At 63.7% G+C, this 223,013-nt stretch carries 228 protein-coding genes, 6 tRNA genes and 1 pseudogene (2 of these 235 cut by a window edge); 119 read left to right on the plus strand and 116 right to left on the minus strand.

Annotation, left to right across the window (positions count from 1 at the left end; all coding sequences use genetic code 11):
* From thpR to HACJB3_RS01405, 11 genes are all read left to right on the plus strand, one after another.
* Positions 1-65, plus strand: the 3' end of a protein-coding gene (gene thpR, locus HACJB3_RS01355; RefSeq protein WP_008418700.1) for an RNA 2',3'-cyclic phosphodiesterase. It extends 499 nt beyond the left edge of the window; only the last 65 of its 564 coding nucleotides appear in the window; its start codon lies beyond the left edge, outside the window; the stop codon is at positions 63-65.
* A gap of 79 nt (positions 66-144) precedes the next feature.
* On the plus strand, positions 145-438 hold the full coding sequence (locus HACJB3_RS01360) for a DUF7563 family protein (protein ID WP_148258217.1): 294 nt from the start codon (positions 145-147) through the stop codon (positions 436-438).
* Positions 439-481: 43 nt separating this feature from the next.
* Positions 482-634, plus strand: a complete 153-nt coding sequence (locus tag HACJB3_RS01365; protein ID WP_008418697.1) for a 50S ribosomal protein L39e — start codon at positions 482-484, stop codon at positions 632-634.
* On the plus strand, positions 634-912 hold the full coding sequence (locus HACJB3_RS01370; protein ID WP_008418696.1) for a 50S ribosomal protein L31e: 279 nt from the start codon (positions 634-636) through the stop codon (positions 910-912). The genes HACJB3_RS01365 and HACJB3_RS01370 overlap by 1 nt, the downstream gene beginning before the upstream one ends.
* A complete protein-coding gene (locus HACJB3_RS01375; RefSeq protein ID WP_008418694.1) occupies positions 912-1,577 on the plus strand; it encodes a translation initiation factor IF-6 in 666 nt (221 codons plus the stop codon). The genes HACJB3_RS01370 and HACJB3_RS01375 overlap by 1 nt, the downstream gene beginning before the upstream one ends.
* Before the next feature lie 76 nt (positions 1,578-1,653).
* A complete protein-coding gene (gene pfdA, locus HACJB3_RS01380; protein ID WP_008418693.1) occupies positions 1,654-2,109 on the plus strand; it encodes a prefoldin subunit alpha in 456 nt (151 codons plus the stop codon).
* 3 nt (positions 2,110-2,112) lie between these two features.
* Complete coding sequence (gene ftsY / locus HACJB3_RS01385; protein WP_008418691.1) at positions 2,113-3,306, plus strand: signal recognition particle-docking protein FtsY; 1,194 nt, start codon at positions 2,113-2,115, stop codon at positions 3,304-3,306.
* Positions 3,307-3,384: 78 nt separating this feature from the next.
* Positions 3,385-4,911: a flippase gene (locus tag HACJB3_RS01390; protein WP_008418688.1), complete on the plus strand. Its 1,527-nt coding sequence runs from the start codon at positions 3,385-3,387 to the stop codon at positions 4,909-4,911.
* A gap of 201 nt (positions 4,912-5,112) precedes the next feature.
* The gene (locus HACJB3_RS01395) at positions 5,113-6,480 is read left to right on the plus strand and encodes a right-handed parallel beta-helix repeat-containing protein (RefSeq protein ID WP_008418686.1); all 1,368 of its coding nucleotides are present in this window, start codon (positions 5,113-5,115) and stop codon (positions 6,478-6,480) included.
* Between the two features lie 272 nt (positions 6,481-6,752).
* A complete protein-coding gene (locus HACJB3_RS01400) occupies positions 6,753-8,675 on the plus strand; it encodes a hypothetical protein (protein ID WP_008418683.1) in 1,923 nt (640 codons plus the stop codon).
* Between the two features lie 50 nt (positions 8,676-8,725).
* The gene (locus HACJB3_RS01405; RefSeq protein WP_008418681.1) at positions 8,726-10,114 is read left to right on the plus strand and encodes a signal recognition particle protein Srp54; all 1,389 of its coding nucleotides are present in this window, start codon (positions 8,726-8,728) and stop codon (positions 10,112-10,114) included.
* A gap of 37 nt (positions 10,115-10,151) precedes the next feature.
* Here the strand turns inward: HACJB3_RS01405 and HACJB3_RS01410 are convergent, their stop codons facing one another.
* Both HACJB3_RS01410 and HACJB3_RS01415 read right to left on the minus strand, forming a co-directional pair.
* Positions 10,152-10,565, minus strand: coding sequence for an RNA-binding domain-containing protein (locus tag HACJB3_RS01410; RefSeq protein WP_008418679.1), 414 nt, complete (start codon positions 10,563-10,565; stop codon positions 10,152-10,154).
* The gene (locus HACJB3_RS01415; RefSeq protein WP_008418678.1) at positions 10,562-11,104 is read right to left on the minus strand and encodes an AAA family ATPase; all 543 of its coding nucleotides are present in this window, start codon (positions 11,102-11,104) and stop codon (positions 10,562-10,564) included. Before HACJB3_RS01415 ends, HACJB3_RS01410 begins: the two co-directional genes overlap by 4 nt.
* A 166-nt stretch (positions 11,105-11,270) precedes the next feature.
* On the opposite strand from HACJB3_RS01415, the gene HACJB3_RS01420 reads away from it, so the two are divergent.
* The 6 genes from HACJB3_RS01420 to HACJB3_RS01445 all read left to right on the plus strand — a co-directional run bounded on the left by HACJB3_RS01420 (position 11,271) and on the right by HACJB3_RS01445 (position 14,932).
* Positions 11,271-11,374: transfer RNA gene (locus HACJB3_RS01420), tRNA-Arg, on the plus strand.
* A gap of 213 nt (positions 11,375-11,587) precedes the next feature.
* Positions 11,588-11,776 carry a hypothetical protein gene (locus HACJB3_RS01425; RefSeq protein ID WP_238532783.1) on the plus strand — a complete coding sequence of 63 codons (189 nt, stop codon included), beginning with the start codon at positions 11,588-11,590 and terminating at the stop codon, positions 11,774-11,776.
* Positions 11,777-11,864: 88 nt separating this feature from the next.
* Positions 11,865-12,383: an orotate phosphoribosyltransferase gene (gene pyrE / locus HACJB3_RS01430; RefSeq protein WP_008418674.1), complete on the plus strand. Its 519-nt coding sequence runs from the start codon at positions 11,865-11,867 to the stop codon at positions 12,381-12,383.
* Between the two features lie 73 nt (positions 12,384-12,456).
* Positions 12,457-13,170 (plus strand): phosphoribosyltransferase family protein, encoded by a 714-nt coding sequence (locus HACJB3_RS01435; protein WP_008418672.1) that lies wholly within the window; start codon positions 12,457-12,459, stop codon positions 13,168-13,170.
* A gap of 89 nt (positions 13,171-13,259) precedes the next feature.
* Complete coding sequence (locus HACJB3_RS01440) at positions 13,260-14,639, plus strand: NCS2 family permease (protein ID WP_008418670.1); 1,380 nt, start codon at positions 13,260-13,262, stop codon at positions 14,637-14,639.
* A gap of 38 nt (positions 14,640-14,677) precedes the next feature.
* Complete coding sequence (locus HACJB3_RS01445) at positions 14,678-14,932, plus strand: glutathione S-transferase N-terminal domain-containing protein (RefSeq protein WP_008418667.1); 255 nt, start codon at positions 14,678-14,680, stop codon at positions 14,930-14,932.
* 31 nt (positions 14,933-14,963) lie between these two features.
* Here the strand turns inward: HACJB3_RS01445 and HACJB3_RS01450 are convergent, their stop codons facing one another.
* Positions 14,964-15,938, minus strand: a complete 975-nt coding sequence (locus tag HACJB3_RS01450) for a transcriptional regulator (protein WP_008418666.1) — start codon at positions 15,936-15,938, stop codon at positions 14,964-14,966.
* A 139-nt stretch (positions 15,939-16,077) separates the two neighbouring features.
* On the opposite strand from HACJB3_RS01450, the gene HACJB3_RS01455 reads away from it, so the two are divergent.
* Positions 16,078-17,343 (plus strand): tRNA(Ile)(2)-agmatinylcytidine synthase, encoded by a 1,266-nt coding sequence (locus HACJB3_RS01455; RefSeq protein ID WP_008418664.1) that lies wholly within the window; start codon positions 16,078-16,080, stop codon positions 17,341-17,343.
* A 4-nt stretch (positions 17,344-17,347) separates the two neighbouring features.
* On the opposite strand, the gene HACJB3_RS01460 is transcribed toward HACJB3_RS01455, so the two are convergent.
* On the minus strand, positions 17,348-17,662 hold the full coding sequence (locus HACJB3_RS01460; protein ID WP_008418662.1) for a hypothetical protein: 315 nt from the start codon (positions 17,660-17,662) through the stop codon (positions 17,348-17,350).
* Positions 17,663-17,898: 236 nt separating this feature from the next.
* On the opposite strand from HACJB3_RS01460, the gene HACJB3_RS01465 reads away from it, so the two are divergent.
* From HACJB3_RS01465 to HACJB3_RS01475, 3 genes are read left to right on the plus strand one after another with little or no spacing between them, the layout of a single operon-like run.
* Complete coding sequence (locus tag HACJB3_RS01465) at positions 17,899-18,813, plus strand: ABC transporter ATP-binding protein (protein ID WP_013199333.1); 915 nt, start codon at positions 17,899-17,901, stop codon at positions 18,811-18,813.
* The gene (locus HACJB3_RS01470; protein WP_008418658.1) at positions 18,810-19,667 is read left to right on the plus strand and encodes an ABC transporter permease; all 858 of its coding nucleotides are present in this window, start codon (positions 18,810-18,812) and stop codon (positions 19,665-19,667) included. Before HACJB3_RS01465 ends, HACJB3_RS01470 begins: the two co-directional genes overlap by 4 nt.
* Positions 19,668-19,699: 32 nt before the next feature.
* A complete protein-coding gene (locus HACJB3_RS01475; RefSeq protein WP_008418656.1) occupies positions 19,700-19,879 on the plus strand; it encodes a hypothetical protein in 180 nt (59 codons plus the stop codon).
* Here the strand turns inward: HACJB3_RS01475 and HACJB3_RS01480 are convergent.
* From HACJB3_RS01480 to HACJB3_RS01490, 3 genes are all read right to left on the minus strand, one after another.
* Entirely contained in the window at positions 19,870-21,105 is a 1,236-nt protein-coding gene (locus tag HACJB3_RS01480; protein ID WP_008418655.1) for an NRAMP family divalent metal transporter, read from the minus strand. The two genes, HACJB3_RS01475 and HACJB3_RS01480, sit on opposite strands and share 10 nt — an antisense overlap.
* Before the next feature lie 73 nt (positions 21,106-21,178).
* Positions 21,179-22,327 (minus strand): pyridoxal-phosphate dependent enzyme, encoded by a 1,149-nt coding sequence (locus tag HACJB3_RS01485; protein ID WP_008418653.1) that lies wholly within the window; start codon positions 22,325-22,327, stop codon positions 21,179-21,181.
* Positions 22,327-23,283 (minus strand): succinylglutamate desuccinylase/aspartoacylase family protein, encoded by a 957-nt coding sequence (locus HACJB3_RS01490; RefSeq protein WP_008418652.1) that lies wholly within the window; start codon positions 23,281-23,283, stop codon positions 22,327-22,329. The genes HACJB3_RS01485 and HACJB3_RS01490 overlap by 1 nt, the downstream gene beginning before the upstream one ends.
* Before the next feature lie 102 nt (positions 23,284-23,385).
* Between HACJB3_RS01490 and HACJB3_RS01495 the strand changes: the two genes are divergently transcribed.
* From HACJB3_RS01495 to HACJB3_RS01530, 8 genes are all read left to right on the plus strand, one after another.
* Complete coding sequence (locus tag HACJB3_RS01495; RefSeq protein WP_238532784.1) at positions 23,386-23,667, plus strand: DUF7536 family protein; 282 nt, start codon at positions 23,386-23,388, stop codon at positions 23,665-23,667.
* A 31-nt stretch (positions 23,668-23,698) separates the two neighbouring features.
* Positions 23,699-24,835, plus strand: coding sequence for a citrate synthase (gene citZ, locus HACJB3_RS01500; RefSeq protein ID WP_008418649.1), 1,137 nt, complete (start codon positions 23,699-23,701; stop codon positions 24,833-24,835).
* 60 nt (positions 24,836-24,895) lie between these two features.
* Positions 24,896-24,971: transfer RNA gene (locus HACJB3_RS01505), tRNA-Arg, on the plus strand.
* Between the two features lie 161 nt (positions 24,972-25,132).
* Positions 25,133-25,510, plus strand: a complete 378-nt coding sequence (locus HACJB3_RS01510) for a gamma-glutamylcyclotransferase family protein (protein ID WP_008418647.1) — start codon at positions 25,133-25,135, stop codon at positions 25,508-25,510.
* Positions 25,511-25,705: 195 nt separating this feature from the next.
* Positions 25,706-26,917, plus strand: a complete 1,212-nt coding sequence (ilvA, locus tag HACJB3_RS01515; RefSeq protein WP_008418645.1) for a threonine ammonia-lyase — start codon at positions 25,706-25,708, stop codon at positions 26,915-26,917.
* A gap of 31 nt (positions 26,918-26,948) precedes the next feature.
* The gene (locus tag HACJB3_RS01520; protein WP_008418643.1) at positions 26,949-27,329 is read left to right on the plus strand and encodes a Rid family detoxifying hydrolase; all 381 of its coding nucleotides are present in this window, start codon (positions 26,949-26,951) and stop codon (positions 27,327-27,329) included.
* The gene (locus HACJB3_RS01525) at positions 27,329-27,535 is read left to right on the plus strand and encodes a hypothetical protein (protein ID WP_008418641.1); all 207 of its coding nucleotides are present in this window, start codon (positions 27,329-27,331) and stop codon (positions 27,533-27,535) included. Before HACJB3_RS01520 ends, HACJB3_RS01525 begins: the two co-directional genes overlap by 1 nt.
* Positions 27,536-27,563: 28 nt before the next feature.
* A tRNA-Ser gene (locus tag HACJB3_RS01530) sits at positions 27,564-27,645 on the plus strand.
* 56 nt (positions 27,646-27,701) lie between these two features.
* Here HACJB3_RS01530 and HACJB3_RS01535 read toward each other — a convergent pair.
* Positions 27,702-27,911, minus strand: a complete 210-nt coding sequence (locus tag HACJB3_RS01535; protein WP_008418639.1) for a hypothetical protein — start codon at positions 27,909-27,911, stop codon at positions 27,702-27,704.
* Entirely contained in the window at positions 27,904-28,071 is a 168-nt protein-coding gene (locus HACJB3_RS20070; protein ID WP_008418637.1) for a hypothetical protein, read from the minus strand. The genes HACJB3_RS01535 and HACJB3_RS20070 overlap by 8 nt, the downstream gene beginning before the upstream one ends.
* A 250-nt stretch (positions 28,072-28,321) precedes the next feature.
* Here HACJB3_RS20070 and HACJB3_RS01540 point away from each other — a divergent pair, with 250 nt between their 5' ends.
* The gene (locus HACJB3_RS01540; protein ID WP_008418635.1) at positions 28,322-30,904 is read left to right on the plus strand and encodes a PAS domain S-box protein; all 2,583 of its coding nucleotides are present in this window, start codon (positions 28,322-28,324) and stop codon (positions 30,902-30,904) included.
* 255 nt (positions 30,905-31,159) lie between these two features.
* On the plus strand, positions 31,160-31,474 hold the full coding sequence (locus tag HACJB3_RS01545) for a helix-turn-helix transcriptional regulator (protein ID WP_049934203.1): 315 nt from the start codon (positions 31,160-31,162) through the stop codon (positions 31,472-31,474).
* A 47-nt stretch (positions 31,475-31,521) separates the two neighbouring features.
* Here HACJB3_RS01545 and HACJB3_RS01550 read toward each other — a convergent pair whose 3' ends face one another.
* From HACJB3_RS01550 to HACJB3_RS01565, 4 genes are all read right to left on the minus strand, one after another.
* Positions 31,522-33,147, minus strand: a complete 1,626-nt coding sequence (locus tag HACJB3_RS01550; protein WP_008418632.1) for an alkaline phosphatase family protein — start codon at positions 33,145-33,147, stop codon at positions 31,522-31,524.
* A gap of 102 nt (positions 33,148-33,249) precedes the next feature.
* Complete coding sequence (locus HACJB3_RS01555) at positions 33,250-35,253, minus strand: hypothetical protein (RefSeq protein WP_008418628.1); 2,004 nt, start codon at positions 35,251-35,253, stop codon at positions 33,250-33,252.
* 42 nt (positions 35,254-35,295) lie between these two features.
* Positions 35,296-36,066: a hypothetical protein gene (locus HACJB3_RS01560; RefSeq protein ID WP_008418626.1), complete on the minus strand. Its 771-nt coding sequence runs from the start codon at positions 36,064-36,066 to the stop codon at positions 35,296-35,298.
* Entirely contained in the window at positions 36,063-36,887 is an 825-nt protein-coding gene (locus tag HACJB3_RS01565; RefSeq protein ID WP_008418624.1) for a DapH/DapD/GlmU-related protein, read from the minus strand. Before HACJB3_RS01565 ends, HACJB3_RS01560 begins: the two co-directional genes overlap by 4 nt.
* Before the next feature lie 174 nt (positions 36,888-37,061).
* Between HACJB3_RS01565 and HACJB3_RS01570 the strand changes: the two genes are divergently transcribed.
* On the plus strand, positions 37,062-38,024 hold the full coding sequence (locus HACJB3_RS01570; protein WP_008418622.1) for a glycosyltransferase family 2 protein: 963 nt from the start codon (positions 37,062-37,064) through the stop codon (positions 38,022-38,024).
* A 99-nt stretch (positions 38,025-38,123) separates the two neighbouring features.
* Here HACJB3_RS01570 and HACJB3_RS01575 read toward each other — a convergent pair whose 3' ends face one another.
* Positions 38,124-39,092, minus strand: coding sequence for a hypothetical protein (locus tag HACJB3_RS01575; RefSeq protein WP_013199334.1), 969 nt, complete (start codon positions 39,090-39,092; stop codon positions 38,124-38,126).
* Between the two features lie 473 nt (positions 39,093-39,565).
* Here HACJB3_RS01575 and HACJB3_RS01580 point away from each other — a divergent pair, with 473 nt between their 5' ends.
* The 5 genes from HACJB3_RS01580 (at position 39,566) to HACJB3_RS01595 (ending at position 44,351) form a co-directional block, all read left to right on the plus strand.
* Entirely contained in the window at positions 39,566-40,693 is a 1,128-nt protein-coding gene (locus HACJB3_RS01580) for a polysaccharide deacetylase family protein (protein ID WP_238532786.1), read from the plus strand.
* Between the two features lie 94 nt (positions 40,694-40,787).
* A complete protein-coding gene (locus HACJB3_RS01585) occupies positions 40,788-41,660 on the plus strand; it encodes a winged helix-turn-helix transcriptional regulator (RefSeq protein WP_008418616.1) in 873 nt (290 codons plus the stop codon).
* A 146-nt stretch (positions 41,661-41,806) separates the two neighbouring features.
* Complete coding sequence (locus HACJB3_RS20970) at positions 41,807-41,935, plus strand: hypothetical protein (protein ID WP_008418613.1); 129 nt, start codon at positions 41,807-41,809, stop codon at positions 41,933-41,935.
* The gene (locus tag HACJB3_RS01590) at positions 41,932-43,008 is read left to right on the plus strand and encodes a hybrid sensor histidine kinase/response regulator (RefSeq protein WP_008418611.1); all 1,077 of its coding nucleotides are present in this window, start codon (positions 41,932-41,934) and stop codon (positions 43,006-43,008) included. The genes HACJB3_RS20970 and HACJB3_RS01590 overlap by 4 nt, the downstream gene beginning before the upstream one ends.
* Positions 43,009-43,100: 92 nt before the next feature.
* Entirely contained in the window at positions 43,101-44,351 is a 1,251-nt protein-coding gene (locus HACJB3_RS01595) for a glycosyltransferase family 4 protein (protein ID WP_008418608.1), read from the plus strand.
* A 24-nt stretch (positions 44,352-44,375) separates the two neighbouring features.
* Here the strand turns inward: HACJB3_RS01595 and HACJB3_RS01600 are convergent, their stop codons facing one another.
* A complete protein-coding gene (locus HACJB3_RS01600) occupies positions 44,376-45,389 on the minus strand; it encodes a DUF1616 domain-containing protein (RefSeq protein WP_008418607.1) in 1,014 nt (337 codons plus the stop codon).
* Positions 45,390-45,702: 313 nt separating this feature from the next.
* Between HACJB3_RS01600 and HACJB3_RS01605 the strand changes: the two genes are divergently transcribed.
* From HACJB3_RS01605 to HACJB3_RS01655, 11 genes are all read left to right on the plus strand, one after another.
* Positions 45,703-46,791, plus strand: coding sequence for a DegT/DnrJ/EryC1/StrS family aminotransferase (locus tag HACJB3_RS01605; protein WP_008418605.1), 1,089 nt, complete (start codon positions 45,703-45,705; stop codon positions 46,789-46,791).
* Positions 46,784-47,761, plus strand: coding sequence for a Gfo/Idh/MocA family protein (locus HACJB3_RS01610; RefSeq protein ID WP_008418603.1), 978 nt, complete (start codon positions 46,784-46,786; stop codon positions 47,759-47,761). Before HACJB3_RS01605 ends, HACJB3_RS01610 begins: the two co-directional genes overlap by 8 nt.
* Before the next feature lie 118 nt (positions 47,762-47,879).
* Entirely contained in the window at positions 47,880-48,473 is a 594-nt protein-coding gene (locus HACJB3_RS01615) for an acyltransferase (protein WP_008418601.1), read from the plus strand.
* Positions 48,466-49,854 (plus strand): nucleotide sugar dehydrogenase, encoded by a 1,389-nt coding sequence (locus HACJB3_RS01620; protein ID WP_008418599.1) that lies wholly within the window; start codon positions 48,466-48,468, stop codon positions 49,852-49,854. Before HACJB3_RS01615 ends, HACJB3_RS01620 begins: the two co-directional genes overlap by 8 nt.
* On the plus strand, positions 49,847-51,142 hold the full coding sequence (locus HACJB3_RS01625) for a nucleotide sugar dehydrogenase (protein ID WP_013199335.1): 1,296 nt from the start codon (positions 49,847-49,849) through the stop codon (positions 51,140-51,142). The genes HACJB3_RS01620 and HACJB3_RS01625 overlap by 8 nt, the downstream gene beginning before the upstream one ends.
* Positions 51,123-52,166 carry a DUF354 domain-containing protein gene (locus HACJB3_RS01630; protein ID WP_008418597.1) on the plus strand — a complete coding sequence of 348 codons (1,044 nt, stop codon included), beginning with the start codon at positions 51,123-51,125 and terminating at the stop codon, positions 52,164-52,166. Before HACJB3_RS01625 ends, HACJB3_RS01630 begins: the two co-directional genes overlap by 20 nt.
* Positions 52,153-53,079 carry a glycosyltransferase gene (locus tag HACJB3_RS01635; RefSeq protein WP_008418595.1) on the plus strand — a complete coding sequence of 309 codons (927 nt, stop codon included), beginning with the start codon at positions 52,153-52,155 and terminating at the stop codon, positions 53,077-53,079. Before HACJB3_RS01630 ends, HACJB3_RS01635 begins: the two co-directional genes overlap by 14 nt.
* Before the next feature lie 289 nt (positions 53,080-53,368).
* Positions 53,369-53,941, plus strand: coding sequence for a DUF7344 domain-containing protein (locus tag HACJB3_RS01640; protein ID WP_008418593.1), 573 nt, complete (start codon positions 53,369-53,371; stop codon positions 53,939-53,941).
* A 304-nt stretch (positions 53,942-54,245) separates the two neighbouring features.
* Complete coding sequence (locus HACJB3_RS20560) at positions 54,246-54,533, plus strand: helix-turn-helix transcriptional regulator (RefSeq protein ID WP_238532787.1); 288 nt, start codon at positions 54,246-54,248, stop codon at positions 54,531-54,533.
* Positions 54,534-54,845: 312 nt separating this feature from the next.
* Complete coding sequence (glmS, locus tag HACJB3_RS01650; protein ID WP_008418589.1) at positions 54,846-56,657, plus strand: glutamine--fructose-6-phosphate transaminase (isomerizing); 1,812 nt, start codon at positions 54,846-54,848, stop codon at positions 56,655-56,657.
* Positions 56,658-56,740: 83 nt separating this feature from the next.
* Positions 56,741-58,435: an asparagine synthase-related protein gene (locus HACJB3_RS01655; RefSeq protein ID WP_008418588.1), complete on the plus strand. Its 1,695-nt coding sequence runs from the start codon at positions 56,741-56,743 to the stop codon at positions 58,433-58,435.
* Between the two features lie 2 nt (positions 58,436-58,437).
* On the opposite strand, the gene HACJB3_RS01660 is transcribed toward HACJB3_RS01655, so the two are convergent.
* The 4 genes from HACJB3_RS01660 to glmM all read right to left on the minus strand — a co-directional run bounded on the left by HACJB3_RS01660 (position 58,438) and on the right by glmM (position 63,533).
* Entirely contained in the window at positions 58,438-59,166 is a 729-nt protein-coding gene (locus HACJB3_RS01660) for a hypothetical protein (protein WP_008418587.1), read from the minus strand.
* Between the two features lie 116 nt (positions 59,167-59,282).
* Positions 59,283-60,878 (minus strand): oligosaccharide flippase family protein, encoded by a 1,596-nt coding sequence (locus HACJB3_RS01665; protein WP_008418586.1) that lies wholly within the window; start codon positions 60,876-60,878, stop codon positions 59,283-59,285.
* A 53-nt stretch (positions 60,879-60,931) separates the two neighbouring features.
* Positions 60,932-62,113, minus strand: a complete 1,182-nt coding sequence (glmU, locus tag HACJB3_RS01670) for a bifunctional sugar-1-phosphate nucleotidylyltransferase/acetyltransferase (RefSeq protein WP_008418585.1) — start codon at positions 62,111-62,113, stop codon at positions 60,932-60,934.
* Positions 62,114-62,192: 79 nt separating this feature from the next.
* Entirely contained in the window at positions 62,193-63,533 is a 1,341-nt protein-coding gene (gene glmM, locus HACJB3_RS01675; RefSeq protein WP_008418584.1) for a phosphoglucosamine mutase, read from the minus strand.
* Positions 63,534-63,917: 384 nt separating this feature from the next.
* On the opposite strand from glmM, the gene HACJB3_RS01680 reads away from it, so the two are divergent.
* Together HACJB3_RS01680 and HACJB3_RS01685 are read left to right on the plus strand one after the other, a co-directional pair.
* A complete protein-coding gene (locus tag HACJB3_RS01680; protein WP_238532788.1) occupies positions 63,918-65,219 on the plus strand; it encodes a polysaccharide deacetylase family protein in 1,302 nt (433 codons plus the stop codon).
* Between the two features lie 43 nt (positions 65,220-65,262).
* A complete protein-coding gene (locus HACJB3_RS01685) occupies positions 65,263-65,484 on the plus strand; it encodes a hypothetical protein (protein ID WP_008418582.1) in 222 nt (73 codons plus the stop codon).
* Here the strand turns inward: HACJB3_RS01685 and HACJB3_RS01690 are convergent, their stop codons facing one another.
* From HACJB3_RS01690 to HACJB3_RS01700, 3 genes are all read right to left on the minus strand, one after another.
* Positions 65,485-65,760: a HalOD1 output domain-containing protein gene (locus HACJB3_RS01690; RefSeq protein WP_008418580.1), complete on the minus strand. Its 276-nt coding sequence runs from the start codon at positions 65,758-65,760 to the stop codon at positions 65,485-65,487.
* A 70-nt stretch (positions 65,761-65,830) separates the two neighbouring features.
* Positions 65,831-66,445: a DUF420 domain-containing protein gene (locus HACJB3_RS01695; protein WP_008418577.1), complete on the minus strand. Its 615-nt coding sequence runs from the start codon at positions 66,443-66,445 to the stop codon at positions 65,831-65,833.
* Positions 66,446-66,562: 117 nt separating this feature from the next.
* A tRNA-Pro gene (locus HACJB3_RS01700) sits at positions 66,563-66,635 on the minus strand.
* Between the two features lie 68 nt (positions 66,636-66,703).
* Between HACJB3_RS01700 and HACJB3_RS01705 the strand changes: the two genes are divergently transcribed.
* Positions 66,704-66,985, plus strand: a complete 282-nt coding sequence (locus HACJB3_RS01705; RefSeq protein ID WP_008418575.1) for a pro-sigmaK processing inhibitor BofA family protein — start codon at positions 66,704-66,706, stop codon at positions 66,983-66,985.
* Positions 66,986-67,069: 84 nt separating this feature from the next.
* The gene (locus HACJB3_RS20975; RefSeq protein ID WP_008418574.1) at positions 67,070-67,195 is read left to right on the plus strand and encodes a hypothetical protein; all 126 of its coding nucleotides are present in this window, start codon (positions 67,070-67,072) and stop codon (positions 67,193-67,195) included.
* A 5-nt stretch (positions 67,196-67,200) separates the two neighbouring features.
* On the opposite strand, the gene HACJB3_RS01710 is transcribed toward HACJB3_RS20975, so the two are convergent.
* Together HACJB3_RS01710 and HACJB3_RS01715 are read right to left on the minus strand one after the other, a co-directional pair.
* Positions 67,201-69,270 (minus strand): DEAD/DEAH box helicase, encoded by a 2,070-nt coding sequence (locus HACJB3_RS01710; protein ID WP_008418572.1) that lies wholly within the window; start codon positions 69,268-69,270, stop codon positions 67,201-67,203.
* 57 nt (positions 69,271-69,327) lie between these two features.
* Positions 69,328-70,137: an SLC13 family permease gene (locus HACJB3_RS01715; RefSeq protein WP_008418570.1), complete on the minus strand. Its 810-nt coding sequence runs from the start codon at positions 70,135-70,137 to the stop codon at positions 69,328-69,330.
* A gap of 96 nt (positions 70,138-70,233) precedes the next feature.
* Between HACJB3_RS01715 and HACJB3_RS01720 the strand changes: the two genes are divergently transcribed.
* Positions 70,234-71,139: a universal stress protein gene (locus HACJB3_RS01720; RefSeq protein ID WP_008418568.1), complete on the plus strand. Its 906-nt coding sequence runs from the start codon at positions 70,234-70,236 to the stop codon at positions 71,137-71,139.
* Positions 71,140-71,191: 52 nt separating this feature from the next.
* Complete coding sequence (locus HACJB3_RS01725) at positions 71,192-72,421, plus strand: M50 family metallopeptidase (RefSeq protein WP_008418566.1); 1,230 nt, start codon at positions 71,192-71,194, stop codon at positions 72,419-72,421.
* Positions 72,422-72,431: 10 nt separating this feature from the next.
* Here HACJB3_RS01725 and HACJB3_RS01730 read toward each other — a convergent pair whose 3' ends face one another.
* Positions 72,432-72,848, minus strand: a complete 417-nt coding sequence (locus HACJB3_RS01730) for an Hsp20/alpha crystallin family protein (protein ID WP_238532789.1) — start codon at positions 72,846-72,848, stop codon at positions 72,432-72,434.
* 130 nt (positions 72,849-72,978) lie between these two features.
* On the opposite strand from HACJB3_RS01730, the gene HACJB3_RS01735 reads away from it, so the two are divergent.
* The gene (locus tag HACJB3_RS01735; RefSeq protein ID WP_008418560.1) at positions 72,979-73,107 is read left to right on the plus strand and encodes a hypothetical protein; all 129 of its coding nucleotides are present in this window, start codon (positions 72,979-72,981) and stop codon (positions 73,105-73,107) included.
* 166 nt (positions 73,108-73,273) lie between these two features.
* Here the strand turns inward: HACJB3_RS01735 and HACJB3_RS01740 are convergent.
* Positions 73,274-73,346: transfer RNA gene (locus HACJB3_RS01740), tRNA-His, on the minus strand.
* A gap of 83 nt (positions 73,347-73,429) precedes the next feature.
* Here HACJB3_RS01740 and HACJB3_RS01745 point away from each other — a divergent pair.
* Positions 73,430-73,885, plus strand: a complete 456-nt coding sequence (locus tag HACJB3_RS01745; protein ID WP_008418558.1) for a DUF5814 domain-containing protein — start codon at positions 73,430-73,432, stop codon at positions 73,883-73,885.
* Here HACJB3_RS01745 and HACJB3_RS01750 read toward each other — a convergent pair.
* The 4 genes from HACJB3_RS01750 to HACJB3_RS01765 form a co-directional block, all read right to left on the minus strand.
* Positions 73,882-74,289 carry a ribbon-helix-helix protein, CopG family gene (locus tag HACJB3_RS01750; RefSeq protein ID WP_008418557.1) on the minus strand — a complete coding sequence of 136 codons (408 nt, stop codon included), beginning with the start codon at positions 74,287-74,289 and terminating at the stop codon, positions 73,882-73,884. The two genes, HACJB3_RS01745 and HACJB3_RS01750, sit on opposite strands and share 4 nt — an antisense overlap.
* 38 nt (positions 74,290-74,327) lie before the next feature.
* Positions 74,328-74,555, minus strand: a complete 228-nt coding sequence (locus HACJB3_RS01755; protein WP_008418555.1) for a hypothetical protein — start codon at positions 74,553-74,555, stop codon at positions 74,328-74,330.
* A gap of 105 nt (positions 74,556-74,660) precedes the next feature.
* Positions 74,661-75,272: an RPA family protein gene (locus HACJB3_RS01760; protein WP_008418552.1), complete on the minus strand. Its 612-nt coding sequence runs from the start codon at positions 75,270-75,272 to the stop codon at positions 74,661-74,663.
* Positions 75,273-76,202 (minus strand): replication protein A, encoded by a 930-nt coding sequence (locus HACJB3_RS01765; protein ID WP_008418550.1) that lies wholly within the window; start codon positions 76,200-76,202, stop codon positions 75,273-75,275.
* A 179-nt stretch (positions 76,203-76,381) separates the two neighbouring features.
* Between HACJB3_RS01765 and HACJB3_RS01770 the strand changes: the two genes are divergently transcribed.
* Both HACJB3_RS01770 and HACJB3_RS01775 read left to right on the plus strand, forming a co-directional pair.
* Positions 76,382-76,627, plus strand: coding sequence for a DUF7091 family protein (locus HACJB3_RS01770; RefSeq protein WP_008418548.1), 246 nt, complete (start codon positions 76,382-76,384; stop codon positions 76,625-76,627).
* Between the two features lie 1,089 nt (positions 76,628-77,716).
* Positions 77,717-78,079 carry a hypothetical protein gene (locus HACJB3_RS01775; RefSeq protein ID WP_008418546.1) on the plus strand — a complete coding sequence of 121 codons (363 nt, stop codon included), beginning with the start codon at positions 77,717-77,719 and terminating at the stop codon, positions 78,077-78,079.
* A gap of 267 nt (positions 78,080-78,346) precedes the next feature.
* On the opposite strand, the gene HACJB3_RS01780 is transcribed toward HACJB3_RS01775, so the two are convergent.
* The 3 genes from HACJB3_RS01780 to HACJB3_RS01790 form a co-directional block, all read right to left on the minus strand.
* The gene (locus tag HACJB3_RS01780; protein ID WP_008418545.1) at positions 78,347-78,823 is read right to left on the minus strand and encodes a Tfx family DNA-binding protein; all 477 of its coding nucleotides are present in this window, start codon (positions 78,821-78,823) and stop codon (positions 78,347-78,349) included.
* Between the two features lie 10 nt (positions 78,824-78,833).
* Positions 78,834-79,295 carry a TRAM domain-containing protein gene (locus tag HACJB3_RS01785; protein WP_008418544.1) on the minus strand — a complete coding sequence of 154 codons (462 nt, stop codon included), beginning with the start codon at positions 79,293-79,295 and terminating at the stop codon, positions 78,834-78,836.
* Positions 79,296-79,518: 223 nt separating this feature from the next.
* Complete coding sequence (locus HACJB3_RS01790; RefSeq protein ID WP_008418543.1) at positions 79,519-80,511, minus strand: radical SAM protein; 993 nt, start codon at positions 80,509-80,511, stop codon at positions 79,519-79,521.
* A gap of 271 nt (positions 80,512-80,782) precedes the next feature.
* On the opposite strand from HACJB3_RS01790, the gene HACJB3_RS01795 reads away from it, so the two are divergent.
* The gene (locus tag HACJB3_RS01795; protein ID WP_008418542.1) at positions 80,783-81,868 is read left to right on the plus strand and encodes a DUF373 family protein; all 1,086 of its coding nucleotides are present in this window, start codon (positions 80,783-80,785) and stop codon (positions 81,866-81,868) included.
* Positions 81,869-81,873: 5 nt separating this feature from the next.
* On the opposite strand, the gene HACJB3_RS01800 is transcribed toward HACJB3_RS01795, so the two are convergent.
* Both HACJB3_RS01800 and HACJB3_RS01805 read right to left on the minus strand, forming a co-directional pair.
* Positions 81,874-82,140, minus strand: a complete 267-nt coding sequence (locus HACJB3_RS01800) for a hypothetical protein (RefSeq protein ID WP_008418541.1) — start codon at positions 82,138-82,140, stop codon at positions 81,874-81,876.
* Positions 82,141-82,197: 57 nt separating this feature from the next.
* Complete coding sequence (locus HACJB3_RS01805) at positions 82,198-83,040, minus strand: polyprenyl synthetase family protein (protein WP_008418540.1); 843 nt, start codon at positions 83,038-83,040, stop codon at positions 82,198-82,200.
* 89 nt (positions 83,041-83,129) lie between these two features.
* On the opposite strand from HACJB3_RS01805, the gene HACJB3_RS01810 reads away from it, so the two are divergent.
* A complete protein-coding gene (locus HACJB3_RS01810; RefSeq protein WP_008418539.1) occupies positions 83,130-83,825 on the plus strand; it encodes a YqjF family protein in 696 nt (231 codons plus the stop codon).
* A 4-nt stretch (positions 83,826-83,829) separates the two neighbouring features.
* Here the strand turns inward: HACJB3_RS01810 and HACJB3_RS01815 are convergent, their stop codons facing one another.
* The 4 genes from HACJB3_RS01815 to HACJB3_RS01830 all read right to left on the minus strand — a co-directional run bounded on the left by HACJB3_RS01815 (position 83,830) and on the right by HACJB3_RS01830 (position 87,663).
* Positions 83,830-84,639, minus strand: a complete 810-nt coding sequence (locus HACJB3_RS01815) for an alpha/beta fold hydrolase (RefSeq protein ID WP_008418538.1) — start codon at positions 84,637-84,639, stop codon at positions 83,830-83,832.
* Positions 84,640-84,669: 30 nt separating this feature from the next.
* Positions 84,670-85,635: an electron transfer flavoprotein subunit alpha/FixB family protein gene (locus HACJB3_RS01820; RefSeq protein WP_008418537.1), complete on the minus strand. Its 966-nt coding sequence runs from the start codon at positions 85,633-85,635 to the stop codon at positions 84,670-84,672.
* A 58-nt stretch (positions 85,636-85,693) separates the two neighbouring features.
* Entirely contained in the window at positions 85,694-86,470 is a 777-nt protein-coding gene (locus HACJB3_RS01825) for an electron transfer flavoprotein subunit beta/FixA family protein (RefSeq protein WP_008418536.1), read from the minus strand.
* A 98-nt stretch (positions 86,471-86,568) separates the two neighbouring features.
* Positions 86,569-87,663 carry a helix-turn-helix transcriptional regulator gene (locus tag HACJB3_RS01830; protein WP_008418534.1) on the minus strand — a complete coding sequence of 365 codons (1,095 nt, stop codon included), beginning with the start codon at positions 87,661-87,663 and terminating at the stop codon, positions 86,569-86,571.
* A 146-nt stretch (positions 87,664-87,809) separates the two neighbouring features.
* Between HACJB3_RS01830 and HACJB3_RS01835 the strand changes: the two genes are divergently transcribed.
* Both HACJB3_RS01835 and HACJB3_RS01840 read left to right on the plus strand, forming a co-directional pair.
* Positions 87,810-89,048, plus strand: a complete 1,239-nt coding sequence (locus HACJB3_RS01835; protein ID WP_008418533.1) for a DUF7096 domain-containing protein — start codon at positions 87,810-87,812, stop codon at positions 89,046-89,048.
* A 24-nt stretch (positions 89,049-89,072) separates the two neighbouring features.
* On the plus strand, positions 89,073-89,537 hold the full coding sequence (locus tag HACJB3_RS01840; protein WP_008418530.1) for a type IV pilin: 465 nt from the start codon (positions 89,073-89,075) through the stop codon (positions 89,535-89,537).
* A gap of 9 nt (positions 89,538-89,546) precedes the next feature.
* Here the strand turns inward: HACJB3_RS01840 and HACJB3_RS01845 are convergent, their stop codons facing one another.
* Positions 89,547-90,167, minus strand: coding sequence for a methyltransferase domain-containing protein (locus tag HACJB3_RS01845; protein WP_008418528.1), 621 nt, complete (start codon positions 90,165-90,167; stop codon positions 89,547-89,549).
* Between the two features lie 161 nt (positions 90,168-90,328).
* On the opposite strand from HACJB3_RS01845, the gene ahaH reads away from it, so the two are divergent.
* From ahaH to HACJB3_RS01885, 8 genes are all read left to right on the plus strand, one after another.
* Entirely contained in the window at positions 90,329-90,661 is a 333-nt protein-coding gene (gene ahaH / locus HACJB3_RS01850) for an ATP synthase archaeal subunit H (RefSeq protein WP_008418526.1), read from the plus strand.
* On the plus strand, positions 90,648-92,891 hold the full coding sequence (locus HACJB3_RS01855; RefSeq protein WP_008418524.1) for a V-type ATP synthase subunit I: 2,244 nt from the start codon (positions 90,648-90,650) through the stop codon (positions 92,889-92,891). Before ahaH ends, HACJB3_RS01855 begins: the two co-directional genes overlap by 14 nt.
* A gap of 146 nt (positions 92,892-93,037) precedes the next feature.
* Positions 93,038-93,301: a F0F1 ATP synthase subunit C gene (locus tag HACJB3_RS01860; RefSeq protein ID WP_008418523.1), complete on the plus strand. Its 264-nt coding sequence runs from the start codon at positions 93,038-93,040 to the stop codon at positions 93,299-93,301.
* A gap of 21 nt (positions 93,302-93,322) precedes the next feature.
* Positions 93,323-93,904, plus strand: a complete 582-nt coding sequence (locus tag HACJB3_RS01865) for a V-type ATP synthase subunit E (protein WP_008418521.1) — start codon at positions 93,323-93,325, stop codon at positions 93,902-93,904.
* Entirely contained in the window at positions 93,901-94,980 is a 1,080-nt protein-coding gene (locus tag HACJB3_RS01870; RefSeq protein WP_008418519.1) for a V-type ATP synthase subunit C, read from the plus strand. Before HACJB3_RS01865 ends, HACJB3_RS01870 begins: the two co-directional genes overlap by 4 nt.
* Complete coding sequence (locus HACJB3_RS01875; RefSeq protein WP_008418518.1) at positions 94,977-95,303, plus strand: V-type ATP synthase subunit F; 327 nt, start codon at positions 94,977-94,979, stop codon at positions 95,301-95,303. The genes HACJB3_RS01870 and HACJB3_RS01875 overlap by 4 nt, the downstream gene beginning before the upstream one ends.
* Positions 95,304-95,338: 35 nt before the next feature.
* Positions 95,339-97,102 (plus strand): V-type ATP synthase subunit A, encoded by a 1,764-nt coding sequence (locus HACJB3_RS01880; protein ID WP_008418516.1) that lies wholly within the window; start codon positions 95,339-95,341, stop codon positions 97,100-97,102.
* Positions 97,102-98,592 (plus strand): ATP synthase subunit B, encoded by a 1,491-nt coding sequence (locus HACJB3_RS01885; protein ID WP_008418514.1) that lies wholly within the window; start codon positions 97,102-97,104, stop codon positions 98,590-98,592. The genes HACJB3_RS01880 and HACJB3_RS01885 overlap by 1 nt, the downstream gene beginning before the upstream one ends.
* Before the next feature lie 73 nt (positions 98,593-98,665).
* Here HACJB3_RS01885 and HACJB3_RS01890 read toward each other — a convergent pair whose 3' ends face one another.
* The gene (locus tag HACJB3_RS01890; RefSeq protein ID WP_008418512.1) at positions 98,666-99,640 is read right to left on the minus strand and encodes a DMT family transporter; all 975 of its coding nucleotides are present in this window, start codon (positions 99,638-99,640) and stop codon (positions 98,666-98,668) included.
* A 178-nt stretch (positions 99,641-99,818) separates the two neighbouring features.
* On the opposite strand from HACJB3_RS01890, the gene HACJB3_RS01895 reads away from it, so the two are divergent.
* The 3 genes from HACJB3_RS01895 to HACJB3_RS01905 are packed head-to-tail and all read left to right on the plus strand — an operon-like array spanning position 99,819 to position 101,781.
* Positions 99,819-100,607 carry a helix-turn-helix transcriptional regulator gene (locus HACJB3_RS01895; protein ID WP_008418510.1) on the plus strand — a complete coding sequence of 263 codons (789 nt, stop codon included), beginning with the start codon at positions 99,819-99,821 and terminating at the stop codon, positions 100,605-100,607.
* 49 nt (positions 100,608-100,656) lie between these two features.
* Positions 100,657-101,343: a V-type ATP synthase subunit D gene (locus tag HACJB3_RS01900; protein ID WP_008418509.1), complete on the plus strand. Its 687-nt coding sequence runs from the start codon at positions 100,657-100,659 to the stop codon at positions 101,341-101,343.
* Between the two features lie 42 nt (positions 101,344-101,385).
* Positions 101,386-101,781 (plus strand): DUF6276 family protein, encoded by a 396-nt coding sequence (locus tag HACJB3_RS01905; RefSeq protein WP_008418507.1) that lies wholly within the window; start codon positions 101,386-101,388, stop codon positions 101,779-101,781.
* A gap of 13 nt (positions 101,782-101,794) precedes the next feature.
* Here HACJB3_RS01905 and prf1 read toward each other — a convergent pair whose 3' ends face one another.
* The 4 genes from prf1 to HACJB3_RS01925 form a co-directional block, all read right to left on the minus strand.
* Positions 101,795-103,036: a peptide chain release factor aRF-1 gene (prf1, locus tag HACJB3_RS01910; RefSeq protein ID WP_008418505.1), complete on the minus strand. Its 1,242-nt coding sequence runs from the start codon at positions 103,034-103,036 to the stop codon at positions 101,795-101,797.
* Positions 103,037-103,115: 79 nt separating this feature from the next.
* The gene (gene argS, locus HACJB3_RS01915; protein ID WP_008418502.1) at positions 103,116-104,864 is read right to left on the minus strand and encodes an arginine--tRNA ligase; all 1,749 of its coding nucleotides are present in this window, start codon (positions 104,862-104,864) and stop codon (positions 103,116-103,118) included.
* A gap of 34 nt (positions 104,865-104,898) precedes the next feature.
* Positions 104,899-105,333 (minus strand): HTH domain-containing protein, encoded by a 435-nt coding sequence (locus tag HACJB3_RS01920; RefSeq protein ID WP_008418501.1) that lies wholly within the window; start codon positions 105,331-105,333, stop codon positions 104,899-104,901.
* 63 nt (positions 105,334-105,396) lie between these two features.
* Complete coding sequence (locus tag HACJB3_RS01925) at positions 105,397-106,017, minus strand: MaoC family dehydratase (RefSeq protein WP_008418500.1); 621 nt, start codon at positions 106,015-106,017, stop codon at positions 105,397-105,399.
* A gap of 144 nt (positions 106,018-106,161) precedes the next feature.
* Between HACJB3_RS01925 and twy1 the strand changes: the two genes are divergently transcribed.
* The 4 genes from twy1 to HACJB3_RS01945 all read left to right on the plus strand — a co-directional run bounded on the left by twy1 (position 106,162) and on the right by HACJB3_RS01945 (position 109,526).
* Complete coding sequence (gene twy1 / locus HACJB3_RS01930) at positions 106,162-107,130, plus strand: 4-demethylwyosine synthase TYW1 (protein WP_008418498.1); 969 nt, start codon at positions 106,162-106,164, stop codon at positions 107,128-107,130.
* Positions 107,131-107,196: 66 nt separating this feature from the next.
* Positions 107,197-107,895 (plus strand): DUF120 domain-containing protein, encoded by a 699-nt coding sequence (locus HACJB3_RS01935; protein ID WP_008418496.1) that lies wholly within the window; start codon positions 107,197-107,199, stop codon positions 107,893-107,895.
* On the plus strand, positions 107,892-108,554 hold the full coding sequence (ribB, locus tag HACJB3_RS01940) for a 3,4-dihydroxy-2-butanone-4-phosphate synthase (RefSeq protein WP_008418494.1): 663 nt from the start codon (positions 107,892-107,894) through the stop codon (positions 108,552-108,554). Before HACJB3_RS01935 ends, ribB begins: the two co-directional genes overlap by 4 nt.
* A gap of 48 nt (positions 108,555-108,602) precedes the next feature.
* The gene (locus HACJB3_RS01945) at positions 108,603-109,526 is read left to right on the plus strand and encodes a branched-chain amino acid transaminase (RefSeq protein ID WP_008418493.1); all 924 of its coding nucleotides are present in this window, start codon (positions 108,603-108,605) and stop codon (positions 109,524-109,526) included.
* Between the two features lie 30 nt (positions 109,527-109,556).
* Here HACJB3_RS01945 and tatC (HACJB3_RS01950) read toward each other — a convergent pair whose 3' ends face one another.
* Positions 109,557-110,381, minus strand: coding sequence for a twin-arginine translocase subunit TatC (gene tatC / locus HACJB3_RS01950; RefSeq protein WP_008418491.1), 825 nt, complete (start codon positions 110,379-110,381; stop codon positions 109,557-109,559).
* 106 nt (positions 110,382-110,487) lie between these two features.
* On the opposite strand from tatC (HACJB3_RS01950), the gene tatC (HACJB3_RS01955) reads away from it, so the two are divergent.
* Positions 110,488-113,169, plus strand: a complete 2,682-nt coding sequence (gene tatC / locus HACJB3_RS01955; protein ID WP_008418489.1) for a twin-arginine translocase subunit TatC — start codon at positions 110,488-110,490, stop codon at positions 113,167-113,169.
* Here tatC (HACJB3_RS01955) and HACJB3_RS01960 read toward each other — a convergent pair whose 3' ends face one another.
* The gene (locus tag HACJB3_RS01960; protein WP_008418487.1) at positions 113,170-113,907 is read right to left on the minus strand and encodes a DUF4397 domain-containing protein; all 738 of its coding nucleotides are present in this window, start codon (positions 113,905-113,907) and stop codon (positions 113,170-113,172) included.
* Positions 113,908-113,990: 83 nt separating this feature from the next.
* Between HACJB3_RS01960 and HACJB3_RS01965 the strand changes: the two genes are divergently transcribed.
* Both HACJB3_RS01965 and HACJB3_RS01970 read left to right on the plus strand, forming a co-directional pair.
* Positions 113,991-114,170, plus strand: coding sequence for a ribbon-helix-helix domain-containing protein (locus HACJB3_RS01965; protein ID WP_008418485.1), 180 nt, complete (start codon positions 113,991-113,993; stop codon positions 114,168-114,170).
* Complete coding sequence (locus HACJB3_RS01970; protein ID WP_008418482.1) at positions 114,157-114,867, plus strand: queuosine precursor transporter; 711 nt, start codon at positions 114,157-114,159, stop codon at positions 114,865-114,867. The genes HACJB3_RS01965 and HACJB3_RS01970 overlap by 14 nt, the downstream gene beginning before the upstream one ends.
* Here the strand turns inward: HACJB3_RS01970 and HACJB3_RS01975 are convergent.
* A complete protein-coding gene (locus HACJB3_RS01975; protein ID WP_008418480.1) occupies positions 114,864-115,619 on the minus strand; it encodes a 23S rRNA (uridine(2552)-2'-O)-methyltransferase in 756 nt (251 codons plus the stop codon). The genes HACJB3_RS01970 and HACJB3_RS01975 overlap by 4 nt on opposite strands.
* Before the next feature lie 123 nt (positions 115,620-115,742).
* On the opposite strand from HACJB3_RS01975, the gene HACJB3_RS01980 reads away from it, so the two are divergent.
* Positions 115,743-116,486, plus strand: coding sequence for a DNA polymerase sliding clamp (locus tag HACJB3_RS01980; protein ID WP_008418478.1), 744 nt, complete (start codon positions 115,743-115,745; stop codon positions 116,484-116,486).
* A gap of 12 nt (positions 116,487-116,498) precedes the next feature.
* Here the strand turns inward: HACJB3_RS01980 and HACJB3_RS01985 are convergent, their stop codons facing one another.
* The 4 genes from HACJB3_RS01985 to HACJB3_RS02000 form a co-directional block, all read right to left on the minus strand.
* A complete protein-coding gene (locus tag HACJB3_RS01985) occupies positions 116,499-117,269 on the minus strand; it encodes a hypothetical protein (RefSeq protein ID WP_238532791.1) in 771 nt (256 codons plus the stop codon).
* The gene (locus HACJB3_RS01990) at positions 117,266-117,580 is read right to left on the minus strand and encodes a 2Fe-2S iron-sulfur cluster-binding protein (protein WP_008418473.1); all 315 of its coding nucleotides are present in this window, start codon (positions 117,578-117,580) and stop codon (positions 117,266-117,268) included. The genes HACJB3_RS01985 and HACJB3_RS01990 overlap by 4 nt, the downstream gene beginning before the upstream one ends.
* 4 nt (positions 117,581-117,584) lie before the next feature.
* Complete coding sequence (locus HACJB3_RS01995; RefSeq protein ID WP_008418471.1) at positions 117,585-119,015, minus strand: selenium-binding protein SBP56-related protein; 1,431 nt, start codon at positions 119,013-119,015, stop codon at positions 117,585-117,587.
* A 194-nt stretch (positions 119,016-119,209) separates the two neighbouring features.
* Positions 119,210-119,479: a GNAT family N-acetyltransferase gene (locus HACJB3_RS02000; protein ID WP_008418469.1), complete on the minus strand. Its 270-nt coding sequence runs from the start codon at positions 119,477-119,479 to the stop codon at positions 119,210-119,212.
* 37 nt (positions 119,480-119,516) lie between these two features.
* Here HACJB3_RS02000 and priL point away from each other — a divergent pair, with 37 nt between their 5' ends.
* Entirely contained in the window at positions 119,517-120,602 is a 1,086-nt protein-coding gene (priL, locus tag HACJB3_RS02005) for a DNA primase regulatory subunit PriL (protein WP_008418468.1), read from the plus strand.
* On the opposite strand, the gene HACJB3_RS02010 is transcribed toward priL, so the two are convergent.
* Complete coding sequence (locus tag HACJB3_RS02010; protein ID WP_008418466.1) at positions 120,589-120,801, minus strand: DUF7472 family protein; 213 nt, start codon at positions 120,799-120,801, stop codon at positions 120,589-120,591. The genes priL and HACJB3_RS02010 overlap by 14 nt on opposite strands.
* A 142-nt stretch (positions 120,802-120,943) precedes the next feature.
* On the opposite strand from HACJB3_RS02010, the gene HACJB3_RS02015 reads away from it, so the two are divergent.
* Entirely contained in the window at positions 120,944-121,576 is a 633-nt protein-coding gene (locus HACJB3_RS02015; protein WP_008418465.1) for an SWIM zinc finger family protein, read from the plus strand.
* On the opposite strand, the gene hjc is transcribed toward HACJB3_RS02015, so the two are convergent.
* From hjc to HACJB3_RS02045, 6 genes are all read right to left on the minus strand, one after another.
* Positions 121,573-122,055, minus strand: a complete 483-nt coding sequence (gene hjc / locus HACJB3_RS02020) for a Holliday junction resolvase Hjc (protein WP_008418464.1) — start codon at positions 122,053-122,055, stop codon at positions 121,573-121,575. The genes HACJB3_RS02015 and hjc overlap by 4 nt on opposite strands.
* Before the next feature lie 46 nt (positions 122,056-122,101).
* Positions 122,102-124,597 carry a beta-glucosidase gene (locus tag HACJB3_RS02025; RefSeq protein WP_008418463.1) on the minus strand — a complete coding sequence of 832 codons (2,496 nt, stop codon included), beginning with the start codon at positions 124,595-124,597 and terminating at the stop codon, positions 122,102-122,104.
* Positions 124,598-124,764: 167 nt separating this feature from the next.
* On the minus strand, positions 124,765-126,054 hold the full coding sequence (locus tag HACJB3_RS02030) for an adenosylhomocysteinase (RefSeq protein ID WP_008418462.1): 1,290 nt from the start codon (positions 126,052-126,054) through the stop codon (positions 124,765-124,767).
* Positions 126,055-126,085: 31 nt separating this feature from the next.
* Positions 126,086-126,517: a DUF6653 family protein gene (locus tag HACJB3_RS02035; protein WP_238532792.1), complete on the minus strand. Its 432-nt coding sequence runs from the start codon at positions 126,515-126,517 to the stop codon at positions 126,086-126,088.
* A gap of 39 nt (positions 126,518-126,556) precedes the next feature.
* Complete coding sequence (locus HACJB3_RS20980; protein ID WP_081461292.1) at positions 126,557-126,907, minus strand: cation:proton antiporter domain-containing protein; 351 nt, start codon at positions 126,905-126,907, stop codon at positions 126,557-126,559.
* The gene (locus HACJB3_RS02045; RefSeq protein WP_008418459.1) at positions 126,799-127,728 is read right to left on the minus strand and encodes a cation:proton antiporter; all 930 of its coding nucleotides are present in this window, start codon (positions 127,726-127,728) and stop codon (positions 126,799-126,801) included. The genes HACJB3_RS20980 and HACJB3_RS02045 overlap by 109 nt, the downstream gene beginning before the upstream one ends.
* A 105-nt stretch (positions 127,729-127,833) precedes the next feature.
* Between HACJB3_RS02045 and HACJB3_RS20075 the strand changes: the two genes are divergently transcribed.
* Positions 127,834-127,989 carry a hypothetical protein gene (locus HACJB3_RS20075; protein ID WP_008418458.1) on the plus strand — a complete coding sequence of 52 codons (156 nt, stop codon included), beginning with the start codon at positions 127,834-127,836 and terminating at the stop codon, positions 127,987-127,989.
* Here HACJB3_RS20075 and HACJB3_RS02050 read toward each other — a convergent pair.
* Entirely contained in the window at positions 127,986-129,272 is a 1,287-nt protein-coding gene (locus tag HACJB3_RS02050) for an amidohydrolase (protein WP_008418457.1), read from the minus strand. The two genes, HACJB3_RS20075 and HACJB3_RS02050, sit on opposite strands and share 4 nt — an antisense overlap.
* A 104-nt stretch (positions 129,273-129,376) precedes the next feature.
* Between HACJB3_RS02050 and hisG the strand changes: the two genes are divergently transcribed.
* A complete protein-coding gene (gene hisG / locus HACJB3_RS02055) occupies positions 129,377-130,225 on the plus strand; it encodes an ATP phosphoribosyltransferase (RefSeq protein ID WP_008418456.1) in 849 nt (282 codons plus the stop codon).
* Position 130,226: 1 nt separating this feature from the next.
* Here hisG and HACJB3_RS02060 read toward each other — a convergent pair whose 3' ends face one another.
* Genes HACJB3_RS02060 through HACJB3_RS02070 form a run of 3 tightly spaced genes read right to left on the minus strand, consistent with a single transcriptional unit; the run spans position 130,227 to position 132,080 of the window.
* Positions 130,227-131,174 (minus strand): CPBP family intramembrane glutamic endopeptidase, encoded by a 948-nt coding sequence (locus HACJB3_RS02060; protein WP_008418454.1) that lies wholly within the window; start codon positions 131,172-131,174, stop codon positions 130,227-130,229.
* Positions 131,171-131,518 carry a DUF7473 family protein gene (locus HACJB3_RS02065; protein ID WP_008418452.1) on the minus strand — a complete coding sequence of 116 codons (348 nt, stop codon included), beginning with the start codon at positions 131,516-131,518 and terminating at the stop codon, positions 131,171-131,173. Before HACJB3_RS02065 ends, HACJB3_RS02060 begins: the two co-directional genes overlap by 4 nt.
* Positions 131,519-131,522: 4 nt before the next feature.
* Positions 131,523-132,080, minus strand: a complete 558-nt coding sequence (locus HACJB3_RS02070) for a TATA-box-binding protein (RefSeq protein WP_008418451.1) — start codon at positions 132,078-132,080, stop codon at positions 131,523-131,525.
* Positions 132,081-132,184: 104 nt separating this feature from the next.
* Here HACJB3_RS02070 and HACJB3_RS02075 point away from each other — a divergent pair, with 104 nt between their 5' ends.
* Positions 132,185-133,141 (plus strand): methyltransferase domain-containing protein, encoded by a 957-nt coding sequence (locus HACJB3_RS02075; protein WP_008418449.1) that lies wholly within the window; start codon positions 132,185-132,187, stop codon positions 133,139-133,141.
* Here the strand turns inward: HACJB3_RS02075 and HACJB3_RS02080 are convergent.
* From HACJB3_RS02080 to HACJB3_RS02110, 7 genes are all read right to left on the minus strand, one after another.
* A complete protein-coding gene (locus HACJB3_RS02080) occupies positions 133,138-133,575 on the minus strand; it encodes an acyl-CoA thioesterase (RefSeq protein WP_008418447.1) in 438 nt (145 codons plus the stop codon). The genes HACJB3_RS02075 and HACJB3_RS02080 overlap by 4 nt on opposite strands.
* Positions 133,576-133,613: 38 nt before the next feature.
* Positions 133,614-134,978, minus strand: a complete 1,365-nt coding sequence (locus tag HACJB3_RS02085; RefSeq protein ID WP_008418445.1) for a TIGR00366 family protein — start codon at positions 134,976-134,978, stop codon at positions 133,614-133,616.
* An 11-nt stretch (positions 134,979-134,989) separates the two neighbouring features.
* Positions 134,990-136,405 carry a short-chain fatty acid transporter gene (locus HACJB3_RS02090; protein WP_013199340.1) on the minus strand — a complete coding sequence of 472 codons (1,416 nt, stop codon included), beginning with the start codon at positions 136,403-136,405 and terminating at the stop codon, positions 134,990-134,992.
* Positions 136,406-136,547: 142 nt separating this feature from the next.
* Complete coding sequence (locus HACJB3_RS02095) at positions 136,548-137,552, minus strand: AAA family ATPase (RefSeq protein ID WP_008418440.1); 1,005 nt, start codon at positions 137,550-137,552, stop codon at positions 136,548-136,550.
* 37 nt (positions 137,553-137,589) lie between these two features.
* Positions 137,590-137,772 (minus strand): DUF7576 family protein, encoded by a 183-nt coding sequence (locus tag HACJB3_RS02100; RefSeq protein WP_008418439.1) that lies wholly within the window; start codon positions 137,770-137,772, stop codon positions 137,590-137,592.
* A gap of 22 nt (positions 137,773-137,794) precedes the next feature.
* A complete protein-coding gene (locus HACJB3_RS02105; protein WP_008418437.1) occupies positions 137,795-138,598 on the minus strand; it encodes a TrmB family transcriptional regulator in 804 nt (267 codons plus the stop codon).
* A gap of 48 nt (positions 138,599-138,646) precedes the next feature.
* The gene (locus HACJB3_RS02110) at positions 138,647-140,251 is read right to left on the minus strand and encodes a DUF255 domain-containing protein (RefSeq protein ID WP_008418435.1); all 1,605 of its coding nucleotides are present in this window, start codon (positions 140,249-140,251) and stop codon (positions 138,647-138,649) included.
* Positions 140,252-140,391: 140 nt separating this feature from the next.
* Here HACJB3_RS02110 and HACJB3_RS02115 point away from each other — a divergent pair, with 140 nt between their 5' ends.
* The 3 genes from HACJB3_RS02115 to HACJB3_RS02125 all read left to right on the plus strand — a co-directional run bounded on the left by HACJB3_RS02115 (position 140,392) and on the right by HACJB3_RS02125 (position 141,297).
* Positions 140,392-140,616, plus strand: a complete 225-nt coding sequence (locus tag HACJB3_RS02115) for a hypothetical protein (protein ID WP_008418433.1) — start codon at positions 140,392-140,394, stop codon at positions 140,614-140,616.
* A 64-nt stretch (positions 140,617-140,680) separates the two neighbouring features.
* Positions 140,681-141,175 carry an FxsA family protein gene (locus HACJB3_RS02120; RefSeq protein ID WP_008418431.1) on the plus strand — a complete coding sequence of 165 codons (495 nt, stop codon included), beginning with the start codon at positions 140,681-140,683 and terminating at the stop codon, positions 141,173-141,175.
* A gap of 48 nt (positions 141,176-141,223) precedes the next feature.
* Positions 141,224-141,297: transfer RNA gene (locus tag HACJB3_RS02125), tRNA-Ile, on the plus strand.
* A 354-nt stretch (positions 141,298-141,651) separates the two neighbouring features.
* Here HACJB3_RS02125 and HACJB3_RS02130 read toward each other — a convergent pair.
* A complete protein-coding gene (locus HACJB3_RS02130) occupies positions 141,652-142,287 on the minus strand; it encodes a pyroglutamyl-peptidase I family protein (RefSeq protein ID WP_008418430.1) in 636 nt (211 codons plus the stop codon).
* A 48-nt stretch (positions 142,288-142,335) separates the two neighbouring features.
* Entirely contained in the window at positions 142,336-142,539 is a 204-nt protein-coding gene (locus tag HACJB3_RS02135; RefSeq protein WP_008418427.1) for a DUF1328 family protein, read from the minus strand.
* 91 nt (positions 142,540-142,630) lie between these two features.
* Between HACJB3_RS02135 and HACJB3_RS02140 the strand changes: the two genes are divergently transcribed.
* The 4 genes from HACJB3_RS02140 (at position 142,631) to HACJB3_RS02155 (ending at position 144,904) form a co-directional block, all read left to right on the plus strand.
* Positions 142,631-143,398 carry a creatininase family protein gene (locus tag HACJB3_RS02140; protein WP_008418426.1) on the plus strand — a complete coding sequence of 256 codons (768 nt, stop codon included), beginning with the start codon at positions 142,631-142,633 and terminating at the stop codon, positions 143,396-143,398.
* A gap of 62 nt (positions 143,399-143,460) precedes the next feature.
* Positions 143,461-143,673, plus strand: coding sequence for a hypothetical protein (locus HACJB3_RS02145; protein WP_008418423.1), 213 nt, complete (start codon positions 143,461-143,463; stop codon positions 143,671-143,673).
* A 49-nt stretch (positions 143,674-143,722) separates the two neighbouring features.
* Positions 143,723-144,322 carry a class I SAM-dependent methyltransferase gene (locus HACJB3_RS02150; protein ID WP_008418420.1) on the plus strand — a complete coding sequence of 200 codons (600 nt, stop codon included), beginning with the start codon at positions 143,723-143,725 and terminating at the stop codon, positions 144,320-144,322.
* Positions 144,323-144,655: 333 nt separating this feature from the next.
* Positions 144,656-144,904, plus strand: a complete 249-nt coding sequence (locus HACJB3_RS02155; protein WP_008418418.1) for an acetyl-CoA carboxylase — start codon at positions 144,656-144,658, stop codon at positions 144,902-144,904.
* 28 nt (positions 144,905-144,932) lie between these two features.
* Here HACJB3_RS02155 and HACJB3_RS02160 read toward each other — a convergent pair whose 3' ends face one another.
* A complete protein-coding gene (locus tag HACJB3_RS02160; RefSeq protein ID WP_008418416.1) occupies positions 144,933-146,435 on the minus strand; it encodes an amidase in 1,503 nt (500 codons plus the stop codon).
* A 43-nt stretch (positions 146,436-146,478) separates the two neighbouring features.
* Between HACJB3_RS02160 and HACJB3_RS19910 the strand changes: the two genes are divergently transcribed.
* A complete protein-coding gene (locus HACJB3_RS19910) occupies positions 146,479-146,622 on the plus strand; it encodes a hypothetical protein (protein ID WP_008418414.1) in 144 nt (47 codons plus the stop codon).
* A 24-nt stretch (positions 146,623-146,646) separates the two neighbouring features.
* Here the strand turns inward: HACJB3_RS19910 and HACJB3_RS21175 are convergent.
* Both HACJB3_RS21175 and HACJB3_RS02165 read right to left on the minus strand, forming a co-directional pair.
* Positions 146,647-146,742, minus strand: a pseudogene (locus HACJB3_RS21175) (helix-turn-helix domain-containing protein); the annotation flags it as partial.
* Positions 146,715-147,209, minus strand: coding sequence for a bacterio-opsin activator domain-containing protein (locus tag HACJB3_RS02165; protein WP_008418410.1), 495 nt, complete (start codon positions 147,207-147,209; stop codon positions 146,715-146,717). The gene HACJB3_RS02165 and the pseudogene HACJB3_RS21175, both read right to left, overlap by 28 nt.
* Positions 147,210-147,511: 302 nt before the next feature.
* On the opposite strand from HACJB3_RS02165, the gene HACJB3_RS02170 reads away from it, so the two are divergent.
* Positions 147,512-148,273 carry a LamB/YcsF family protein gene (locus HACJB3_RS02170; protein WP_008418408.1) on the plus strand — a complete coding sequence of 254 codons (762 nt, stop codon included), beginning with the start codon at positions 147,512-147,514 and terminating at the stop codon, positions 148,271-148,273.
* A 5-nt stretch (positions 148,274-148,278) separates the two neighbouring features.
* Here HACJB3_RS02170 and HACJB3_RS02175 read toward each other — a convergent pair whose 3' ends face one another.
* Positions 148,279-149,250 (minus strand): 5-oxoprolinase subunit C family protein, encoded by a 972-nt coding sequence (locus HACJB3_RS02175; protein ID WP_008418406.1) that lies wholly within the window; start codon positions 149,248-149,250, stop codon positions 148,279-148,281.
* Positions 149,247-150,149: a 5-oxoprolinase subunit B family protein gene (locus tag HACJB3_RS02180; protein ID WP_008418403.1), complete on the minus strand. Its 903-nt coding sequence runs from the start codon at positions 150,147-150,149 to the stop codon at positions 149,247-149,249. The genes HACJB3_RS02175 and HACJB3_RS02180 overlap by 4 nt, the downstream gene beginning before the upstream one ends.
* A gap of 141 nt (positions 150,150-150,290) precedes the next feature.
* On the opposite strand from HACJB3_RS02180, the gene HACJB3_RS02185 reads away from it, so the two are divergent.
* Positions 150,291-151,625 (plus strand): acetyl-CoA carboxylase biotin carboxylase subunit, encoded by a 1,335-nt coding sequence (locus tag HACJB3_RS02185; RefSeq protein WP_008418401.1) that lies wholly within the window; start codon positions 150,291-150,293, stop codon positions 151,623-151,625.
* A 30-nt stretch (positions 151,626-151,655) separates the two neighbouring features.
* Here the strand turns inward: HACJB3_RS02185 and HACJB3_RS02190 are convergent, their stop codons facing one another.
* From HACJB3_RS02190 to HACJB3_RS02200, 3 genes are all read right to left on the minus strand, one after another.
* Entirely contained in the window at positions 151,656-151,928 is a 273-nt protein-coding gene (locus tag HACJB3_RS02190; protein ID WP_008418399.1) for a hypothetical protein, read from the minus strand.
* Positions 151,925-153,130: an O-antigen ligase family protein gene (locus HACJB3_RS02195; protein ID WP_013199341.1), complete on the minus strand. Its 1,206-nt coding sequence runs from the start codon at positions 153,128-153,130 to the stop codon at positions 151,925-151,927. The genes HACJB3_RS02190 and HACJB3_RS02195 overlap by 4 nt, the downstream gene beginning before the upstream one ends.
* An 84-nt stretch (positions 153,131-153,214) precedes the next feature.
* Positions 153,215-153,721: an OsmC family protein gene (locus HACJB3_RS02200; RefSeq protein WP_008418396.1), complete on the minus strand. Its 507-nt coding sequence runs from the start codon at positions 153,719-153,721 to the stop codon at positions 153,215-153,217.
* A gap of 111 nt (positions 153,722-153,832) precedes the next feature.
* On the opposite strand from HACJB3_RS02200, the gene HACJB3_RS02205 reads away from it, so the two are divergent.
* From HACJB3_RS02205 to HACJB3_RS02220, 4 genes are all read left to right on the plus strand, one after another.
* Positions 153,833-155,113 carry an MFS transporter gene (locus tag HACJB3_RS02205; RefSeq protein ID WP_008418394.1) on the plus strand — a complete coding sequence of 427 codons (1,281 nt, stop codon included), beginning with the start codon at positions 153,833-153,835 and terminating at the stop codon, positions 155,111-155,113.
* A gap of 73 nt (positions 155,114-155,186) precedes the next feature.
* Positions 155,187-155,600, plus strand: a complete 414-nt coding sequence (locus HACJB3_RS02210) for an Lrp/AsnC family transcriptional regulator (protein WP_008418393.1) — start codon at positions 155,187-155,189, stop codon at positions 155,598-155,600.
* A gap of 47 nt (positions 155,601-155,647) precedes the next feature.
* Positions 155,648-157,117, plus strand: coding sequence for a hypothetical protein (locus HACJB3_RS02215; RefSeq protein ID WP_008418391.1), 1,470 nt, complete (start codon positions 155,648-155,650; stop codon positions 157,115-157,117).
* A gap of 53 nt (positions 157,118-157,170) precedes the next feature.
* Entirely contained in the window at positions 157,171-159,288 is a 2,118-nt protein-coding gene (locus HACJB3_RS02220) for an acetate--CoA ligase family protein (RefSeq protein WP_008418389.1), read from the plus strand.
* Here HACJB3_RS02220 and HACJB3_RS02225 read toward each other — a convergent pair whose 3' ends face one another.
* Positions 159,289-160,278, minus strand: a complete 990-nt coding sequence (locus HACJB3_RS02225; protein ID WP_008418387.1) for an LLM class flavin-dependent oxidoreductase — start codon at positions 160,276-160,278, stop codon at positions 159,289-159,291.
* Between the two features lie 101 nt (positions 160,279-160,379).
* On the opposite strand from HACJB3_RS02225, the gene HACJB3_RS02230 reads away from it, so the two are divergent.
* Positions 160,380-160,877, plus strand: coding sequence for a redoxin domain-containing protein (locus HACJB3_RS02230; RefSeq protein WP_008418385.1), 498 nt, complete (start codon positions 160,380-160,382; stop codon positions 160,875-160,877).
* A gap of 6 nt (positions 160,878-160,883) precedes the next feature.
* Here HACJB3_RS02230 and pdhA read toward each other — a convergent pair whose 3' ends face one another.
* Positions 160,884-161,996, minus strand: coding sequence for a pyruvate dehydrogenase (acetyl-transferring) E1 component subunit alpha (gene pdhA, locus HACJB3_RS02235; RefSeq protein ID WP_049934511.1), 1,113 nt, complete (start codon positions 161,994-161,996; stop codon positions 160,884-160,886).
* A gap of 485 nt (positions 161,997-162,481) precedes the next feature.
* Between pdhA and HACJB3_RS02240 the strand changes: the two genes are divergently transcribed.
* Positions 162,482-163,387: a bile acid:sodium symporter gene (locus HACJB3_RS02240; RefSeq protein ID WP_238532793.1), complete on the plus strand. Its 906-nt coding sequence runs from the start codon at positions 162,482-162,484 to the stop codon at positions 163,385-163,387.
* Between the two features lie 72 nt (positions 163,388-163,459).
* Positions 163,460-164,410, plus strand: coding sequence for an alpha/beta hydrolase (locus HACJB3_RS02245; protein ID WP_008418379.1), 951 nt, complete (start codon positions 163,460-163,462; stop codon positions 164,408-164,410).
* Between the two features lie 15 nt (positions 164,411-164,425).
* Here HACJB3_RS02245 and gfo6 read toward each other — a convergent pair whose 3' ends face one another.
* Positions 164,426-165,493, minus strand: a complete 1,068-nt coding sequence (gfo6, locus tag HACJB3_RS02250) for a D-xylose 1-dehydrogenase Gfo6 (protein ID WP_008418377.1) — start codon at positions 165,491-165,493, stop codon at positions 164,426-164,428.
* Positions 165,494-165,680: 187 nt separating this feature from the next.
* Here gfo6 and HACJB3_RS02255 point away from each other — a divergent pair, with 187 nt between their 5' ends.
* The 3 genes from HACJB3_RS02255 to HACJB3_RS02265 are packed head-to-tail and all read left to right on the plus strand — an operon-like array spanning position 165,681 to position 168,714.
* Positions 165,681-166,724, plus strand: coding sequence for a thiamine pyrophosphate-dependent dehydrogenase E1 component subunit alpha (locus tag HACJB3_RS02255; protein WP_008418375.1), 1,044 nt, complete (start codon positions 165,681-165,683; stop codon positions 166,722-166,724).
* On the plus strand, positions 166,724-167,725 hold the full coding sequence (locus HACJB3_RS02260) for an alpha-ketoacid dehydrogenase subunit beta (protein ID WP_008418372.1): 1,002 nt from the start codon (positions 166,724-166,726) through the stop codon (positions 167,723-167,725). The genes HACJB3_RS02255 and HACJB3_RS02260 overlap by 1 nt, the downstream gene beginning before the upstream one ends.
* Positions 167,726-167,727: 2 nt before the next feature.
* Complete coding sequence (locus tag HACJB3_RS02265) at positions 167,728-168,714, plus strand: NAD(+)/NADH kinase (RefSeq protein WP_008418370.1); 987 nt, start codon at positions 167,728-167,730, stop codon at positions 168,712-168,714.
* Positions 168,715-168,731: 17 nt separating this feature from the next.
* Here the strand turns inward: HACJB3_RS02265 and HACJB3_RS02270 are convergent, their stop codons facing one another.
* From HACJB3_RS02270 to HACJB3_RS02330, 13 genes are all read right to left on the minus strand, one after another.
* Complete coding sequence (locus HACJB3_RS02270; protein WP_008418368.1) at positions 168,732-170,090, minus strand: E3 binding domain-containing protein; 1,359 nt, start codon at positions 170,088-170,090, stop codon at positions 168,732-168,734.
* A gap of 270 nt (positions 170,091-170,360) precedes the next feature.
* Positions 170,361-171,461 carry a mandelate racemase/muconate lactonizing enzyme family protein gene (locus tag HACJB3_RS02275; RefSeq protein WP_008418366.1) on the minus strand — a complete coding sequence of 367 codons (1,101 nt, stop codon included), beginning with the start codon at positions 171,459-171,461 and terminating at the stop codon, positions 170,361-170,363.
* 75 nt (positions 171,462-171,536) lie between these two features.
* On the minus strand, positions 171,537-173,750 hold the full coding sequence (locus HACJB3_RS02280; RefSeq protein ID WP_008418364.1) for an LUD domain-containing protein: 2,214 nt from the start codon (positions 173,748-173,750) through the stop codon (positions 171,537-171,539).
* Positions 173,743-174,255 (minus strand): LUD domain-containing protein, encoded by a 513-nt coding sequence (locus tag HACJB3_RS02285; RefSeq protein WP_008418362.1) that lies wholly within the window; start codon positions 174,253-174,255, stop codon positions 173,743-173,745. The genes HACJB3_RS02280 and HACJB3_RS02285 overlap by 8 nt, the downstream gene beginning before the upstream one ends.
* A gap of 97 nt (positions 174,256-174,352) precedes the next feature.
* Positions 174,353-174,781, minus strand: coding sequence for a universal stress protein (locus HACJB3_RS02290; protein ID WP_008418361.1), 429 nt, complete (start codon positions 174,779-174,781; stop codon positions 174,353-174,355).
* 71 nt (positions 174,782-174,852) lie between these two features.
* A complete protein-coding gene (locus tag HACJB3_RS02295) occupies positions 174,853-175,878 on the minus strand; it encodes an NAD(P)-dependent alcohol dehydrogenase (protein ID WP_008418359.1) in 1,026 nt (341 codons plus the stop codon).
* Positions 175,879-175,888: 10 nt separating this feature from the next.
* Positions 175,889-177,025, minus strand: a complete 1,137-nt coding sequence (locus tag HACJB3_RS02300) for a UxaA family hydrolase (RefSeq protein ID WP_008418358.1) — start codon at positions 177,023-177,025, stop codon at positions 175,889-175,891.
* The gene (locus HACJB3_RS02305) at positions 177,025-177,333 is read right to left on the minus strand and encodes a UxaA family hydrolase (protein WP_008418356.1); all 309 of its coding nucleotides are present in this window, start codon (positions 177,331-177,333) and stop codon (positions 177,025-177,027) included. Before HACJB3_RS02305 ends, HACJB3_RS02300 begins: the two co-directional genes overlap by 1 nt.
* A complete protein-coding gene (locus HACJB3_RS02310) occupies positions 177,330-178,517 on the minus strand; it encodes a UxaA family hydrolase (protein ID WP_008418355.1) in 1,188 nt (395 codons plus the stop codon). Before HACJB3_RS02310 ends, HACJB3_RS02305 begins: the two co-directional genes overlap by 4 nt.
* Before the next feature lie 152 nt (positions 178,518-178,669).
* Positions 178,670-179,974 (minus strand): TRAP transporter large permease, encoded by a 1,305-nt coding sequence (locus HACJB3_RS02315; protein ID WP_008418353.1) that lies wholly within the window; start codon positions 179,972-179,974, stop codon positions 178,670-178,672.
* On the minus strand, positions 179,967-180,521 hold the full coding sequence (locus HACJB3_RS02320; RefSeq protein ID WP_008418352.1) for a TRAP transporter small permease: 555 nt from the start codon (positions 180,519-180,521) through the stop codon (positions 179,967-179,969). Before HACJB3_RS02320 ends, HACJB3_RS02315 begins: the two co-directional genes overlap by 8 nt.
* Positions 180,522-180,573: 52 nt before the next feature.
* Positions 180,574-181,470 (minus strand): TRAP transporter substrate-binding protein, encoded by an 897-nt coding sequence (locus HACJB3_RS02325; RefSeq protein WP_008418350.1) that lies wholly within the window; start codon positions 181,468-181,470, stop codon positions 180,574-180,576.
* Positions 181,471-181,756: 286 nt separating this feature from the next.
* On the minus strand, positions 181,757-182,545 hold the full coding sequence (locus HACJB3_RS02330; RefSeq protein WP_008418347.1) for an SDR family NAD(P)-dependent oxidoreductase: 789 nt from the start codon (positions 182,543-182,545) through the stop codon (positions 181,757-181,759).
* 170 nt (positions 182,546-182,715) lie between these two features.
* On the opposite strand from HACJB3_RS02330, the gene HACJB3_RS02335 reads away from it, so the two are divergent.
* Together HACJB3_RS02335 and HACJB3_RS02340 are read left to right on the plus strand one after the other, a co-directional pair.
* The gene (locus tag HACJB3_RS02335; RefSeq protein ID WP_008418345.1) at positions 182,716-183,678 is read left to right on the plus strand and encodes a mannonate dehydratase; all 963 of its coding nucleotides are present in this window, start codon (positions 182,716-182,718) and stop codon (positions 183,676-183,678) included.
* Between the two features lie 231 nt (positions 183,679-183,909).
* A complete protein-coding gene (locus tag HACJB3_RS02340; protein ID WP_013199342.1) occupies positions 183,910-184,683 on the plus strand; it encodes an IclR family transcriptional regulator in 774 nt (257 codons plus the stop codon).
* A 535-nt stretch (positions 184,684-185,218) separates the two neighbouring features.
* Here HACJB3_RS02340 and HACJB3_RS02345 read toward each other — a convergent pair.
* The gene (locus HACJB3_RS02345; RefSeq protein WP_008418340.1) at positions 185,219-186,136 is read right to left on the minus strand and encodes an NAD-dependent epimerase/dehydratase family protein; all 918 of its coding nucleotides are present in this window, start codon (positions 186,134-186,136) and stop codon (positions 185,219-185,221) included.
* Between the two features lie 252 nt (positions 186,137-186,388).
* Between HACJB3_RS02345 and HACJB3_RS02350 the strand changes: the two genes are divergently transcribed.
* Positions 186,389-187,861, plus strand: a complete 1,473-nt coding sequence (locus HACJB3_RS02350; protein WP_008418338.1) for a lipase maturation factor family protein — start codon at positions 186,389-186,391, stop codon at positions 187,859-187,861.
* A 26-nt stretch (positions 187,862-187,887) separates the two neighbouring features.
* Here the strand turns inward: HACJB3_RS02350 and HACJB3_RS02355 are convergent, their stop codons facing one another.
* Entirely contained in the window at positions 187,888-188,277 is a 390-nt protein-coding gene (locus HACJB3_RS02355) for a DCC1-like thiol-disulfide oxidoreductase family protein (protein WP_008418336.1), read from the minus strand.
* A gap of 393 nt (positions 188,278-188,670) precedes the next feature.
* A complete protein-coding gene (locus HACJB3_RS02360) occupies positions 188,671-188,973 on the minus strand; it encodes an arginase family protein (protein WP_008418334.1) in 303 nt (100 codons plus the stop codon).
* 632 nt (positions 188,974-189,605) lie between these two features.
* Here HACJB3_RS02360 and HACJB3_RS02365 point away from each other — a divergent pair.
* The 3 genes from HACJB3_RS02365 to HACJB3_RS02375 are packed head-to-tail and all read left to right on the plus strand — an operon-like array spanning position 189,606 to position 191,955.
* Positions 189,606-189,881 (plus strand): hypothetical protein, encoded by a 276-nt coding sequence (locus tag HACJB3_RS02365; protein WP_049934227.1) that lies wholly within the window; start codon positions 189,606-189,608, stop codon positions 189,879-189,881.
* Complete coding sequence (locus HACJB3_RS02370; protein ID WP_008418329.1) at positions 189,882-190,958, plus strand: DUF4350 domain-containing protein; 1,077 nt, start codon at positions 189,882-189,884, stop codon at positions 190,956-190,958.
* Complete coding sequence (locus HACJB3_RS02375) at positions 190,951-191,955, plus strand: AAA family ATPase (RefSeq protein ID WP_008418326.1); 1,005 nt, start codon at positions 190,951-190,953, stop codon at positions 191,953-191,955. Before HACJB3_RS02370 ends, HACJB3_RS02375 begins: the two co-directional genes overlap by 8 nt.
* 55 nt (positions 191,956-192,010) lie before the next feature.
* Here HACJB3_RS02375 and HACJB3_RS02380 read toward each other — a convergent pair whose 3' ends face one another.
* The 5 genes from HACJB3_RS02380 to HACJB3_RS20985 all read right to left on the minus strand — a co-directional run bounded on the left by HACJB3_RS02380 (position 192,011) and on the right by HACJB3_RS20985 (position 198,801).
* Complete coding sequence (locus tag HACJB3_RS02380; protein WP_008418324.1) at positions 192,011-192,349, minus strand: DUF7268 family protein; 339 nt, start codon at positions 192,347-192,349, stop codon at positions 192,011-192,013.
* 4 nt (positions 192,350-192,353) lie between these two features.
* Entirely contained in the window at positions 192,354-193,271 is a 918-nt protein-coding gene (locus HACJB3_RS02385) for an ABC transporter permease (RefSeq protein WP_008418322.1), read from the minus strand.
* Positions 193,268-194,281, minus strand: coding sequence for an ABC transporter permease (locus HACJB3_RS02390; protein WP_008418321.1), 1,014 nt, complete (start codon positions 194,279-194,281; stop codon positions 193,268-193,270). The genes HACJB3_RS02385 and HACJB3_RS02390 overlap by 4 nt, the downstream gene beginning before the upstream one ends.
* A gap of 60 nt (positions 194,282-194,341) precedes the next feature.
* Positions 194,342-195,988: an ABC transporter substrate-binding protein gene (locus HACJB3_RS02395; protein ID WP_049934229.1), complete on the minus strand. Its 1,647-nt coding sequence runs from the start codon at positions 195,986-195,988 to the stop codon at positions 194,342-194,344.
* 92 nt (positions 195,989-196,080) lie between these two features.
* Positions 196,081-198,801 carry an ABC transporter ATP-binding protein gene (locus HACJB3_RS20985; protein ID WP_008418317.1) on the minus strand — a complete coding sequence of 907 codons (2,721 nt, stop codon included), beginning with the start codon at positions 198,799-198,801 and terminating at the stop codon, positions 196,081-196,083.
* An 81-nt stretch (positions 198,802-198,882) separates the two neighbouring features.
* Between HACJB3_RS20985 and HACJB3_RS02405 the strand changes: the two genes are divergently transcribed.
* The gene (locus tag HACJB3_RS02405; RefSeq protein ID WP_008418315.1) at positions 198,883-199,362 is read left to right on the plus strand and encodes a DUF7529 family protein; all 480 of its coding nucleotides are present in this window, start codon (positions 198,883-198,885) and stop codon (positions 199,360-199,362) included.
* 35 nt (positions 199,363-199,397) lie between these two features.
* On the opposite strand, the gene HACJB3_RS02410 is transcribed toward HACJB3_RS02405, so the two are convergent.
* The 3 genes from HACJB3_RS02410 to HACJB3_RS02420 form a co-directional block, all read right to left on the minus strand.
* Positions 199,398-201,206, minus strand: coding sequence for an SLC13 family permease (locus HACJB3_RS02410; RefSeq protein ID WP_008418313.1), 1,809 nt, complete (start codon positions 201,204-201,206; stop codon positions 199,398-199,400).
* A 332-nt stretch (positions 201,207-201,538) separates the two neighbouring features.
* Positions 201,539-202,423, minus strand: a complete 885-nt coding sequence (gene htpX, locus HACJB3_RS02415) for a zinc metalloprotease HtpX (RefSeq protein WP_049934230.1) — start codon at positions 202,421-202,423, stop codon at positions 201,539-201,541.
* 184 nt (positions 202,424-202,607) lie between these two features.
* Positions 202,608-203,135 carry a metal-dependent hydrolase gene (locus HACJB3_RS02420; protein ID WP_008418308.1) on the minus strand — a complete coding sequence of 176 codons (528 nt, stop codon included), beginning with the start codon at positions 203,133-203,135 and terminating at the stop codon, positions 202,608-202,610.
* Positions 203,136-203,446: 311 nt separating this feature from the next.
* Here HACJB3_RS02420 and HACJB3_RS02425 point away from each other — a divergent pair, with 311 nt between their 5' ends.
* The 3 genes from HACJB3_RS02425 (at position 203,447) to HACJB3_RS02435 (ending at position 206,835) form a co-directional block, all read left to right on the plus strand.
* Entirely contained in the window at positions 203,447-204,598 is a 1,152-nt protein-coding gene (locus HACJB3_RS02425) for an ABC transporter substrate-binding protein (RefSeq protein WP_174264849.1), read from the plus strand.
* Positions 204,595-205,515 carry an NAD(P)/FAD-dependent oxidoreductase gene (locus tag HACJB3_RS02430; RefSeq protein WP_008418304.1) on the plus strand — a complete coding sequence of 307 codons (921 nt, stop codon included), beginning with the start codon at positions 204,595-204,597 and terminating at the stop codon, positions 205,513-205,515. Before HACJB3_RS02425 ends, HACJB3_RS02430 begins: the two co-directional genes overlap by 4 nt.
* A gap of 111 nt (positions 205,516-205,626) precedes the next feature.
* A complete protein-coding gene (locus tag HACJB3_RS02435; protein WP_174264850.1) occupies positions 205,627-206,835 on the plus strand; it encodes an ABC transporter substrate-binding protein in 1,209 nt (402 codons plus the stop codon).
* Positions 206,836-206,966: 131 nt separating this feature from the next.
* Here HACJB3_RS02435 and HACJB3_RS02440 read toward each other — a convergent pair whose 3' ends face one another.
* From HACJB3_RS02440 to HACJB3_RS18600, 3 genes are all read right to left on the minus strand, one after another.
* Complete coding sequence (locus tag HACJB3_RS02440; protein WP_008418301.1) at positions 206,967-208,196, minus strand: cation:proton antiporter; 1,230 nt, start codon at positions 208,194-208,196, stop codon at positions 206,967-206,969.
* Positions 208,197-208,423: 227 nt separating this feature from the next.
* Positions 208,424-209,107 carry a lamin tail domain-containing protein gene (locus tag HACJB3_RS02445; protein WP_238532795.1) on the minus strand — a complete coding sequence of 228 codons (684 nt, stop codon included), beginning with the start codon at positions 209,105-209,107 and terminating at the stop codon, positions 208,424-208,426.
* A 671-nt stretch (positions 209,108-209,778) separates the two neighbouring features.
* On the minus strand, positions 209,779-210,519 hold the full coding sequence (locus tag HACJB3_RS18600; RefSeq protein WP_008418299.1) for a heptaprenylglyceryl phosphate synthase: 741 nt from the start codon (positions 210,517-210,519) through the stop codon (positions 209,779-209,781).
* A gap of 398 nt (positions 210,520-210,917) precedes the next feature.
* Here HACJB3_RS18600 and HACJB3_RS18605 point away from each other — a divergent pair, with 398 nt between their 5' ends.
* Positions 210,918-211,763 (plus strand): DUF4399 domain-containing protein, encoded by an 846-nt coding sequence (locus HACJB3_RS18605; RefSeq protein ID WP_081461294.1) that lies wholly within the window; start codon positions 210,918-210,920, stop codon positions 211,761-211,763.
* Positions 211,764-212,525: 762 nt separating this feature from the next.
* Complete coding sequence (locus HACJB3_RS21180; RefSeq protein ID WP_155828799.1) at positions 212,526-212,774, plus strand: HalOD1 output domain-containing protein; 249 nt, start codon at positions 212,526-212,528, stop codon at positions 212,772-212,774.
* A 35-nt stretch (positions 212,775-212,809) separates the two neighbouring features.
* Here the strand turns inward: HACJB3_RS21180 and HACJB3_RS19505 are convergent, their stop codons facing one another.
* The 5 genes from HACJB3_RS19505 to HACJB3_RS21190 form a co-directional block, all read right to left on the minus strand.
* Positions 212,810-213,160: a DUF7344 domain-containing protein gene (locus tag HACJB3_RS19505; RefSeq protein WP_148258219.1), complete on the minus strand. Its 351-nt coding sequence runs from the start codon at positions 213,158-213,160 to the stop codon at positions 212,810-212,812.
* A gap of 13 nt (positions 213,161-213,173) precedes the next feature.
* The gene (locus tag HACJB3_RS02455; RefSeq protein WP_008418296.1) at positions 213,174-214,397 is read right to left on the minus strand and encodes a hypothetical protein; all 1,224 of its coding nucleotides are present in this window, start codon (positions 214,395-214,397) and stop codon (positions 213,174-213,176) included.
* A 55-nt stretch (positions 214,398-214,452) separates the two neighbouring features.
* Positions 214,453-215,121 (minus strand): hypothetical protein, encoded by a 669-nt coding sequence (locus HACJB3_RS02460; protein WP_008418294.1) that lies wholly within the window; start codon positions 215,119-215,121, stop codon positions 214,453-214,455.
* A 528-nt stretch (positions 215,122-215,649) separates the two neighbouring features.
* The gene (locus tag HACJB3_RS18615; protein WP_008418293.1) at positions 215,650-218,748 is read right to left on the minus strand and encodes an FtsX-like permease family protein; all 3,099 of its coding nucleotides are present in this window, start codon (positions 218,746-218,748) and stop codon (positions 215,650-215,652) included.
* Between the two features lie 119 nt (positions 218,749-218,867).
* Positions 218,868-219,563 carry an ABC transporter ATP-binding protein gene (locus HACJB3_RS21190; RefSeq protein ID WP_008418292.1) on the minus strand — a complete coding sequence of 232 codons (696 nt, stop codon included), beginning with the start codon at positions 219,561-219,563 and terminating at the stop codon, positions 218,868-218,870.
* 633 nt (positions 219,564-220,196) lie between these two features.
* Here HACJB3_RS21190 and HACJB3_RS02485 point away from each other — a divergent pair.
* The gene (locus HACJB3_RS02485) at positions 220,197-221,132 is read left to right on the plus strand and encodes an NAD-dependent epimerase/dehydratase family protein (protein WP_008418291.1); all 936 of its coding nucleotides are present in this window, start codon (positions 220,197-220,199) and stop codon (positions 221,130-221,132) included.
* Positions 221,133-221,903: 771 nt separating this feature from the next.
* On the opposite strand, the gene HACJB3_RS02490 is transcribed toward HACJB3_RS02485, so the two are convergent.
* Positions 221,904-223,013: the 3' portion of a WD40/YVTN/BNR-like repeat-containing protein gene (locus HACJB3_RS02490; RefSeq protein ID WP_238532796.1), read on the minus strand. 267 nt of this gene lie beyond the right edge of the window; only the last 1,110 of its 1,377 coding nucleotides appear in the window; its start codon lies beyond the right edge, outside the window; the stop codon is at positions 221,904-221,906.

Genomic DNA, 223,013 nt, shown 5'->3' on the forward strand with positions numbered 1-223,013 from the left:
GCGAACTCGGCCCTGACGGGCCCGCCTACTCGACGCTCCGTTCGTATCCGCTCGACTCGGAGTAGTCACTTACCCGGGAGTCGGTCGCTCTGTCACCATCCAGTAACTATAAAATTTATTATACTTTAGATGCTACACGTCTGTATGGTTCGATGCAACCGCTGTAATGGGTACGTTTCGCGCGACTACGCCCGTGTGTTCGGTGACAACGAGGATTGCGTGCGTTCCTGTCCGGAGTGTCAGGCGGGCTGGGACGACGGGTCCGAGACCGAGGAGACCGATTCCGAACGGAACCTGACCTTTAGAATGAGCGAGTTCGAAACCGAGACCGACTCGGACGCGGAGGGCACGCGAGCGCCCGCCGAATCCACCTCGGAGACGGCTGAGGGCGCCTCGCGGTTCGGCCGCGTCGGTCGGGCGGTCTCGGGCCTGTTCTGAAAAGGACAGGATTTTATGCGCCGACGGGGTACTGGCGGGTACTATGGGCAAGAAATCGAAGGCGAAGAAAAAACGCCTGGGGAAACTCGACCGCCAGAACTCGCGGATTCCCGCGTGGGTGATGCTCAAGACCGACCGCGACGTAACGCGAAACCCCAAGCGGCGCAACTGGCGCCGTAGCGACACCGACGAATAATGAGCGCGAGCGACTTCGAGGAACGCGTGGTAACGGTCCCGCTGCGGGACGCGAAAGCGCAGGCCAGCCACGAGCGCGCCGACAAAGCAATGTCGATCGTCCGCGGGCACCTCGCGAAGCACTTTTCGGTCGACGAGGACGCCGTGCGACTGGACCCCTCGATCAACGAGGCGGTCTGGGAACGGGGCCGTCGAAAGCCCCCGAGCAAGCTGCGCGTGCGGGCGGCTCGCTTCACCGAGGAGGGCGAGGCGCTCGTCGAGGCCGAACTCGCTCGATAGTGCTTCGCACCGCCTTTTTCGGCTCGTCGTCTGTCGGTGTCTTCGCTCGAGCAACCGACGACGCACTCCTCGTGCGAAACGACGTCGAAGACGACCTGCGCGAGGAGTTGGAGGACGAACTCGACGTCCCCTCGCTCCCGACGACCATCGGCGGTTCCTCTACCGTTGGCGCGCTCTCGGTCGGTAACGAGAACGGCCTGCTGGTCAGCAGTCGGATCACCGAGACCGAACGCGAGGCGATCGGGACGGTTACGGACCTGCCGATCACCGAGCTACCGGGGCGGATCAACGCCGCCGGTAACGTCGTACTCGCGAACGACAGCGGCGCGTACGTCCACCCGGACCTCTCTCGAGAGGCCGTTCGCGCGGTTGAAGACGGGCTCGGCGTTCCGGTCGAACGGGGCGAACTGGCCGGCCTCAGGACCGTCGGAACCGCGGCGGTCGCGACCAACGACGGCGTACTCTGTCATCCGAAGGCCACCGACGGCGAACTCGACTTCCTCGAGGAGCACCTCGGCGTTTACGCCGATATCGGGACGATCAACTACGGCGCTCCCCTGGTGGGGGCGGGACTGGTCGCAAACGAGTTCGGTTACGTCGCGGGCAAGGACACCACGGGACCGGAGCTTGGGCGGATCGAGGACGCGCTTGGCTATCTCGACTAGGAAGATACTTCCGACTCGCGGGCCCAGTTGTGGGCATGACGTTCGTTTCTCTCGATACGGTGATCGCGCGATGAGCATGGGCGGCGCAAGCCCCGAACTGCAGGAGCTCTCCCAGCAGCTCCAGGAGCTCGACTCCCAACAGGACGCCTTGGAGGGCGAGGTCGACGAGCTGCAGAACGAGCAGGCCGAGATCACGGAGGCCGTCTCGGCGCTCGAATCGCTCGAAACCGGCGCGACGGTGCAGGTCCCGGTCGGCGGGGGCGCGTACGTCCGTGCGACCGTCGACGACATCGACGAAGTCGTCGTCGACGTCGGTGGCGGCTTTGCGGCCGAGCAGGAACGCGACGACGCGACCGAGACCCTCCAGACCAAGCGGAACACGCTCTCCGAACAGATCGACGAACTCGAGGCCGAGATCGACGAACTGGAATCGGAGATCGACGAGGTCGAACAGCGCGCCCAGCAGGTCCAACAGCAGGCCCAACAACAGGCGATGCAGCAGATGCAGCAACAACAGAACGACGAGCAGTAAGCCATGTTCGACGGCCTGAAAGAGAAGCTCGGGCGCTTTCGCGACGACGTCGAGGAGGAAGCCGAGGAGGCGGACGACGAGGCGCCCGAACCGACCGGCGCGGACGGGACGGCCGAACCCGCCGAACCTGCGGATCACGACGAACCGCTCGGAGAAGCGGAGCCGTCCGCCGAACCGGCCCAGAGCCCGACACCCGATTCCCCGCCGGAACCGGCCGGCTCCGGCGAGCCGCTCGAACCCGAGGCTCCCGTCGAGACGTCGGATGAGCCGGATGTGGAGTCGACGGGCGACGAGCGGGCGTCGGACTCTGGCGGCGGGTTCATGCACCGCGCGAAGTCGCTCGCGACCGGCCAGATCGTCGTCGACCCCGAGGTCATCGAAGGGCCCTTGGACGATCTCGAGTTCGCGTTGCTCGAAAGCGACGTCGAGTTCACGGTCGCCCAGGAGATCGTCGCCAACCTCCGGGACGAACTCGAGAACGCGACCCGCGGGATGACCCAGACCGTCGAGGAACGGGTCGATCAGGCCCTGCGGGAGGCACTTCTGGAGGTAATCAGCGTCGGCCAGTTCGACTTCGACGAGCGGATCGCGGCGGCCGAGAAACCCGTCACTCTCATCTTCACCGGCGTCAACGGCGTCGGCAAGACCACCTCGATCGCGAAGCTCTCGCAGTACCTCGAAGAGCGGGGCTACTCAACGGTGCTCGCAAACGGCGACACCTATCGTGCGGGCGCGAACGAGCAGATCCGCGAGCACGCACGGAACCTCGATACGAAACTCATCTCTCACGAACAGGGTGGGGACCCGGCGGCGGTCATCTACGACGCCGTCGAGTACGCACAGGCCCACGGGATCGACGTGGTGCTTGGCGATACTGCGGGTCGGCTCCACACGAACGAGGGACTGATGGACCAACTCGAGAAGATCGACCGCGTCGTCGGGCCCGACATGACGCTGTTTACCGACGAGGCCGTCGCCGGTCAGGACGCCGTCCAGCGCGCCAAGAAGTTCAACGACGCCGCCGAGATCGACGGCGCGATCCTCACGAAGGCAGACGCCGACGCCAACGGCGGGGCGGCGATCTCGATCGCGTACGTCACCGGCAAGCCGATCCTCTTTCTCGGCACCGGACAGGGCTACGACGACATCGAGCGGTTCGATCCCGACTGGCTCGTCGATCAACTCCTGGGCGCGTGATGAAGCCCGTCCTGCCCGAGCGATCGGACCCGCAGCACCGCATGAAACTCATTTCCGATAGCCGATGACCGACCGCTAATGGCCGAGGAGGACCCCTTTCGGAAGCTCTTTACCGGCGGGAGCATCGTCTTCGTCGGCGAGATGTTCGGGCTCGGGCTCTCGTTTCTCTCCACGCTCGTCATCGGCCGGCTGCTCGGTCCCGGCGGGTACGGCGCGATCGCACTGGGATCGGCGGCGCTGGCGACCGTCTCGACGCTCGTTCTCTTGGGGATGCACACCGGTGTCGGGCGATTTCTGCCCCGATACGACGATCCGGAACGCCGTCGTGGCGTCCTCGTCTCGGCGTTCCAGCTCGTCTTGCCGCTGTCGATCCTCTCGGGGGCTGGCCTGATCCTGCTCGCGGAGCCCATCGCGACACGGGCCTTCGGCGATCCGAACGTCGCGCCGGTCCTGCGGGTGTTCGGGCTGGCGATGCCGTTCGCCTCGGTCGAGAAACTCGCCGTCGGCGGGATTCAGGGGGTCAAACGGACGTTTCCCAAGGTGCTCGTCGAGAACGTTACCGCCCACCTCACTAGACTCGTTCTCGCGGTGGTGCTTCTGTGGGCGGGGTTCGACGCCGCGGGCGTCGCGTGGGCGTACGTCCTCGGTCACGCCGGTGCGGCCGGACTCGGAACGTACTACCTGTATCGCTACACGCCGCTGTTCTCGCGGATCGGTGCGACCTCGATGCACCGCGAACTGCTCGCCTTCTCTGCGCCGCTGATCGTCTCGGCGATCATGGTGAAGATCCTCGCCGACATCGATACCTTCCTGCTCGGGTATTTCGTCTCGACGGCCGACGTCGGCGTCTACAACGTGCTCTATCCGCTTGCGACGATGCTGACGATCGTGCTCGCCTCCTTCGGTTTCCTGTTCGTGCCGGTTCTCTCGGAGCTACACGCCGAGGGTGACGTCGGGGAGATGGCCCACATGTACCGGCTGGTCACGAAGTGGATCTTCGTGGCTTCGCTTCCGATCTTTCTCGTCATCGGGCTGTTCTCCGAGCTGTTGATCCGCTATACGTACGGATCGCAGTATACGGAGGGGGCGCTCGCGCTCTCGGTGCTCGCGGTCGGGTTTTTCGTTCACGCGATCGTCGGCCCGAACTACAAGACACTGACCGCGATGGGCCACACCCGCCTCATCATGTTCGACAACATCGGAGCGGCGGGACTCAACGTCGCCCTCAACGTCCTGTTGATCCCCCGCTACTCGTATCTCGGCGCGGCCGTCGCGACCGTTATCGCCTATTTCTCGCTCAACGTGGCGTACTCGACCCAGCTGTACACCCGGACCGGGATCCATCCCTTCGACGAGTCGCTGTCGAAAGCGGCGATCGCCGCGCTCGTACCCATCGGCGCGATCTACCTCGTCACCGCCTCGCTCGTGACGATCACGCTTCCGGTTTCCCTCGTGCTCTTCGGGCTCTTTCTGGCGATCCACGCCGTCGTCACCCTCCGGTTCGGCGGCATCGATCGCGAGGAGGTCCTGCTCGTGCTCGATCTGGAGGACCGTCTCGGTGTGGATCTCGGTCCGGCCAAGGCGGTCGCGAAACGCCTTCTGTGACGGCCGCGGCGCCACGGTCGATCACGCGGCTACCCGATCGCTTGACGGAGGCGCCCCTCCGCGCTGGCCTCTGTTGCTCCGCTGGTCACGGACGGATGAGTTCCGGTCGGTCGACGCCTTATTTTTCCATATTTAATACATAAAACTTATTATTAATCTATATACTTCGAAGTTATAAATATCGGACGTAACGATGGATCGATGGATCGTCGGGCCTATCTCACGCTCGGACTCGCCGCCGCCGCGGGCGCGGTCGGCGTGGGGTCGTCTCCAGTCATGGCCAGCGAGGATCCGGCACCGAGCGGGGAAGCAGTCGGCGGCGGCGAGGGCTACGAGCGGACGGTCTCGCCAGCCGACGCGGACGCCGTCGTCTCGACGCGCGAGGAGTTGCTCTCGGCGCTCGACGGCGGTGCAGGGCGGACGATCTACGTCGCCGACGACGCGACGATCGACCTGAGCGCCCGCCGGATCACGATCCCCGGCGACGTGACCCTCGCGAGCGGACGGGGGACTGACGGCTCGCCGGGTGCGCTGATCACCGCCGACGAGCGCGCCTCGCGGCTCTTCCAGGTCTACGAGGAGGGCGTGCGGATCACGGGGCTGCGCTTTCGTGGCCATCACGTCGGTTACTACGACCCCTCGGGGGGCGCCTGGAGCAACGACTCGCTGGCGCTGCGTGCGTACGCCGACTGCGAGATCGACAACTGCGAGCTCTACGGCTGGACCCACGCGGCGATCGGCGTCGGCCGTCACGGCTCGGACCCGCTCGACAGCGCGGCCCACGTCCATCACTGCTCGATCCACGACAACATGATGGCCGGACTCGGCTACGGCGTCGTCGTCTACCGGGGCGACCCGCTTATCGAGCACAACTACTTCGACGGGAACCGACACAGCATCGCGGGCGGCGGCGGTCCCGGCTGCAGCTACGAGGCCCGCCACAACCTTCAGGGACCGAACAGCCTGATCTTCGGCTTCGAGATGCACAGCCCCGGCGGCGACCGGATCGACGTCCATCACAACACGTTCGAACTCGTCGAGAACCGGGGCGGAAGCACCACCGCGGCGGTCGCCGTCCGCGGGACGCCTGCGTCGGGCGCTCGGGTAGTCGACAACTGGTTTCACAACTCCACCGATCCCGGCTCCGATCGCCTCGCGGACGGTTCGCCGGTCGTCCAGTACGACAACGACGCCGGCGGCGACGGGTGGGACGAGGTCACGCTCTCGGGCAACCACTTCGGACGCGACGAGCCACCTGTGGACGTCGGCCATCCCCGCGAGACGGCCGACGTCGCCGACACCGACGCGGCGGACAACACCAGCGTTCTGACGGTCGCCGGTCGGGGCTCGACGGCCCAGTACGCGTTCGAGGTCTCGGGCGAGGTCGAGAAATCGACCGCCTACGGCGCGACGATCAACTCCTACGATTCGATCACTGGTTCGCGCGTGACGGGCCGGACGACGAACGAACCCGACTCGTTCGCGATCGCGGGCGAGATCACGGACTTCGAGGCCAGCGTGCCGGTTGACGTCGCCATCGACGGCGAGACCGTCGATTTGGCTCCCTGAGTCGCGCTCGTTCACACCCATTGATACTTAATCCGTCTTTCACGAAAACCAGTTGAGACTTAATGTGTATCTATCAGCCGTTTCGGTCGCTCTCTCCGTCGGATAGGGATTGCGGACTGTGGTCGATGGACTGTCGTGTGATTGTGTAACCCGAGACGCTATTAGACCGACCATAATAAAGCGACCATGGGTCCGAGGGGCGAGCGATGCGAGGGAGGGGACGGAGTCAGCGGTGCGGTTCGGGCCCACTGTTCACGGGGGATCGCTCGTAGATGCATCTCTCGATGGGCGAACGCCGGATCAGCTTCGGCACCCTTGGGGCGGTCGCGGGACTCCTGTTGGCGGGGCTGTTGATCCCGCTCAACCTCTATCTCTCCCACATGCTGGTACGGACCGTCCCGCCGGTGCTGGCGGTCGCGTGTCTGCTCTATCTGGTAGCGACGCGGACCCCGTCGGCCGAGCGCACCCCCACACTGTCCCGGGGAGCCGCCCACGCCCTGCCGGGGGTCGTCTTCCTCGGCACGGCCGGGCTGATCGCCCTCTCGATGCTGACCGGTGGGCGCGGCCCCGCGTTCTACGCGATCACGATCGCGCTTTCGGTGATCGTCTTCCTCCAGATCGCGCTCGTTCCGGAGCGTAACCTCTCGATCGGCCTGTTGTTGGGGCAGGTCCTCGCGCTGGGGTTCGTCGTGCGCTTTGCCGGGTTGCTCGGGTCGGCGGGCTACGTCGGGATCGACGTCTGGGTCCACATGCCCCAGTACGTCGGCGGGATCCTCGAAACCGGATCGCTCGAGGGCATGGGTCGGACCAAGTACACCGCCGCGCCGCTGTATCACCTCACGGTCGCCGCAACGACGATCCTGACCGGCCTCTCGCCGCGCCTCGCGCTGTTCGGCTCGGTCGGGATCGCCATGGCCCTCGCGAGCCTCCTGGTGTACCTGACCGCCGTCCGGTTTACGACGCCCCGATGGGCGGTCTTTGCCACCGCGGCCTACTCGATCAGCGATTTCGTCGTCGTCTGGTCGATCCACCTGATCCCGACGAGCCTCGGGCTGATCGTGTTTCTGGCCGTTCTGTTGCTGTTCGTCCGGATCCAGCAACACGGGCCCCGTCCCGGCGAAGTCGCGTTGCTCATCGGGTTCATGTTCGCGATGGCGTTGACCCACCAGGTGTCGGCGTTCATCATGCTCGTGTTGTTCGGCGCCGGTTCGGCCGCACAGATCCTCCTGAACGCCGGGCGACTCCGCCGATGGCTGCTCTCGGACCGGGAGACCTCGATCCGCGTCCACAGCGTTCACGGCTACTCGGCGTTCGCACTCGGCCTGCTCATGCTCGTCTGGAGCATGACTCCCTGGGGGAACCGAACGTTCACCGAGGCGGTCGTCGTGGTGCTCTGGGGATCGATCGAGGGCAGCGGGCTGTTCGACCGCGGCGAGGCCGGCAGTGCCGCCGCCGCCGGGGGTCAACCGGGTTCGTTCGTCGGCGAGACGCTCATCCCGCTGATCGACCACACCGGCTTTCTCCTCTTCCTGTTCGGGACCGTGATCGGCAGCCTCTACCTCCTGGGGCGCGAGCGAACGAGCCAGTCGGGACTCACGCTCATCGTCGCCGCCGTGATCATGATGGTGTTCACGCTCGTCCCGCCGATGTTCGGGTTGCGTAACTTCCTGCCCGGGCGGTGGTTCGCCTTTCTCTATGCGGTGATGGCGGTCCTGACCGCCGTCGGCTTCGACCGCCTGCGCCGGGACTGTTCGCCGCAGGTGCTCGCGGCGGTCGTGCTCGTCTTCGCGCTCACCTTCTCGGGAGGGATGGTACTCGCAAGCGACGCGACACAGGACGCCCCCACGTTCCCCGAGGAGAGCGTCCGATACGGCTACTCGCCCGCGGAGGCGAGCGCGATGGACACGCTCATCGAAACGACCGAGAGCGACGTAAACAACCCCATCTACAGCGACAGTCCCTACATCAGTGTCCTCAACCGCTACGGCGGCGAGGAACGCTTTGGGACGGCCACCGTCGACGGCGAGCCACCCGACCACGGGACCGTCGTCTATCGGGACTACCAGCGCGAGGGCGCGCCACGCTTCGAGACCGACGACGGGCGAAACCACATCCGCCAGACGAACGTCCAGGAGATGTGTGGGACCCGCTCGATCGGCTACGACAACGGCGACGTCACTCTCTGTGAGCGCTGACTGACCGAACGGACAAACTCTTTAGCGCCTCGGCCGTCTACTCGTGGTAAATGGTACTCGACGATCTCGGAACTTCCCTCAGGGGGACCTTGGAGGAGCTCCGCGGGAAGTCACGGCTCACCGAAGAGGACGTGCAGGCGGTCGTCAAGGAGATCCAGCGCTCGCTTCTCCAGGCCGACGTCGACGTCTCGCTGGTGATGGAACTCTCCGATTCGATCAAGACCCGCGCACTCGAAGAGGAACCGCCGGGCGGGACGACCGCACGCGATCATGTCCTGCGGATCGTCTACGAGGAGCTGGTCGCGCTCGTGGGCGACTCGACGGAGCTGCCCCTCGAAGAACAGACGATCATGCTTGCGGGCCTGCAGGGGTCGGGGAAGACGACCACGGCCGCGAAGATGGCGTGGTGGTTCTCGAAGAAGGGGCTTCGTCCTGCCGTGATCCAGACCGACACCTTCCGGCCGGGTGCGTACGACCAGGCAAAACAGATGTGCGAACGCGCCGAGGTCGAGTTCTACGGAGATCCCGACGCCGAGGACCCCGTCGAGATCGCCCGCCGGGGGATGGAAGAGACCGCCGACGCCGACGTCCACATCGTCGACACGGCGGGTCGACACGCCCTAGAGGACGAACTGATCAAGGAGATCGAGGCGATCGGCGAGGCGGTCGAGCCCGACCGCTCGTTGCTGGTGCTCGACGCCGCGATCGGGCAGGGTGCGAAAGAACAGGCCCGCCGTTTCGAGGAGTCGATCGGGATCCAGGGGGTGGCGATCACGAAACTCGACGGGACCGCGAAGGGTGGCGGGGCCCTGACCGCGGTCAATGAGACCGACTCGACGATCGCCTTCCTCGGGACCGGCGAGGAGGTAGACGACATCGAGCGCTTCGAACCAAACGGCTTCATCTCCCGACTGTTGGGGATGGGCGACCTGAAACAGCTCACCGAACGCGTCGAGCGCGCGATGGCAGAAACCCAGGAAGAAGAGGAGGACTGGGACCCCGAGGACCTGCTGTCCGGGACCTTCACGCTCCACGACATGCGAAAGCAGATGAACGCGATGAACCGCATGGGCCCGCTGGATCAGATCATGGACATGATCCCCGGACTCGGCGGCGGGCTCATGGACCAGTTGCCCGACGACGCGATGGACGTCACTCAAGACCGGCTGCGCCGATTCGAGTTCGTCATGGACTCGATGACCGACGCGGAGCTAGAACACCCACGAGCGATCGGTCAGAGCCAGATCGAGCGCATCGCGCGCGGTTCGGGCACCGACGAGGAGACCGTCAGGGAGCTGCTCCAGCAACACAAGATGATGGAACGAACGCTGAAACAGTTCCAGGGGATGGGCCAGGGCAACATGGACATGGAGCGCATGATGAAACAGATGGAAAATCAGGGCGGCGGCGGTGGCGGCGGCATGGGCGGGCTGTTCTGAGACGGGCCGACGTCGCCGGGCCGTCCCGCTCCGCCCGCTACCCGTCCGGTTCGACCGGCCGGCCGTCCTCCGTCGGCGGCGCGATGTGGTCGATGTAGGCCTCGACGCCGGGATCGTCCACGCGGACTTCGACGTCGATCTCCCCCAACTCGCTCTCCTCGCCGACCGCGAAGTTCACGACGCTTTGGAAGGCCGCCTGTTTCTTCAGCGAAAACGAGAAGTACTGTCCCGATTGGCGGGCGAAGAACTCGTTGCGGGCGGTGTCGAGGATCTCCTGGCGGTGCAACAGTTCCGAAAAGTGATCCAGCGAGTGGGTCGTCCCGATGACCTCCCCCTCTTTTGTTTCGAGTTCGACGTTCGGAAACAGGTTCCCCACGGCGTCTTTGACCCTGTCGGTGACTTCGGTGTCACGGACCGGCACCCGAACGGTGGCCTCGACCCGGTAGATCATCGTCGTGCCTCCGAGAGCAGTTCGTCGATCCGTTCGCGAAACGCCGCGAGCGAGCCGGTGTTCTCGATGGTCACGTCCGCGCGCGCCATCGCCTCGCCCATCCCGAAGCCCAGTTCCCGCTCGTCGCGGGTTTCCAGCGGTTCGGTCTCGGGGTTGTCCCGGCCGCGCACGTCGAGGCGTTCCTCGCGGAGTTCGAAGGGCGCCTCGACCGCGATCAGGGTGAAGGCCTCGCCGAAGGCCTCCTCGAAGCGTTCTGCCTCCGCGCCCGAGCGAAGCCCGTCGACGAGAACGACCCTGCTCCCTTCGAGGCGCTCCTCGATCAGCGGCAAGGAACGCTCGGCGATCGCCAGCGGGCCGTCCTCCTCGCGCAGCGCCGTCGCGACCTCGCCGTGATGGTCCGCGGGGTCGAGCCCCCGCTCGCGACACTCCCGGCGGATGACGTCGCCCATCGTGACGACGGGAATGTCTTCCTCGCGGGCGACGGCGGCGGCCTCGCCCTTCCCGCTGCCCGGCAGGCCGACGGTTCCGATGACTCGCATTCGGCGGCGATAGACGCGGTCGGCGGTTAAGCCTGTCCTTCGCACCGTTCTACGGTTCGACTGTTCCCTCGTCGCAAAAGCGACATTCAAAACGCCTCGCTCCCGTCGGTCGCCGACGGTTCCGATCCCGTTAGCTTTTCAACTCGGCCCGCAAACGAGGTTTCGAGGGCACGTAGCTCAGTCCGGATAGAGCGTCGGACTTCTATCCTCGGTGCGCCAGCGCCGGGGGAAGACATCCGACGGTCGTGGGTTCGAATCCCATCGTGCCCGTTCGCTCCTTTCAGTCGCTTACGGGCGCTCCATAACGCCACTCGATTCGCTCGCGGCGATCCCATCGTGCCCGCTCGCTCCTTCCGATTTCTCGTGGCCATTCTTGAGCCTCCTCGCTTCGCTCATGCGATTTCACGATAGCCAGAACCGTTCTGTTAGAGTGAAACACATACGTCATATGCCTCTACAGTTACTGCTGACGTGGTTGCGGCCATGATCGCAACTCGGCTACGGCGGGTCGTCGGTGTCGCGCTTGCCCTTTTCGCGCTTGTGGGGCTGTTCACGTTGTACTCGCGGATCGTGTTCCTGACGTTCCGGAGTATTTCGGCCGGCGTTGCCTTCCTCGGCGGTCTTGTTCTCGTGACAATCACCGTCGTTGTCGGGCGTCGGCTATTCTGGTGAGACGCCGGTGTCGGGACACATCATGCACCCGCTGTCGACGGCAGTTTCGGACCGCACCCCTTTTGATCCGTCCCGCGAGACTCCGACCATGGCCGATACGGACCTCATCGCGGCACTGCGCGAGGCTGACGCCGTCCAGTACGGCGAGTTCGAACTCTCCCACGGCGGGACGAGTGACTACTACGTCGATAAGTACCGCTTCGAGACCCACCCACGCTGTCTCTCGTTGATCGCGACGGCCTTCGCCGAGCGGATCGACGAGCCGAAACTCGCGGGCGTTGCCCTCGGGGCCGTTCCTCTGGTAGCGGTCACGAGCGTCGAGACCGACCTCCCGTACGTCATCGCGCGCAAGCAACAGAAGGAGTACGGCACCGCCAACCTGATCGAGGGCGTTCTCGAGGAGGGCGAGGAGGTGCTCGTCCTCGAGGACATCGCAACGACCGGGCAAAGCGCCGTCGACGCCGCCCAGGCGCTCCGGGAGGCCGGTGCCCGCGTTGAGCGCGTGCTGGTCGTGGTCGACCGCGAGGAGGGCGCCCGCGAGCTGCTCGCCGACCACGACCTCGAACTCGACGCGCTGCTCACGGCGAGCGAACTGCTCGACCGGTAGTATCCGCCTCCGTGCCTGTTTTTTCCCGAAGCCGATTCGGACTGTTCAAGTTCGTGTAGATCACCGTTCGAGTATGAACAGAGCCGAAAAGGCCGCCCTCCAGTTGCAGGCGGTCTCGGTGCTCGGAATGCTGAAAGAGACTCGGACCTACGACGAACTCGCCGATCTGACGGGCCTGCCCGCGGGCGACCTCAACCGGTACGTCAACGGCCACGTCCTACCCGGGACCGAGCGCGCCCGCGAGGTGATCGAGGGCGTCGGCTACGAGACGCTCGCGGCGGAACTCGACGCGCGAATCGAACTCGACGGCGAGGGCTACGTCGACAACTCGGGAATCGTCTTCGACCAGCCCTTTCTCGACCTGCTCGCCCCGGTCGTCGCCGAGTCCTTCGGGTTCGACCGGCCGGACGTCGTGCTGACGGCCGCGACCGACGGGATCACGCTCGCCGCAGCGATGGCACGATACTTCGACGCGCGGTGTGCCTACGCCAAGAAGTCCAAGGAGACGGCCGTCGAGGAGTTCATCGAGGCCCGCGACCGGCTGGACTCGGGGATCGAACTCACCTACTACCTGCCGACCTCGGTGCTGTCGGCGGGCGACACCGTACTGGTGGTCGACGACCTGATCCGCTCGGGCGAGACCCAGGAACTCCTGCTCGATATCGCCGCCGAGTCCGACGCCCGCGTCGGCGGGGTGTTCGCGCTGATCGCCGCCGGCGAGGAGGGGATCGACCGCGCCGAAGCGAAGACCGACGCGCCCGTCGGTGCCCTCTCGCAACTCGACTGACCGTTCCCTATCCGTATCGATGCATACCTCCCGCGAATACGGACGAAAATACTTAAATAATGCCTTCGCGCTATGCTCACTCGTGTATCATGGGGACTGGTGAACGCCTGCGTTCGTACTTCGCCGTCGAGCGGGAGGGAAGCGACCTCAGGACCGAGGCCATCGCGGGGATCACGACCTTTCTGGCCATGTCGTACATCATTCTGGTCAACCCGGTGATCCTCGCCGAGGCGATCGCGATCGAGGGCTACTCGACGGTGGACGTCCAGCAGATGATCGCCATCGCGACGATCCTTTCGGCCTTCGTCGCGACGCTCGTGATGGCCGTCTACGCCCGTCGCCCGTTCGCGCTCGCACCCGGGATGGGGCTCAACGCCTTTTTCGCCTTCACCGTCGTCCTCGGGCTCGGGATCCCATGGCAGACCGCGCTGGCGGCGGTGTTCGTCGAGGGGCTGATTTTCATCGCCATCACCGCCGTCGGCGCGCGAAAGTACGTCATCGAACTGTTCCCCGAACCCGTGAAGTTCTCGGTCGGGGCCGGGATCGGGATCTTCCTGCTGTTCATCGGCCTCCAGGAGATGCAACTGGTCGTCGCGGACGAATCGACGCTCGTGGCCCTGGGCGATATCGCCGCCAGTCCCGTCGCCGGGTTGGGTGTCCTCGGCCTCGCGGTCACGTTCGTCCTCTGGGCGCGCGGGATCAAGGGGGCGATCGTCATCGGGATCGTCGCCACTACGCTCTTTGGATGGGCGCTCACGTTCGCGGGCGTCTTCGAGCGGGGCGTCGTCACCCCCGAGACGCTCGCGAGCCCCCAGTACGACATTACGCCGCTGGCGGGTGCGTTTCTCGACGGGCTAGGGAACGTCGATCCGCTGACCTTCGTGCTGGTCGTGTTCACCTTTTTCTTCGTCGATTTCTTCGACACCGCCGGGACGCTGATCGGTGTCTCACAGTTCGGCGGCTTCCTCGACGAGGAGGGCGACCTCCCGGAGATCGAGAAACCCCTGATGGCCGACGCGATCGGTACGACGGTGGGTGCGATGCTGGGCACCTCGACGGTGACGACCTACATCGAGTCCTCGACCGGCGTCGAGGAGGGCGGACGGACCGGGCTGACGGCGCTGGTCGTCGCCGGGCTCTTTTTGATCGCGCTGGTCGCGGTCCCGCTGATCGCTGCGATCCCCGCTTACGCCTCCTACATCGCCCTCGTCGTCGTCGGGATCATCATGCTCCAGGGCGTCCTCGACGTCGACTGGAACGACCCCGCGTGGGCGGTCTCCGGGGGCCTTACCATCACGGTGATGCCTCTTACCTACTCGATCGCAAACGGGCTGGCGGCGGGGATCGTCGCCTACCCGGTTATCAAAAGCGCCGTCGGGGACGCCGAGGAGGTGCGCCCCGGCCAGTGGCTCCTCGCGGCGGCGCTCGTGGGGTACTTCTACGTCCAGACCAGCGGGATGTTGCTCTGATCCGGTCGCTTTTGAGTGAGGCCCGTCTAGAGGAACCGATGGCACCGATAGAGTTCTACGCGCTCGATGGCTGTCCGTTCTGTGCGAAAGTCGAAAGCAAACTCGACGAACTCGGCGTCGAGTACACCACCCACTCAGTTCCGTCGAGTCACGCCGAACGAACCGACGTCGAGGAGATCAGCGGCCAGACCGAGGTCCCGATGATCATCGACCCCGACCACGGCGTCGAGGGGATGCATGAGAGCGACGACATCGTCGAGTACCTCGAAGAGACCTACGGCTCGGCGGCCTAATCGAGCTTCGATCACGGGAACGACCGGCAGGTCAGGCGTGCTCCTCGGGGGGTGTGGTGCGCTCGCGGATCAGGTCCCTGAGCTCCTCGCCGTCGCGGGCCGATTCGGCCTCCTCACGCTCGACGATCGCGGTCCCCTCGATTTCCTCCCGGGGTGCCTTATCGACGAAGTAGACCGAGCGGGTGAGCGTCACCTTTCCGAGCGAGCCCATGATCCGGGCGCGTTTCTCGGCGGTCTTCGTAAAGGCGGAGTTGCCGGTGAGAAGGCTCTCCTCCTTGCCCTTACCCGTGTCCTCGCCGACGGCCTTGAACGGCGCGCGCGTCGTCGGGTGGACGTCGAAGCCCGCCCGGGTGAGCACTGCGGTGATCCCCTCGTCTTCGGGTTCGACGTCGGGGTCCTCGGGAGTGGGGTCGGCATCCCGAACCTCCTCTGCACCGTCGAGTACGTCGACGGGGCTCGTAAGGGGTGCCTCGAAGAGGTCCTCCAGGGCCATCGCCACCTCGATGGAGGCGTTCATGCCGTCCTCGTACTTCGAGACCGTCCGTCGGGAGACGCCCAGTTCGGTGGCCAGTTGGCCCAGACTCCAGCCGCGTTTCTCGCGCTCGTCGGCCAGAACGTCGCTGTCGATGCTGACGTACAGCCCGCCGGGGGCGGCATAGATAAGCGGCGGCACGTTCTCGACGAACAGGTCCATCGCCGTATCGGGGCTGAACACCGGTACGCCGTGTCGGAAGTAGACCACGCCCGGTTTCAGTTCCTCGTCGCGAGTACGCAGTCCGATCACGAAGGGGGTAGCGTTCAGGTAGCTCCCCAGTCGGCGCATCTCCGCGCCGGTCGCGCCGTCGAAGCCGTCGACGTTACCCAGTATCTTCACGAGGATCAGGTCCTCGCCCCGCCGGGCGGCGATGTCGAAGCTCTTCGGGCGAATGGCACACCGGTCGCTCACCGCAAAGCCCGCGTCGGTGAGCATCGCGGTCACGTTCCCGACCAGTGCTGACCGAGACATATTCCTATATAAGTCATTCGACCCATATATGTGTTGTGACAGTGCAGCATCCCGTTTTCCACTTCTCCACCGCCCGTTCCGTCGATATATATCACCCCGAGACGAAAGCCGTTAGCCGATCCGGCGGGTAGACGCAACGATGACCGTCGTCGGACTCGACGATACCGACTCGCGGGCGCGCGGGATGTGTACGACGTACCTCACGAGCGTGATTGGCGACGCGCTCGTCGCGGAGGGTGCGACCGTCGAGAAACGCCTGTTGGTCCGGCTCAACCCCGCAATAGAGCACAAGACGCGGGGTAACGCCGCCCTCGCCGTCCACACCGACTGCGACCCCGAAGCCGCCTTCGAGGTCGCCCGCGAGGCGATCGAGGACCTGAGCGTGACCGACGACCCGGACACCCAGCCGGGGCTCGTGGTCGCGCCCGGCGACCCCGGATCGGTCCCGGATTCGGTTGCCGAGTTCGCTCGACGGGCGGTCCGGGATCGCCTCTCGCTCGCGGAGACGCTCGCGCTCGCTGATACCGCGAACTACGTACAGGAGGGCTGGTCCGGCGGGCGGGGGCGGATCGGCGCGCTCGCGGCGGTCGGGGCGGGGCGAGCCTTTTCGGAGTGGACCCACGAACTGATCGCGTATCGCGAGCGCGAACGATGGGGCTCACCGAGGGAAGTCGACCCTGATTCCGTTTTCGAGGCCGCCGAGAGCGGGTATCCCGGCGTCTGGGACACGGTCGATCAGGTGACCGGCGATGCGGTCTGTGTTCCACACACACCCGGTCCGGTCCTCTACGGGATCCGGGGGGACAACCCCGATGCGGTTCGGCGGGTCGCCGGGGGCATCGAAAGCGAACCGGTCGCGAGCAGTGCGCTCTTCACCACGAATCAGGGCACCGACGCCCACTTGCGGGACGGAACGGTCGGCTCGGTTCGGGAGCGCCGAGCTTACCGGGTCAATGGGAAAGTCTCACGTGCACCCGAAACGAGGCGGGGCGGACACGTCTTTTTGGAGATCGGCGAGGGGGGCGACCGTCTGGGGTGTGTGGCGTTCGAGCCCACGAAACGGTTTCGCGACCGGGTGCGCGCGCTGCGGGCGGGCGATCGGATCACGGTCTGCGGGGAGGTTTCGGAGGGGACGCTAAAACTCGAGAAGTTCGCAGTGCGGAAACTGAACCGAACCGGGGACAGAAACCCACGGTGTCCTGATTGTGGGCGTACGATGGAAAGCGCCGGACGCGAGCAGGGCTATCGCTGTCGGGACTGTAAGACGAGCGCGGCCGAAAAGGAGCGAATCGAGATCGAGCGCGACCTCGAGATCGGTTGGTACGAGGTGCCGCCGACCGCACGGCGACACGTCGCGAAACCGCTGATCCGGGGCGGGTTCGACGGACCGACCCACCCCGAGTAGTAGGCTACCAGTCGCCCGCTGCGCTCGCGGTTTCGGGTTCGGTCGGCGTCTCGTCGCTCCGGAGGACGAAGTAGGCAATGGGGACGACCAGCCCGATCGGAAACAGGAGAAACGACAGGCCGACGGCGATCGCCCAGACCGTCCCGTTGTTCTCGCGCTTGGCGGCGTCCTTGTAGACCCAGTACCCGGCGACGATCCCGATCACCACGGACACGAGCGTTATGACCAGCGAGATCATCATCAGCGTCTCCATGTCCACCGGGAAGTCCTCGGGGAGTTCCGATTGCATCAACACGAGCGCCGAAAGCAACTGCTCCATCTACCGTCCCCCGCTTGAGACGTCGATTCGGTTCCCGATTCGCGTGCCACGATATTTCATTGCTACAAATTCAGAATAGAAATTATATACTATATTTCTTCTGCTACAATACGTGAAATTGACATCAATCTGGTGTGGAGCCGGATATTCATTTCATTATAGTGATAATATCATTGAACAACTGGTATCGGCAAGATATATGTATTTTGTTCGATAACGTCGGGCTGATCCAAACTGTGACTGCTATCGAACTGACGGACGTAACGAAACGCTACGGCGACGAAACGGCGCTCTCGGGACTCGACCTCGGAGTGAAGGAGGGAGAGATCTACGGGTTTCTCGGGCCCAACGGGGCGGGCAAATCGACGACGATCAACCTGATTCTGGACTTCGTTCGGCCCACCTCTGGCGAGGTCCGCGTCTTCGGTCACGACGCCCAGACTGAGGGCATGGCGATCCGTCGCCGGACGGGCATCCTGCCGGAGGGGTTCTCGCTGTACGATCGGCTGACCGGCCGCCAGCACCTCGAGTTCGCCACCGAATCGAAGGGGATCGACGCCGACGTTGACGCGTTGTTCGAACGGGTCGGGCTCGGTCCCGATGCGCCCGGCAAGAAGGTCGGGGGCTACTCGAAGGGGATGGCCCAACGCCTCGCGCTTGCGGCGGCGATCGCTGGCGAACCCGACCTCCTGATCCTCGACGAGCCCTCGACCGGCCTCGATCCGGCGGGCGCCCGCCAGATGCGCGACATCATCCGCGCCGAGCGCGACCGCGGGGCGACGATCTTCTTCTCCTCGCACATCCTCGAACAGGTGGACGCGGTCTGTGATCGGGTCGGCATCCTCCGCGACGGCCAACTCGTCGCCGAGGACACCGTCGAGGGGCTCCGGGATGCGACCACCGAGGAGACGACGCTGGTGGTCGAACTCGATCACCTGCCCGAGGGCGCGACCGAGCAGGTCGCTGCCTTAGAGGGTGTCTCGAACGTCACCACGCGGGGAACCGTCGCGACCGTCACCTGCCGGGACGACGTGAAATCGCGTGTCATCCGGGCCTTCGAGGAGGCCGGTGCGACCGTCGAGGACTTCGAGACCGAGGAGTCCTCGCTCGAGGACCTCTTTATCGATTACACGACGGGGGCGACCGCATGAGCGCGATCGCCATCGCCAAAAAGGACTTTCAGGACGCCGTGCGCTCGCGCGGGCTGATCGCGCTGACGGTTATCTTCGTGCTGTTTACCGTCGCCGGCGCGTATATCGGCACACAGGTCGCGGGACTGCTCGGCGACGAGGCCGGCGATACGCTCGATCTGATCATCGGCCTCCAGACGCCTGCGAGCTTTCTGGTCCCGATCATCGCCCTGTTGATCGGCTACGGCGCCGTCGCCGGCGAGCGAGAGAGCGGCAGCCTGAAGTTCCTGCTTGGACTGCCCCACACCCGCCAGGACGTCGTCCTGGGGAAAGTCCTCGGCCGAACGGGGGTCGTGGCGGTCTCGATCCTGATCGGCTTCATCGCCGGGATGATCGCCATCTTCGCGTTTACCGGTTCGTTCTCGCCCGTCGAGTACGCCATTTTCACCCTGCTGACGATCGCTTTGGGCTTCGTCTACGTCTGTATCGGCGTCGGCCTCTCCGCGATGACGAAATCGACCACCCGCGCAGCGGTCGGCGCGTTCGGGCTGCTCGCACTGTTCTGGATCCTCTGGAGCGTCCTCGCCCAGTTGCTGCTGTACCTCACCTCGGGGTCGGTCTTCCCCGAACCACCGATCCCCGGCTGGTACGTCGCGTTCCTCTCGTTGCCGCCGGGGCCGGCCTACGGCTCCGCACTCGGGGCGATCCTCGACGAGGGTGGGCTGGCGGTCGCGAGCACCTACGAGGGCCAGGGTCTCGTCGAGGGTGGGATTCCGATCGTCGCCGAACCGTGGTTCGGGTTCGTGTTGCTTGCGGCGTGGGCGTTCGTCCCGCTGGCGCTCGGCTTGCTCCGGTTCGATCGCGTCGATCTCTAAGAACTATACCGCTTCCTCACCGACTTCCGTTCGTGAACCGCTCGGCTTTCTCCGCGGCGCTGGTGATCGGACTCGTCGGGGCCCTCGCCGCCTCGCGATTCGGCCCGACCGCCGCGTTTTCGCCGCTCGTCGCCGTTTTCGTCTGCTCCGTGGGTGCGCTCGCCGGCCTCTGGATCGTCTCCTATGCGCTCGCGCTCGACGCTCAGAGGTAGCCGACGATCGTCCCCGCGAGGTCCCGTGCGGTCAGGGCCGATCCGACGAACAGTACGCCCACGACCGCGAGGAAGAGGGCCCGCTCGACCCGCGAGGGGTCGAAGTAGCGGGTGACCGCGGCGTACAACGCGATCGCCGTGATCGGCAGTCCGATCACGCCGTTGACCGCGGGCATCGTGATCGCGAGCGTAACCGGTCGAAAGCCGGTAAAGGCCAGAAGCGGCAGCGCGAGCAGCACCGAGAGACAGATCAGCGCGTGGACGACCAGTCGGAAGGGGCGCTCGCCGAAGAACGGCCGGTGGCCGAAGGCCTGCGGGACCATAAAGCCCGCACCGAACAGCGTTCCGGTGGCGCTGGTAAAGGAGGCCCCGCCCGCGGCGATGACGAACACGTCGAGCGCCCACGGCCCGATCGCCGCCGCCAGCGGTTCGCCCGGGGCCGTCAGCGTCAGTCGCCCGTCCGGGATCGTCATCGCCGCGACGGCCATCACCGCGACGCTCAGCGCGACGACCGCGAGCATCCCGAAGGTGTGATCGCGGCGGTACTTCCAGACCACGTCCCAGTCTTTCGTTCCCGACATGCTCGTCTGGATGAAGAAGTTCGGGTAGTACACCGTCGTGCCCAGCAGCGCGATCACCATCGTCAGGTACCCGAACTCCGAGACGAACGACGGGACGAAGCCGGTCGCGACCTCGCCCAACGGCAGGTCGAGCCCGAGGACGATCACGAGATACGACCCGAAGATCGCGAGCACGAGCGCCGCGACCACGCCCTCGATGCGGTTATAGAGACGCAACTCGACGAGCGCGATCCCGAGTGCCGCCATCAGGATCGTCCCGATATAGAGGTTCGAAAGCGGCGTCAGGTAGACGAATGCCGCGCCCGCGAGCGCGTAGTTCGCGACGCTCCAGAACTGCATGATGAAGGCGATACCGACCGCCAGTGGTTTCGCCGCGGTCTCGCCGATTCGCTCGCGGATGTAGACCATCAGCGGCCGGTCGGCCGCTGCCAGCCGTGCGGACATCTCGTGCATCGCGAGACCGGCAAGCAACGCCAGGGGCAACACCCACAGCAGTGCGAAGCCGAAGTCGCTACCGGCCTGCGAGAGGATGAACACCGATCCCGCGCCGAAGACGTTCGCCGCGAACAGCAACCCGAGTCCGTACCGGTTCACGAACCGCTTGGTCCCCGTCACCGATTGCTCGACGTAGTGTCTCGTACTCATCGGAGCGTGCAGTGACGTATCCGAAAGTACATTGAAAAGGGTTGAGCTTGCGTGCGAACTGCTCACAGCCGCCTCAGCTCCAGACTGCCTTCAGGCCGCTCCCGGTCAGGGGGACGACGACGTCGTCGCCGTCGTCGAGGACGCCCCGAGCGCGGTACTCCCGCAGGGCGGCCGGTGCAACCGCACACGTCGGCTCCGTGTAGAAGCCCGCTCGGTGGAGTCGGTCGAGTTCGCGTTCCGTTTGGGTCTCTCCGATCGCGATCGCATCCCCGTCTGTCTCGGCGATCGCCTCGCGAATCTCCGTTTCCCGAACAGGCTCGCGGATCCGGATCCCGTCGGCCAGGCCGTTTTCACCCCTGATTGTGCCGTGAATTGTGTCGGCGATCGGGGCGTAGCCGACGGCCTGCGCGCCGAGCAACCTGGGCATGGAGTCGATCCAGTCCGCCTCGAAAAGCGCACGAAAGCCCCGGTAGACCCCAAGAAAGAGCGTTCCGTGACCTAACGGGAGGACGACGGCGTCGGGGACCTGCCAGTCCCGTTGGGCAGCGATCTCGAAGGCCGCTGTTTGGGTCCCGGCGAAGAAGGCGGGGTTCCACGCGTGGCTGGCGTACCAGCCCCCGCCAGCCTGTCGCGGGCTACGCCCGCGTTCCGTTCCGGCGGAACGTGTTTCTGTCCCCTCTACGGCGTCGATACACGCCTCGGTGACCGCCTCACGGTCGCCCTCGACCCGTATCACTTTCCCGCCCGCCCGCTCGATAGCGGCGACCTTCGAGGCCTTGACCGACGCGGGGACGTAGATCTCGGCGTCGATGCCCGCGCGGGCGGCGTAGGTCGCGACTGCCGCGCCGGCGTTGCCCGAGGAGTCCTCCAGTACCCGCTCGACACCGAGTTCCGCCGCCCGCGAGAGGAGCGTCGTCGCACCCCTGTCCTTGAAACTCCCCGTCGGGAAGACGTACTCCAGTTTGAACGCCGCGTTCCACTCGGGTGCGGATACCAGCGGAGTGAACCCCTCGCCCAGCGTGATCTCTCGGGAGATGGGCATGAACTCCGAGAAGGCCCACAGCCCGCGGCGGGTATCGAGTTCGGAAAACGCCGGTGGCGGCCCCTCGGGAAGCGGTCGATCGGCGAGTTCGAGGGGGCCGCCACAGGAACAGCGCCACGGTTCGTCGACGCCGGCGGCATAGGTCCGCTCGCAGGCCGGACAGAACAGGTCGCTCGCCATCAGTACGTGTCGATACCGGTCGCGACCGAGCAGACGTACTCGCCGGTCGCCACTTGTGGCAGCCGCCGGGAGCGCCAGAAGATCCCGTTTCCGTCCGCGCCCACCTCCGATTTGACCGTCCCGAAGACGTCCCGCACGGTAAAGACCGTCTCGCCCCGTGAGACTCGCTCGCCGAGTTCCTTCTCGAAGCGTACGAGGCCGCCCGACGGCGAGCCGTACTGGTCGAAATCGGTCGCGCGCGTCTGGGGTTCGGGGTCGACGTCGCCATCGAGAAACCCGTAGTATCGGAGTACGTTGAAGATCCCCTGGACGCCGTACTCGATGCTCTCTTCGTCCCAGCCGACACAGCCCCCGAGCTCGGGGTCGACCGTCGGGATGCCCTGGTCGGGGCCGACGCGGGCGAGCTGGCCCCCGGGGCCCTTCTGGTCGAGGACGTGCCCGCAGCCGAAGACCTTCGCGAGGGTGAGACACTTCTCGTGGAGCCGGTGGCGGGTGCCACAGCGCACCCGAACCTCGTTGAGCATCCGGCTGGTCGAGCCCTGATGCAGGTCGAGGATCATGTCCGCGTCCTGCGCGGCGTCGAACGTCGCCGCCGAGATCCGCTCTGAGGAGGTGCCCTCGCTGTCGCCCGGGTACGTCCGGTTCATCTTCGTGTCGTCGATCGGATTGCGGTGCTTTGCGACCTGAAAGCCGTGGTAGTTGACGATCCCGACGACGAGTACCTGTCCCGCCAGTTCCGCGGGGTCGATCCGTGGGACGGCCCGCTGGACCACGCCGATCCCGTTGAGTTCGTCGCCGTCGCTTGCGGCCTGTATGTAGAGGGTCTTCCCGCTCCGTGCGCCGTTTATCACCGCGACCGGAAGCCCGAACTCGCCGCCATCGCGCGTCTCGCCGACCACCAGCCGCCCCGTGTCGAACTCGCCGGGGGCGGCCGTCGCCGTTCCGAGGCTCGTCATTACTCCTATACCGCGGGGCCACGCTCTTTAGCCGTTCGATTACCCACCTCCTTGCCTCCGAGGACCGACGCGATTTTGCCCGCGGCGCCCGAACGGTCGGTCGTGACCGAGGACCGACGAAAGCCATCGCTCGCCGGGCTGTTGCTCGCGTTGGGGGTTCGCCGGCACGTAACGGTCGGGCTCGCCGTCGGCATCGCCCTTGCGGCGCTGGCCTACGTCTACCGGATCCGGATCGTCGATCCCGCCCCCGGCGTCGAGAGCTCGCCGCTGTTGTTCGGCGTCCTCGCGGTGACGCTTGCGATCTCCACCGGGGCGCTCGTCGCGATCGTTCTGACGACCGTGGCCGCGATCCGGCGCGCGAGAGGTTCGACTGAGAAACGGTAATCCTTAACCGGGATGGTCGTCAATCCCGGGTATGGCCGACGATCTAAAAAAGGGACTCGAAGGCGTGCTGGTCGCCGAATCCTCGCTCAGCCACATCGACGGGGACGAGGGGACGCTCATCTATCGCGGCTACGCCATCGAGGATCTGGCCCGGGAGGCGAGTTACGAGGAGGTGCTCTATCTCCTCTGGTACGGCGAACTCCCGACGCACGACGAGCTCGATTCGTTCACCGAGCGGATGGTCGCCGAACGCGCCGTCGACGAGGATGTTCTCGCCACCGCCGAAGCGCTCGCCACCGCGGACGCCGAACCGATGGCCGCGCTTCGGACGGTGGTTTCACAGCTCTCGGTCACCGATCCCGACGGCGAGACCGACCCCGAGGACCGCGAGGCCACCCTGGCGAAGAGCCGCCGGCTCACGGCGAAGATCCCCACCATCATCGCCGCGTTCGACCGCTATCGTGACGACGACGAGCCCGTCGAGCCCCGCGAGGACCTGAGCCACGCCGCGAACTTCCTCTATATGCTCAACGGCGAGGAGCCCGACGAGATCGCCGAGGAAACCTTCGACGCAGCACTCGTCCTGCATGCGGACCACGGACTGAACGCTTCGACGTTCTCGGCGATGGTCACCGCGAGCACCCTCTCCGATGTCCACAGCGCGGTCACGAGCGCCATCGGCACGCTCAAAGGGGGGCTCCACGGCGGCGCGAACCAGAACGTCATGGAGATGCTCAAGGAGGTCGACGACAGCGATAAGGACCCCGTCAAGTGGGCCCGCGATGCCCTCGATTCGGGTCGCCGGGTCGCCGGGTTCGGCCACCGCGTCTACGAGGTCAAGGACCCCCGTGCGTACATTCTCGGGGAGTTCTCCGAATCGCTCGCGGAGGAGGCCGGCGAGATGAAATGGTACGACTACAGCGTCGCCATCGAGGAGTTCATGTCCGAGGAGAAGGGCATCGCCCCGAACGTGGACTTCTACTCGGCGACGACCTATTACCAGATGGGGATCCCGATCGATCTGTTCACTCCGATCTTCGCCCTGTCGCGCGTCGGCGGCTGGACCGCTCACGTCACGGAGCAGTACGAGGACAACCGGATCATGCGCCCACGGGCGCGCTACGTCGGCGACAAGAACCAGGAGTTCGTCCCGATCGACGAGCGCTGACCCGTCACGCGAGTCAGATTCACAACATTTATATCTACCTGTCGCATTTCTGTGAAGTGAGGGCACGTAACTCAGCCAGGACAGAGTACCGGATCTCGTATCCGGCCGTCGCGTGGTTCGAATCCCGTCGTGCCCGCTCGCTGGCGCACATGCACGACAGTTCCGTCCCATTCCTTTCATTTTCACCCTCACGAGTGGCTACGGGCAGCCTTCCCGCCGTGGCCTGTCGGTGTATCTCACGCCCGATCCCATCGTAACCCGAAAGCCTTCGGCGTCCGAACTCCGGGCGTGAGACGAGTGTTCGTCTACGGAACGCTGACCGACCCCGAGCGCGTCGCTGAGTTGCTCGACCGCTACGACCTCGGCCCCGCAGCAACTCTCCATGGACTCCACCGAACCGAGGGTCGGTATCCGACGCTCGTCCCCGGCGGCAAATGTGAGGGTCGCCTGCTCGAAACGCACGAAATCGACCGTCTCGATGCCTATGAGGGCGTCGACTCTGGACTCTATACGCGCGTTTCGATCCCCGTTTCCGACGGCACGAACGCCGACTGTTACGTCGGCGATCCGGATCGGCTTGACGTGGACGCCGAGTGGCCCGGAACGGGATCGTTCGCGGAGCGCGTCCGGTCGTATCTCGCGGCGCACGAGGTCGAAATCGGCCACAAAGGATGACACCCGTGCGCCACCCGTCTGACACCCCATCCACATCGGTTCAGTCCGGCGGTTTCACTTCCCATTCGGACGGATGGGTTTTATATAGTTAGAACCCTCCCGTAGAGGTGCACGTCACACGGTTCGTGCATTCCCCATCCGTCCCCTGATTTTTGTGGATAAACGGTTAACCACGCCTGCCGCATAGCCCCGGCTATGCTCGACGTTCAGGACGTTTATGCGGCCCGCGAACGCGTCGCACGGACGGCGCGGCGCACTCCCCTGGAGTATTCACACACCTTTTCGGAAATGACCGGCGCGTCGGTCCACCTCAAACTCGAGAACTTCCAGCGAACGGGATCGTTCAAGATCCGCGGGGCGACCAACCGCATCGCGACGCTCTCCGAACCCGAACGGGAGGCGGGTGTCGTCACCGCGAGTGCGGGTAATCACGCCCAGGGCGTCGCGCTCGCGGCCACCCGTGAGGGGGTCGACGCGATCGTCGTCATGCCCGAACACGCCCCGATCTCGAAGCTCAAGGCCACGCGAAGCTACGGCGCGGAGGTCCTGCTTTACGGCGAGGACTACGACGCCGCTGCCGAACGCGCCCACGAGATCGAGCGCGAGCAGAACCGGACGTACGTTCACGCCTTCGACGACGAGGCGGTGATGGCCGGCCAAGGGACCATCGGCCTCGAAATCGCGGAAGACTGCCCCGAAATCGATACCGCGATCGTCCCCATCGGCGGGGGCGGGCTCATCAGCGGGATCGCGACGGCGCTCAAGGCCCAAGAGCGGGAGATCCGGGTGATCGGTGTCCAGGCCGAGGGCGCGGCGACGATGGCCGACTCGCTCGCAAAGGGTTCGCTCCAGTACCGTGAGGCGGTCGATACGATCGCCGACGGGATCGCGGTCGGTCAGCCCGGCGAGCACACCTTCGAAGTGATCCGCGAGCGCGTCGACGAAGTGGTGACGGTGTCGGACTCGGAGATCGCCGTGGCGCTCGCGGCGTTGCTCGAACGCTCGAAAACGCTCGTCGAGGGGGCGGGGGCGGTCCCGCTTGCGGCCCTTCTCTCGAACGCCTTCGAGTACGACGAGGGCGAGACGATCGTCCCGGCGCTGTGTGGGGGTAACATCGACCTCAATACGCTGACGACGGTGATCATGCGCGGGCTGGTCGAGACGGGCCGGTATCTGAAGATCCGAACGGTGCTGAAGGACCGGCCCGGGGCACTGCGCCAACTGATCGACGTGATCGCCGAGAACCGCGCGAACATCTACGCGATCCAGCACGACCGGACCTCCCGGGACATCGCGATGAACGCCGCCGAGGTGGTGATCGACCTCGAAACCCGGGGCCACGACCACGTCGAGGAGCTGCTTGCAGGAATGGGCGAGCACGGGTACGAAGTCGAGGTCCTGGTGTAGCTTTAAGAACGCCCCGTTCGAGGAATGGGGTATGAAGCGGATCATCAGCACGTCGGATGCACCCGAGGCGATCGGCGCGTACAGCCAAGCGACCGCCGCGGGAGACCTGCTCTTTAGCGCCGGGCAGATCGCGCTCACACCTGAGGGAGAGATGCTCGCCGACGAACCGGTCGCGGTCCAGACACGCCAGTGTCTCGAGAACATCAAGGCGATCCTCGAAAGCGAGGGCCTCTCGACCCAGCACGTCCTCAAGACGACGATCTATCTCGACGACATCGCCGATTTCGAGGAGGCAAACGAGGCCTACGGCGAGTACTTCGCGGACAACCCGCCCGCCCGAAGCGCCTTCGAGGTCGGAGCGCTCCCGAAGGGGGCAGCCGTCGAGATCGAGGCCATCGCTACGACCGAGTGATGGACCCGCGGTTGAAGGCGAGCCTGCTGTGGGGTGCGATCGGGGCGCTGTCCTTTCTCGTCCTCGTTCAGGGCTACGAACTGCTCTCGGCCGAGCGCCTCTCCTTCTCGCTGAAATTCACGGTCGCGACGATCGTCGGGTTCGCGGCGGCCGGATCGACGTATCTCGCCGAGCCGGTTCTGTTCGACGAGAACGGAAGGGTTTAAACGCCGACGGCGGGTACAGTCGGTGTCAGCCGGGATGGCCGAACGGTAAAGCGCACGCCTGGAAAGCGTGTTCCCGTATGGGATTCTGGGTTCAAATCCCAGTCCCGGCGTCTTTTCGAATTACCTGAACCGCCGGCGGTCGGACGGCAAACGGGTGGGTTCGGGCTCATCGGCTCTCCTCGATCGAGACGTACGACCCCCGCTGGGCCGCGATCCAGCGGTCCTCGGGCCGCCCCCGTGTCGCATCGAACGCGACGACCTCGTCGGGTTCGAACCGACCCTCTAGTCCGACGCTGGCGGGATCGAACGTATAGCGCAACGCAAACGTCGGCCAGTCTGCGACCGCCGATGCGCGTTCGGAATCGATCTCAGTCATCGCCCCGCCCGCCGGGAAAGGACGTCTCGAGACGCCGCAGAAATTCGATGGATTCCTGCAGATCCACCATCTGTCCCGTCGTGATGTCGTGGGTGGTGGCTGCCTCCTCGAGGATGCGCCTCGATTCGGTGACTCGGTCCGGGAGCGACTTCGGACTCATCTTCGGTCCCCAGCGTCGAACGGAGCGTCGCCGGCGGTTTCGGACCGCCGACACGCGGTGGTTGTGTCCTGATTCATGACGTATCGATTCGTTTACTATCGAAAGTGTCTCCCGGACGTATGTACTGTTCCTATGGGTTCTGTAACCGTCGGAATCACCGTCTAGTAACCTTCATATCTAGAAAATTGTATTCAATACATAATAAAGTATATGTATTATAGAGCGTAAATGAACGGATACGAGCCCTCCAATGTCGCCAGTCAACGTCCTCTATCTCGGTCGCACGGCCGGTCCGCTCGAGCGACTGCTTTCGGCGACGGGTCGGACCGAGCCGCCCGTATCGGTGTCGGCGGTCCCGACGCTCGATGCGGCGATTGCGCGGCTGGCGTCCCTGCAGGCGGACTGTCTCATCTGGGATATCGACTGTGAATCCAATCCCGAGATCGAACGGCTGTTCTCGCTCGCGCCCGGTTTGACCGTCGTCGTTCGGGAACCTCGCTCGACGCCCGACTGTCTCGAGGCCTACGCCCCCACAATCGTCCGGGCCGACGACGATTCGCTAGTCGATGCGGTGCGTTCGACCCGATCTTCGGCGGAAAACTCGGACTCGCCACCCGAGGTCGCGATGTCCCTTCTCGATCGTTCGGCCGACCGAATAGCGCGGATCGACGGGGACGGAACCTATCGGTCGGTGAGCGACGGGTTGGCCGCCGCGCTCGACAGTTCCGCGGCGGCGCTCGTCGGAACGACGATCGCTGAGACGTCGATGATCGATCCCGAGGTGCTTATCGAACACGGACAGCGTGCGCTTCAGACCGGGGCGATCCAGCGCTACGTCGACGAGGACCATCAGTACGTCTTCGTCCCTATCGGCGACGACCAGTTCCAGCTCGTCGTACAGGACCCGCGATCGGAGACGGTATCCGAACGCGTCGAACTCTCGAACGGGTTCATCGACACCGTTCTGGACCGGCTGTCGGACATCTTCTTCGTCTTCGACTTCGAGGGGACGTTCCTTCACTGGAACGACCGCCTCACGGAGGTGACTGGCTACTCCAACGACGAGATCGCGTCGATGTCGCCGATGGACTTCTTCGTTCAGGCCGACTACGAACGGGTGGACGCGGCGATGTCGGAGATCGTCGAGACCGGCGATGCGACCGCCGTCGTCCGCATCCGAACCCGCGGCGGGCGGTTGCTGCCTTACGAGTTCACGGGGTCGATGGTCGCCCGTGAGGACGGCTCGCCACAGTACATCTGCGGGATCGCCCGCGATATCTCCCAGCGCCGCCGCTCGGAGCGGGCGTTGCGCGAGCGCCAGCAGGCGCTGTCGAACCTCATCAAGAACCTGCCAGGGGTCGTCTATCGCTACCGCAACGAGACGGGCTTTCCCGTCGAATTCATGAGCGAGGGCTGTACGGCTCTGACGGGCTACTCCCGCGAGCGCCTCGAATCCGGCGAGGTCTCCTGGACCGACGACGTGATCCACCCCGAGGATCGGGAGGAACTCCGGGCGGACGTCCAGACGGCCCTCGCGGAGGACGAACAGTACCAGACGACCTACCGCATCCGCACCGCCGACGGGGAGATCCGCTGGGTCCGCGAGCAGGGCAGCGGCGTCGATGACCCGGACGGATCGGTCGAGTACCTCGACGGGTATCTCACCGAGGTCACGGACGTCGTCGAGATCGAGGAGGAACTCCGCCGCGAGAAGGCCTTCACCGAGAGCGCACTCGACGCCCAGCCCGACCTGTTTTACGTCTTTTCACCGACCGGCGAGATGCTCCGCTGGAACGACCGGTTCAACGAGGTCACGGGCTACTCCGACGCGGAGATCGAATCGATGCAACCCACCGACTTCGTCGCATCCGAGGACGTCCCGAACGTCCGCAACGCGATCGGTCGCGTCGCGACCGACCACGAGACGGGATCGATCGAGGCGACGCTCGTGACCGAAGACGACCGTCACATCCCCTACGAGTTCACCGGCTCGGTGATCGAGGACGTCGGCGAGTCGGTCTATGACACCCGCGAGCACGACCTCTATCTCTGCGGGACCGGACGAAACATCTCACAGCGGATCACCGCCGAGCAGGAACTCGAGGCGGCGATCGAGGAACTCGAGCGCTCGAACGCCGAACTCGAGCGCTTCGCCTACGTCGCCTCTCACGACCTCAAAGAGCCCCTCCGAATGATCCGCAGCTACCTCGATCTGATCCAGCGACGCTATGAGGGCTCGCTCGACGAGGACGCCGACGAGTTCATCACGTACGCCGTCGACGGGGCCGAGCGGATGCGGAGGATGATCGACGACCTCCTGACGTACTCCCGGATCGGGACCGACGATATCACCCTCCAGGCGGTCGATCCCAACGAGGTCATCGACCGCGTCCTCGACAGTATCCGGATCGCCATCGAGGAAGAAAACGCCGACGTCACCGTCGAGGACCTCCCGACAGTCGAGGGCGACGCCCAACAACTCGGTCAACTGTTCCAGAACCTCATTAGCAACGCCATCGCTTACTCCGGGGAAGCCCCGCCGGAGATCCACGTCTCGGCGACCGAATACGACGACGGGTGGCAGTTTTCCGTCTCGGATAGCGGGGTCGGGATCGACCCCGACCAGATCGACGAGGTGTTCGAGATCTTCTCGTCGGGGACTGTCTCCTCGAGTACCGGGATCGGGCTGGCCATCTGTAAGAAGATCGTCCAACAACACGGCGGCGAGATCTGGGTGGAGTCCGAACCCGGCACCGGTTCGACGTTTCATTTCACGATTTCGGATACCGACACCACGGACCCGAATCGAGCCTCCGAAATGCTTGATGTATGAGCCACCATCCGTTCTTGCTGTTCGAGACGCTTACTGTGGGATTAATAGGTAAAATGACCTAAAACCGATTCGGCGTAACGTCTCTCGCTCTCTTAATGATACCGTTATTTCCGAAACGTACTCGTCGATAGTGCGGTGTACGGCCCTCCTCGAGGGGATACACCGCAACCCCGTTTCCTAGGGACGGTGTAATATCGTGAACCATCGGCCCATTATATACCCCTCGCTGTCATACTCTACTCTGAGGTATACTGAATGCATGATTTAACAGGATTTCAGCGTGATCTGCTCCTGGTGATCGCTGGCCTCGACGAACCGAAAGGACTGGACGTTAACGACGAACTAGAACGATACTACGGCACTGAGATCCGTCACGGGCGGTTGTATCCCAATCTCGACACGCTCGTGAACAAGGGCCTGGTCAAGAAGGGCAAACACGACCTCCGAACGAACAAGTACGTTCTGACCGACCGGGGCGAGCGAGAGATCGAAGCCCGCCTCAACTGGCAGCTCTCGTACATTCCTGGCGACATCAAGAGCCGACTCGAAGGGCTCCCGCAGACACAGTAAACCGAACACGTCATGCAGACAGTCTCCGCCGGTGCGATGGGGGGAGGCTACTCGAGATAGCCGAGGTCCGACAAACGGTCTTCTACCCGTTCGTCCTCGGTTTCGTCCGTCGATGACCCCGCGTAGGCAGGATATTCGCTCGCTCCAACGTCTCCGACGACCGGTAGGGCCCGACCGTCCATCCGATCGCTGTAGGGTACGCCCATCGCCGAGCAGACCGTCGGCGCGACGTCGAACAGATGCGCGTCCGAGAGATCCCCGTCGATGTCGATACCCTCGCCCGCGGCGACGAACAGGCCGTCGAGTTTGTGGTTCCACGGCTCGGTCGGTGGTCCGAACAACTCGGTGCGGAGTTGGGCCGACAGGAACTGTTCGAAGTCGTTGGGGATCGTGAGAACGTCGACCGCGTTGTCGGTATAGGGGCCCCAGAAGTACTCCTCCCGTGGGACCACCTCGCCGAACACCGGATCGCCGTCCGGCGTGTCGATCCCCTGCAGGCGTTCGATGAGGTCTGCCCGAACGGTCTCGTATTCTTCGGGGGGGACGACGCCCTCGGGGTCACGTCCCGCGAGGTTGATCCGGACGCCCAATTCGGTGCGCGCGCGCATGTAGGCCCGCGATGCCGGGAAGTCGACCTGCTGTGAACCGGTCCGGGTCACGCCCGAAGGGGCGTACCGGCGCGCGAGCGAGCCGAGGCCGATTCGGTCGAGGACTCCGACTGCACGGGAGGGCGTGATTCCGATTTTCGCGGCCACCGCGGCGAGCCGCTCGATACGATCCGGCTCCCAGTTGGTCTCCTCGCTCCCCTCTCGGAGTTGATCGCGGATGGGGTTCCACGACGGCATCCCCTTTCCACCGGTCGTCGCCTCGACGTACCCTTCTCGACGGAGGTACTCGTTGATGCGAAACTCGTAGTTCTCGTAGGGCCCTATCCCGTGGTCGCTAGCGACGAACACCCGTTTCGGGTCACACTCCTCGAGGATGCGCCCGATCTCCTCGTCGGTCGCCTCGTAGATCTGGCGGACTTTCGCCGAGTCGCCCTCGAACTCGTGGAAGACGGTGTCGGTCTTTTGGAACTGGACGAACCCGAAGTCCGGTTCGTACTCGCCGACGAGGTATCGAAACGCCTCCCCACGCATCCGTGCCAGCGTGCAGTACTCCTCCATCTTCTCGACGTCGCTGTACCGGTCGTCACCCCGCGAGTAGTTGGGATAGACCCGATACTCGCCGATCGCCTCGCGGATCTCTTCCAGAAGCCCCTTCGGCTGGGTGCTTGGGTTCTCGGGACCGATGAAGCCCGGTACGATCGCGCCGTCGATGTCGTCGGGCGGGGCAGTAACGGGGACGTTGACGATGACGCTAGACCGGTCGTGCTCGTCGAGGAGCCTCCAGAGGGCGTGTTCACGGACGTGGTTCGCGGTGACGACGCTCCAGTCGTAGCCCTCGAAGTCGATGAACCCGTAGACGCCGTGTTTGCCGGGGTTGACACCGGTGTACATCGAGGGCCACGCGCTCGGTGTCCAGGGAGGGATCTGCGATTCGAGGGGCGCGCTGACACCCTCCTCGATAAGCGATTCGAGGTGCGGTATACTATCGGTCTCCGAGAGTCGGTCGAAGACCGGCTGACAGGCGGCGTCGATCCCGATCAACAGCGTGTCCAGTCGGTCGCTCATCGTCGATCCGTACGTCCGGTGTAGTTCGGTTCGTCTGATCGGTCCATCGTCGTCGACGTATCGGGTGAGTTCATGATCAGTTTCGTCAGCGTGTAGTCGTCCTCAGGTGTCGGTTTCGCCGCCGCCGAGGTCGGTACCGGTGTTCGCATCGCTATCGACCTCCCACGTGGCAGTACACATCGTCACGTCGCCGTTGTCGTAAGCGTAGTGTCGCTCGGCACCGCAGAGTTCGTTCCTGCTCATCTCGGGGGTTACGCTCCGATCGTTCTCGCTGACGAAGAACGATCCGCCGGTGGTCTGATAGTCGCGGTATATCAGCGTCTCGGTGTTCCGGAGCCCCTCGTCGGTGACGTTTGCTGCGACACTGGGTCCGGGTCCGGCCCGCGAGAACACGGTGTTGTACGGGTGGTCGGTGTTGTACGTCTCGTCCTCCGCGATCGGTCTGATGTCGCCGATCGTCTCGACGGCGTTCAGCTCGGGGGCGGTGTAACTGTATTTCGTCTGTGTTCCCTCGAATCGAGGGTTGTCGATCGTCCCGTCAGTCGCGGTAAACGCGACCATCGGGAACGCAAGCGCGAAGACGAGCAACACCACGAGGATGACCGGCGTAGTGAGGCGCCGGGCGAGATACGCGAGACCGACCGCCGCCAGAAGCGCCATCGGCGCTGTGAGAAACGCGTACCACCGCTGGGGGATGAACGTCCGGATCCCGAACATCGGGAACCCGAAGATGAACACGAGCATGACGACGATCGACGCGCCACACATAACCGCTCCGTGGGAGATGTTTCGCCGTCTGAGCACGTAAAAGCAACCAACGACCGCGAAGACGAACACCAAGAGGAACACCGCGGCGTCGATGTACTGGACCGCCTGTTCAAGCACCGTCGGGGCGGACGCCGCCTGCGCCCCCCGATCGCTCGTAATGTCGCCGAGACCGGCCGATTCCTCGAGCGTGACCCGGAAGAAGCTGAACGTCGTCGCGAGGAACGTATCGCCGTTGTACGGTGTCAGCGACCACATGAACGTGATGAAACCCAAATCAAACGCCAAGAGGCCGGTGAGGCTCACCGAGTCGCCGCTCCCATGGGTGTACCCCTGAAACCGGTTCGGCGGTGAGAGCAACTCGAATCGCAACAGGAGGTGTGCGAGCAACCCCGCTCCCGTCAACACGAGCATGATGAACGCCGATATCTGGTGGGTGAGAATGGTCGCGACGCTGAGGACGACGATCAGGACGAACTCCCGCCCTCCCGGGTTGACGTCGAGTACCCGGACGAGCAGGTAGAACACCCCGAGAAAGAAGACGAGTCCGAGTCCCGTCGGGATCAGATGGATCGACCATTCGACGGTGTGGGCCGACATCGCAAAGACCGCGACCGCGAACAGACTCCAGCGCGCCGAGACGAAGAGTCGAGTCGTGATATAGAGGAAGACCGACGAGATCGCCATCCCGAAGCCGACTGAGAGGAACAGTCCGTTGCGAACCGAGACGTCCGCGAGGAGACTCGTCGCGACGACGGCGAGGTGAAACAGCGGTGCGGCGTAGTACTTGCCACCTTCGAGGATGTCGAGCGAGTTGGTTTCGGCGATCGTCACCGAATATGAGGCGACGTGGGACCAGACGTCGATCCCGGTGTACCCCGGCGTCGTCAGCAGGGAGACGTACCGGATCGTGAAGGCGAACGCCACGATCTGGACCAACAGCAACCACGGTACGAAGTCACGTTCGCGCGTGAAGAATATCTGGAGGAAGAGGCCGGCCCCCACCACGGTTGCAATGGTGTAGAACGCGGGTGTGCGTGCGCCCTGATAGAGTCCGAGACCGATCAACAGCGCCGTGCCCAGTATCGTCAGGCTCGGGAGCAACCGCCCGGCCCAGGTCGGGAACGCGGGCAACCCTTCAGTGTTGCTGGTGCGAACCGCGAGCAAGAACAGTCCCGAGGCGATCGTCATCGCGACGGGGATCGCCACGATGTAGAAGTTCGAGGCGAGCAACCGCAACGGAAGCAACACGACGGCGAGGACGAGCGCGAGGACCGCACCCAACACGTCGAATCGCTGGGTCGAGAGCCAGCCGTAGATACGGCCGGAGCTACCCGCCACGGTCTTGCCCTCGCGTGTGTCCTCGGATACGGAATGGCTGGATCATTCGTTCGTATCGTAGTGAAACTCGTCTACGTTATACATCTTATCAACGAGCTGCTCGTGCATAAATCGTCGCGTTCGTCCCAGTTCGCGATCGACCTCTCCAGCGAGTCGCGTCTCGAAGTCGGCGTCTTCGGCGCCCCAGAGCCCGGGATGGGTGAGGATCTGGAGCTTCTCGGGTCGCTCCCCGGACAGCGGGTGCTGATCGCGCCAGCGCTGGTTCGAGTCCCCGAGGTAGGCGATATCGGTGAAAAAGCGCTCCTCGTAGGTGCTGATAAAGCCCTCGAACGATCGTCGGAAGAGCCACTCGTCGGGGCGGTGAAACGAGACCGCCTCGCTCACGTCGCCGAGCAGGCCAGACAGGGCTTCGCGTTCGGCGAGGACTCGCTCGGTGACCGCGGCCGACGGTGCCTCGCCGTTCCAGTACTGATGGGTGCTGAAGTGGACGCCGACGGTGTGGCCCATCGATTGGAGTTCCTCGAGGGCCGCCCTGACCGGCTTGTAGAAGACGTTGTACAGCGGACAGGTGAGCAACACGAAGTAGGTCGACTCGATGCCGAGGTCGGCTTCGATCCGTCCCATTCGCAGGGCCTTTCGTGGCGCGAAGTCGATGTCGTGGCGGACGATCATCTCGCCGGCCGAGAGCGATTCGTCGTAGTCGGCGGGGGTGTAGCCCGAGTCGAGGAGTTCGCTGAGAAACCGTTCGTACCAGTCGTAGGTAAACTCGACCGTCGCCGCCGACGGTCGATCGGAGGGTCTGTGTGTGGTCATTGGTCTGTGATGGGGCGTGCCGGCGTGCCGACGACGGTCGTACCGTCGGGAACGTCCGAGAGGACGCCCGCGTTCATGCCGATTTCGGCGTCGTCCCCGATCGCGACGTCGGTCGCGACCGAGACGTGCGGGTGGACCGTCACGCGCCGTCCGACGGTCGCACCGCCGGAAAACCCCGATCCGTAGGCGACGGTCGTGTCCCGACCAATCCGGACTTGGTGGGCGAGGTGGACCTGCCCGCTTAGCTTCGCGCCGCGTTCGACGACCGTCTCGTCGAAGACGGCCCGGTCGATCGAGGCGTTCGGACCGATCTCAACGTCATTTTCGATTACCACGCCACCTTGATGTATCTGCCGATGCAAGCGATCCGACCCGTCGCGTGCGAAGCCGAACCCCTCGCTTCCGAGGACCGCCCCCGCACGGAGCGTACAGTCGTCGCCGATCTCGACGCAGTCGTCGACGTGGACGTGTGGACCGATCACGACCCGCTTTCCGACCCGTGCCCCATCGGCGACGGTCGCGGTCGGATGGATCCGCGTCTCGTCCGGTCGGTTCATGAAGAACTCGTTTGCGATCCGCACGAACGCGAGCTTCGGTTCGCGGGCGAGCACGAGCGTTCTCGATTCGGGCGCGTCGATCCCCGGTGGGCAGACGATCACGCCCGCATCCGACTCGTGGACGTAGGTCGGATCGTCGTAGATACAGAACGCGAAATCGTCGGAACCGGCGGTATCCAGCGCATCGAGGCCCGTCACCGTCCGTTCGGGACCGACGTGTTCGCCGTCGACGAACGCGGCGATCTCCGTTGAACTGAGAGACACGGTAGTCTACTCGCAGATGGTTTCGGGAGGTATTTTATTATCCCGACGCTAACGCCGCCTGTCGAAGCGAGCGCGCCGGCTACGGCGGAGACGGGCCGCGGGCCGTGAGGGCGATACTCCCTCCATAACCAAGAGCCGTGACCGGGGCGCTACCGACAGAGCACCTGCATACCTATGTATAACGACAAGACGATCGCCGCCGTCATCCCGGCGTACAACGAGGAGCCGTTCATCGGCGAGGTCCTCGAAACCCTCCCCGAGTTCATCGACCGCGCATACGTGATCGACGACCGTTCGACCGACGACACGTGGGGTGAGATCCAACGCAAGGCAGAGGCGGTCAACGAGGAGGGCGAAACCACCCTCGATCGCGTGGTCCCCATCCGCCACGCCGAGAACAAGGGCGTCGGCGGCGCGATCAAGACCGGCTATCTCCACGCGCTCGACGACGAGATGGAGGTCACGACCGTCATCGCGGGCGACGGCCAGACTGAACCCGACATCGTCGAGCGGATCGTCAGACCCGTCGCCGAGGAAAAGGCCGAGTACTCGAAGGGTAACCGTCTTCTGGGGGCCGAGCGCCGCGACATGCCGCTGTTCCGGCAGGTCGGTAACTTCACCCTAACGCTGATCACGAAGATCGCAAGCGGTTACTGGAAGATCATGGACCCACAGAACGGTTCGACCGCGATCTCCTATGAGGCCCTCGACAAGGTCGGAATCGAGGAGATGTACGAGGACTACGGCTACTGTAACGACCTGCTCGTTCGTCTGAACGCCAAGAACATGCGCGTCGCGGACGTCAAGCGCCGTGCGGTCTACAAGGACGAGGAAAGCGACATCGACTACAAGACCTACATCCCGAAGGTCTCGGGGCTGCTCCTCAAGGACTTCCTCTGGCGCCTGCGCGTGAAGTACCTGATCCGAGACTTCCACCCGCTCGCGCTCTTCTATTACGTTGGTGCGGCCTCGGCGGGTGCCGGGGTACTGTCGGCGCTGAAGGCGGCGCTCGACCGGGAGGGGACCTCCCGGGGGACCTCGCTCGTCCTGTTCGTCGTCGGCTGGCTGTTCATGCTGCTGGCGATGGTCTTCGATATGGAGGAAAGCGAGGACCTCGAGGTTCTCCTGTACGACTGAGTGCCCTTGCGGTGCCGTCGGCCGTCTCGAACGCACGCAACGCTGATCGAAGGCAACCGACGGAAGGAAAGACCGTCCGAGTGAGTCGAGTCCGACAGTTCAGTACTCGAAGACGTCGTAGCGGCCGTTGCCGCTGACACTCAGATCGTCGGTCTCGACCGAGCCCGCACCGCCCGTGACCGAGACGCCGTCCCGGACCGTTCCCGAGAGGTCCATGTCGACGTCGTGGATGCTCGCCGAGTCGACCCCGGGCATGACGCGGATGGCTTCGGTCTGGTCAATGCTCATCTCGATGGAGACCTCCGAGACCTCGAGTCCCGACCCGCCGTCGAGTCGGATCGGGCGCTGGCCGCCGAAGCCGTCGATGTCCTCATCGTAGACGAACTCCGTCCCTTCGATCGAACTCCCGTCGCCGCCCAGACGGACCCCCGCGACGTTGGCGTTCTCGACGCGTCCACCCTCGACGTGGACGGTTCCGTCGGCGCTGCTGTCGCCCTGTGAGCAGTAGATCCCGTTGTCGGGGAAGGGGCCGATCTGGATGTCCCGCAGGGTGACGGTGCCCTCGTGGTAGTTGCTTACCAGCAGGCCCGTCCCGCCCCGGCCACCGGAGACGTCCTCGCCGCCATCGGAGAGGTCGACGTTCTCGACGAGGCCCTCGCCGTCGCTCGATTGCATCCCGACGAGCATCGGACCTTTGCTGGGCGTGTCGTGTTTCCCGGAGACGGTGAGGTCACCCGCGTAGAGATCGTCGCCGGCCTGGAGTTCGAAGACCCGGCCGCCGGTGTTGTCGCCGCTGATGTCGGCGGTGAACCCCTCGACGTGGAGGTCGTCGATGGGGCTCCGATAGGTACCGAGTTTGAAGGTATAATCATCGGTGGGGGCGACGCGGATGGTGGCGTCGTCGCCGACCATGCCGAACTGCTCGTAGCCCGCGATGCGGACGGTACCGTCGACGAGGTACTCGCCGGCGGGGAACTTCACGAGGGTGCCGTCGTCGGCGACGCGTTCGAGCGTCGACGTGATCGAGCTATCGCCGTCGTTGTCGGCCCCTGCCTCCACGATGTCCACTACCTCCGAGTATTCGGAGGTGTCTGCTGCACTCGCGATCGATCCGAGAAGTGGCGTTGCTGCAAGCCCCCCGATCGCACCGAGATAACCGCGTCTACTGAATGAGTTGCGCGCTCCGTGGTCTTGCTCTCGCATTTCGTTCCCATGACATGCTCCCCAGTCGGTAATTCTTTCGAAACCGCAATCGTCTCCATAGAATTCTCGATGGTTGATAGTATCGTGAACCGTTCGGGAGTGGTCGTCGACGATGGGTTCGTGAGGAGTGGTCGGCCGGTTCGCTTACGCTCCGAAAGCAACAGAACCGACATTATCCCACTCGTACGGGATCGCTAACTGACGGATCGGTAGAGTACGCGGCCCGTCCCGGCAATTCTTGCAGGATCGGGTTCGACGGACGCGATCGTTTTCGGCGGTAGCAGCTCCGCATATTATTCGATGTATAAATAAAGGTCGTGGCCCGGATATTACGGACGATGACGCACACTACTGGCTTTCGCTCGGGTCGCCGGTCGTTCATGCGGGCGATCGGTGCGGGAGCGGCCACGATCGGCGTTTCCGGTCTGTCGGGCACCGCGGGTGCCCAAGAGGACGCCGAACCGGCCGGGTATCTCTCGCTCATCTACGACGATGGCCCTGTCGAGGACTACGAGATGTATCGAGTCCATCAGCAATACGGCGTACCGGGGTGTACGGCGGCGTGTCCCGGTCTGCTCAACTCCTCCGAGAACTGGCTCAGTAGCGGGCAAGTTCTGGAGATGTCCGATAACGGCTGGGAGTTCATGTCCCATACGATCCGACACCGCGCGCTCGGCGAGATACCGATCGTCGAGGATATCGCGACGGGCGATACCCGGATCTACCCCGAGGCGACCCTCCACGGCCGGTTCGAGGGCGACCCGATCGTCGTCTTCGACGAGGAACTCGAGGCCGAAGCGACCGTCGCGGGCAACGGCGAGGACGATACCGGCCCGTACATCGAACTCGAATCGGGGATCGACGAGAGTTTCACCGCCGGTTCCGACACCCGCGTTCGGTACACCGAGGAGTTCCTCCGACAGATCCTCACCGAGTCGAAGGCCGGGCTCGAAGAGTACGTCCGCGAGGACCAAGTCACGAACCTGATCTACCCCTACGAACGCGACGACGGGCTCGTCAGTGAGCTCGCCCCCGAGTACTACGTCGCGACCCCGACACGCGACGGGGTCGGTCTCAATCCCGAGTACAACCCCGATCCCTACGGCCTCGGTCGCCGCTACATGGAAACCGACCGGATGACCGAATCAGATATCGAGACGTTCCTCGACAACGTCGCCGAGGAACCCGATTACGGGATCCTCGCCGGTCACAGCGAGTACGACACCCTGCCGCCCGAACGGGTCGATTTCGTCCTCCAGCAGGCCCAAGAACGCAACATCCAGGTCGTCACCGTCCAGGAGGCGCTCGATATCTTCGGCGTCGCTCCCGAACCCGAACGCAACGTCGGCGGGAACGACTCCGAACCGAACAACGAGCCCGCTGGCGGCGGTAATGTCGAGGAGGACGAAGAATCGATGGGGTTCATCCAGCGCATTCTCGCCTTCTTCCGGTCGCTGTTCAACTGACCATTTTATTTAGTGTATTTATAATAACTTTATTTAGACTAGAAAACGTATAATAAATTACGGAGGAGCCCATAGGGACCGTAGGCGATTGACGGTGACCAGTAACACAGATCGGGCACAACGGGTCGTCGATACCGTCGACCTCATCTCGAAGAAGTGGCATCCGGTGATCATACAGCGGCTCCTCGAGGCCGAACCGTTGCGATTTAACGAACTCAAAGAGCGTATCGATGGCATCTCGGGGAAGGTCCTCACCGACAGTCTGGAGGATCTCACCGAGAGCGGGCTCCTGTCCCGGACGGTCGTGAGCGAGGCGCCAAAGCGAGTCGAATACGAACTCACGGATACGGGCCACGAGCTTCAGGACGCGCTCGAGGCGCTCGCCGCTTGGGGCGACCGCCACCTCGATCCCGACCCCGACCCCGTGGTGTTGATCGTCGACGACGACCCCCGGCTCGTGCGGATGCACGCCAGTTGGCTCGAATCCGATTACACCGTCGAACGGGCCTACGACGGCGAGGACGCGTTCAAAAAACTCGACGACTCGATCGACGCCGTGTTGCTCGATCGACGGATGCCCGGCATTGACGGCGAGGACGTCCTCGCACGGATCCGCGAGTGGAACCTCGATTGCGGGGTGATCATGCTTTCGGCCGTCGAGCCCGACTTCGATATCGTCGACATGGGCTTCGACGCCTACATCGTCAAACCCGGGTTCAGAGACGAGGTCCGCGAGACGGTCACCGACGTGCTCGCGCGGGACGTCCACGACGCCCCGCTCAGGGAGTATCTCGCCCTGTCGGCGAAGGAATCGCTGTTGCGCGCAGAGAAATCGGCGGCCGAACTCGAAGCCAGCGACGAGTACGACCGGCTTCGACGCCGTATCGAACGACTCGCATCACAACTGGACGATCCCGCCGACGCGGCCGACGACCCACAGCTCCAAGCGCTCCTCAACGACGCCTGAATACCCCGTTTCGATCTCGCCGAGATAGTACGCTCGGATCGCGCGCCGTATGGGGTGGTCGTTCGCGACACGACGGCGTCCGAGCGGTTGTCCACAGTACGATCACTATTTTTACTATCTATGAATAAAAAATATAACTTGTCAGGATGTACAATATCAACGTGACCCCGTCCCCGCCCGTCTCGACGCTCGCTGACGATCGGTTCCGCTCGGCCGACGATCGTCGCGAGGTGTTTCGCCCGCTGACCATGATCCGCGCGGACGGATCGACATGAACGCCGATCCGGCGTTCGGGTCGGTCCTGTTGATCGAGGACAACCCCGGCGACGCCAGACTCATCGAGGAGATGCTGCGTGAGTACCGTGACGACCCACCCATCGAGTTCGCCCACGAATCGTCGCTCGATGCCGGTCTCGACCGTCTCGTCGACGTCGACCCGGACGTGTTGTTGCTCGACCTCCGCTTGTCCGATAGCACCGGTCTCGACACGCTCGAACGCGTCCTCGGGGCGACCGATACCGTTCCGGTGATCGTCCTGACTGGAATGCCCGAGGCGAGTCTCGGGATGGAGGCCGTCTCCTACGGCGCACAGGACTACCTCGTGAAGGACGACGTCACGCCGGAGGTCCTCGCGCGGGCGATCCGGTACTCCATCGAGCGAAAGAAGACCGAGCGCGAACTCAGGACGCGCACCCGGGAGCTCGCCATCCTCAACCAGCTCACCCGCCACGACATCAGAAACGACATCAGCCTCGTCGTCGGGCGCGCCCGCGAGGTGACCGAGTACGTCGAACCGCGCGGCCAAGAGGCCGTCGACGAGATCATCCAATCGAGCAACCACGTCCTCCAGTTGACCCGGACCGTCGGCGACATCGTCGAGACCGTCACCGACGACGAGGAGGTCGATCTCTATCCCGTCGTCCTCTCGCAGGTGCTCGCGACCGAGGTCGAGCGCGCCCAAGAGCTCTATCGGGACGTCGACCTCTCGATCGAGGGCGAGGTCGCGGGGCTTCGGGTGCGCGCGAACGACCTCCTCTCGTCGGTCGTCGGCAACCTCATCAGCAACGCCATCTTCTACAACGACAAGGACGTTCCTACCGTCCGGCTCTCGGCCGACCCCACCGACGAGACGGTGGTCGTCCAGGTCGCCGACAACGGCCCCGGCATCCCCGACCGGCGCAAGGACCGGATCTTCGCCGAGGGCGAACAGGGCGAGGCGAGTTCGGGCATGGGGATCGGACTCTCGCTGGTCGATCGCCTCGTCACCCGATATGACGGCGAGATCTGGGTCGAGGACAACGACCCCGAGGGATCGGTGTTCTGCGTCGAACTCCGACGGACCGGGTAGGATCGTTCCCTGCGATTACGATACTGATAATAACGTGTGCCCGCCGAGAAGACACAGGAGAATGACCGACGCGATCGATTCCAGTGACGACCATGTCTGAACGCCTCGACGTCGCGTTCGTTCCCGCGGAGTGTCCCGGTAGCGACGGCACCGGCGCGACACACAGTTCGACGATCTACATCGAACGCCTCTCCCATCACCACGACCTGACGGTGTACGTCTCGACCCAGATGGACGCCCGAGAAGCGACGCTCCCCGCACAGGACCGCGTCGAGTACGTGCTCCACGACCGCCTCCCGAAGCTCCCACACCCGATCTTCACGAAGATGGACGCCCTGCGCGAGGAGCGTGCCGCCCTCGAACGCCACGACCTGGTCCACTCCTATTCTTCCGCCTTTATCCCCGTGCTCGCCGATCTGGACGTCCCGACGCTTCTCACGCTCAACTCCTACCTGCCCGTCTGCCCGAAGGCGGACATGATGTACCACGGCGAGCGGAAGTGTTCGGGACCCGGCCAGCTGAAGTGTGCGACCTGCGTGCCCGCGACGGCGATGAAACGCCGTCAGGGACTCGAAGCCGAACTCCGGCAGGGCTACGTCTCGATGGGTCAGATCCCGTTCGTCCGCTCCTCGATGGCTCACGCAGAGGAGATCACCGCCTACCACGCGCTCTCGCCCCACCTGAAAGAGGACTACGCCGACCTGGGATTCCCAGCCGAGGCGACGACCGTCGTCCCGCACTTCTACGACGAGGGGTTCTACCGCCCGCGGGAGGGTCCCGCCGAACTCACCGAACCGATCACCGCGCTTTACGTCGGCGCGTTGCAGGACATCAAGGGCGTCGAGACCCTGATCCGGGCGCTCGCCCTGCTCCGGCGGACCGGGCACGACGTCGAGTTGCAGGTCGCGGGTCGTGGCCCCCTCGAGGGGACGCTTCGGGAACTCGCGATTGACCTCGGGGTGAGCGACGCGATCACGTGGCTCGGCTACGTCGATCACGGCGAACTGCCCGATCTCTACCGTTCCTCGGACGTGTTCGTCTACCCGGGGATCATCGACGAGCCCTTCGGCCGGGTGATGCTCGAGGCGCTCGCGACCCACACGCCGATAGTGAGTGCGGACGTCGGGAGCATGGACTACATCATCGGCCCCGCCGGGACGCTCTTCGAACCCGGCGATCCCGAATCGCTCGCCGACGCCTTCGAGGCGCTCTGCGTGGAGTACGCCGACCACCGGGCGGCGATCCCCGAGCAGCTCGAACGCTTCGCACCAGAGACGGTGATCGAATCGCTCGGGTCGCTCTATGCGGACGTCGCCACGAGTTTCTCGACCCGATCGACGTAACACGGAAACGCCATCGACGGGCCCTCAGTCCGCGAAGGTCAGGCGGGTCGTCTCGTCGGCGTTCTCGGGCGAGGGATCGTCGGGAACGTCGCCGTGATAGAGGAGGAACCAGACGTAGACGTCGCCGTCGGCCGTCGGGCCGGCTTCGTAGGCGACCTGGTCGGTTTCGTCGGCGTCGACGGTCGTCTCGAACCGATCGAGTTCCTCGGACCCGTCGACGCTCTCGACGGTCCGACCGTCATCGCTCAGTGTCACCTGTTGTTGGTAGACGACCGTGGTGTAGGTCACACGTTCGCCCTCGTGGTTTTCGATGGCGACGGTGATGGGGGCGGTTTCGCCCGCCGAGAGGTCAGTCGGGAGGTCGGTCGAAGTCAACTCACCCTCACCGTTCTCCGAGAGCAGGTAGAACTCGGTGTGGGGCTCCTCGTTCGGCAGCGAGGGGGCGGCGACGGCCATGTATGCGCCACCGACGAGCAATACGAGGACGCTAAACACCAGAAAGCCGTTCAAGAGGACGTGACGACCGCTTTCGGGCTCGAACGCACCGCGCGTCTCGCCCGGGCGCCGCGACTGGACGGTAAAGAGGCCGGTCAGGCCGCCGAGGTGGGCGCCGGCGGTCGGTCGATAGCGCTTTTCCCCGGGGAGTCTGGCACGCCGGAGGAGCCCCAGCAACGAGAACAGTACCGTCCAGGCGACGACGCCGACAGTGATCGGAAGGAGGGTGATTCCGTAGGGCGTGAAGTTCGCGACGTACGCGATCATCGCGACGAGCGCGAGACTCAACGCGATCGACAGGACGAGACGTTCGAGGGTGCCGAAGCCGGTTCCGTCGTCATCGGGGGCCTCGGGAAAGAGGCTGCTGATGAATGCGTACCCCGGTACCAACAGGACGAGCGGAAGCGCGAGCGCGACGCGGACGGGCGTAATGGAGATCCCCGACAGGATGCCGCCCGCGGCGAGCCCGCTGAACAGGAGGACCGTCAGCAGGTCACCCGTCCACTGGTGGACTCTCATTTCCGTCGCGTACGCGAGGCTCATTCAAAAACCCCCCGACAGTCCGCTTAGCTCCCAACCCTCGTTCGAGTTACCGAATCGACAGGAACTGCGCTCGGATCGGCGGTTTTTCCCGATTATGCACCGCTATCGAAGGTTAATACGTTTATAACAAAGGCCACGACACACTAGGCAGGTAACGAGCGCGGGATCTCGCCCGCACAGGTTCCACCATGCAACTGACCCCACACCAATCCGCGACGACGGCCGAGAGGCCGAGCGCGGAACACGATTACAGCCAGTCCGGTCCGACGCTCGCTGCCCCCGTCGACGACGTACACGCTCGCGGGGGGCGTCGATGATCCCGATCGCGAACCCAGACATCGGGGACGACGAGCGCGAGGCCGTCGACGAGGTCCTCGAGTCGGGATATATCGCCAGCGGCGACGTCGTCACCGACTTCGAAGCGGAGTTCGCCGACTTTTGTGGCGCCGATCGCGGCGTCGCGACCGCCAACGGCACCGCCGCCCTCCACGCCGCCTGCGAGGCGCTCGACGTTCGCGGCGAGGCGGTGATCACGACGCCCTTTTCGTTCGTCGCGACCGGCAACTCGATCCGACTGGCCGGCGGCGAGCCGGTCTTTGCCGACATCGACCCCGAGACTTACACGCTCGATCCTGACGCCGTCGAGTCGATCCTCCGCGAGCGCGAGGACGTCGCGGCGATCATGCCGGTCCACCTCTACGGGCTACCGGCGGACATGGAGCGCTTCGTAGAACTCGGAGCGAAGTACGACGTCGCGATCATCGAAGACGCCGCCCAGGCCCACGGTGCGAGTGTCGACGGCACGCGGGTCGGATCGCTCGGGGACGTAGCCTGCTTTTCGTTTTACCCGACGAAGAACATGACGACCGGCGAGGGGGGAATGGTAACGACGGACGACCCCGAGATCGAAACGGCGATCAGACAGTTCATCAACCACGGTCGCGACGGGAGCGCCCAGTACGCCCACACCACGGTCGGGCACAACCTGCGGTTGACGAACATCGCCGCGGCCCTCGGACGCGTTCAACTAGAGCGCCTCCCCAAGTTCACCGAGGCTCGACGGGAAAACGCACGTCTGCTCGACGAGGGACTGGTCGATACCGCAGTCGAGACGCCGACGGTGCCCGAGGGAACCAGACACGTCTACCATCAGTATACGGTCCGGACCGAGGACCGCGACGCCCTCCAGAGCGCACTCGAGGAAGGAGGCGTCGACAGCAAGATCTACTACCCGACGTGCATCCACGAACTGGCGGCCTACGAGGGCTACAGCGCGGCCGTTCCGAACGCGACGCGCGCGGCGGCGGAAGTCCTTTCGCTGCCGGTCCACCCGAACGTCTCATCGGACGACGTGGATCGGATCGTTGAAGCCGTCGCGGACGCAGGAGTACAACATGTCTGAGCAACCGCCGATCCGCGCGGGCGTCATCGGCGTCGGTAGCATGGGCCAGAACCACGCCCGCGTGTACCGAGAACTCCCCGAAACACAACTCGTCGGCGTTCATGACGTGGACATGGAGCAAGCCGGGTCGGTGGCCGATGCGTTCGGAACGGCCGCCATGGGGATGGATGCCCTCCTCGAGGGGGTCGACATGGTCTCGATCGCGGTACCGACCCAGTTTCACTACGACACTGCCCGCGAGTGCATCGAGGCGGGTGTAAGCGTTCTCGTCGAGAAACCCTTCGTCGAGGACCTCGAGAACGGCCGTCGGCTGATCGAACTGGCCGAGCAACGAAACGCCGTCCTGCAGGTAGGCCACATCGAACGGTTCAACCCCGCGGTAATGACGCTGCAGGACTTGCTCGACGACCTCGAGATCATCGCGATGGAAGCGCGCCGACTCGGCCCGCCGGTCGACCGCGATATCGAGGACACTGCGGTAATGGATCTGATGATCCACGACATCGACATTCTGCTGTCCCTGCTCGATGAGGACGTCCGCGACGTCTACGGGGCGGGGACCCGCAAATCGAACTACGCCACGGCGACGATCCAGACGCCCTCCGGACGGATCGGACAACTCACCGCGAGTCGAGTCACCCAACAGAAGGTCCGTGAACTGACCATCACCGCCGAAAACTGCCGCGTGATCGTCGACTATATCGACCAGTCCATCGAGATCACCCGCCAGTCGCTCCCCGAGTACGTCAAACAGGAGGGCTTTCGCTATCGCCACGAGAACATCGTCGAACAGGTCCTCGTCGAACGGCGCGAACCCCTGAAAAACGAGCTCTCGGCGTTCGCCGAGGCCGTCCGCACCGGCTCCGAACCCGTCGTTACCGGCGAGGACGGCCTACAGGCCCTTTCGCTTGCCCGCCAGATCGACGAACTCGCCGCCAGCGAGAGGAGCACGCCAACGGACGTCGCATAATGGAACTTATGTATACACTACTAAATACATCGGGAGACGATAGTCTCCTATAACCCTATATGACTGGAACAATGCTCCCCACACCCATCACACGCCCGAACGGCGGGAGGGTCGCCGGATGACCGAAACGCGCGTCGAACTCGGTGAGGACTGTGTGATCGACGATCCCGATTCCGTGGGGTATCTCCACGACGAGTCGGCCGATCCCGCCGTCATCGGCGATCGGGCACGCATCCGCAAGGGTACCATCGTCTACGCCGACACGGAGATCGGCGACGATTTCATTACGGGCCACAACGCTCTCGTGCGCGAGAAGACGACGATCGGTGACGGCGTGATCGTCGGCACTGACACCGTCATCGACGGTACCACGGAGATCGGCTCGCACGTCAGCCTCCAGACCGGGGTTTACGTCCCGACGGACACGACCATCGGGTCGAACGTCTTCGTCGGCCCGCGTGCGGTGATGACGAACGATCCCTACCCCGTCCGACGGGAGGTCGATCTCGTGGGGCCGACCCTCGAGGACGGCGTCTCGGTCGGCGCGAACGCGACGATCCTCCCGGGTGTTCGTATCGGTGCCGGTTCGTTCGTCGCGGCCGGTGCGACCGTCACCGAGGACGTCCCGCCCCACACCCTCGCGCTCGGAACGCCCGCCCGGAATCGAGACCTTCCCGAGTCCCTCTCGGGGGAGAACCTACTCAATGAGTAACACAGCACGGAGCGCTCCGGCGCTCTACGACTCCGCGGCATCGACGGACGAACAACGCACTGCGCTGACGAGCGGCGAGATCCCGGTCGCGGTCTACGGGCTCGGCAAGATGGGACTGCCCCTCGCGTCGGTGTACGCCGACGTGACCGGCAACGTCACCGGGATGGACGTCGATCCCGAGGTCGTCGAGGGTGTCAACGCCGGCGAGAACCACATCGTCGGCGAACCCGGCCTCTCGGAGCTCGTCAGCGAGGTCGTCGACCGGGGCGCGCTGTCGGCGACGACCGACGGATCGACGGCCGCGAGCGAGGCCCGGATCCACGTCGTGATCGTTCCGACCCTAGTCGACGAGAACAGCAACCCCGACCTCTCGGTCGTCGAATCGGTGATGGAACAGATCGCCTCGGGACTCAAAGCGGGCGATCAGGTCATCCTCGAATCGACGGTCCCGCCCCGCACCTGCCGGGACGTCGTCGCGCCGTTGCTCGCCGCCGAAAGCGGGCTGGATCGCGAGGAGTTCGGTGTCGCGTTCTGCCCCGAACGCACCGCGAGCGGGCGGGCGATCGAGGACATCCGCGGGGCCTACCCGAAGATCGTCGGCGGGATCGACGACGAGAGCACGCGCGTGGCCGAACTGATCTACGGCGAGATCAACTCCCAAGAGATCATCCCCGTCTCGGACGCGACGACCGCGGAGGCGGTCAAGGTGTTCGAAGGGGTGTATCGCGACGTCAACATCGCGCTCGCGAACGAGCTGACGAAACACGCCGAGGAACTGGAGATCAGCGTTCTGGAGGCGATTCAGGCCGCGAACACCCAGCCGTTCTGCGACCTGCACATCCCCGGTGCGGGCGTCGGGGGCCACTGTATCCCCTACTACCCGCACTTCTTAATCCAGATGTTCGACGCCGACTCGCGGCTGATGGAGTTGTCCCGCGAGATCAACGACACGATGCCGGCCTACACCGCGGAACTCGCCCTCTCCGGGCTGACGAAGCACGGAAAGGAGACCGAGGGAAGCGACGTGCTCGTCCTCGGGCTGACCTATCGGGCCGGCGTCGACGAGCTGCGTGCAACGCCCGCGATGGGCGTGATCGAACGCCTGGCGGGTGCGGGCGCGAACGTCACCGCAGTCGATCCGATCACTGACACGACGGAACTGTTCGAGAACGCGGGTGCGGCGGTCGTGTCGCTCGAAGACGCACGCGAGCGAACCTACGACGCGGTCGTCTTGGTGACCGCACAGGAAGCGTTCGAGGACCTCGAAATACCTGCACTGGCGGCCGACGACCCGCTGGTGGTCGTCGACGGCCGGCAGGCCCTTTCGCAACTACAGAATGAACACGGAATCTACTACAGAGGAATCGGTATCAATGCCTGAACCACTCGGAGACACGGTCTGTCTCGTCGGCCTCGGCTACGTCGGGCTGCCGCTTGCGAGCGCCTTCGACGAGGAAGGCCTCGACGTGATCGGCTACGACGTCGACGATGAGAAGATCGCCGGACTCTCGGCGGGACGTGATCCCACCGGCGAGATCGGCGACGACGCCGTCGCAAACAGCACCATCGAGTTCACCACCGATCCGGCGGACATCGAACGCGCCGACTACGTCATCATCACGGTGCCGACTCCGGTCGACAGTATGAAAAACCCCGACCTCGGGTTCATCGAGGCCGCGGGGCGAACCGTCGGTGAACATCTCGCGAGCGATGCGACCGTCGTTCTCGAATCGACGGTCTATCCGGGCGTGACTCGGGACGTCCTCGGACCCACGATCGAGGAAGCGTCGGGGTTAACCCAGAGAGAGGGGTTCAACATGGGCTACTCGCCCGAGCGCCTCTCGCCTGGCACCGACAAGAGTCTCCGTGAGGTCAAGAAGATCGTTAGCGGCGACTCCGAGGAAACCCTCGCGGATCTGGCCGCCCTCTACGGTCGGATCATCGACGCCGGGCTGTACGAGGCGCCGACGATCGAAACTGCCGAGGCCGCGAAGGTCCTCGAGAACGTCCAGCGGGACGTCAACATCGCGGTCGTCAACGAGCTCGCGCTGATCTGCGATCACATGGGGTTGGATACGAGGGAAGTGATCGACGCGGCGGCCTCGAAGTGGAACTTCCACGAGTACACTCCGGGGCTCGTCGGCGGACACTGTATCCCCGTCGACCCCCTGTTTCTGGTCCATGGGTCCGAACGCGCGGGCTACTCCCCGAAGCTGATTCTCCAGGCCCGCGAGGTCAACGAGTACATGCCCAAGCACACGGCCGAGCTCACGCTGAAGGCGCTCAACGAGTCGGGGAAAGTGCTTCAGGACAGTCGACTGGTCGTCCTCGGGTTGGCATACAAGCCAAACGTCGGGGACCTGCGGACCTCCGAGATCGGCGGCGTCATCACGACGCTCGCGGAGTACGGTATCGAGTGTGACGGCTACGACCCCCTCGCTCCGGACGACCGGATCCGTGACTCGTTCGGGATCGATCCGCTCCCCGAGCTCGATTTCGAGGGTGCAGACGGGATCGTCCTGGCGACACCACACGACGCGATCCTTGAGAACTTCGACCTCTCGGCGGCGAAAGAACAGCTCGCCGAGAACCCGGTGTTCATCGACGTGAAGGGCGTACTGGACGACGAGGAGGTCACGGAGGCTGGGTATGCCTACCGAAAACTCTGAGCGCCTGCTGGTCGCGATCCAGCACCCCGCACACGTCCACTTCTATCGGCACGCGATCCGCGAGCTTGAGGACGATCACGAGATTTCGATCGTCGTGCGCGATTCGGAGGTCGCAACAGACCTACTCGACGCGTACGGTTTCGAGTACGAGGTGATCGGGAGATCCGGATCCGGGCTCAGGCTGATCGCCTCGCAGGCACTGTACGAGGCGAAGATGCTCCGGCGCGCCCGCGAGTTCCAGCCGGACGTGATGAGTGCGATCGGCGGATCGGCGGTCGCTCACGTTGCGCGCGCGGTCGGCGCGAAGAGTGTCGTCTTCACCGACACCGAACACGCGACGTTGACCAACCGGCTGATGGCTCCCTTCGCCGACGAGATCTGGACACCCGAGTGTTTTCACGCGGACTTCGGTGACAAGCAGGTCCGGTATCCGGGCTATCACGAACTCGCCTACCTCCACCCCGACCGGTTCACGCCCGACGAATCGATCCGTAACGACGTCGGGCTCGAGGAGGACGACCGATACGTCGTCCTTCGGCTGGTCTCCTGGGAGGCCTCCCACGACGCGGGCGCGGGCGGGATCGACGACGTCGGCGACGTGGTCGATCGCCTCGAAGCCACGGGTGCGACGGTCCTGATCACTGCCGAAGGGGACCTACCGGCACGCGTGCGCGATCGTCAAGTCGACATCGAGCCACATCGCATGCACGATCTCCTGGCGGGTGCGACGCTGTTCGTCGGTGAGGGGGCGACGATGGCCGCCGAGAGCGCGGTACTCGGGACCCCCGCGGTCTACGTCAACACGCTCCGGATGGGCTATACCGACGAACTCGAGGCGCGATACGGACTGTTGTACAACTGTCAGGGCGCTTTCCGACACCGAATGGCGATCCAGACCGCCGAATCGATTCTCTCGGGCGAGGAAGGTCGCGACTGGGCGGACGCGCGTGCCCGGCTCCTCGAGGAGAAGGTGGATACGACGACCGTGATCCACAACGCACTCACCGGGAATGGCTTCGATTGAAGTCCTGCAGTTGGTGACGACGCCTCGATCGTTCTTCGACCAGCAGGTGCGTGCGCTCGAAGAGCGCGGTGTCGACTGTACGGTCCTCGAGGTCCCCCGTCCCCAGAGCGGTCGGGGACCGGCGGACTTCGCTCGCTTCTATCAGCGGGTTCTTGGTGAAACCGTTCTGGGCGACTACGATCTCGTTCACGCGAACTACGGGTTGGTCGGTCCGCTCGCCCTCGCACAGCCCGTCCGTCCGGTTGTTCTTTCGATCTGGGGCTCCGAAGTCATGGGGTTCTCGGACCGGCTCGACCGGATCACGCGCGTTGCCGCTCGGCACAGTGACGCCGTGATCGCACCTTCGATGCCGGTTTCACGTGAACTCGATCGACCCCATACCGTTATCCCGTTCGGCGTCGACACCGACCTGTTTCGTCCCATCGATCGGGACGAAGCGCGCGACTACCTCGGCTGGGATCGTGACGCCCGAATCGTCCTGTTTCCGTACGACCCCGATAGACCGGTAAAGAACCATCCGCTCGCGAAACGCGTCGTCGATCGTCTCTCGGTCGAGGCCGAACTACGGACCGTGTCAGGGCTGGCGTATGAGGAGATGCCGTACGTGATGAACGCGAGCGACGCGCTGCTCGTGACTTCGGAGCGCGAAAGCGGGCCGATGGTGATCAAGGAGGCCGCAGCCTGCAATCTCCCGGTCGTCTCGACCGACGTCGGGTTCGCACGTGACGTCCTGGCCGGTGTTTCGAACTGTTACATCGGCGAGTCCGCCGCCGACCTCGCCCGCGGTCTCGATTCGATCCTTGATCGCCGTATACGGACCGACAGTCGGGCTACGATCGGAAGACTGGGTGTCGATGAGATGGGCGATCGACTCCTTATGCTCTATACAACTCTCCTCCGTCTCGATTCGTGAGCCGCGTTTCGTTACCATCTCTCGTATCCGCGCGAAACGGTCGGCTGTACTAGGCTACCGCTACCTACTACCTCATTAGCGAGATCCGGTGTCGGCCGTACCCCGAAAACACCGCAATGAAAGGCGACACGCACCGATATTTCGTCAGTTGACCGTGACTTATTGGGTGCTTAGAAGGATCAGTCTCGGAGACTCTCCTCTATGTAGAACGATTTGAAACGGTCTAAAACTACGTGGAACAACAGCCGGTTTATTATGCATCGGCCAATATGGTTCAGACGACGAAATGATGTCGACCGTCAATGCGGAGCAAACCTCCTCAAGCGACACTGACGTTACGGAGGTCGCTCCACCCGAACGTTCTCTCTCGAAGGACGACACGTTTCATATTCTTCAGAACGAGCGTCGTCGCCGTGTGCTGCAGTACCTTTCGGACACCGAAGGGACTGTCGACATGCGTGATATCGCAGAACAGGTCGCCGCGTGGGAACACGACACGACAGTACAGCAGCTCACGTCCAACCAACGTCAACGTGTGTACATCGCGCTGTATCAATCCCACCTCCCGAAACTCGCCGATTTCGACCTCATTACCTACAACCGGAGTCGGGGCGTCGTCGAGCGAACGCCACTCGCAAATCAGGTGACACACTACCTCCAAGAAACCGACGAGGATTCGACCGGCGAACTCGACGACGGGAAGTGGACGCGCTATTACGGCGGAGCGACCGTCCTCAGTATCGCGCTCGTGACGCTCGCGTGGTTCGGGACCCCGCCGATCGGCAGTCTCCAACTGGCGACGCTGATAACCGCGATCTACGCCGTCGTAACCGTGGGGCTGATGCGCTCGTCTACCGACTGAGAAGACGGTCCATACACGTCACATGAGGCCACCGACCACGACGGAAATCGCCGTTTCGATGCTTGTTCGGTATCCGAGTAGCGACCGGTTCACTCGGAGCCGCCGGACCGACGAGTACCGGCGTCGATCCGTCGTCGGGTTCTGGGTGGCGCCGGTGTTAATGCAGTTCACGCCGGGGGTCGATTGTATGCTCGCTCTCGTCGTTGGTCTGTTCGGCGGTATGTTGGCGGGGCTGACCATGTCGCATATGGGGGGCGACGAAGGAACAGCGACTCTCGAAGACGACCGATCCGGGACGACTCCGATGCGTTCTACAGACTCCACCGAACCATCCGAGCACTCGGTTGAGGCTGCCGATCCCATATTAACCGACGACGAGCGTATCGTCCGCTTGCTGATCTCGAACGGGGGTCGAATGAAACAGTCCCGAATCGTCGACGAAACCGGCTGGTCGAAAGCAAAGGTGAGTCGCCTCCTCTCGTCGATGGAGGACGAAAAGCGAATCGCAAAGCGCACCCTCGGCAGGGAGAACGTTATCCTCCTCGATACGACCGACGGGCCGTACGCTTCTGTCGGTCGTTCCGAAGGGTGATTCCCCGCTTCACAGCCGGGTTAGCTGCTTGATAACGGGGGGCCGGTTCCGGTGTCGTCCGCCCTTCACCGTCGCTTTCCCCACCGGTTCTCAGGTCTTCCCGATCGGGCCTCTACGTATACCGTCGGCGGACGGCGACCCCGTTCGGTAGGGTTTTAGTCTGCGTATAGTAATGCATACGAGAACAGTTCTATCGAATAGATGTCCGATGTTTGCCCCGTTGCATGAACTCCCTCCAACCATGACCTCGAACGTTCCCCCCCACCGAGACGAAGCGCCGACAACCAACCCCGGCGAGCGAGGTGAACTGAGATGTGCGGAATAATCGCCTGCGTCGGTTCGACCAACGCCGTCGATACCGTTCTGACCGGCCTCCAAAACCTCGAATACCGCGGATACGACTCTGCCGGTCTGGCGATCCAGAACGATACCGATCTGGTGGTCCGAAAGCGCGCCGGCAAGATCAGCGATCTCACGGGCGGGTTCGTTCGGGAACTCCCCGACGGTGTCTCCGGGATCGGCCACACCCGCTGGAGCACCCACGGCCCGCCGACCGACGCCAACGCCCATCCCCATACGAGCGCCTCGGGGACGGTCGCTGTGGTTCACAACGGCATCATCTCCAACTACGAGGCTCTTCGCGCGGAACTCGAAGGACTCGGGTACGCCTTCCGGAGCGACACCGACACCGAAGTGATCCCCCATCTCGTCGAGCATTACCTCGACGACGGCTACGACAGCGACCAAGCGTTCAGAAAGACAATCGAACGTCTGGAAGGGAGTTACGCGATCGCTCTCATGATCGAGGGCGAGGACACCGTTCGCGCGGCGAGACAGGGATCGCCCCTCGTGGTCGGGCTTCACGACGACGCCTACTATCTAGCTAGCGACGTGCCCGCGTTCCTCGAATTCACTGACGAAGTGATCTATCTGGAGGACGGTGACGTCGTCACCGTTGGGGAGGGCTCACTCTCGATCACCGACCTCGATGGTACTCCCCTTTCCCGGGAGATCGACACTGTCGACTGGGACCCCGAGGAAACGGGCAAGGGCGGCTACGATCACTACATGCACAAGGAAATCGAGAGCCAGCCCGAGTCGCTCTCGAACACGATCCGCGGGCGGATCGATCCCGAGACGCCTGCCGTCCGTCTCGACGGGTTCCCTGCCGGCTGTTTCGAGGGCGTCTCGGAGGTCCACTTCGTCGCCTGCGGTACATCTTATCACGCGGCGCTATACGGCGCACGCCTCCTCGAGGAGGCGAACGTCCGGGTTCGTACGTCTCGAGCCAGCGAGTTCACCGGGCGAGTCCCCGACCCGGAGGGGACGCTTGTCGTCGCGGTCACCCAAAGTGGTGAGACTGCCGACACCCTCGGTGCGCTCAGGACGGCCAGCGAGGCCGGTGCCAGGACGCTCGCGCTGACGAACGTCGTCGGCTCGACCGTCGCTCGTGAGGCGGACGAGGTACTCTACATCCGCGCTGGCCCCGAGATCGGCGTCGCCGCCACCAAGACCTTCTCCTCGCAGGTCGTCACGCTCGCCCTGCTCGTCGAACGGCTCCGGGAAGACATCGAGGGGGCGACCGAACGCGAGGATTCCGAAGCCTTCCTCGAAGCACTCTCGGTGCTTCCCAACCAGATCGAGGAGGTGATCCGGACCTCGCGGGCCGAGGCACTCAGCGCGAAGTACAACGACCGCGGCGCGTACTTCTTTATCGGGCATGCCCTCCAGCATCCGGTCGCGCTCGAAGGAGCCCTGAAGTTCAAGGAGATCACCTACGAGCACGCCGAAGGCTTCGCTGCGGGCGAGCTCAAACACGGCCCGCTTGCACTCGTCACACCGGGAACTCCGATCTTTGCGCTGTTCGACGGGAAACACGACGAGAAAACCCACACGAACGCCAAGGAAGCCCAGGCTCGCGGCGCCGAGATCATCGCCATCACCGCGCGCGAGCGCACCGCAGGGTTCGCCGACGACGTACTGGTGATCCCCGATACGCATCCGGACCTCAGTGGGTTGCTCGCGAACGTTCAACTCCAGTTCGTCTCCTACTACACCGCACGGCTCCTCGATCGCCCCATCGACAAACCCCGCAACCTCGCGAAAAGCGTCACCGTCGAGTAAGTTCGAACCGGACTGTCGGTTTCCTTCCACCAACAGGAGATAACGGTAAGATACATCGTTCTCCTCCCTGTAGATCCGCCAGCATGAAGACGGAGTTGTTCGGGGTGTTCGGCGACCGCGAGCAGTTCGCGCGATTTCGATCCCCGGCCGAATTCGATCGACTCCTCGGCGGAGAGTCGGTTACCGTCGGTATTCGTGATCCTCATCTCGACGTCCCGAACCGAACGTCGGTCCATCGAGCACCCGATGGGTTCTGTGTCGTCTGGGGAGAGGTGTTCGCACCCGAGGGAGTCGAACGACCGGCTTCGACGTGGCTGTTCGACCGCTACGCCACGGAAGGAAACGACGCCGTCGAAGGGCTGAACGGATCGTACGTCGGGGTCATCGAATGCGACGGTGACTCGCTCGTTTTCACCGATCCGATCCACTCCCGGGAGTGTTTCTACACCGACACCCCCGTTCGCTGTTTCGGGACTGACACGGCGGAACTGACGCGGGTGATCCCCTCGCCGACGCTGGACTGCCGTGGTCTCTGCGAGTTCGTCCATTTCGGGTTGACGTTCGGCGAGACGACGACCATCGAACAGCTCCGACGGCTCCCCTTCGACAGCTGTCTCTTTCCCGATGCGATCGAACCGCTCTCACGGTTCGTCTACGAACCGAGATCGTTCGACTACACCGAGGAACTCGCGGCCCGTCTCGAACGGGCTATCGATCGGCGCGCGGCGTATCCCGGCACGAGTGGAATGTTGATGAGCGCCGGGTTCGACTCGCGTGTTTTGCTCGCGAGACTTCCCGAGGTCGACGTCTGTTACACCCTGGGAACGCCCCGAACGCCCGAGGTGCGGGTCGCACGCAAGGTGGCCAGCCAGTACGGAACCCGACACGAGACGCTGCTCGTCAACGAGAGCTACCTCGCCGTCGATCCCGACATCGTTCAGTACACGAACGGCATCCGCGAATCGGTCCACATCCATCACCGGGGAAACACGGCGGAGATCACGGCGGACGTGATCTATCACGGCCTGTTTCTCGATACGTTGTTGCGGGGACGGTTCGTCCCTCACGATACCGTCCACCTCGACGTCATCGATCGTGACTTCCCGCTACCGCGGCTCGATCCGGACCCTGATATCGACCGTCACTTCGCGAGCAAGTTCGGCTTTTACGGTGATACTGACCGACCGCTGATCGACTGCCCCGAGATCGACGCAGACACGTCCGAACAGTTCCTCAAGGATACGATCGCCCGCCACTACAAGCGTGGCTTCGATCGGGCGGATTCGAGGTACAACGCCATGGCGTTGCTCGGTATCAAGGCGAAATCCGCGCTTCCATTCAAGACTCATCTCGCCGATCAGTTCCTCGAGAGCTTTGTCGCGGCCGACTCCGAACTCGTCGACTGGCACCTCACGACGCCGCCCGAACACAGGAACGACCGGACCTACCAGAAGGCGTTGCGGATGATCGATCCGGAGATCTTCCGGTATCGCCCGCCCGATCGTCCACATCGGTCCTATCAACTCAATCAGATGGAGAAGTACCTCCGGAAGAAACTCCCCGGGGTCAGCCCCTTCGGAACGCCGTGGCCCGATCGGGATCAGATCTACGACGAGAACGACCTCGACACGCGTCTGTTCGCGGGACGACCCGATATTCAGGCCCTCCCGCCCCGCATAAAGCTCCGGATCAACGATGCCCGGATGTGGCTCGAATACGCCCGCGGTGAGACGGCCGAAAAGCCCTACGACTTCGTCAGGTCCGAACCCACCCTTTGAGTTCACCCACTCGCGCCGAAGATCGGGCTCCCACCATCGTCGTTACTGCCCCCATCGGTCGTCCCGTTAGTGTCCGTTCCATCGGTTCCGCCGCCGTCACCGCCGTCGGTCGTATCGCCCCCGTCCGATCCCTCGACGTCGCCCGTCTCACCGTCGTCGGTCCCTTCTGAGCCATCATCCGTCTCGTTCCCCGCGCCCGCGCCGCCGGCCCCACCGTCGTCGCCGCTACCGAAGACGGGCTCTTCGGTGCCTCCGCCGTCCGTTTCGTTGCTGGTGTCGGTTTCATCCTCCTCGACCGGCGTGTCACCGTCCCCGTCGCTACCGTCGCTCGGCTCGCTCTCTTCATCCCCCTCGCCCTCCGTCGGCGGGGCCGATTCGTCGTCGTCTCCACTTACACCGTCGTCGTCGCCGTCTCCACCATCGCCGTCCTCGCTACCGTCTCCGATTTCGGTCGTTTCCCCGTCGCTCGCGTCTGTCTCGCCCGCTCCGTCCGAGCCATCGGAGCTATCGCTGTCCGCCGGCGGCCCCTCGGAGTCGTCGTCGGTCGGAACCGGACTCGACGACAGATCCCCCCCCGGTAGTCCGGCGGTGATCGCGAGGCCGACGACGAACAGACCCACTCCGAGTACGAGCAACGCCCGCTGGACCGTGACCTGATCGAGGCGTGTCGTGACGGACGATGAGCCTGTCGTCGCGAAACAGGCGTTTCTCGGGAGCGAGGCAGCCCACATTACTGTCCAGTACTATTCCCCGTCGCTTTATTATCGATTCGATAAAGAATGCGTGTCTGTGCCATACGCTGCGTACGCAGTGTGGGTAGTTAAGTCCTCGACGAATTCCACCGCCGTCATCCGGTCTCGTCGGTGCCGCCGAAGAGTCGTTGGATCGTCGAGGCGTGTCGGCCCAGCGGTCCCGGCAGTCCACGGAGGATCTGAGTGACCTCCGAGGGATCGATCGCCCGGGTCACGAGCGTCAGCACCCCGTAAACGATCAGTCCGGTAGGAGGGACGACCACGAACGCGATCAGGGCCGCGTCGATCGGGAGTCCCGTCTCCGTCAGGGGCAGGCCCACGGTGGCCAGCGGCGACTGGATCAGCGCGTCGATTCCGAGCGCGAGCCCGAGGAGAACGGCGCCGGTGATCGCGACGGTCGTCGAGATACGGATCGGGCGGATGTCCCCGAGCGGGTTGTACCCGATCGTCCGCGCCCCCCAGAGGTGGAACATCGGCAACGAGAGGTAGCCAAGCGAGGTCGCGATGGCGGCCCCTTCGATCCCGAACCGGGGAATCAGCGCGACGTTCAACAGGAGGTTCATCACCGCGGTCCCGCCGGTCGCGAGGATCATGATCCGCATGTCCCCGCGCGCGTGGCTGACCGAGAGGATCGGGCGGGCGACAGCGAAGCCGACCGTGCCGGGCAACAACAACAACAGCGGCGTGATCGTCGGCTCGAAGGCCGCCCCGTAGTATCGGGGGACGAACTTCGTGGCGAGGACGGCGATCCCGATCGCCAGCAGCGCCGTCAACAACAGCGTATAGCGGGTCGCCTTCGAGGCCAGCGAGGTAATCCGCTCGATCCGATCGCGGTGCCACAGCTCGGAGGCCGACTGGATCATCACCGACTGAACCGCCTTGGGCGCGAGCCAGAGGAACTCCGCGAGCACGAGCGCCGCCTTGTAGTAGCCCACCTGCGCCTCGGTCGTATAGGCCTGGAGCATCAGGATGTCGACGTGATACAGCGACGTGAGCAGGAAGATGTAGACGATCGATAGGTTGTTGAAGCTCAATAGTTCCCGGCGGGGGAAGCTCTCGGGAGGGCGCTCGAAGATCGCCGAAAACGAGACGTGTCTCGACAGTCCGATGAACCCGATCACCGTCACGAGCGCGTCCCCGAGGATGTGACCCATGAGGACGCCCGAGACGCCGTAGCCGAGGTACGCAAAGGAGATCGCGAAGACGAAGAAGAACACCTTCTGTGCCACGAACAGGGGTTCCGAGAGGTGTTCGAGCTTCAGTCCCAGCAGCGAGCGACGCGTGTACTCGCGGAACTGCGCCATAATCGTGACGACCGCCAGCAGGAAGAAGAACTGGGCGTAGTCTTCCCCAAGGGTGGCGTCGATGAGCCCGGTCTGGGCGGCCGCGAGCAATAGCGCGCTCGCCGCGAGCGCGAACGCCGTCGCGAGCCGGAAATAGAACCCGAAGACGTTGTCGTGCCAGTCCGGATCCTCGCGGTCCTCGGCGAGGTACTTGCGGGTCCCGCTGTCGACCCCCGAGCTCACAGCGATCATCAGGATCGCGAACACCGACATCACCGTCGCGTACGTGCCGTACTGGGACGGGCCGAGGATCCGGACGAGGACCGGCGTCATCAACGCTCCGACGAACGTACCGGCGACGTTCGCGCCGGCGATGGAGAGGAACGCGGTGATGAGTGTTCGTTTCATGAACTGGGTTCTGATCGTACCGCCACCGTCGTTATCAACTTCCTGTTACGTCCTCAGCGGTCCCGCCGAACCGATTCGCCCGGCGTCGTCGTTGCGCCGCCCGAGAGGATAACACCGGGTGCGAGACTCGTGTTGATCGCCGTCTTCGCGCCGTGACCGACGACGACGCCGAACTTCCGTCGACCGGTCGAGACCCGCTCGCCCTTGACGGTGAGTTTGACGTCCTCGCCGTCGTGACGTAGGTTCGCGACGTTCGTCCCGGCGCCGAAGTTCACGTTCCGGCCCAGAACGCTGTCCCCGACGTAGGTGAGGTGTGGAACGTTCGTCCCGCGCATGATCACGCTGTTTTTGACCTCCACCGATTGGCCGACGTGAACGTCTCCCTCCAGAAGGGTCGCCCCGCGGATGTAGGCGTTCGGACCGACCGAACAGCCGGGACCGACGTAGGCGGGACCCTCGATGGTCACGCCCGACTGGACCGTCGCGCCCTCCTCGATCACGACCGCACCCTCTATCGTGGCGTCGGGGGCGACCTCGCCATCGATGCGGCGACTTCCCTCCGCCAACAGGAGTTCGTTCGCTTCGAGCAGTTCCCACGGGCGCCCGACGTCCATCCAGCGTTCGAGTTCGACGGGCGTCACGTCGTGGTCTTCGATCACGCGCGCGAGGACGTCCGTGAGTTCGTGCTCGCCCCGCTCGCTCATCGGCACGTCGAGGAACTCTCGGGCTTCGGCGGGGAAGAGATAGACGCCCGCGTTCGCGAGGTTCGTCGGCGGTTCGGTGGGCTTTTCGATGATGTCGGTTACCCGGCCGCTTTCGGTCGAGAGTACGCCGTAATTCGAGGGGTTCTCGACCTCGAAGACGCCGATTGCGGGTCCGTTCGCGAACAGCTCGGCGATGCTCTCGGGGTCGTAGAGGTTGTCGCCGTTGAGGACGGCGAACGCCTCGGTGAGGTGCTCGCGAGCCGCCCGGACCGCGTGGGCGGTTCCCAGCTGCTCGTCCTGGGTGGCGTAGCTGACCGGCACCCCACGATAGGTCTCGCCGAAGTACGACTCGACGACCTCGGCCATGTAGCCCGTCACGAAGACCAGTTCGTCCGCGCCGCCGGCGACCGCCGCGTCGGCGACGTGGGCCGCGATCGGCCTGCCGGCGACCGGCAACATCGGTTTCGGGACGGACTCAGAAAGGGGCCGAAGGCGGGTTCCCTGACCCGCCGCGAGGATTACGGTTTGCATTGTCTGGTGGTTTCTCTGTATCGGGCTTTATTATCCGTCGGTTAATGGATGGCGATTCGTGCTCCGCCGCGGGCGGTGTTCACACGCTTCGCCGTGCCTCCTCGACGAGTTCCAGTGCAATCTCTCTGAGTTCCTCGGCGCGCTCCTCTCGGCGGGATTCGGCCGTGACGCGGATCAACGGCTGGGTCCCGCTGGCCCGGAGCAGGAACCAGCCGTCCGAAAAGCCGGCGCGAACCCCGTCGATCGTGAGCAGGTCGGCATCGGGGTAGGCCTCCGGGACCGCCGCGGCGACGCGTTCCATCACCGCCCCCTTTCTGTCGGTTTCGATGTTGTCCCGGCGCAGGTGTGGCGAGACGACGCCGTCGACGAGTTCCGACAGCGGCGTCTCGCGTGCCGTCGCCGCGAGTTTGCAGGCCGCGAGCGGCCCGTCGGGACAGAGCGTCTCGTCGGGCCAGATCCACGCGCCGCTTGGCTCGCCGCCGAAAACGACGTCGGGTTCGGTCGCGCGTTCGGCGACGTGGACGTCGCCCACGCGGGTGTGGGTAACCGACGCGCCGATCTTTCCCACCTCGTCCTCGACGACGAGGCTGGTATCGACCGGGACGGCCACCCGCGTCCCTTCGCGTGCGGCCTCGCGTGCGAACAGCGCGAGCAACACGTCCTTCGGGACGAACCGACCCCGTTCGTCGACCGCCATCATCCGGTCGGCGTCGCCGTCGTGGGCGATCCCCAGATCGGCGTCGGTTTCTCCGACCCGCGCACAGAGCGCCTCGCAGTTCTCCGCGGTCGGTTCCGAGGGCCGGTTGGGAAAGCTGCCGTCGGGGTCGGCGTTCATCGCCTCGACATCGCAACCGAGGCGTTCGAGGGCGGTGACGGTGACGCCGCCCGCCCCGTTACCCAGGTCGACGACGGCCGAGAGTCCCTCGAGCGAGTCGGCTCCGCCGACCGACGCCACGAGATCTGCGGCGTGGCGTTCGGTGGCGTCCTCGACGGTCGTCCGACCGCCGCCGTCGTCCCACCCACTGAGGTCGTACTCGCCTGACTCGATCCGGCTTTCGATCCGTTCGGCTTGTCCGGCGTCGAAGGCCTGTCCCGAGGGGTTCCAGAGCTTGAGCCCGTTGTCCTCCGGTGGGTTATGCGAGGCGGTTATCACGATTCCCGCGTCGGCTCCCTCGCGGCTGACGGCCCGTGCAAGCGTCGGCGTCGCGACCATACCCGCATCGAGCACGTCCGCACCACACTCGCGAGCACCCGCCGTAGTGCCGTCGAGGAGCCACTCGCCGCTCGCACGCGGGTCGCGCCCGATCACGATTCGTTCGGCGCCCTCGGTAGCGACGGCCCGACCGACTGAGAGCGCGAGATCGCCGGTGACGACGTCGCCGACCGGTCCACGGATACCACTCGTCCCGAAGAGATTCATGACGGACCGTGGTTGGTCCCGCTCGGTACTATAACAACCGGTGTTCGACTCGACCGTTCCGTCAGTGGCGCCAAACCCGTCGTTAACGTCCAACTAAAACGGACGGGTGGCCGAATCCGATCCCGAGAAGCCGTGTCCTCACGGTGGCTCTCGACCGGCGGATCGACCTATATCGATCGTCTCCACGACTGCTTCCGGCCACGTTCGACACCAGGTGCCCGTGTCGTATGACCACGTTAATCGTAATATTCGTACGACCTATTCCCTGCCTATTCGGGCGCTTACTCCCCCGATTCTGACGGTTGTGCGCCCGCATTTATGTGTTGTCTAAGTGACTTTCAATCCGAATAGCAAAGAGTGCTCAGTACATATACGGAGACGACAATGGTAGACAGTTCAAACCGACGCCAATTTCTCACGGCAGTCGGTGTCGGCTCTCTTGGCCTCGCTGGGTGTACGGACATGCTCGGAAGCGGCGAGACCGACAACAACGGCAACGGCAACGGGGGCGGTGGAAACGGGAGCGGTGGCGGGTCGGGTGGGACGAACGGCGAGGAGACACAAGCCACCCCACCGATCACGGATGCCGGGGAACTGATCGACGACTTCGAGGACGCCGAAAGCTGGACGCCGATGGACGAGAGCAACGTCGCTGGCGACGGTGAAGCGGCGCTCACCGGAAGTCAGGCGCTCCGGATCGAGAACCAAGGGACGACTGCCGGGGTTTTCCAGGCCTTTCCCGACGGGCTCGACGTCTCGGGGAACCACCTCTCGTTGGCCATCAGGGTCGAATCGCCCCGGCCGACCCGCGTCAGGCTCGAAATCGACGCGCCAGCCCGGGCCGACCAGCTCTGGACGTCCCGGACGGTGCTTAGCTCCCACGAGGGATGGTTCCGAATGGACGCCGGTTGGACCGGTCAGCGCGGCGAACCGAACCTGGGGAACATCCAGGAGATGCGGATCTACGTTCAGGGCCAAGAAGAACAGGAGATCCGCTTCTGGATCGACGACCTGCGGATGACGCCCGCGGGCGATCAGGGCTACGTCATCCTCAGCTTCGACGACGGTGCCGCGAGCCAGTACGAGCGTGCCTTCCCGATCCTCGAGGAGTACGGTTATCAGGGTGCCGCGGCGGTCATCCCGGACTCGCTCAACCGTCCACAGCGACTCTCGATCGACCAGCTCCGCGAGATGCGCGACGCCGGTTGGGACATCTCCTCGCATCCCGACCCGGGATCGGGCCTGACGGAGGTCGACCTCGAGGAGGCCCGGAACACGATCGAATCCTCCTTCGAGTACCTCACAAATCGTGGCTTTCCCGACGGCGCTCGACACATGTTCGTTCCGTACCACGACATCAATCAGGAGGTGATGGAGATCGTCAGCGAGTACCACGAGAGCTGTTTTTACTTCGCCGGCAACAACAGCAATGCCCCGCCGACGGATCCGTTGTACCTTTCCCGAGTCGACATGCACGACGTCGAAGGGTTTACGAGCCTCATCGACATGGCCGCACAGCACAACCAGCTCGCGGTCGGACTCGCCCACGGCGTCCAGCCCGAAGACGCAGAAGAGGACGACCCGCTGGCGGACATCACGACCGAGCAACTGCGCGAGGTGCTCGATTACATCGAACAGAGCGACGTCGAAGTGATCACGCCCTCCCAGCTCATCGATAACGTCTGACGACTGTCGGACCTTTTTATCGTCTTAGGTAGGGTATAATAATGTGGCCGGCACCCTTCAGACCGGTCGTGAGCGGACGCTCGTCTTCGCCCCGACCGCGGAGGGACGCCTAATGGCGGTCTTCGAACTCTCGGTGACGTTTTTCGCCCTCGCCCTCGCGGGCATCGTCGCTACCACTCGGACCGCAACGAGCGTTTGGCTGTCGCGTACCCGCTGGATCAGCGCCGCCTGTATCGTACTGGGAATCTTATCGCTGTTGGTGTAATCACACGGTATACAGCGTGATCTCCCCGGTCGCGGAGAGACAGATCAGATAGCCCGCCAACTCGAAGGTGAATTGTCCCGACCGGTCGCTCGTGGACGCAAACAGCGTGTTCAGCGCGTCCGGATCGACGACCTCCGAGATTCTGACGTCTAAGTCCATCGGATCGGTGTCTTCGGCGGCGGCGATGGCCTCGATGATCGCTGTCGTGAACTCTTCGTGTCGGTCGGGTCGTACGGTGGAGACGGTCGACGTTTCGTCGAGCGAACTCGTACTCATACCCATCGGGACGGGATCACGAACCATGACCCTCGCGAACGTGTGGCTCACTCGCCCGGTTACCGGTCCGTTAGGCGGGAACGAACTCCGATACGTAGAGGTGGTTGAGCATGACGTAGGTGACGACCCCGAGGGTCAGACTCAGGATCCACGTCCCGGCGGCGATCCGTCCGACCGTCGCATGGCGCGTCTCGGTGAGTTCACTCGGCGTGTGGGTCAGTCCGAGGACGATCGCGTACAGCACCAGCGGCACCGCGAGCACCGAGAGGACGATGTGGATCGCGAGCATGACCAGATACGCCGGATAGACCCACTCCCAGAGCGGAACCCACCCGTACTGGCTGGCGAGCACGAAGTGCTTCTCCCCCCCGCCCCCGACCTTCGGGAGATACAGGAGCAGAAAGAGCACGATCAGGACAAACGATAGCACCATCGCGCTACGGTGTCTGTCGACCTTGCCACGCCGGATCCAGTACCAACCGAGCGCAAGCGATACCGTCGCGACCGTGTTGACGAGTGCGATCGCGTGGGAGAGTAGATCGACACCGGCTTCGCCGATGTCGGGATACAGCGGAACGACGCCGGCGAACGTCCCGATGACGAGCGTGTAGCCGAGCGCCGTGAGCACGAGCGCCGCTGCCAGCGGGCGGTCGTGTGCCCGCCGCCGAACGTCTGCCGTTGCCATACCGGGGGTTCGGCCGCGGACGCTAAATGACCTCCCATTTCACTCGCGGGGTTCCAAACCCGAGAATACCCGATACTGGCGACTTCGGTCGCCCGCCGTCAGTCCCGCAGGAACGAATGGGACCGCCCGGATTTGAACCGGGGTCAACGGCACCCAAGGCCGCAAGGATACCAAGCTACCCCACGGTCCCGTACCCACCCTTTTCCTGCCGTCAACGAAAGCGTTTCGTTCTTATCCCGGGCCTCCTTCTCGTCGGACATGGTTACCGGTCTCGAAGTCGTGATTCTTGCCGCGGTCGTCGTCCTCCTGTTGGGATCATATCGCGTCATCCACACCGTCCGGCCGTTTATTGTCAACGCGGTCGTCGGCCTCGTCGCCCTGATTCTGGCGTCGATGTTCGGGTTCGGCGTCGAGATCACGCCGATCGTCCTCCTGATCGTCGCGATCGGGGGGGTTCCGGGTGCGTTACTGGTCGTGTTGCTCGCGTACCTGGGCATCGCCTTCACACCGATCACGCTGGTGATCACCGGACTCCTCTGACCCCGAATCACCATCTATGGCGTGCATAACGCCGCTCTAGCGACTCCATACCTATCCCCGGTGCGACACTCTCTCATCGTGAGAATGTGGCTCGCCGTCCTCGCCCTCGTGTGGCTCCTCTGGCTCGTCGTGGTTATCGGCCTGCTCGTCGCCGAAGGCCGGCGGGACGCCGTCCCCGTCGGCTCGGTCGATCCCACCTCACAGGGCTGAACCGATCACCCCTCCTCGCCGTGGAGTTCCATCTCTGCGACGATGTCGAGCGGATCGTCTCCCTTTCTGATCCCGTCGAGGATCTTGAACGCCTCGTCGGGTGCGAGGAAATGTCGGGTGATGGCCCGTCCCAAGGGAGTGGGCTCGAGTCCGTCGATAAAACCGTATTCCAGTAGCTTGCCGATCGCGTGAGTGGTCGGGATCTCCCCGATCATCCGGTCGTTGAGCGATTTCGCGCGCTTGCCGCCGACGGTCACGTTCGCGAGTGTCTCCTCGATCGCCGCCGACTCGTCGTACTGGGTGCGAACTGGCTCCATCTCGTCTTTCAGCAGGGTGAAGGCGACCTCGTCCTCGGTCCCTTCCATGCTGTTGTGATAGCTACAGTCGGGCTCGACGAGCAGGTAGACCGTCCCGCGGTCGTGGTAGTCGGGCCGGCCCGCACGTCCGAGCATCTGGTGGAACTCCTGGACCGAGAGCCACTCGATGCCCATCGCCAGCGAGTCGAAGATCACCTGCGAGGCCGGGAAGTCCACCCCTGCAGCCAGTGCCGCGGTGGTGACGACCGCCGAGAGCTCCTGGTCTGCGAACATCCGCTCGACCTTCTTGCGCCGGCCGTAATCCAACCCAGCGTGATACGGTGCGGCGTTGTACTCGATCTTCCGGCTGATCTCGTGACAGCGCCGCCGGGAGTTCGTGAAGACGATCGTCTGGCCGCGATAGCCCTTCGAGGACTCGCGGTCGAACTCCCGCTTGACGAGCCGGTTCTCGATGCGGGGCTTTTCGGCCCCGTCCGCGAAGGTGAGGTGGCGCTCGATCGGAATTGGCCGTTCTTCGAACTCGATCAGCCGTGCGTCGAGCTTTCGGGCGAGCCACTCGGGGTTGCCGACGGTCGCCGAGAGGTAGATCCACTGGGCACCCGAGTACCCGCTTCCGGACTGTGATCGCTGCTCGCAGTAGTCCTTCAGTCGGGCGATCAGCCCGTCCAGCCGGTGGCCCCGCTCGCCCTCCTTTAGGGTGTGGACCTCGTCGATGACGACCGTTCCGACGTCGCCCAGATCCCGCCCCGTTCGGAGCGCGTGGTCGATCCCCTCGTAGGTGCCGACGATTACGTCCGCGCCGGGATCGAATCGATTGCCGTCGTCCCGGACCCGGCTCGCGCCCACCCGCAGGGTGACGTCCACGAGGTCGCCGTACTCGTCGCGAAAGTCCTCGTGTTTCTGGTTCGCGAGCGCCACCAGGGGTACGAGAAAGAGCATCTTCCCCTCGCCCTGTAACACGCGGTCGACCCCGGCCATCTCCCCGACCAGCGTCTTGCCGGTCGCCGTCGCCGAAACCACTAGCTGATCGTCGCCTTTCGCCTGCGGGCCCCCGAACAGCCCGTTCTCGACGGCGAGGCTCTGGACCGGCAGGAGGTCCTCGAAGCGCCCCTCCAATAGCGTCTGTAGATCCGGATGTAGATCCAGCGAGGAGACGGGAACGGAGTCGACCTCGTCGGTCGTGGCGCTGATCTCGTCGAACTTCGTGAGATCGGGGTCCAGTTGGCCCTGCAGCAGATTCGTGATCCGATTCAGGTCCTGCACTTCGAGCAGCAGGTCTTTCAGGCGCTCTTCTGCCGCGCCCGTCACCCCGCCCGCATAGGAGAGTTCCCGTTCGAGTTCGAGGAACGCACAGTCCGGACAGATCTGCTCACGCCCGGTCTCGATCGCCGTCCCGTCGGTGATCGGGGAGTATCGTCCCGCCGAGGCACAGAGCCGGCAGGTCCTGACGACACGTGCGTCGAGCTGGTAACCCGAGAGCATCTCCCGGAGCTCCTCGCGGCCCTTCCGGGACGTCTGCTCGGAGATGCGGATCCGCTCGGCCCCGCGGGCGAACTCGACGAACTCCTCCGGGCTGCGCGGCTCCTGGGTCGAGTCGCGCTTGATGCGGAACTTCCCGGGGCGGGGACCTGCGCTCGTCTCCTTGAGCCCGAGAACGGCCTGAAACAGTCGCTCGTCGTTCCTGATGGGCACGGCGAGGTACTCGTCGCCGGTCTCGTGGAGGAAGAGCGTCCCGACCCGCTGGCGCTGCGTTGACACTGGCGGCCCTACGAGCGCGAGGTATTTGTGCCTGTCACTCTCCGGGCGTTCGGGTACTCAGAACACGACGAGCCAGCCCACTGCGATCACACACGTCGCGAGCGCGATAGGGGCCCCGACGGCAACCAGCCGGCCGATCGACAGCGAGACTCCACGCTGGGCGGCGGTTTCGAGGACGATCAGCGTCGCCGCGCTCCCGATCGGCGTCGCGTTGCCCGCGAGGGTCGAGACCGCCGCCAGCAGGAGCCACCCGGTCGGATCGGAGGTCGTCTCCGACAGCAGGATCACCGCCGGGACGTTGCTCACGACGTTCGAGAGGACGAACGTCCCGGCCGCGAACGCCAGCGGCCCGTCGAGCCGGGCGAGGGCGGTCTCGACGACTGTCCCCGACAGCGATCCCACGAGAACGAACATCCCGGCGAACAGGACGAGGATCCCCCAGTCGATCCAGCCGATGAGCTCGGTGCCGGGGACTCGGTCGACCGCCCGGACGAGGATCGGCGTCAGTAACAACACCGTCGCGTCGTTGAGCGCGATCGCCGAAAGTCCCGCCGCAGCGAGCAGCGTCCCGAGCACTAGTTGCCGGCTCGTCCGCAGGCGCGTGACGAGGACCGTCCCGACCCATCCGTAGAACCCGCTCATCGCCAGCGCCTCGACGTGGAGCATCATCCCGAACAGCAACAACAGCGTATCGGCGTGGACGCTCGCGAGCGCGTCGTCGGGCGAGATCGCCCCGACGGCGACGACGACGACGGCGCCGAACGCCGCCGTGACCGACCGGTCGAGGGGGATCCGACCCAACCGCCGGACGAACAACAGCCCGAAGGTCCCGACGACGATACCGATCGTGAGCGGGCTCGAGGCCATCACCTGCGAGGTCGGGCAAGAGGACGAAACCGGTGTCGATGCGCGCGAGGCGTCCGGCGACTGAACGCTTTTTACTATCGCTAGCTAACGTTAGTCATGGCTACCGGCGCAGCATCGGGCGACGGGACGACGAACGGCGCGTACAGGTTGATCGTCGCCGTCGGGGATCCGAGCTACTCTACTCAACTGGTCCGGACCGCCGTCGACATCGCACGTGCGCAGGGCGGCGAGGTGATGGTCATCACCGTTGTCCACAAACCCCACGACTCGCCGTTTTCGGTCTTCTCCGACGAGGCGATCAGGACCGAGTTCGCGGGCGACCGCCGCGAGATACTCGAGAACGCGCTCGCGGTCGCCGACGATACCGTCCCGGTCGACGGCCGTGTCGTCGTCGGGACCGACGTGGCCCGCGCGATCCGGTCTGCGGTCGCGGAACTCGGCGCTGACGCGTTGCTGGTCGGCTGGCACGGCCGGCCTCGCAGGGGTGGAATCGTCCTCGGCTCGACCATCGACGACCTCCTGCGTCGGATCGACTGTGACGTGCTCGTCGAGCGGATCGGGCCGACCGCTGACGGCGTCGAACGCGTCCTGTTGCCGGTCGCGGGCGGCCCGCACCTCTCGCTTGCGGCGAGCGTCGCGGAAGCGATCGCCGGAGCCAATGACGCGACGGTGGTCGTGTTGTCGGTGGTCGCCCCGAGCGCCGACGAGGCCGAACGGGAAACCGCCCGCGGGCACATCGAGGAGGCGACTGACCTGCTCTCGGTTCCGATCGAAACAGAACTCTTGGAGGCAAGCGGGGTCGAGGACGCCGTCGTCGAGGCTGCCGCCGAGTGTGATCTCGTCGTCTTCGGGGCGACCAGACGCGGGGTGGTGCGGCGCCGACTCGTCGGGTCGGTCCCCCAAGCCGTTGGGCGCCGTTCGAATCGGACTGTGATCGTCGCCCGACGACGCCTCGATCGGTCGCTCTTCGGTCGGTTGGCCGGTCGTCTGTGGGACCGCTGACCCCCGGTCGGCCGGATGTGTTTTATACGTCTGCTTCCCCAATCTCCCAGCAATGTTCAAGAGTTTCCGGATCGGTTCGCTTTTCGGGATTCCGATCAAGTTAGACGTGTCTTTTCTGCTGATCCTCCCGGTCTTCGCGTGGCTGATCGGTGCACAGATCGAACTCCTCGTGGGCCCGCTGAATGCGGTCTTCGGCCGAGGGCTCGACGCCGCGGCTCTCACCGCCGGCTCCCGGCCGTGGATCCTCGGTCTCACGGCCGCGATCGGCCTGTTCGTCGGCGTCGTCTTACACGAACTGGGGCACTCCCTCGTCGCGATCCGCTATGGCTACCCGATCGACTCGATCACGCTGTGGATCTTCGGGGGATTGGCCCAGCTCACCGACCAACCCGAGGACTGGAAACAGGAGTTTCTCATCGCTATCGCCGGCCCCATCGTCAGCGTCCTCGTGGGTATCGGCTCGTATCTGCTCCTGTTTATCGTCCCGTCCGGGTTCGACGGGGCCGTCTTCGTACTCGCGTATCTCGCCCTGTTGAACGTCGCGCTCGCGGGGTTCAACATGTTGCCGGCGTTCCCAATGGACGGCGGGCGCGTCCTGCGGGCACTGCTCGCGCGGAACCGACCCTTCGCGCGTGCGACCCAGATCGCAGCCGAGGTCGGTAAACTGTTCGCGTTGCTCATGGGCCTGTTCGGCCTGTTGCAGCTCAACGTCATCCTCATTGGCATCGCCTTTTTCGTCTACATCGCCGCCTCGGGCGAAGCCCAGCAGACCGTCCTGAACGCCGCCTTCGAGGGTGTTCGGGTCGAGGACATCATGACCTCGGACGAGGAAGTCGACAGCGTCTCGCCCGAGACGTCGGTCGCCGACCTCCTCGAACGCATGTTCTCCGAGCGCCATACCGGCTACCCGGTGATGGAGAACGGACGGCTCGCGGGGATCGTCACCCTCTCCGACGCCCGCGAGGTCGAACCCGTCGAGCGGGACGCCTACACCGTCGATGACGTAATGACCACGGAGTTGGAGACGATCGCGCCCGACGCCGAGGCGATGGAGGCGCTCAACCGGATGCAACAACTGAGGATCGGTCGGCTACTCGTCCTCGAGGACGACCGGCTGGTGGGCCTGATCTCCCGGACCGACCTGATGACCGCGCTCAACATCATCAAGTCGAGTGGCTCGATCGAGACTTCCCGGCGGGCGACCGACGACCCCGGTCGATCCGCCCGTACCTCGAATCCCGACCGGGACGGGACCCCCGAGTCGGATCGGCGCTGGGAGTAGCTCCATCGGCTCAGTCGATGTCGATCCGCGAGCCGTCGTCTGCGGGCCGTTCGTGGGTCGGAAGGTGAACCTCGAGGACGCCGTTGCGGTAGCTCGCGGTGATCTCCTCGACGATCACATCCCCGACGTGGAGTCGCTCGTGGACGTGGCGGGTGTGACGTTCGGCGGTCGTCCCGTCGTCGCTGGCGCTCTTGTGGGTTGCCTCGATCGAGACGACGCCGTCGTCGTATCGGAGGTCGATCTCTTCCTTCTCGAAGCCCGGCACGTCGGCCAGAAGGACGTACCCCTCCTCGTCCGTATCGAGACTCAGGTTGAGGTCACGCTGTCCGCCCATCGTCGGGTGGTCGTCCCAGCCGCTCCACATCGTTCGGCCCATCTGTTCGAACAGTCGATCCATTTCATCGAAGGGGTATCGTCGCATTGCCATTTCGATCAATTATACTGATTGTCCGCGGTTCTATATCTCGCTTTCGAGAGTCCTGTTAGCACTCGCAGGACGATTTACTCGATTCCGAATCGCAGTAACTTCTTATGGCAAGCGGTTGTATAGTTGGGTGATGCCAGAGATCACCGTCTCCGACTCGCTGTACCGACAGCTCGAAAACGCCTCCGACGAAGGGGACTTCGAGTCGGCGCTGTGGGAGATGACCTACCTGTTCCAGCGCGGTAACGACCCCTCGGAGTAGTCGCTCGTTTCGTATCGTTGATCCCACCCGTCCCCAGCCGTTGGCTCTTTCGGTGAGAGTCACTCCTGTCGGGTTCGTGGAATCGAACCCCGGTCGCTCGGCCCGCTATAGATTCGATCGTCCCGTATTGTCCACCGCTGGTCGCGAAGTCGCTCGCCGCGAGAAGGTCCAGGTGCGAGAATTGAACCCGCGTCTCAGCCTCCACAAGGCTGAAGGATAGGCCACTACCCCAACCCGGACACATCCATCCCTACTCGTCCTGTGGCTGAAATACGTTACGACTTCAGAACGCTTTTTCGCACCGCTGGCGTACCCCGATCTAGTGGCCATCACCGACAAGATCTACGTCAAGAACCACCGTCAACTCGCCTCCCAACTCGACACCTCGATTCCCAAGGGAGCGTTCAAGGGGGCGACGCTCGACCTCCTCTTTCAAGGCGACGGACTGGAGAAACTCGACGAGGCCTCCCGTGAGCGGGTGCTGGATTTCGCACAGGACTTCCTCGATTGTGGCTGCGATACCAACCCCTACTGTGGCCACCCGGAACAGAAGTTCATGCGCTATCTCCTCGAACTCCGCGCCGGAGGGCTCGGCCCCGAGGCGATCGTCGATGTGATGAGCGACGACTACATGGTGTACGCCTACCCCGGTGACGTCCTCTCGTTTCTCGACGATTCAGTCAGAACGCTCGAAGCGATCGAGGCGCTCGCGGACGTCGAGGGGAACACGGAGATCGAGCACGCGGCAGGAACGAAAAAACGCGAGCTGTCGGGCTAACCCAGCCTGTAGCTGTCGGCTTTCTTTCCGTTTTCCCGGTCTAGCTCCTCTAAGTGGACGACATCGCTGACGTCCTCGTCGTCGAGCTGCTGACGAAGCTGCGTGATGTAGCGTTTGTGTTCGTCGAGCTGATCACGAAGGTGTTCGGCTTCGAGTTCGAGGCGTTCGTGCTCGCGAATGAAGCTCTTCGGTACCTCGACTTTCGGCGGGAACTCGTCTGCGGTTTCGCCGGCGAGTTCGTGCTCGGGAACCACTTGCACCTGGCCGTCGTGGGCAACCAGCGTATCGACGTAGTCGCGAAACACTGCCGACAGCGAGATGTCACGCTCCTCTGCGATCTCTCTGAGCGTCTCGAAGACGTCTTCGTTGACGCGAAACGAGATCGTCTTGTTCTTGTTGCCCATTCTACCCTTTGTTCGTTCGTAACACACTTAATGGTTCGTCAGACGAGCGGTTGCTCCGCCGATATCTCGCGCACTCGCTCGCTTCTCTCGGCTGGCCGGCCGTCGGTTTCACTCGGCTCGTCCCGTTTTGCCGTCGCTCGGTCCTCCGCGTCCCCGCTCGGTGAGACGCCCATTTCGGCGTAGACCTCTTTCCAACCGGCGCTCGGGGAGGTTCGGCTGTTCGTCGTATCGATACGCTCTTGTCTCTCTTCGGGTTCGGTTTGCATGGGCTGATAGTCGGCCCTGTTCGGGTGGTAGTGACACCCGGACGCCTCGGTTCTGGCGTCACTTTCGGGCGTGTGAGTCGAATCAGTCGAAAACGGTTCTCGTGGCTACGCCGTGGTTTCGGCGGTCTCCTCGTTCTCGCCGGTTTCCTCGCTCCCCTCGACGCTTTCGAGCGCCGAAAGCAGGTTCTGCTGGTAGTTCTCGACCGGCAGGTCGTACTCCTCGCGAGCCATCGCGGCGTACTCGTTTGCCTCCTCATCGAACGCTTCGATGCGCTCGATGGTCCGTTCTGCGGTCTCGACGACCCAGCGATCACGAGTACCGACGTCGACTTCGGTGATCGACTCCGGCCGAACCGAGACGTTCACGTCGCCCTCGTCGGTCTCGTAGGTGCGCGGCTTGCCGACGATCGCGACGTACGCCGGCGGCTCGACCTCCCGCAGGAAGTTCGCGGCTTCGGGCTGGTATTGGCCGGCGTAGACGAAAAAGGTCCCGGTGGGGTCGACGATCCGACCCTGCCAGTACTCGCTGTCCTCGCCGACGTCGCTTTTCTCGGTCAGCGTTCCGACGATAAACACGCGGTTGGCCCGCGCGCCCGTCGGAAGCAAGGCGTACAGCGGTGCGCGCTCGTCGTCGCTCTCTTTGAACGTGTAGCCGGCGTCGTTGAACTCGCTTGCGAACACGCGCTGGGCGAGCTCGCGGGTGGGTGCTTGGCTCATTTAGATCGACCTCGCTTTGATCAGCGTCTCTTCGGGATCGGTCGGCCCGCCCAGTTCCTCGACTGCGTCGGCGAGCACGTACCGCCCGAACGTCGGGCCGCGGACGCGGTAGTAGCGCCCGAGCAGCTTGCCCCTGATTTCGTCGGCGACGACCGTCGTATCGAGTGCGTCCATCGCCATCTGCTTGGCTTCGTCCAGGCCGATCTCGGCGACCTCTTCGGTTGCTTCCTTATCGAAGATCACTTCCTGGACCTCCCGACCGTCGTCGAGAACGCCCTTGATTCGGAGGTCGAACTCGCCTTCGACCTCGCCGTGTTCCGAACACCGCCCGTTCTGGAGGACGCGCGTACAGCCCTCCTCGGGACAGCGCTTGATCAGGCCCGAGCCCGACTGCACGTCGACGAACGCGCCCTCGATCTCGGTTTCGTCGTCGCCGACTTCGAGCTCCTCGTCGAGTTCGCTGATCCCGGTCGTCCGGTTGAGCTTTACCGAGAACTGGCCCTGATACTCGTCGGTGACGACGTTCTCCAATCGATAGACTCCGTCCTCTTCGAGTTCGGGCAGGTCCGATTTGGCCCACTTGGTGAACTTCAGCGTGCCGGAGGGATCGCCCAGCAGTCCCACTTGGGCGATCGAGTCGCTTCGGGGTTCCCAGAGGTCGACGACTTTGACCGTGAGGTCGACCCACTGTTCTGCGGCGTCGATTTCGGTAAGCTGAACCTCGCTGTTCGACCCGCCGCCGAGGGAGTCGCGATCCAACCCCGCCTCGTCGAGGTAGTGGTTCGTCACGCTTCGACGGGCTTCCTCCGCGGGGATCTTGTACTCGGTGACGAGCGTTTCGAGCCGAGACTCGACCTCGTCGGTACTGATATCGAGGTGCTCGGAGAACTGGTCCGCTATGCTTTCCGCGTGCTGTCGCAGGTCTGTCATGGTCTCACTGTCTCCGCTTCGTTTTCAATGGGAGACATACCGCTGTTGGTGCCCGATGGTATAAAAAGTTCCGCGAGCGGGGTGAAAGTGATCCATCGACGATCCGACGCACGCGATTCTGCCGTGCCCGACGGGTCTTTGTGTGGCGGTCCTGTAGCGACCATATGACTCGTCGGGGTATGGATCGGTTCGTGCGAACGACCCTTCGTGAGGCGGGGCGACGCTACGAGAGGGCCCGTCGCGATTACGAGGACGCACGGGGTTCCGTTTTCGCCGACGAGGCGAGAATCGTCTGTCGACGATACGCGGAGAAACGTACCGTCGAACTCGACGAGAACGAACGCCCCGACTGCTACGATGCCGGCCACCCTGACTGCGAAGGCTGCGTCGAGGACCTCGACGACGGGACGATCGAAACCTGGTAACCGACCTCGTTGAACAAGCGGGATCGTTGCTGTACTCCATCGATATATCGATAACGACGATATAGAATACGGCTGCCGGCGAGTATCGTCCGCCAGTGTCTGAACGGAGCCTCTCTGAATCGGGCGTCGATCCTCTAGCCGATCGGATCCGGATCAGTTCTATAAGCCTCGTTCCGGACACCGTCTCTCGTCCATCCCCCGCGAGACGACCCGTCGATACAGGGGAGAGTAGCACAGGAGGACCTCGTCCCGGGTCGAAACCCGGTCGGACGACTCGGACGAGTCGGACGTAAATCGCCCGCCCGTCGTGACCTCGTGGAGCCGATCCGAATGCAGTTTGTGCCCCCACGGTTCCCGTATCGGTTCCTAGACGGGGGTCGCTGCCAGGCATCTCTTCTAAGCCTCTGTTTCGGACTCACTCCAGATACCTCGATAGCCGACCAACGCGTTCGCGATCGCCTGTAGTTACGAACGACAGAAAACATACATGACTTGAATACAGACTTAAACGTGAGAATATAACGCTGCCGATACAGTCATTTATTTGTAATATTCCACCCACAAGCTATTCATGTACGTACAAATACAATTTGAATATGTGGATAGATTTTCTTCCGTATTGGTTTGTTGTCAATCTTGATGTAATTGGGTTAATCGTTCTAGGTTTTCTCGTTGAAAAACACTATGTTAGCCGTCCAGTGATAATTGCTAATTCAATTGCGATAAATCTCCACGCGTGGAGAATGGGGTCCCCTCCACGATGGTTAGTGTGGTATGCTAATATAGGACTCATTATAGGAGCAGTAGCGCTTTTTACATATGCCGCTAATGAACAGATGAATAGTCGCTACTATGAAGCATCTCACCTATATTCTTCGATGGTTGTTGCAGGTGTAGTCTTAGTCACAATATTATAATTCCAAAATACCTGTATTAGTGAGTGTTTTTTACTGCTTCTTTGCTCTTCTAACTATCCAATACTATATTATTCTGTATCAAGGGTCACAGCCAGTTCCTGTTCAATGAGATTCAAGATGGCGTCTGCCGTGAAGTTTGAGAACGTTTCTGTAACCTGCAAGAACAACTCTCGTGCTACTACCGCCGAGAGAAGGGTATGATTCGAAGCAAGCATTCATCACAAACCTAGAGGTAGACGATGAGATTGGACTGGATCGCCGAATAACAGAACAGAAAATCACCCAATATACTGCGAGAGGCGGTATCGAGACCTCTTATAAGAAGATCAAGGATTTTGCAGCGTGGACAACGTCCAAGGCGTTTGAGGTCCGGTTGTTTCACTTCGGGATGGCTGTTCTCCTCTACAATATGTGGTTATTAGTGGATTTCTTAGTTCAAGCAACAGTCTACGATGAGTTCAGACCAAAACCTCGATTGACTGCTAAGCGGTTTTTAGATTTTGTTGATCAGAGGTTGAGAACATTACTTGGATAATGGCGGTCGTGTTCGCCTCTGAGTAGCTGCATCACTCTTCTCTCGGCTTGTATTCTTACTTCCAATATGTGAATAAATAGTATGTAGCTATGCGGATAGTTTCTATCGGGTAGTAGCTGCTGTTTTTCCAGAGTTTGAGAGATATTTCCAGAAATGCCATGCCTGATATCTATGACCTTCGCAACTACAGGATCGCTATTTCCTATCGTGGTTAGGAGTTTATCGAGCGGGATGCTGGATCCGTATCACGAGAGTGATCACAGAAGATCAGTCGAGTTCCTGCCGGCGGACGCGTACGGTGCCGTCGATGGTGACGCCGACGAGGAGGTCGCGTTTGACCTCGCGTCCGCTCACCGCGTCGCCCGCGGCGTCGCTGACCGATTTCATCAGTTCCGGTGCGGTCTGATTCACCTTGACGTCGGCGTCGTCGCAGGCGGCATACACTCGCGAGGGAATGTCATAGAGGTCGACTCCGGCGGCGACATCGACGCGGACCGGGGCGTTGAGCGCTTCGGCGAACGCGATGGTTTCGCGGGCCTTCTCGACGTTCGTCCGAGCGCTCGTTTCGATACTGGAGACGTTCGCGCGGGACGTACCGAGTCGCTGGGCGATATCGGCCTGGGGAACGTCGCGCTCGCGCAGTGCGAGGACCTCGGCCTGGCGCCGGGTCAGAACGTTCCGGTCGGCCTCGAATCCCACCTGATCGAGCAGCGCGTCGATATCGTAGTCGTTCGCCTCGTTCATGGCGAGTCCGCTATGCGCCCCAGAAGTTGTCCCGACTGCCGAGTCGTTCGCGGTCCGGTTTGGACGCCGACCCGTTGTCCTCCTCGCGCTCCCCATCGCGTTCGTCCCCCTCGTCGTCTGCCCCGTTCTCGTCGGGCTCGAGGGGTAACCGTTCGATCTCCTCGCCGCGCGCGTGGTTCGAGTGGACCCTCGTTACCTTCACGCGAGCGCGGGCGACCGGCAGGATGCCGTCGACCATCACGATGAACCCGTCCTCGGTCCGGCCCACGCCGGCCCCGCTCTCGTGCATGTCGTCGACCTCGATGACGACTTCCTCGCCGGGTTGGACGGGCTGTTGTTTCAGTTCGCGGATCGGCTGGTTGTAGTGGTTACACCACTCCGCGCCACCGCGATCACCGTAGTGTTGACACCCCATCCCGGCGATTCGCTCCGAATAGCTCGGGCACTCGTCTGCGAGCGGACAGTCCGGCATACGGAGAGGTAGCAAAGCGGCGGGCTAAACGCTTACGACCCACCTTTTACTGCGCGCCCGCCTTCGGCTCGCTGGCGAACGGTGGATCATCACCAGAACGCCAGCGTTCTGGTTACAGCTGGAAAGCTCTGCTTTCCGGCGACAAAACGCGGCTCGTTCCCGTTGGTCACTCGCTACGACCGCTCGCTCACGTCGTTCGCGGAGAGAACGTGGTCGAACCGTACTACGCCAACGGCGTCCGCTCGACGACGGTCCCGTCATAAGTCGGGTACTGCTCGACGATCTCGCCCTCGGTCAGGTCTCCCTCCTCGACCATCTCCTCTAGGAGCCACCACGCGAGTTCGACGTGGTCGGACTTGGCGATATAGAACTCCTCGGGTACGCCGAGGTCGCGCAGCCGGGCCTCCTGTTCCCACGTCTTGCCGTAGACCAGGGTTCCGTCGTCGGTGATCTCGTCGAACTCCCTTCGAATATTTCGGGCCATTCGCTTCAGACGGTTGCGGTGCTGGGCGGCGTCCTTGAACACGCTCGTACAGAAATATACCCTTGGGTGGTCGCCCATCTCCTCGAGGATCGCCTTCGAGCCCTCGACGGCACTCATGTGGCCCTCTTCGAGTTCGTAGCCCTCCTCCTGCATTCTCCGATAATTGCCGTCGCTCATCTCGAACTGGTTGATGTTACAGAAGTCCGCCGCGCCCTCGTCGAGGAAGTCCAGAAACTCCGACTCGGCGCGGATCCCCGGGATCTCGAACGCAGGAGTAAGCCCCTCCTCGCGGGCGATATGCAGGATCTCCTCCCACTCGGTGCCGTGCATCTCCCCCCAGAGTTCGAGCGGTGGGTGAAAGCGGATCTCGTCGAGGCCGGCCTCGCTGAGTCGGCGCATGTTCTCCCGACCGCCCGTGATGCCCGTATAGAGGTGGGTGTGGTGCTCGGCGCCGAACTCGTCTTTGAGCAGGCGCAGGTACCGACAGGTCTTCTCCATCGCCTCCTGGGGTTCGCCGCCCGTCAGCGAGGTGCCAAGCGCGTCCATGCGTTTTGCCTCCTCGATCACGTCGGTATCGCTCTCGACGGGCCGTTCGTTGGCGTACACTTGGGTGACGTTTTTCCTGTTTTCCCCCAAGGGACAGTAAAAGCAGTCGCGCTGGTCGCAGTAGCCGTAGACGAACAGCACCATCTTTCCCCCTTCGGCGCACTGTTCACAGCCCTTGGAGATCATTCAACAGGGATAGCGTCCCCGTCCACAAAAGCCGACCGATCCTGGAACGGCTTGTGGCCTCCCGACGGGGATTACCCCGATTCCCGTAGCTTGGGTGTGTCATTAGTTTCGGCCGGTGATCGACCGATCCGTCGGGTTCGAGGTGGTGTTCGACTGCGCACGCGGGGCCTATCGGCACGTCAGGGAGTGCCCATCAGGGGGACGGTCACGACGGTTTCGACCGATCGCCGGCCCCGAAGGTCCTTATTCACCCGCGGCATAGCCCCACCCGATGCTGCTGGTGCTGTGTGTCGACCTCGACGACGACATCGGTCGGAAGACCGGCTTCGATACCCCGGTCGTCGGCCGCGAGGCCTGCGAGACCGCCGCCGTTGCGCTCGCTACCGCCGACCCGGAGGATTCGGACGTCAACGTCCTCTTTCAGGGCGTCCACCTCCACGACCAACTGATAAGCGAGGGCGAGGCCTGCGAGGTCGCCGCCATCACCGGCAACGCGAAGGCCGATGTGGGTGCCAACCGCGAGGTCGGCAACGAGCTCGACCGGGTGCTCGCGGGGCTCGCGACCGGCGAGTCGGTCTCGGCGATCATCGTCACCGACGGCGCCCAGGACGAGAGCGTCATCCCGGTGATCCGCTCGCGCGTTCCGGTCGATGGGGTCCGACGGGTCGTCGTCCGGCAGGCTCAGGACCTCGAATCGATGTACTACACGATCAAGCAGGTGCTGAACGACCCCGAAACCAGGGGAACGATCCTCATCCCGCTGGGAATCTTGCTCCTGATCTACCCGCTGGTCGCGGTCGCCGACCTGCTCGGCCTTCCCAGTAGCAGCCTCGGGGTGCTCTCGGCGCTGTTGGGCCTCTACGTCCTGTTTCGGGGGCTCGGCCTCGAGGAGACCGTCGACGAGTACGCAGAACGCGGCCGCCGGCTGCTGTATACCGGTCGAGTGACCCTGATCACGTACGTCGTGGCCGCCGCGCTGTTGTTCATCGGCGGGGTCGGCGGACTCGAATCCTTAGAGCGCGCTCGTGCGGGGGCGGCGCTTGGCACCGGCAGCGTGATCGCCGCGCTGGTCTACGGCGCGATCCAGTGGTTCGCGGCCGCCGGCATCACCTCCAGTCTGGGCCAGATCACCGACGAGTACCTCGCCGGTCGCTTCGAGTGGCGATACCTCAACGCGCCGTTTTACGTCGTCTCGATCGCGGTCGTGCTCCACGCCGTCAGCGCGTTCGTGCTGGGCTATCAGGACCTGCCCTACGTCGCGATCGCGCTCACGATCGGCACGCTACTGGGGCTTGCGAGCACGCTGACCTTCGCCATCGCCGAATCGAGAATGGAACGCCGGGCCGAGCCGACCTGAGCGTTTCAGGCCCGGAGTCGTTTGGGCGGTTTGAGCCACGCGCTGGCCGCGCGGACCCACGCGGACCACGCCCGCGTGATCGGGAGTTGTTCGCGTTCGCGCTCGGTGAGCAGGGCCTCGCAGTCGGGACAGCGGTACTCGACGCTCGTTGCGCGTTCGCGGACGGTCCAGTCGCCCTCGATCGGGCTCCGGTGGTCGCAGGCCGGGCAGAACAACACGGATTTCCTGTCGGGCGGGCCGTCGGGGTCGATCGCGTGAACGGGTCGCGTCATTGGACGAGCGTACGGTCCCAGTGGATAAAACTCCGTTGGGTAGATGGGAAATACGATCTATCGTTCACGAATAACTACGAACTCCGCGAGGTCCTGTAAGTATTCGTGGGCCCGTTCGTCGGCGACTTCGACCCGCGAGAGCGCATCGAGTGCTGCCTCCGAGTGGTCGTGGGCGCGTTCGTTGGCCTCTTCGGGGCCGAGGTCGGTCACCTGCAACAGCGAGGGCCGTTCCATCTCGTCGTCCTGGCCGGTGGGCTTGCCTAGGTCGTCGGCGTCGGCAGTCGCGTCGAGCACGTCGTCGCGGATCTGGAAGGCGATCCCCACCCGCTCTGCGTACTCGCCGACGGCCTCGACGGTAACGGCATCGGCGTCGGCGGCGATCGCCCCGAGTTCGGCCGCGGCGCGAAACAGCGCGCCGGTCTTCCGGCGCGCGAGCTCCATGTATTCGGCCTCGGTCTCGGGACGGGCGACCAGTTCCGTGGCCTCGCCCTCCCCGAGTTCGACCATCGCCTCGGTGACCGCCTGGGTCGCACGCGGGTCCGAGGAGAACAGCGCGAAGGCCTCGCCCAACTGGGCGTCGCTGCCGACGATCGCCGGACCGTAGCCGTAGCGGGTCCACGCGCTCTCGACGCCCCGTCGCATCGCCGAGCGGTCGATGATGTCGTCGATCACCAGCGAGGCGTTGTGGACGAGTTCGATCCCCACCCCGAAGCCGACGGCGTCGTCGGGCTCGCCGCCGACGGCCTCACAGACCAGCACGGTCACCGTCGGGCGGACGCGCTTGCCGCCCGACAGTGCCGTGTGACCGACCTCCTCGGCCAGACCGTCGGGTTCGACCGACCCGACGACCGACTCCAGGCGCTCGTCGACGAGCGCCCGCCGCCGTTCGAGATACTCCATTAGCGGCCCCTCGGGCCGGTCGAGGCAAGTAGATGACGGATCGACGCTCGATACCGGCGGTTGATCTCCCCGGTACTCCTACACGGTCTATGGACCTTTCCGTTGCCCTCGCGTTCGGATGGCGCCACCTCCTGTTCGCCAACTGGCCGGTCGACGCCGATCGGCTCGACGCGCACCTCCCCGAGGCGCTGTCGGTCCAGACCCACGACGGGGATGGCTGGCTGTCGGTCGTCCCCTTTGTCAACGTCGACGTCCGGCCGCGCGGGTTCCCCCGACGCGCGGGGATCGAACTCCCCGAACTCAACCTGCGGACCTACGTCACCCACGGGGGCGAACCGGGGGTCTACTTCTTCAGCCTCGACGCACAGGGGGTCGCGAGCGTCCTCGGGGCGCGCCTGTTCCACCGGCTTCCGTACTACTACGCCCGGATCGACTGGCGTGACACCGACGACGGGATCGAGTTTTCGAGTCGGCGGCTCCATCCCGGCGACCGGCCCGCCCACTTCCGGGCGACCTACCGGCCCACCGGCGACCCCTTCGAACCCGAACCCGGCTCGCGGGCGGCGTTTCTCACCGACCGCAGTCGCCTCTACACGCAGGGCGCCGACGGGGCCGTCCGCCACACCGACGTCGACCACGAACCCTGGCGACTCCGCCCCGCGAGTGCGACCATCACGACGAACACGCTGTTTTCGGCAAACGGGTTCGTCCGGCCCGACGCCGAGCCCGTCTGTTATTACAGCCCCGGGCTGGCGGTCACCACGACCGGAAGCGAGCGCGCCTGAGCGCTTACACCCCGAGAAACACCAACATCCGCCGCTCGACGGTCGGTTTGTGGGTGAGAAAGACGCCGTGTCCCGCGCCATCGATCACGTCCAGTTCGGCTTCGGGGATGGCGTCGGCGGTCTCGCCGAGGATCGGGGGCGGGAACAGTCGGTCGTCCCCGCCCCCGAGTACCAGGGTTCGCGCCTCGATCCTGCGGAGCCCGCCCCGTCCGTCGTAGTCCAACAGCGCCTCGAAGGAGGTCCAGGCGTCCGACGCGACCGCCGGCCGCGGGTGCGTGAGGCGCCCAACTGAAGCGATTGCCGGCGGATAAAAGAGCCCCCGCCAGTCGCTGTACGTCTCGGCGGCCAGCTTTGCGCGGATCGCCCCCCACTCGTTGTCGTACGCCCGGCGGCGCAACTCGTCGACGAGCGCGCGTCCCGCTTCCGAGAGGCGTGCGCCCGTGGCCATGAGCACGAGTTCCTCGACGCGCTCGGGGTGCTCGGCGGCGAGTCGCTGGGCGATACACCCGCCCATCGAGAGCCCCCAGACCGTCGCCGCATCGAACTCCCGTCCGATGAGTGTCGCGTAGTCGTCGGCCATGTCCCGGATCGTCGTTCCCGCCGCGAGCCCGCGCGGTCGGCTGATCACGTAGACAGTGTACTCGTTTCCGAACCGGTGGTAGTACCGGCGCAGAAACCGAACGGCCACCCGCGAGTAGGTCCCGTCGAACAGCGCGTCGGTCACACCGGGGAGGACCACCAACACCCGCGGGCCGTCACCGACGCGGGCGTACGGAACCTCCTCCGAAAACCGTCCCGTCGCCCCCCGATCCATGCCCTACGGAGAGGGCCGACCGTCAAAAACCTAGCCCGACTCCTCGAACTCGCCGATCAGCGCGGGGACGACGTCGAAGAGGTCGTCGACGATGCCGTAATCGGCGATGTCGAAGATCGGCGCGTCGGGGTCGGTGTTGATCGCGACGATGGTCTCCGCACCCTTCATCCCGGCGACGTGCTGGACCGCCCCGGAGATCCCGATGGCGATGTAGACCTCCGGCGTGACGGTCTTTCCCGACTGACCGACCTGCCTGTTTTTGGGCAGCCAGCCGCTGTCGACGATGGGCCGGGAGGCCGACAGCGTCGCGTCCAGCGCGTCGGCCAACTCCTCGACGAGTTCGATGTTCTCCTCCTCCTCGATACCCCGCCCGACCGAGACGAGCACCTCGGCGTCGCCGATGTCGACGTCGCCCCCACCGACCTCCTCGAAGCCGGTGACGGTCGTATGGACCGCCGACTCGTCGATCTCGATCTCCGCCTCGCGGACCTCGGCGTCCCCGCTCGCGCTCGCGCCGGGCCACTCGCCCCCGCGGATCATTACTACTGTCCGCTCGGCGTCGACCTCGACGGTCGTCTCGACCTTCGAGCCGTACATCTCGCGGGTCGCCGTGAGGGTGTCGCCGTCGATCTCGGCGTCGATCACGTCGGTCACGAGCGGGCGGTCCAGTCGGGCGGCGACGGCGGGGCCGTAATCCAGTCCGTTGACGGAGTTCGGTAGCAGGACGACCGTCGGATCGAGCTCCGCCGCGAGCGCGTCGGTGACCTGCGTGTAGACGTCGTGGTTGAACTCCGCGCCGTCGGTCACGGTGTGGACGACATCGACGCCCTCCCTCGAGAGCGTGCGGGCGAACTCCTCGACCTGCCCGCTGATGACCGCGACGTGGAGCTCTTCACCGAGGTCGTCGGCCAGTTCGCGGCCCGCACCGATCAGCTCGTCGCTCACGTCCCGGAGCTCGCCCCGTCGGTGTTCGGCGATCGCCAGAACGCCGCTCATCGGTTCTCACCCTCCGTGAGAACGACGACGACGCTGTGCGCCCAGCGTACACCGGTAGTCATTGTGCGCCCACCCCCTTCTCACGGAGGACGCCCGCCAGTTGGACGGCGGTGTCCTCGGCGCTGCCCTCGAAGACCGTCGCCGTGCTCTCGACTTCCGGCTCGTACATCCTCGTGAGGCGCAGGTCGCTTTCGATTCCGTCGAGCCCGAGCGAGGCGAGGTCCTCCACTGCGATCTCCTTGCTTTGGGCCTGTCGGATCCCCCGCAGACTCGCGTAGCGTGGCTCGTTGATCCCGGTCTGGATGGTCAAAACGGCGGGCGTCTCGACGTCGGTCAACTCCTCGACGCCGCCTTCGAGTTCGCGGTGGACGTGGGCGAGATCGTCGTCGAGTTCGAGATCGTTGACGACGGCGGCCCACGGGTAGTCGATCGCGGCCGCAAGCGAGACGCCGGTCGCGCCGAACATCGCGTCGCCGGTCTGGACGCCCGTGAGAATCAGATCCGGCGTCTCCTCGGCGACGACCGCCCGCAGGATCTCGGTCTTGACGCCGACGTCGAGCAGCCCGTCGAGGGAATCGTCCCACACCCGGATCGCGCGATCCGCACCCTTCGCGAGCGCCATGCGGATCGTCTCCTCGCTTCGCTCGGGACCGACGGTCACCGTGACCACCTCGTCGGCCATACCCTCTTCTGCGAGCTGGACGGCCTCCTCGACGGCGTAGTCGTCCCATTCGTTCAGGTCGTATTCGAGGTACCGCTCATCGATGGCGGTCCCGTCGATTTCGAAGTCCTCCTCGACGGTCCCCACCTCCGCGACGGTCACGAGAACCTTCATCATCGTTGCTTCACCCCCCGCGGTGGTAAACGTTTTCTATAGCGCCGGCCGGAATCGGAGTCCGAGTCGGCTAAGTGCGCCCGAGAGGGCCCCGTGGCTCACTCCTCCTCGACGAGGGTGATGAGGTTCTCACGGCCGATCCGTAGCTTCTCGATCTCGCCGTCTTCTTCCATCAACGAGAGCAACTGGGAGACCTTCGCGTTCGACCAGTCGGTCTCGATGACGATCGTCGCCTGTTTCATCCGCCCGTCGTTGACTTCGAGCAGTCGGATCACGCGCTCTTCGTCCGAGAGCAACTCCTCGTCGACGCCGGCGAAGGGGTCCGGGTCGGGATCCGGTGTCGACACCGGATCGGACTTCGCATCCCGATCGGTCCCCTCCTCGGGGCCGGGTGCGGGCGTGAGCAACGGCATCCACCCGCGGTCGCCGCCGTCGGTCGTCGCAAAGGGGGCGTCGTCCCCACGCCGTGAGAGGACCAACACCAACAGGACGATGGCCCCGACCAGTCCGGCGCCGAGCCCGACCGTCAGCACCGAGAGGTCCCCGTCGGTCCCGTCGCCCGCGACGAGCGTCGCGGTCGGCTGTCCCGGTTCGAACTGCTGGGGCCCCTCCCAGACGACCGTCCCGTCGTCGAGCGCCGCCTCGGGGGTGACGCTCTTGACGGCGTAGCCCTCCGGCGCGCGGATAACGAGGCGCTGGTCCTCGGACAGCGAGGGGAGCCACGTCTCGTCGTCGATCACGAAGCTGTCGCCGAACTCCATCTCGCCGCCGCTCGCGTCGACGAACCCCTCCCAGGTGAACGAGAGCCGCAGAATACCCGTGCTGGCCGTCGATTCTGCATCGCGTTCGACGTCCTCGATCGCCATCTCGCGGTCGGTTTCGTTCTCGCCGGCGGCCGCGAGACGCTCGAAGACCTCGACCGAGAGCGCGCCGTCTACCTCCCCGTTCTCGAAGTCCTCTGCGAGGCGATCGAAGGCGGTCCGATCCGCCTCGGTTTCGAGGGCGATCCGCTTGGAGACGTCCACGTTCGCGTCGCCGTCCTCGGTCAGCGTGATCTCGATCGTCTGGGAGCTGTTGTTGGCGTTCGAGGACGTATCGCCGGTCTGTCCCGCCGCCGGCTCCGCGCCGACGGTCAGGCCCCCGACGAGAGCCACCAGACAGAGGCCGCATACGACGGCGACGGACACCCGCATACAGTAGCGTGGTTGCCGGGGGGAGAAAATGCTTTCCATGCTAAATAAACCGGCGCACAACGATCTCGAAATCCGATAGTTTCAAATATCAAGACATTATTCTATGCCGGATTACTTTTGTACTAGAAGGGTTATACGTGATCTACATGTCTCGGCTGCCCGCGCTGGTCCTCACGGCAATTCTGGTCTGTTCGCTGCCCGCCCTTGGCGTTCCGGGAGCGATCGGTCAGTCGCCGGCCCCCGCGATCGGTTCGCCGGCGGGAGCCCAGCCGGCCATCGAGGGAGGGTCGATCGACTGGCTCGCGTTGTCGGAGGGACCGGCCGCCAGCGGCGAGGGCTACGTCGCGATCGACTTCGGGGCGACCCTCGCGGACGATTCGAGCCGGCTAGAGGCGCGCTACGACGAACACCGCGTCGATGCCCGGATCGAGAACGCCGACTCCGACGCCCAGCGGCGGGCGATCATCCGTGAGGAGTCGGATCAACTGGAGGAGTCGGTCGCCCAACTCCGAGAACGCGAGCGGGCCGCGTACGCGGCGTATTACGAGAGCCAGCGGACCGAGCGGGACCTGCTCGCGGAGCTGGCCGTGATCCACACCAACGCGGTCGCCCTCGAGGCGGCGGTGGCCTCGATCGAGGACCACGACGCCACCACCCCGGGCGTCTCGCTCGACGGCGAACTGGAGGAGATGGAGGTCGCCACGCGCACGATGCAGGGACCGGTCCGCGAGCGGGTCGCGGCGATGATCCACGGCGAGGCCGAGCCGACCCGGGTCCACGTCGAGAGCGACGGCGACGGGGTCGTTCTCGCGCTCATCGAGGGCGAGCAGTTCCACCGTGAAGCCCACCGGCTCGGCAATCGCGATACCGACGCCGAGGCCCAGTACACGAGCCTCGGGGAGTCAGAAGAGCGCATCGCGGAACTCTATCCCTCGGTCTTCTCGGAGGCCCGCTGGAGTTACAGCGAGGTCGGCCACGGCACCCATCGGGGGACCGCCAACCATCCGCAGGGCTCGCTGACGGTGTTTCTCGACACCGCGACCGGCGACGTCTACCGCGAGTTCCAGACGCTCCGGCTCGACCGACTCGACACGGAGACTGCCGTCGTCGAAACCGGGGACGGCGTGACCGTCACGGTCGGCCTGACCGCCCCGGGCGGGCCGGCGAAAGTGATGGTGACCGCGACCGGAAGCGGCGCAGCGCTCTCCGGGGAGGTGACGCTCAACGACCGGGTCGTCGGGGAGACCGACGACGGGACGGTCTGGTTCGTCGCCCCCCGCGATTCGGTGACCGGCGCGGTGAACGCCGGCGGCGAGGAAATCGAGTTCACGGTCCCGGGCGACAGCGCCGATCAGGAGAGCGCACGCGCCACCGAAGGTTCATAACCCGTCGGAGGACCACCGGGGGTCGTGGAACGAGCAGTCTCCCCCGTCATCGGCGTCGTCCTGCTGGTCGCCTGTACGGTGCTGTTGAGCGCGACCGTCGGCGCGATGGTGCTGGCCTACGAGCCTGCCGAACCGGCCTCGACGGTCGTCGTCAGCGGCGCGGTCGACGCCGACGGGAACGAACTCACACTCATCCTCGATCGGGGTGGCCCCCTCGACACTCGGGAGCTCTCGGTCGTCGTCGAAGTCGACGGCGAGCCCCTCGAAACACAGCCGACGGTGCCCGCCTACTCCCAGAGCGGCTTTACCGGCTTCCCGAGTGGCCCCTTCAACGCCGGGACCGATCCGGAGTGGAACCGGGGCGAGTCTGCGAGCCTCACGGTCGCGAAGACGACGAACGGCCCCCAACCCGTCCCCGGCAGCAGCGTCGAGGTTCGGATCTACGAGAACGACCTTCCCGTCGCCACCGTCGAGGCGACAGCCGAATGAGTCGGTGACTCACTCGGTGACGTGCGCGACCGAGGTGATCGCGATGTCGGGGTCGTAGGAGGGGCCCATCAGTCGGTGTTCGACGTCTTCGAAGCCCGCCTCGGCGAACATCCGGTCGGCCTCCTCGGCGTCGTAAAACAGCATGATCGAGTCGGCGACCTTCTGCATGAGTCCGCTCTTGGGGTAGTTCGGGCCGACGACGAGCACCTCTCCGCCGGGCGCGGTGATCCGCTTGATCTCCCGGAGGGCCGCGACGGGATCGGGCCAGTACTCGATCGAGCCCGACGACCAGACGACGTCGAAGCTGTCGTCCGCGAAGGGGAGGCGTTCTGCGTCGCCGAGATAGAACGACACGGGATCGTGTTTGCCGAGTTTCGCCCAGGCCTTCTCGAGTTGGTGGGGGCTCTGATCGAGCCCGTGGACGTCCTCGGCGTGTTCGAGCAGCCCCTCGGTGGCAAAGCCGGTGCCACAGCCCACATCGAGAACGCGGTCGTCGGGATCGATGTCGAGCATCGAGAGGGCCTGTCCGCGCATCTGTTCGTTCCAGATGAAGGGGTTGACCCGGTCGTAGACCTTCGAGAGGTACTTGTAGAACAGCCGCGCGCGTGCCTTGTCTTCGAGGACTCCCATTGGCGGCGCGTTCGGGCCGGGTTCATATATACTGTTGGCTGTCGACCCGATAGCAGGTTCCGCCGGGCAATGCCGTCGATTCGAGTCTTCCAGGACCGGACGCGCCGTAGTTTTCGCAACTCCCTTATAGCCCGTCATGCAACCTTCCTCCTGATTACAGTATGCCGAGGCCAGAGGTTTTAGACCGGATCAAAGAGGCCGAAGCTGAGGCCGACGAGATCGTCGCCGAGGCCGAACGCGAGCGCGAACAGCGCATCGCCGAGGCCCGCGCCCGAGCGGAGGAGATCCGCGAGGAGGCCCGCGAGGGGGCGAGCGATCTCGCCGAAACACGCCTCGCGGAGGCCCGCGAGGAGATCGAGACCGAACGCGAGCGGATCCTGACGCGAGGCGACGAGGAACGCGAGGAACTCGAGGCCCGCTCGGCCGAGCACAAAGACGAGGTCGTCGAGTTCGTCGTCTCACGGTTCGAGGAGGCGGTGCATGCTCAGACCTGAGCGGATGAGCAAGGTCTCGGTGACCGGCTCGAAACGCGTCATGGACGAGGCCATCGAGACGATCCACGGGCTCAACCTCGTCCACATGGTCGATTACGACGACCGGTGGGCGGGCTTTCGGCCCGGCGACCCCGCCGACGAGGCCGAATCGATCTCCGAGAAACTCGTGACGGTCCGCTCGATCGAGAGCATCCTCGACGTCGAGGAGGAGGACGGCGGTCCGAGCCGGATCGTCACCGACGAGGAGATCGACGCCGAGATCGAGGACGTACGCGGGCGCGTCAACGAACTCGACGATCGCCGGGTCGCGTTGCGAGAGGAGCGCCGCGAGATCGACGACCGCCTCTCCTCGGTCCGTCCGTTCGCCGCCCTGGGGATCGATCTGGACCTGCTGTCGGGCTATGACTCCCTCGAAACGCGGGTCGTCGAGGGAAACGAGGCCGCGATCGAGGAAGCGCTCTCGTCGGCCGAGGGCGTCGAGGAGTTCGAGACGTTCGCCGAGGAGGGCGTCGTCGCGATCTTCGCCCACCCCACGGCGGGCCACGAGGACGTCCTCGAGGACGCGCTCGTCGGCCTCGAAGTCACGCCGCTTTCGGTCCCCGACGCCGAGTCGAGTCCCGAGGAGTACGTCGCCGACCTCGAACGCCGCAAGAGGGAGATCGACGAGGAGCTCTCGGAGCTCGACGGCGAGATCGAGGAGCTGAAACTCGACGTCGCGGGCTTCCTGCTCGCGGTCGAAGAGCAGCTCACGATCGACGTCGAGAAGGCCGAAGTCCCCCTCTCGTTCGCGACGACGGACCGCTCCTTTATCGCTGAGGGGTGGGTCCCGACCGAGCGTTACGGCGACCTCGAAAGCGCCCTCGAGGCCGACCTGGGCGAGCACGTCGAGTGCGAGGAGCTCGAACGGGTCGACTACGACGACGTCGCCTCCGGGCACGGCCACGCCCACGGCGAGGACCCCAGCGACGCCGGCGACGGCGATCGCCAGTCCGCGACCGCGGCCGACGGCGAGGGTCAGTCCGCCGAGGTTCGCCCCGACGGCGGGCGAAGCGCGAGCGAGTCGAGTATGCACGGCGACGAGCCGCCGGTCGTTCAGGACAACCCCGGCTACGCGAAGCCGTTCGAGTCGCTGGTCAGCATCATCAACCGGCCCAAGTACTCCGAGTTCGACCCGACGATCTTCCTGTTTCTGACGTTCCCCGCGTTCTTCGGGTTCATGATCGGGGACGTCGGCTACGGCATCCTCTATATGGCGATGGGCTACGGGCTCTATCGGGGCTTCGACAGCGACATGCTCCGCAGCCTGGGCGGTATCGGCATCTGGGCCGGTATCTTCACCTTCGTCTTCGGTATCCTCTACGGTGAGATATTCGGCTTCCATATCATCGCCGACGTGCTCTGGGGCGGCTCCGCGCCCATCCACAAGGGACTCCAGCCCTACCACGGCAACTGGGCGTTGGGCTGGCTCGTCCTGAGCCTCCTGATCGGCATGCTCCACTTGGCGATCGGGTGGGTCCTGGACTTCGTCGAGAACTACCAGAGCCACGGCTTCGGTGATGCACTCGGTGAGAGCGGCTCGTGGCTGCTGATGCTCTTTGGCGTCTGGGGGTGGATCTTCGCCGGCACACCTCCCTTCGGCGCCGCACCCAGTCTGCTGTACGGTTCCGAGAGCGTCTTCGCCGGCAATCCGTTCCCGCTTGGCTTTGCTGGCTTCCCGACGGTAGTCGGCTTCGTGGGCCTGGCGGCGTTCTTCGCCGGCCTTGTCCTCTTGGTGCGGGCAGACCCCGTCGAGGGCGTCGAGTTCCTGAACGTCTTGGTCAACGTCCTCTCGTACACCCGGATCGCCGCGGTCCTGCTGGCGAAAGCCGGAATGGCCTTCGTCGTCAACCTGCTCGTCTTCGGCGTCTTCGTGGTCGGGGAGGGCGAGGAGGCCGAGTGGCACTTCGGGACCGGCCACGCCCCGAGCTACTACCTCGAACAGGGGACCTACCACGGACACGAAGTCACCGAGGTCATGTTCGGCGGTCTGTTCCACTCGGGCGTCGGCGGCATTCTGGCGGGCATCCTCATCCTCGTCGTCGGCCACCTGTTCGTGCTTGTGTTGGGTGTCACGAGTGCCGGCCTGCAGGCAGTCCGTCTGGAGTACGTCGAGTTCTTCGGGAAGTTCTACGACGGCGGCGGGGAGAGCTACGAGCCGTTCGGTCACGACCGGTCCCACACGACCGAGTAGCTCCCCAGCGGACTCTCTCGAGTCCTATGCTACAAGTTTACGTGGAGTACAGCGGATCTGCGCCGTCTTTTTTAACAAGTTTTATGATGGCACTGGGGCGAACTACGGACTGTTCGGGTACTGAAACCCACCACACGAGATCCATCATGTACGAAATCGCCAACGCACTCGCGGACGCAGTTGTACTGCAAGCAGAGACCGGCGGCAGCCCGGCTATCGAGAACACGGGGCTGGCGGCGCTCGCGGTCGGACTGGCGGCGCTGGGTGCGGGCTACGCGGAACGCGGCATCGGCAGCGCGGCGATGGGCGCGATCGCGGAGGATCGAGATCTGTTCGGTCTCGGGCTGATCCTGACAGTCCTGCCCGAGACGCTCGTGATCCTCGCGCTGGTCGTCGTGTTCGTCGCCTGAACACCCCCTTTCCCTTCATCAATGAGTTTAGAAACGGTCGCAGAGGACATTCGGGAGGAAGCCCGCGCGCGGGCCCGCGAGATCGAAGCGGACGCCGAGGAACGAGCCGAGGCTATCGTCGCCGAGGCCGAGGCCGACGCCGCGGAGATCGAAGCCGAGCGAGAGCGCGAGGTCGAACGCGAGATCGCCCAGGAGCGCGAACAGCGCCTCTCGAGTGCGAACCTCCAAGCCAAACAGAAACGCCTCGAAGCCCGCCGAGACGTCCTCGAGGACGTCCGCGAGCGGGTCGAAGCGGAGATCGCGGGGATCGAGGGCGAGCGCCGCGAGGAGCTTACGGATGAGTTGCTCGCCGCGGCCGCCGAGGAGTTCGACGAGGACGCATCGGTCGAGATCTACGGACGGGCCGACGACGAAGCGATGATCGCGGCGCTGCTCGAATCGTACGACGGCTACGAGTTCGCCGGCGAGTACGACTGTCTGGGCGGCGTCGTCGCCGAGAGCGAGGCCTCGCGGGTCCGTGTGAACAACACGTTCGACTCGGTGCTCGAGGACGTCTGGGAGGACAACCTCAAAGAGGCCAGCACCCGTCTGTTCGAGCAATGAGTCCGAGAACGCGCACGATCGGGAGTTCGAACCCGGAGTACGTAAACGCCCGCGTTCGGGCTCGCCGCGCCGCGTTGTTCGACGAGGAGGAGTACCGCAAGCTGGTCCGGATGGGACCGAGCGAGATCGCCCGGTTCATGGAGGAGACCGAGTACGAAAGCGAGATCAACGCGCTGGGCGCACGCCACAGCGGCGTCGACCTGATCGAATACGCCCTGCATGCGAACCTCGCAAAGCACTTCGACGACCTGTTGGACTGGGCCGAAGGACGACTGTACGAGTTCATCGCGAACTACCTCCGGAAGTTCGACGCCTGGAACGTCAAGACGGTGATCCGCGGGATCTACGCCGACGCCAATCAGGAAACCATCGAGGCCGACCTGATCCGCGCGGGCGAGCTCTCCGATCGGGAGGTCGACCGCCTGCTCGAGGCGCGTTCGATCGAGGACGTCGTCGACCAGCTTCAGGGGACGATCTTCGGCGAGCCCCTCGAAGCGGCCTACGAGGACTACGAGGCGACGAACACGCTCGTCCCCCTCGAGAACGCCGTCGACCGGACCTACTACGAACACATCCTCGACAACGTCGGGTCGGTAAGCGGCGAGGCCGACGATCCGGTCACCCGCTACGTCGAGTTCCTGCAGGCAGAGATCGACTTCCGGAACGCCAGAAACGCGCTGCGGCTGGCGCGCACCGGTGCCGATATCGACCCCGGCGAGTACTTCATCGACGGCGGGACGCTGTTCGAGCGCCGCGAGATGTCGACGCTCGTGACCAACCGCGAGGAGTTGCTCGCCCGGATCGAGGAGAGCACCTACGGCAACCGGCTCGATGAGGCGCTCGTGGGGCTGCGCGATGCCGAAGGCGAGAGCCTGATCGCCTTCGAGCACGCGCTGGATACCGCGCTGTCGGCGTACGCAGACCGGCTCGCGAACCGCTACCCGATGACGATCGCCTCCGTGCTGTCGTACATCCTCGCAAAGGAGCGCGAGGTCGACAACATCCGGGCGATCGCCCGCGGGCGGGAGGCCGGACTCACAGAGGAGGAGATCACCGAGGAACTGGTGATACTATGAGCCAGGAGATCGCCGCGATCGGCAGTCCAGAGTTCACGACCGGCTTCCGACTGGCCGGGGTGCGCGTCTTCGAGAACGTCCCCGACGACGAGAAGGAGGCCCAACTCGACGAGGCCGTCTCGCGCGTGCTCGAACGCGACGAGGTCGGCATCGCGATCATGCACGAAGACGACCTCGAGTACCTCTCGCGGAACCTCCGACGGGATGTCGAGACGAGCGTCGAGCCGACGTTCGTCATGCTCGGGGGCGGTGCGGGAAGCGGCGGGCTGCGCGAGAAGATCAAACGCGCGATCGGTATCGACCTGATGGACGAGGACTCCTAACTACTCTATTCCCTATACTACTACCACACAACACAATGAGTCAAGCAACACAGACCGACATCGACGTCGTCAGCGAGGGTCGGATCGAGAGCGTGAGCGGTCCCGTCGTGAGCGCTACGGATCTCGACGCCCGGATGAACGACGTCGTTTACGTCGGCGAAGAAGGACTGATGGGCGAGGTCATCGAGATCGAGGGCAACGTCACGACGATCCAGGTCTACGAGGAGACCTCGGGTATCAGCCCCGGCGGCCCCGTCAAGAACACCGGCGACCCACTCTCGGTCGACCTCGGACCCGGCATGCTCGACACCATCTACGACGGTGTCCAGCGCCCGCTCGACGTGCTCGAATCGCGGATGGGCGCCTTTCTCGACCGCGGGGTCGACGCACCGGGCATCGACTTGGAGAAGACCTGGGACTTCACCCCCGAAGTAAGCGAGGGCGACACCGTCGAACCGGGTGACGTCCTCGGGACGGTCCCGGAAACCAAGAGCGTCGACCACAAGGTGATGGTCCCGCCCGATTCGGAGGGCGGCGAAGTTACCGCGATCGAGGCCGGCGAGTTCGACGTCACCGAGACCGTCGTTACCCTCGATTCCGGCGAGGAGATCGCCATGCGCCAGGAGTGGCCGGTCCGAGAGGCCCGCCCCACGGCGAACAAACGCTCGCCGGATCGCCCGCTGGTGACCGGCCAGCGCGTCCAGGACGGCCTGTTCCCGCTCGCGAAAGGTGGGACGGCGGCGATTCCCGGTCCCTTCGGCTCCGGAAAAACGGTGACCCAGCAGTCGCTCGCGAAGTTCTCGGACGCCGATATCGTCGTCTACATCGGCTGTGGCGAGCGCGGCAACGAGATGACCGAGGTCATCGACGACTTCCCGGACCTGCCGGACCCACAGACCGGCAACGCGCTGATGGCTCGGACCTGCCTCATCGCGAACACTTCGAACATGCCCGTCGCCGCGCGGGAATCCTGTGTCTATACCGGGATCACCATCGCGGAGTTCTATCGGGACATGGGCTACGACGTCGCGCTGATGGCCGATTCGACCTCACGATGGGCCGAAGCGATGCGCGAGATCTCCTCGCGACTCGAGGAGATGCCCGGCGAGGAGGGCTATCCAGCCTACCTCGCCGCACGTCTCAGCCAGTTCTACGAGCGTGCGGGGCTGTTCGACAACCTCAATGGCTCGCAGGGCTCGATCTCGGCGGTCGGCGCAGTGTCGCCGCCGGGTGGCGACTTCTCCGAACCGGTCACGCAGAACACCCTGCGGATCGTCAAGACGTTCTGGGCGCTCGACGCGGACTTAGCCGAACGGCGGCACTTCCCGTCGATCAACTGGAACGAGTCCTACTCGCTGTATAAGGACCAACTCGACAGCTGGTTCGTCGAGAACGTCGCGGGCGACTGGCCCGAAACCCGCCAGTGGGCGGTCGACGTCCTCGACGAGGAGAGCGAGCTCCAGGAGATCGTTCAGCTCGTCGGCAAGGACGCCCTGCCCGACGACCAGCAGCTCACGCTGGAAGTCGCACGCTACCTGCGCGAGGGCTTCCTCCAGCAGAACGCCTTCCACGACGTCGACCAGTTCTCGCCACCGGAGAAGTCGTATCTAATCTGGAAGGCGATCAAGACGTTCAACGACGAGGCCTTTGCGGCGCTCGAAGCGGGCGTGCCCGTCGAGGAAATCACCGCCATCGACGCCGCCCCGCGGCTCAACCGGATCGGAACCCAGGAGGACTACGAGGCGTACGTCGAGGACCTCCAGTCCGACATCGAGGACCAACTCAGGGAGAAATACTGATGAAAGAGTATCAAACCATCACCGAGATCAGCGGGCCGCTGGTGTTCGCCGAGATCGACGAGCCCGTCGGTTACGACGAGATCGTCGAGATCGAGACGCCAAGCGGCGAGGTAAAGCGCGGTCAGGTACTCGAATCCGAGAGCGGCATCGTCGCGATCCAGGTGTTCGAGGGCACGACCGGGATCGACCGGAAGGCCTCGGTCCGGTTCCTCGGCGAGACGATGAAGATGCCCGTCACCGAGGACCTCCTCGGGCGGGTGCTCGACGGCTCGGGCAACCCCATCGACGGCGGTCCCGAGATCGTCCCCGAGGAACGCCAGGACATCGTCGGCGCGGCGATCAACCCCTACGCGCGTGAGTACCCCGAGGAGTTCATCCAGACGGGTGTCAGCTCGATCGACGGGATGAACACTCTCGTCCGGGGCCAGAAGCTGCCGATCTTCTCGGCGTCGGGCCTACCCCACAACGATCTGGCACTGCAGATCGCCCGGCAGGCGACCGTGCCGGAGGAAAGCGCAGAAGACGAAGCGACCGACGAGCCCGGAAGCGAGGAGGCCGACGACGGCGAACTCGGCGAGGGCGCCGACGATGAAGGCTCGGAGTTCGCAGTGATCTTCGGCGCGATGGGGATCACAGCCGAGGAGGCAAACGAGTTCATCGACGACTTCGAGCGCACCGGTGCGCTGGAGCGCTCGGTCGTCTTCATGAACCTCGCGGACGACCCCGCAGTCGAGCGTCAGGTCACCCCGCGACTGGCACTCACGACGGCGGAGTACCTCGCCTTCGAGAAGGGCTATCACGTGCTCGTGATCCTCACGGACATGACCAACTACTGTGAGGCGCTCCGTGAGATCGGCGCGGCTCGCGAGGAGGTCCCCGGCCGGCGTGGCTATCCCGGCTACATGTACACCGACCTCGCCCAGCTCTACGAGCGGGCGGGCCGGATCAAAGGTCGGGAGGGTTCGGTTACGCAGATCCCGATCCTGACGATGCCCGGAGACGACGACACCCACCCGATCCCGGACCTCACGGGGTATATCACCGAGGGCCAGATCGTGATGGATCGGGACCTGAACAGTCAGGGTATCGAGCCGCCGGTGGACGTCCTGCCGAGCCTCTCGCGGCTGATGGACGACGGGATCGGCGAGGGGCTGACCCGCGAGGACCATGCCGACGTCTCCGACCAGATGTACGCCGCCTACGCGGAGGGTGAGGACCTGCGCGACCTGGTGAACATCGTCGGGCGCGAAGCGCTCAGCGAGCGGGACAACAAGTTCCTCGACTTCGCGGATCGCTTCGAGAACGAGTTCGTCCAGCAGGGCTACGACACCAACCGCGACATCAGCGAGACCCTCGACATCGGCTGGGAGCTCCTGGGGATGCTCCCGAAGACGGAGCTCAACCGGATCGACGAGGAGCTCATCGAGCAGTACTACCCCGAAGACGAGACCGACGAGGCCGAAGCCGTCGGCGTCGAAGCCGACGACTGAGGACGTCCGTTCGGTCGATATCGATTTTTGTGACCACGTATCCGGGGAGCGTCGCGTCCCCTCGAAATACCGATCAGTCCCCGTCGTTCCAGCGGTGATCGCGGCCCGCATCGAACGCGTTCGACTGCTGGTGGGTCGACAGCCTGCGTCCGAGCTGCTCGCGGTTGATGAGCGCGAAGCCCGCGAACACGACGAGGAAGCCGGCGACGGTCGTCACGGTGATCGCCTCGCCGAGAACGGCCCAGCCGCCGATGGCGGCGACGATCGGAACGAGGTAAAAGGTGAGGTTCGCTCTGGTCGCGCCGATCTCGTCGATGAGGCCGAAGTACGCCATGTACGCGAGCGCACCCGAGAAGACGGCCACGTAGCCGAGGGCGATGACGCTGGTGGCGTTCCACTCGATCGCGGCGACCTGCTCGCCGCGCACTCCGGCCAGCAGGTGACAGAACGCCGCACCGAGCGGCAGGCCCCACGCCGTCCGGGCGGTGCTTGGCATCGTCGCGTCGACCCGCTTGATGAGCACGCCACCAAGCGCGACCGCGACCGCGCCGACGAGGAGGATCGCGTGGCCGATACCGGCACTTGCAAGCAGGCTCGTGGGGTGTAGCTCCATGACGACGGCGACGCCGCCGAGCGCGACGGCCATGCCGATGGCTTCGACTACGTCGAGGCGTTCCTCGGAGAGCAGCAGTGTCGCGAACACCGGGGTCAGGATCGGGTTGAGGCTGAAGACGACCGAGGCGACGGCGCTGGTGACGTACTGTTGGCCGAGGAAGATCATCGCGTTGGCGAGCCCGATCGTCAGGAGGCCTGCGGCGGCGATCCCCGCGAGATCGGCGCGCGTCTTCGGCAGCCATCGCTCGCGGGGAACCGTCAGGAAGACGTAGCCGAGCAACACGACCGCCGCGATGTCAAAGCGAAGCGCAACGAACAACAGTGGAGGCATGTACTCGAGGCCCGCCTTCGCCGCGACGAAGGTGCCGCCGAAGAACACCGCCGTCGCGAGGAAGGCGACGACGCTGCGGGTCGTCGAGTCTATCGTCCCCACCTCCGTGATCGACCGACGAAACGAACCATTCTGACTCGAAGTAGGTCGCTCACGCATTTATATATGTCCAGAAATAGATTCAATAAGTGATCAGAGAAACACGACCCAGTCAAATACTATCCGATGAATCGATTTCACGGTACGAAACCGTTTTGTGCCGTTGCCGTTCAGGATGCGTATGGAGTCGGCGCTCGCAGAGATAGAGTTTCTCGCCCTCTCGTCGAACCGCGTCGCGGTGTTGGAGGCGCTCACCGAGGGGGTCCACACGCGAAGCGAGCTCGCCGACGTGACGGGTGCCTCTCAGCCGACGCTGGGGCGAATCCTCCGCGACCTTGAGGAGCGGCGCTGGATCGCCCGGACTGACGGCGGCTACGAGGCGACGGCGACGGGTCGCATGGTCGCTGAGGGAATGACTGATCTGCTCGCAATCGTCGAAACGGAGGCGAAACTCCGTCCCGTCGTGGAGTGGCTCCCCGCCGAATCGATGGACTTCGACCTCGGGCGGCTTCGCGACGCGACGATCACGGTCCCGAGTCGAACGCGCCCGAGCGCGCCGGTAAAACGGGTAAACGAAACGCTCAGACGGGCCGAAGACGTTCAGGTCTGCTCGCACGCGCTCAACGAAGGAACGCTCGAAACTGTCCGCGAACGGGTCGTAAACGGCCAGCAGCGGTTCAAGGGTGTACTCTCACGAACGGCGATCGACGCACTCGCCGAGGACGACTCCCTCCGGGCTCGCCTCCGTGAACTCGTTGCCGCCGAGGATGCGACGATCCGAAGCCATCCCGAGGAGATCCCCATCGCGGTCACGGTCGCCGACGGGCGGGTGTACCTTTTAGTACGCGACGACGACGGCGTGTTGCAGGCGGCGGTCGACACCGACGACCCCGACGTGGTCTCCTGGGCGGAGTCGGTCCATGAGCGTTACTGGTCGGCAGCGTCGCCCGTCGAGCCCGACACGCTCTAGGCCGATCGACTGAAAAGGATTAACAGCGTTCGCGTCTAACCCCCGCGTAATGGCCAAGGACGTCAAACCGACTCGGAAGAACCTGATGGCGATCGAGGATCGCATCGACCTCTCCGAGCGCGGCCACGACACGCTGGAGAAGAAACGCGACGGGCTGATCATGGAGTTCATGGACATCCTCGATCAGGCCCAGGACGTTCGGTCGGACCTCGACGACGACTACGAGCGCGCCCAGCGCACCCTCGACATGGCCCGCGCGATGGAAGGCGACGTCGCGATCCGTGGGGCGGCCGAAGCGCTCAAGGAACACCCCGAGATCACGCTTCAATCGAAGAACATCATGGGCGTGGTCGTCCCGCAGATCGAGTCCACGCGGGTGAAAAAGGGCCTCGATCAGCGTGGCTACGGCGTGCTCGGCTCCTCGGCGCGGATCGACGAGGCCGCCGACGCCTACGAGGAGCTCTTGGAGACGATCATCCTCGTCGCGGAGGTCGAAACCGCGATGAAGAAGATGCTCGACGAGATCGAAACCACGAAACGCCGCGTCAACGCCCTCGAGTTCACCTTGCTTCCCACGCTCTACGAGAACCAGGAGTTCATCGAGCAGAAGCTCGAAGAACAGGAGCGCGAGGAGATCTTCCGCATGAAGAAGATCAAGGACAAGAAAGAACGCGAGGAAGAGGAGGCCGAAGAACCCGACGTCACCGAGGGCGCGCCGATCCCAGCCGACGACTGAGCCCGTCGCCCCGTTTTAGTTCCCTCCTCTCCTCTCGGTTTCATGGACTGTGCTACCTGCGGCGGCGACACCCTGCTCGTTTCCGCACCCGATCTCGGTGCGTACCTGCCGGGCGAGCCCGAGACCGTCTCCGTCTGTCGGAGCTGTCTGTCCGTCGCGCCCGCCGAGACCGAGCCGACCGACGACCGCACGGCCGTCGCGGCCCTCTCGACCGGGCTGCCCGACGATCCGGATACCGCGCTGGCGCTCGCGCTGTTCGTGACGCTCTGTGAGTCGCTCGCGCTGTATCGCTCGGAGATCGAGGTACTCGTGGAACGAATCGAGCGGGCGGGCGTCGATCCCCTCTCGGCGCTCGACTACTTGCAGGAGGATCCCGCACTCGACCTCGCGCTCGACGTCGAGCGCCGTCGTCACCAGCTCGTCCAACTCCTCGACTGATCGAAACGCGTGTTTAGACGCCGGTTTCGTAGCGCAATATTCCCGCAATACCCCCAAAGGCGTCGTAGAGCTGTTCGCCCTTCTCGAAGTCAGTCGAGATGAACTTGGGTTCGGTGCCGCGCTGTTCTGCGATCGCGATCAGGTGCTCGATGACGTCCTCGCGCTCTTTGACCTCGGCTTCGGTGCCGTCTTCGCAGGTGTGTTCGGGCGTCGAATGGCGCCCATCGACGATCTCGTACTCGTCGGTGTCACCGCAGTCATACACGACGACGTCCTTCCGGAGGTCTTCGCTGATCAGTAGGCGGTCGACCGACCCCATCACGAGGTTCCTGCGGGTGGCCTCGAAGCCGTAGGTCGCAAGGCCGCCGTCGTGAAGCTGTTTGAAGAACTCCTCCATCTGATTCTTGTCCTTCATCACCTCGGCGTCCGCAAGCGCGTCCTCGGCGGCGTCTACGAGGTCGTACAGGCCCGACTCGTCGGTGTAGGAGACGTCGAACTTCCCCAGGACCTTGTCCTGGAGCTCGTGGTGGAGGTAGTCCCCGTCGAGGAACTCGTCCTTCGTTGGCGAGGGCCCACCCACCAGCACGCCTTCGAGGTCGTGGCGCTCGGGGACGAAGAGGTCGTTTGCCATCCCCGCGACCTCCTGATAGAAGTTGTCGATGGCTTCGAGGCGAAGGCGGGCGAATCGCTGTGCGGACTGGCCACCCTTCCGTTGCTTACCCGGTACCAGCGAGGAGGCGCTTTTGACGGGCTCGACGCGCTTGCCTCTGAGCCACCCGACGTTTGCCTCCCGGCGGTCGAGGACGACAAGTCCATACAAGCCTTGGTCGGCGAGCATGTGCTCTAAGGGCTCGGTCAGGAAATCCGAATCGCAGTGATAGCGGAATGACTCGACGGGCTGGGGCGGGTTCTCGAGCACCCGGGTGATCATCTCGGTCTGGCCGCCGCCCGAGTTGACCGCGCCCGAAAACAGCACCATTCCGTTTTCGGGTGGGTAGGTGTCGTAGTATTTCAGGCGGTCCTTGATGCTCGTCAGGGCGTCCTGGACGTTCGTGCGTGTCTGTTTGGACTTGATGTTCGAGGCTTCCGAGTGCTCCTGGGTGACGTGGGCGGCCACGTCGGAGATCTGGCGGTCGTCGGGGACGTAGATCGTCACGAGTTGGGTTCCCGAGCCCTCGAACTCGTTGAGCTCCTCGATCACCCGCCGGAACTCGTATTTCTTCCTGTCGGACTCCTCCGTGTCCTGACTGCTCATTGGTTCATATAGCCCGTCCAGCCGGTAAGTACCCTTTGACCGCCCGCGTCGTCCGTTCTCACGCGCGGTGTCGCACGCGTCACATCGACTCGGGCGCCTCGATCCCGAGGACCGAAAGGGCGTTTGCGATCGTGTGGCGGGCGCCGGCGACGAGCGCGAGACGGGCTTCGGTCAGGTCTTCGTCCGCCGAGATGACCTGGCGCTCGCGATAGAAGGCGTTGAACGTCTCGGCGAACTCGCGAGTGTAGGTCGCGACTTGGTGGGGCTGGCGATCCGTCGCGGCGGACTCGATCACGGCGGGGAACCGCCCGATCACCTCTAGCAGGTCGCGTTCCTCCGGGCTATCGAGCAACGCGGGATCGATCCGACCGGGATCGTGGCCCGCGCGCGCTGCTTCGGTGAGGATGCCACAGGTCCGGGCGTGGACGTACTGGACGTACGGTGCCGACTGGGCCTCGAAGTTCAGCGCGCGATCCCACTCGAAGGTGATCGCCTTCGAGGGCTGTTTCGAGACGATGTCGTAGCGAACCGCACCGATCCCGACCTGCCGGGCGATGCGCTCGATATCGCTTTCGGTCAGATCGTCGTCGCGGATCCGGTCGTCCATGCGCGTTTCGACCTCGTCGCGGGCGCGCGCGACCGCCTCGTCGAGCAGGTCATCGAGGTCAACGCCTGTGCCCGCGCGCGTGCTCATCTTGCCCTCGGGGAGGTTGACGTAGGAGTAAAACACCGAGTCGAGTCGGTCGGTATCGTTACCGAGCAGGTCGAGCGCCGCCCCCAGTTGCGTGGCCTGCAGCTTGTGATCCTCGCCAAGCACCGTGACGGCGTGGTCGTACTCGTCGAACTTCCACTCGTGATGGGCCAGATCCCGCGTCGTATAGAGCGAGGTGCCGTCTGAACGCAGGAAGACGAGGTTCTTCTCGAAATCGGGAAGGTCGAGCTGCCAGGCCTCCTCCTCGTAGACCGCCTCGTCGAGTTCCCTGAGCCGCTTGACGAGCTCCTCGACGCTCCCGTCGCGGATGAATCGTGTCTCCTTGACGAACGCGTCGAACTCCGCGGGCAACCGGGAGAGGGACTCGCGCATTCCCCCTAATACCGTATCGACCACGTGGCCGACCCGCTCGTAGGCCTCCTCGTCGCCGTTTTCGAGGCCCTGCATGATCGATTGGATCTCGGCCTCGGCGGCCTCGACCTCGCCCTCGTCCGCCTCCTCGAGGAAGGCGTTGCCCTTGCGGTAGTAGCGGACCAGTTCGTAGTCGGCCTTCTCGCGGTCGGGGTCTGGGAGGTCGTCCTCCTCGAAGGTCTCGTAGGCCCACGTGAAGACGGCCATCTGCCGGCCGGCGTCGTTGACGTAGTAGTGGCGATCCACGTTGTTGCCCGCGAAGTCGAGTAGTCGGGCGATCGCGTCGCCGATGATCGGGTTGCGCGCGCGCCCGACGTGGACCGGGCCGGTCGGGTTCGCGCTCGTATGCTCGACGACGACCTCTCTCCCTGTGGGCTCGAGCCGCCCGTAGTCGGCTTCGCGGGCGGTTTCGAGGGTGTCGGCGTAGTAGGCGTCGCTCGCGTGGAAGTTCACGTACGGTCCCTGCGTCCCGACGCCCCCGAGATACTCACAGCCCGCGACGTCGGTCGCATCGGCGAGGTCGCCGGCGACCTCGTGGGGGGACGTTCCGACCTCGCCGGCGAGCCGGAAGGCGACGCTAGAAGCGAGGACCGCCTCGACGTCTTCGGGCGGCTCTTCGAGACCGAGATCCTCGGTCGGCAGCGAGAGCGCAGAGAGCGCCTCCGTGAGCACCTCGGCGGCCTCGGCGCGGAGCGAACGGAACATACACGCCGTTCTGGATCGGCGGATAAAGCCGTTTTCAATCCGCGAGGCCGACGAGTTCGCCGTCGGTTTCGAGCGCAGTCAGACAGTCCCAGACGCTGTAGGCGGCGGTTTCGTCCCGACAGGGAAACACTCGGACGAGTTCGTCGCCACTGTGAACGGCGATACAGATGATCGGGAAGACGATCTCGCGGGCGTCGGCACGCTCGTGTTCCTGGAAGAACGGTTCGATGGTGTGACCGATCTCCGCCGCGCGCGCTTTGAACGCCTCGAACGTCTCGACGGTCCCATCGGCCCCGTTCTCGACGACGACTCGGTCGTCCCAGTGGCGAACGCGCAGTCCCGCGATCCGTCCCTGTCGTTCGAGGCGTTCGACCCGCTCGATTACCTCCCGCTGGCGCTCGCGGGCCGGGAGCGAGGCCGACGCCCGGAGATAGACGACGATCCTATGAGATGCGTTGCTGGTGGTCATGGCTCTCACCCACACGGCTGTGGCGAATTCGCGTTGGATTTCCAACTACAAAGCTACGGGGGGCTATGCGGGCTGTTCGTCGATGAGGACGACCGCCTCCCCGTCGATGAGTGTCGACCCGTCCGCCTCGGTTACCTCGGCGACGAGGCGATACCTGTCCTGTCCGAGATCCTCGACGATCTCACACCGCGCAGTCAACACCGACCCGATTCGGGCGGGTCCCTTGAATTCGAGGCTTTCCGAGAGGTAGATCGTCAGTCCGGGCAGGCGTGCCAGCGCGGCGCTGATCAACCCCCCGACGAGGGTGCCGTGGACGATCCGCGTGCCGAACCGGGTGCCGGCGGCGAACTCCTCGTCCAGATGCAGGCGGTTGGTGTCGCCGCTTGCCTGGGCGAACGCGTGGACGTCCGCGTCGGTCAGGGGCTTGGTGAACTCGACGTACTCGCCGACGCCCAGTTCCTCGCGGGTGTCGACCGAGCGCTCCATCGACCAGCCGACAGCGCCGTAGGAGAGCTCGTCGACGGGGGCGTTGATCCGCTCGGATTTGCTCGAGGACAACCCCATCCCCGCGAGGATCGCCCGGTTTGCCTCGACGTAGCTGTTGACGACGTGCTTCGAAACGTCGGACCACGAGTCGACGAACTCGGTCATCGGCCGCTCCTCGGCGTTCGAGCTCTCGCTCATCGACGCCCTCCACGGGAAGGGACGGGAGTCGGACGACACACGGACTGCACGGTATGGTCCATGATCACACATGGGATAGAAGCACCTTAAGTACATTGAACCTAAGCGGCGGGCTTTTCACCCCGCCAGCCTAACGACGGTTCCATGAGCGGGCCAAAGCAGGTCTCCTCGCCGGAGTACCACAGCGAGAACCACACCGCCGCCCAGACCTGCGGGTGGACCGCAAACGCCCTGCGTGGCGAGGGGAAATGCTATAAGTACGCCTTCTACGGGATCGAATCCCACCGCTGTATTCAGATGACGCCCGTCGTCAAATGCAACGAGCGCTGTGTCTTTTGCTGGCGGGACCATCGCGGGCACGCCTACGAACTCGGCGACGTCGAGTGGGACGACCCCGAGGCCGTCGTCGACGCCTCGATCCGCCTCCAGAAGAAGCTACTCTCGGGCTTCGGCGGTAACGACGAGGTCCCCCGCGAGGTCTTCGAGGGGGCGATGGAGCCCCGTCACGTCGCCATCAGCCTCGACGGCGAACCCACGCTCTATCCCTATCTCCCCGAACTCATCGACGCGTTTCACGACCGGGACATCACGACCTTCCTCGTCTCCAACGGCACCGATCCCGAGATGCTGGCCCGATGTGAGCCAACCCAGCTCTACGTCAGCGTCGACGCCGCCGAACGCGCCACCTTCGACCAAGTCGTGCGCGCGGTCGACGACGACGCCTGGGAGCGCCTGATCGACACGATGGACGTGCTGGCCGAGAAAGAGGACACCCGGACCGTGCTTCGCACCACGCTCGTCGGCGGCGAGAACATGCAGGATCCCGACTGGTACGCCGCCTTCTACGACAGAGCCGACCCCGACTTCGTCGAGCTCAAAGCCTACATGCACGTCGGCCACTCCCAGGGCCGCCTCGACCGCTCGGCGATGCCCGACCACGAGGACGTCGTGGCGTTCGCCGAGGAGGTACAGGAGTACATGCCGGAACACGAGCATCTCAACGACGTACCGGTCTCGCGGGTCGCACTGCTCTCGAAGACCGAGGAGACGTGGGTGCCCAAACTGAAGAAGGGAAGCGAGTTCTGGGAGCGCGACCCGCTCGCGGCCGACTAGTCCCTCATTTCTGTTACGCATCCCACATCCGTTACGCTTATACGGGACGCTCCCGGAGTCCGAGGTATGTCACAGACCGCGGTACGGGAGGTCGGCCCCGACGAACTCGCCGTGCTCCGGCAGTTGGGACTCGACGGCGCGCTCTCGGGCGAAGCGAAGATCTCGTGTTCGGCGCTCGCGGATCGGCTCGATACGTCGAGTCAGACCGCCTCGCGCCGACTGCAGGCGCTCGAAAACGCCGATTTCGTCACGCGCGAGACGGTCGCGGACGGGCAGTGGATCGCCATCACCGACGCCGGCGAGCGCGCGCTGCGCGGGGAGTACGACGCCTACCGCCGGCTGTTCGAAGGGGCCTCGAGCATCGACCTCGACGGCACCGTCACGGGCGGGATGGGCGAGGGCAAACACTACATCTCGCTTCCGGGCTACATGGCGCAGTTCGGCGACCGACTCGGCTACGAGCCGTTCCCGGGGACGCTGAACGTCGAGCTGAGCGAAGAAAGCGTCCGACGGCGCGGCGCGATGGAGACGTTCGAGCCGATTCACATCGACGGCTGGGAGGACGAGGATCGCACGTATGGTCCCTGTGTCTGCTATCCGGCGACGGTCATCGCCGACGAGGAGTACGACACTGCACACGTCATCGCCCCCGAGCGCACCCACCACGACGAGGATCAACTCGAACTGATCGCGCCGACGAAGCTTCGGGACGCACTCACACTGGACGACGAGGATGCGATCACCGTGCGAGTGGAGGAGAAATGACCCAGCGCCAGCGAGCCGCGACCGAACGCGCCATCGGGTCGTTTCGCTCGGGCTCCCCAGTGTTGATCCACGATGCCGACGACCGGGAGGGCGAGACCGATCTGATCTATCCCGCGGGCGCGGTCACGCCCGAGGCGGTCTCCCGTCTTCGCAACGACGCCGGCGGGTTGGTCTGTGTCGCACTCTCGGCCAGCGTCGCCGGCCGATTGGACCTGCCGTTCGTCCAGGAGACGCTCGACCACCCCGCGGCCGAAGACCACGATCTGGCCTACGACGACCGCTCGTCGTTCTCGCTGACGGTCAACCACCGCAATACTCGAACCGGGATCACCGACGCGGACCGTGCGCTGACGATCACCGCACTTTCCGAGGCCGCAGGCGAACCGGATCCCGGCGCTTTCGCCGAGACGTTCCGTGCACCGGGACATGTCCACCTGCTTCGGGCCGCCGAGGGACTGCTTTCCGAGCGCGAGGGCCACACCGAGTTCGGGGTTGCGCTCGCCGAGGCCGCCGACCTGCCGCCCGCGGTCGTCGTCTGCGAGATGCTCGACGACCACACGGGGGGAGCGCTCTCGCCGGCCGACGCGCGGGCCTACGCCCAACGCCACGACCTTCCCTACCTCGAGGGCCGGGACCTACGGGCCGGACTCGGTCGATAGACCCCCGGAAACCGCACACTCATTACCGAGGGATTCGACGGGTCGGATATGGGATTCGACGAGATGGACGTCGACACGATCTGGATGGACGGCGAGTTCGTCGACTGGGACGACGCCCAGATCCACGTCCTCAGCCACGGGCTGCACTACGGTACCGGCGTGTTCGAAGGGATCCGTTGTTACGACACCGAGGAGGGTCCCGCGATCTTTCGCTGGGACGAACACGCAAAACGGCTCTATGACTCGGGCCAGCCCTACGGACTGGAGATCGACCACGACTCCGAGGAGCTCGAAGAGGCGACGAAGGAACTGATCCGGCGTCAGGAACTCGAATCCTGTTACATCCGCCCGATCGCCTTCTACGGCTACGACAGCCTGGGCGTGAGTCCACAGGACTGCCCGACGCGGATCGCCATCGCCGCCTGGCCGTGGGGTGCGTATCTCGGCGAGGAAGCCCTCGAGGAAGGCGTGAAGGTCAAGGTCTCCTCGTGGCGCAAGCACGCCTCGAGCCAGATCCCGACCAACGCAAAAACGACGGGGCTCTACGTGAACAGCCTGCTCGCCGGCGAGGAGGCCCGCCGGGAGGGCTACGTCGAGGCACTCGTGTTGAACAAGGAGGGCAACGTCGCCGAGGGCCCCGGCGAGAACCTCTTTCTGGTCCGGGACGGCGAGATCTACACCCCCGGGCTCTCGGAGGGAATTTTGGATGGGATCACCCGCAACAGCGTCATCACCATCGCCCGCGATCTGGGCTACACGGTTCACGACGAGGCGACGATCAGCCGCGGGGAGCTACACACTGCCGACGAGCTCTTCTTTACGGGGACCGCCGCGGAGGTCACCCCGATCAAGCAGGTCGACAACGTCACCGTCGGCGAGCGCGGCCCCGTCACCGAGGAGCTCCAGTCGCGCTTTTTCGACGTCGTCGAGCGCCGGACCGACGACTACGACGAGTGGTTCAGCTACGTGTAGTCGCCTGCAGTCGTCATACCGGGCCTCGAGTTACCGGCCGACCCACCGCAGTATCAACAGCGTCCCTTCGAAGAGGCCGACCATCGTCAGCGCGACGATGATGGGGGCCATCCCCGTCGGGTCGGGACTGGAGACGAACGCGACGCCGAGAAACGCCCCCCAGAAGTAGAGCCGTCGTTCGGTGAGCCACCGCCTCGTCGTGAGCCCCATCATGATCGCCAGCATGATCAACAGCGGAATCTGAAAGACGATCGCGAGATACCCCATCAGGATCAACATGAGCCCGAAGGTATCGCCCAGCCCGAACGCGATCGCGCCGGCGTCCTGTGAGTACGTCAGGAAGTAGGTGAAGATAGCGGGCAAGACGACGAAAAACGCGAAGAGCACGCCCACGATAGCCAGGATCAGGCTCGTGGGAACGGCCGCGAGGTAGTACTTGCGCTCGTTCCGGTAGAGGCCCGGACGCATGAACCGGTAGGTCTCATAGACCATCACCGGCAGTGCGACGATCAACCCCGCGAGACTGGCGACCTTGATGCGCGCGAGGACGAACTCCAAGGGGCCGTACACCCGGGGTTGGGCGACGTCGCCGCCCGGAAGCACGGAGTACCAGATGAAGGTGATGAGCTGGTCGGCAAGCGGGAAGACGACGATGCTGACCGATCCGGCGACGACGATGACGATCGCCAGTCGCTTTATCATCTCCTCGATGTGGTCGGCAAGCGGCATCTCCTGGTCCTCGGAGGGTGCGGAGAGTCCGCCGACGTCGGCTTCCTCCTCGGCCGTGGCCGCTGTCGTGGTCGTGCCGCCGTCGGGGACGGCCCGCTCACGGCCGGACCTGCGATGCTCGCCCATTCAGCGTGAGCTAGGTATCCGGGCGGTTATAGGCTTTCTTTCTCGATGCGCTCGCACGCGCTATGGAGAAGAAGATTGATAACCGGCTACCGGCTAGCCCTACTGAATGTCGGGTTCGATCGTCGACGAGGACACCGCCCGGAGTCTGAACAGCGGGCGAGAGACGATCGGGGCGGTACTGTCGACGATCCAGACCCACCTCCAGAAGGTCTTCATCGTTTTCGTCGTCGGCTTTCTCGGTACCTTCTATGCGCTCCGGGCCGTCGTCTGGGACTGGCTCCGATCGGTCACGGTCTCGGGGATGCCCCCGGAGGTGATCGATCGCTTCGCGATCATCGTCACGACCCCCTTCGAGGTGATCCTACTGCAGGCGAAAATCGGGATCGTCGCCGGAATCCTCGTCTCGATTCCGCCGCTGCTCTATCTCTCGCGACACGAACTGCGCGCGCGGGGCTACTGGCCCCAGACCCCGATCGCACGCTGGAAGCTCGTCGGGATCGCGCTCATGTCGCTGTTGTTGTTTCTGGGTGGGGTCTCGTATGCCTACGGCCTGTTTTTCCCGCTCATCCTCGGGTTTCTCGCGGAGTTCTCCTACGGCGTCGGGGTCGACCCGACGTGGTCGATCGTCATGTGGACGGAGTTTCTCGTCCTGCTTACGGTCTCGTTCGGGCTGGCCGCCCAGTTACCCCTCGCGATGTGTTCGCTCGCCTACGCCGAGATCGTCCCCTACGAGACGTTCCGGGACAAGTGGAAGTACGCGGTGCTCGGGATCTTCATCTTCGGCGCGATGTTCTCGCCGCCCGATCCCATCTCCCAGATCATGTGGGCGGTTCCGCTCGTGATCCTGTACGCGTTCAGCCTCGGCCTGACGCGCTTTGTCGTCACGCTCAAGCGGGGCGGTCGGGCCAACGTTCGGGGCACCCTAAAGCGGAACCTCCCGCTTCTGTTCGGCGCCCCGCTGTTGCTCGCTGCCGGAGCCTACGGCGCGCTCGTCGCCGGACTGGGCGAATATTTCAACGAACTGCTGCTCGAACCGCGTGATATCGCCCTCCCGCAGGCGCTCTGGCTGCAGGAACTGCTGGGCGTCCCCCGCGAGGTCGCGCTGGCGGTCGGGGCCGCGGCGGTCCTGTTCGCCGTGGCGTTCGTTCTGGTCGTCTTTTACTTGCTCATCTCCTCGGTCGAGCAGTCCCCCCCGGGGCCGACCGGCCGGATGGGCGATCCCGAGGCCATCGACCTCTCGGAACTCGACGCGGCGGGCGTTCGGGCCGCACCCGGAGGGGCCTTCGCGGCGCTCTCCGAGGAGGAGGCGCTTGCGATCGCCCGCGAGGCGATGGACGAGGAGAACCCCGAGAAGGCCCAGGCAGTCCTCGATCGGTTCGACGCGATCCACGCCGAGGAGGCAGAACCCGCCACGGCGGCCGACTCGGAGGACGCGGCCGCCGAGAGCGCCGGGGAAGACGACGAGGAGGACGTCGGCGGGATCCTGACGGGAACCGCGACGGGGATGTTCGCGGCGTTCTCCGAGGAGAAGGACGAGGACGACATCGGCGGGTACCTCTACGACGTCAAGTACATCGCCGACAGCCTCCGCTCGCGGCTGTTGTGGATCTTCGCGGTCTTCGGGGTCGTACTGATCGGGGTCTTTACGTTCTTCTACATCGGCGGGGTGCGGATCATCACCCAGGACTTCGTCTCGCGGATGCCACGGGCCGTCGTCAGCATCGACGACGTCCGGGTCGTCGACCTCCACCCCGTCGAGACGCTGATGTTCATCATCAAGGTGAGCACCCTCGTGGCGTTGCTCTCGATCGTGCCGATGGTGCTGTACTTCGCGTGGCCGGCGATGAAAGAGCGCGGGCTGACGCGGGGCCAGCGCTCGGTGGTCTACGAGTGGACCGTCGCGATCGCGCTGGCGTTGGCCGGGGGTACCCTGCTCGGGTACTACTACATCGCACCCGGCCTCATCGGGTTTCTCGTCTACGACGCCACCCAGGCCGGGATGGTGATCTCCTATCGTATCAGCAAGTTCTCGTGGCTGATCATCTACACCACCGTCGGCGTCGGGTTGCTCGCTTGCGTGCCGCTCACGATGTGGATGCTCTTTCGGGGCAAGGTCGCCTCCTACTGGGGGATGCGCACCCGCTGGCGCGAGGTGACCATCGCCGTCTTCGCCGTCGCCGGGCTCGTGACGCCGGTCAGCGTCCTGACGATGTTCATCGTCGCGATCCCGACGATGCTCGCCTACGGGGTCGGCCTCGCGGGGCTGTGGGCCATCACCCTCGGCGGGCGACGCGACTTCACCGAGCGCCCGGAGACCGGACCCGACGCCGGCAACTCGAAGTGGCTCGCGTTGATCATCGTCGTGTTCCTCGTGATCGGGGGCGCCGTCGCGGCCACCGGCGGGGGGATCGGGTCGGTGCTCTCGGATGATATCCCCGACGCCCCCGGTCCCACCGAGGGCGATGACCCGGCGACCGGAAGCGACGACAACGGGACGGATACCGATTCGCCGGCTGAGGACCCCGAGGCCACAAGCGGTGACGGCTCGGCCGCCGAACCCGACGACGACGGGAGTTCGGGGAGCGGCGACTCGGCCGGCGACGGTTCGGCGGACACCGACTCGGGCCCCTTCGAGGGCGATGACGAGTCCGGCGATTCGAGCGACTCTGCCGGCTCCGATACCGACGCTTCCGAGGACTCCGACGGGAACGGCGGAACGGACGGGAGCGACGACGATGGCGAAAACGGGAGTTCGGGGATCGACGTTCGCGAGCCGATCGACGGGTAGTTACTGCTCGCCCGGCGCGGCGTCCTCGCTGATCGCAAGCGAGAACCCGAGTCCGTCGGGGGCGGCGTCGGGTGCCGATTCGGGGTCCTGGTAGCCGACGCCGAACGCCGAGTAGACGCGCCCGGCCTCGGGTGCGATCTCGAAGCGGGCGATGGTCTTTCCGTCGGTGGCGTTGATCGCCACGACGGTCTCGCCCGCCGGAACCGCCGTCGTTCGACTGTCCCCGAACGAAAGTCCCTCCGCGACCATCGTGCCGCCCTCGGTCATGACGTCGACCGCGGGCGTATCGGGTGAGGCGTGGACCGCCCGCAGGCGGGCCTGACCCGACGGTGGCGGGCTGTAATCGTCCGTCAACGCCACCAGATCGAACTCGTTGCCGCTCACCGCACAGACCTCGCCGAGCGCAGCGAGGGTACTCGGCCCCGATTCGACGGTCGTCTCGGTTTCGAGGAGGGCGTTCTCGACGCCTTCGCCGGTCGGGACGACGGCGACGTCGTAGGTGCCCGGCTCGGCGGGTGTCGTGCCCTCCTGGAGCGTGAGGGGCTCGACGCCCTCGAACCACAACTCGCCGTCGACGTGGACGTCGATCGCCGGGGCGTCCGGCGAGAGGTGCACGACGCGGGCGACGTTCTCCTGGTTCCGGTCGTGAGTGTCCGCACCGGCGACGGTGGTTCCGGCAGAGAGGGCCATTCCGGCTCCGAGCGCGGCGAGAACGCCGCGTCTGGTGTACTCGGTCATCGTTACACTCCTCTATCGTACCGAATAATAAAAGCCGTCGATCGAGTCGGGCCGCTTATCAGTCCCCCCGATATTCTTCAGATATGCCCAAGATAAGCGTCGAAGTGCCCCGTGAGCTGCTTGCTGACCTCGACGCCCACGTCGGCGACGACGGGAAGTTCGTCAACCGAAGCGAGGCGATCCGCGCCTCGGTACGAAAGACGTTGGACCTGCTCGACGAGATCGACGATCGCCACGGACGCCTCGACGATGAACTCGAGTGAGTCGAACGCGCCGCGACTCGTGCTGGCGGCGGCGTTCGTTACGGCGCTGGTCGTCGCCCAGTTGCTCGCGGTGAAGATCCTCGCACTTTCGCTCCCCGTCGGGCTGCCGGTCGTCGGAAGCGAGATCATCGTTCCCGCGGGCGTGCTGGCGTACGCGATCACGTTCCTCGCCACCGACTGTTACGGAGAACTCTACGGCAAACGTCCTGCTCGGACGCTGGTGACGGTCGGTTTTGCGATGATCCTCCTCATGCTGGCGTTGCTCTGGCTCGCGATCCTCGCACCCGGATCGCCCGCGGGCGTCGACCCCGAGCTGTTCGAGCAAGTCCTGGCCCCGAGTACGAACGTCGTCCTCGGCGGCCTCCTCGCGTATCTCGTCAGCCAGCACTGGGACGTGATCGCCTTCCACGGGATCCGCGAGCGAACCGGCGACCGGCTGTTGTGGGCTCGTAACGTCGGCTCGACGGCGACCAGCCAGGCGCTCGATACCGTCGTGTTCGTCCTCGTGGCGTTCTCGCTTGCGCCCACGCTGTTCGGGATCGGGGTGGCGCTTCCGGCGGGCGAACTACTGGCGCTGATCGTCGGCCAGTACCTGCTCAAACTGCTGATCGCGCTCGCGGACACGCCCGTGGTGTACGGGGTCGTCGGGCTGGTGCACTCGCGCCGGGACGAGCGCGGAGCGACGCCCGCCGACTAGTCGAGCCGCTTCGCGAACGCGAAGTTCGGCTTGACCTCCTCGATCTCGATCTCGGCGCTCTCGTCCTCCCCGGCGTCGGGAACGAACACGGTAAAGCCCTCCACTTTCGCGATCCCGTCGCCCTCGCTTCCGACGTCCTTGATCCCGACGGTCAGCCGTTGGCCGGCCTCGACCGGCGCGGTCAGGAAGCCCTTCGCGATCAGGTAGACCTCCGAGGACTCCTCGCGTGAGGCCGCAGGCGAGGTGGTGCGGACGTACTCGAACTCCGCCTCCATGTCGTCCCTGAGCGCGTCGAGGTCCCGTCCCTCGAAGACCTTCACGACGAGATCGCCCCCCGGGGTCAGGATCTCGCGGGCGGTCTCGAACGCCTGGCGGGCGAGGTGGACCGAGCGGGCCTGATCGAGCGAGTACTCGCCGGTCATGTTGGGCGCCATGTCCGAGAGTACCGTGTCGGCCTCGCCGATGCGCTCGATTATCTCCCCCCTCGTTCCCTCGTCGGTCATGTCGCCCTTGATCGTCTCGACCCCTTCCAGCGAGTCGATTCGCTGGAGGTCGACGCCGATCACGGTTCCGGTGCCGACGCGCTCGCTTGCGACTTGGAGCCACCCGCCCGGGGCGGCACCCAGATCGACGACGCGGTCCCCGTGTGAGAGGAGGTCCTCCATTTCGTCGAGCTGCTGGAGCTTGTACGCCGCCCGGGAGCGATACCCCTGCTGTTTCGCCTTGTTGTAGTACTCGTCCTTGCCGGCCATTCGATTACTGGACGTAGGCGTGCGAGGGGCTTACCGGCTTCGCTCCCGCCTCACGGTCACGCGCGCACGCGCGTGAAAGGAAAAGCTGCCTTTTTACGTCGTGCTTTCGTAGCCGGAGCTAAGATGTTCAACGCGATCGTGAGTGCCGACACGCTCGGGACGGCGCTCGATTCGGTGAGCGCACTGGTCGAGGAGTGTACGATCCACTTAAACGAAGACGGGCTTGCGATCCGGGCTGTCGACCCCGCGAACGTCGGCATGGTCGATCTCTCGCTCGACGCGACCGCCTTCGAGTCCTACGAGGCCGACGGCGGGCGTATCGGCGTCAACCTCTCGCGGCTCGAAGACACCGTCGGGATGGCAGACGCCGGTCAACTGGTCCACCTCGAACTCGACGAGGAGACCCGCAAGCTCCACATCCAGATCGACGGGCTCGAGTACACGCTCGCGCTGATCGATCCCGATTCCATCCGCCAGGAGCCCGATATCCCCGATCTGGACCTGCCCGCGAACGTCGTCGTCGAGGGCCGGGACATCAACCGCGCGGTCAAGGCCGCCGACATGGTGAGCGATCACATCGCGCTGGGCGTCGACGAGGCCGACTCGCTGTTTTACGTCGACGCCGAGGGCGACACCGACGACGTCCACCTCGAACTCGACGAGAGCGATCTGATCGATCTCACCCCGGGCCCGGCCCACTCGCTGTTTAGCCTCGACTACCTGAAGGACATGAACAAGGCCATCCCCTCCGATGGCGAGGTCACCCTCGAACTCGGCGAGGAGTTCCCCGTCAAACTCCACTTCGAGATCGCAGAAGGCGAGGGCCAGGTCACCTACATGCTCGCACCGCGCATCCAGAGCGACTAGCGCTCCGGACGACTACCGTTTTATCCGCCACCGCTCCCGTAGCGGCGCCGCCTCGCGATTTCGGTGCTCGACGACCTCCGCGTTCCCGACGACGAGTAGCGCGCCGGCACCCGCGGCCATTACGGTCACCTGGAGGCTCGTGGAAACGGCGAGCGCCAGCAGCGTACCGCCCACGATGCCGATCCCGAACCCGACCTGCAGTAGGACGATCGCGATCAGCGCCCGTACGGAACCCCTCTCCGTGGCCACGTAGAGACCGGCAATGGCGGCAGTTTCGAGTGCGGCGTGGCCCGCTATCAGGAGCGCCCCGGCCGTCCCGACGGCCGACCCCGCGAGATAGACGGCCGCGAGGACGATCCCTTCGACCACCCGATGGGTGATCAACGCCGCGCTGGCCACCTCCGCGTGGTGCGTGCCAATGCGCGCGGAGATTGACCACGCGACTGTCCCCCCGCCGACGATCCCCGCGGTAGCGAGCAGCGGGTACTCGCCGATGGCCGAGACCGCCAGGAGGACGCCGAGAAGGATGAGTACGATCCCGATCACCCTGTCGAACCCTGCCAGCATGCCGGGTCGAAGAGAGAGTCCCGTGAGCAGGACTATCGTACCGGCGGCGATACCGATCCCGAGGATGCCGGCGATGACGGCTCCGAACGCCACACCGACGTCGTGGTCGGCCCCCGTTCCGTGAGCCCGGACCAGGGCCGGCATACAGAACACCCCTATCGCTACGAGCGTCGTCATCCGGAGCAACGACGTACTCTCCGGTGTTCGGGCGCTCATCGCCACGGGTTCTCGAACAGGCGAGCGCGGACGTCCGTCCCCACCTCGACCGTACAGTCGACCTCCGGCGTCGCGATACAGGTCAGGACGTAGCCCGCTTCGAGGTGGCGATCCTTGAGCGCTCGCGGCGGTTCGACGTGGCGCATCTCACCGTCGAGAACCCGTCCGGTACAGGTCCCACAGACCCCGATCCGACAGCCAAAGGGCAGACCGATTCCCGATCTCTCGGCGGCGGCGAGCAGGGACTCATCGGGATCGACCCGTACCGTTTCGCGTCGCTTGCCCGACCGTTCGAGACCCACGACGTGCATGCGGTTACTGCCAGACGTCGCTGGTGCAGTCGCCGTCGGGCCAGCGGATCTCGTGGGCCCGGGCCGGCCCTTCGGGGAGGGTCCCGAAGTCGACGAGAAAGTCCTCGTCGAGCGTCAGCGTTCCCCGTCGAGGGTCGACGTCGGCCTTGAGCATGACCGATCCGCGCTCTTTCTCCTCGGGGAAGAACTGGTCGTCCCACGTCGAGTACAGCGAGGTCGTCCAGTAGAGGCGCTCGCCGTCGAGGCTCAACTGCACCATCTGTGGCCCGGCCGCCAGTTCGCGTCCCTTGACCTCCCTGACGTCGCCGAAGTAGCCTCCGATAGAGATCGAGTCGGCGTGTCGCGGGTTCGCCGGATCGGAGATGTCGTACATCCAGACCTCGCCGTGGAGCCAGTTCGCCCCGAACAGGTAGCGGTCGTCCATCGAGATCAGGATGTCCGTCGGGAGCGCCGGAACCGGCATGTCCCAGCCCTCGAGGTCGCGCCCCTCGAAGTCGATGACCTTCTCGGCGCGCCACCGGCCGTCTGCTCGCGGCTCATCGCCGCTCGCACCCTCCGAGGCGCTCCGCGCCTCGCGGTCCTCGAAGAAGTGGAAGATGTTCGAGGATAGCGCCGCGTTGACGTAGCCGTGGGTCGCCTCGGGGCTGTGAAGGAAACGTACTTCGAGCGGGACCAGCCCTTCCTCTCCGAGGTCGACCGTCTGCTCGACCGTCTTGTCCCCCCAGTTCCAGAAGTGCAGTCGGTGGCCGTACTTGCCGGCCTCGACGTCCTCCATGTCGAACCCTGGCTGATAGGTCTCCGGCGCGGCCCACTCCGAGGAGATCATCACGTTGTGACGCGGCTGATACCAGAAGTCGTAGTTCATCTCGATCTCCCCGGGGAGATCCCAGCGTCCCTCGATTTCGAGGTCCTCGTTCAGTTCGAGAAAGCCCCCGGGAAGTTCGCCGTCGGCATCCCCGAGCATGCTGACCATGACCCCACCGCCGGCGGGACAGTGAACGGTGTGGGGAGCCGAGAGATCGAGTTCGTGCACCTCCTCCGGTTCGATGACGCGGACGATCTCGGGATGATCCCTCTCCTTTGTATCGATGACCGTGATCCGCGAAGACCGGTTACCCGGAACCACGAGGTAGCGTCGCTCTAATCCCTCCATATGGCACGACGACGAGCAGGCGTTCCACCCGAAGTGATGGAGTTCATCGCCCTTCGTCGGCATCTCGATCCGATGCGTTATCTCGCCGTAGGTCGAGGACTCCGGATCGACATCGACCACGGCCAGGAAGTCCGGCGCGTCGATGTCCGTCCCGGTGTATAATCCGATGACGTACGCGACCGTTTCCCGTTCGGACTCCTCGATCGCGGCCTGCGGCGTCGCGTATCCCGGTCCTTCAACCTCGGGGTGTTCGCTGTGTTCGCCTGTGTGTGAACTGCTCATGACTCCTCCCCGTTGCCCGAAGTCCCAACTGCTCCGGATCAACGGTGGAGATTAGTGTTGTCGGCACAAATAGATTGATAGATAATAACACGCAGTTCATGCCGAGCGATCAACGGCTGAGCTTCGATACGGCATACGGTTCTGGTTACGGTGGAGGGACGCATACGATATCGGCGAGCAGAGACGACCTCCGATCAAATCGCCTTCTCGTAGCGGTACTCCCGATGCTCTACACCGCTCAACTCCACTGTCCGCTCCTCGACACGGTCGAACCCCCATCTCTCGTAGAACTCGACGCCAACCTCGTTTCCGGCGAGTACCGACAGCGCGAGTCGGTCACATTCGAGTTCCGTTTTGGCCGCCGCAAGCAACTGACTGCCGATCCCCTCGTCCCAGCGCTCGGCGGATTGGATCCCGACTAGACCGTTCGACCCCGGCGGTCGTATATAACTGGGGGCGTTCACACAGGTTTATCCACCCGGCGGCCATAGCCGCTGGCCGATGAAGCCGCTGCACGCTCGCTACCCGTTTCTCGCCGATTCCCGGGCCGCCGTCGAGGCCGCCGAGGTCGATCTGGTCGGGCTGGTTCGCGAGGACGGTCCGGTCGTCTCGCGGGCGAGCGAGCGGGTCACGGGGGCGCTGCGCGAGGGCTCGATCGGGGACGCCCACCGAAGCACGCGGGTCGAACTGCTCTCGTATCCCGTTGCGCGCGTGCTCGTCTCGCTGGTCGACGAGCGGATCTGCACCCGGAAGTACGCCAACGCGGAGGCCAGCCGGGCGATCTCGCTTTTCAGTACCTCCCGAAACGACACGACGGAACTCGCGAGCGCCCGAACCGAACGACTCTCGCTGTCGGAGCTCCTCGCGGAGTTCGACCTGACCGACGCGGTCGACGAGAGCCAGGACGGGTATCGGGTCGCCGTCGGAACCTACCTTCGGCTCGTCTCGGACCTCTGGGGCGACGAGTGGCGACTGGTCAACCGGACGCTCGCCGACGGCGAGGTGTTCATCGCACGCGAGGAACTCTCCGGACTGCTCGAGGAGGCGATCAGCCAGCGCGTCTCCGACGGACTTCCCCTTTCGGTACCCGAGGGGGTCGCTGCACCCCTGGAGGACCGCGTCGAGGAGATCCGCAAGACCCTCGCAGAAATGGACCTCACCCGGGAGATCGACACCGTCGTCCCCGAGCGGTTCCCGCCGTGTATGAAGGCGCTGTTGGATTCCGTCCAGAAGGGCGAGCATCTGGGCCATCACTCCCGCTTTGCGATCACCGCGTTCCTCACGAGCATCGGGATGAGTACGGACGAAATCATCGACCTCTACATGGTCAACTCCGGTTTCGGCGAGGAGATGACGCGCTATCAGACCGATCACATCCGCGGGGAGACCAGCCCCACCGAGTACACCCCGCCTAGCTGTGCGACCATGCAGTCCTACGGCGACTGTGTGAACAAAGACGAGATCTGCGAGGAGGAGATCAACGAGTCCCACCCGCTGAACTACTACGAGTATCAGTTAGACGAAGCCGACGAGGACGAACTCGTCGACTGGCGCGAGGAGGACGGCGAGGCGATCACTCCCGATTGAGGTAGTGAGCGAGGCCGAACCCGACCAGCGTCATGAGTACCACGAACGCGGTGATCGCACCCACGAGGGCCACGCCGCCGTCCGCCGAGAGACCGTCCTGACTGTAGGTGGTGCCGATGCCGACCAGTACCGCGACGAACAGGCCCACCGAACCCACGGAGACGACGATTTCGGCGACCGTCTCCCGGTCTACGTCCATAGCGTGGCGTTTCCCGCCCCGAAGTAAAAGCACTTCGAAGCGATTTCGACGGGGGCCGTTTCGGGTGGAAGACTTACCTTCTTCGGGCCCCTATCCCTATCCGTAGCGATTCGGGGGTTCCAGTGGAACCTCCGGTGATTCCATGACGCACACCAGAACTACACCAGCGTCACTGCCGACCAGTGAGACCGACCTCGACCGGCGTTCGACCCGCGCCCGAACCGACCCGATGAGCGTTACGGCGCTCGGCGATTCGCTTTACGAGGTCGATACCGACCACGGGACCAGCTACCTCGTCGACCTGCGGTCGCGGCGCTGTAGCTGTCCCGACCACACCTTTCGGGGCGTTCGATGCAAGCACCTCCGGCGGGTCGCCATCGAGATCACCGAGGGTCGGACCCCACCGCCGGGACGACTCGCCGTCGAGTGTGCCGTCTGCGGCGCGGAACTGTTCGTCCCCGAGGACGAGACGGACCGACCCCACTACTGCCCGCTCGACCGTCTCGAAGCGGGTGCGTTCGTCCGTGACCGGGAGACGGGCGACCGACTGCTCGTTGTGAGCGTTTCCGACCGACGGGCCGACCACACCGCGGTCGGGAACTCCGCCTACAGCGTGGCGACCTACCCGAACAACCGCGAGTACGATCCGGCAGACCGGGTCGTCGGCGCGGTCTATCCCCAGTCGGTCTCGATGACCGAGGCGGGGCCCGACCCCGACGCGCTGCGGGTGTACTCGTTTCCGCATTCGCGGCTCGAACGCGTTTCGGGGACCTAGTCGAACATCCCGGCGGCCTCCTCGGCCGAGAGGGTGCCCTGTTCGACCGCGGTCAGCACCCGCTCGACGTCGGCACCGCCCGTTTCGGCCCGGTCGAGCAAGTCCTCGATCGTTTCACCCTCCGCGAGCGCGACCTCCTTTTTCACCCGGTAGTTCCCCCCGTCGGTCCGGTAGACGTCGCCGGGGTGGAAGAAGTACCAGTCCTCGCGGTCGAAGCGCACGCCGATCTTCGGGCGGGCGCCGAAGTTCCGCGAGAAGTAGACCAGCGCTTCTACCTCCTCGCCCGTGAGGTAGATCGGCTTTCCCGAGCTGGATTTCGCCTCGATCGCGTAGAACGCCTCGCCGTTGCCCGCGAGCACGTCCGGGAGCTCACGCTGGGTCGCTCCGCCGCTCGCGGGCGCGCGCATCACCGCAAAGCCCGCCTCGTCGAGCCGGTTGACGAGTTCGCGCTCCCGACGGTTCCCTTTCCGGTTTGCCATCTCCGTCCGTCGATTTCCCCCGCTCGCACATAAGGGGTCCCGTTACCTACCGGCCGAGCCCTCGCAGGAACTCTACGAGCCCCGCCGGGGCGTTCCCGTCGTCGAGGTCGAACCCGACCGCGGGTCGGTCGTCGGTGATGCTCCCGGCGTTCTCGACGCTCAGCGTCGTCGTCTCCTTGCCGGCGGTCAGTTCGTACTCGCCGGGCTCGACGACCTTCGGGAGGATTCCGGGGACGTCGCCGGGGACGACCTCCAGCGCCGAGAGGTCGAGGTCGAGGTCGACGGTCGTCGACTCGCCCGCGTCGAGGGCGACCCGTTCGTAGCCCAGCAGCCGGCGGTCCGGTTGGAGCACCGAGCCGTAGGATTGGGTGTTGTAGACCTCGACGACGTGCTCGCCGGCCTCGTCACCGGTGTTCTCGACGCCGACGCTGGCCGTGACCGTCGGCGTGTTCGCCGGATCCGAGACGGACCCCGGCGAGACCGACAGGCCCGAGTACTCGAAGTCGGTATACGAGAGCCCGTGGCCGAAGGCGTACAGCGGCTCCTGATCGTCGAGCGGCGGGTAGGCGTCGTAGTTGTTGGGTACCTTTCCGACGCTCTCGGGCCAGTTGAACGCGAGCTTACCTGAAGGATTGTTCCCCCCGAGCAGCGTCTCGGCGATCGCGTGGCCGCCGTCGCTGCCCGGTTGACCGGCGAAGACGACGGCATCGAGCGAGTCGAACGTTTCCGTCCCTCCGCGGGGACTGCCCGCAAGGACGACGCCGACGACCGGGGTATCGGGGGCCTCGTCCTCGACGGCCGCGACGAGTTCCCGTTGGGCGGGATCGAGTGCGAGTTCGTTGCGGTCGCCAAAGCCCTCGTTGTGGGGGCCCTCGCCCAGAACGACGACGACGGCGTCCGCGCTTCCGGCGGCCTCGCGGACGTCCGCCTCTTGTTCGTCGGTGAAGCCGAAATCGCCGTTGGCATCGGACGTCTCGGGGTTGTAGGGCTGGGCCCGGAAATCCGTCGGGACGTGGGTGAGCGTCCCGTCGAGGCTCCCCTCTAGGGCCTCGGTGATCGTCTCGCCGCGCGGACGGGGGCCACCTTCGCTCGGGGCACCCTCTTCGATACCCTGCCAGCCCAGCGTCCAGCCGCCGTGTCGCATGAGAAACCGGTTCTCGAGGTCGAGATCCGGGTCGTAGCCCGGCCCGGCCAGCAGGACGTCCTCGCCCCCCGAAAGCGGGAGAGCGTCGTCGTTTTTCAGCAGCACCATCGACTCGCGCGCCAACTGTTCTGACTCCGCTTGGCCCCCGCCCAGCACCGCGTCGATCTCCGACTCGTCGACGGTCGGTTCCTCGAACAGGCCGAGTTCGTCCTTGAGTTCGAGGATCCGGCGGACGGACTCGTCGATACACTCGGTCGACACCTCGCCGTCCTCGACGAGGCTTACCGTCGTCTCGATGAACTCGGCCGGACCGGGTGCCTCGCCACCGTTGCCGATCATGTACATGTCGACGCCGGCGTTGAGCCCTTCCTTCACTGTGCGCCGGAAGCTGTCGGTGTAGTCGTGGTTGCTGAGCATCCGATAGAAGTCGTCGTAGTCCGATACGACGACGCCGTCGAAGCCGTAGCGTTCCCGGAGCATCTGGGTCAGCAGCCACTCGGAGGCGTGGGCGGGCTTGCCGTTGACCGCCCCGCTGTTGACCATCACGGTGGCCGGATCGGCCTCCAGGGCCGTTCGGTAGGGCGGCAGGAGGCTCGTCCGCAGGTCCCGCATCGACGTCCGGGCGTGGGCCCGGTCGTTGCCGTTCTCGGGGATCGAGTACGCCCCGAAGTGTTTGACCGTCGAACAGAGCCGATCGTTGCTCTCCAGTCCCCGGACGCGGGCCTTCGAGACTTCGCCCAGATACGCGGGATCCTCGGTGATTCCCTCGTAGAAGCGGCCCCATCGCGGATCGCGCTGGAGGTCGGTCGTCGGCGCGAACGTCCAGTGGGCGCCCATCGCCGCCGCCGAGTCGGCGGTCTGACGCGCCGCGTCCTCGATCGCCTCGATGTTCCGGGTCGCACCCATGTTGATGCGCTGGGGAAATGACGTCGAGCCCGCAAGTAGCGTGTTGCCGTGGAGCGCGTCGACCCCCCAGAGGAAGGGAATCGAATGGTCGGCGTTGTCGAGGTTGTACTCCTGGAGTGCGTTGATGCCTGTAACGGTCTCCTCGGGATCGAACGTCGGCGGCGACGCTCCCCCGGAAATGATCGACCCGAGTTCGAGCTCCGAGAAGTACTCCCCGAGCGTCTCGACCCCGAAACTATCGGGGATCTCAGCGGACTCGGGATCGAAGGTACCGACGTCGACCTGGGTCATCTGGCCGACCTTCTGTTCAAGCGTGAGATCCGCGAGCATCGCCTCGACGTCGGTTTCTTCCGCTCGGTCCTCCGAGGCGGCACTCACCGCTCCCGTCCCGACGCCCGCGCTCGCCGTCGCCGCGCCGGTCGCCTTCAGGAACGTCCGCCGCGACGTGTCCCCGTTCTTCTCCGTGCCGTCGTCCGTTCGTCTATCTACCATCGCATGATGAACCACGGACATACATTATAATAATTTTTCTACAATTGAGTTATTCTTTACTAACACAACTACGGTCGATGGGTTCTGAGCCGTCGGCTCGTCGGTAGGCCGTCCGGTGAGAAGGGAATCGGGCCGCGATCAGACTCTGTCCGGTCCGTCCCGAACGATCACGTCCCGTGTTCCCAGCTACCCATGTACTCGGTCTGGGTGTCGGTCAGCGAGTCGAACTCGACGCCCTCGGCTGCGAGCTTGATCTCGGCGATCTCTTCATCCAGCGCGTCGGGCACGTCGTGGACGCCCGCCCCGTACTCCTCGCCGCTTTCGGCGAGTTCGCGAACGCACGCTGCTTGGACGCCGAAGGATTGGTCCATCACCTCGACAGGGTGGCCCAATGCGATGGGCGCCGCGAGGTTCACCAACCGCCCCTCGGCGATCACGTTCAGCCGCCTGCCGTCGTCCATCTCGTAGGCTTCGACGCCGTCGCGCGCCTCGTAGCGATCGACCGCCAGGTCCGAGAGCGCGTCAAGGTCGATCTCGATGTCGAAGTGCCCGGCGTTCGCGAGCAACACCCCGTCTTTCATCGTTTCGAAGTGTTCCCTTACTATTACGTCGCGGTTGCCCGTCGTCGTGAGGAAAACGTCGCCGACCTCGGCGGCCTCGGCCATCGGCATGACCTCGTAGCCCTCCATGTGAGCCTCGAGCGCCCGGCGGGGTTCGACCTCGGTGACGATCACGTTCGCGTTCTGGCCCGAAGCCTTCTTCGCGACGCCCTTCCCGCAGTAGCCGTAGCCGCCGACGACGACGTCCTTGCCGGCCCACGAGAGGTTCGTCGTCATGGCGATGCTCGCGAGCGAGGACTCGCCCGTGCCGTGGACGTTGTCGAACAGGCGCTTCATCGGCGTGTCGTTGACCGCGAAAACGGGGTAGTTGAGCGCGCCGTCTTCGTCCATCGCGCGCAGGCGATGAACGCCCGTGGTGGTCTCCTCACAGCCACCGAGGATCGAGTCGATCAGTTCGGGGTGCTCGTCGTGGATCGCGGCAACCATGTCCATGCCGTCGTCCACCGTAATGGTGGGTTCGTGGTCGATGACGGCCTCGATGGCGGCGTAGTACTCCTCGTCGTCGACGCCGCGAACGGCATACGAGGTGATGTTCTCGTGGTTATCGAGGGCCGCACTTACGTCGTCGTGGGTCGAAAGCGGGTTACAGCCGGTGATGGCGACCTCCGCGCCGCCGTCGGCGAGCACCTCGACGAGGTTCGCGGTTTTCGCCTCGACGTGCATCGCCATCCCGATGCGCTCGCCCGCGAACGGTTTCTCCGCCTCGAACTCCTCGCGGAGCTGGGTGAGGATCGGCATGTGCTGGAACGCCCAATCCATCTTGCGTCGGCCCTCTTCGCGAGCGCTCTCGACATCGTCGAGGTGCTCGCTGATCGGGGAATACGCGGTCTGACTCATGGTTTCGGGTGGGTGGCCCGCGCTCAAAACCCTACCGAAGGTCGTCCCGGTAGTACCTGCCCATCGCGTCGACGAACAGCATCTTGAGCGCGAACGTGAGACAGAAGCCGGCGAGGGTCCGAACGGGGTACTGGCGGTAGGCCGCATACAGGGTGTAGCAGTACAGGGGGACGTTCACCGCGTTGAGGATCGCGGGGTAGCGAGTTCCGAACATCGGGTTTCCGTCGGCGATCCACGCCCGCTCCCCGAGGACGCCCTCGCTCAGCCAGTTGTCGGTGCGTTCGGGTTCGGGGAACAGAACGGGGTTGAGCACGAGAAAGGCGATCACCGCACCGAGGCGCTTCCAGGCGTGGCGATAGAGCGCGAGCAGCAGTGTCGCACCCGCGAGCATGCGGCTCACACCGCTCCACGGGTTCGCGTGGCGGCGCCACGCCCGCTCTGACATCGGGTTCCGGATGGCCATTCGAGAGTGTACGAGCCGAGTCGGGAAGACCGTTTTCGCCTACGATCCCTCGCCGACCCGACCGATCGCCCGGCTCAGGAACAACGGCGTCACGAGCACGGAGACGAACACGAGCGCGAGTACCGCCGAGAACAGCCGCCCGTCGATGACCCCTGCCGCCAGCGCACCCGTCACGACGACGAGTTCGACGCCGGCCCGCGGGAGCATCCCCACGCCGATGACCAGCGCCTCGTTGCCGGTCTGGCCGGCGATGCGAGCACCGAGATAACTCCCGCCGACTTTCACGACGACGCCGGTAACAACCACCGCGAAGAGGAACGGATCGGGCGTGAGGAACACGCTCGGATCCAGATGCGCGCCGACGTTCGCGAAAAACAGCGGGATGAACACCCCGTACGCGATGCCGAACACGCGCCCTCTCGAACGTCCAACTCCGCAAAGCGGGACTCGCTCCCGACGAGCAGCCCGGCGACGAGCCCGCCGATGATGAGATCGAGCCCGACCGCGTCCGCGCCGTACGCAAAGAGGAACATGAGCCCCATGATCGCAACGAGGTCGGTCCCTCGCTGACGCGAGCGCGCGAGCAACCCAGAGAGACGCCCGATTCCGAAGCGCCCGAACAGCGCGGCGAGCGCGAAAAAGGCGCCGACCGACCCGATGATCCCGAGGAGCCGGTCCGGGGACGCTCTCGTCCCTTGGCTCGCCATGAGCAACGAGAACGCGATCAGGCCGAGGATTTCGGCGGTCACGGCCGCCCCGACGACGTGGTTGCCGTATGTGGTATCGAGGCGGTCGAGGTCGATGAAGGTCCGGGCGCTCACCCCGATCGACGTCACGCCGATCGAGATGGCGAGCACCGCCGCGGCCGCAAACGAGTATCCGAAGGCGACGCCGACGGCGAGGCCGGCGAGGAACGGTAGGCCGGCGCCGAACAGGGCGATGAGGGCGACCGAACGGCCGCCGCGTTTCAGCGTCTTCAGGTCGATCTCCTCGTAGCCGGCGTCGAACAACAGGAGGATCGACCCGACCGCCGCGAACAGTGCGAACGTCCCTGCCGGGTCGATGAGCCCGAGGACGTGGCTGCCGAGGAGGACGCCGACGAGGATCTCCCCGAGGATTGCCGGTTCGCCGAGACGTTCGATGACCTCGCCGGCCGCAAGCGCTGCGAGCAGCGTCACACCGACGACCAGAAACACCTGACTTTCGACCATCGATCCACCCGTCCGCGTAGACGGTCTGTAGACGTCCGGGCCACTCACAACCCTTTCGCCGCCAGCAGGCCACAGACCTTTGGGGCGCGCGGCCGATCGGTTTGTATGAGCTACAACGACTCGGGCTACCGGACCACGATCGGCTGGTCGCTACTCAGTTCGGGTATCGTCACGCTGCTCTTGAAGGCGATGCCCTTCGACTCGCTGTGGTGGGGCCTGTTGTTGATCGCGGTGGGGATCGCCGTGATGGTCTACCGTTAGGCACGCCCGACCAGTTCTACCGCCCGCTTTTCGGCGGTCTCGCGCACTTCTTTCTCGTCGAGCGTCAGGACCTCACGATCGCGCATGAGCACCTCGCCATCACAGATCGTGTGTCGCACGTCCGAGCCGCGGACCGCGTACGCGAGGTGGCTCACCGGGTCGTGGGCGGGCGTGAGATGCGGTTTATCGAAGTCGATCACGGCGAGGTCGGCGTTCGCACCTGCCTCGATTCTCCCCCCATCGATCCCGATCGCCTCGGCGCTTCCGGCGGTGGCCATCTCCACGACCTGCTCGGCGGGGACCGCACTGGCATCGTCGGCCGCGAGCTTCCCGATCATCGCTGCGTCGCGCAGCTCGCCGAAGAGGTCGAGGTCGTTGTTCGAGGCCGCGCCGTCGGTGCCCATTCCTACAGAGACGCCCGCATCGAGCATCGCCTGGACTGGCGCCATCCCGCTCGCGAGCTTCATGTTCGAGGCCGGACAGTGGACGACCCCCATCCCGGTCTTCGCAAGCAGTTCGATCCCCCGTTCGTCGGTGTGAACGCCGTGGGCGAGGAAGTTTTCCTCCTCTAGTAGCCCGAGTTCGTCGGCGTATTCGAGGGGGCGGATCCCGCGCTCTCCGACGATCGGCTCGACTTCGTCGCGGGTTTCGTTTATGTGAATGTGGATCGGGACGCCGACCTCACGAGCGCCCTCGACCGCCATCGAGAGACATTCCTCGGAGACGGTGGTCAGGCTGTGGGGCATCACCGCCGTCGAGAGTCGGCCTTCGGCTTCCCCGTCGAACTCCCGGGCGATCGCGAGGCTCTCCTCGACGTCCGCGCGGGCGGCCGCCTCGTCCTTGCCGACCGTGACGATCCCGTGGCCCAGACGGGCGCGCATGCCCGCCGAGTCGACGGCGGCGGCGACCTCCTCGACCTCGAAGTACATATCGGCGAAGGCGGTCGTCCCCGATTTGATCATCTCGACGATCCCGAGTTCCGTGCCCGCCCGCACGTCCTCGGGGGTGAGTTCGGCCTCGGCGGGCCAGATGTCCTCTTGGAGCCACGCGCCGAGCGGTTTGTCGTCGGCGTATCCCCGAAGAAGCGTCATCGCGGCGTGGCCGTGGGCGTTGACGAGGCCGGGAATCACCAGCGAGCCCTCGGCGTCCAGGTGCTCGTCGCCTTGGTCGGTTCCGCCGACGGCGAGGACCTCGCCCGCCGCCTGATCCACCAGTACGTCCGCGCGCTCGACGGTCATATCGGGTAGGAGGACCCGCCCGCCCGCGATCCGCAGTGTCGTCATGTATCGCGGTTCTCGGCGCGTTCGCCTCAATCTGCCGGTCCATCGTGGTTCGGTCCACCCGCCGGATCGCAAGGCAGTTGCCACCCCCACGCGAGGGGTGATGTATGAAGATTGCCGTTCCGAACAAGGGTCGACTCCACGAGCCGACGGTCGAACTGCTCGAACGTGCCGGGCTCCACATCGAAAACGGCGCGAACCGCAAGCTCTACGCCGACACCGTCGACCCCGAGGTGTCGATCCTGTATGCGCGGGCGGCTGACATCCCCGAGTACGTCGCCGACGGTGCCGCGGACCTCGGTATCACGGGGCTGGATCAGGCAAAGGAGGCCGACGCGACGACCCTCGTCGACCTGCTCGATCTGGAGTTCGGGAGCTGTCGGCTCGTCCTCGCCGCACCCGAGGGCGGCGAGATCCGCGAGACGACTGACCTCGACGGCAAGACCGTCGCCACCGAGTTCCCGAACATCACGTACGAACACTTCGCCCAACGCGGAATCGACCCCGAGATCGTCGAGGTCAGCGGGGCGACCGAACTCACCCCACACGTCGACATGGCCGACGCGATCGTCGACATCACCTCGACGGGGACGACCCTGCGGATGAACCGACTGGAAATCATCGACGAGGTACTTCAGAGCTCGGCCCGGCTGTTCGCCCGCGAGGACGTCGTCGACGAGCCGAAGGTCGAGCAGCTCCGGACGGCGCTCGAATCCGTGCTGACCGCGAACGGCAAGCGCTATCTCATGCTCAACGCGCCCGAGGACAGACTGGAGGAGATCCGCGAGGCGCTGCCCGGACTCGGCGGCCCGACGGTGATGGACATCGCCGGTGAGGGCATGGTCGCGGTCCACGTCGTCGTCGACGAACGCGACGTCTTCGAGACGATCACCCGGATCAAGAAGCTGGGTGCGAGCGGCATTCTCGTCACCGAGATCGAGCGCCTCGTCGAGTGAGCTACCGCAGGTCCGGAAGCGCGACGCCCTCTCTTATACCGACGCTCCCGCGACGCCACCGCACCCACGCGACGGTCGCCAGACAGCCGGCTATCATCGCACAAAAGCCCACGAGGCCGGCCTCCGGGCCGAACGAGCCGCCCGTAACTACCGTCGGACCACCCTGTTCGACGCCGACGATGCTCGTCCCGAAGTCCATCCCGCTGACCGGGAATCCATACACAGTCCCCTGAAAGAGGTTCCAGGTGACGTGTAGGCCGATCGGGATCGCGAGTTCGTCCGTCAGGACGTACCCCAACGCGAGCATGACGCCCGCAAACGAGATCGCGAGCGTGCTCACGAGGGTGGCGTTGGGGTTGCTCGCGTGCAGCGCGCCGAAGACGAGCGAGGAGGCCACGGTGCCGAAGACGATCGCACCCCCGATTCCGAGGGGCCCGCGTGCACCCTCCGCGAGGTTCGTCAGCAGGTAGCCCCGCAGGAGCAGTTCCTCGTAGATCCCGACGATCAAGAAGAGGACGACGCTCCCGACGACCACCCGGGCCAGCGCCTCACCGGCGAACGCCCCCGTCACCTCGATCCAGCCGGCCGCGAGTTCGAGGAGGAAGATCCCGGTCATCAACAGCGCGCCGAGCGCCAGCCCGAACCCACAGTCGAGCCACCACTCCCGGTCGATCCCCATCCCGAAGTCGGCGAACCGACGCCGGTCGACGTATCGTCCGGCCAACCACACTCCGAGGATCGCTCCGAGCCCGCTGAGACCGGTCGAGAGCACCGTCGCGCCGATGCCGGTGCCCGCAAGCAGCGCCACCTCCAGCACCGAGAGGACCGCAAGCGGCGGCACCACGAGCGCCACCGTGGCGATCACGAGGATCACGACCCCGGCGACGATTCGCACCGGTGTTCGCGGCCGTCCCTCTTCGGCGTTCCAGACGGTCGATTTGAGGCTCATGTCGGGGCGGTCCCCAGCAGTGCGAGCAGGTTCTGCAGGGCGAATCCCAGGAGGAAGCTCACGGTGAAGTGTACGATGGTAATCAGCCCCGAGATGCGATACGATACGTCGTAGATCGACCCGATAACGATCAGTTCGGCGACGATCGCAAGGGCCGCCGCCGGAAGCGGCTGTCCGGCAAGCGTCAGCCCGAAAACGATCACCGCAGGGACCAGCCCCGCGAGGGCGTTCTTGATGGGAACGTCACCCAGAACGTATCTGGCGGCGATATGAAGGGTGAGACAGAACCCGAGCCCGATCACCAGCCCGCTCGCGACGAAGGTGAGGAGGGCGTCGAGAACCATCCGACTACTCGAGGAGGCCCAGGTCCTCGAGTCGGGAGACGATCTTGTCGACGGCGTGTTCGGCGTCGACGGGCTGTTTGCCGCCCGTGATCACGAGTTTGCCCGAGCCAAAGAGCAAGGCGACGACCTTCGGCTCGTCGAGCCGGTAGACCAGCCCGGGAAACTGCTCGGGTTCGTACTCGATGTTCTCGAGGCCGAGCCCGATCGCGATCGCGTTCAGGTTGAGGTTCCGGCCCAGGTCCGCCGAGGTGACGATGTTCTGGACGACGATTTCGGGGTCGTCCTGCACCTGGATCTCCAGATCGCGCAGCTTATCGAAGACGATCTGGAGGCTCTCGTGGACGTCGTCGGTGCTCTTTGCGCCCGTACAGACGATCTTGCCCGAGCGAAAGATGAGTGCCGCGGATTTCGGGTTCTGCGTGCGATACACTAGCCCGGGGAACTGCTCGGGGTCGTAGTCGGCCCCTTCGAGGTCCATCGCCACGCTCTGGAGATCGAGTTCCTGTCCGATGCCCGTCGACGCGACGACGTTTTCGATGTTGATTGTCTCCTTTGGATCCATCGTTCTCTTTATAAGACGTATTTAACCTTTATAAAGGTTGGTGGGGCGGTGTCGTCCTCTTGCCGACCGGCAGGCTCTTTTCTTCGACCCGCGATCCACCGGACGTGTACCTGCTGGAGCTCGCGGGCGAGGACGACGCCTTCGCCCGGTGCGAGGCTCGAAGTGCCGTCACTGACGTCTCCCGGCTCGCACCCGGACTGGCGAGCGCCCGCGGGATCGACTCGCGTGGAGTACGACGGCTCGCCTACACCCACCGGGCCAGCGAGCTGGTCGGCACTACCGATGCAAGCGTCGAGTCGGCCCGGCTCCTGCTCGAACTCGCGGGGGTCGAGCGCGGTGGCTCCGTACGCGTGCGTGCCCGTCGGGTGCGCGACACGGCAGTCGACACCCAGCGCGCCGAACGCGAACTCGGTTCGGTCCTCGTCGAGCGCGGTTTTTCGGTCGATCTCGAGGAGCCCGACCACGAGCTGCGGGCGGTCTTTTCGGGGGATACCTGCGCGCTGGGCTGGCTCGCTGCGGCGAGCCGACGCGATTTCGCCGCGCGCGCGCCGACGGACAAACCCTTCTTCCAGCCCGGCAGCATGGACCCTCTCCTAGCGCGCGCGATCGCGAACATCGCGGGTGCCGGCCCGGGGGCGACGATCCTCGACCCGATGTGCGGGACGGGTGGCGTGCTCGTCGAAGCCGGGCTGGCCGGCGCGCGCGTCATCGGGGCGGACGCCCAATGGAAGATGACCCACGGTGCACGCGAGAACCTCGCACATTACGACGTGGAGTTCGACCTGTTTCGCGGCGATGCCACTCGGATCCCCCTCCGGGACGGGACGATCGACGGCGTCGTCTTCGATGCGCCCTACGGCCGCCAGTCGAAGATCGAGGGCGAACTGACACCACTCGTCGAAGGGGCGCTCGGCGAGGCCCGTCGGATCGCCCCCCGCGCCGTCGTCGTTGCCGACCGCCCCTGGACGGATGCCGTCGAATCGGTCGGCTGGACGGTCGAAGACCGTTTCGAACGGCGGGTCCACGGGTCGCTGACGCGCTATATCTCGGTCCTCGGTTAGCTCTCGGCGTCGCGTGCGGCCGTCCGTAGTTCCCGTTCTTCGTCGGTTTCGGCCGTCAGTTCGGGCATCTCGACCGGCGAGCCGTCACCGTCGACGGCGACGAACGTAAAAGAGGCCTCCGTCGTGTGGGCGGTCTCGCCGGTCCGGGGATCCTCGCGCCACGCACGGATCCGGACCCGCACGCTCGTCCGCCCGGTCTCGTAGGCGTAGGCCCCGATCCGTGCGATCGCGCCGATCGGGACGGGCTGTTGGAAGTCGAGTTCGGTCACGCCAGCGGTCACACAGGACTCGCCGGCAAAGCGCATCGCGGCCATCGCGCCGACCTCGTCCATCCACTTCATCAGGGTGCCGCCGTGGAGCGACTCGTAGTTGTTGGCGTGGTTGGGCTGGACTCGATAGCGGTTCTCGATGCGCGTCTCGGAGAGCGTCACCATGCCCCTCCTTGGCCGCCGACCGTAATGACTGCGGGCGCTCAGAGCGCGAGCAGTGCCGCGCCCACGACCGCGAGCACGCAGACGGAGATCACCGCCGCGTACCGGGCGAACTCGCGGACGTCGAACCCACGGATCGAGAGGATCCCACAGAACAGGAAACCCAACCAGAGGTTCGACAGCCCCGCGGCGTACATCACGGCGACGAGCGAGGCGAGGAGGTCAGATCCTGCGGCCAGCAACCCCGGCCCGACCAGCAGCCAGACCGAGGCGGGGTCCGGTATCAACAGGCCGACGCCGAGGGCCGCGAGGAACCCGCCGCCCGCCCCGCCCAGCGCGGTCCCGATCGCCCCGTAGAGCCCGGCCGCCGAGAGCAACGCGAAGGCGACCGCATACAGCATGAAGGGGATCGCGATGTGGTTCGCCCACCGGGTCGCGTGGGTGGTTTTCGACCGGAAGGCCATCGGCCGGACGTGGACGAGCAGCCCGAGCATCATCAGGACGAAGAGGACCCACAGCAGCGTTAGCCCCCCGCCACCCGCGACGTACAGCCCGACCGAGGCGACCCCGACGACCACCGCAAGCAACGAGATGAGCCGGGACTGTTCGAGCCGGTCGGCCACCGTGGCGTCCGTCCCCGGTGTCCCGGTGTCGTGTTCGAAAGTTTCGGCGATGGTGCTCTCCAGGATCGATCCGCCCGCGAGTTCCGTCCGGTCCGCCTCCGCGTCCGGGGCGAGGACGACCAGCACCAGCGGAAGGGTGACGATCAGAACGGCGCTGGGGACGAGGTTCGCCGGCGCGAGGAGGAACTCGCCGACGGCGAGCGACCCGGCCTCAGCGAACACGCCGGTCATCTCGGCGATCCTCGCATCCGCCATCAGCAACGCGCCGGGGCTGGTGGGGCCCTGGTTGGCGAGCACGAGCGAGAGCAACCCGGCGGTCAGAACGACCGGGTAATGGACTGCGACGCCCGATTCGCGGGCGCGCCGACAGAGCCGCCGGCCGACGAACACGCCTCCCAGCAGGCCGAGTGCCCAGTTGACCCACCCCAGCGCGAGCGCGAGGACGCCCGTCGAGTAGACGATCGCGGTCTGGCTCGTCGGGATCGCCGCCGCGAACCGGTCAAAGAGGACCCCGACCGGCGGGGATTCGACGACGGTCGCAGAGAGCACCCAGTACAGTATCAGCGCCATCTGGAGGGCGAACAGGTCGTAAAAGCCCGTCGCGAACAGCTCCAGTTGCTCGAGGGGTGCCAGATACGGGATCGTGACCAGCAACGCCACGAGCGCCAGTAGCGCCGACAGCGCCAGCGATTCGGGGAAGAAACGCCCGAGGAAGGGCACGAACTCCCGATCGGGGTCCGATCCCGACGTGGCGTCAGTCTCGGAGTCAGTGTGTGTTGCCATCTGTATTCACCTCAGAGGACCCCATAGCCCATCAGCAGCGTCCCAATGCCGAAGACGATCCCGCTGAAGACGAACAGTACGGCGACGTAGCCCATCATATCCCTGATCGAGAGGCCGGCGATCCCCAGGACGGGAATCGCCCAGAACGGCTGGATCATGTTGGTCCACTGATCGCCCATCGCGAAGGCGATCATCATCGTCTCGACGTCGGTCCCGGGGATGTTCTGGGTCGCGTTGACCAGCAACTCGCCGGTGACGGTCCACTGGCCGCCCCCCGAGGGGACGAAGAAGTTGACGGTGCCCGCAGACAGGAAGACCAGCAGGTACCACGTCGTCTCGCCGGCGTACTCGGCGGCCGTCGAGGCGATCAGTTCCGCCAGCCCGGAGGCGGCCATGATCCCCATGATCCCGCCGTAGAACTGGAACTGGATGATCACCTGACTCGCCCCCTCGATGGCGTCCCGAAAGACGTCGAAGAAGCTCCGGAACGTCGTATGAAACACGAATCCCAGCCCGAGCATCGCCGAGATGAAGAGGTTGATGTTGATGACCTCGGTGAACGGTGAGGTGGCAAACAGGTAGCCGAGATACCCCCACATCAGCAGCCCCGTCCCGATACAGAGCAATCGGCTATCGACGAGCGCGTCCTTCAGCGCCGAGGACCCGTCCCGATGGGGGGCGACCGAGTGCCCGCCGTCGGTCGCGATCTCGGCCTCGCCGGAGCGAAGCGTCTCGGCGGGAATTGTCAGTCGTTCCTCCTCGGGGCCCATCAGCGGCATGAGCACGATCGTCACCGCAACGACCCCGCCGACGACCACGAGGTTCGCCGTCGTGAACATGGTCGCCGAGACCGGGATCACCCCGATCGAGTCCTCGAGGAAATGTCCCGACGTCGCACTCAGCAGATACGAGGCCCCCGAGAGACCCTGGTGCCACGGGAGCAAGCCGGCGTAGGCGGTCGCTACCACGAGCGGGTAGTGGACCGCGATGTCCTTTCGGTCCATCGCGATCCCCACCTCGCGGGCGAAGATCCCGCCCACGACCAGAACCATCCCCCAGTGAAACAGCCCGACCAGCTGGCCGACGACCGCCGTCAGCAGGATCGCCTGGCGCTGTGAACTCGGCACCGTCGCGAGCCGACCCAGCACGCGTTTGACCGGCGGCGAGTCCGCGAGCGCCCAGCCGGTCAACAGCGCGAGCGAGGCCTGCATCGAGAACGTGATGACGTACCAGAACCCCTCGCCCCACTGGGCGGCGACCGCCGCGGGCCCGCTCGGCGTCAGCCCCACCGCGAGGCCCATCGTTACGAACGTCAACAGCAACGCGAAGATGAACGCGTCGGGAAGGTACCGCTGGACCACGCGACTGGCACCGGCGCCAAGCGCCGTGAAAGCCCCGCTGACGCGCCCGCCAACTCCCCCGCTCATCGGTCGTCGCCCCGGGCGGCGGGGTCGCCCCGATACCGATCGCTCCAGAACCTCGATCCGATCCCTCTAGTGACATTCATATACACGCATATGTCACTCCGGGCGTCAGTTAAAATCCCTGCCTGCTACATCCCGAGCGTCGTCAGTCCGCACCCAGCTCGGCGAGCAGCTGTCCGAGATGGATCCGGTCGCTGGTCCCTTCGGTCAGGTCCATGTCGATCTCACCCGCGCGTCGGTGGATCGCGACGAGTTCGTCGCCGTCGTATCGCGATCGCGAGACCGACAGCGCGTCCGCCAGTACCTCCCCGCCGTCGTAGCCCTCGTCGATCAGCAGCTCGTCGAGCAGTTTGCGGGCGTCGGTAAACCGCCCGTTCTCGGCCGCGACGAGCATGTCCTCGACCCGGTCGTCGACCCCGACCTCGCCGAGTGATTCGTAGGCCGCCTCCATCGTGATCTCGTCGGTCGCCTCGGCGGTCGTCTGCGCGCCGAGGATCGCCTTCCGGAGGTCCCCCTCGGCGTAGCTCGCGACGTATTCGAGTCCCTCACGGTCGTACTCGACCCCCTCGTCTTTGGCGATCCCTTCGAGCACCGCGACGATCTCGGCGGTCGTCGGCGCGCGCACGGGGACCGGGAAACACCGCGAGACGATGGGCGCGATCAGCGCCGAGGGCTGGCGGGTCGTGATGACGAACTGGGCGGCCTCGTGGTGGCGTTCCATCACCCTTCGTAGGGCTTGCTGGAAGTCCTCGCGGATCGCCTCGGCGTTATCGAGCAGGATCGTCTTGTATTCGCCCGAGACGGGCGGATAGCTCGCCGACTCCTTGAGGACGTGGTTGATTAGCCCTGCCTTCGAGGTCCCGCGCCGTCGTTTCGGCGTGATGAAGTGCCCGAAGCGCGGGTCCTCGCTGATCTCCTTTTTGGTCATGCCGAAGAAGTCGGCGACGTTGATCTCGACGAGGTCGTTCTCCGAGTCGTGGGCCTCACGCGCGAGCGCACGGACCGCGGCAGTCTTGCCGGCCCCCCGGGGTCCGTAGAGTGCGAGGTTGATCGGCTCCTCGCTCGCCCGCGTGAGGTACTCGCGGACCCCGTCCTGTGGAAGCTCCGCGAGCGTCGGGGCGTGCGTCTCGGTCCACAGCGGCGCGTCCATCACCGACGCTTCTCGCGGGACGGATACAAAGGCGTCGCTACGCCTCGGCGCGCCACGCTTCGAGACACTCCTCGTCGCAAAAGTGCAACGACGCCTCGTAGCCCGGTTCGTCGTCTATCGTCACCCACTCCATCGGATCGAGGACCGTCCCGCAGTGTTCACAGACCTCCCGGGTGGTCTCGGCGTTCGGGTTCGGCGTCGTGTCGCTCGGTTCTTCCATGGTCGTGGTTCGCGTGCGCCCCTCAAAACGACAGGGGGTTTGCCTCCTCCCATCGGGGGGCGAACTCCTCGTGGATCCCGGTCGCGAAGGTGGGGTCCTTCAGGTCGATCACCGAGAACACCTCGCCCGGCTTGAGGGGGTTCGAGACCTGCAACACCACTTCGACGCCGTCGATGAGGTTGAACGTGCCGTCGAGGTCCTCGGTCGTCCGCACCGAAAAGGCGGGATGCGAGGAGAGACGCCCCCGGTAGCGCTCGCCGACGCTCTCGGGGAGCGTTTCGACGACCGCCGGGGTCATCAACACGGAGACGTTCACGCCCCGTTCGACGGCGGCTTCGAGGCGTTCGGTGACGACGTCGCCGATCTCGCCGAAATCGAACTGCGGCGAGCGGTTCGCCACGACCATGACGATGCTCTCGTCGGCTGCGGCCAGCCGCTCAAGTAAGAGTTCGAGCGTTTCCTCGTCACCGACGGCGGCCGTCCAGAACTGCTCTTCGACCGGTTCGGCGGATTCGAGCTCGTCGCCTAGCGTCTCGACGAGCTCCTCGTATCTCGCGACCGTCTCCTCGGCCTCGCGGCGTTTGTCCTCCAGCAGGCGTTCGAGGGCGGTATCGGGCTCGACGGCGACGTACTTCTTCGGGCGACTCGCCGTCTGGCTTCGCACGAGGTTCTGGCCCTCGATGCTGCTCAACACGTCGTAGATCCGACCCATCGGGACCTCGCTCGCCCGCGACAACTCCTTTGCGGTTGTCGGACCCGTGTGTAGCAGCGACCGATAAACGCGAGTCTCGTACTCCGAGAGACCGAGATCCCTGAGGCTGGCCATATCCCGTTCTATGATTCGACACGCAAAAACACATCGGCCGTTGTCGATTCAGGGCGAGTCAGCGTCGAACAGCTCGCCGACGGCCCGTTCGAGTTCCGCCGGGCTCGACGCCGGGTCGCTCTCGCGCTCGCCGACGCTCGCGACCGCCCCCTCGCAGGCCGCGCCGGGCACGACGATGGCCTCGTGGTCGGCGATCCGCAACGCGGCGCGGTGCAGATCCGACCCGGCCGGCGCGCCGACCCGGATCGCGAGCGGGCCCCCGAGGAGCCGCGAGACGGCCGTGCCGTAGCCCGCGAGCTGGGGTCCCATCCGGTCGCTCGCTCCCGCGAACGCCGCCAGCGCGTCGCGGGCGACCTCCCGGTAGCGGTCCTCGCCGGTGAGGACGGCCAGATCCACCAGCCCGTCTGCGAGTTCGGCGGTCGCATCGAGCGGGTACAGCGGGTCGGTAAGCAGGCCCGCCCCTTCGCTCGGGCCGTCCCGGAATCGCCCGTCCTCGGCCCGGAGCGTTTCGATCGTGTGATCCGCGACCGACCGGGCGCTCGCGAGTGCGTCCTCGTCCCCGAGGACCTCCCGTGCCGTCGTCAGCGCCCCGAGCGTTCGTGCCTGATCGCTCAGGACGTCCCGCTCGCCGCCCGCGTGGTGGGCCACGCTTCCCCCGTCGATCAGCCCGTCGAGATGGGCGAGCGCTCGCTCGGCAAAGCGCCTCGCGTCCCCCTCGTCGGTGTAGGCGTAGTAGGTCAGCAGCGCGTCGACCGCGAGCGCGTTCGTCCCGGCATACACCGTCCCGTCGACCGGCGGGTCGGTCCGGTCTTCGGGCGCGCCATAGGAGTCGTCGGGACCGGGCGCCTGGCTCGCGGCGACGGCCTCGCCGGTCCAAAGGGTCGTCGTCAGGTACTCGACGGTGCGGGCGGCGGTTTCCCGGTAGGCCTCCTCGCCGGTCGCCAGATAGGCGTTCGAGTAGGTCCTGAGCAGGGCCGCGTTCCCGTCGGCGAGTTTCTCGTGGGCGATGTCGCTCCAATCGCGGTTCGCGGCGTATCTGAAGAACCCTCCCTCGTAATCGTCGTGCAAATGGGTGCGGACGGCTTCGAGGGTCCGGCGGGCCCCATTGCGGTCGCGTTTGAGCGCGAACTCGATCGTTCGGGGCAGGGGGAACTTGGGGGGCTCGCCCCACCCGCCGTACTGCTCGTCGAAACTCGCTTCCAGTTGCCCCGCCATCCGGCGCTCGATCCCCGAATCCAACTCGCCGGCCGGCGCCTCCGTCTCCCGGAGCGATCGCGGGATCCGACCCGGCTGTTCGCGCTCCTCGAAGACCTCACGGACGCGTTCGAGGACACTGCGCAGTCCCTCGATACCCAGCGCCGTCGTGCCCGTGATGACCTCGCCCTCGGGCGTGCAAAACACGGTCGAGGGGAACCCGCCCACGGTGTACCGGTCGCGGATCCGGGGCCGGCGATCGGCGTCGACCTTGATCGGGACGAACTCCCGGAGGTTGGCCCGGATCTGGGGCGTCGAGAGCGTCGTCTCCTCCATTCGCCGACACTCCTCGCACCACGTCGCCGAGAGGAACAACACCACCGGCGTCCCGTGTTTGCGGGCTTCTGCCAGCCCCTCCTCCCACGATCGCCACTCGATCGGCCCCTCGCTGTCGGACATAGCCCTGGTACGCCCGGCACGCGTTAAGGCCCTCCGATCGCGCCCTCGTCCTCCGATCTCCAGTCGGCCCCGATATCGGAATTCTGACCCATCGATACGTTGATATGATTGCGTAGAGTGCACGCTAGCGCAAGGAATATATGTACGTCTCCAACGTCACTCGGCGAAACGGATCGCTCTCGTCGATCACCGTTGCGGACCCAGACGGGCGCAGTGCCTCCTTCGCCGTTGAGCGTGGGGAAAGCGGCGTCACGCTCGCACACACGCCCCGCATCTCGGAGGCGTGGCGCCGCGAGGCGTGGGCCTACGCGAACGTCATGCTGGCGACGGAACTCGAGACGAGCGCCGGATCGGCCACCGCCTGATCGTCCCCTTCATATCGGATAGGCAATATAAAGCGTTTTGAGCGCACGCCCAGTAGAGGTCCGTATGTGGAAGCGCCTGCTGGCGGTGTTGCTGATCGTCCCCCTCGTCGACGCGGTCTTTCTGGTCGTCGTCGCCGACTTCCTGTCGTGGCCGGTGACGGTGTTGCTCGTCGTACTGACGGCGCTGTTGGGGACGCTGTTCGTCCGCGCCGAGGGGAGACACACGATCCGGCGCTTCCAGCGTGCGCTCTCGGAGGGACGTGCGCCGACCGACGAACTGCTCGACGGGGGCTTTCTGATCGCCGCGGGCGCGCTGTTGCTCACGCCCGGCCTCGTCACGGACGCCATCGGATTTCTGTTCGTCCTGCCGCCGAGTCGCTACGCGCTTCGGGGACTGCTCAAGCGGTTTGTGATCCGCCCCTACGTTGAGAAGAAAACGGACGGGTTCGTCAGCGGGAACGTCTACACCTACGGCTTTCCGAACGGTGAGGACGAATCGGGCGACACCGTCGACATCGGCTCGGACAGCTACGACGTCCACGAGGGCGAGGGATCGTAGCAAAGAGAAACCCTTAAACAGCACACGGAAATAGGTGTAGGTGCGTTCGGGCCGATAGCTCAGTCAGGTTGAGCGCTCGGCTGATAACCGGGAGGTCCGCGGTTCAAATCCGTGTCGGCCCATCCCGATTCCATCGGCTTCGGCCGGGAGGAATCCGGGACTACACCTCCCCAGCCACCCAATCCTTCGCGATTTCACCGAACTCGGGAGCGTCGCGTCTCTGAGGGGTTCAGCGACATATCTCCGTAAACCGAATTGACGACCCGTCCGGTCAGCGGGTACCATCGGACGAAACCCGAGAGAACCCCGCCGGAGGTGTTTTCCCGGAGTGGGTGCCTCTGACTCGTCTCCGGCGTTCGTCCTTCGGGACTGGTCATTATAGGCGTTGTTATGGCGTTCCATTGACTAGTAAGTTCAAAATTACATATACTCAATTGACAACAACGGACACGTATCGGAGCGGTTGTGCGGCGGGGTCAGGGCGCGGGGGTCCCGCGGAGACACCGCTTGACGAGCAGTTCGAGCGCCCGCCGTTGAGTTTCGAGGTCCATGCTCGGGGGCACCGATCCGGCGCCGGTCGCCGTTTCGCCCGCGTCTCGTGCCGCCATCCCAGGGGTCAGCGGTAGGTGGACGAACCCCGCCGGGGCGTCGGTCGCCGTCCGGGCGGTGTAGAGGGCGTAGTTACAACAGTGCGTGCCCGCCGTGTTCGAGACGCGGGCGGGGATGTCGGCCTCTAGTAGGCTCTGGACGCAGGGGACGACCGGGATCGACGCCAGACGGGCGTCGGGTCCGCGAGGGTCGATGCGCTCGTCGTGGGGACTCACCCCGCCGTTGTCGGGCGTTCCGGCGGCGTCGGCGACGTTGATCGCGACGCGCTCGACGCTGATCGCACTCCGACCGGCGGCGAGCCCCGTCGAGAGCACCAGATCGGGATTCGTCCCCTCGATCAGCGTTTCGAGTTCCGCCGCGACCCGGTCGAACTCGACGGGCAGAACGCGCCCGAGCACGTCGTGAGACCCGAGTCGCGTCCCGTCGAGTCGGGTCGCGAGCCGCTCGCTGGGGTTGGTCTCGCGCTCGGCGAAGGGTTCGTAGCCGGTCAGCAGGACGGTCATGCGCCCCGCGAGGAACCGGCGGGCGATACGGCTTTCCGTTCCTCGGGATCAGAGCAACAGCGAGACGATCGCGAGGATGATGAAGACGATAATGAAGATGCGTGCGATCTCCATCGAAACCCCCGCGACGCCGCGCGCGCCGACGGCGGCGGCGATGATCGCGAGCACGAAGAAAACGATCGCGTACTGGAGGAAGTCACCCGAGAACTGCAGCGGTGCGAGGGCATCCACGGCGGTGGTGAGCTGAACCATACCCCTTCTTCTCTACTATCCCTTATATGAGTGCTGGCGGATCGCGATCCGAATGACGCAGATTCATCACTCGCTCGCCACAAACGGCGGTATGGAACTCGCAGCCCAGACGTGGCCCGAACTCGGGAGCTACTTCGAGACCGAATCGCTCGCGCTCGTCCCCCTCGGCTCGACCGAACAGCACGGCCCTCACCTGCCCGAGGGGACCGACCACATCATCGCCGAATCCCTCGCCCGCGCCGCGGCCGACCGGACGGGCTATCTCTGTACGCCGACCGTGAACGTCGGCGTCAGTCCGCACCACCGCCAGTTCCACGGGACGATGTGGGTCGACGCGCCGGTCTTCCGGGATTACGTCGAGAGCCTCGTCTCGAACCTGACCTACCACGGCATCGACCGGGTGGTCTTCGTCAACGCCCACGGCGGGAACATCACCCACCTGCGGGAGGTCGGCCGCCGACTGCACGACCGCGAGGAGGCCTACGCTATCGAGTGGATGTGGGACGAAAGCATCCCCACGCTCGTCTCGGAACTCTTCGAGCAGAACGGTCCCCACGGCGGCCCCAAGGAGACGGCGATGATCCAGCACCTCGCGGGCGAACTCGTCCGAGAGGACCGTCTCGAGGACGCCCACGAGGGTGGCGTCGTCTTCCCGACCGACGACTCGCACCGAAACGGCGCGCGGACGTTCTACGACTGCATCGACAACTCCGCGAACGGCGTGTTCGGTGACCAGACGGATGCGACCGCAGAGAAGGGGAAACGCCTGTTCGAGGCCGCCACCGAACAGCTCTGTGAGCTCTGTGAGTGGCTCGACGAGCAGCCCTTCGAGGACCTCGTCGCGAAACCGCACGTCTGAGACCGTCTCCGCCCCGCCAAAGTAGTAGGAAACTTATATATTTCAGAAACTATATAATTTACATGAGTACGACGTCGAACGGACCGACCAGCTACACTCATTCGCGCGAGTTCACGTACGACGGCTATCGGATCCGGCTGCGGATCAACGACGATCGGATGAGCTATACCGCGGTCGCCTCTCGCGATGGTGAGGTGGTCTCTCGGCTGTTCGATCTCGGGCCCGAGGCGGCCGGGTGGTCACACTCGACGCTCGCCAGCCTGATCGTCGAGTGAGGCGCGGGCGAGTCGCCGTGGCTTTAGGCGAGCGTCCCGTTCTCTCCCCGTGAACCCGAACGACGTCAAGCGCCAGTGGGCCGAGCGCTCGGGCGAGTATTCCCCCGAGTACTACGCCTACTACGGGCCCGACGAGGCGAGCGAACTGCTCCGGCGCACGCTCGCTTCGTACTTCGGATCGGACCCGGCGATCCTCGAACTCGGCTGTAGTTCGGGTCGCCACCTCGCACATCTCCACGAACACGGCTTTTCGGACCTCTCGGGCGTCGAGATCAACGACGAGGCCGTCGCCGTGATGGAGCGGACCTACCCCGAACTGGCCGACGACGCGACCGTGTACGTCGACGCCATCGAGGACGTCCTCGCCGGCTTCGAGGACGACCGGTTCGACGCCGTCTACTCGGTCGAGACCCTCCAACACATCCACCCGGACAACGCGTGGGTGTTCGAGGACGTGACACGCGTCGCGAGCGACCTGCTACTTACGGTCGAAAACGAGGGCGACGGGGAGGAGTCGGTGAACTACGTCCGCGACGAGTTCCCGCTGTACTACCGCGACTGGCGCGCCGTCTTCGCCGAGTTCGACTGTCGAGAGGTCGAGTCCGAACGCCTGAAACGTGACACGTTTCGAGCGTTTCGACCGGCGTAGTCCGCCGGTATCGCCTTCTCTGATACGATCCCGGTCGTCCACCGTTCCTGTAAATTTCTATATACTAGTGCGAAATACTAAATTTGCAGGATACGTATTGTGAAGCGAATAGCACTATGAGAACCCACTCAGAAGGCCACTGTCCCGCCTGCGGCGAGCCCCTCCGATTCCGACCGTGTCTCAACTGCCAGCGGCCCGGACGACCCCCCATTCGTAGTAGCGAGTGAGTCGCCGGTCGGACCGCCGAACCGCACCATCGGGGACGTTCCTCGAACGGTTCCCGAGCCGATACGAAGAGAAAACTATACTTCCCGAGGGGTCCTCCTCGGACCAATGACGGACACGACGACGATCCAAGCGCCGATGCCCGGCGTGTTCTACCGCCGCTCCGACCCCGAGAAGCCACCTCTGGCCGAACCCGGCGATCGGGTCGAGGCGGGCGAGACGATCGCCCTCATCGGCGTGATGAAGAACTTCAACGACGTCACGACGGACGTTTCGGGCACCGTCAGCGAGTTCCTCGTCGAGAACGAGGCCGAGATCAAAGCCGGCGACGACCTCGTCGTCATCGACCTCGAGTAATCGCTCGGTTTCACCGTCCGCCGCGGACTCAGTTTTCGAGCGCCGGCGCGGTCTCGGGTGGCCGACGAGGAGCCACCACCCGCTCGTAGGCGGCGGCCAGCCCCACCAGCGTCGCTTCGTCGTAGGGCTTGCCGATGAGTTCGACGCCCACCGGCAGGCCCTCCTCGGTGAGGCCGGCCGGCATGGACACGGCACAACAGCCCGACTGGGAGGCGATGACGGTGTTGGTCGGGAACGTCAGCGTATCGAGTTCGCCCGCTTCGATCGAGGCCGCCGTCGGCGGAACGACCTGCACGTCGGGACACAAGAGTACGTCCAGATCGTGGTCGGCATAGACTGTGAGGATCGACCGCTGGAAGGCCATCTGGGCGGCGACGCGCTCCCAGTAGTCGGGTTCGTCCTCGGGGTCTTCGGGGCCGTCCTCCGCGATACCGATCAGGAGGTCGAGGATCTCGTGATACTGGCCCGAGTCGTACAGTTCCGCGACCGAGTCGACCGGCGCGTCCTCGCGGGCGGCGAAGAAGTCGTTGAGGTCGCGTTTCGACTGGGCGATATACAGCGAGGTCCGCTCTATGTGTTCGTCAAGTGAGGGAATATCGACGGGATCGACGATCTCGGCTCCCGCCTCGGCCATGGTGTCGATAGCCTCGTCGACGAGTCGGGTGACTGGGCCGCTGTCGGGGTCATCGGGATCGCCGAAGGCGTCCCGCAGAACGCCGATCCGCGCGCCGCCGAGGGCGTCGGGATCGAGCGCGTCGGCGTAGGAGACGCCCTCGACGAACTCGGTGACGGCGGTGTACTCGTCGGACGGGTCGTAGCCGACGGCCACGTCGAGCACGGTCGCGAGGTCCGTGACTGTTCGCGTCATCGGCCCGGGGGTGTCCTGCGAGACGACGAGCGGGGACATCCCCGTCCGGCTCAGCAAACCGGGGGTGACGCGGATCCCGAAGAGGTTGTTGTAGGCGGCGGGCAGACGGATCGATCCACCGGTGTCCTCGCCGATCCCGACAGTCGCGAGGTTCGCGGCGACGGCAGCGCCGGTCCCGCTGCTCGATCCGCCGGGATCGCGATCCAGCGCGTAGGGGTTTTTCGTCCGTCCAAGCACCGACGAGTACCCGAACCACGAGGTCGCCCAGTCGGGCAGGTTCGTCTTCGCGAGGACGACCGCCCCCGCGTCCCGCAGTTCCTCGACCAGCGTCGCGTCGGCGCTCGGCTGGTAGTCCGCAAACGCCTCGGAGCCGAACGTCGTCCGCACCCCGGCCGTCTCGACTTGATCCTTGATCGCCACCGGGATCCCGTGAAGCGGGCCGACGAGCCCCTCCGATTCGAACGCTTCGTCGAGTTCCTCGGCCCGCTCGACGGCGTGTGGGTTCACGGTGACGACCGCGTTGAGTTCCGGGCCGTTTCGGTCGTATGCCTCGATCCGCTGTTCGTACTGCTCGACGAGTTCGCGACACGTGAGCGTTCCCGCCTCGTAGGCGTCGTGGATATCGGCGACCGTCGCTTCGGTGATCTCGAATTCTTGTGCCATTGGTACTCGAACGAGAGACTCCGCCGACCCGATTAAGCGTATTGTGTGGAAAACGGAACGTATCGCCGCCGGACGGGACCGGGCGAGCGGCGACCGGCTCGACGAGCAGGCCGGCTCACTCCTCGGGCGGCGTGATGAGAACCTCGTTCTCCGCGAGCGCCCTGTGAGCCCGTCGGAACCGCTTTGAGAGCGCCTGTGGCGAGATCCCGAACTTCTCGGCCAACTCGGCCGATGTCGTTTTTCGGGGCGTCTCGTAGTAGCCCGATTCTAGCCCCGCGATCAGCGTCTCGCGCTGTGTCTCCGTGATCGAGGAGTGCGATTCGGTCGTCGGGGACGATGGGTGATACAGTCGCGTGAGATCGAGGACGAACTCGTTGTCGTCGATGTAGTCTTTGAACTATGTGAGGTCGTCTCCGAATCGAACCGTAACTGGAGTTCCCAGCGCTCGTCGCGTCCGGTCGCATCCAGCAGGACCGCGCCGGTTTCCGTGTACGCGTAGACGATCGACTCGACGTCCCGGATCCACTTCGCCCGATACAACACTGCACGGTCGAGTTCGTCGACCGTCCTGAGGTCTTCAACCGATGGGTCGTCTCTCGCCGCCGCCTCGAACGCCTCCCGGTCCCCACCCGCCGTCCAGAAATACGGCATGATCTGATTGGGGCCGTGCGTGACGACGCGCTCGACCTCGACGACCATCCCGGGCACGTGGCATAGGGTGTCGTACAGTGCGAACTGTTCGGTCGGCACGGTGAATTCGGCGATGATGCTCATGGGTGAAGGGTGTCGATGATACCACCGTCTGAACACGAGAATATATAAACACGTTTCTCTATCAACCCGTTGGCTTTGGCTTGTTGATCGCGTATGTCCTAGTGAACGCCACCATGGGGACGGCGAGGGGAGGGGATATACGAACCTCCACTGCGCTCATGGTTCCCCGCATGGGGCGTTCGACGGGTGCCTCTGACACACCGCCCGTTTTCGAACCGTTCTCGATCGATAGCGACGCCTCGGCGAGGCCACCGGATCGCCTCGGACGAAAGCTATAGTGCGCCCCGTCGCGAGTCTCTCGCATGGTACGGGTCGACATCAACTGTGACATGGGCGAGAGCTTCGGGAACTGGGAAATGGGCCGCGACGAGGCGGTAATGCCCTACATCACCTCGGCGAACGTCGCGGGCGGCTACCATGCCGGCGATCCCCACGTGATGGACCGGACCGTCGCGCTCGCGTGCGAGCACGACGTGGGGATCGGGATCCATCCGGGACTCCCCGATAAGATGGGCTTCGGCCGGCGGACGATGGACGTCACCCCCGAGGAGATGACCGAGTACGTCGTCTATCAGTTGGGGGCGCTCGACGCCTTCGCCCGCGCGAACGGCACGCACATCCAGCACGTCAAACCCCACGGCGCGATGTACTCGATGCTTTCCGAAAGCCCCGAGCACGCCCGCGCAGTCATGGAGGGGATCATCGAGGTCAATCCCGAGATCGTCTATCTGGCGACCGATACCAACATCTACGAGGTCGCCCGGGAGTTCGACTCCCTGCGGGCGGTCTTCGAGGGCTACGTCGACCTCACCTATCGTGCGGATCGCAGCCTCATCGTCGAACGCAAGAAGGAGTCGCTCGACCCCGAACTCGTCGCGGATCGATTCGTGAGCATCGCCCTCGACGGCGAGGTCGAAGCCGCGGACGGCGAGATTATCGGCGTGCCCGCCGAAAGCATCTGTATCCACGGTGATACACCCAACTCCGTCGAGATACTCGAAGCGATCCACGAGCGGATCGCGGCCCACGACATCGAACTCGCGCCCCTCTCGGAGATCGCCTGAGTCGCCTACTCCAAGGCCTTTCGGATCGTCGCCAACCGCTCGCTTTGGTCCTCCCTCGCCGCCAGTGCCTCCTCGACCGTCACGGACTCGAACGAGACGGTGCCGTGGGTCGGGCGCTGGGCGAGACGATCCCGGTCGGGGCTGATGACCGTGGCGACCGTCGCGTAGCCCCCGCCGGTCACCGCATCGCGCATGACCACGATCGGCTCGTCGGGGACTTGGATCGAGCCGACGGGGTAGCCCAGATCGACGACGTTCGAGGGGTCCGGTCCGGCGCCGAAGGGCTGTTCGCGCTCGACGAACTCGATGTCGATCCCGTCGGTGAGCCGGTAGCCCACGCGGTCGGCCTCCGCGCCGACTTTCCACTCGGCGTCGAGAAACGCACGCTTGCACTCCTCGGTGAGCCGGTAGTCACACAGCCCCATCACGATCCGGATCGGGTCGTCCTCGCCGTAGCTCGGTCGATGACTCCCCTCGACTGCGCTCCCGGCCCGGTCGCTCCGGTCCCCGCTCTCCCCGAGCGCGAGCGAATCGCCCGCTTCGAGCGCCCGGCCCTCGTGGCCGCCCAGCCCGATCAAGGTGTACGTCGAGCGACTCCCCATGATCTCGGGGACGTCGATCCCGCCCGAGATGGCCAGGTAGGTTCGCGTGCCCTCGGTCGCGAACCCGAAGGCCAGTTCGTCGCCCGCCTCGACGGCGACCGCCTCCCAGGTGGGCATCGCCTCGCCGTTGAGCTCCGGGGACATATCGGGGCCGGTGACCGCGATCACCCGTTCGTCCCGGAACTCGACCGTCGGCCCCTGATAGGTGCATTCGAGGGTCGCCGCTCCTTCGGGATTGCCGACGAGGGCGTTGGCCACCTCGTGTGCGAACCCGTCCATCGCGCCCGAGGGCGGCATGCCGATGTGGTACTGGCCAAAGCGTCCGGTGTCCTGAACGGTCGTCGAGAGGCCGCCGTCACGGATTTCGATGCTCATTCGAGGGCCTCCACGAGTTCGTCGTTGTACTCGTAGGGTCGCTCGAAGAACTCGCCCGGGACGAACTCCGTCTGCTCGTACGTGTACTCGTAGGTCCCCGCCTCGACGCGCTCCCTGATCGCGTCGTACTCCTCGCGGTCGATCTGGCGGAATTTGATGATGTCGCCCGGATTGAGAAAGACCAGCGAGTCCTCGAAGCCCGGTAGCTCTTGCTTCACGTCGAGCACTTCGACGGGGGTGCGCCCGAACAGCTGGTAGCCGCCGGCCCCCGGAACGGGGTAGATCGCCGTAAACGCTCCCCCATAGCCGATCGCCCGGCTCGGGGTGTGGGTCCGCGGGGCGACGTATTTGGGTACCTCGATCTGCCGGTCGCGGGGCACCATCTGGAAGGCGAAGGGAAGTCCGGGGACAAAGCCCATCATCGTCACCATGTGTGGCTGGCCCGCGTGGGCCTCGATGAACGCCGCGACGCTCTCGTAGCCGTTGATCCGCGCGGAGTACTCGAGGTCCGTCGAATCGGGATCCTGATGGCGCTCCCGGAAGTCCATCAGCGCCTCCTCGGTCCACGGGTCCTCGTAGAGGACGGGGATCTCGACCACGCGGGTGTCCCAGCGGTACTCGGTCAGTTCGACCGATTCCTCGAGGTCCCGTAGCTCCTCGATCAGCGCGTCGGGGCGGAGGGTTTCGGGGTCGAACTGGATCAGATAGGAGGCGTTGGCCGGACAGATCTCGTTGACGCCGTCGAGATCGCGCTCGCGGATCTGCTGGGTGATCGCCATCGCCCTGAAGTTGGCGTCGAAGCTCATCTCCTCGGCCAACTCGACGAACACGTGATCGTCCCCGCCGTGCTCGTAGCGGACGTCGGTAAGCTCCGTCCGTCCAATGGTTGTTGCTGGCATACACCGAACCGGTTTCGGCGGTAAGGGTATATACTCTGCTCGACAGTCCGGTTGTCAGTCATCTTCCCGCTGACTGTACGCCGTGTCACCGACCGGCCCCACAACTGCGCGCTTATATCGCCGGTCCGCGTACCGCCGGTAATGTTCGAACGAGTGCTGATCGCAAACCGGGGAGAGATCGCCGTGCGGGTGATCCAGGCGTGTTACGACGCGGACGTAACGCCGGTCGCCGTCTACAGTGATACCGACGAGACGGCCAAACACGTCCGGTTGGCTGCCGAGGCCCACCACATCGGCGCGTCGGTCGCCCGTGAGAGCTATCTCGACCGTGAGGTCATCATCGGGGCCGCCCGGGAGACCGGCGTCGACGCGATCCATCCCGGCTACGGCTTTCTCGCCGAGAACGCCGCCTTCGCCGCCGCCGTCGAGGACAGCGAGTTCGCCTGGATCGGCCCGCCCAGCGACGTAATGAGCGACTTCGGCGAGAAGACCCGCGCGCGAACACTCATGCAGCGCGCGGACGTGCCGATCGTTCCGGGGACGACCGATCCCGTCGCCGACGCCGAGGAGGCGAGGGAGTTCGGCGAGGAACACGGCTATCCGATCGCCATCAAGGCAGAGGGTGGTGGTGGCGGACGTGGGATGAAAGTCGTCGGTGACCCCGAGGAGGTCGACGCGGCGTTCGAAGCAGCCCGCCGCGAGGGCAAGGAGTACTTCGACAACCCGAACGTCTACGTCGAGCGCTATCTCGACGACGCGCGCCACATCGAGGTGCAGGTGATCGCCGACACGCACGGCAACGCGATCCACCTCGGCGAACGCGACTGTACGCTACAGCGCCGCCAGCAGAAACTACTCGAGGAGACGCCCGCACCCGGCTTGGACGACGAGGAGCGAACGGACCTCTGCGAGGCTGCCCGCCGCGGGATCGCCGAAAACGACTACGTCAACGCTGGGACCGTCGAGTTCCTCTATCAGGACGGCGACTTCTACTTCCTCGAAGTGAACGCCCGGATCCAGGTCGAACACACGATCACCGAGGCTGTCACGGGGATCGACCTCGTCGGCTGCCAGCTACGGGTCGCCGCCGGCGAAAAGCTGCCCTACGCCCAAGCGGACGTCGATCCTCGTGGAGCCGCCATCGAGTTCCGTATCAACGCCGAGAACCCGGAGGAATCGTTCGCGCCGATGCCCGGCACCCTGGAGACGTATCGACCACCTCGCGGCTTCGGCGTCCGCGTCGACGACGGTGTGGACCAGGGCGACGCCATCAGCCCGTACTACGATTCGATGATCGCAAAGTTCGTCGTCACCGGCGCGGATCGCGAGGAGGCGATCCAGCGGGGACAACGCGTTCTGCGCGAGGCCGAAATCGAGGGCCTCCCGACGACGATCCCGTTCCACCGCGAGATGCTCGCAGACGAGGGCTTTCGCGCGAACGAGCACACGACGACGTACGTCGACGAGCTGTTTTGATTCCCCGTCGATCCCCTCACTACCGATAGGTTACGACCGCTCGTCGTGGCGCTCGGCCCGGTACCGGACCTCCCGACCGTAGCCGAAAGCCTCGCTCGGCGCGGTCGAGTCGTTACCGGCATCGCTCGCAGTAGCGACACTGTCGGCCCGCCTCGGGGTCGGGCGCCCGGCGAAGCTCGCGATCGTGTAGCCGACCGCAAGCGCCCCGAGAACCGACCCCGGGCCGAACTGATAGAGGGTGTAGCCCTCGAACAGTTGGTGGACGGCGAAGCCGACCGCGAGTGCGAGCATCCCGGCGTTCACACGGGCGTAGCGCAACCCCCGTGGACGATCGGGCCCAGCACGAGCACGCAGTAAGCGAGCCCGCCCAGCAGGCCGGTCCGGATCGCTATCGAGAGATAGGAGTTGTGTGAGGTGTAGGTCCCGACGGGATCGGGGAGGTACGGTTCGATGGCCTCCCGCGTCCCGACGATACCTTGCCCGAACAGTCCCGAGTCCCGGACGGTCGCCTCGAGCCCGGCCCGCCAGAGCGCGAACCGGTTCGCGGGGTCGATCGGTAGGACCGAGTAGTAGATCCCCACGAGAAACACCGGAACGGCGACGAGAACGGCGAGGAGCGCGACCGGGAGGAGCCGCCTGTCCGTGCTCGCGAGGGTGTAGAGACCGACGGCGATCGCGGTCGCGAGCATGCTCGCGCGGCTGTTCGAGAGGAAGAGCCCGAACGCCAGGATCGGGAGCGCACTCGCGGGGGCGAGTGCGAGAACCGACCGCGAGCGAAGCGCCCGGTGGGTCGCGACGGTGGCCGCGACGATCCCCGGAAACACCAACAGTCCGAACGAGTTCGGGTTCGCGAAGACCGAGCGCACGATCGGGAACTCCCGGTCGAGAAGCGGGAGCGTCGTCGTCCCGTCCCACGTACGGGCCTCGAACAGCCAGAGGCCGTAGTCGCCGACGACGAGCGTCGGCAGGGCGAGGACGACCGCGCCGGTCGCGAGTGCGGTCGTCGCCCACCAGACGGCATCGGCCGAGACGTACCGCGGGAGAACGAAGCAGTTGAACGCGAGGACGACCCCCGCGAAGACGGGAAAGAGCCCGAGTCCCGAATCCGCCGGGAACTCCCCGGCGTGATACAGGAAGATCGCAAACAAGACCGCGAAGGCGGCCAGATACGGTCCCGCGGCCGGGAGATAACTCGGGAGGTCGTCGCGTGCGAGGACGAACGCCAACAGAAGGACGAAGACGGCACACAGTTCGAGGATCCGCACGCCCAGCCCGCCGACGACCAGCACGATGAGGGCGGTGCCGAGCGCGAAGGTCAGGCCGACCTGCAGCGAGAACAGCGGCGAGATCCCCTCGTGGGCGCGAACGTCGTACTGGTTGAACGCGATGGCCGCCAGAAAGAGGTACGCGAGCACGAGGTGGATCGAGCTGAACCGATCCGTGACGGTCGCGAGGACGACCAGCCCGAGAACGGGCACCGCGAGGAGGTCGGTGAGCCTATCCACGGACGGCGAAGCGGTGACCACAGTCGGTTGATCGTTCGACACAGGGGTTCAAATAGCTGTGTGTGGGTCGTCGGCCGGAATGGCTTACTCGAAGGTCCAATCGGTCCCCATCGCGGGCGCGTTCGCGAGCGTCTGATAGACGACGCAGTACTTCTCGGTCGCGCGCTGGAGGGACGCGGCCGTCTCCGCATCGACGTCCCCCTCGACGGTGACCTCCATCCGGATCTCCTCGAACCCCACCGGGACCTCCTCGTCGATCCCTAGGGTGCCCCGCAGGTCCAGCTCCCCGCTGACCTCCGTCTCGATCGAGACGTCGAGGCCGAAGGCGTCGGCGACCGCCTGAGCGGTGAGCTGTGAACAGGCAGCGAGCGCGCCCAACAGCAGGTCGCCAGAGCACGCGCCGGTCCCCGGGCCCGCCGCGCCCTCGTGGAGTTCGGCCTCGTAGACCGCCCGCCCGATGTCGACGTCACACGACCGGACGTCGGCCTGCTCGCTGCCGGTCGCAGACAGCGTGATCCGGGCGGCATCGGGGTTCTCCGTGTACTCCTCTTTCAGCGGCGCCTGCTCCTCCTGTAAGGTACTGTCTACCATGCCCTTCGGGCTACGGCGGGATACTACTTAGTCGCTGGCGACGCCGACCCCGAAATCGGCGTCGGTCACCTCCTTCACAACGCTTAGGACCGGTCCGTGGGAGTGTCGGATGTGAGCGCCCTCTCGGACCCGACGAAACGCCGATGGCTCGCGTGGGGAGCGCTCGCGACGGTCTTTTTGCTCGTGAACCTCCACCGGCTCTCGACGGCGGTCCTCTCGGGGCGCCTGAGCGCCGGGTTCGATCTGACGGCCGCCCAACTGGGGACGCTTCACGCCTCGTTTTTCCTCGTCTACGCGCTCGTCCAGGTTCCGACGGGCGTGCTCGCGGACCGGGTCGGTCCCCGTCACGTCGGGTCGGCCGGTGCCGTGCTCTTGAGCGCCGGTGCGGTCGGGTTCGCGCTGGGCGGGAGCTACCCCATGGCGCTGTTCTCGCGGGCGATCATCGGGCTGGGAAGCGGCGTGATCTTCGTCTCGATCCTTCGATTCTGTGCGAACTGGTTTCGGACCGACGAGTTCGGGACCATGGCGGGACTCACCTCCGGCGTCGCCGGCCTCGGAGCGATCCTCGCGACGACGCCGCTTGCGGTCGCGGCCGCGACCGTCGGCTGGCGACGGACCGTGCTGGCGCTTGCGGCCGTCGGTCTCCTCGCGAGCGTCGCCGTCTACGCCCTCGCGCGGAGTTCGCCCGCCGCCGCCGGCCTCGACCCCATCGAGGGCGTTCCCGAACAGCCCTCGGTGTCGCTCGCCGGGACCGGGCGTCACCTGCGGACGCTCGCCGGCGACCTCGACCAGTGGCTGCTTTCCGCCGTCTTTTTCGCGGGAATGGGGACGCTCCTGACGCTCATCGGCCTGTGGGGCGTGCCGTATCTCGTGGTCGTCTACGGGCTGGACGTGACGACCGCGTCGTACTTCACCCTGCTGGGCTCGGTCGGGATGTTTATCGGGCCGCCCGCGATCGGCTGGTTCTCCGATCGGATCGAGCGTCGGCTGCTCCCCATGAGCGTCGGCCTCGCACTGTTCGCGCTCGCGCTCGGGGTCATTCCGGTCTTCGGTCGGCCGCCGCTTCCCGTCGTCGCCGGCGTCTACTTCTGTTGTGGGTTTCTCGTCGGGGCGGCGGTGCTCGCGCTGTCGGTCGTCAAGGAGCGCTATCCTCCGGAGGCGAGCGGGGTCGCCACCGCGACCGTCAACACCGCCGGGTTCGTCGGCGCGACCGTCTTCCCGACGGCCATGGGCGTGGTGCTCGACGCCTACCGGACCGGGGATGTGGTCGGCGGCACGGTCGTCTACACCGAGTTCGGCTACCGGGTCGCCTTCGCCATCGTCACCGGGGCGCTCGTCGTTGCGCTCCTGTGTTCGCTGTGGCTGTTCGTCCGGAATCCGACCCCCTCGTAGGTTCAGGCACTCGTGCCGGCGAGAGACCGGACAACCACCAAACATCCTTTATCGCTCATCCCGATCGGCAGGTATGGTCAGGGAGAAGGACGAGCGGCTCCTCCTCGACGAGATCGATCGGGGGATCCTGTACATGCTCCAGGAGAACGCGCGCACCACGACCCACGACGAGATCAGTGCGGAGGTCGGCGTCTCGCCGAGCACCGTCCGCAACCGGATCGGACAGCTCGAAGAGGCCGGGATCATCGAGGGGTACATGCCAAAGATCGACTACGAACGTGCGGGCTTCCCGCTTCACGTCCAGTTAGTCTGCACCGCCTCCTCCGAACGAAGCCAGCGAGCACAGGAGGCCCTGACGGTCAACGGTGTCGTGAACGTCCGCGATACGACCCTGCGTGATCCCGGTCGAACTGCAAAACCACAGCGGTTGTCCGCCGTCAGCATCCGCTCCTGTTCCTCTACAAATATCGCCGGATCGCCCGGATGAAGAGTCGTGTTACCAATACTCATGAGTGAGGGGCACGGAGGAGGGGTATGGAACCGACGGCGCTCGTTTACCGGACGCGACGCGAGGGGGTCCGCGACGAGTTTGACCGCCGGGTCGAAGCGCAGGCGGCGGTACTCCGGGAGGCGTTTGCGTCGGGTGCGTTCGACCCCGATTTCTCACTCGGACTCGAACTGGAGGGGTACACCGTCGATGCGGACGGTCGTCTCGCAGCCGTCCCTGAAGGGGTCTTCGGGTCGATCTGCGAGCGCGAACTCGGCCGGCACAACGCGGAGTTGAACACCCCGGCGACGGCGTTCACGGCCGCTGGAATCGACGCCCAGTTCGTCGCCCTCGACGAGCGCCTTTTCGGCCTCCGGCGGGCGCTCGCCGACGCCCGTCTGGGGTTTGTCACCGACGGGATGTGGACGATCCCGCCGCCCGAGGGTGCGAACACGTACCTGAGCGCCCGTCACGAGGAGGACGGGCGGGCGGTCTCGCCGAACATCGCGCCCAAGGCACGCTATCACGCGCTCGACGCCGACATCACCGCCGACGGCCCGGTCGAACTCGCCGTTCCGGGCTGTTCTCGACGGTTTCCGACGATCCTCGTCGAGTCGCTCGCGACCTCGATGCAGGTCCACCTGCAGGTCCCCACGGCCGAGTTCGCCAGCTACTACAACGCGGCGTTGCGGACCGCCGGGCCGGTGGTGGCGCTGGCGACGAACGCTCCCTTCCTGCCCGCCGACCTCTATACGGAGCCCGATCCTGCCGTCGTCCTCAATGGGCCGGCCGAACTCCGGGTTCCGGTCTTCGAGGCGATGAACGTCCACGAGCCGGGGAAAGTGCGCTTCCCGCGCGACGTCGACGGTCCGGGGGACGTCCTCGACCGACTGCTCGCAGATCGGCGCTGCGTTCCGTGTCTTAGCGAGTGGTTCGAGGAGAGCGAGGGGTTCGGGGCCGACTACTGGGAACTGCTCCACAAGCAGGGCACCTACTGGCGATGGATCCGCCCGATCTTCGGTCCCGAGGGGGTGCGAATCGAGTATCGGCCGTTGGCCGCCCAGCCGACGACCGCCGATACGGTCGGTTTCCTGGCGCTCGTCGTCGGCCTGCTCCACGGGATCGTCGCGAGCAGCCACCCGCTTCCCGACCTGCCGTGGAGCGACGCGCGGGACTCCTTTTACGCCGCGGCCGATGACGGAATCGACGCCCGACTGGCGTGGTTCACCCGTGAGGGCGAGAAGACGGCCGATTCTCGAGAGATCTATGACGACCTGTTCGCACTCGCCCGCGAGGGACTCCGAGCGCGTGGGGTCGCTCTCGACCGGATCGAGGGGCTGCTCGCTCCCGTCGAGGGGCGCTGGACCGAGCGGACGACGCCGAGCGTCTGGAAGCGCCAGCAGGTCCGCGAGCACCTCGCTGACGGTGCGGATCTCGGGACGGCCATCGAGAACACACAGCGGGAGTATATCCGGCAGGCGGCCACCGGTGACCCCTTCATCACGTGGCTGGAGTAACCACGAGACGAACGCGGGCGAGGAGTTATGTCGCCGGGTTCGGACGGTCGAGTATGAACACCGAGCGGATGGCGGCGCTGCTCGCGCCCGATTCGATCGCGGTCGTCGGCGCGAGCCCCGACTCGTGGTACGCCTCGAACCTGATCGAGAACCTCGCCGAGTACGGCTTCGACGGCGAGGTTTACTACGTCAACCCGAGCCGTGAGGAGGTCTGGGGCGAGCCGTGTCACGATTCGATCAGTGACGTGCCGGTCGTCGATCTGGTGGTGGTAAGCGTCCCCCGCAAGTACGTCCTCGGGGTCGTCGAGGACGCCGGCGAGATGGGGGTCCCGAGCGCGCTGGTCATCACCGCCGGCTTCGCCGAGGCTGACGACGAAGGTGCGGCCCTCGAAGCGAAACTGGGCGAATTGGGAGAGACGTACGGCATGGCGATCTGTGGGCCCAATACCATCGGACTGGCGAACACCCACGACGAAACGGTGATCACCTCGACCTGCTCGCGAAAACCCGGCGCGGGCTCCATCGGGCTAGTGAGCCAGTCCGGCGCGCTCGCGTTTACGACCTTCTACGAGCGAGCCGCCGACGAGGACATCGATTTCGCCTATATCGTCGCGACCGGCAACGAGGCGGGTCTCTCGATGGCCGACTACGTCGAGTTCATGGCCGATTCCGACCGGGTCGAGGCGATCTGTGCGTACATCGAGGGGATCGACGACCCCCGGCGGTTCGTCGAGAGCGCGAGCGAGGCGGTCCGAGGGGGGACGCCGGTCCTCGCGACGAAGGTCGGCCGGTCCGCCGTCGCCGAGCAGGCCTCCCTCTCGCATACGGGCTCGGTGACGGGCGACGCCGCCGCCTGGGACGCCGCCTTCGAGCGCGCGGGGGTCGAGCGGGTCCCAGACATCCCCGATCTGCTCGGCAGGTCGCGCGCCCATACGGCGTTCGACCCGCCGGAGAGCGCGAACGTCTGTCTCGCCTCGACCAGCGGCGGGCTCGCGAGCCTCCTTGCGGATATGGCCGCCGAACGCGACCTCTCCCTGCCGCCGCTGTCGGGTGACACCGAGCAGGCGTTGCTCGACATGGAGGACTTACTCACCTTCGGTGCGATGTACAACCCCGCCGACATTCGTGGGTATGGCGCGGACGTCCTCCCCGAGATCGCGGAGGTCCTGTTCGCCGACGACGCCTTCGACGCCTACGTCTTTGCGGTCGGACTGCCGGCGGTCGGCGAGCGCGCCGAGGAAATCGCGGACGCCATGCTCCGGGTGCGCGAGATGGCCGACGACCCCGTGCTCTTCCTCTGGACCGGCCGGAAGGCGAGCGAGGACGACTCGCCGCTTCCGTACGAGCGGGTGCGCCGGGAGACGCCGCTGTACTACGACCCCGGCCGGTGTCTCGACGCGCTTTCCTCGCTGGTCCGCTTTGGCGAGCGAACCGGCCAGGGCACGCCACGACCGCTGACCGACGTACCGGCGGTCGAGACGCCAACACTCCCCGCCGGGCGGGTGTTGACGTGGACGGAGGGCGCGACACTGCTCGAAGCAGGTGGGATCGAGCCCGCCGAGACCCGACTCGTGACGAGCACCGGGGAAGCGACCGACCACGCGAACGCGATGGGCGGGCCGGTCGTCCTGAAGGTCGACTCCAGAGACCTCCCCCATCGTAGCGACGCGGGTGCGGTCGCAGTTGGCGTGGAGCCAGCAGACGCAGCCGACGAGTACGAGCGGGTGATCGGAAACGCTCGCGAGCATCTGGCCGACGCCGATCCCGCCATCGAGGGCGTGCTCGTTCAGACGATGGCGGCCCTCGACGCTTCGACGGAGGTGCTGGTCGGCGTCTCGACCGACGAGAGTTTCGGGCCCGTCCTGACGGTCGCGCCGGGTGGGGAACTCGTCGAACTGTTCGGCCCCGACGCCGGCATCACCTTGCTCCCGCCGGTCGAGCCCGCCGAAGTCCGTACGGCTATCGCCGATACCCCACTCGGCGAGCTCTTGAGCGGGTATCGCGGCCGGTCAGCGGGCGATCTCGATGCCCTCGCGAGTCTCGTGAGTCGGGTCGGCGACCTCGCGGTCGGCGCGCGCGAACCGCGAATCGAGGAGCTCGATCTGAATCCCGTGCTCGTGGGTCCTGATGGCGTCTCGGTCGTCGATATCCTCGTACGCACCGGGCGCTGACTACAGGTTCGGAAGCACCTCCTCGCCCATCAGTTCGAGCGACTCACAGACCCGTTCGTAGGGGAGCCCGGGCCAGTGTGAGCGCACGAGGACGTGGCTCGCGTCGAGCTCCTCCTCGTAGCGTTCGAGCTCCGCACAGACCTCCGCGGGTGTCCCGAGGACGAACCGGTCCTCGGCGAGTTCCTCGAAGGGGCGGTGGAGGTCTTCGGTGTCCTCCATCGCCTCGTCCTGTCCCCACGAGACGTACCGCCGATACTTCTCTTCCAGATGCTCGCGGGCGACCCAAACGGCTTCCTCGCGGGTCGGTGCGACGAACGCCTCACGGATCACCGGTACCTCCGAACCCTCCCCGCGTTCAGCACGGATCGGGTCGTAGCACCGCTCTTTCTGCTCGGCGATCTCCCCGACCGTCGCATGGGGATTGACCAGCCACGCGTCGGCGATGCGGGCGGCGCGCTCGACCGCCCGATCCGCGTTCGCGGCCAGCCAGATTGGGATCGACTCTGGAGGCCGGATCGGGATCGTCGCGTCCTCGACGGTGTAGAACTCGCCGTCGTGGGTGACACTTTCCTCGGTCAGCAGTCGCTCGGTCAGATCGAGCCCTTCGATCAGACGTGGGACGCGCTCGGCCTTTGGGACCCCGAAGGCCTCGAACTCGACGTCGCGATAGCCCGCCCCGACCCCGAAGGCCGTCGGGCCGTCGTGGAGCGCGTCGATGGTCGCGATCTGTTCTGCGATCTCGACGGGGTGATGAAAGGGCAGGAGGACGATCCCGGTCGCGATCTCCATGTCCTCGACCTCGCCGGTGAGGCGCGCGAGGAAGGGCAACAGCTGTAGCTGCGTGAAATCCGAGAGGTAGTGTTGGCCCGCCATCACCTGATCGAAGCCCGCCGCCTCCGCGGTCCTCGCGATTCGGAGCATCCCCTCGCGGAGCTCTCGGCCCGTCTCGCTCGCGACGGTCTGTGGGTTGACGTAGACGCCGAATTTCATGCCACGGAATGGCTCGCTCGCCGTTTAAGCGTTCGGACGGCGGGCGATACGACGGTTCGGTCCACCGGCAGTCCTAAGAGGCGACCCGACGACCGGGCATCATGATCGAGACAGGCGAGTCGGCGCCCGATTTCACGGTCCCGATCGCCCGCGGCGAGGCGTACAACGATGTCGGCGAGTTCACGCTCTCGAAGCACCTCGGGGACGGTCCCGTCGTCCTCGCCTTCTTCCCGGCGGCCTTTACCAGTGGGTGTACCGAGGAGATGTGTACCTTCCGCGATTCGTTGAGCGCCTTCGAAGAGGTCGATGCCAGCGTCTACGGCATCAGCACCGACCTCCCCTTTGCCCAAAACGAGTTCATCCGCCAGGAAGGGCTTACCTTTCCACTGCTGAGTGACTACGAGCACGAGGTCATCCGCGCCTACGATGTCGTCCGAGAGGGGTTTTACGACGTGATGTCCGTCGCCGAGCGCTCGGTGTTCGTCATCGACGGAGACGGGGAGATCGTCTACCGGTGGGTCGAAACCGGCAACGAGCGGGACTTCCCCGCGCTCGTCGAGGAGATCCGCGAGACCGTCGAGGCGGTCGCGGCCGACTGACCGACCTCACTCGTCGGCCAGCAACGCCTCGTCGCCGTGGTCCTCGCGCAGGCGATCGAGGGACTCGCGCTGTTCGTCGAGCCGCGGGGTCGGTTCCGCGAAGGCGAATTCGAACATCTCGCTCGGGTCGGCCTCGTACTCCTCGGCCCGGTCGATCAGGTCCGTGATCGACGCTTCGATCCCCTCCTCCATCTCGGCGATCCGGTCGTCGTCGAGCACTCCCTCGTCCCGAAGAAACCGTTCAAAACGGTCGATCGGGTCCTTCTGGCGCCACTCCTCGACCTCCGCGTCGTCGCGGTACATCGAGGGGTCGTCGGCGGTGGTGTGAGCGCCGTAGCGGTACTGAACCGCCTCGATCAGCGTCGGACGGGCCTCGCTTTCGTCGGGATCGAGCGCCTTCTGTCGGGCGGCCTTTGTCACTGCGTACATCGCGAGCGGGTCCATGCCGTCGACCTGCACGCCCTCGAACCCGTAGGCCGCCGCCTTCCCCGCGAGGGTCTCGCTCATCGTCTGGCGTTCCCTCGGAATCGAAATCGCCCACCCGTTGTTGTTACAGACGAAGACCGACGGGGTGTCGAACACCCCCGCGAAGTTCATCGCCTCGTGGAAGTCGCCCTCGCTCGTCGCGCCGTCCCCGAAGTGTGCGACGGTCGCTTTGTCGTCCCCGTCGAGTTTCGCGGCCCACGCGTAGCCGACGGCGTGGGGGAGGTGGTCGCCGATGGTGATGTTCAGCGGGAGCACGTCGAGGTCGGCAAGACGGGCGTTGCCGGCCTCGTGGCCCATCCAATAGAGGAGATACTCCCAGGGCATTCCCCTGGGAACGAGCGCGCCGTGCTCGCGGTACTGATAGGAGAGCACGTCGCCGTCGGCCAGTGCGTAGGTACTGCCGATCTGTGCGCCCTCCTGGCCGGCAAGCGACGAATAGGTCCCCATGCGCCCCTGGCGCTGGAGGCTGATCATGCGCTCGTCGAAGCGCCGACAGAAGCGCATGTCTCGATACATTCGCTCCAGCGTCTCGGGTGGGAGATCGGGAACGAGATCGGGCGCACGGACGCTCCCGTCGGGAGCGAGCACCTCGATTCGGTCCTCGGGTGCCCGCCGTAGTAGGGGTCGTGCCATCGTGTCGGTACGGTCGGGGAGCGGAACCATAAAAACGCCCGCCCGTGGTCTCGGAAAAGCCACATTCGGATATCAGAAATCTTTATTATGGTGCGTGCTATACAACCACATACGCCTGCCGCCCGGGCGACGCGCGGTGGGTAACAGACCGATCGCATCGCGTTCCGACTACCACGGAAACACACTATCGATCGAAAACAAGCCAACCACGCGCCAAACAGGTATCGCTCGCTCACTGCCGTATCGCCCGCCAAACAGGTATCGCCCGTTGATTACTGCGTCACGGCGGTCCGACTTCGGTCCTCCCTGTCGGGTCCGCCGACTCCGTGTTCTCCCGATAGCACCGCATCAACCCCTCGGTAGTGACGGTCGGCGTTCCCGGCCGGCGATCGACCGGCCCGAGACGTTTCGAGGGTTCGCTGAGCGACGGATTTTTGGTTCCGTTCGTCCGAGAGTCCGGGTATCGCGAAACAGGGAGCCGATACGTGAACCGACCGTGGAACCGATACGTCGCGCGGGCGAGACGCTTCGAGAACGTGTGGCTCGTCCTCGGGGCGGTCGCCCTCGGGGTCCTCGTTCCGGGGCCGGGCGAGTACGCGGACGTCCTCGTTACCCCGCTCGTGGTCTTTCTGATCTACGGCTCGCTTCGCGGGATCGAGGTGGCGACCGTCGAGTACCGCTCTTACGGGCTCGTGATCTGCTGTTCGCTCGTCGTCTCGTACGTCCTGTTGCCCTTCGGGGGGATCCGGGTCGCCGGGGCGTTCCTGACCGGGGACGCCCTGCTCGGGATGGCGATCGTTCTCGCCGCGCCGACGACGGCCGGCAGCGCGATTATCTGGACCCGGCTGGCCGGGGGTGACTCGGAGGTGGCCGCGCTCGTCTCGATCAGCTCGCTCGCCGTCGCACCGCTTGTCACTCCCGTCGTGCTTTCCTCGCTTCTGGATCGACGGGTTGCGGTCCCCGCCGAGACCATGGTGATCGACCTGCTGGTCATCGTCCTCGGGGGTGTCGCGCTCGCGGTCGTGCTCCCCGATCGCCTGATCAGTGACGTCGCCGTCGACCGGGCCTCCGGTCTCGCGATCCTGTGTCTGATCTACTCGAGCATCGCGAGCGTCGACATCGGGGCCATCGACCCGACGGGCCTGGCCGTCGTGATGGCACTCGTGGTGTCGCTGCTCGGCGCCGGGTTCGTCCTCGTGCGATCCGTCGGCGTCAGGATGGGCATCGACCGCTCGACGTACCTCCCGCTGTTTTTCACCGCCGGGCTGAAGAACCTGGGTATCGCGCTGTTGATCGCCTTCGCCTACCGCTCCGTGATGGTTGTCGTCGTGATCGTCACCTACTACGTCCTCCAGCAGCTCGTCGGCGCCCTCATCGCCGACCTCGCGTGAGGATCGTCGTCCGCACTCGATGGCTCTCCCATACATTGTTAATAGATAGCACGTGTGAGTGATAGCAGAGCCATGGCGACCGAACTCCATCCGCAGGCTGAGGAACTGCTTCACGACCTTTCGGCGAGTGGCGTCCCGCCGCTGTATCGCCAATCGGTCGCCGAGGCCCGCGATACGTACCTCGAGTTGACCGTCACGGATGGGGAGCCGGAACCGGTCGAACGGGTCCTCGAGACGGCCTTCGAGGGCCCGAACGGGTCGGTGCCGGTTCGGGCATATGATCCCGGCGACGACGGCGAGACGCCCCGGTCGGCGCTCGTCTTCTATCACGGCGGAGGCTGGGTCGTCGGCGATCTCGACACCCACGACCTCGCCGCGCGTGCGCTCGCGAACGCGGCCGGGTGTGTCGTCGTCTCGGTCGACTACCGTCGCGCGCCCGAACACCCGTTTCCCGCGGCCCTCGAAGACTGCTACGGTGCACTCGAGTGGTTCGCCGATGACCCCGATCTCGGGGTGGCGATCGACCCCGGCCGGATCGCCGTCGGCGGCGACAGTGCCGGAGGGACCCTCGCGGCGGGCGTCGCGTTGCTGGCGCGCGACCGCGACGGCCCCGACATCGCGCGCCAACTGCTCGCCTACCCCGTGACCGACCACGCCTTCGACACCGATTCGTACACCGAGAACGCGAGCGGCTACTTCATCACCCGCGGGGACATGGAACGGTTCTGGAACGAGTACCTGGAGGTCGATTTCGACGGTGCCCACCCGTACGTCTCCCCGCTTTGCGTTTCCGATCTCGCCGGGGTGGCACCGGCGACGGTCCTAACTGCAGGATTTGACCCGCTTCGCGACGAGGGGCGGGCCTACGCCGACCGCCTTGAGAACGCCGGCGTCCCGGTAACCCGACTCGAGTATCCCGACATGATCCACGGCTTTCTCACGATGCTCGCCGACCCCGAGTGGGACCGGGCCCGGGAGGCGATCGATGCCCTCGCGAACGACCTGCGTGACCTCGGGGACTGATCCCGAGTCTCGGCGTCAGTCGAGCCGAACGCGCTCGCCCGATTCGGCCGACTCGTAGACGGCTTCGAGCAGTTCGAGGTCCGCGATGCCGACCCCGGCGTCGGGTTCGGGGTCAGTCCCAGTGAGCACCGCGTAGCCGAAGTGATCGAACTCCTCCGTGACCTCGTCGACGGTCGGCCCGGTCACCGTCGCCTCCCAGTCGTCGCGTTCGACCGTGAGATCCCGGTCGACGTTGAACCAGAACGCAGGCTCGATTCGGAGCGTTCCCTCGGTGCCGGTGACCTCGACCCAATCGTTGTACGCGCCGGTGAAGCTCGTCGAACACGACGCGGTGACGTCGTTCTCGAACCGGACGGTGTAGTTCGCGCGCTCCTCGACGCCCTCGTCGAACGCCTCGTGATCGGAGACGGTTTCGCCCTGGACGGCGACGGCCTCGCCGTCGGCGAAGAAGCGTGCGGCCGTCGCGGTGTAGACCCCCGCGTCCATCAGCGCGCCGCCGCCCGCGAGCTCGCGATCGATGCGCCATTGGTCGGGCCCACCCATTTCCAGCACCGGGAAGGAGAACTGGACATGGACCTCGGTCACGTCGCCGACGACGCCGTCGCGCACGAGTTCGCGGGCGCGCCGGAAGTCCGGCTCCATCCGCGGGCGGTAGGCGACCATCAGCGCCACGCCCGCCGCCTCACAGACCTCCCGCAGGCGCTCGGCGCGCTCGACGGACTTCTCGATGGGCTTCTCCGTGATGACGTCCTTTTCGAGTTCGGCGGCCGTCTCGACGTATTCGAGGTGGCGTCCGGTCGGCGTCGAGACGTATACCGCGTCGTAGCCCTCCTCGGCCTCGCCCTCGTGGAACTCCTCGTAGGAGAGGACGCGCTCGGCATCGACCTCCTCGGCGACCCGTTCGCCCTTCTCGGGCGAGCCGGTGACCAGCACCGTCGTCTCGCAGAACTCGCCTTTCTCGATGCCGGGAAGCGCCTGCTCTCGGGCGAACCCGCCGAGACCGACGACGGCGAGTCGCACCGTCCCGTCGGGCGATTCGTCCTGCCAGTCGCGGCGCGTGAACTCGTCGAGATAGGATCGCATCCCCTGACCATTGGAGCGCCCTCTCGGAAAGCGTGACGCTCGCGGCGAGCCGTTTCCGGAGGACAGCCATTTATGAACGCGGAGCTCCCCATCGTGGTTTCCTGCTCCGCACGCGACCGACCCGCCTCGATTCACGACAATAGGTAGCACCCAACAGTTATTATCGATCGTTACGTTTTACTTCGCGATGCCAACCATCGATCTGGAGACCGAGACCGGACGCGAGGAGGCGTTGCGGCGGATGCTCACGATCCGACAGTTCGACACGACGGCGGGCGAACGGTTCGCCGACGGCGAAATACCGGGGTTCGTCCACCTCTACATCGGCGAGGAGGCGGTGGGGGTGGGCGCGTGTGCTGCCCTGGAAGACGACGACTACATCACGAGCACCCATCGGGGCCACGGCCACTGTATCGCGAAGGGGCTCGACCCCAAACCCATGATGGCCGAACTCTACGGCAAACGCGAGGGCTACTGCAACGGGAAGGGCGGCTCGATGCACATCGCGGACGTCGACGCCGGCATGCTCGGAGCGAACGGGATCGTCGGGGCGGGCCCGCCGCTGGGGACGGGCGCGGCGCTGACGATCGACCGGAAGGACGAGGACCGGGTCGCACTGTCGTTTCTGGGCGACGGGGCGGTCGCCCAGGGGCAGGTCCACTCGGCGGCGAACCTCGCGGCGACGTGGGACCTCCCCGTGATCTTCCTCGTCGAGAACAACGGTTACGGCGAGGGGACGCCGGCCGAGATGCAACACAACGTCGAGAACCTGAGCGCCACCGCCGGCGCGTACAACGTCCCGGGGATCACCGTCGACGGGATGGACATTACCGCGGTCAACGAGGCGGTGACGGAGGCCCGCGAACGGGCCCGCGCCGGGGACGGCCCGACGTTCATCGAGGCCGAGACCTATCGGTTCCACGGCCACTTCGAGGGCGACGAGGAGCTGTATCGGGAGGACGACGAGGTCGAACGCTGGCAGGCCCGCGACCCCATCGAGACGTTCGCCCAGCGCCTGATCGACCGGGACGAACTCACAGACGAGGAGTACGAGGCCCTCCAGTCGGAAGTCGAGACGACCATCGAGGAGGCCCTCGAATACGCCCAGAGCGCGGAGGAGCCCGCCCCCGAGGAAGCCTACGACGACATGTTCGCCGCCGAGGTACCCGAAATCACGGAGTTCGCACGGCGGGTGCGTGCGGACGGGAGCGGTCACGGGGGTGAGCGCTGATGGCCAGCGCCGGCCTCGAGGCCGAACAGACGGAGACGATGACGGTGCGGGAGGCGATCCGCGAGACGCTGCGCGAGGAGTTGGCCCGCGACGAGGACGTCTTCCTGATGGGCGAGGACATCGCGACGATGGGCGGCGTCCTCGACGTCACCGGCGACCTCCACGAGCAGTTCGGCAAGGACCGCGTGCGGGATACGCCCATCGGCGAGTCGGGGTTCATGGGCGCGGCGACGGGTGCGGCCGCCACCGGCTCGCGTCCCGTCGTCGAGATCATGTTCTCGGATTTCGTGGGGGTCGCGATGGAACAGATCATGAACCAGATGGCGAAGATGCGCTACATGTTCGGCGGGAAGACCGAGATGCCCGTCACCGTCCGCACCACCGAGGGCGGCGGTATGGGTGCGGCCAGCCAGCACTCGGGGACCGTCCACTCCTGGATCGCCCACTTCCCCGGGTTGCTGGCCGTCGCCCCCGGAACGCCCGCCGCCGCCAAAGGACTCCTCAAGTCGGCGATCCGCTCGGACGATCCCGTCTTCTTCTTCGAGAACAAGATGATCTACGAGCAGTCGGGCGAGGTGCCCACCGACGAGGACTTCACGATCCCGCTGGGCGAGGCCAGCGTCGAGCGCGAGGGCGCGGACGTAACCGTGGTCGCGACCCAGCGACTCGTCGGCGAGTCGCTATCGGTGGCCGACGACCTCGAGGGTGATACCGACGTCGAGGTGATCGACCTCCGGTCGCTGTACCCGCTCGATACCGACACCATCGCCGAGAGCCTCGCGAAGACCGGTCGGCTCGTGGTCGCCGACGAGAGCCCGCTTTCGTATGGCGTCCACGCGGAGGTGATGGCTCGCGCGGTCGAGGACGCCTTCTACAGCCTCGACGCGCCGATCCAGCGGGTGGGCGTGCCCGATACGCACATCCCCTTTAGCCCCTCGCTCGAACGCGAGGTCGTCCCCGACAGCGCCCAAGTCAGGGAGGCCATCGAGCGGATCGCCTAACGGTGGGCGAGACGGTCGGACTGATTGTCAATCCCGCCGCCGGGCGCGACATCCGGCGACTGACCGGCGGCGCGAGCGTCGTCGACAACTACGCGAAGCGCCGGGTCGCAGAGTGCGTCCTCGAGGGCCTGACTAGCGTTCCCGACCCGCCGACAGCGCTCGTAATGCCCGATACGGCGCGGATCGCCGCGAGCGCCGCCGAGGAGGTCCCGGACGCCGAGACAGCGCTGCTCGATCTCGCCATCGAGGGGTCCGCCGCCGACACCCGCCGGGCCGCGGCGCGCTTTCGCGAGGAGGCCGACGCGATCGTCGTCCTCGGGGGCGACGGGACGAGCCGCGACACCGCCCTCGAATGCGGTGAGGTCCCACTCGTTTCGGTCTCGACGGGGACGAACAACGTTGTCCCCACGGCGGTCGACGGCACGGTCGCCGGGGCGGCCGCCGCGCTCGTCGCGACCGGCGCGGTCGAGGAGCAAGACGTCACGTATCGCCACGGAATGGTCGAGGCCCACACGGCATCGGGCGAGACCGTCACCGGGCTGGCGTCGGTCGAACTCTCGAACCGGTCGTTTATCGGAACCCGGGCGACGCTCGACCCCGCGGACCTCGCCGGCGGGATCGTCTCGCGGGCGAACCCCGCCGACATCGGCCTCAGCAGCGTCGCGGGTGCGATCGCGTCGCTCGCACCCGACGATTCGGGGGCGATCGGGCTCCGACTCGTCGATCCCGACCTGGCCCCACGGACCGGCCGGGCGATCGTCGCGCCCGGCGTCGTCGCCGGGGTGGGAATCGAGGACCAGCGCCACCTCGCCGAGGGGGAGTCGATGACCGTCGACGTCGAGGAGGGCGTCGTCGGAGCCGACGGCGAGCGCGAACTCGAACTCGTCGACGAACTCGTCGAATTCCGCTCGGCCGAGCGGGGCCCGCGGCTCGTCTCCGTGGCGACACTCTTCGAGGCCGCCGCCGGTACCGGCGTCTTCGAGGACTGACGACCCGAAAACCGAGTCTACCGCCGATACGTCCGCAGGACGAGTTCCGGGATGTCCCCGATCCGTTCGAGCAACGTCTCGAGGAACGCTTCGGCGTCCCCATCGTCGAGAACGCGCGGGTCGTAGGCCAGCGACAGCGACAGACACCGTTCGAGCGAGACGCCGTTCTCGGCGGGTGTAGCTCGCCGGCGCGAACTGTCGACCAGCAGTCCGGCGACCGTCGGAGCCGTGGGAAGCGACTCGACGCCGCCCTCGAACTCCTCTTCGAGTGCGAGCGCGAACGTCGCGTGCTTGTCCGAGGCGTCGCTTGCGCCCGAGGTGGCTCCGCGCCGGGCCGCGACGAGGTCCGCGAACGACCGGTCCTCGACGCCCTCGATCACGGGCGTGAGCAGTTCCCCGTCGGATTCGGCCGCGAGCGCGACGTCCTGTCGGGACCTGAGCTGGTGAGTGTCGTCCGCGAACGTCCCGTTGAACGCCGGATGGGCCTCGAGTGCCGCCGAGACTGCCACGAGCAACACGTCCAGTTGGGAGGTCTCGAGGTCGAAGGCTCGCTCGGCGAGGTCGGTCGTCTCGATCAGGGTATCGGCCGTCTCGCCCGCGACCACGAGCGTCGCGGTGCGATACCGGTCCCGACTCTCGGCCCGTTCGTCCCCGGTGACCGTGGGTTCGGCGGTCGCCGGCGCGTCCTCGACTGCGGCCTCGACGTCGTCTTCGGTGATCGCACCCCCCGGTCCCGAGCCCTCGACGACGCTCGGATCGACCCCGAGTTCCTCGGCGCGGCGTCTCGCCCGGGGTGAGGCTTTGACCTGCTCGGTCGCCGTCCGAGCGCTCTCGCCCCCGGACGCCGCCGCCTCGACGTCGTCCTCGGTGATCGCTCCCCCCGGTCCCGAGCCCTCGATGGTGGCGAGCGCGACGTCGAGTTCCGACGCCCGGCGCTCGGCACGGGGCGAGGCCTTCGGTTTCTCGCCCGTCTGCTGGGAACTCGACGTCGCGCTCGTGGTTCCGTCGGCGTCCGCGGTCGCTTCGACCGGCTCCTCCGGCTCGGCCGGTTCGGCGGTATCCCCCGAATCCGCCGATTCAGCCGAGGCCGCCTGCTCCCCGTCCTCGAACTCCTCTGTGAGCGAGCCGATGTCCTCCTCGGCGCCGGCGACGATCCCGATGGGCGTTCCCGGCGGAACCGTTTCGCCCTCCTCGAGGTCGATCAGCCGGAGGACACCGTCCTCTCGGGCCTCGATCTCGCCGATACTCTTTTCGGACTCGATCTCCGCGATCACGTCGCCCTCCTCGACGGGATCGTCCTCCCCGATGTGCCATTCGAGGAGCGTTCCCCGTTCCATTTCGAGCCCTAGCTTCGGCATCTTGACAACGTATCCCATGGCAACACCCGACGGGTTCCGTCGATAAAAATCCCGCTCCCGGGACCGTCGTCCATCGTGATGTGATCGCCGCCTCGGTCACCGGTGGCGGTAGACTTATCCTCGGGTGTACTAAGCTATCAAACAGCTACTGCTATCTGTATCGAGAATTGAGAACACGACCTATCCGAACCCTCGATTGCGTGAGAACCACGCGTTCGGGACGCCGGACCCGCTTCTGTGTTCCTCCTCGACGGTGGTCGTCGGGTTTCGATCCCGTGTTCGTTTCGGTCAGTCCTCCCGATACCGCTCGACGTCCTCGAAGGCCATCCCGTGTCCCGGACGGGCCGGCGGCCGGATCCGACCGTCGTCCACCGCGACCGGGTCCGCGAGTAGTTCGTCGAGCACAGTCGAGTGATGTTCGATGTACGGGACGTTGTCGGCCGCACACGCGAGGTGAGCATGGAGCGGCTCGATGTAGTGGGGTGAGACGGCGAGTCCGGACGTGGCCGCCAGATCCGCGACGATCATCCAGGGCGTGATCCCGCCGACCCGACAGACGTCGGGCTGGAGGTAATCGACGGCGTTCTGCTCGGTCAGCTGGCGGAACTGCGTCTCGTTGTAGAGGTTTTCGCCGGCGGCGATCGGGACGTCGACGTGGCGACGGAGGTCGGCGTACGCGGCGTAGTCCCCCTTGGGCAACGGCTCCTCGAACCACGTCATCGCGACGTCATCGAGTCGGTTCGCGAACCGTCGTGCTTCCGGAAGCGTATACGAGCAGTTCCCGTCGAGCATCAGATCAAGGTCCGCCGGCAGTGCGTCTCGAACGGTCCGTACCCGTTCGACGTCGCGGTCGATTGACGATCCGACCTTCATCTTCATCCCGGCGAACCCGTCGTTGGCGATCTCGCGTGCGTTCTCGACGAGCGTATCGGCGTCGTACTGGAGCCAGCCACCGTCGGTCTCGTACATCGGAACCGGCTCGCGGGTTCCGCCGAGCAGTTCACACAGGGGGAGATCGGCCCGCTTGCCAAGGAGGTCCCAGACCGCGATGTCGACCGCCCCGATGGCGAATTCGCTGATCCCCTCGCGACCGATGAACGTCGTCTCGCCCCGGAGGGCCTCGCGGACGGTGCGCGGAGCGACCGGTTGTCCTTCCAGTCGTGGGATGAGTTCGTCGTCAAGGAATCGCTTGGTCGCAGCCCCGCCGCGGCCGATCGTGTAAGTGAACCCGAGGCCGCGGTGGCCCTCGTCGGATTCGACAGTGAGCGAAACGATCTCGAGGACGTCGAACGACTGGGTCGCGTCCTCGAGCGTCTGCTCGTTCGGGATTCGATAGAGGCTGGTCTCGGCCGTTCGGATGGTCCCGGCTCCCGCCGTCGGCTCGCTCATTTCCGTCGGGGACGCATCGGTGGTACAAAACAGTTTGCAACCCTGTCGGCGGGCCCGGTTCGCTCCGTTTGGGCCCTAGCGGTCGACGGGATCGAGCAGTTCGATGGGATGGCGCGACTCCGCGGTGAGAAGCGAGTCGAGCTGTTCCATACAGGACGTCCCGCTGGCGACGACGGTTCGCTCGTTTTCGACCGGTTCGAACTGTGTCGCGAGCGTTTCACCGACGTCCATGCTGAGTTCGTAGTATTCGCTCTTGTAGCCGAAGCTCCCGGCCATCCCACAGCATTCGACGTCGGAGGTCAGAACGTCGTACCCGAGCCGCTCGAGGACTGTCTCGGTGTACGATTCGAGGCCGAGCGTTCGTTGCTGGCAGTGGCTGTGGTACGCGACGCCGTTGCCGTCGCCGTCGGGTAACGCCGCGATATCCGCGCCGTTCTCTAGGAGTCCGTACACGAACTCCAGTATCTCGTAGCTCCCCTCGTCGATCCGTTCGTGCGCCGCCGCGGGAAGCAGCTTCTCGTATTCCCGTCGGAACATCGCCAGATCGCTCGGTTCGATGACGACCACGTCGTAGCCGTCTTCCAGGTAGAAAAGCAGCGACTCGGCGACGCTCCTCGCTTTCCCTTCTGCGGTCGCGATCATCCCCTGTGACAGCGGTGCGCGTCCGGACCCGCCGACGTCCGGAACGACGACCTCACAACCCAATGCCTCCAGAACGCGAACGGCGGCCTTGCCGCGCGCCGTCTGGACGTAGTTCGTATAGACGTCCGGATACAGGACGACACGGCGTAGTGGATCCTCGACGTGTGTGTCCCGCGAGCGGGCCCACTTTCGCAGCGTCGTGCGCTCGAACGTCGGCAGGTCGCGTCGAGCGTCGATCCCGACGGTCGATTCCATCGCTTTTCGGGCCACGCCGCTGGAAGCGACGAGATTCGAGAGGGGGGCCGTCGCGCTGCCGATCTTCGCTGCGGTCTCGAAGTTCCCGAAAAAGCGTTTGCGAAGCGGCGTTCCGCTCTCTTCCTCGTCGGGGACGAGCCCGTCGACCAGCAGGTCCTCGAAGCCGGGGTCCTTGCCGCGGTTGATGCGGTCGCGCACGACCGTGTTGATCCACGGGATGTCGATCTTCACCGGACAGGCGTTCACACAGCGCGAACAGCCCGTACAGAGGTCGTTGAACTCCTCGGCGACGTCCAGACCCTCGATGCCGGCCTCCCAGCCCGTGGCGATGCCACCCGTGTACGTCTCCCCGCCGAAGGCGTGCCCGCCGACCGACTGGAAGTTCGCACACGAGTTCGCACAGGCCCCACACCGGATGCAGTACAGCGTCTCGCGCAACTCCTCGTCCTGTCGCATCGCACGCCGCCCGTTGTCGATGAGCACGAGGTGAAAGTCCCGATCCGCGTCGTTGCCCCCGAACTCCGGTTCCTCGGCCCGGTCGAAGTCGATCGTCGGTGTCTCGACCGGCGGCGTCAGCAACGAGAGGTACTGGGGGATGTCCTGTCCGGTCGCCGACCGCGAGATGAGCTCCGCGAACGGTTCCAACTCGGCGACCGATGGGATGATCTTCTCGATGCCGGCGACGGCGACGTGCGTATCGGGGATCGAGGCGCACTTGCGCGCGTTGCCCTCGTTGGTCACCAGCGCGATCGAGCCGCTCTCGGCCATGACGAAGTTCGCCCCGGTGATGCCGATATCGGCCTCGTCGATGCGCTCGCCGAGGAACTCCCGCGCGAACGCCGTCAGTTTCTGTGCGGAGTCGAGTGGCTCCTCGGGGTCGAACTCCCGTTCGAACAGCGCCGTGATCTCCTCGCGGGACTTGTGCAGCGAGGGCCCGACGATGTGGGAGGGGGACTCCTCGGCGACTTGAATGACGAACTCTCCGAGGTCAGTCTCCCAGACGCCACAACCGTTCGCCTCGAGGGACTCGTTCAGATCGATCTCCTCGGTCGTCATCGACTTCGATTTCACGACGCTGTCTGCGTCCTTCTCGGCCAGTACGGTTCGGATATATCGGTTCGCGTCCGCGGCGTCGTCGGCGACGTAGACCGTCCCGCCGTTTTCCTCGACGGCCCGTCTGGTCCGGTCGAGGAGCTCCGGCAGCCGGTCGATCGACTCTTCTTTTATCTCCCGCGCCTGGGTTCGATACCGTTCGTGGGTCTCCGCCCCGACGGTCTCGACGGCATCGTAGCGTGCGGCGTTGAACAGCCGCGTGTTCTCCTTGATCTCCTCGCTCTCGGTTCGCAGCAGGGTGCGGATGCGCTCTGCATCCGATCGGGTCGACTCACTCATCGTCCCTGACGATCACGATATGAACCCGCTCTGGACCGTGCACGCCTTGGACGAGCGCTCCCATGTCGCCCGTCGAACTGGGTCCGGTGGCGAGAACGAACGACTGGCGTCCCGCCGCGAACTCGGAGCGGAGCCACTCAAAGGCCTCCGAGAGGGTCGATCGGATCTCGCTTTCCTTGACGACGACCACGTGAAACTCCGGATACAACGCCACGAACTCGTCGCCGTCGGTGCTCGATTCGACGACGACGGTCCCGAGCGAGGCGATACTCAGTCGCGAACCGGTGACTCCCGTCGTCGCCTCGCGTAGCTGTGAGGGGGACGGTCCGAGCGTCACCGGCAGCCCCGAGAGGGAGTGTCCGTCGAAGGCGAGTTCGGCACCGACCGCCGGAGGTTCGATGATCTCGGCGAGTTCGGTTTCGAACTCCTCGGGCGTGACGACCGTCGAGGGCGTGTCTAATCGCGACAGTGATTCCTGGAACTGCTGTACTGAACCCGCACTCATACTAGCCGACACGGAGCCCCTAGAGATAAATCTTGCAGTATTTTTCTCGATGGATACCCGTGACGAATCCGGGTTCAGTACCGATCGACGGTTTCGCCTATTCGGGTGTCGTGAGCGTGACGACGGGCCGATCCGCGTTCAGCAGGATCGACTGCGTGACGCTTCCGAACAGCGCCTTTCCGACCGGCGAGCGCGACCGACCGCCGATGACGATGTACCGGGCGTCGACTTCCGCCGCGTATTCGACGACCTTTTTGCCGGGGTTGCCGACCCGACCCACCACCTCGTAGTCGGCCGAAACGACCTCGTCGAGCCCCTCCGCTGCTCGGCCGGCGGCGTTGTCCTCTACGGACCCCGTGTCCGTCTCCCGGGTGCCCGATTGTTTCTCGACGATTCGCGTATACTCCGTCTCCTCGGTGACGTGCACGAGATGAAGGCGGTCGTCGAACGCTCGCGCCAGTTCGTCCGCCCGTGCGGCGATCTCTCTCGACTGGTCCGAATCGCTGATCGCTGCGACGATGACCATACGAGCAAGGCTCTCCAATTCCGTATAAACCTTCTCCTCACGCGGATTCGAGCCTTCCTGACCGAACCGATTCAGTTCACCGAGAGTAAGCCCTTGATCACGTCGGGCGTTTTGGCACGCTCGAAGGCGTCGCCGATCCGTTCGAGCGGCATCTCGACGTCGATCGTCCCCGTCGCGTCGACCTCGTTCGCGCCGAGCAGCGAGAGTGCCGTCGGATACGTATTCGCGAACCGATAGCTTCCCCGAATATCGATCTGCCGTCGGACCGTCTCGAAGGCGTCCATCGGCACCGTCTCGCCGGGCGCCAACCCGACCAGCACCGCGGTACCGCCGGGTCGTGGCGCGTCGAGTGCCGCTTCGATCGCCGGCGGCGCCCCGGTGGCTTCGATCACCACGTCGACACCGCCGTCGAACTCCTCGCGGAGCGTGTCCCCGACGTCCTCGGTGCGACTGTCGATGGCGAGGTCCGCCCCGCGATCGGTGGCCCGGTCCAGTTTCGAGGGCACGATGTCGGCGACGGCCACGGTCGCCGCGCCGGCCGCCCGTGCGACGTCCATCGTTAGCAGTCCGATCGGTCCGACACCCATGACGAGCACCGAATCGCCCACGTCGAGGTCGGCCCGGCGCACGGCCTGGATCCCGACACTCACAGGCTCACAGAGCGCGCCCTCGCGAGTGGAGACCGTCGGCGGGAGTTCGTGGACGAACTCCGCCGGCCACGAGACGTACTCCCTGAAGGCCCCGTCGGTCCCGGGTGTCGCCATGAACTCGACGTCCGGACACAGGTTGTACCGACCGTCCCGACAGTACCGACAGTGCCCGCAGGGGACGCCGGGTTCTATCGCGACCTCGTCGCCGACGGCCACGCGGTCGACGTCCCGACCGACGGCGACGACCTGGCCCGCGCTCTCGTGGCCGAGTACCAACGGCTCGTCGATGCTGCGCTCGCCCATCCGCCCGTGATCGTACCAGTGGACGTCCGACCCGCAGATCCCGACGTCGCTCACCTCGACGAGGACGTCCGTCGGACCCGGAGCGGGACGCTCCCTGTCTCGCAGTTCGAACCGCCCCGCGTCGACGAGTTCGGCCGCCTTCATGCTGATCGTCTCATTGTGAGGGTCCGACGCGACTTATGGCGAACTTCGTCAGTCCGTGTCTCTCTGCGGCGGTTTGGCCACCGTCGGCCACGCGAGCGAGTTCGTCGAGGACGTCGTCGGGGTCGCTCTCGCGGGCGTCGAGGTCGATGTCCGCCGCGAGCGCCTCGGCGGTCGTCCCGTCGCCGGTCACCTTCAGCACCGGCACCACTGGGTGGCCCGTCGGGATCCCGTCGGCCGTGACATGCACGACCACGGACGCACCGGCCGCCGCGAGCGCCGTCGCCGCCTCCTCGAAGCGCGACGGGGAGTCGACCAGCACCAGCCCCTCGTCGACGGTCGCCCGAGCGCCGTAGGGAACGAACTCCTCGACGGAAGCGGTCCCCCACGTCCCGACGACCGACTCGAACTCGGTGCTTGCGGCGTGGCGGACGACCCGCTGGGCGTTCCCGGGCTGGCGCGCTTCGCGCCCGCAGGCCTCGCGGATCCCCGCGGCGACCTCGTCGTTTTCGCCCCGGTCTGCGGCGGCCTCCGTATGGGGGGCGAGTCGCTCGGTGCCGGCGACGACGACGCGCGCACCGAGATCGAGGAGGGCGTCGACGGTCTCGCCGACGAGCGGGTCCGCGACCTCGCGGGTCGATCGATCGAGATCCGAACTCACGACGCCGACGGTCAGATCGCCGAGGGTCACGTCGCTCCGTTCGTCGGTGAGGGACGTCCGCGCGAGATCCGCGGTCGCCTCGGCGCCCGCCTCGATACATGCTTCGGTCCCGCCGGCATCTTGGATGGCCGTCTGACGGACCGGCACCCCCTCGGTGGCGATCCGCTCTGCGAACGGTTCGCTCTGGAGGTGCTCACAACCGAGGCCGACGACCGTCGTGCCCGCGACGTTGGGGTTCCGTGCGAGGTTCAGCAGGGTTCGCTCGGTCTGCTCGTGATCGGCACCGATCTGGGCACAGCCGTGGTCGTGGGGCGTGCAGATGGCGCTCTCGTTGGCGTCCGCGATACGTTCGGCCACGATATGCGAACAGATCACCGACGGGGCGACGAGGACCCGGTTTCGGACGCCGACTCGACCGTCCTCGCGCTCGAATCCCGCAAACCGGGCCCCACTGGGGGTATGAACTCCGTCCGCGGCTGGCGTCGTCATCAGATCACCTCCGCGTCGGCGCGGTCGCCCCGCCCACGCGCGCTCTCGCAGTTGTGCGTGTGAACCCACTCGCCGGGAGCGATCGTCTCGACTGCCTCGCCGATCGGCTCGCCGTACTTGCGAACGACGTCGCCAGGTTGGATCGGTTCCAGTGCGACCTTGTGGCCGAACTCGACGTCCTCTTGCAGTTCGATCGCCGTCCCGCCCCAGGGAATCTCCGTGCCCGTTTCGAGGTCGTCGATGGCCGTAACGACGTTGTCCGTTTCCGCCATGTGCAACCCGACGTCGCCGAGTACTTCTCCTTTCATGCGTTCCCCCGCAGTTCCGCCAGTTCGTTTGGCTGGAGTTCGTTGATCGCGAACTCCTCCAAGCGACGCTGTTCGGCGGCCGTCCGTTTGCCGCTGGCGACCGCCAGAAGGGTCTCGTAGATCCGCTCGCCGACCGCGTCGATGGATTCGCCGTCGATGATCGTACTGGCGTTTACGTCCATGTTCGAGGCGAGCCGATCCGCGGTTTTCGGGTTCCCGGTCACCTTGATCACCGGCGCGAGCGGGTTTCCGGTGGTCGATCCCCGTCCCGTGGTGAACGCGACGATCTGTGCGCCGCCGGCGACCTTCCCGACGACGCTCTCGATGTCGTATCCGGGGGTGTCCATCAGTACCAACCCGCCGCCGACCGGGAGCGATTCGGCGTACTCGACGATCCCGCGGACGGGCGTGGTCCCGCCCTTTACGATCGCCCCGAGGCTCTTTTCCTCGATGGTCGTCAACCCGCCGTCCTGGTTTCCGGGTGTGGGCTGTGCGCCCCGGAGGTCGACGCCCATCAGCTGTGCGGCCGATTCGCGCCGCTCGACCCGCTCCAGTAATCGATCGCGGACCTCGTCGTCGACACACCGCTCGGCAAGGAGGTGTTCTGCGCCGATGAACTCGGGAGTCTCCGAGAAACTCGCGGTGCCGCCGTCCCGAACCAGCCGATCGCACGCGGCGCCGACCGCGGGGTTCGCCGCGATCCCGCTGGTCGCATCCGAGCCGCCACATTCGACGCCGAAGACGAGCTCGCTCGCGTCCCGCTCTTCGCGTCTCGCGTCGGCGATCCCGTCCCAGAGTTCGCGAGCGTGATCGACGCCCGTTCCGACGGCCGCCGCCGTCCCTCCGGCCTCACGGATCGTGAGCGTCTCGACGTTCCGTCCCGTCGCCGCGATCGCATCGGCGATCCCGTCGGCGTCGATCGTTTCCGTTCCGAGCGCGACGACGAGTGCCGCCCCGACGTTCGGATTCTGCCCGATGCCCGATAACGTGCGCTCGATCTGCTCGCACGCCCCGTCCGGCGGGTCGATCCCCATCTGGTGGGGCGTCGAACGGACGTTTTCGACTGTACGGTCGGCGATCGCGTCCGCGACCGCCGAGGCCGCGACTGAGGTGGGTATCACGGCGACGTAGTTGCGGACCCCTGCGGGACCCGTCGGTCGTGGATACCCGTCGAACGTTGCCATGACACAAGGTTCTCGCCAACCGACAAAAACGTTTGCGTCGGTGATCTCCTGTTGAAAGGAAATTGACTCCTCGAACTCGTTCGTGGACGCGGACGCGTATCCGGGTTCGAACGCCGGATTCGTTCCCGATCGCGAGAGGAAACGTGAGTCGATCAGGACCCGACCAGCTCGGTCGCCGGGTACGTGACGATCTCCGGGATGAAGATCGTGAGCAACAACACCAGCAGGATCGGCACGTAATACGGCAGTACCGCCTTCATCGTCTCCTCGAGGGTCGCGTCGGTCACCTTCTCGAGGACGAAGAGGATGACGCCGAACGGCGGCGTCAGTAGACCAAGCATCAGCGTCAGGATCATCACGATACCGAAGTGGATCGGATCGATGCCGGTGAGCTGGAGGATCGGCATGAAGATCGGCACGAGGATCGTGATCGCGGCGATCGTTTCCATGAACGTCCCGACGACGAGCAGGAGGCCGACCAACAGGAGGATCACGACGGTGGGATCGGTCGAGAAGGCCGTGATCGAATCGGCCATCAGGATCGGCAGCCGGAGCTGGAGGGCAACGAGCCCGTACAGGGACGCGATGCCGACGATAAACGTCAGCGCGAACGTCTCGACCATCCCGTACTGCAGCTCCTTGAAGAGGCCGCCGAGGGTGAGTTCTCTGTAGACGAACATCCCGAGGAAGACGGTGTACACGACCGCTATCGCACCCGCTTCCGTGGCGGTAAACGTCCCCGTGACGATCCCGCCGATGATGAGGATCGGGGCGAGCAGCGGGAACACCGCCTCCTTCAGGCACGTCCAGAAGTCCCCGAGGTCGAACGAGTCCTCGGTCTCGTAGCCCCGCACGTAGACGAACAACAGGACCAGCGCCATGAGGAAGACGCCGATCAGGATCCCCGGGATGATCCCACCGAGGAACAACTCCCCGATCGACTGCTCGGCCAGCACGGCGTAGATGATGATCGGGACGCTCGGCGGGATGATCGGGCCGATGATCGCCGACGATCCCGTGACCCCGAGCGAGATGTCCTTCTCGTAGCCCTGATCGCGCATCGCGGCGTACTCGACGCGACCGAGCCCGGCGGCGTCGGCGACGGCCAGCCCCGACATCCCCGAGAAGATCATGCTCGCGACGATGTTGACGTGGGCCAGACCGCCGCGGAACTGCCCGACCATGGAGTTGGCCAGATCGAAGATCCGCGGTGTCATCCCGATGCGATTCATCAACCGTCCCAACAGGAGGTAGAACGGGATCGCCAACAGCGTGAAGCTGTTGAGCCCGTAGAGCATCTGCTGGGCGATAACGCTATAGTTGAGCCCGTTCCCGAGCGGGGAGATCATGACCACTATGCACGTCGCCCCCATGGCGATCCCGACGGGGACGCCGAGCGCGTACAACACGAGGAGCGTCCCGAGGAACAGGGCCCCGATGACGAGTAGCTCACTCATCGGCCATCCCCTCCTCGAAGCGCCCGTGCACGGTGCCGTTGGCGATCCCCTTCAGCAGCGTTACCACGTCGATGACGGCGTAGATCAGCATGAGGACGACGCCGACGGTGATCCCCAGATAGATGTGGCCGGCCGTGACGACCCCGATCCCGCCGATCGACGTCGTCCAGTCGCCGATCGCGTTCGTACTCGTCCCCAAGAACGCGACCCACAGGAACCCGATGACGATCAGATCCCCCAGCAGTTGGACCGCAAGCCCGAGCCGCGGGTTCCACTTCGTGAGTCGTTCGAGGAGGAACTGGATCGCGATGTGTTCGCTGTTTCGGATGGCCACAGCAGCACCCAGATACGTCGCGATAATCAGTATGAACCGCGCCGCCGGTTCGGTCCAGTGGAGGTACCCGAACGTCGGGAGGTCCAACAGCCGAACAAAGATCTGAATCGTCGTCAGGATGATCGTCGTCGCGAACAGTCCGGTCGCACTATAGAGGACGACCTTATCGAAGAGATGGTCCGTCTTCAGTTCGAGTGATTGATCGATTTCCATTATTAATGACTATCAATTGTCTTCCGTTGCTCACCTATGAGGCGCCGCTACGTCACATGTTCCGGACGGTATCCCAATCGAAGGCCCAAGTGCTCTCGAACAACTGCTCGACGGCTGGGGCCGCCGCCTGATTGAACGCCTCGGTATCGACGTCCTCGACGATCTCCATCCCCTGTTCGCCGAGCTCGTTGATGAGTTCTTCCTCGCGCTCCTGGGAGGTCTGTGCGGCCGACTGTGTCGCCTCCTGACCGACCTCCATGATGAGGTCCTGCTGGGACTGATCCAGACCCTGATAGAAATTCTCGTTGATGTAGATGTTCCCGTTGGCGATCAGGTGGCCGGTCAGACTCAGGTGGCTCTGTACCTCGTGGAGGTTGAACGAACTGATCTGCTCTGCGCCACCCTCGGAGGCGTCGGCAACGCCCTGTTCGAGTGCGCTGTACAGTTCGTCAAGCGCGACCGGCGTGGGCGATGCGCCGATGGCTTCCCACGTTTGGACCCACGGGTCCAGTTCCGGCAGCCGGAGGTTGAGCCCCGCGACGTCCTCGGGCGTCCGAATCGGCGTGTTCGACGTGAAGTGTCGTGCGCCGCGATAGACCTGTTGGCCGATCGGCCGTTGGTTCCCGTTCTCGATGAGCGCGTCGTGGCCCTCCTGCATCTGATCGCTCTCGAGTACCGAGAGCAGTTGGTCGTAACCCGGGAGGACGAACGGACAGCCGAAAAACCAGTACTCCGGTGCGAACTGGTAGTAGGGGAAACTCCCCGCCGAGTGCGCTTCGACACCACCTTCACTGACGATCTCGCCGATCTCGTCCTCCGACCCGTAGGAGCCACCGGGGCTGATCTCGACGGAGATATCCCCATCTGACTCCTCTTCGATCTGTTCCTTGAAGTTCTCGGCCGCCTGAACCAGAATGTGGCCCGGTTCGAACGTGCTGGCGATTGTCATACTGGTGCCGCCGCCACCGCCACCACCGCTGCCACCGCCCAATCCTGCACACCCGGCGGTCGCCGCGATCGCTCCTGCCCCGAGACTCGTAATCAACGATCGTCTCCCGATTCCTGGGCCTCTATCTCCCATGATTCATCACAGAGGTTTGGCCTATCCATTAAGAAGGTATTCTTTAAGGAGAATATTACCACTTCAAGATGTGTTCCCGTCGCGCTCGCTGCCCGGCGATCGGGTTCGGGTAGTGAGACAGTGGACACTCCCGGTTGGACCGTTTCGGTGCGGATTACACCCGCCCTTCGTGGTATCGCCACGCGTCGGACGTCCAGCCGCCGTCAGCGCGAAGGACTTCGCCCGTGACGAACGTATCGCCCCGGGCGAGGAACGTCACGCAGCTCGCCATCTCCTCGACGGTACCGAAGCGAGCCATCGGGGTTCGGCGCCGGATGTCCTCGTCGGTGTACCCCGCCGAGTCCTGTGTCTGATCCGTGATGTCCGTCTGGATGAATCCCGGTGCGAGCGCGTTTACACTGATGTCGTCCGGTGCCCACTCGACGGCGAGGGTCCGCGTGAGGTTGATGACGCCCGCTTTCGCCGAGCAGTAGGGCGCTCTCATGTGGTATCCCATCTGGCCCATCATCGACGCGATGTTGACGATGGCACCGCCGTTAGCCTGCTCTCGCATCCGCCGACCCGCGATCTGGCAGGCGATGAAGACGCCGGTCAGATCGACGTCAATGACCCGACGCCAGTCTTCGAGATCCAGTTCGGCCGCCGGCCCGATCTTCGTCATTCCGGCGTTGTTCACGAGGATATCCACGGCGCCGAACTGATCGACGGTCGCCTCGACCATCGCCTCGACGTCCGCGGGGTCGCTCACGTCGGCCTGAACGGCGACGGCGGTCCCGCCGTCGGCCTCGATCTCCTCGACGACCTCCGTCGCTCGTTGCTCGGACGATCGGTAGTTGATCACGACTGTGGCACCGTGGTCCGCAAGCGTGGTTGCGATACCGCTCCCGATCCCTCTTGATGCGCCAGTAACGATGGCGGTCTTGCCCTCGAACATCTCGCTCATGTGGCGTTCCTCAGTGAATCGTCCGATCCGGTATTTCTATCTTGTCCCTTCGATCCCGTCGTCCACTCTACGGGGAACTAACTGGAACGGAGCCCGCTCAGGACTCCGGAAACCCGCACTAGCTTGCAGTGAGAGAAAGGTATTTGACTATGGTTGCAATTCGTGAGGCCATGGTCAACCTCGCGGTAGTCTTACCACCGCAACCCGACGAGAGGTGGCAACTCGCCAAACAGATCGGCGTCACGGACGTGGTCGTCCACACGCTCGAGATCGGCGACGGGAAGACGTCCTGGAGCTATCACGACTTGCTCCATCTGAAAAACTGGTACGAGGACGCCGGTCTCGAGATCAGCGTCATCGAGGGGAGCGTTCCAATCAGCGATCGTATCAGGCTCGGGTTGGACGGGCGTGACGAGGACATCGAGGAGTTCAAGGAGTTTCTGCGGGACTGCGGTCGCGTCGGGATTCCGGTCGTCTGCTATGATTGGATGGTCGGGATCCGCTGGGCGCGCACGGAGGCCCACGTCGAGGCCCGCGGTGGTTCGCTCGTGACGGCCTACTCTACCGACCGGATGCACAGAGAGCACGTCGAACCGGTCGTCGATGCTTCACGCGAACAGCTCTGGGACGCTCTCGAGTACTTCCTCCAGGAGGTCGGACCCGTTGCGGAGGAAGCCGGTGTAAAACTCGGACTCCATCCGGATGACCCGCCACGGGAGTCCCTCGGAGGGATCCCACGGATCATCAACAGCCCCGAAGCATACGAACGCGTCATCGACTGCTACAACAGCGAATACAACGGTATCACGTTTTGCCAGGGGAACTTCGCCGCGATGGGGGTCGATCTGCCCGAGACGATCCGGCAGTTCGGCGATCGCATCAATTTCGTCCATTTCCGCGACGTCGAGGGCGATGCGGATGGGTTCGTCGAAACCTGGCACGACGAAGGGCCACACGACATGCTCGCCGCGATGCAGGCATACGAGGAGGCGATCGACGATGACGTGCCGATGCGGCCCGATCACGTCCCGACGATGGCCGGTGAGGACAACTCCAACCCGGGCTACCACATGAACGGACGGCTCTTCGCTATCGGCTACATGCGCGGGCTGCTCGAACAATCCGTTCAGTAAGGCTGCACCGTCGCTCCGTTCGAGATCGCGGTCGGCTCACCGTCGACAGTATCATCTCTTCTTCTCGCTTTCTCCTCTGCTCACCTCCCTGCTGTCACCTCTGAACCACCAACTGGCCTGTCTTGTGTCACGTTACCTTTCCACAATATATCTGTACGTCATGATATCTGTCCAATATTGTTGGACAGACTTAGAAACTACTATGCGGGTGAGAAACATGGGGGGTACGCAATGAGCACCGACTCATCGAACGAGCCGAATCGGATTCAAGCGGTCAAGAACGGCTTCGAAATCATCGAGGCTGTGAGCGACCTCGGGGAATGTGGGGTAAAAGAGTTGGCCGACTACATGGACCTGCCCAAGAGCACGGTACACGTATATCTCAAAACGCTCGAGGAGACCGAGTACGTGATCAATCGCGACGGTACGTATCGGCTCGGGTTTCGGTTTCTGAACGTCGGTGGGAGGATCCGCCACGACAACAGCTACTATCAGGCGGGTCGCAACGAGCTCGACGACCTCGCTCAGACGACCGGTGAAGTCGCAACCCTCGGCTGTGGGGAAGGGGGATATCGTGTCATGCTGTACTGGACGGAACCGCCGGATGCCATCTTCAACAACGTTCCGACCGGCGAGTACACCCGAATGCACTGGACCGCACTGGGAAAGGCGATACTCGCACAGAAATCCACGGATGAGCTACAGGAGATACTCAATCGCCGGGGCCTCCCACGGGCGACCGAACGCACCATCACGGATCGCGATGCGTTGCTGGACGAGATCGAATCGGTTCGGAAGACGGGGTACGCCGTCGAGAACGAGGAGCGCGTCCGGGGTGTCAAATCCGTCGCCGTTCCCGTCGTCAGCGACGACCAGACGACGCCTGCGGCGATTTCGGTCGCGGGCCCGAAACACAACTTCGACCAGGATCGTATCGAAGAGGAACTCCTCCCGGCGTTGCAGAACACCGCGAACGTCATCGAACTCAAAACCAAGCACTATTAGCTGACTGGCGCGCACCGCCCGTCGACGTCGCGGTAGGACCCTAAAGCGAATCCATAATCGTTGAATTCGTTTTCGCTTCGATTAGTTTTCCTACTCCCTACCGTTCGCAGTGTCGCTACAGCTAGTCACTTCTGAAAATTACGACAGTATTTGTGTAAATCAGATTGCTTCTACTTCGTTTTCGGCCCGGCTCCCGCTTGCAGCACTTCCTGATGAATGACCTTCGCCGATCGGTCGTCTGGCGGCCCGTCTGTGAGTGGCTGTGATCGAACAAATGTGATAAACTCACCAGTAGTACTCTTTCATTTCCATTTCACTTACTTAACTCTTTATCCAGCGCTACCTCATCGCGGTTGGCTTGTCGACCACGAGATGCCTGTGTCCGGGGGTCGTTCGCTCCGTGGGTCGTATCGGCCATCGCAACAGGTTCGCAAAACGCCTTGCGGAGAGAACACCCTCTTACTGGCCGTCGACTGTCCAACCGTTCTGGATTGGACGCGTTCTCTGTCGTTCCGAGCGGTATCGACGTCCTGGACTACTTGTACGGTGCACAAACGCGACGGATCCCCTCTCGGAAATCGATCGTGGGTTCCCAGCCCGTGGCCTCGTTGATCTTCGAGTAGTCCGCACACGTATCGTGGACGTAGACGCTGTCGGGAATCGGATTCTCGACGTACTCTGGGTCGATCTCGGTGCCGAGCTCCTCGTTCAGGAGCTCGACGACTGTGTTGAAATCGTAGGCTTCGCCCGTTCCGAGGTTGTACACGCCCGTCAGTTCGTGTTCGGCGGCGAGTTCGATGCCACGAACGATGTCGGAAACATGGGTAAAGTCGCGCGTCTGGGTGCCGTCGCCGTAGATCACCGGCGCCTCGTCACTCGCGAGATCGTCGGCGAACTGCGCGATCACGTTCGCGTACTCCTTTTTGTGACCCTCGGCCCCGCCGTAGCCCTGGTAGACCGAGAAGAACCGGAGCCCGGCCATCGACATATCGTAATGGTTCGCGAAGTACTCGGCGTACCGCTCGCGGGCGAGTTTCGAGGCTTCGTAGCCCGTGTTGACCTCGACGGGCATGTCCTCCGGGGAGGGCTCGGTCTGGTTGCCGTAGATCGAGGACGTGGAAGCATACACCACGGTATCGCAGCCGTCCTCGCGAGCCTGCTCGACGGTGTTGACGAACCCCTCGACGTTGACGCGCGCACCGCGTGTGGGCTCGTCCTCGTGCATCGCATACGAGGACAGCGCCGCGAGGTGAAAGACGACGTCGACGTCGGTCGGCAGATCGTCCTCGAGGACGCTCGATTCGTGAAACTCCACCGCGGAATCGAGGTTCTCGGGCGTCCCGAGATAGCAGTCGTCGATCGCGATGACGTCGTTGTCCTCGGCCAGGTGGTTCGCGAGGGTCGAACCGATGAAACCCGCACCGCCCGTTACCAATACGCGCTGGTTGATCACGGAGGACCGTGCTCGCTGTCAGAATATAAATCCTTCTATGTTGAGTGGTTTCTGTATTGATATACTCTCCATTGAGTCGAATTAAGCACGGAATGTGACTAAATAGCCACTCAAGGCGTCGACTCTGGCCCCTTGTTCCCGGAGGCCGTACATTCTCTCCGGTTCTTATCGCCATTCGGATATTTCGACAATCGAGTGGTTGGGACCGGGCTCCGGTATTCCTTTGGCCGTCGATCGATTGCTGTCGCCCGTATGTGGCTCTGGTCCGGCGAGGGGTACTGGATCGTCCGCTTGCTCTTCCAGCGTGCGCTCGCGTTGCTCTATCTGCTCGCCTTTCTCGTCGCCGCGAACCAGTTCCGGCCCCTCGCGGGCGAAGACGGCCTGTTGCCGCTCTCGCGGTACGTCGAGAACGCCTCGTTTCGAGAGCGCCCGAGCCTCTTCTATTTCTATCCGAGCGACCGCGTGATCGCGATCGCAGCGTGGACCGGCGTTGGCCTGTCCCTCCTCGCGCTCGTCGCCACACCCTACTGGCTGCCCGATCCCTACGCGACGCCCGCCTCGATGGCGCTGTGGGCGGGGCTGTGGCTGTTGTATCTCTCCTTTGTCAACGCGGGCCAGACCTTCTACGGCTACGGTTGGGAGTCGATGCTGCTCGAGACCGGCTTTCTCGCGGTCTTTCTCGGTGCCGGCGGTGTTGCTCCGCCGTTCGTGGTGTTCGTCCTGTTGCAGTGGGTACTCTTCAGAAATATGTTCGGGGCGGGGCTGATCAAACTGCGTGGCGACGAGTGTTGGCGCGATCTGACTTGCATGGAGTATCACTACGAGACCCAGCCGATCCCCAATCCCGTGAGCTGGTTCGCTCACCACCGCTCGAAGGCCTTTCACCGCCTCGAGACGCTCGGCAACCACGTCGTCGAACTCGCAGTCCCCTTCCTGTACTTCGCGCCCCAACCCGCCGCGGCGCTGGCGGGCGTGGCGACGATCGGCTTTCAGGGCTGGTTGATGATCACCGGCAACTTCGCGTGGCTCAACGCTCTGACGATCGTCTTGGCGATCGCGACGTTCAGCGACGGTGTTCTCAGTACCGTCCTGCCGGTCACGGCCCCGGCGGTCGCCCCGACACCCTTGTATCTCGAAGTAGCGGCCGTGCTCGTCGCGCTCGCTGTCGTCGGACTGAGCGTCCGACCGACGATGAACATGCTCTCGGAAGGGCAGGTGATGAACACGTCGTTCGATCCCCTACATCTGGTCAACACGTACGGTGCGTTCGGGTCGATCACGAGAGATCGATACGAGCTCGTCATCGAGGGCACCGCCGACGAGGTACTCACCGACGGGACGAAGTGGCGCGCCTACGAGTTCAAGGGCAAACCGACCGATCCCGAACAGCGTCCGCGGCAGGTCGCGCCCTATCACCTCCGGCTCGACTGGCAGCTGTGGTTCGCCGCTATGTCGCCGTCTCCCTACCGGAGTCCGTGGTTTCCGCGATTGCTGGGTAAGCTCCTCGAAGGCGACGAGGCGACGCTCGACCTCCTTGCGGAGAATCCCTTCGAGGAACCGCCGGAGTACGTCCGTGCGATTCGCTATCGCTATGGGTATACGACCCCGGAAGAGCGCGACGAGACGGGCCGATGGTGGGAGCGCGAACGTGTCGGGACGTACGTCGAACCGGTCTCACGCGAGGATTTCGAGGGCCGGGGTCGCCGTCGCCAGCGGCTGCGATGACCCGGCTGCCGGGCCGAGCGAATCAGTCAGCGCTCGTCGTTCGATTTTTGCCGAACGGGTGGTGTCTTCGAGAGCAGCCGTCCCCAGACGCTACGGTTGTCCGCGACTCGCCGGTAGGAGCGTTCACGTAGTCGCTCGTAGTCCTCGAAGTTCCGCAGGAACTGCGAGAGGGGTCGGACTGGCTGTCCGATCCCGGTTCGCGTGAACGCCTCCTCGATCGAGGCGCCACACGAGTAGACACCATCGTCGGTAATGAAATGCGAGCAGTTTTCGTAGGTATCGGGCAGCCGCTCGCGTAGTTCCGGCGTGAGGTCAGTGAACCCGACGACGCGGACATCCGAGCGGTCGCTGAAGAACTCCGCCCACCACGTACAGAAGCCACAGTCGTCGTCGTAGACGAGGGTTGCGTCGGTCATACTCGTTGTAGGAGTCCAACGCCACTAACGTTTGCTCTCCGTACTGCAGACGAGGACTGAAGTGGGCTTCGAGCGGTTTCGACTCAGATCGACCCCATCGTGACGGCGACCCGAATGCTTACTGTTGTCGTCCCCAACGGCGGGTATGGAACGGTTCGTCCAATTGACCGTCAGCGGTGGTGTGGCTCTTCTTTGTGGCCTTTGGATCGGAGCGTTTTCCGCTGCATACTCAGGAGCGTGGCTGCTCGGAGCGATCCTCGCCCTCCTCGGACTCGGGGCGCTGACCCGTGGTATTGGACGCGAAATCGAGCTATGAAAGCTAATTCATCCCCATGCTGACCCGGTTCGACGGACCCATCTCTCCGACTGCATCCAATAGTATCGCGGATCGTTTTATCGCCTCGTGGGGACAAGACCACTCGGCTCAAGCTCGCCGGTACTGGACCAATAAGCGGGCTTCATGGTATCAATATCAAAGAAGTCACATCCCGCGTCAGTGCCGTCGATCGCTCGCTTGATGGCGTCGGTGATAATCTGGCTCAGGTCGTACTTGGCGGCCTCAATGGCGGTGTACCACTTCATACCAGCTTCGCACCTCTCCTCATAAGTGTCGGGCCCGGACCAAAACCCGCGGGGCCGATCAACGTAATAGTTCTTGCTGGCCCTCAGGCCGTCGTTGTAGATGCACTTGCCCACGCGCCGTGATCATGTTCGAAGCTAGTAATCCCGTCGTCGCTGGTGTCAGCATACCAGTCGAGGTGGACGAGGCCGATGTTATCGTAACCACTGCCTTGGTCCAATCCTTCATATCGGGATACGAAATCCAGTAATCGCCACCGATGATAATTGGCGTTGCGCCTGTTCGGCGATCCCGCCGATGGTGGCCTCGATGTCGAGCTGGCTTTCCCGGATTTCGCCGGGCGCGATTGTCGCATCGCCTTGATGTAGGGATATATAGGGAGAGATCCGTCCAGGTCACCTGGACGGCCCGTAGCGCGTATCCAGGCGGATAGTAGCTAGCCGATGATGCTGACGTCCGCGTCCTCTTCTGTTAATCGGTCATAGTCGACCTCCGGTAAATTTCAGGAATGGCGAGGTCTCGCTGAAGATTGATTCGCTCGCTTTCTTGTATGTGTCACCGTAGATGCCTTCACCGTTTTTCCAATCAGATCTATAATCAAATCCTTCCCTTTTGCATTCTAAGCACGTTCACGCCCTTCTTGGATCACTACCGGAATGTAGATCTCTCCAAAATTCGTTTCGCTCCGAGTTCTCTTCGGACTTACAAGCCGTTAGATTCGTAACGATGGGGGTGAAATTGGAATCAAATGCCGACTCATCGCCGCCGCCGATTCATCCATGGACAGACGGCTTGGATGCTCGCGTCGGTTCTCGCGCTCACACTGTTAGGTACACTTACCGTCGAGCTCTTTTTTGTCCTTTCGCTGATCGGCTTTCTCGTCGTCACCGAATTGACTGCGCCGTTTGCGGTTACTCCGCAATGGCGGACGCGACTCAAGTGGCTCATTGGTCTCGGCCTGCTCGTCTTCGGTGCGATCGTCGTCCGACGGATTATCGAAATCCTTCCATCGGGGGTACTGTAGATGTCCTGGCTTCAGGATTGGTCATACCCGCGACTGCTATTTTATACGCTTGCAGCTGTCCTCCTGATCGGCCTGCTCGTCGGCGCGAGCACCTCAGGCGTGGCTTTCGGCACTTACACCCACGACTGGGACGGGACATCGGAGCTCCGCTCGGAGGCACGGGCCGCGGGCGCAGAACCGATCGTCGCGACTGACACGAGTAGGTATGAGGACGTCGAGGCTAACGGCACCGTCGCAATCGCGATCGCTGCCGAAGAGTCCTACGGGCCTGAGGATCGCGCGCGCCTCAATGACTTCGTCAGGCGCGGGGGAACGCTGGTGATCGCCGACGATATCGGGCAGACGAACCAGCTCCTCCAAGAGTTAGGCTCGAGTACCCGTATCGATGGAGCCCTGTTGCGTGACGAACGCGAGTACTACCGCTCGCCAGCCCTGCCTGTCGCGATTGAAACGGCCGATCACCCCTACGTCAATAACAGCGACTCGTTCACACTGAACTACGGGACAGCGCTCGACCCCAACGGTGCCGAGGTGCTGATTCAGACCTCGGAGTACGCCTATCTCGACAGCACCCCTAATGGGGCGTTCGACGAGAACGAGACTCTCGGTCCTCGGCCGATCATGACGACCGAATCCGTCGGACAGGGGGAGCTCGTCGTGGTCAGTGACTCCAGCGCGCTGATCAACGCCATGCTTGAACGGCCCGGCAACCGGGCGTTTGTCGGGACGCTGTTCGACGCTCACGACCGGGTGCTGATCGACCAGTCTCGATCCGATGGACTGCCGCCGCTCGCGCTCGCGCTGCTGGCGCTTCGCGAGTCCGCGTTCTTGCAATTGGCGCTCGCTGTGGGACTCGTCGGTATGGTTGCGCTCGTGGACACGCGACCGGGCTGGGTGCGTGGATTTGGACATCGCTTCGGCCAATCAACCCGTCCCAATCATGTCGAACCAGACCTCGGGGCGTCTGACCTGCGGGCGGTTCTTGCCACCCAGTACCCTGAATGGGATTCGGATCGTCGCGAACGTATTATACAAACAATTATGAATGGACGAAAAAAAGGAGACAACAATGACTGATCCCGCTGCGATGTATGAGAACCTTCGCGAGGAAATGGGGACGGTACTCATCGGCAACGAAGCGATTATCGAGCAGTTGACGGTCGCGCTGCTGTCGAATGGGCACGTCCTTCTCGAGGGAGTCCCGGGGGTTGCGAAGACGACGATGGCGAACCTGTTTGCTCGCGCCTCGGGGCTCGACTACAACCGGATCCAGATGACGCCCGACGTCCTGCCGGCCGACGTGACCGGTACACACGTCTATCACGACCAGACCGGCGAGTTCTCGCTCCAACGGGGCCCGATCTTCGCAAACTTCGTCGTCGCTGACGAGATTAACCGTGCGACGCCAAAAACCCAGAGTGCACTCTTGGAGGCGATGCAGGAACGGACCGCTACGATCGAGGGACAGACGCTTGACCTCCCGGAACCGTTCATCGTGGTCGCGACCCAGAACCCCATCGAGATGGAAGGGACCTTCGAACTGCCTGAGGCCCAGCGCGATCGCTTTCTCTTCAAACTGGTCGTCGACCTCCCAACTCGTGAAGACGAGTCGGCGCTGCTTGATCGGTTCGATTCGGCGCCAGAACTGGGGCCTGAGGCGATCGACCAGGTCGTCACTCCAACGGGGATCCTCGAGGCCCGACAGGTTGTATCGAACGTCCACGTCGACGAGCGCGTCAAGGGATATATTCTCGATCTCGTTGATGCGACACGAAACCACGGCGACATCGCTCACGGGACCTCCCCGCGGGCGTCGCTCGCGTTGCTCGACGCTGCGAAGGCTCGCGCGGCGATCCACGGCCGAGACTATGCTATTCCCGACGACGCCAAAACCCTCGTTCGACCAACCTTCACCCACCGGCTCGTGCTCTCGACCGACGCTGAACTCAGTGGTGTCACGGCCGAAGACGCCCTCGAAGAAATCATGGCGACGGTCCAGCCGCCGGGAAGCGATGCTGAACGCGAACGCGAGAGTGCGGTCTCGGACGGCGGCCGATCGCGGATGGGCGAGTAGCCAGTCGTTTACTTGTCAATTTCATCTGACCGGCCGCCCTAGAATGAACCGCTAACTATCCACCCAGGAGTATCGTCATAATCGACGCACTCACCATTCCGGCCGCGCCGAGGACGGTCAGGACCGCCATTGCCCGCCGCGTGTCGGCGGCGCTCCACTCACGGTCGAGCGTAGTATGCATACCCGCAAGCGACTCACTGAGCAACACTGTGCTGGCCCAGACTGTCAGCCCGAAGCCGAAAACGAGCGCCGAGAGTGAAAACGCAACGTCGCTGGCATCGCCTCGTGACCAACCGGCAATAATGAACACGATGACGAGTCCGCCACCGACGACTGCACCCAGCAGGGCCGCACGCGCGAGGTCGGCAAGGTTCCGGTCGGCGTCATTAGCCATCGTCTCAGTCGACGGTCTCGCGCATCCTGGGGTCGAGGGCGTCACGCATGCCATCGCCGAGTAGGTTGAATCCGAGCACCAGCAACGCAAGTACCAGCCCAGGGAAGAAGGACCACCACCACGCCCCCGAGAACAGGCCGTAGTTGACGCCGTTCGAGAGCATCATCCCCCACGACGGTGACCCCGGACTCGCGCCGAATCCGAGAAACGACAGCGCAGCGATGTCGATGATGGCCAGCCCGAAGTTCAGCGTCGACTGGACGGTGATGGGCGCAAGACAGTTCGGCAGGACGTGACGCACCAGTAGTCGCGGGTCGGTCGCGCCGAGCGCGTACGTGGCGTCGATGTATTCGTCTTCGAGGACCTTCAGGGCGGTTCCGCGAACGACGCGGGCGAATCGCGGCGTGTAGACGAGCGTGAGTGCCGCGACCGCACGCCAGAGCCCCAGCGAATCTGGAAAGACAGTCACGAGCGCAAGCGCCAGCAACAACGACGGGAACGACAACAGCACGTCCATCGTCCGCATGATGACGTTGTCCGTGAGGTCGCCGTAGTAGGCCGCAACGATGCCCAGTCCCACGCCGAGGACGGTCGACGCTGCGACAGTGACCGTCCCGAACTTCATCGCGTACCACGCCCCGTACAGCACGCGCGGGAAGATGTCCCGTGCCTGGCCGTCCGTCCCGAACCAGTACTGGGCGCTCGGGGCGGCTTCGGTCGGGTTCGTGTTGTACCGGGTCGCAGTCAGCGCCTGAATGTCGTAGGCGAATCGGGCGTACACCGCGACGACGAGCGCGCCGGCGATGATGAGAAGCCCGACGATGGCGAGCCGATTCGACAGCAGTTTCGTGAGGAACGGACTCGCCCGCAGTCGCTCGACGATGCCGCGTCCCTCCGTCGTGGTTTGGGTTTCCGTGCTCATTGTTCGATCCGTGGGTCGAGAACTGAGTAGGTGACGTCGACGAGGAGGTTCACGAGCGTATATAGGACGGCAAACACTAGGACGGTCGCCTGTACGACCGGGTAGTCGCTCCGATTGATGGCATCGACCAACAGCGTGCCGATGCCGTTGATCTCGAAGACGGTCTCGGTGAGGACCGCACCCCCCAGTAGCGAGCCGAACTGGATCCCGACGACCGTGATGACGGGAATGAAGGCGTTTCGCAGGCCGTGTTTCAGAATCGTGATCTTCGCGCCCTGGCCCTTCGAGCGGGCGGTTCGCATGTAGTCCTGGCGAATGACCTCGAGCATCGACGAGCGCATCATCCGCGAGATGAGCGCCATCGAGTAGATACCGAGTACCACGACCGGCAACAGGAGATGAAGAACGGCCGACTGGAACGCCTCTAGATCCCCTTCGAGGAGCGTATCGACGAGGATGAACCCCGTGACCGAGTCGATGAAGTGTGCCGACCCGATGCGGCCACTCGTCGGGAGCACGCCGAGAAACTGAGCGAACAGCAGGATCAACAGCGGGCCGCTCCAGTAGATCGGGATGCTGATGCCCCCGAGTGCACCGACGCGTGTCAAATGGTCGGTGATCGTGTCCTGCTTGATCGCGCTCAGGATTCCCAGCGGGACGCCGAAGGTTAGGCCCGCTATCTGGCCGAGAACGGCGAGTTCGATGGTGATCGGGAGGCGATCGGCGAGGATCTGACTGACCGGTGTGCCACGGTTCACCTGGTAGGAATCGCCGAAGTTGAACGTCGCGACGTCGCCGAGATACGTAACGTACTGCTGCCAGATCGGTTCGTTCAACCCGAGTTCCGCTCGGACCTGCTCGATGTACGCCTGACTCGCTCGATCACCTGCGATCGCGACCGCGGGATCGCCCGGCGAGAGATGGAGAATCGCGAAGACGAGCGTTGCCACGCCGAACAAAACGGGGACGAGCAACAGTATTCGTTTAGCGATAAACCGCTTCGAGACCATTACACAGACGAGCGGATTCGACTCGTAAAAAGGTCCCGTAACCGGCCGACTACTGGAGTATTATTCCAGTTCGACGAGGTGCAGGAACGGACCGCCGATCGCCGAGATGGTGTAGTTGCTCACGCGGTTGCTGACGCCGCGAACCTCGTCAGCGTAGTCGATGTAGACCCACGGGGCCTCCTCGTTGGCGATGGACGCCGCCTCGCTATAGAGTGTGGCACGTTCCTCTTGGTCAGCCACCTGCTGGGCCTCTTCGACGACGCTCATGTACTCCTGGTTCGCCCAGGCCGAGCGGTTCGACGTGTTGTAGCCCTCTGTGTCCCACGAAACCCAGTCCTGTCCCTCCGGGACGTCGGTCTGGGGGTGCAACAGGACGTAACAGAAGTTGTCGGGGTCGGCGTTGTCGGTGTACCAGCCCGCAAGCGAGGCGTCGTGACGGCCCTCGCTGGTGTAGGTGAGGTAATCCGAGAACTGCCGGTCGTCGATCGTGACCTCGATTCCGATATCCGCGAGGTTCGTCCGGATAGTTTCTGCGGTCGGGAGCGGTGCAGGGTTGTAGCCACGGGCGTTCTGGAACGTCGTCAGTTCGAAGGCGAACCCGTCGCCGTATCCGGCCTCTTCCAGCAGTGTCTGGGCTTGCTCGGGATCGTACGGGTACGGGCTGAGGTCATCGTTGTGACCGAACAGCGCGGGTGGAATCGGCTGGTCCGCTTGCGTTGCAACCCCGGAGTAGATGTTCTCGACGATGGCTTGGGTGTCGATGGCATAGCTGATCGCCTGTCGGACTTGCCGATCGCGGAACTCCTCGACACGGGACATGTTGAACGACATATACCCGATGTTGATACCCTCGGCAGACTGGGCTTCTGCACCGTCGGCGCCGTCGATCTGCTCGATGGTGTCCGGATCGAGCCCGTCGATGATCTCCAATTCGTCCTCTAGGAGCGCCTGTGCACGCGTGGAGTTCTGGCCGCGCGTCAGGAACAGCACCTCGTCGACGGTCGGTCCATCGCCCCAGTAGTCGTCGTAGGCGGTGAGTTGGATGCGGTTGTTGGCGTCGTCGAGCTCGCCCAGCTCGAAGGGACCGGTACCGATCATCTCCTGGTCAAGATCGACGTCGCCCTCGATGGCATCCTGTGAGAGGACGACCGCCGCGAACATCGCGAGGTTGCGTAGGAACGGCGCGTAGGGCTGTGTCAGCGTGACGTTCAGCTCGTAGTCGCCGTTTTTCTCGACGCTGTCGATCCAGTTGCCGAGCGTGAACGGTCCATAGGAGGAGGCATCCTCGAAGTAGTACTCGTAGTCCTCGTCGACGAACCGGCGGTACGTCGCGATGAAGTCGTCGGCGGTGAAGTCACTCCCGTCGTGAAACGTCACGCCCTCGCGGAGCGTCAGCGTGACGTTTTCGCCCTCCATCGTCCAGTCGGTTGCAAGGCTCTCGGTGAGTGTGGCCTCGCCGGGCTGGAAATCGACGAGTCCCTCGTAGGCCTGATTGGTTACCTTCGCTACCTCGCCGCTGGTGGTGTTTTGCGGATCGAGGGAGTCAGAGTGAGCGCTGCGACCGTACCGAAGCGTACCGCCACCGTCGCCATCACCGCCCCCGCCGAGACAGCCGGCCATCGAACCCGTCGCGGTCGTCGCGACCGTCGCGGCCCCGGCACTTTTCAAGAAACTACGCCTAGAAACGTGACTGTCGTCACCATCCATGATCCGGATTCCTCTATCTACATAAATAATACTACCGAACCGAACCGGACGGAGGAATACCACGAAACCGTGACGTCCTCGATTGTTTCAGCTCAGTACAGATGGCACGCTGTGGGGTGGTCGTCCTCGCCGCGAGCGGGATCGTCACGCTCACAGACGCTCTCGAACGTCTCTTCGAGGACGGCCTCGGCCGCCTGCCAGTCACCGTCCTCGAGGTGGTGAAACGACTCCTTGACGGTCTCGCGGGCCTCCCCCGAAAGGGGCCCATCGAAGAACTGCGCGGAGAGGACGCTCGCGAACCCGTTTCCGCCGTCTGCGACCGCGCGACTGTCGGCATCGGTCGGGGTGGCGGCCGATTTTCGGGCGGCCTCCAGGTCGATGTCGCGGGCTTCGACGCGCTGTCGGTAGAACATGACCTCCCGATAGCGTTCCTGTTCGATCTCGATGTCATCGGGCGGGATGATCGCAGGACACCGGGTTCGGAAGCTACACCCCGATGGTGGGTCGATGGGTGAGGGGACGTCGCCCTGAAGGATGGTCCGCTCGTCGGTATCGGCGAGCGGATCGGGCTCGGGGATCGCCGAGAGCAACGCGTTGGTATACGGGTGTTTCGGGTTCGCGAACAGGTCGTCGGTGTCCGCAATCTCCATGATCTCCCCGAGATACATCACGGCAACGCGATCGGAGATGTGTCTGACGACCGAGAGGTCGTGAGCGATAAATAGGTACGTGAGGCCGAACTCCTCCTGGAGGTCCTCCATGAGGTTGATGATCTGTGCCTGCACGGAGACGTCGAGGGCCGAGACGGGCTCGTCGGCGACGATGAAATCCGGATCGACGGCGAGCGCCCGCGCGATACCGACCCGTTGGCGTTGTCCGCCGGACAGTTCGTGTGGGTAGCGACCGTACTGGCTCGTATCGAGACCCACCTCTTCTAAGAGTTCGAGCACCCGTTGGCGGCGGCGCCCTTCGGCGAGGCCGTGGATCTTCAAGGGTTCCATGACGGTCTGGCCGACCGTCATCCGGGGGTCGAGACTCGACATCGGGTCCTGGAAGACCATCTGCATGTCCTTGCGCTTCTTGCGGAGTTCGGACTTCGAGAGGTCTCCGAGGTCCGCACCCGCGAACACGACCGTCCCGTCGGTCGGCGGGTCGAGATGGAGAATGGCCCGCCCCGCGGTCGATTTCCCACAGCCCGATTCGCCGACGAGGCCGAGGGTTTCGCCTTCGTGAACCTCGAGATCGAGGCCGTCGACGGCCTTTACGCTCGGTTTCTCGCCGGGGAACAGCCGATCGAGGTAACCCGCTTCCTGTTCGTAGTACTTGCGAAGCCCATTGATCTCGACGAGAGGCTCGCCGATGTCGTGGCCGGTGTCGCTTGCGACGCCCGTCGATCCGTACCCGCTCGTATCGAACTCCTCGAGGATGCACTTCGAGCGGTGGTCGACTTCTTCGGGTCCGTGTTGGAGAAACGGTATCTCTCCCCCAGTGCACTCCTCTTTCGCCCACGGACAGCGCGGTGCGAAATGGCATCCATCGGGCAGGTCGATGAGGTCGGGGACGTTGCCCTCGATCGGTGTGAGGCGGTCTTTCTCCTCGGTCGGAATGGACTCGAGAAGCGTGTACGTATAGGGGTGGCTCGGGTTGTGGAAGATCTCCTCGACGGGGCCCTCCTCGACGATCTCGCCGGCGTACATAACCGCAACCCGGTCGCAGGTCTCGGCGACAACCCCTAGATCGTGGGTAATCATCAGGACCGACATTCCGAACTCGTCCTGCAGATCGTCGATGAGATCGAGGATCTGGGCCTGAATGGTCACGTCCAGTGCCGTCGTCGGTTCGTCGGCGATGAGCAGGTCCGGGCGGCACGCGAGTGCGGTGGCGATCAGCACGCGCTGGCGCATCCCACCGGAGAACTCGTGGGGGTACTCCTCGAGGCGGGCGGTGGCCTCGGGGATTCCGACTTCGGTGAGTATCTCGACGACGTCGGCCATCACTTTCTCGTCGTCCGTGCGGCCGCCGACCTTCGGGAGGATCTCCCGGATCGCGTTGGGCCACGTGTCGGATTTCCGGCCGCCGTACCGGTGGAGGCGAAGCGACTCGGCGACCTGTTCGCCGACCGTGACCGCCGGGTTGAGCGAGGTCATCGGGTCCTGAAAGATCATCCCCATCGACCCGCCGCGCACGTGGCGCATCGCTTCCTCGGGTGTGGCCGTCAGATCGACTACGCCCTCCTCGATACTCGTTTCCGTCGGCGACGCGCCGTCCCGGATGCGTGTGAGTGCGTCCTCGTCGACGTAGACGAAACCCTCCGTCGCCTCGTCGACGGCGTTATCGAGTTCGTCGGCAACGACCAGCGGCGTCACCCGTTCTTCGAGTCGGGTCGCAGCGTCACGGAGATCGTCCGCCAACCCCGCGGGATCGGCTCGATTGGCGAGGTCGTCGGCGATTCTTCGCAGTTCCGCTCTGGCGGTGTCGGTACCGGTGTTGGTGCGAAGGTCGCCGGCGATCTCACGGATCGCCTCGACGAGTTCGAACGGGTACGACACGAGGGCACCGTCGAACTCCGCGATGAGTTCTGCGGCCAACTCGGCCGTCCGAAACGTCACGCGCCCGTCAACGACTTCTCCGGGATCGTCCACGAGGTCCATCGCCGAGAGGGCGGTGACGCTCTTTCCCGATCCGGACTCGCCGACGAGACCGACGGTCTCGCCTTCCTCAATAGTGAGGTCGATGCCGTCGACGGCCTTTACCGCGCCGTGTTTCGTCTTGAACTGTGTTTTCAGATCGGTGAGAGATAAGATATCAGGCACTGAGAGCTATTCACGGAGCGGCGAAGAAATAGCTTGCGGGCTTGGACAACGCTTATTCGCGCCGGCGTTCGCGGTGGACACATGAGCGACAACGCTACCGGTGGCGATCCATCACCCGTACAGACGACGGCCGGCTGGCAGGCCGTCGTTGAGGACATGGCCGCGACCTCCCAGGAGTACCGCGAGCGCGGCTGGACCACGCTCGAACTCCACCCCGGTGATTCGGTACTCGTCGACTCGGAGTTCCGGACGGGTCTGGACGTCCTGCTTCCCGGTCCCGAGTACGATGAGCTCGAATCCCTTCTTGACGACTGCTCGTTTACCGATTCGGAGGTGTTTCGAGCCGAACGGGAGGGATTGGTCTATCTGCTCGTCGTCGAGAAGGACCCGGATCGGGAGGTCGCCGTCTTCGTGCCCGCGTACTACGATCTCCAATCCGCCCGAAGTACGCTCGAGACGATCGACGCCGCCGGCGAACTACGCCTGTTCTGCCGACGGCTGAACGACGACTACGTGGAGTTCGTCCACGATGAGCCATCGCCGTTTCTTCCCGACGTCTAAGGGGAGTTGCTTCTTGGATGGCAAGGGAGACTGCTCTACACACGGACGCCCCAGAAAAACGCGATCCCGAGGACCGTAACCACCGATAGGAGTAACTGTAACGGCGCACCTACCCGGAGGAAGTCCGAGAACTTGTAGCCTCCAGGTCCGTAGACGAAGAGGTTCGTCTGATATCCCACCGGCGTCATAAACGCCGTCGAGGCGGCAAACGTCACGGCAAGAACGAACGCGAATGCGTTCGCCCCGATCGACTGCGCAGTACTGGCAGCGACGGGAATCATCAACACGACGCTGGCATTATTGCTGATGACGCTTGTCAACAGGCCGGTGGCGAGATAGAACACCCACAGGACGCCGATTGCAGGGAGGAACGTCGCTGTCGAGGCGACGCCGTCCCCGAGAACCGCTGCGGCCCCCGTCTGCTGGAGGGCGATTCCGAGCGGAATGACGCCTGCGAGCAGGAAGATGACGTTCCACTCGACGGACGTATACAGTTCGTTCGGTTTGAGGACGCCCGTTACGATCATCATTACGACCCCTGATAATGCCGATACGACGATCGGGATGACGTTCAACGCCGGCAGCGCGACGACGCCAGCGATGATGCCGACCGCGAACGGGATCTTCTCGGTCCGATAGGTCGTCTCGTCGAACTCGTGGGCGACGATGAAGTCCTCGTTCTGGACGAGTCGGGTGAGGCTATCAGGTGGTGCTTGGACGAGGAGTGTGTCCCCGACGCGAACCCGGATGTCCTCGAACCGATCGCGGACCACGTCCCCGCGGGTTCGGAATGCGAGAACGTTCGCGTTGTAGCGCCGTCGGAAGGTCGAACTCGCGATGGTTTCCCCGACGAGGAACGACCCCGATGGAATGACCACCTCGACGAGGACGGGTTCTTCCCCGTCCGGATAGAATTCGGCGTCGGCTTTGGGTCCGCCCGCGAACGTGAGCCCCTCCGCGTCCATGATGCGCTCGAGCGTGTCCCGGTTCGTTCTGAGACGAAGCGTGTCGTTTTCGTGAATCTCCTTTCGAGCAAGCGGTTCGTCGAACCGCTCGCCGTAGCGGATCAGCTGAAGGACGTCGATACCGAGGTTCTCATCCCCCAAGACTTCCCCTACCGTCTTCCCGATCAACGACGAATCCGCGGGAATAACGACGTCTGCGAGGTATTCTTGCAGGACGTACTCCTCGACGAGGTCCTCGTCGGCCGGTACACGTTCGGGGAGCAACCGGACACCGACCGTCATGAGGTAGACCGCTCCGACCGCAAAGACGATCACGCCGAGTTTGGTAAACTCGAACATCCCGAACGCGTGCAGTCCGAGGGCAGGTGATTCAGCACCGATCTGGGCTGCGATATCGCTCGCGAGAATGTTCGTCGATGTCCCGATGAGCGTCAGCGTTCCCCCGAGCATCGAGGCGAACGAGAGGGGCATGAGCAGCTTCGACGGTGAGGTCTTGCCTTCGTGTGCGAGGTCGGCAATGACGGGAACCAGTATGGCGACGACCGGCGTGTTGTTGATGACTCCCGAGACCGGCCCGGTGACGCCGATGGTCGCAGCGAGTTGCTTGCGTCGGTCGAAGCCGGCGAATGCGGCCATTCTCTGTCCGATCCTCTGGACGATGCCGGTCCGGTTGATGCCGCTACTCAGAATGAGCATCGCCAGTACGGTGATGGTGGCCGGGCTGGCAAAGCCCGCGATCCCCTCTCGGGGGGTGATCTGCGTCCACGGTTCGAGTACCATCAACAGGACCATGATCAGGATGGCGGTGACGTCGATCGGATACCACTCGGTTGCAAACAGTACGAGCGCGAGGAGAATGATGGCGAAGACGACGAGCATATCGACCGTCACAGCGTCCAAAACCCCACTCTGCAGTATCAGCGGAGGAACAAAGAGAGACATACTACTACGAAACAGCACCGAGAGAAAAGGGTTGATATCCCGACCGGTGGTTCCGTTGGAACCCGTAACGCAGTAGCGCTCACCCCACTGGGTACGGAGGATATTTAAGAGGTGTACGTGCCTTGAGCACCGTGGCTGTTGAATACCAGCCAGTCCTGCGCGCGTATTGCACATACGGGTCTCCTTATGTCCAAACAGTCTCGAGAGAGGCGTTCTCAGCGCGTCCGCAGAAACGCAGCTCCCTGTGGATCGCAACGGGACTCTATGACCTACGCCGAGGAGAGTTCGCGCTCAAGGTCCCGAAGCCGCGCGATCCGGTTCTCGACGGCGGGATGGGTTTTACACCAGCGGGTGAGCCGGTCGGTCGTATCGATGTCGTCGAAGAACAGCGCGTTCATGCCGGCGTGTTCGCGGAGGTCCTCCTCGGGCATCTCGCGGGTCGTGGCGCTGATTGTGCGGAGTGCGGCCGCCAGAGCGCTTGGATCCCCGGTGATGCTCACCGCGCCCCGGTCGGCGGTGTACTCCCGGTAGCGCGAGAGCAGGCGGGTGATGAAAAACGAGAGCACCCACACGACGAGCGAGGCGATGATCGCCACCATCACCGTCGCCCCCTCGCCGCCGTCGCCGCCACTGCCGTCGTCGAACACCCACCCCCAGCGAACGATGTAAAAAGCGGTCGCCGACAGCGCACTCGCTGCGGTCATGATGACCATGTCCCGGTTCTGAATGTGGGCGAGTTCGTGTGCGAGAACGGCGTCGAGTTCGTCTCCATCGAGGCTCTCGAGAAGCCCCGTCGTGACGCAGACGACGGCCCTGTTCTTCGAGCGACCGGCGGCGAACGCGTTGGGCAGATCCGTCGGCGCGACGGCGACGGCGGGCATCGGTAGTCCGGCCTGCTGGCTCAGGCGCGTCACCCGTCGATGAAGCTCTGGGTACTCGGCGGCGGTGACGACCTCGCCGCCCATCGCCTTCAGCGCGACCTTGTAGCCGTACAGCAACTGGGCGGTCGAGACGGCGAGGACCCCGAGAGCGATGGCGGAGATACTGCTGAAATAGAGCGAGAGGACGCCGATAAACCCGATGTAGAGACCGATAAACAGAAGCATAACGCCGGCCATTCGCAGACGGAGGCCCCACTGGTTCTGCCAATTCATAGTTCATTATACGTGTTTGTAATATATAACTCATAGGTCAAACGGTCCCAACTCCGTTGGCGACGATGACCCACCACCTCGACGAGTCGCTCACAGCGGTATCGACGTTTAGTTCTATCTCCCGATATGTCCTGAAGGGACGACAGCATGGACGACGATCGGACACCTCGGTGAGCGATGCGGATCAGTTATTGTAGCGATACCACAGGACGCCGTTGATCACGAGTCCGGTCAGAAACAGCGCCCACGTCGCCCACACCGACTGATACCACAGCACGTCGATAAAGGCAATCGGCCCCTTGTGGATCGGCCAGAGTGGTTCGATACGCGTCGACACATCCGGTGCGGAAAGGATGTCCGCAAAGAGATGCGCGAGACCGGTGACGAACACGACGATCACGCCGATCGCTGTCGCTCGCTTTTGTGCATCCGGTGAGAACCATGTCGTCCCGCCGAGCAGTTTCTTCACGACGAGTCCCCAGAGCGGCCCGATAATCGCCGCGAAGATCGCTACCGCGAGAACGGTATGAAACACGCCGTGGTGGTGGATTCCCACGATCTGATTCGAAATCACCAGATCCACGTCGGGTAGCATCCCGAACCAGAAGCCGGTGGACACGATTGCTAGTGCCGTTTTCGGCGTGTCGGTGAAAAACCATACAGGGGCAAGCCAGATGAGCGCCATTCCGAGATGGCCGAGGACATCAACCATGCATATCGCTATCGTTCCCGCTATATTATCTATTTTCATACTGAGCTATCAAATTATATATGTGTTGTGGCGCATTTCACGTGGTGTTCCGATCCGCCGGACCTGGACATGTCACATTTCCCGTGCAAGCTGTTCCAGGCGAACCAACGCCTGCCAGCAGGAGCGTATCGCACCGAGGAGTCGCTGCGGGTCCGGATCCACCTTGTGACGGCCGCTCGTGCAGTCGTGGCCCGCTTTCTCCATCAGCACTCCCCTGTTTAGGCCAGCCTAATAATCGAAACACCTTTATCTATTTAGGCTGGCCTAAATATATGCGAACACGATCCGGTAGACGGGCGGGACCGACGCGACGCGAGTACGTGAAATACGGCGGGGCGGTCGCCGGCGGCGGATTGCTCGCGGGCTGTATTGACGGGAATGGATCCGAACCCACGGGGACCGGGACCGACGACGGTTCGGGTGGGGAGTCGTACTCGGTGACGATGGAACCGGTCGGCACTGTCGAGTTCGACACCGTCCCCGAGACGTGGTTTCCCTATACCGGTGATTACGCGGACATGGGTGTCGCGCTCGGACAGGGCGACGGTCTCTCGGCCATCGGCATCCGTGCTCGCTTCGGCTCGCATCTATACAACGAATTACCGGACGTCTCGGTCGATTTGGGCGAGCTCACCGAGCTGTGGCAGGACGGCACCGGCAAGGAGATCTATTACGAGATCGACGCCGACCTCCACGTCATCGACCCGAACTTCATGGTGAACCGGTTGGAGTGGAGCGAGGACGACGTCGAAGAGATCGAGACCAATGTCGCCCCGTTTTTCGGTAACACGGTCTTCTCGCGGGTGTACGACTGGCACGACTACGCCGATTACACGATGTACGAGGCCTTCGGAAAGCTCGCGGAGGTGTTTCAGGAGCAAGAACGCTACGAGGCGTTTGCGGCATACCACGACGAGGTCCTCACGGACGTCCAAGGGCGGCTTCCCGATGAAACGCCCGAGGTCGCGGTGCTCTACCCGGCGAGCGTCCCACCGGAGTCGTTCTATCCGTATCTGATCGGGAACGGGACCCAGTCGAAACACTGGACCGACCTGCACGTCGGGGATGCCCTCGCACGGAACGACATCACGGACGCACAGGCAGGCGGGGGTGAGATCGATTACGAGACGCTGTTGGATATCGACCCGGACGCGCTCGCGATCAGACTGCAGGGCGAGATCACTGACGAGTACTTCGAGCAGGAGATCGTTGCCCATCTCCGGGATCACGACGTCGCGAGCGACCTCCAGGCGGTCCGAAACGACCGCGTAATATACGGCGGGCTGACCTACCAAGGTCCGATCATCCACCTGTTTCAACTCGAAGAGGCCGCACAGGGACTCTATCCCGAAGAGTTCAGCGACGAGGACCTCTTCGACCGCCAGCAAGTCAACGACATCGTCACTGGAAACCTCGACGGATGAGTGACACTGATACCGTCTCGGACAGCGCGTTCGACTACGACGTCGTTATCGTCGGCGGTGGGCCCGCGGGTTGCTCGGCCGGCGTGTTCACCGCCCGATACGGGCTCGAAACGGCAATCTTCGACCGCGGGCGGTCCTCCATCCAACGATGTGGGTATCTGGAGAACTACCTCGGCTTCCCGGCGGGCATCGATATCGAGACGTTCTACGAGTTGATCCACGATCACGCCGAGGAAGTCGGCTGCGAGGTCGTCCCGGAGCTAGTCGAGGCGGTCTCGTCCGACGAAAGGGGCTTTGTCGTCGAAACGCAGGACGGGGACCCAGTCACGACCGAGCGTGTCGTGGCGGCTGCCAGATACGACGCCGAGTTCCTCCGCCCGCTCGACGAGGGGACGATGTTCGAGACGTACGACCACGACGGGGAGACCCACGAGCGCTTCGACCGCGAGTACCCGGACGAGGGCGGATCGACGCCGATAGCGGGTCTGTACGTGGCCGCACCAGCACACGACGCGGAAGCGCAGGCGATCATGTCTGCCGGGCACGGGGCCCGCGTCGCCCGAACGGTTCTCGCGGACGTACGCCGCTCGCGTGGGTTCCCCGACGAGGTCGCCGCCCACTGGGACTGGATCCGCAGCGACAGGGACCTGACCGACGAGTGGGCCGACCGCGAGACGTGGCGCGAGTGGTTCGACGGGCGAGTGCCCGCCGATCACGCCCTCAACGAGGAGCACTTCGTCGAACTCCGTGAGCGGGAGATCGACCGACGGTTCGAGACGTACCTCTCGGACGAGGCAATCGAGCAGCGAATCGAGCGCGGTCATCGCCGACTCCTCGATCACCTGGACGACGATCTCGTCCTCGAGAAGGCACGCGAGATCAAAACCGAGCGGGAGGGGACGAAAACGAACGGTTGACCGCACACTACGGGACGAACGTTGTCCCCACCCCCTCGTCAGTATAGCTCTATGAGTTTAGGATGGCCTAAAAATCGGAGCAGTTATGGTATTTTAGGCATGCCTAAAATCATGGTGAAGGACGGCATGATACGCGAGGCGGTGACTCGGCGGGATACTATCAGATACGGTGGGACAGTCGTCGGGGCTGGACTGCTTGCGGGTTGTACGGGCGATGATGATCAGGCGTCGTCGCAGTCGGGGTCCGACGCACAGTCGGACTCGGGTACGACCGGCGATGAGTCCTACTCGGTAACGATGTCGCCGGTCGGCACCGTCGAGTTCACAGCGCCGCCGGCAAACGTACTCACGATCCTGCCCCATCACGCTGATATGGCGCTCGCAGCTGGACACGGCGACGCCGTCTCGTCGATGCTGTACAATCCCGAGTACAACGATACTATCTGGAACAAGTTCCTCGAACGACTCCCCGGCGTCTCCGTCGATTGGGCCGATCTTCCGGGGACGTGGAATCCGAGCAAGGAACTGCTCTACGAACTCAATAGCGATCTCCATCTGGCTGATCCCGCCTACATGACGACGATGCAGAGCTGGGCTACCGACGACATTGAGGAGATCAGCGCGAACGTCGCACCGTGGTTCGGGAACACGTTCAGCAACGCGAACAAGGAACCTCCGGCGGGGTGGGCCGATGGCTACCAGTACTTCACACTCTGGGAAATCTTCGAGAAAGTCACACAAGTCTTTCAGGCCCACGCGCGCTACGAGGCGCTCGCCAAGATCCACACTGAGATGCTCTCGGAGATCGAGACACGGCTCCCGCCCGAAAATGAGCGCCCGACCGCAGCGATGATCATCCTCATCGAATCCGAAGACAGCATGTACGTCTACGCGCTGAACGGCCCGGGTTTTCTGACGGCCCACACCCGGCCGCTCGGTGCGACGGACGTGTTCGCCGACGTGCCGACCGAATCGACTGTCGATTTCGAGGCACTCATCGAGGCTGATCCGGACGTCATCCTCTGTCTCGCTGGGATGTCCGAACCGAGACACGTACGGAAGACCCGCGAGCGCCTCGCGAGTAATCCGGCCACACGATCCCTGTCGGCCGTTCGAAACGGCCGTATCCACACGCAAGGCGGACGGAATCAGGGCCCGGTGATGAATCTCTTCCAGATCGAGATGACTGCCAAGCAACTCTACCCCGATGTCTTCGGCGAGTGGCCGCTGTATACCGAGGGATCCTATCCCGAACTCCCTGCCGAGGAGCAACTGTTCGACCGTCAGCGGGTCGCGGATATCATCACTGGCGAGATATAACGCTAGCGTACCGATTCCATCCCTATCCTATCTGTTTCGAGGACTGATCGGGAACGAACGATCCGAGCAGTCGGATAGCAGCGATTCGTTGGGTTTTCCGAACTCACTAAGATATAGACGGGGCCTGGAACTCACTGTCCCGACATAGTCACTCCAAGTATACCGGCGATCCGTCTCGCAAAGCCCGCTTCGATAACGACCGTGACGAGAATGGCGAGAAAGACGGTGCCGAGCAGTATGTTCGCCCCTGCAGGATCCGTGGGGGGTGCCTCCGTTTGTAGGCGAACGGCGAACAACGTCGCGACCGACGCCGGGATGATCCCTCGCGGACCGACGAAACTCATGAACAGTCGTTCGTTCGTCGTGAAACCGGCTCCGGCCGTCGAAACGAAGACAGCCAGCGGACGGATCACGACCATCAGGACTGTGACGACGACGAGTCCAGTGATCCCTAATGCGAACAGTTCCTCGAACTCGAGCAACGCCGCGAGCGTGATGAAGACGAACGAGAGAACTAGCGACGTTATGTCCCGTTTGAACCGCAGGATTCCCTTCTGATGGGGCAGGTCGAGGTTCCCGAGGACGAACCCCGCAGTGGCGGCGGCCACGATCCCGGCCTCCGAGAAGACCGAGTCCGCGGCGGCGAACGCGATGACGGCACCGGCCAGTGCAAGCAACCGGGCCGTCTGTGGTGCGGCCTCTGCGGGGAGTTCGACCTCCGTGAGGAGATACCAGACGACGCCGGCGACGACGAGGCCGACGAGTACCCCCAGCGCGAGGCGCTGGACGAAGAGCCATACGTACCCTCGAGGTGCGAGATCTCGAGCCGTCATCGCCTTGAAGAGGACGATTGCCAGTACCGCGGCCGTCACGTCATTGACAATCCCCTCGACTTCGAGCGTCGTGGCGACTTCCTCGCGAACGGGAACCACTGCGAGAATCGGTGCGACGACCGTCGGCCCGGTGGCAATCAACAACGCGCCGATGAGAAACGCGATGTCCCAGCTCGCCCCTAGTAAGAGACGCACGGTCAGAGCCGTTCCGACGAACGCGATGCCCGCCCCGATGGTGATCATTCGATCGACCGCCTTCGACGCCTCCCTGATGGCCCTGTATTCGAGGTGAAACGTCCCCTCGAAGACGATGATGGCGACGCTTACGCCGACGATGGTCGAGAGTGAATCACCGAAGGTGCCGGACGTTATCAGTCCAAGGCCCTCGGGACCGATGGCGACGCCCGCGAGGATGAGAAACAACACGCTCGGAACCCGGTACTTCGCGGCGAGAAACTGTGCCGCCACGCCGAGGCCGACGATAGCTGCGATGAGGGCGATAACGTCGAGGCTGACGTGAATGGACACCGGTTCATTACCCTCCGGGACAGGGAGTATCTCGATCCGTGTGCCCTACCCCGGACGGACGACGACTCCAAGGGTAATTCCCGAACTGTACGACGGCCATGTAACCTACTCTACACCAGATCACAAATAGCTGCACCCTCGGTGACGGCCGTTATCGACTATCAGTGTGCGGTACTCCTTCTTCGGCGGAAAGAAAGACACGCCGTCTCGTATCGAGATCCGCTTAGCTACTGGATCTTTGCGCAGTCGTCGTCGGCATCCTCGCTCGCAACCACGCCGTCGCCGTCAGCATCTCTCTCCTCGGGACACTCGTCCTCGCCATCCGACTCGGAGCCGCTGTCGTCCGCTGGAGCGTCCTCGCTGTTGGTGTCGTCGGTCCCGTCATCGATCTCATCGGCCTCGTCGACCGAGGAGTCTTCACTCTCGTCGTCGTCAGCGTCATCGTCGCTACCGCCGTCTTCACCAGTGTCCGTCTCATCGTCATCCCCATCCTGTTCGGGAGCATCGGGCTCCTCTCTCGGGGCGACGAGGTTCTCCTCGGGATCGAGCAGCGCAATGGCGTCGGTCCCGTCGTTGTTGAGAACAGGGCCGTTGTAGGGATCGGCGAGTTCGTAGTCGGTATCGATCGTCGTTTCGTCACCTGTGGCGATAGTAACCTCGCCACCAGCAGGCAGTACGACGTCACCTGCGAGTTCTCTGATCTGATCGTTCCCTCCTTCCGCGTCGAAATTGATCTTGTAGCCGGTCAGATCGAGCTCCTCCTCACCGGTATTAGTGATAGTGAGATACTCCGCTTCGGGGCTCTGGCTGATCTCGACTGGAAGGTCTGTCTGGGCGGTCGCATGCCCACCAGCAGCGAGACCGGCCACTGCGATAGCGCCGGTTGTTTTGAGAATAGTCCGTCGGTTCATCGTTATTGGGCCCTTGTTTGCCATCCGTAGTATCTGTCTAACGCTCCTGGCTTAATTCTAAGCGAACTGGAAATCTCATAGATCTAGTTTATTCCGGGTCGATGACGATTACGAGGGCGTACCGCTCTGTACCAATTGAGTTAGCCTCGTTAGACATATGAAGAGTTATCCTGAGATCGTCAACTTGACGTTCCTACTATCAAATTCCCGTCGTGAAGGGAAATCGATCATCAAATCTCTAAATAGTCATTCAAATCAATACTATATATGAATACGGGTCAGTGAACCCTCTCCGATTCAAGAGGAATTAAACCAGAATACTTCATTCAGCACAAACCGTTCGTATTCTCGGTTTCTAATAGCGAAAACTGTTGAATTCCACCAGTGTACTTCTATTTATTGCTAGTCTTTAGCGGACAATTGATGGTATGTACTCCACCCCAAGTCATGTAGCACACGTGTTAAACTCACGAATATGCGAACCGTCAGAACATCCTGAATAGAAGGTGAGAAACGGCGAATCGAACAGCAAGAACAGGCTGTCCCCCAAAGAGACAACTGGTGAGATTATCGTCCATCAACGGCGTTTTTCTGCCCGAATTCGATTGAGGTTGGTCTTGATCGTATGCGGACATGCGACTATAAGCTGCTTTGATCGCCGGTTAATATGGTTATATTTGAGATGGTGATATCCGGGTAGTCTGGGTGAATGCATCAACATTTTCGTGAAAGCATTCATTAACAACAATGGCATCAGCACCGGCAGCCAGCACATCTGTTGCTTTTTGTGCGGAATCTATTCCGCCACTATATAACAATGCAGTATCTTCAAAATAGGTGGCAGCAGCTGTGGTATCCGCTGTTCCCCCAAACATCCCTGCATAATCTACATGAAATATCGGGAAATCATAAAAAATCTCAGTTGCGAGTGCTGCTCCCCGAACTTGTGCTACTGACAGTGAGTCAGAAACTCCAGCGATAGACGCTGCTTTCGAATTCGTGTTTTGGATCACGTAACCTACAGGGACAAGCTTCTCGACCACGTCCATAACGGAGACATCCTGCCCAAGCAACGCTTCAAGATCAGAACCGAGTTGTGAGAGCATTCGGACATGATTCCCAACGAAATGATCGCGATCACCATTGAAGACTACCGGTACAACGATCCAGTCAACACTGGCAGTCGTCTCACCCGATATTTGGGCTGATGCATAGGGCTCTTGTACGAGTGGTAGGTCCGGAAACGACCCTCTTACTTGTTGAACAACGTTGTCTGTGGCCGTTTGTGTAACACCGTCGGAACCACCAATAATCACTAAATCTGTCTCCTCTAAGATCCCAATATCTGCTGGGAGCGGCTTCGTAGGGTCAATTTCAGTCATATGGCTGGTCGACGCCCAGTCGATATTCATATAATTCTATTTACTCTGTAGCATATTATATGTTTTTGAATAGTAAATTCATGGCGAGAATATATTCCTCAGGAGAATCACTTATTACCGATAGGATCTATATGACTTTCCAACTGAGAAGCTTCTCATCGCCTTTTAATATCCATCAAATTATATATCAATATATCCCTTGTTGAAGTAGCTCAGTTCCGGATTTTGATAGTGCTGCAAGCGGTATTGCAGGTATTTCTCGTCGGATGGTAGGAATATACCTGACCTCAGTGCTGGTGATCTTGATGTAGACGCTTCTATCACTGTTTACTATCGAGAAGTATATATAAATTAATAATTATATAATAATATTAAATATAATACAGTAAAATAAACTACTAAGTACGCCTCTAATAGAAAATAAGACGATGCAAGAAGAACTTCCCCGACGAGCGTTTATTACGTCAACTGCTATTGGAATTGCTGCAATTGCTGGTTGCACACAGAGTGATTCAGAAGGGACGAACAGCGATAACTCTGCACCGGCCGACGACAACGAAACTACGACTTCCGAAGAGCCGTCCGTTCCTGAAGATGCAAATATTACTCTGTCGGTTCCTACAGCCGCCGATCTTGACGGCCTACAGTCTCCACTTATGGCGTTTTTCGATGCCGAGAACTTCACAGTAGAACCGGCGGGCGAACCCACCGATGGAGCAGGCCATTTCCACGTGATGGTTGATACAAGCCAAGTTGAACCGGGTGAAACGATTCCGAATGATGACCAGCACCTCCATTTCGGTGATGGTGCTGAACATACTGTATTAGATCTTGAGCCCGGCGAACACGAACTTACACTACAAATGGGTGATGGTGAGCACACGGCATTACCCTTGGTTGATACTCAGACTGTTACGGTCGAGGAGCGTGCTGCTGTGAGTTTGGATGCCCCCCAAGACGGTGATGTGGTTTCGACTGACGAGACAATTACCTTCAAACCAGTTGTCGACAATTTTGTCATTGAACAGGCGGGTGAACTCACACAGAATGCGGGCCACCATCATCTTCTCGTGAACACGGATCCTGTTAGCACTGGGACAGTTATTCCTTCTGATGATCAGCATATCCACTTCGGTAACGGAACAGAGATGCCAGAGATTGATGCAAGTGAATTAGGGGCCGGCGAATATGAACTTATCATCCAGATTGCAAATGGCGTTCATGAGGCATATCCGCTTACTACGGACCCAATAACCATTACAATCGAAGAATAACGCCGCTCTGTATTAATTGTTCTATTTAGTTAGTAGTAATCAAAATATCATTCTTCATCTTATCTAATTTTTGTTTTGTTCACGTTCTTCGTTTGCTCCCCACCGGCCGTGCGTATCTGGTGCCCATCCATCAGGAATCTCACGGTCCGAGTTTTCAGGACACATTGCTTGGTGACCGTATGACGCTTGTTTGGTCAAAAAGCTCTTACCGCATAGTGTACACTCCACCATCACGAACATACACTCCGCCTTGTAGATAGTCAATCTTACCATTAATATGTGATAGTGTCAATAGACAAAGATAATCATACGCGATAGGCTCTAGTCGGAAACCCTGCCGAAGTATCAATCAGGATGTAGTCACTTTCTTTGAAAGCAATAGAAGAAATCAAATACCGTTGTCACAAGACGATTTATCTCGCACGGATTGTTCAGAGTTCTCGGGACACATTGATCGATGACCGTATTCAGCATAGGCTGTGAGAAATATTTTCCCACACTGGCTACATTCGTGCATAGCTATTCTAATATCACTATATCTTTCTCCTGTTTATATTTTACTTAGATATACTCGAAGTATTATTAACACTCACTACTATCATATGACAGCCAATTGCGAATTATTGTAGATGGAGTCGCATGATGATATAGTTATCTTACTGCCATTATTGAATTGGAAATATAGTGGGTAGTATTTGCGACTAGATGTCTACCCACCAAAGATTTATTTATATTGCTATAGTGTTGGTATATAAGTTAATAATGGAGAATTACGAGGATACAGACGGCTCTGCTAACAGTGCCAGTGTAAGTATAGAAGTGGTTGAACAGCTCGCTGCTGCAGAGAACACCGATCCTCGCGATCTCCCTCCTCTCTTTCCTATAATTGACCTTGAGCTCCTCGATACATTGATTGAATCTGGATCGTCTAATATTATGGTTTGCTTCTCAGCTAATGGTCATAACATTACTGTCGTTGGTGATGGAACAGTTAATATTACACCGCGATAGATGAATTGTGTCTATGATTACTTGTAGTTATTGTTCTATGGCAATTTATCTTGAATAATGGTATGTTCCCACTTTTTTGTCGTTGTTAACAGGTCTTGCAGATCGTTATGGTCTCTTACTAATACAATTTCTTCGCTTTCTGAGTCATAGCTGATAAAGCCCATATCGACCAGCTTTGGAAGATCGACATGATGAAGGTGTGTCAATAACTCTACTTCTGTTACGTCTTTGCCGACTGCTTCACCGAGAGTACAAAGTTCTGTAACCAGCTTATCAAGCGTGATTTCCTTTTGTTCTATTAGTAGATAGAGAGTCCATCGTCTATAGTGCGGCGTCAGCGTTCGTAGCACATCATCAAGCTCTGTCTCTTTGGTTGTGTTTGTCATTGTTTTCATTCTCCTATTCTAGGGGTCGAAGGGCGATCTGCAACCCTCGCCGGCGCTCTTCATCCAGCAACGGCTTGCCTGCCAACGGCGCATCCAGATTCACCGGCGCCCCCACTCCCGGCTCATGCGGCGTTCCCACCCCATACTGGTTGTTCGCGAACGTCCAGTCCACCCACTCCTCGCCCACGTTCACCTGGCGATACGGCACCGGCTCGTAGCCCTCGTTCGCCACGTTCGCCACCGGCTCCGACCCCTCGATCTCATGCATGAACCGGTTGTTCTCCGTTACATACTCGTCTTCCGGATACCCACGGAACACGATCGCCTGGGCGTTCTGGCCCTGAATATTCTCCGTGAACGCGAACGTACACCGGCGGACTTCCACTCGATCGCCCGCCGTCAAATTCCCTTCATCCCCGTTCTCCGCCAGCGTATGCATATCCACCGCGTGCGACGTTGTGATCGGCCCGAACACCGAGTCCTCGAGCGTATACCCACACTCGGGATGGCCGAACCCGCTAATCGCGTGGCGCGTCGCGTTGAAATAACTCATCTCGATCCGCGGATGCCCGTTGAAAATGTCGATGACATACCCTGCTCCCACCATCATGCAATCATGTCCGTAGATATGATGGATATGTGGCGAGACGGGGAGTGACGCCGCCCCGACCGCAATCGCCTGGACGGGCCAGCCGTAGAGCTCGCAGTTATCGATCTCAATCTCGTCGCTCACCAGGCGGAGCCCACGAGCATAGCGCTCCTGGCGCATCGCCTGGCGATCGGCGTACGTCGCGCCATCGTCCAACGGGATATACCCTGGGTACGCAGGATTGTCGTTGTAATCGTAGAACGGCCCACGGTAGCGCACGCCGCTGATACGAGCATTCCCGCGAACGGTGATCACGCCACGACCGTTCGACCCGCCGTCCCAGGCGGGCGAATCGGCACCGCGATCGCTCGTATAGAGGAGGGCACCGGGTGAGCCGTCGTCCCCGCGATCGGAGATGATCGTCTGATCGGCGAGTTCGTAATCCCGTCCTGAGAGGTCGATGCGAGTATGGCCTTCGATGCCGATGACATCGGCGGTGCTGTTGAGTGCACTGACGAACGCGTCCTGGTCGTCGACGATGACGTCGGCGTCGTCGAGGCTGATGTCGGCGTGGTAGCCGGTGCCGCCGGCGATTGGGCGATCGTGAAGGGCTTCTTGGATGCGTTGGTTGGTGAAGTAGTCTGGCATGAGTGTTGTATGGTGTGGGTTGGTCTGAGGTAGTGTTGGAGTGCGATTTCAGCCGTTAGAGGTGAGCGTCCTCGTGGGCGGCGACGTGCAGATCGAAGTAGTAGTACCAGTAGCGGTTACTCTCGTATCCGGGTTTCGCCCCACCGTAGAGCTCAAGGCCGTCGCGACTCTGACTTTCCCATCCGCTCCACGCGCTGCGTCGCAGCGGGAAGCCCCCGTCGCGCGTGAGGAGGTACTCGCCGGGCTCAAGGGCCATATCGAGGTCGATCTCGTTGATCCCGGCGTCGACCGTAATATCACGTTCCTGGACGGGATCGAACTGGTTGTTGCCGTCATAGTTGGCGACGACGGCGGTGAAGGTACCGGATTGGTCGGCATCGACGGTGGCGCTGCCGAGATGGATGGGGTGGTCGGTTTCGAAGTGGATGCCCCAGCGGCTGGCGCCGTGTTGTTGGCCACGGACGGCGGAGCCGATGCGGCGGGCGGGGAATTCGAGGGCGTCGGCAGCGCGTTCGAGGCGCCCGAGGACCTCGTCGAACGCGCGGAGGTCGACGTTCCCCTCGGTGGCGTTTTCGAGTTCGACGACGGGGTCGGTGGGTTCAGGTGAGGTTTGTGCGGCGGCGGTGGTGGTGGCGAGGCCGGCGGCGCCGAGAGCGCCGATGAAGGTACGGCGGGTCCAGTGATGATTCGAGTCGGTGGTGTCTGCGGGGGTTTGGTCAGCCATATCTACGATTTGTGAAAGTAGAGACACACATATATTTTTAATCTGACTAAGGTCTCACTAAGGCGGTTACTAAGTGGTAACGTTGATCTCGACGGGGAGAAATAATCGCGTTTCAACAATACTAACAGCAATTTTAGCACTTCCTGTCAAGAAGAACTAATTGGTCGAGATAATCGCTATGCAACCAATTTACTCTCTATCAGCCGTAGGAATAACAATCACTCCTCTATCACTCTCCGTATCAATTACCTGTACCACATCGACTAATTGATATCTAGAATTCTCTTATTATGTTAGCTATATAAAATGGAAAACAGCTGTGCGGCTACAGTGCGGTCCGAAACAACGTTCACCGATAGGGCGGATTTTGCTTGGTATCAGACGACAGTTATTGCTCTTGCTCCCGTCTATATCGTTGTGATGCTGACTCTTCAAGTGTTATTAGAACGATAGAGATTAAACTAGCTAAGAATAAGCAAAGGACCATAGTTCAAAGAAAGAGGAAAAGTTACCGCCGATGCAATCTGATTATCGAGATTCGTTCGGCTGACCCGTATCACTAGCCCCTGCATGGGGGTTGTTAGTTGATGTACCGGACCACATAGCGGTCGGTGAGAGGCGCAAAATGGGAAGAACTGCGAGTGCAGCGCTACAAACGGCGATCACTATAGCACCAGCAAGTGATAGGAGAATGATTCCTGGTGGAACGTCAGTCATCAATTGAACACCAAAGACGCTCAGTAGGCCTAAGGCATTCAGAATGACGAGTGCGATAAGTGCACCCATTGCTGCGAGAACAACGGCTGGAATGGCCAGTTTGCAGGCATCAGTGACGATAATACGCAACACCCGCATTCGACGTGCTCCTGTGGATCGGTAGACCGCGATCGCCTTCCGGCGAGCATGAACTGCTTGCGTAAACGCTGCTGTTGTACTGCCGATCGTCATCAGACCGGCAAGAACGATCATTGTCGCAAACAGTATCTGAATATTGCCTACGGTATTCTCAATGACCTGACCTAGCGCTGCGCCCGACTGGTATTGTGCTCCATCAGGGATCTGTTCGAGGGCGAACTCACCATCAAGTACTTCGTAGGGTTCTGTTGCGATCGTTTCCTCGTCTGCAGTCACTTCGATCTCGTATTCACCGGGAGGTATCTGCTGATCTGATTCACCAAGCGTCCGTTCTATCGTCCTGGATTCACCTGAAGCGAGTGTCACCGTTCGACCTTGCTCGCCGGTTGGTGATGACACACTGATGTCTTGTGTTCGGTCGACCGACCAGTGATTCATCAGTGTCACCGTTGTCTCAGGAGTGGTATTTGGCGTTCCTGTTCGTGGATCTACTGTAACGGTTGCTCCAAGTAGACGTTGCTGACCCTCTATAACCTGTATTTGGTGGTCGACTTCATCTTGACCGGCTGCCGTCGCTGTGAGATTGTACTCGCCTTCATTTTCCGGAAGTTCGACACGAGCTATCCCATTGGCGTTAGTCGTAGCTTCAGTGCCATCAATAGAGACGGTCGCATCCGAGACTGGTTCCTCGGTTGATGTCGTCACCGGGACGAGAAGGGTTTCGCCAGGCGATGCGTTAGCGGGCAGCGTCTCAGGAAGCATGAGTGAATCCGGAGCACTGACAGTAATGGTCCGTTCGTGACCCTGACTAGAAACGGTCTGTGACCCTGTCGACTCGAACGTATGGTTGATCTCAATTCGCTCTTCCTCATCGGGATCCAGGGTTACATCTCGTTCAATGGTTTGCTGGCCAGCATTAATCGTAAGTGTCTGTGAGACTGTCGACGATTCGTCGTTGTGCACGTGGACTGTGATTGGTACTGATTCGCCCTGAACGGCCGTCTCCGGAGTGTTTATTCCCTGGACGATACGTTCTTCGGGTGGAATTTGGGAGCTGTCAGGAGTGTCAAAGACAGCGTCAACGTTACCAGCAGTTCGAACGACATGGACTGTTCCCGAGTCAACCGACAGGTGATGACCGGTTTCGAGTGGGACGATGAGCTGACTGTCAGACAAGCTATTGGTTTGATAGACACCGACAATCGTGACACGAGCTACACCAGGACGATCGCTTCCACCAAGTGTTCGTGTGTCACCGATAGTCAGATCCTGGGATTCTGCAAGGTCCTGTCCAACAACGGCTTCATTCGGCGCAGTCGGCGCATGCCCCTTGACGAGTTCGGAGTCGGTGACGGCAGCGAAGTCGGAATAGTTCGCTCCTCGAGCAAGATACGGCTGCCCATCGTGTACCTGGGCAAGGACAATTTCTGGACTAGCGTCGATCCCTTCAGCGTGGAACGCATCCGCGACTTCTACATCAAGACGGCTATCGATCGGATGGGACGCGTCTGCCGATGTTAGCGTGCCGCTTTGAGTGCTCTGAAGCGGTGCGATTGCCGCCCCGAGCCCCCCAATGAGGAGAACGAGGAGAATGAAGACGGTAAGCGTTGCTCCTGTTGGAACGAGTATTCGCCAGTCCAGAAGCGTTGGCGAGAACGAGGACGGGAGACGTGTCGTAAGTCGCTGGACGAGGGGAGGATCTGAACGCTGTCCAGCATACGACTGAAGTGCAGTCGGTGGGGCGTTTACCGCTGGTCGAGCCGCGAGTATACCAGCAAAACAGCCTACTAGCACAAGTGTTGCGAGCATTGGAACGAGAATACTAAGGACAGAAGGCGTTAGCTGCGGCTCCAGGGTGATTGAGACGCCTGCCCACGTCGCAAGGGCGATCGAGAGATGAGTTACAACAACACCAACAAGGAAGCCACTCAGGACGCCGACGAATGCAAGAAGGGTAGATCGAAGGCCAAAGAGAGAAAGAACGCGAAGGGGTGTTCCACCAGTCGAACGGATGATTTCAATCGTCTCGATCCGTTCGCGGACGCTGATACGAGTCACACTATACAGAACAACCAGAATAATGACTGCGCCGGCAGCGGTCGCGACCGCTAGGAGCTGTAACACCTCGTGCATCCCTGCAAGGAGAAGCACGAGCGCCGAGATCAGTGGGACACCCATATCGGATTGGCCAGATGGGAAGAAGGAGGTAAAGTCTCCAGTCATTGTGCCACCGCTTTCAATAGTTATTGCCTCTGTGGGACCGAGTGTTTCAACCGTTGAACTGGAGGCCGTATACCACCAGGAAGGGAAGATCGTCTTTTCCTCCTGCGGTATTGCCGTAACTGTCGTCGTCTCTTGTTGCCCCTCAAATTCTATTGTCTGTTCGTTGGAAACGGGACCGGAGACAGTCTCTGGATCGCCCGGTGGTGGAATAGTCGCCGTCTGCCATGATGTCGTCGCATCAGCAAGTTCACTTGGAGCATTTGGTGGGATTCCAATGACAGTGTGCTTTATTCCATTTTCATCCTCGACAGTTGCAACTGGGAAGACAATCGCATCATCGCCAGCGGCTTCTTCGGCGTTAGCTAACGAGTCATGATGGGTAGCGGTCGTGGAGGTCGCTAAATCACTGCTAACGGTCGTGATGTGCGTCCCTGCAGTTAGGAGCAGCAGTGTCGTACCAACAAGAAATGCAGTGCTAACTGCAACGATGACGACTGTTAGCCAGTCCCGACGTGACCATTGTCGGAGGAGAATGCGTTGATACCCCATTTAGTCGCTCTTTTGGCTTTGATGTTGCTCGTCGATGCAAGAGACATACTGTTCATTACTGTTGGCAACCCCGTAGCGACGAACAGTGGCCGTGAGTATCTTCAGATACAGAAAAACCATTAGTGAAGACTGGGTGGTGTTGAAAGTTGAGCCGATGACTGCTCGGTGAGCGCGCCGTCGTCAAGAATGAGAACTCGATCGAACCGATCTGCAAGACGGCGATCGTGGCTTATGACGACAAGTGCCATTTCTGTGCGGTCCCGGAGGTCAAATAGGAGATCAAGAACCTGAGCTGCTGTCTCAGGATCGAGCTGGCCAGTCGGCTCGTCAGCAAGAATAACGTCAGGTTGGTTCGCCAATGCCCGTGCAATGGCGACGCGCTGTTTTTCACCGCCACTAAGTGTAGCTGGATATTGGTCGGCCAGATCGGTGATGTCTAAGGCGTCAAAGAGAGTATCCAGCCAGTCTTCGTCACGTTTACCTCGATGATCTTGAGGGACGGCAGCATTCTCACGTGCGGTTAGATCATCAATGAGTCGAAAGTCCTGAAAGACGAATCCGACCGTTTCGCGTCGAATCCGGGCTCGTGTGCGCTCCGAACTCTCGCTAACATCGTGTCCGTCGACGACGAGTGTCCCTGCAGTGGGCGAATCAAGTAACCCCAGTACGTTGAACAGAGTTGTCTTTCCAGATCCGCTCGGCCCTTGGATTAGAGTACTACTGTCGCGGTTGATCTGAATAGAAACTCCATCCAGAATTTCGTCCCCTCCTCGCTGGATAAGTAGTCCATCCGCTTGGAGTAGTGCCTGGTTCATTCGTATGTATTGTTAGACGGGGAGCTATGTATATTTGTTGACCAATATAGTCAATGTTCTTGAAGGTTTCCTACATCAATTTAATTCAGCCGCTACGGTATAAGAGCAGTTTCGAATCAGACTAATCAGTTTTGAATTGTTTTGAGTAATTTATAGAATTTAGCAGTAGTTGTTGTGATTTAGGTGGATTCCTAATTAAGCAATAACCGCGCGCCTGAACAACTCCTAAGGTAGTCGGTTCGGATCAACGATCTATTCGTCTATTTCGGTACCACAGACGCTACAAAAGTTTGTTTGCCATGGTACAGTGACGCGAATCTTGCGAGGCTCATCACACTCTGGACAGTAGAGTTCTTTAGCCATAGTATATCCCTCGATTCACCAGGCCCTGCTACTATTTGTACGCGTAAAATAGTATTGGAAAAAACCACCCGTATAATCAGTTGTATTAGACACCCTTCGTTCCGAACTATATTTCAGACCGGATTTTTGAAAATTCAGGGAGTATATCAAATCAACTGGGAAATTAGTTGAAGGACTAGTAGGCTATTTGATTGTCAGTTTGTCAGATGTCTGTAGTTATTATAATTACGACCGAAAGAACAATAAACGGAATTCGAGAATGAAGTATACATGGAATTAGAAGATAGTCGACTCCTCATTACAGGAGGTGCTGGATTCATCGGTTCGCACCTCTCTGAGCAACTCCTTGCAGCCGGAAATGAAGTCGTTATTCTCGATAACTTTGCAAATAGCGAACCCGGAGATGTCCCCAACGAGGCAGAACTAGTTGAGGGCGATGTCACTGATCTCGCTGTTGTCAACGAAGCTATTGATAGCGACATCGACGGCGTGTTCCACCTCGCAGCACGCAAATCGGTCAATGACGAGTGGCCGCGCCAGCAGTTCGAGGAGAACACTGCGATGACCTATAATATTCTCAAGGCGATGGATCATTCTGATGTTTCTGAGATCGCTTTTACTTCCTCTTCGACAGTCTATGGGGAGGCCCCGCGTCCGACACCTGAGGACTACGCACCCGCAGAACCGATCAGTGTCTACGCGACGAGCAAGATCGCCGATGAAAGTCTGCTCTCGACGCACGCCCATACCCATGGAATGCGGGTGTGGACCTTTCGGTTCGCGAATATCGTCGGCCCGCGACTCCGTGGAGCGGTGATTCCCGACTTCGTCGAGAAGCTCCGGGCGAACCCCGAGACGCTGACGATCCTCGGTAACGGTCGTCAGGAAAAGTCCTATATGTATATTGAGGACTGTCTGGACGCGATGAGCCACATCATTGAGCATACTGATCAACCAGTCAATACGTTCAACCTCGGCACCCGAACGACGACTTCAGTCAATCAAATTGCTGATATCATTAGTGACGAACTCGGAGTAGATCCCAAGTATGAGTACACGGGTGGCGAGCGCGGCTGGACCGGCGATATTCCGAAGATGTGCCTCTCGATCGAGAAGCTCACAGGACTGGGGTGGGATGTCGAGCTCGAAAGCGACCAAGCGGTACGGAAGACAACCTGCGAACTCATAAACGAGATGAGCAACTAATCATCAGTCTATACATCAGTAAATTATAATAATTCAAACAAAATTTGTTCTGACTTGGTAACTCCTATCTCAAATTGAGGGTTATTTACTTTAGCGAGACAGTTCACTCACTGATTGTATTGTCTTCAGTTCTGATACGGTCTACAGAACGAGCCAGTCGTAAAGGCTTCAGATGTGAGATCACTCCTGCAGCGAGTGCGCGTCGGACATGGTCTGTAAATGCTCTCTGATCATCCGACAGACAGGCTAGCTTGGAGTCGGGATCGTATTTGATGGAACCACACTTAGCTAATGCCGGTAAGTCCCTCTCATGTATCGTTTTCCTAACAATCAGTGGTTGGATTCCGACTTGAGGCCCGATGTATTCGCTAAGTTCAGTGAGTCCAGCAGGATAGCTACACATGCGGAGGTAGCGAAGAATGTGCCAGCGATAGCGATTCTCCTCGTCTGGAACGTGCTCGGTGACGATTTTCGCATATTTAGAGTTGGTTCGTGACATACTATATCACTGTATTGGAGTAGCCTAATAAAATATTTCTGGTTATTAATTAAAATGAAATCTGAGATGGTAGAATAAACACTGTGCTGGTGATGTATTTCTGTCTGGTCAGCTAACATACAATTGTAGATTGCTGGTATTGTGATAGCATACAATACAAATAAATTCACTGGGAAAATCGGATGGCTATAGTCAGGTAGCCTGCATTAACGGTAGACGAGGCTTAGAACACACAAAGCGGACCTGACACGGCTAAGAGTTGCTTTTCAATGTTACTCCCAGAATTTCGGCACTGTTCCTTCTATTTGATAGCCTTCCCCTTGATTGCTATCGGAAATCAATGTACGGCGTTCTCCATCCATTGATAACGGCCCCATGACGTTCGTCAGCAAGATATCCCGCGTCTCTGTCCGGTAGAGCTCGTACCACTCGTCGCCATCGACACTCGCGAGCACAACCGAATCCTCGGCCGTTTCGTGCATTGGGGAGTAACCAAACGGCATGAGACAGAGCTCGCGTCCCGTTTCGAGGTCCTCGCGGATATGCCAGCGTCGCCGAGCGTACATCTCCATCGTGTCATCTTCCGGGTCAGTCTCGATCTCAACATGGACCCGCTCGAAATCATCTGCCTCCTCAGGAACGTCATTCGGGCCATCGCGCTCCCAACGGAGGATCCCCTCCGGATCGCCGTCGCTCCCGAGAGTGATGCAATCCTTGAACGCGGCGATCTGCGTGACCATCGTAATCGCACCGCGATCGTCGATCTCTTTCCATGACTCCCCGAGGTCGTCGCTCCAGTAGAGTTGGGAATTGCCGTGGTCGCCGACGGCGACCCAAATACGCTCGGCATACGGGTCGTATTCGACATCGTGGATGTGGTTGTTCGCTGCGTCGGTAGTGTTGACTTCTGGCTCAAGGATTTGCTTGAAGGACTGTCCACCGTCTGTCGAGAGAATCACCTCATTACCGTGTTTGCCCGCTTCGTAGTCCGAGAGCTTGTAACAGGAGATAACGACAATGTCCTCGTAGGCAACATGACCTAGACTGTTCGAGACCCTGCCGTAGTCGAACTGGTAAAGCGTCTCTGAATCCGTGTGGTCCTCGTTGATGAGTTCGATCGTACCGCCCTCTTCGCCTCGGCCCCCGACGGCGGCGATGATCCGTCCGCTCTCAGGAACGATGACTGTCTGGACGTTGCCATCAGCCACCCCCTCGAAGGAATACAAGACTTCAGTTGTCTTCCACCAGTCATCACTGACCAGTACGCGCGGGCCATCGCGCCCATAGATACGTTCGTTCTGGTCGATCCAGACAGGTTGGCCGGCCTCACGTTTGTCGTGAACTTCAAGATCGTAGTGCGTATACGGCCGTCCATCACCGCC

This window comes from Halalkalicoccus jeotgali B3, assembly GCF_000196895.1.
Taxonomy (GTDB): Archaea; Halobacteriota; Halobacteria; order Halobacteriales; family Halalkalicoccaceae; genus Halalkalicoccus; species Halalkalicoccus jeotgali.

What these genes read in the sequence shown, in the direction of transcription:
- HACJB3_RS02330 (WP_008418347.1), bottom strand. Translation starts at nt 182,545, where the DNA reads ATGAGCGAGATGTTCGAGGGCAAGACCGCCATCGTTACTGGCGCATCA.
- HACJB3_RS02390 (WP_008418321.1), bottom strand. Translation starts at nt 194,281, where the DNA reads ATGGTCTCGAAGCGGTTTATCGCTAAACGAATACTGTTGCTCGTCCCC.
- HACJB3_RS01560 (WP_008418626.1), bottom strand. Translation starts at nt 36,066, where the DNA reads ATGACCACACACAGACCCTCCGATCGACCGTCGGCGGCGACGGTCGAG.
- HACJB3_RS02070 (WP_008418451.1), bottom strand. Translation starts at nt 132,080, where the DNA reads ATGGATCCAAAGGAGACAATCAACATCGAAAACGTCGTCGCGTCGACG.
- HACJB3_RS20070 (WP_008418637.1), bottom strand. Translation starts at nt 28,071, where the DNA reads ATGAGTCCGAAGTCGCTCCCGGACCGAGTCACCGAATCGAGGCGCATC.
- HACJB3_RS02410 (WP_008418313.1), bottom strand. Translation starts at nt 201,206, where the DNA reads ATGCTCGTCGTCTTCGCCATCATTCTCCTCGCGCTCGTACTGTTTGCA.
- HACJB3_RS01730 (WP_238532789.1), bottom strand. Translation starts at nt 72,848, where the DNA reads ATGGCAATGCGACGATACCCCTTCGATGAAATGGATCGACTGTTCGAA.
- HACJB3_RS01945 (WP_008418493.1), top strand. Translation starts at nt 108,603, where the DNA reads ATGGGATTCGACGAGATGGACGTCGACACGATCTGGATGGACGGCGAG.
- HACJB3_RS02225 (WP_008418387.1), bottom strand. Translation starts at nt 160,278, where the DNA reads ATGAAATTCGGCGTCTACGTCAACCCACAGACCGTCGCGAGCGAGACG.
- citZ (WP_008418649.1), top strand. Translation starts at nt 23,699, where the DNA reads ATGGCCGACGATCTAAAAAAGGGACTCGAAGGCGTGCTGGTCGCCGAA.
- HACJB3_RS01595 (WP_008418608.1), top strand. Translation starts at nt 43,101, where the DNA reads ATGTCTGAACGCCTCGACGTCGCGTTCGTTCCCGCGGAGTGTCCCGGT.
- HACJB3_RS01925 (WP_008418500.1), bottom strand. Translation starts at nt 106,017, where the DNA reads ATGAGCGAGAGCTCGAACGCCGAGGAGCGGCCGATGACCGAGTTCGTC.
- HACJB3_RS01820 (WP_008418537.1), bottom strand. Translation starts at nt 85,635, where the DNA reads ATGAGCGGCGTTCTGGCGATCGCCGAACACCGACGGGGCGAGCTCCGG.
- tatC (WP_008418491.1), bottom strand. Translation starts at nt 110,381, where the DNA reads ATGGGCGAGCATCGCAGGTCCGGCCGTGAGCGGGCCGTCCCCGACGGC.
- HACJB3_RS01490 (WP_008418652.1), bottom strand. Translation starts at nt 23,283, where the DNA reads ATGACGAGCCTCGGAACGGCGACGGCCGCCCCCGGCGAGTTCGACACG.
- HACJB3_RS20970 (WP_008418613.1), top strand. Translation starts at nt 41,807, where the DNA reads ATGTACAATATCAACGTGACCCCGTCCCCGCCCGTCTCGACGCTCGCT.
- HACJB3_RS01815 (WP_008418538.1), bottom strand. Translation starts at nt 84,639, where the DNA reads ATGGATCGGGGGGCGACGGGACGGTTTTCGGAGGAGGTTCCGTACGCC.
- HACJB3_RS02445 (WP_238532795.1), bottom strand. Translation starts at nt 209,107, where the DNA reads ATGAACCGACGGACTATTCTCAAAACAACCGGCGCTATCGCAGTGGCC.
- HACJB3_RS01590 (WP_008418611.1), top strand. Translation starts at nt 41,932, where the DNA reads ATGAACGCCGATCCGGCGTTCGGGTCGGTCCTGTTGATCGAGGACAAC.
- HACJB3_RS01935 (WP_008418496.1), top strand. Translation starts at nt 107,197, where the DNA reads ATGTCACAGACCGCGGTACGGGAGGTCGGCCCCGACGAACTCGCCGTG.
- HACJB3_RS01520 (WP_008418643.1), top strand. Translation starts at nt 26,949, where the DNA reads ATGAAGCGGATCATCAGCACGTCGGATGCACCCGAGGCGATCGGCGCG.
- HACJB3_RS02220 (WP_008418389.1), top strand. Translation starts at nt 157,171, where the DNA reads ATGAACACCGAGCGGATGGCGGCGCTGCTCGCGCCCGATTCGATCGCG.
- HACJB3_RS02320 (WP_008418352.1), bottom strand. Translation starts at nt 180,521, where the DNA reads ATGGAAATCGATCAATCACTCGAACTGAAGACGGACCATCTCTTCGAT.
- pyrE (WP_008418674.1), top strand. Translation starts at nt 11,865, where the DNA reads ATGGCCGATACGGACCTCATCGCGGCACTGCGCGAGGCTGACGCCGTC.
- HACJB3_RS01410 (WP_008418679.1), bottom strand. Translation starts at nt 10,565, where the DNA reads ATGATCTACCGGGTCGAGGCCACCGTTCGGGTGCCGGTCCGTGACACC.
- glmS (WP_008418589.1), top strand. Translation starts at nt 54,846, where the DNA reads ATGTGCGGAATAATCGCCTGCGTCGGTTCGACCAACGCCGTCGATACC.
- HACJB3_RS02365 (WP_049934227.1), top strand. Translation starts at nt 189,606, where the DNA reads ATGCCGACTCATCGCCGCCGCCGATTCATCCATGGACAGACGGCTTGG.
- HACJB3_RS02305 (WP_008418356.1), bottom strand. Translation starts at nt 177,333, where the DNA reads ATGAAAGGAGAAGTACTCGGCGACGTCGGGTTGCACATGGCGGAAACG.
- HACJB3_RS02170 (WP_008418408.1), top strand. Translation starts at nt 147,512, where the DNA reads ATGGTACGGGTCGACATCAACTGTGACATGGGCGAGAGCTTCGGGAAC.
- HACJB3_RS02165 (WP_008418410.1), bottom strand. Translation starts at nt 147,209, where the DNA reads ATGAGCATCATCGCCGAATTCACCGTGCCGACCGAACAGTTCGCACTG.
- HACJB3_RS20975 (WP_008418574.1), top strand. Translation starts at nt 67,070, where the DNA reads ATGTGGCTCGCCGTCCTCGCCCTCGTGTGGCTCCTCTGGCTCGTCGTG.
- HACJB3_RS02110 (WP_008418435.1), bottom strand. Translation starts at nt 140,251, where the DNA reads ATGTCCGACAGCGAGGGGCCGATCGAGTGGCGATCGTGGGAGGAGGGG.
- HACJB3_RS01755 (WP_008418555.1), bottom strand. Translation starts at nt 74,555, where the DNA reads ATGCAAACCGAACCCGAAGAGAGACAAGAGCGTATCGATACGACGAAC.
- HACJB3_RS02215 (WP_008418391.1), top strand. Translation starts at nt 155,648, where the DNA reads ATGGAACCGACGGCGCTCGTTTACCGGACGCGACGCGAGGGGGTCCGC.
- HACJB3_RS01830 (WP_008418534.1), bottom strand. Translation starts at nt 87,663, where the DNA reads ATGCGGGTGTCCGTCGCCGTCGTATGCGGCCTCTGTCTGGTGGCTCTC.
- HACJB3_RS18605 (WP_081461294.1), top strand. Translation starts at nt 210,918, where the DNA reads ATGCAAGAAGAACTTCCCCGACGAGCGTTTATTACGTCAACTGCTATT.
- HACJB3_RS01770 (WP_008418548.1), top strand. Translation starts at nt 76,382, where the DNA reads ATGGATCGGTTCGTGCGAACGACCCTTCGTGAGGCGGGGCGACGCTAC.
- gfo6 (WP_008418377.1), bottom strand. Translation starts at nt 165,493, where the DNA reads ATGCGATCCTATCTCGACGAGTTCACGCGCCGCGACTGGCAGGACGAA.
- HACJB3_RS02460 (WP_008418294.1), bottom strand. Translation starts at nt 215,121, where the DNA reads ATGGCTGACCAAACCCCCGCAGACACCACCGACTCGAATCATCACTGG.
- HACJB3_RS02425 (WP_174264849.1), top strand. Translation starts at nt 203,447, where the DNA reads ATGCGAACACGATCCGGTAGACGGGCGGGACCGACGCGACGCGAGTAC.
- HACJB3_RS01600 (WP_008418607.1), bottom strand. Translation starts at nt 45,389, where the DNA reads ATGAGCCTCGCGTACGCGACGGAAATGAGAGTCCACCAGTGGACGGGT.
- HACJB3_RS01605 (WP_008418605.1), top strand. Translation starts at nt 45,703, where the DNA reads ATGATCCCGATCGCGAACCCAGACATCGGGGACGACGAGCGCGAGGCC.
- HACJB3_RS01735 (WP_008418560.1), top strand. Translation starts at nt 72,979, where the DNA reads ATGCCAGAGATCACCGTCTCCGACTCGCTGTACCGACAGCTCGAAAAC.
- HACJB3_RS01985 (WP_238532791.1), bottom strand. Translation starts at nt 117,269, where the DNA reads ATGAGCGCCCGAACACCGGAGAGTACGTCGTTGCTCCGGATGACGACG.
- HACJB3_RS02130 (WP_008418430.1), bottom strand. Translation starts at nt 142,287, where the DNA reads ATGACCGTCCTGCTGACCGGCTACGAACCCTTCGCCGAGCGCGAGACC.
- HACJB3_RS02115 (WP_008418433.1), top strand. Translation starts at nt 140,392, where the DNA reads ATGTACGTCTCCAACGTCACTCGGCGAAACGGATCGCTCTCGTCGATC.
- glmU (WP_008418585.1), bottom strand. Translation starts at nt 62,113, where the DNA reads ATGCAAACCGTAATCCTCGCGGCGGGTCAGGGAACCCGCCTTCGGCCC.
- ribB (WP_008418494.1), top strand. Translation starts at nt 107,892, where the DNA reads ATGACCCAGCGCCAGCGAGCCGCGACCGAACGCGCCATCGGGTCGTTT.
- HACJB3_RS01625 (WP_013199335.1), top strand. Translation starts at nt 49,847, where the DNA reads ATGCCTGAACCACTCGGAGACACGGTCTGTCTCGTCGGCCTCGGCTAC.
- HACJB3_RS01825 (WP_008418536.1), bottom strand. Translation starts at nt 86,470, where the DNA reads ATGAAGGTTCTCGTGACCGTCGCGGAGGTGGGGACCGTCGAGGAGGAC.
- HACJB3_RS02315 (WP_008418353.1), bottom strand. Translation starts at nt 179,974, where the DNA reads ATGAGTGAGCTACTCGTCATCGGGGCCCTGTTCCTCGGGACGCTCCTC.
- ftsY (WP_008418691.1), top strand. Translation starts at nt 2,113, where the DNA reads ATGTTCGACGGCCTGAAAGAGAAGCTCGGGCGCTTTCGCGACGACGTC.
- HACJB3_RS02290 (WP_008418361.1), bottom strand. Translation starts at nt 174,781, where the DNA reads ATGGTCATCGTCGCAGCGATCAGCGATTCGGACCAGTCGAGAGAGATC.
- pdhA (WP_049934511.1), bottom strand. Translation starts at nt 161,996, where the DNA reads ATGGCACGACCCCTACTACGGCGGGCACCCGAGGACCGAATCGAGGTG.
- HACJB3_RS02350 (WP_008418338.1), top strand. Translation starts at nt 186,389, where the DNA reads ATGTGGCTCTGGTCCGGCGAGGGGTACTGGATCGTCCGCTTGCTCTTC.
- HACJB3_RS01550 (WP_008418632.1), bottom strand. Translation starts at nt 33,147, where the DNA reads ATGAGCGACCGACTGGACACGCTGTTGATCGGGATCGACGCCGCCTGT.
- HACJB3_RS02085 (WP_008418445.1), bottom strand. Translation starts at nt 134,978, where the DNA reads ATGGCAACACACACTGACTCCGAGACTGACGCCACGTCGGGATCGGAC.
- HACJB3_RS02100 (WP_008418439.1), bottom strand. Translation starts at nt 137,772, where the DNA reads ATGGAAGAACCGAGCGACACGACGCCGAACCCGAACGCCGAGACCACC.
- HACJB3_RS02245 (WP_008418379.1), top strand. Translation starts at nt 163,460, where the DNA reads ATGGCGACCGAACTCCATCCGCAGGCTGAGGAACTGCTTCACGACCTT.
- HACJB3_RS02260 (WP_008418372.1), top strand. Translation starts at nt 166,724, where the DNA reads ATGGCCAGCGCCGGCCTCGAGGCCGAACAGACGGAGACGATGACGGTG.
- tatC (WP_008418489.1), top strand. Translation starts at nt 110,488, where the DNA reads ATGTCGGGTTCGATCGTCGACGAGGACACCGCCCGGAGTCTGAACAGC.
- HACJB3_RS02140 (WP_008418426.1), top strand. Translation starts at nt 142,631, where the DNA reads ATGGAACTCGCAGCCCAGACGTGGCCCGAACTCGGGAGCTACTTCGAG.
- HACJB3_RS02175 (WP_008418406.1), bottom strand. Translation starts at nt 149,250, where the DNA reads ATGAGCATCGAAATCCGTGACGGCGGCCTCTCGACGACCGTTCAGGAC.
- HACJB3_RS02295 (WP_008418359.1), bottom strand. Translation starts at nt 175,878, where the DNA reads ATGAAGGCGGCCGAACTCGTCGACGCGGGGCGGTTCGAACTGCGAGAC.
- HACJB3_RS01390 (WP_008418688.1), top strand. Translation starts at nt 3,385, where the DNA reads ATGGCCGAGGAGGACCCCTTTCGGAAGCTCTTTACCGGCGGGAGCATC.
- HACJB3_RS01360 (WP_148258217.1), top strand. Translation starts at nt 145, where the DNA reads ATGGTTCGATGCAACCGCTGTAATGGGTACGTTTCGCGCGACTACGCC.
- HACJB3_RS01895 (WP_008418510.1), top strand. Translation starts at nt 99,819, where the DNA reads ATGGAGTCGGCGCTCGCAGAGATAGAGTTTCTCGCCCTCTCGTCGAAC.
- HACJB3_RS01395 (WP_008418686.1), top strand. Translation starts at nt 5,113, where the DNA reads ATGGATCGTCGGGCCTATCTCACGCTCGGACTCGCCGCCGCCGCGGGC.
- HACJB3_RS01660 (WP_008418587.1), bottom strand. Translation starts at nt 59,166, where the DNA reads ATGTGGGCTGCCTCGCTCCCGAGAAACGCCTGTTTCGCGACGACAGGC.
- HACJB3_RS01470 (WP_008418658.1), top strand. Translation starts at nt 18,810, where the DNA reads ATGAGCGCGATCGCCATCGCCAAAAAGGACTTTCAGGACGCCGTGCGC.
- HACJB3_RS02200 (WP_008418396.1), bottom strand. Translation starts at nt 153,721, where the DNA reads ATGGTAGACAGTACCTTACAGGAGGAGCAGGCGCCGCTGAAAGAGGAG.
- HACJB3_RS02270 (WP_008418368.1), bottom strand. Translation starts at nt 170,090, where the DNA reads ATGGGATACGTTGTCAAGATGCCGAAGCTAGGGCTCGAAATGGAACGG.
- HACJB3_RS02080 (WP_008418447.1), bottom strand. Translation starts at nt 133,575, where the DNA reads ATGGTGACGCTCTCCGAGACGCGCATCGAGAACCGCTATCGAGTCCAG.
- HACJB3_RS02285 (WP_008418362.1), bottom strand. Translation starts at nt 174,255, where the DNA reads ATGAGTGCGGGTTCAGTACAGCAGTTCCAGGAATCACTGTCGCGATTA.
- HACJB3_RS02010 (WP_008418466.1), bottom strand. Translation starts at nt 120,801, where the DNA reads ATGGACGTAGACCGGGAGACGGTCGCCGAAATCGTCGTCTCCGTGGGT.
- HACJB3_RS02030 (WP_008418462.1), bottom strand. Translation starts at nt 126,054, where the DNA reads ATGAGTCAGACCGCGTATTCCCCGATCAGCGAGCACCTCGACGATGTC.
- HACJB3_RS01715 (WP_008418570.1), bottom strand. Translation starts at nt 70,137, where the DNA reads ATGGCCTCGAGCCCGCTCACGATCGGTATCGTCGTCGGGACCTTCGGG.
- HACJB3_RS01960 (WP_008418487.1), bottom strand. Translation starts at nt 113,907, where the DNA reads ATGACCGAGTACACCAGACGCGGCGTTCTCGCCGCGCTCGGAGCCGGA.
- hjc (WP_008418464.1), bottom strand. Translation starts at nt 122,055, where the DNA reads ATGGCAAACCGGAAAGGGAACCGTCGGGAGCGCGAACTCGTCAACCGG.
- HACJB3_RS01370 (WP_008418696.1), top strand. Translation starts at nt 634, where the DNA reads ATGAGCGCGAGCGACTTCGAGGAACGCGTGGTAACGGTCCCGCTGCGG.
- HACJB3_RS02300 (WP_008418358.1), bottom strand. Translation starts at nt 177,025, where the DNA reads ATGACGACGCCAGCCGCGGACGGAGTTCATACCCCCAGTGGGGCCCGG.
- HACJB3_RS01870 (WP_008418519.1), top strand. Translation starts at nt 93,901, where the DNA reads ATGAGTCCGAGAACGCGCACGATCGGGAGTTCGAACCCGGAGTACGTA.
- HACJB3_RS02435 (WP_174264850.1), top strand. Translation starts at nt 205,627, where the DNA reads ATGGTGAAGGACGGCATGATACGCGAGGCGGTGACTCGGCGGGATACT.
- HACJB3_RS01425 (WP_238532783.1), top strand. Translation starts at nt 11,588, where the DNA reads ATGATCGCAACTCGGCTACGGCGGGTCGTCGGTGTCGCGCTTGCCCTT.
- HACJB3_RS01635 (WP_008418595.1), top strand. Translation starts at nt 52,153, where the DNA reads ATGGCTTCGATTGAAGTCCTGCAGTTGGTGACGACGCCTCGATCGTTC.
- HACJB3_RS20075 (WP_008418458.1), top strand. Translation starts at nt 127,834, where the DNA reads ATGAGCTACAACGACTCGGGCTACCGGACCACGATCGGCTGGTCGCTA.
- HACJB3_RS02095 (WP_008418440.1), bottom strand. Translation starts at nt 137,552, where the DNA reads ATGGACGCGCCGCTGTGGACCGAGACGCACGCCCCGACGCTCGCGGAG.
- twy1 (WP_008418498.1), top strand. Translation starts at nt 106,162, where the DNA reads ATGAGCGGGCCAAAGCAGGTCTCCTCGCCGGAGTACCACAGCGAGAAC.
- HACJB3_RS01580 (WP_238532786.1), top strand. Translation starts at nt 39,566, where the DNA reads ATGACGCACACTACTGGCTTTCGCTCGGGTCGCCGGTCGTTCATGCGG.
- HACJB3_RS01450 (WP_008418666.1), bottom strand. Translation starts at nt 15,938, where the DNA reads ATGTCTCGGTCAGCACTGGTCGGGAACGTGACCGCGATGCTCACCGAC.
- HACJB3_RS01630 (WP_008418597.1), top strand. Translation starts at nt 51,123, where the DNA reads ATGCCTACCGAAAACTCTGAGCGCCTGCTGGTCGCGATCCAGCACCCC.
- HACJB3_RS02120 (WP_008418431.1), top strand. Translation starts at nt 140,681, where the DNA reads ATGTGGAAGCGCCTGCTGGCGGTGTTGCTGATCGTCCCCCTCGTCGAC.
- HACJB3_RS01400 (WP_008418683.1), top strand. Translation starts at nt 6,753, where the DNA reads ATGCATCTCTCGATGGGCGAACGCCGGATCAGCTTCGGCACCCTTGGG.
- HACJB3_RS01655 (WP_008418588.1), top strand. Translation starts at nt 56,741, where the DNA reads ATGAAGACGGAGTTGTTCGGGGTGTTCGGCGACCGCGAGCAGTTCGCG.
- htpX (WP_049934230.1), bottom strand. Translation starts at nt 202,423, where the DNA reads ATGAATTGGCAGAACCAGTGGGGCCTCCGTCTGCGAATGGCCGGCGTT.
- HACJB3_RS02045 (WP_008418459.1), bottom strand. Translation starts at nt 127,728, where the DNA reads ATGGTCGAAAGTCAGGTGTTTCTGGTCGTCGGTGTGACGCTGCTCGCA.
- HACJB3_RS02395 (WP_049934229.1), bottom strand. Translation starts at nt 195,988, where the DNA reads ATGGATGGTGACGACAGTCACGTTTCTAGGCGTAGTTTCTTGAAAAGT.
- prf1 (WP_008418505.1), bottom strand. Translation starts at nt 103,036, where the DNA reads ATGAGCAGTCAGGACACGGAGGAGTCCGACAGGAAGAAATACGAGTTC.
- HACJB3_RS02025 (WP_008418463.1), bottom strand. Translation starts at nt 124,597, where the DNA reads ATGGTAGATAGACGAACGGACGACGGCACGGAGAAGAACGGGGACACG.
- HACJB3_RS01795 (WP_008418542.1), top strand. Translation starts at nt 80,783, where the DNA reads ATGCTGCTGGTGCTGTGTGTCGACCTCGACGACGACATCGGTCGGAAG.
- HACJB3_RS02065 (WP_008418452.1), bottom strand. Translation starts at nt 131,518, where the DNA reads ATGGTTCTCGACGCCCTCCTCACCTTCGTCGCGAGCGGGCTGGTGATC.
- HACJB3_RS18600 (WP_008418299.1), bottom strand. Translation starts at nt 210,519, where the DNA reads ATGAATATCGACTGGGCGTCGACCAGCCATATGACTGAAATTGACCCT.
- HACJB3_RS01995 (WP_008418471.1), bottom strand. Translation starts at nt 119,015, where the DNA reads ATGAGCAGTTCACACACAGGCGAACACAGCGAACACCCCGAGGTTGAA.
- HACJB3_RS01835 (WP_008418533.1), top strand. Translation starts at nt 87,810, where the DNA reads ATGTCTCGGCTGCCCGCGCTGGTCCTCACGGCAATTCTGGTCTGTTCG.
- HACJB3_RS01415 (WP_008418678.1), bottom strand. Translation starts at nt 11,104, where the DNA reads ATGCGAGTCATCGGAACCGTCGGCCTGCCGGGCAGCGGGAAGGGCGAG.
- HACJB3_RS02485 (WP_008418291.1), top strand. Translation starts at nt 220,197, where the DNA reads ATGGAATTAGAAGATAGTCGACTCCTCATTACAGGAGGTGCTGGATTC.
- HACJB3_RS01535 (WP_008418639.1), bottom strand. Translation starts at nt 27,911, where the DNA reads ATGACTGAGATCGATTCCGAACGCGCATCGGCGGTCGCAGACTGGCCG.
- HACJB3_RS01640 (WP_008418593.1), top strand. Translation starts at nt 53,369, where the DNA reads ATGTCGACCGTCAATGCGGAGCAAACCTCCTCAAGCGACACTGACGTT.
- HACJB3_RS01445 (WP_008418667.1), top strand. Translation starts at nt 14,678, where the DNA reads ATGGCACCGATAGAGTTCTACGCGCTCGATGGCTGTCCGTTCTGTGCG.
- glmM (WP_008418584.1), bottom strand. Translation starts at nt 63,533, where the DNA reads ATGAATCTCTTCGGGACGAGTGGTATCCGTGGACCGGTCGGCGACGTC.
- HACJB3_RS01665 (WP_008418586.1), bottom strand. Translation starts at nt 60,878, where the DNA reads ATGAAACGAACACTCATCACCGCGTTCCTCTCCATCGCCGGCGCGAAC.
- HACJB3_RS21190 (WP_008418292.1), bottom strand. Translation starts at nt 219,563, where the DNA reads ATGAACCAGGCACTACTCCAAGCGGATGGACTACTTATCCAGCGAGGA.
- HACJB3_RS01695 (WP_008418577.1), bottom strand. Translation starts at nt 66,445, where the DNA reads ATGGCAACGGCAGACGTTCGGCGGCGGGCACACGACCGCCCGCTGGCA.
- HACJB3_RS02455 (WP_008418296.1), bottom strand. Translation starts at nt 214,397, where the DNA reads ATGCCAGACTACTTCACCAACCAACGCATCCAAGAAGCCCTTCACGAT.
- HACJB3_RS02275 (WP_008418366.1), bottom strand. Translation starts at nt 171,461, where the DNA reads ATGAGCGAGCCGACGGCGGGAGCCGGGACCATCCGAACGGCCGAGACC.
- pfdA (WP_008418693.1), top strand. Translation starts at nt 1,654, where the DNA reads ATGGGCGGCGCAAGCCCCGAACTGCAGGAGCTCTCCCAGCAGCTCCAG.
- HACJB3_RS01435 (WP_008418672.1), top strand. Translation starts at nt 12,457, where the DNA reads ATGAACAGAGCCGAAAAGGCCGCCCTCCAGTTGCAGGCGGTCTCGGTG.
- HACJB3_RS02145 (WP_008418423.1), top strand. Translation starts at nt 143,461, where the DNA reads ATGAGTACGACGTCGAACGGACCGACCAGCTACACTCATTCGCGCGAG.
- HACJB3_RS01980 (WP_008418478.1), top strand. Translation starts at nt 115,743, where the DNA reads ATGTTCAACGCGATCGTGAGTGCCGACACGCTCGGGACGGCGCTCGAT.
- HACJB3_RS01965 (WP_008418485.1), top strand. Translation starts at nt 113,991, where the DNA reads ATGCCCAAGATAAGCGTCGAAGTGCCCCGTGAGCTGCTTGCTGACCTC.
- HACJB3_RS01480 (WP_008418655.1), bottom strand. Translation starts at nt 21,105, where the DNA reads ATGAGTACGAGACACTACGTCGAGCAATCGGTGACGGGGACCAAGCGG.
- HACJB3_RS01720 (WP_008418568.1), top strand. Translation starts at nt 70,234, where the DNA reads ATGGCTACCGGCGCAGCATCGGGCGACGGGACGACGAACGGCGCGTAC.
- HACJB3_RS01920 (WP_008418501.1), bottom strand. Translation starts at nt 105,333, where the DNA reads ATGACCACCAGCAACGCATCTCATAGGATCGTCGTCTATCTCCGGGCG.
- HACJB3_RS01900 (WP_008418509.1), top strand. Translation starts at nt 100,657, where the DNA reads ATGGCCAAGGACGTCAAACCGACTCGGAAGAACCTGATGGCGATCGAG.
- HACJB3_RS02105 (WP_008418437.1), bottom strand. Translation starts at nt 138,598, where the DNA reads ATGGCCAGCCTCAGGGATCTCGGTCTCTCGGAGTACGAGACTCGCGTT.
- HACJB3_RS01805 (WP_008418540.1), bottom strand. Translation starts at nt 83,040, where the DNA reads ATGGAGTATCTCGAACGGCGGCGGGCGCTCGTCGACGAGCGCCTGGAG.
- ilvA (WP_008418645.1), top strand. Translation starts at nt 25,706, where the DNA reads ATGCTCGACGTTCAGGACGTTTATGCGGCCCGCGAACGCGTCGCACGG.
- HACJB3_RS01905 (WP_008418507.1), top strand. Translation starts at nt 101,386, where the DNA reads ATGGACTGTGCTACCTGCGGCGGCGACACCCTGCTCGTTTCCGCACCC.
- HACJB3_RS01570 (WP_008418622.1), top strand. Translation starts at nt 37,062, where the DNA reads ATGTATAACGACAAGACGATCGCCGCCGTCATCCCGGCGTACAACGAG.
- HACJB3_RS01860 (WP_008418523.1), top strand. Translation starts at nt 93,038, where the DNA reads ATGTACGAAATCGCCAACGCACTCGCGGACGCAGTTGTACTGCAAGCA.
- HACJB3_RS01855 (WP_008418524.1), top strand. Translation starts at nt 90,648, where the DNA reads ATGCTCAGACCTGAGCGGATGAGCAAGGTCTCGGTGACCGGCTCGAAA.
- HACJB3_RS02380 (WP_008418324.1), bottom strand. Translation starts at nt 192,349, where the DNA reads ATGGCTAATGACGCCGACCGGAACCTTGCCGACCTCGCGCGTGCGGCC.
- HACJB3_RS01725 (WP_008418566.1), top strand. Translation starts at nt 71,192, where the DNA reads ATGTTCAAGAGTTTCCGGATCGGTTCGCTTTTCGGGATTCCGATCAAG.
- priL (WP_008418468.1), top strand. Translation starts at nt 119,517, where the DNA reads ATGAAGCCGCTGCACGCTCGCTACCCGTTTCTCGCCGATTCCCGGGCC.
- HACJB3_RS02160 (WP_008418416.1), bottom strand. Translation starts at nt 146,435, where the DNA reads ATGGCACAAGAATTCGAGATCACCGAAGCGACGGTCGCCGATATCCAC.
- argS (WP_008418502.1), bottom strand. Translation starts at nt 104,864, where the DNA reads ATGTTCCGTTCGCTCCGCGCCGAGGCCGCCGAGGTGCTCACGGAGGCG.
- HACJB3_RS02385 (WP_008418322.1), bottom strand. Translation starts at nt 193,271, where the DNA reads ATGAGCACGGAAACCCAAACCACGACGGAGGGACGCGGCATCGTCGAG.
- HACJB3_RS02180 (WP_008418403.1), bottom strand. Translation starts at nt 150,149, where the DNA reads ATGCCAGCAACAACCATTGGACGGACGGAGCTTACCGACGTCCGCTAC.
- HACJB3_RS01485 (WP_008418653.1), bottom strand. Translation starts at nt 22,327, where the DNA reads ATGGCGAGCGACCTGTTCTGTCCGGCCTGCGAGCGGACCTATGCCGCC.
- HACJB3_RS02050 (WP_008418457.1), bottom strand. Translation starts at nt 129,272, where the DNA reads ATGACGACACTGCGGATCGCGGGCGGGCGGGTCCTCCTACCCGATATG.
- HACJB3_RS02015 (WP_008418465.1), top strand. Translation starts at nt 120,944, where the DNA reads ATGACGCACACCAGAACTACACCAGCGTCACTGCCGACCAGTGAGACC.
- HACJB3_RS01610 (WP_008418603.1), top strand. Translation starts at nt 46,784, where the DNA reads ATGTCTGAGCAACCGCCGATCCGCGCGGGCGTCATCGGCGTCGGTAGC.
- HACJB3_RS01525 (WP_008418641.1), top strand. Translation starts at nt 27,329, where the DNA reads ATGGACCCGCGGTTGAAGGCGAGCCTGCTGTGGGGTGCGATCGGGGCG.
- HACJB3_RS01865 (WP_008418521.1), top strand. Translation starts at nt 93,323, where the DNA reads ATGAGTTTAGAAACGGTCGCAGAGGACATTCGGGAGGAAGCCCGCGCG.
- HACJB3_RS02340 (WP_013199342.1), top strand. Translation starts at nt 183,910, where the DNA reads ATGAGCACCGACTCATCGAACGAGCCGAATCGGATTCAAGCGGTCAAG.
- HACJB3_RS02090 (WP_013199340.1), bottom strand. Translation starts at nt 136,405, where the DNA reads ATGAGCGGGGGAGTTGGCGGGCGCGTCAGCGGGGCTTTCACGGCGCTT.
- HACJB3_RS01545 (WP_049934203.1), top strand. Translation starts at nt 31,160, where the DNA reads ATGCATGATTTAACAGGATTTCAGCGTGATCTGCTCCTGGTGATCGCT.
- HACJB3_RS01760 (WP_008418552.1), bottom strand. Translation starts at nt 75,272, where the DNA reads ATGAGCCAAGCACCCACCCGCGAGCTCGCCCAGCGCGTGTTCGCAAGC.
- HACJB3_RS01780 (WP_008418545.1), bottom strand. Translation starts at nt 78,823, where the DNA reads ATGAACGAGGCGAACGACTACGATATCGACGCGCTGCTCGATCAGGTG.
- HACJB3_RS01875 (WP_008418518.1), top strand. Translation starts at nt 94,977, where the DNA reads ATGAGCCAGGAGATCGCCGCGATCGGCAGTCCAGAGTTCACGACCGGC.
- HACJB3_RS01405 (WP_008418681.1), top strand. Translation starts at nt 8,726, where the DNA reads ATGGTACTCGACGATCTCGGAACTTCCCTCAGGGGGACCTTGGAGGAG.
- HACJB3_RS02430 (WP_008418304.1), top strand. Translation starts at nt 204,595, where the DNA reads ATGAGTGACACTGATACCGTCTCGGACAGCGCGTTCGACTACGACGTC.
- HACJB3_RS02370 (WP_008418329.1), top strand. Translation starts at nt 189,882, where the DNA reads ATGTCCTGGCTTCAGGATTGGTCATACCCGCGACTGCTATTTTATACG.
- HACJB3_RS02405 (WP_008418315.1), top strand. Translation starts at nt 198,883, where the DNA reads ATGAGCGACAACGCTACCGGTGGCGATCCATCACCCGTACAGACGACG.
- HACJB3_RS01970 (WP_008418482.1), top strand. Translation starts at nt 114,157, where the DNA reads ATGAACTCGAGTGAGTCGAACGCGCCGCGACTCGTGCTGGCGGCGGCG.
- HACJB3_RS01455 (WP_008418664.1), top strand. Translation starts at nt 16,078, where the DNA reads ATGACCGTCGTCGGACTCGACGATACCGACTCGCGGGCGCGCGGGATG.
- HACJB3_RS01460 (WP_008418662.1), bottom strand. Translation starts at nt 17,662, where the DNA reads ATGGAGCAGTTGCTTTCGGCGCTCGTGTTGATGCAATCGGAACTCCCC.
- HACJB3_RS02230 (WP_008418385.1), top strand. Translation starts at nt 160,380, where the DNA reads ATGATCGAGACAGGCGAGTCGGCGCCCGATTTCACGGTCCCGATCGCC.
- HACJB3_RS01765 (WP_008418550.1), bottom strand. Translation starts at nt 76,202, where the DNA reads ATGACAGACCTGCGACAGCACGCGGAAAGCATAGCGGACCAGTTCTCC.
- HACJB3_RS02355 (WP_008418336.1), bottom strand. Translation starts at nt 188,277, where the DNA reads ATGACCGACGCAACCCTCGTCTACGACGACGACTGTGGCTTCTGTACG.
- ahaH (WP_008418526.1), top strand. Translation starts at nt 90,329, where the DNA reads ATGCCGAGGCCAGAGGTTTTAGACCGGATCAAAGAGGCCGAAGCTGAG.
- HACJB3_RS01365 (WP_008418697.1), top strand. Translation starts at nt 482, where the DNA reads ATGGGCAAGAAATCGAAGGCGAAGAAAAAACGCCTGGGGAAACTCGAC.
- HACJB3_RS01750 (WP_008418557.1), bottom strand. Translation starts at nt 74,289, where the DNA reads ATGGGCAACAAGAACAAGACGATCTCGTTTCGCGTCAACGAAGACGTC.
- HACJB3_RS02375 (WP_008418326.1), top strand. Translation starts at nt 190,951, where the DNA reads ATGACTGATCCCGCTGCGATGTATGAGAACCTTCGCGAGGAAATGGGG.
- HACJB3_RS02155 (WP_008418418.1), top strand. Translation starts at nt 144,656, where the DNA reads ATGACGGACACGACGACGATCCAAGCGCCGATGCCCGGCGTGTTCTAC.
- HACJB3_RS02210 (WP_008418393.1), top strand. Translation starts at nt 155,187, where the DNA reads ATGGTCAGGGAGAAGGACGAGCGGCTCCTCCTCGACGAGATCGATCGG.
- HACJB3_RS02310 (WP_008418355.1), bottom strand. Translation starts at nt 178,517, where the DNA reads ATGGCAACGTTCGACGGGTATCCACGACCGACGGGTCCCGCAGGGGTC.
- HACJB3_RS01990 (WP_008418473.1), bottom strand. Translation starts at nt 117,580, where the DNA reads ATGCACGTCGTGGGTCTCGAACGGTCGGGCAAGCGACGCGAAACGGTA.
- HACJB3_RS01885 (WP_008418514.1), top strand. Translation starts at nt 97,102, where the DNA reads ATGAAAGAGTATCAAACCATCACCGAGATCAGCGGGCCGCTGGTGTTC.
- HACJB3_RS18615 (WP_008418293.1), bottom strand. Translation starts at nt 218,748, where the DNA reads ATGGGGTATCAACGCATTCTCCTCCGACAATGGTCACGTCGGGACTGG.
- HACJB3_RS19505 (WP_148258219.1), bottom strand. Translation starts at nt 213,160, where the DNA reads ATGACAAACACAACCAAAGAGACAGAGCTTGATGATGTGCTACGAACG.
- HACJB3_RS21180 (WP_155828799.1), top strand. Translation starts at nt 212,526, where the DNA reads ATGGAGAATTACGAGGATACAGACGGCTCTGCTAACAGTGCCAGTGTA.
- HACJB3_RS01440 (WP_008418670.1), top strand. Translation starts at nt 13,260, where the DNA reads ATGGGGACTGGTGAACGCCTGCGTTCGTACTTCGCCGTCGAGCGGGAG.
- HACJB3_RS01615 (WP_008418601.1), top strand. Translation starts at nt 47,880, where the DNA reads ATGACCGAAACGCGCGTCGAACTCGGTGAGGACTGTGTGATCGACGAT.
- HACJB3_RS02185 (WP_008418401.1), top strand. Translation starts at nt 150,291, where the DNA reads ATGTTCGAACGAGTGCTGATCGCAAACCGGGGAGAGATCGCCGTGCGG.
- HACJB3_RS01705 (WP_008418575.1), top strand. Translation starts at nt 66,704, where the DNA reads ATGGTTACCGGTCTCGAAGTCGTGATTCTTGCCGCGGTCGTCGTCCTC.
- HACJB3_RS01620 (WP_008418599.1), top strand. Translation starts at nt 48,466, where the DNA reads ATGAGTAACACAGCACGGAGCGCTCCGGCGCTCTACGACTCCGCGGCA.
- HACJB3_RS01880 (WP_008418516.1), top strand. Translation starts at nt 95,339, where the DNA reads ATGAGTCAAGCAACACAGACCGACATCGACGTCGTCAGCGAGGGTCGG.
- HACJB3_RS02280 (WP_008418364.1), bottom strand. Translation starts at nt 173,750, where the DNA reads ATGAGTGAGTCGACCCGATCGGATGCAGAGCGCATCCGCACCCTGCTG.
- HACJB3_RS01975 (WP_008418480.1), bottom strand. Translation starts at nt 115,619, where the DNA reads ATGGCCGGCAAGGACGAGTACTACAACAAGGCGAAACAGCAGGGGTAT.
- HACJB3_RS01800 (WP_008418541.1), bottom strand. Translation starts at nt 82,140, where the DNA reads ATGACGCGACCCGTTCACGCGATCGACCCCGACGGCCCGCCCGACAGG.
- HACJB3_RS01785 (WP_008418544.1), bottom strand. Translation starts at nt 79,295, where the DNA reads ATGCCGGACTGTCCGCTCGCAGACGAGTGCCCGAGCTATTCGGAGCGA.
- HACJB3_RS01790 (WP_008418543.1), bottom strand. Translation starts at nt 80,511, where the DNA reads ATGATCTCCAAGGGCTGTGAACAGTGCGCCGAAGGGGGAAAGATGGTG.
- HACJB3_RS01810 (WP_008418539.1), top strand. Translation starts at nt 83,130, where the DNA reads ATGGACCTTTCCGTTGCCCTCGCGTTCGGATGGCGCCACCTCCTGTTC.
- HACJB3_RS02060 (WP_008418454.1), bottom strand. Translation starts at nt 131,174, where the DNA reads ATGAGCCTCAAATCGACCGTCTGGAACGCCGAAGAGGGACGGCCGCGA.
- HACJB3_RS02335 (WP_008418345.1), top strand. Translation starts at nt 182,716, where the DNA reads ATGGTCAACCTCGCGGTAGTCTTACCACCGCAACCCGACGAGAGGTGG.
- hisG (WP_008418456.1), top strand. Translation starts at nt 129,377, where the DNA reads ATGAAGATTGCCGTTCCGAACAAGGGTCGACTCCACGAGCCGACGGTC.
- HACJB3_RS02255 (WP_008418375.1), top strand. Translation starts at nt 165,681, where the DNA reads ATGCCAACCATCGATCTGGAGACCGAGACCGGACGCGAGGAGGCGTTG.
- HACJB3_RS01540 (WP_008418635.1), top strand. Translation starts at nt 28,322, where the DNA reads ATGTCGCCAGTCAACGTCCTCTATCTCGGTCGCACGGCCGGTCCGCTC.
- HACJB3_RS20560 (WP_238532787.1), top strand. Translation starts at nt 54,246, where the DNA reads ATGCGTTCTACAGACTCCACCGAACCATCCGAGCACTCGGTTGAGGCT.
- HACJB3_RS01845 (WP_008418528.1), bottom strand. Translation starts at nt 90,167, where the DNA reads ATGGGAGTCCTCGAAGACAAGGCACGCGCGCGGCTGTTCTACAAGTAC.
- HACJB3_RS02135 (WP_008418427.1), bottom strand. Translation starts at nt 142,539, where the DNA reads ATGGTTCAGCTCACCACCGCCGTGGATGCCCTCGCACCGCTGCAGTTC.
- HACJB3_RS02420 (WP_008418308.1), bottom strand. Translation starts at nt 203,135, where the DNA reads ATGGTTGATGTCCTCGGCCATCTCGGAATGGCGCTCATCTGGCTTGCC.
- HACJB3_RS02035 (WP_238532792.1), bottom strand. Translation starts at nt 126,517, where the DNA reads ATGGCCATCCGGAACCCGATGTCAGAGCGGGCGTGGCGCCGCCACGCG.
- HACJB3_RS01680 (WP_238532788.1), top strand. Translation starts at nt 63,918, where the DNA reads ATGGTAGACAGTTCAAACCGACGCCAATTTCTCACGGCAGTCGGTGTC.
- HACJB3_RS02325 (WP_008418350.1), bottom strand. Translation starts at nt 181,470, where the DNA reads ATGACAATCGCCAGCACGTTCGAACCGGGCCACATTCTGGTTCAGGCG.
- HACJB3_RS01690 (WP_008418580.1), bottom strand. Translation starts at nt 65,760, where the DNA reads ATGAGTACGAGTTCGCTCGACGAAACGTCGACCGTCTCCACCGTACGA.